This window comes from Vibrio sp. 10N.261.55.C5 (assembly GCF_041470505.1).
Classification (GTDB): Bacteria; Pseudomonadota; Gammaproteobacteria; order Enterobacterales; family Vibrionaceae; genus Vibrio; species Vibrio crassostreae_C.
In genome coordinates this window covers 1-203,883 of record NZ_JBFRMS010000018.1, presented here as the reverse complement: position 1 = coordinate 203,883, position 203,883 = coordinate 1, and the positions used below count along the sequence as shown (strand labels likewise).

Genomic DNA, 203,883 nt, shown 5'->3' with positions numbered 1-203,883 from the left:
AAGTGCGATCCCGCCCTGGACAGAACATAAAGACAATTTTGGTAATAGCGTCTACCTCTACCCAATCCCCCCTGAGGCAATTCATAGCGTTTATATAGGAGCTAGAGCATCTTCCGAAATTAAGAGAAAAATTCAACTCGCAATCAGAACAAATAATTTAGATTGCAAAATTTATTTAGGTGATTTGTCTGAAACTGAATACAAAGTAGATTTTTCGGAAGTTGAGCTTAAAGATTTGATAAATTGATACAGTATTTAAAATGTTCCGGGGCTTACTGTGAGCCTTTTATTGGCAAATAACTCGCGGTAACACTTTTCCCAACTCCCCTTAGCTTGACCTGCATCAGTGACTTGCTTGGTTTCGGGTCTCATAAACCCTTTCTGTTACTCATAGTATTGGTTTTATGAGGCTGCTCTATGATATATTTCTCGGCCAAGTGTATTACAGACGAAGGCTAGCAATGTCTATCAACCTTTCACTCCTTCCACCCAGCGAGAAAAATAAAATCGAACTGGATAAGCAAGCATCGTTTCTTGTATGGAAACTGAAGCAAGCGAAATGTGGCCCTGAAGCCATTGTTGAAGAAGCAATGAAGCTAGGTGACCCAGATGAAAAGGTGTGGTTTGAACAGTCTGTAGAAAAATACAAACGGGTAATGGGTGTCGCATAAACGCAGACAAACCTTGCCCAGAAGTGCTGTAGAATTGAAATGACACAGTAATTTGCTAGAATTTGCACCGTTAATTGAATCAGAGAGAAGATCCCGATGGGAAGAAGTTTTGAAGTGCGCAAGGCCTCAATGGCGAAAACTGCAGGCGCAAAAATTAAAGTTTATTCTAAATACGGTAAAGAGATTTACGTACTGGCTAAGAACGGCAGCTCTGACCCAGACATGAACCTACCTCTTAAGCACCTGATTGCTAAAGCGAAGAAAGACCAAGTACCAGCACACGTTATCGAAAAAGCGATCGATAAAGCGAACGGCGGCGGCGGTGAAGACTTCCAACCAGCTCGCTACGAAGGTTTTGGCCCAGGTGGCACAAGCGTAATCGTTGACTGTCTAACTGACAACGGCAACCGTACTTTCCAAGACGTTCGCCAATGTTTCGTTAAGACTGGCGCGAAAATCGGTGTTGAAGGTACTGTTTCTCACATGTTCGCTCACCAAGCTGTATTCCAGTTCAAAGGCGAAGATGACGAGATCATCCTAGAAACGCTTATGATGGAAGACGTAGACGTGACTGACGTTGAGCTAGAAGACGGTGTAATCACTGTATTCGCTCCAACGACTGAGTTCTTCAAAACGAAGACTGCACTAAACACTGCGTTCCCAGAGCTAACGCTAGACGTTGAGGAAATCACTTTCGTTCCTCAAACAACTACGCCAGTAGCTGAAGAAGATTCTGAGAAATTCCAGAAGTTCTTAGACATGCTTGATGACTGTGATGACGTTCAGCAGGTTTACCACAACGCTGAGCTGTAATCTTTACAGTAACAAAAGTTATTAAAAAACCGAGCCTAGTGCTCGGTTTTTTTATGAACGTTATACCTGATTTTCCTTGATCATCGTTCCATAATGTACGGCTGACAAAGCGTTCTCTGGTCGCGATTTATCGCTGAACTTCATTATATTGTTCGTCTTATCCCGACATGAATCTGATTTAAGTACTCCCTGAGTATCATCGGGGTGATCGCCAAGCGTATTTAGTGTACAAAGAAAGAAAATATCAGCCAAAGGCTTTGACCCTGCTTATTGATGCACTGATTGAGAGTGTTCGATCTTTTCATAGCGATGGTTTGGTCAAATAAAAGGAGAAAGAAATGAAAGTAAGTTTTATCGGGCTAGGCGTTATGGGTTTCCCAATGGCAGGCCATCTAGTCAAAGCCGGTTTTGAAGTAACGGTATTTAACCGCACTCACAGTAAAGCGCTAGACTGGGCTGATAAACACCAAGGTAAAGCGGCAGAATCTGTGGCTGAATGTGTAGCGGAAGCTGACGTGGTATTGGTTTGTGTGGGCAACGATGACGACGTACGCAGCATGGCAACCAGCGAAACAGGCGCATTGGCAGCGATGAAGCCAAACGCGATTCTTGTCGATCACACTACAACGTCTGCAGTTCTGTCTGAAGAGCTTGAAGTGGCAGCGAAGCAAGCCGGTATTCGCTTTATGGATGCACCTGTATCTGGTGGCCAAGCGGGCGCAGAAAATGGCGTGCTAACCATCATGTGTGGTGGCGAACAAGCGCTTTTCAACGACCTTCAACCTGTGTTCGAAGCTTACGGTAAGTCGTCAGTTCTTATGGGTAAAGTCGGCCAAGGCCAACGCGCGAAAATGGTTAACCAGATCTGCATTGCAGGAGTGTTGAATGGCTTATCTGAAGGCTTAGTGCTTGCTGAAAAATCAGGTTTGGATATCCCAACTCTGGTTGATTGCCTTAAAAACGGCGCTGCTGGCTCATGGCAGATGGAAAACCGTGCTACCACAATGGCACAAGACAAGTTCGATTTTGGCTTTGCAATTGATTGGATGATCAAAGACTTAGGTTTCTGTCTAGATGAAGCTGAGCGCCAAGGCATCCAGCTTCCACTGACTGAAAAGACCAACAACGCCTACAAGGCACTGTCTGCCGAAGGACAAGGCCGCATGGATACATCAGTATTGATGAAAGCCGTGGTTGAAGAGACAAAGAAGTAGAAAGCTAGAAGTAATAGAAGCTTCGCTTGGATAATTAAAAATAGCCGCTGATTAGCGGCTATTTTTGTTTGGTTTGAACTCTTTTAAACGTATTGAATTTTCTGTTTGATTCCTAATTCAGCAATCTATGAATTATCAATGGGACGAAAATCGTTAAAATAGATGTCCCAAATTGATGATTTAAATGAGTTTATTCACCTTTATCGATTTGCTCTTTCTGAACTTGATTGGCTTTCTGTTTAACTGCTGATGCTTTCTCTTCGGTTGCTTTCTTGATTTGAGTTGATTTTTCAACGGCTTTTTCTGAGGCTTTTGAAGAGTAGTGTTTCAAGATTACATCTAATGCCTCGAAGCGAGGGTGAAGTTTGTAACCTACAAACATAAAAATGTTTAACGAAATGAAGCCAAGTAGTAAGGCGACAATGCCAATATTTGCGCTTTGTAGAGCTAATTCAATGATCTGTCCCAGTTCACCACCACGACGCCCCCCCATCATTTGCGCCATTTCATTTAAATCACCGATGGCTTGAAACAAGTGGTAATAAAGATACGCTAATGACACTGCACCAATGCCTTTTGCTACGATTTTTGGTAAGCCAAGAGCGCAGGATGCTGAGCCTACAATCATTAGTAAGACTATAGTGAACCCGTAGACATCTAAACCTGTAATTGATTCAGACACTCCCCACATTTTGATAGTAATTGCAGGTAAGAAAGACCCAATTGCAACGAGACCATATGATGCAGTTCCAAGTTTGTTTAGAACTTTTGGCGTTTGAGTTTCGTTAGCATTAACTGTTGTTGCTTCCATGATATTGATAAATCCATAACTAATTTGATATAAACATTGAACCATTTCAATGCGCAACAAGATTGTATTAACTTTGTCTCGTATTTTAAAGCTGTAAGTGGTTATGCGAATGATTTATTTCAACAATTACTCATCGATCTCCTGAATCACCGTTTCTATTCCGAAGATTACAAAAACGATACATAGCTCCAATGTATCAGGTATGTTTATGTCTACCCAGTATGAATAATTAGTAAATATGGGTTGTGCAAAATAAGCACGACTTTTACTGAAATACAATAACTGAATCCTATATCCCCACTCACACCGCCTCTCAACCATTCACTCCTCATTATTACCATTCGTCGCATTGGTAAAACTGCGCGACAAATTCTAGTTAACCTTTCAACGTCAACATTTGAAAGGGATTAGAAATTATGACTACTTCACACTCATTTAATTCAGGCTCTACCGCTTCTCTGCTTAAGCGTTCATTACTGATTGCACTTGTTTCATTCGCACCCACTTTGGTGCAGGCCAACCCGAGTTCAGACGTGCTCGATATCTATAACCAAGCCGCGCAAGGCAATGAAGATTTGGTTGAGGTGGCGTATGAACGCCTTAACGAAACCTTACAACAAGACGGAGCGACACCACTGACCTTGGTTTACCTCGGAAGCACAGAAACCCTGATGGGGCGTGATGCGTTCTTACCTTGGAACAAGATGAAGTATGTGGAGAAAGGCTTATCAACCATTGATAAATCACTGGTGCTGCTAAAAGACGAAGACCAACCGATTCATGAGCAACCTCGTGTTCAAGGGCTGCCAGATTCTTACTTAACTCGCGCAATGGCCGCGGTGACTTACACCTCGCTACCAGACATGTTTAACCATTTTGATCGTGGTTATGACCTGTTCCTCGCGTTACTCGCGGAAGATGATTTCCAACAGCAACATTTCGCTGCGACATCGTGGATTTACCGTTACGCCATTACTGCATCGATTCGTGCTGAGGACTTCGAGCAAGCACAGGTGTGGCTTGAAAAGATGGAAAACACCGATGCTGGCAACATCGAAACGATGACTGCGAAGGCCCTAATAGCGAAAGCGAAATAAAGGGCATGGAAGCTAAACAGTTGGTTAGTAATCAGAGGAAAACGGGATGATTGAATTTAAAGATATCGGCAAAGCATATGTCACAGGCGGTCAACGTGTTGATGCATTAAACGGGGTCGATGGCCATATCCAGCGCGGTGAAATGGTGGCGTTGTGTGGCCCGTCGGGTTCTGGAAAAAGCACACTTTTGAATATTCTTGGTTTGTTGGATATGAGCTATCGAGGACAGATCAATATTGATGGCCAACCGTATCCGACAGAGCAAATCACCGCTGCACGCTTTCGCCGTCAGTCGTTGGGTTTTGTATTTCAGCGCTTCAATCTGGTTCCAGTGATGACGGCACTTGAGAACGTGGCCTACCCATTGATGTTGAACCAATGTTCGAAACAAGAACAGCAGACCAGAGCACAAGAGATGTTGGAGCGTGTTGGGCTAGGCGAATATGTACATCATCGCCCAGACAATCTTTCAGGCGGCCAGCAGCAACGTGTCGCGATAGCCAGAGCGCTAATCCACAACCCAAGCTTAGTCATTGCCGATGAGCCGACCGCTAGCTTAGACAGTCACACCGCCAACCTTGTGATCGACATTATGAAAGAGCTCGGCCATGAAATGGGCACCACCTTTATTGTCGCAACGCATGACCCAAGAATGGCGCAGCGTTGTGACCGAGTCATTGAACTTATCGATGGTCAACTGGCACTACAAGCCACAGCAATGGAGGCAATCTCATGGGCAAGTTAACACAAAGAATGAGCACTTTTTTGCTTCCTACCTCGGTGCGTTTGGCGTGGCTTAATTTATTGAGAAACGGTCGCCGTAGTCTGCTTTCGGTATTGATCATCGCAATTGCCGTATTTGCGCTGACCTCGGCTGGAGGTTATGGGCTTTATACCTATGAATCTCTGCGTGAATCGACCGCGCGCGATACTGGTCATCTTACTTTGAGTACGCCGGGATATTTTGAGCAAGATGAAGACATGCCGCTGAGCAATGGTCTAGACAATGTTCAAGCCCTAACCAAGAGCATTATTGGCGACAGCAATGTGCGTGGGGTGCAGCCGCGAGTCTATTTTAGTGGTTTGGTGTCTAACGGAAGCAAGTCGAGCATCTTTATGGGAACAGGCGTTAATGAGCGCGAGTTCGACATGAAAGGACCTTTCCTTGACGTGCGCAGCGGTCAAACTCTCTCTGATGTGAAATCTCCCAGATACGACAGCCAAGAGCCACAAGTGATGCTGGGAACTGACCTTGCTCGTAATCTCAAAGTTGCCGTTGGCGATTGGGTGACACTGCTCGCGACTACCAGTGACGGCGCATTGAACGCTTTTGATTTTAAGGTGCAGGGTATTTACTCGACAGGAGTGCCTGAGCTGGATAAGCGTCAGTTATACGTACACATCACCACTGCCCAAGAGCTTTTAGCGTCAGACAAAGTCAGTACCTTGTCGGTGTTTCTATTTGAAACAAGCAAGACCTCGACCGTTCAACAGCGTATCCAAACAGCTTTAGATCGAAATAGTGCGAGCCAAATCGATCAAGGCACAGAGATCGAGATCACCCCGTGGCAAGATCGCGCGTTTTTCTACACCAAGGTGAAAGATCTTTACGACCGTATCTTCGGCATCATGGGCGCGGTGATGGCATTGGTAGTGTTTGTGTCGCTGTTTAACACCATGACCATGTCGGTGACCGAGCGTACTCGTGAAATTGGCACCTTGTCGGCACTAGGCAGTTACCCGTCTGAAATCGTCGCAGGTTTCTTAAAAGAGGCGGGATTGTTGGCTGTGATTGGCAGCGCGATCGGCGCGTTAGTGAGTGGCTTCGTGTCGGTGTTATTGCTGGTGGTGGATATCCAAATGCCACCACCTCCCGGCAGAACCGAGGGTTACCCACTCAACATTTACTTCTCATTGGAATTAGTTGGTTACGCCACTTTAGGTGTGTTGACGATATGTTTGCTAGCTGCTTATTTTTCTGCTCGCAAAGGCGTGAATAAGCCAATCACGGAGGCGCTGGTTTATGTATAAATTTACTCGTTCACTCACTGTTTTAGGTTCTGTATTGGTTTTGGTTCTAGCATCGACACCAAGCTGGGCAGTCGATTCACAACAAGTCACAGAGATGATCGCCAAGGCGGATAGCTATCGCTTGAACAGCGAACAGGCGTCTAAAGTGGTTTCTCTGGTGGCGCTATATCAAGACGAGCAACTGGACAAAACCCGTGAATACAACGTCTACACAAGACCAAACCGAGAGTCGCTGGTCGTGTTCAAGTCGGCGGTCGAGGCGGGTCAAAAGATGCTGATGATAGAGGACAACTATTGGTTACTGATGCCGAAATCGCGCCGACCTATCCGAATCACACCAATGCAGAAACTCTTGGGTGAAGCTTCGGTAGGGGACATTTCGACGCTCACTTGGAGCGAAGATTACCAAGGTAAGTGGGTTGCCGAGCAACAGGTTGAGAGGTCGACTGGCGAGACACTCGATACTTATCATCTAAAGCTAACGGCGAAAACCAAGGGTGCCAGCTATCAATCGATTGATCTGTGGTTAACGGCAGACCGAGCGTTTCCTGTTAAAGCGGATCTGTATCTGCGTTCTGGAAAACTGGCCAAGCAAGCTTGGTTTACTGAAGGCGTGCGAGATGGCTTGCCAAGTGTAGTTTCGATGACTTTGCTCGATAAGATTCAACCAAGTAAGAAAACCGTGATTGAGTACCGCGAGGTAAGCGAACAAGCTTTAGCGGACAAATACTACAACCCTGCTTACTTATCACGTAATAGCGTGTCTGGGCTTTAGGTGGGTGCCATGAAAGCTTCTAGTCGTCGATTCCACATCAAGCCTTTAATCGTTACTTTCCTTGTGCTGCCTTGTATGAGTAATACGACTCAAGCGGACGATCTGAACCTAGCCTGGGACTGGCAATTGAGTGCTGAGGCCGTTGAATCGAGAGAGTCGCCATTTAACCCTTTCGTATCTGACAATCGCCAGTCACTCAATGGTTTTTTGGATCTTGAGGTTGGATATGGCAATTGGCTTGGCCTGTTTGCAATGAAAGCCAACGACATTTTGAGCAATGACCCACAGGGGAATGAGGCGAGCTTTGAATCGGAATTCATTGTGCGCGAGCTGTTTTGGCAAGGTGGTGTTGAACTGTCTAATTCAGCGTTCGGTGACCACTATCTTGATGTCACGCTTGGCAAGGTTCGTTTGGATTGGGGCGTGGGCTATGGCTATCGACCGTTAGACATCATCAAACCTTATCGACAAAACCCAGTGGGCATTGTCGCAGAAGAGGGCGCAGGTGTTGCCTCGGCGTCACTGTTCGATATGACGGGCGAATGGACACTGCTTTACAGCGATTCGTCATGGACTTCCCAAGACGTAAATGAATTCGAAAAGCAGAATCAGCAACAAGGCTTTGGGATACGTCGTTACAATCTGGTTGGCGACCACGAATATCAATGGATCGCTTATTACGACGATGTACGCCACGGCTTGCTTGGAGCGAGCTTGGTGTCGGTATTAAATCTCGCGTGGGAGTTTCACGGTTCGATGGTTTATCAGCGACAAAGTTTGGGTTACAGCCAGCCTAACTCACTGCATAAACCGGTTTATCTAGAAGAGCAGGGCGAGGCTTACCAAGCCTTACTCGGACTGATATGGGTCAACGAGACGGGCCACAATGTGGTACTGGAATACTGGTTTGATAGCCGCGCTTGGAGTGACTCTGAGTGGCAAAGCGCTTTAGAGAATGCGGAATCTTTGTCTCTTAATCCCATGACAATATCGTTGGCGGGCTCTTACGCTCAAGGCTATCAACACGCCAATTTGGTTCAACACAACCTCATGTTTCACTGGTCTTTGGACTCGACACATGGCTGGCTTGAAGATATCACGCCAACATTTGATGTCATGCTGTCTCCACAAGACGGCGGCTTTATTGCTACGCAGTGGCTCAATTATCAGGCTTTCGATAATGGCGATTCATCGTTGGAATTGGAACTTGCTGCACGCTTTCTAGGCGGTAAAAGTGATTCTGCTTACGCCAACTTACCGGATAGTCATATGATTCTTTTAAATATCAAAGGACGATTTTAATGGACACTTCTTCAAACAGTCGCTTTTCATGGATTAAAAGCTTCGCGTTCACTACGCTATTTTGCGTTCTTATTGCAATTACAACCAATACGATTTGGGGAGGCGGGTTTACGCTTAACTTGGCCATCAGCTTCGGCTTTGGCTACAGCGCAGTTGGCTCTTCGTTTGTGTTGGTTGAACTATTCAAAAGGAAATCAAAGGCATTTGATGTAGGGGTATCAATGGTGATTGCAATGACCCTTGGTACCTTGAATGCACACTATTGGTTGAACGGGTATTTCGGGGCTAATATCTCGGACCTTAAATCTGTAGTCTTGCTCGGTGTGATCTTCTGTTCGGTTTGCTATTACTATTTCTATACTCGGGAGCAGCAGTTACGTGCCGATAACGAATTGGAAGTGGCCAAGCGTCGTCAGGCCGACCAAGAAAAGGTGGTGGTGCTAAGCCAGCTTAAACAACTGCAAAGCCAAATTGAACCGCACTTCTTGTTCAACACGCTTGCGACCATCAATGTATTGATTGAGAGTGACAGCGCGAAAGCCAAGTTGATGCTCGAAAAACTGACTGACTTATTACGTGTAACTCTGAAAAACAGCCGCACCGAGCAATCGACCATCGCACAAGAGGTCGACTTGTTAGACGCTTATCTTAATATCCAAAAGATACGCTTGGGTGAGCGCTTAACGTTCTCGATTGAAATACACGAGATTAGCGATTTGCAGGTGATTCCACCGTTCTTGATTCAACCTTTGGTCGAGAATGCACTCACGCACGGCATCGAGCCCAAAGCCGCTGGTGGCCAAGTGAATATTCGTATTACTCAACAAGCACAGCAGCTAAAAATTGAAGTGGCTGATAATGGCGCTGGGTTGAAAACGCCTTCTGCGAATACGGGTCACGGTGTTGGGTTAAGCAATATTCGTCAAAGAATCGAAACCCTGTATGGTGATAAGGCGAGCCTAACGATTACTGAACACGCTGAAGGCGGGGTAGTCTCGACGATCTTGTTACCGTTGACTGAGGCAGCCGCCTAGAATTACAGATCAGAAAACACCGAACAGTGACGCAAAATAGACGATTTACAGTGTGAATTTAAAGGACTAACCATGAACAACCCAACAGTACAGCCGAGCGTAACGGCGATAATCGCAGACGATGAAGCACTGTTAAGGCACCACTTAGACAAGAGCCTTGCTGAGGTTTGGCCGGAGTTAGAAATCGTCAGTAAAGCACAAAACGGTTTGGAGGCGATGGAGAGTATTCAGCAGCTTAAGCCCGACGTGGCTTTTCTCGATATTCGTATGCCGGAACTGGATGGTATCTCTCTGGCGAAACAACTCAACAAGTTAGATTCACCGCCATTGATTGTGTTTATCACGGCTTATGACGAATACGCGGTCAAAGCTTTTGATCACAATGCGATGGACTACCTGCTTAAGCCAATCAATGAAGAGCGTTTACTGGCCACATGTCAGAAAGTGCAAGCGCGTCTGTCGAGCAATCAAACACAAACAGGTACCACGCCAGAACAGCCCGATATCACGGCGTTAATGGCTCAGCTTCAACAACTATCCCAGTCGACGTCACAGCAAACGCAGCCTCCTTATCTATCGGAGAAAAAGTATCTCACATGGCTCAAAGCCAGTGTCGGAGAAGACATTCACCTAATCGCCGTCGATGATGTCGCTTACTTCAAAGCAGAAGACAAGTACGTGTCTATATTTAAGAAGGGTCAAGGGGGATCGCTAGAGGAGTATATTCTTCGCGTGTCACTAAAAGAGTTGATAGCGCAACTCAATCCTGATGAGTTTTGGCAAATCCACCGTTCAGTGGTAGTGAAAGTTTCCGCCATTGATAAGGTGAAGAAAGGGCTCTCAGGTCAGATGTCGGCGTATGTGTCAGGGGAAAAGCTACCGATCAGCCGTGCCTCGCAAGCGTTGTTTAAGGGTATGTAGAGAACTGGCTGAAATTTATGTAGCTTATTGATTTTAAATAGATGTAGTTAGCGAGTCTAAAATCGATTTAATAGGCTCTTATCTAAATGCCTATTTAAATGAGCACAGCGATCTTACATAACGATTGGTGATTTATAAAATAAAGATCTAAATCACAAAGATACCCATCAAGTTCAATATTAAATAATAATCGTTAGCTCAATCTGTATATTGTCGATGAATGACATTAAGAGGTTGTTATGAAAACATATTATTTAGCGACGGCTCTATGCCTCACCTTAGTTGGCTGTAGCTCAACATCAAAAACTACCGAAACGCCAATCCAGCCGGATCCGGCATGGACTTCAGGCCAACTAGAAAATGGCCTTACTTATCATGTTTATCCAGAGCATGAAGAATCCGTATCTGTTCGTTTAATCGTGCACGCCGGTTCGATTCAAGAGACTTCTCAACAAGAAGGCTACGCGCACTTCTTGGAACACATGGCATTCAATGGCAGTAAAAACTTCTCTCAGAACGATGTGATTCGTCTATTCGAAGACGCAGGCGCTAGCTTTGGTGCTGATATTAATGCCTACACTTCTTATGAAGAGACGGTCTACCAGTTAGATTTGCCAGATAACATCCAATTGCAGTCTGCTTTGACGTGGATGCGTGACATTGGTGATGGCCTGGATCTATCAAGTTCAGAAGTCGAAAAAGAAAAAGGCGTGGTTCTTGGTGAGTTCCGTATGGCTCGCCTCGATGATAAGTCATTCGGAGATATATATTATGATTACTTCGTTGAAGGCGGCCCGTACGAATCGCAAGATGCATTAGGGACTAAATCGTCGATCGTGAATGCTACTCCTCAAGGCATCAGCAACTTTTATCAGACTTGGTATCAACCTCAAATAGTTGAGCTGGTCGTTTCTGGTGATGTGGACATCAAAACTGTGATTCCACTTATTGAAGAAAAGTTTTCTAGCTGGGAGCGTGGCGATACGCCGAGACCAGAGAAACAGAAAACGACCTCATTCAATGAAGATGATTATGTTGAGTACGCAGGAAGAGAAGCGCCAAGCATCACTCTGACGTTTAACCGAGGTTTAAATAGAGTTGAAAATCATGCTCAGCAGCATCAACGTTGGTTAGATGAAACCTCTCAACAGTTGATTCGACAACGATTAGAAGCAGTATTTAATGATGCCGCGCTGCCGACTCAATGGATAGCGTCTGATGGCTATCGAATGGGTGCTCTGCACTATTCGGCAATAAGTGTTGGGTTTCCGGCTGGAGACCGTGAAGTAATCCAACAAGATCTGCTTTCTACATTGGCGTCATTGCGTGATTTTGGTGTTTCGGAAACGGATATTGTTGGCGAACAGCACTACTACCAAGACTTGCTGGATAACATCGAGCATGACTGGGATAAAATGGATAGCGTTGAACACGCGAACTACAAAGCGAGTGCGTTAGTCACAGATCGAATCGTCCAATCACAGAAAGACTATCAAGTCAGCTTGGAAGCTTTCATCGCTAACTTGAGCCTTGAAGTGATTAACGACAACATCAAGAATCTACTTTCTGATGATTACTTTATTGTTATTGGGATGGATGACAATGAAGACAGAACAGCGGTCATTAACTCTCTAGATAGCTTAAAAGCCACGTATAGCGAGGCGGGAATTCCGCCGCTTGCGATAGGAACAGCGAGTGCTTTTGCTGTACCTAGCTCGCAAGGCGAGGTTGTACTTGCTGAACAAATGTCCGTAGACCCATATATCCAAAAGTGGACGTTGAGCAATGGTATCGACATGTGGTATCTGCGTGATTATGTGGCGGGTGATGATGTTGGGGTGATGTACATGAGCCTCGGTGGAAAAGCCGCTTTGGATCCGAGCCTTTACCCAGCGGTTGAGGTTGCGTTACCTACTTTCGCTCGAAGTGGTGTGGGTGAATTTACGGGTTCTGAGCTTTTAGCGTACTTTGATCGTGAAGATATTAGAGCTGATTCCTTTATTGGCAACACTCGCCATGGTGTTGAATTTAGTATTAACAAAGATGGGCTCAAAGATACGTTTGCTGCGCTTTATACCTTCATAACTGCGCCTAAAATTGTTCCCGAGCAGTTAGAGGCAGTGAAACAGGAGTTTGTACAAGGTCAAGAATCTTTCTTGAGCAGCCCTGTCGGTCAGTTTGAGCGCGCAAGAAACCAGAATATCTATCGTCAAGACAGTGGCCACCTCTTTGTTGATAAAGAACGTGTTGAAGCGGTTTCTGTGGAAGACGTCGCTAATCTTCATCAGCAATTGTTTGGTCAAATGAGGCATAACCAATTGGTGATCGTGGGTGACATCGACCCAAGTGAATTAAAGCCTTTGGTTGAGCAATACTTGGCTTCGATTCCATTAGAAAAAGCTGAGGTTCCTGAATTTAAGGTGGCTTACAAGCAGCCATCTGAATCACGCATTGATTTAGCGATCAACAATGTGAATAGTGCAGAGTACATCTTACGAGTCATCTCTGAACCTGAACCTGAAGCCGAAACCGACCAAGGCGTAACGGCAAAAGATATCTTCACGGAAAACTTGCTAGAACGACTGCTGGCGGCTCGTTTAGATGCTTATATTCGTGAAGAGTTGAGCTTAGATTACTCGCCATATACGTATTCATCATCCGCAGATAGTGAGCTGAGTGGTGAGTGGGTTATCGGGGCGATGGTAGCGCCGGAGAACGTTGACCAAGTTGAAGTGGCGATCGATAAAGTGATTGCAGACCTTCTACAAGGTGTCTCTGAAGAGGAAATGCACGCAGTCGTGAAACAGTTTGAAGCGGACTTCACGCCTCTCGAGACGAGCTCTATTGACCAAGCATGGTATCTGTCTCGTTATTTACTTCATGGTTACGATATCGAAGCTTTGTCTCAAGTTGAGCGAGTGGCGAGGTCGATTACTGCGGAAGACATGAATCAACTTGTCCAACGCATCTTTGGTGAAGATAGCCGTAAGGTTAAGAACATCATGCGTCCTAAAGCCTAAAGCCTAAAGCCTAAAGCCTAAAGCTTGAAACCAACAGAAAGAGACAACTCAAAGCCAAGCGAGCACCGCTTGGCTTTCTTGTTTTCCCACCATTCATAACGTCTATGCCTCACCTGTTGTTAAGCCGTTTTAGATCTATGTAAATCTAAATTTTGAGATCGCTTAATCGGTTGCATCGTATCATTTTCTAAAAAAATGTTTTAAATCAAGACAGCGTTTCATTTGTATTGTAGATTGACGATCTACGAGAATGTTGTTTGGATATTAGATTGCTTAAACTGGGTACCCGATTAGTCTTAATGTTGTTTTTACTGAGCTTTGGCTTTGTGAATTCTAACGGCTATTCGTTGCCTTCTAAGCCATTTCAAATATACTCGGCTCAAGAGCAATCTTCACAAAATGATCTTTGTAAACAAGCTGATACGGATAATCCGTCGAGCTACTTAGAGTGCGATAAGGCTCAGTTTGGCACAGTACCTTCTGGTGACAGTTCCAACTATCACGACACCGAATCAAGCCTTCAAGCAGCAAACTTCAGACGTATGCTCAGTAATGAGCAAGAAAGCGTGGCCGATCTTGAGCCTGCTTATCACCTACTGATCGACTTCTCTCCCCCTTCATTACTGGCTTCTCTGCTTTTCAACACACCATTGTTGGATTCCAAGCAGCACTGGACCAGCATTGTGAGTTCTCCGTCCTCCCGGCTTGCTGGGTGGAAAGAGGGCAACATCCAATACTCGCATTTCCGAGAACTTCTTAGCTAATCGTTTGACCCTAAATTGGTCGTATCGATGGTCACTTGTGCCCGTTGAACTCGCCAGTTAATCAAAACAAACATAGCGACATCAGCTTTAGCATCACTATCTTTCAATCAGCTTGTTCTGGTCGTGATTAGCCATCGCTCGTGTTCGCAAAATATTAGTTCAAAGAAGAGATCTTGACTGTGAAAAAACGCATTCAAAGAAAACAAATAAACCACTACTCAAAGTGGAAATACGTGGTGCTTATCGCCACTATCATCATCATGGTTCTGAGTGCTTTACCTTCTTGGTATGGCGAAAATGCATCGGTTCAAATTAACAATCGTTCCGAACAGACCATCGATGCGAGTCAAATTACCCAATACCTTGCGAGCGAAGGCATCCAAGCTAAATCGGCATTTCAAAAAGACCAACGTTTAGTCGTGATCTTGGAAGACGCAGAACAACAAGCGAAGGCTAAAGAGGTGCTGAATGAGCGCCTATTGGATAACGCGACGGTTGCGCTAGCGATGGAGCCAGCAGCACCGAAATGGTTGACTGACATGGGCTTCGCACCGATTCAGCTAGGCCTTGACTTACGTGGTGGTGTGCAGTTCCTGTTAGAAGTGGACATGGAACCGGTTTACCACGCCCAAGCGCAATCTGTGGTCGATGAAATCACCAGCCAAGTGCGTTATGCACGCGGTAAAGTGGTGAATAACCAAGTTGAATTTAACTTCCGTACTGATGCCGATTTCGAGAAAGCACAAAAACTGATTCGTGAAGAGTTCCCACAATGGCAACGTGACCGTTCAGATAAATCGCTAACGTTAACTCAGTCTGAAGAAGAACAAAGAACGCTACGCAACCTAACGGTTCAACAAAACCTACAGATCATGCGCAGCCGTATTGAAGAGCTAGGCATCACTGAGGCATCGATTCAACGCCAAGGAGAAAGCCGTATCCGTATCGAATTACCGGGTGTACAAGACCCTGCAGCTGCGAAAGACGTGATTGGTGCTACGGCTTCATTAGCGTTCTACTCTGTGTACGACAACGCAACGCACAATACTCAAACTCTGAAAGATTCAGATGGTAATCGTGTCGTGGTTGCTCACAAAGCAGTGCTGAGCGGTGAACACATTATCGATGCACGCAGTGGCATTGGTGAGATGGGCAGTGCAGAAGTAAACATTACGCTGGATTCTTCTGGTGGTAAGAAAATGTCTGAGTTTTCTCGCCATAACATCGGCAAGCCAATGGCGACCGTTTACAGCGAATACAGCCGTGATAGAGCCGGTAACAGCGAAAAAACCAGTGAAGTGATCAGTGTGGCGAACATCCAATCTCAACTGGGTAGCCGTTTCAGAATCACAGGTGCAGGCAGCATGGCAGAAGCACAAGAGCTTGCTCTACTGCTACGTGCAGGTTCATTAACTGCGCCTGTTACCATCATTGAAGAGCGTACCATTGGCCCATCTCTGGGTGCTGAAAACGTAACGAATGGCTTTGCTGCTTTGGCTCTTGGCCTTGGTCTTACTCTAACGTTTATGGCGCTATGGTACCGCCGTCTTGGCTGGGTCGCGAACTGTGCATTGGTGGTTAACATGACCACGTTGTTTGGTTTGATTGCCTTGCTACCGGGTGCGGTATTAACTCTGCCGGGTATTGCGGGCTTGGTACTGACCGTCGGTATGGCGGTAGACACTAACGTGCTTATCTTCGAGCGTATTCGAGACAAGATGAAAGAAGGGCGCAGCTTTGCTAGCTCTATCGATCGTGGTTTCGATAGCGCATTCTCGTCAATTTTCGATGCTAACGTCACCACCATGATCGTTGCTGTGGCTCTATACACAATCGGTAATGGACCGATTCAGGGCTTCGCTCTGACACTGGGCTTAGGTCTTCTAACCAGTATGTTCACGGGTATTTTTGCTTCACGAGCGATCATCAATTTGGTTTGGGGGCGTGACCAACGCCACGATGTAAGGATTTAAGCATGAGTACTTCAAAAATGACTATTTCAGACCGCTATTTTTCAAATAGCTATATTTCGGATAAGAATATGACTCGCCTTCGTAAGGTGATGTCTGTGATTTCTATTGTGTTGTTCATGAGCTCTGTGATGCTGGTGGCAGTGAAAGGTTTTAACTGGGGTTTGGACTTTACTGGCGGTGTGGTTGCCGAGGTTCAAATCTCTGATCAAGTAACCAAAGATGCGTTAAAAACCAAGCTCGACACGGCTTTTCAACAAGACGTTCAAGTGGTTGGTATGGCAGAGCAGGATCGCTGGACTATTCGTTACAGCCAACTGACAGACGCTCCACAGCCAAACTTAGTGGATGCTTTGTCTTCTGTAAGTGACCAAGTAAAAGTGCTGAACAGCAGCGTGGTTGGCCCTCAGGTGGGTCAAGACATGGTTGATCAAGGTGGCTTGGCGGTATTGGTGTGTTTCTTGATGATCATGCTGTACCTGAGTGTGCGATTTGAATGGCGTTTGGCTCTGGGTGCGCTTGCCGCAATCATCTATGACGTGACGCTTATCTTGGGTCTGTTCGCTTTTACTCAGTTCGAGTTCAACCTGACTGTGTTAGCGGCTGTGTTGGCGATTTTAGGTTATTCATTGAATGACTCGATCATCATTGCCGACCGTGTTCGTGAAATGCTGCGTGGTAATCCAAATGGTGACACTGATAACCTGCTTAACGAATCGGTTAAAGCGACCTTCTCACGCACCATGGTGACCTCAGGTACAACCCTAATCACCGTATCTGCGCTTTGGCTACTTGGTGGCGCTGCGCTGCAAGGTTTCGCGATTGCACTGGTTGTAGGTATTGTCAGCGGTACGTGGTCTTCAGTTTCAGTAGGTATCACACTGCCTAAGTTACTTGGCCTACAGCCTTGTCACTACCAAGTGAAAGCGCCGGTAGAAGTTGAGGGTGAGTACCCTTAGTCAAGCTAAGCTAGCTTATGCACGGTAGGCCGATTTACTTACGCTATTAACCGAAACCAATAATGAAAGCCCCTGAACTCACTTAGCCCCCTAAGTAAGCTCAGGGGCTTTATTTTTTTATAAGAGTCAACTGGTTAGAGAAAAGTGAGCCTATTTCAAAAACGATGGATTGAGCAGGCAAGCCCTCATGATATGAAGTATGTTTAGATGACGTTCGTAGAAATGAGGCAAGGGAATGGAATATCGACATCAATGTCATGTAGGCGACCATGGTGATGCGCTAAAGCATCCAGTATTGAGTGCACTTGTTCAGTCATTAATGCAGCAACATTCACGCCTCAATGTTATCGACACCCACTCTGGTACAGGGTGTTATGACCTCAACACTGCACCAAGTAATCATGCTGGTGAGTTTGCTGAAGGGGTTGGGTACTTGTGGCGAAACAAGGCTTATCTTCCTCCGGCATTCGCTTCTTTTATGTCGGTGCTGGAATACTACAATCCGAATCAGCTTATCTCTTTGTATCCCGGTTCTGCTGCCATTACCTATCAACAAGGCCGCAGCCAAGACAGTTTCTATTTTTCAGACATCCAGCAAGACGAAGCCGACCTATTACAAACCAACATTGAGAAGCTGCAACGCGATCTTGATGTTTCAAGTAAGCTCACCATTACCGCGGGCGATGGCTTGAAAGCACTGCCTGACGACATAGCAAAACACGATAATCATCACCTGATTGTTATCGACCCACCCTATGAAACCGATTCTGAATATCTCGCGGTGATTGATGCCTTGGTTAAGGCATATCAGCAATCTGAGAAGGTTTCGGCCCTGATTTGGTATCCGCTTTACACGGATGATAAGAGCTCACTGATTCTGAATCACTGCGTGACAGCGGTAAAAGATGGCTTGCTACCAAGTCCGATCAAGTCGGAACTTCGCCTTAGAGAGCCCAAGGGTGATGATCGCCTGATCGGCAGTGGTTTGCTGTTGTTCAATCCACCACAAGGCATTGCGGGAACGGTCGCAGATACGCTCGATTATTTACACAGCCAACTCGCGACTAATGGTGAAGGTTACTGGCAAATGAGAAGTTTATAGATCTGATTTTTATGGGTTTTATGATGGTTTTCTAGACATCACTCACTAAATCACTGTTACCTATGTGGTTTAAATTGACCAAACGCTAACTTTTATCGATTGATTAATTGCAGTGAATCATTTAAAAATAGAATATCAATGCGCACAAGTGCATAATGGCTCATAAGTTAAATAATTAGTCCCAGATTAATATCAGATTGTGGTTTACCCCCTAAACTGCATTAGGCTCGCACTAGTCATGCGAGCCTTTCTTTTGCCTGAAGGAAAATCTAAGGCAGTTCTATCAATTTAAGATTCACTACAACACTGGATAATCGATGTAGCCTTTTTCGTTGCCACCGAACAGGGTGGCGCCGTCGAGCTCTGATAGTTCACTGCCGTTTTGTAGGCGTGAAACGAGATCTGGGTTAGCTACGAATGGGCGACCAAATGCGACAAGGTCAGCGTAGCCTTTGCTTAACACTTCTTCGGCGCGTTGTGGTGTGTAGCTGCCAGCGACGATGATTGTGTTAGAGAATAGTTCTCTTAGCTCGACACGGAAGCTTTCAGGTATCACAGGCGCGTCATCCCAATCGGCTTCTGATAGGTGCAAGTAAGCGATGTCACGCGCTTGCAGCGCCTTTGATGTCTCTAGAATCGTTGGCACGATGTCTGGGCAGTTCATGTCTTTGAAGGTGATGAACGGGGCCAAACGTACGCCCACTTTGTCAGCACCAATCGCTTCAATTACCGCATCCACGACTTCAATTAGGAAGCGAAGTCGGTTCTCTCGACTGCCGCCGTAGTTGTCGGTGCGTTTGTTTGAGTTGGTTCTTAGGAACTGATCAATCAGGTAGCCATTGCCACCGTGGATTTCCACTCCGTTGAACCCTGCCTCGACCGCTTTTTTCGCTGAGTTAGCAAAATCTTGAACAACGCGATCGATATCGGTTTGGGTCATCTCTCTTGGTTGGATGCAATCCACCATGTTGCCGTTACCATTTTCATCAGAGATCCAAACCTGCGTTTCTATTGGAGCTAATGCAGAAGGGGCAATCGGCAACTCGCCTTTTTGAAAGGTAGGGTGTGATACTCGGCCTACGTGCCATAGTTGGCAGAATATCGCGGCACCTTGCTTTTTGGCTGCTGTTGTTACTGACTTCCAACCTTCGATTTGTGCATCGGTATAAACGCCGGGTGTGAATGAGTAACCCTGAGAGTCATCTGAAATTTGGGTCGCTTCAGTGATGATAAGCCCTGCACTTGCGCGTTGTTGGTAATAGGTTGCCATCATGTCGTTTGGCACGTTTCCTGGTTGGCTAGTACGAGCGCGTGTCATGGGTGCCATAACCACGCGGTTTTGCAGTGCTAGGCCTTTCAGTTCTGATGTTTCGAATAATTTGTTCATGGTGTGTACCTTGTTTTAATGCTGTGATCTTTCTTTTTGTATGGGGCTATATCGCGTTATTTGCTTTCTGCTGGGCTGAAAATAGAGTTGCTTTGTGGCTTGCCCGCTCGGTTGGCTTTGGCGATAAGCAGCAAACCAATCACTGGGACAACAACGGCTGCGAATGGAATCATGCCTGCGCCTAGTTGGCTGTCGAGAACCATGCCGCCAAGGAATCCACCAAAGGCATTGGCCAAGTTAAACGCTGAGATATTCGCAGTTGCTGCTAGCTCTTGGCCTTCGCCACCGTTGTTCATCACTCGAAGTTGCATGGCTGGAACGTTCGCAAATGATGCAATACCAAAGACAAATGCCGCTGCAACGAATAGGATTTTGTTGTCTACCACAAGGCCAACCACCACCAATGAAACGATCATTGCGACAGCCCAAAACATTGAAGCTTTGCCTAGGTTTTTATCTGAAGAACGTCCGCCCAAGGTGTTACCGATGATTAAGCCGACACCCACAATCACTAAGATCCAAGTAACAGACTCTTGACCGTAGCCGGTGATGTGCATAGCGATTGGCGCAAGGTAGCCGTAGAGCGTCATGAAGCCAGACCAAGCAAAAGCAGTGATTGCCAAACTGATCAGCAACATTGGATTTTTGAACGCTAACAGCTGAGTTTTGATGTCTTTTGCTTCACTGTGACCAGTCGATTTGATTGACGTTAGAATAGAAATCATCGCAATCGTGCCAAGTGCAGCCACGGTAAAGAAAGTGGTGTGCCAGCCGAATTGCAAGCTAACCCAAGTACCCGCTGGAACGCCAAGAACGTTAGCGAGTGTTAGGCCTGCGAACATCTGACCAACGGCACGACCTGCCATTTTTTCCGACACTAAGTTGGTTGCGACAACCGCACCGATGCCATAGAAAGGGCCTTGCACTAAGCCTGCGATCACACGGCTTGCCAGTAGTAATGGGTAGCTTGGCGCTAAGGCCGACAACACGTTACCGATGATGAACAGTGCCATTAAGCCAATCAGCACTATCTTCTTATTAAAGCGCGCAAGGTAGATGGTTAAGATCGGGCCGCCGATAACGATAGCCAACGCGTAAGCACTGATAAGGTAGCCAGCTTGGCCTTCTGTGATTGAAAGTGATGTAGCGATTTGTGGAAGAATGCCTGCGATAACAAACTCAGCCGTGCCAATTGCAAATGCTGCGAGTGTCAGTATCCAAACTTGGAATGGCATCCTTTCTTGTGTCATGGCTTTTGATTTCATAATGAGTTACCTATGTAAATTCTTGTTTGTTAGGACGTTGAGATAAACACCCTAACGATTGTTCTTTATGTCTTTGCGGGGTGTTAGCCGAGTAGAGCGCCGCCGTCGATGTCGATGATTGACCCTGTTACGTATGGGTTGTTAATCGCGAATAGGTAACCCATAGCCACCTCTGAAGGCTCGCCAACCTTGCCTGCGGGTAGGTTGTTTTTGGCGTTGTCGTACATGCTTGTACGAGCGGAATCGTCCATGTTTTTGTAGGCTTCCGTCATGGTTAAACCCGGGCTAACGGCATTGACTCGAATAGGTGATAGCTCTTTCGCCAGTATTTTGGTTACGCTTTCTAGTGCGGCGTTGATGGCGGTTTTTACGTAAGTACCAGCCACTACTTTGCGTGACAACATGCCAGTTGTGAACGTGATAGACCCGTTTGGTGTCATGTAACGAGCGGCATGTTTGGCTACGTTTAAGCTGCCCCAAAACTTAGTGTCAAAAGCTGTCTTAGCGTCTGCGGTTGCTACGTCTGTTACTTTTCCTGCGGGAGCGGATGAGCCAGCCGTTACGACTAAGTGGTCAAACACGCCAATCGATTCGAAGTATTCACAAATTGATTTTTCATTGCTGATATCAAGTCCTGTATGTCGGCTAGCGACGTGCACTGTGTTGTTTTCGTTTCTCAATTTCATCGCGAGTGCTTTACCGATGCCTGATGTGCCACCAATGATGACGAAAGTGCGTTGCTCTTGATTAGTCGATTCGTTAGTCATGCTCTGAATTCCTGCGTTGTTCTGTTGATGTTTGTCATTATATTTATTCGACTAAATTTGATAATTGGTTAAAATATAAATTCATTATTCGATTAATCTGAATAGTGTGACTGAGTATTCAAATCGAGCATTAAGATCGAGAAGTAAGACGAAGAGGTGGAAGCGAGAATCGTATGGATAAGTTTTCAGATATGGCGATGTTCGTCAGTATTGTTAAGCATCACGGGTTAGCGGCGGCTGGGCGCGAACTGGGTTTATCACCTGCGACCATGACAGCAAGGCTTCAAGCGCTGGAAGAGCGATATGGTGTGAAGTTGTTGAATCGAAGTACGCGCCATGTGTCTTTAACCGACTCTGGCGAGCTGTATCACAAGGCGTGTCTGGAGATATTGGATAATGTCAGTGAGGCCGAAAACCTGATCCAAAATGGCGTCAAAGAGGTCAAAGGTCCACTCAAAATCGCCGCGCCGAAAGACATCGGAAAGCAGTACATTCTTCCGATTCTCTCTGAGTTCTGTCAGCAATATCCCGACGTGATCCCTTACCTCTACTTGAACGATAACCTCTCGAACATTGCTGAATCTGGCATGGATATCGTGGTCCGTTATGGTGAATTGGTCGACAGCAGTTTGATATCCAGACGCTTGTCACCAAGCCGACGTGTGCTGTGTGCTTCTCCTGAATATCTTGCCAAGCATGGAACACCGTTAACACCACAAGATTTGGTTGATCACGATTGTTTAGCCATGCTGCGCAGCAATGAAGAGCTCAAGATATGGCACTTCCAAGATCATGATATGAAGAAGTCGATTACTGTTGTTCCAAATCGATTTTCAGACGATGGCGAAGTTATTCGCTACTGGGCATTAAAAGGCGAGGGCATTGCTCTTAAATCGGTACTGGATGTGCAAGGCGACATCAATAACCAGCGCCTTGTGACGCTGCTTAATGGCTACATGAAGAACTTCAACACCGCGATGTCGGTGTCGAGTGCCGATTTGAATGTGGTGTACATCAGCAAGAAATATCAGCCCAAGCGTATCCGGTTGTTTCTTGATTTCTTGTTTGAGCGGTTTGGCGATTTGGTTGAAAAGTCTAGTTAGATTAGCCGAGAAGCAGCGCATGACAGATCTCTCGAACTCAACACCCGGGTACGGACAGAGAACATTGAACTGGTTATGATACGACCAACATAAGGATGTGATTGGAGAGAAAAATGAAAGTCGTCGGAGATACGGTTCTCCAACCTTTTCACAAGGCAACCTGCCATTGCGGTGCGGTTGAACTAGAGTTCAGCTTACCTAACGGGATAGAAAAACCACGCCGCTGTGATTGCTCTATCTGTCGTCGCAGGGGAGCGATTGTGGGCTCTGTTGCACTGGACGGCATCAAGATCCTCAAAGGTGCGGAGCATCTCAAGCTTTATCAATTCAATACCAACACCGCAAAGCATTATTTCTGCTCAAACTGCGGCATCTATACCCATCATCAACGCCGTTCTAGCCCAAATGAATACGGTTTTAACATCGGCTGTTTGGAAGGGGTAAACCCTTTTGATATTGGTGATGTGGTGACCAACGATGGTGTCAATCATCCAGCTGATCGTTAATTTATTGAGCATAAAAAAGGAAGGAATTATGTCTGAATACGGAGCGATCATTCGCTGGAAAAAAGCAGAAGATGAAGTCTTTAGCGACAATCAATACAGTCGAGGTCATACGTGGGAGTTCGATGGTGGTGTCACTGTGCCTGCTTCGTCCTCTCCACATGTTGTGCCACTGCCGTTTTCGGTGGAAGCGAATGTTGATCCAGAAGAAGCGTTTATCGCGGCACTTTCTAGCTGCCATATGCTGACGTTTTTGGGCATTGCCGCAAAGCAGAAGTACGTAATTGACTCTTATGTCGATGATGCGATAGGTGTGCTGGAAGAAGATGAATCCGGTCGCTCATCTGTCACTAAGGTGACTCTGCGACCTGATATTGTGTTCTTAGGCACTAAGAAGCCAACTGCCAAACAACTCGACAAACTGCATCATTTAGCGCACAAAAACTGCTTTATTGCGAATTCGGTTAAAACGGACATTGTGGTAGAAACTAAAGCGTAAACCACACACGTTAACATCCAAAAACCGCGAGGTTGCTTAGTGCATCACTGGCGGTTTTTTTGTGTCTGTGTAATCCTACGTACGGTTTTAATTGAGTGACAGTTAGAAAGTTCTGAGAGATAGGTAGAGAGCTTTTGAATGGTAGGAATAGATTGGTTAGCAGAGAGTTATGTTTAGCGTCCCATTGAATAGTTTTGTACATCGTGTGAGTGATAAAAGCCAAGTGATGGCGAATGCTGCGGAATGTGGATGTCAGTTGAAACGAGTTCGTCGTTCGCGTAATTGGCTGTTGGTCGCTCAAGAGTATCAACTCGTTGAATTTAAAACGATGTTAACCCATGAAAAAGACGGTTGGATAGCAATTGCAATCGACAAAGTGCTGCCTAAACCCGTGGTGTGTTTGGCATCTCTGTTGGCCGCTACACCTTCAATGACTGTGGCTCAGCTGGTGATGGAATCTGGATGTTCAATGGCCGAAGCAAGACGTGCTATTGATGAACATGAAGGTCTGTAGGCGTATTCAAATCGTGTGAAAAGAGAATTGCGAGCAGCAAAAAGCCCGTAACGATATTGCGCTGGAAAACGTCATATCGTTACGGGCTTTATCATCTGTGCTGCTGTTAAGCTAAGCCATGCGGCTTATGAAGCATTGAATCGATTAAGAGTTCGCTACTTTTACACGAATCGTGTTTTTGCCAAGCTTTGACAAGTTCAGCTTGTTTAGTGCCGCTTTAGCTTCTTCTTGCTCTGGCATTTCAACAAAAGCGAAGCCTTTTGAGTCGCCAGTTTCTTGGTCTAAAACTAGGCTGCACTCTTTTACTGAGCCAAACTCAGAAAATAGCACACGGATGTCTTGCTCAGAGGTAGAGCGCGATAGGTTACGAACTAGAAGTTTCATAATAAACCTTGAATATGAATTTACGCCGAGCATTGTCGCACACTTTCATGCTCACCCTCACAAATAATTACTCTAATCATTTCTTTGGTAATGTGTCGCTCTATTTACCGATTAAGCGAGCTGTTTACCTGCTAGCCGCGGTTTATCGTGATATCTGACACGAAGCCATGCTCTGTGCTGGTCAACGCCTGTTGTAGCATCTGAGCGGCTTCTTGCGCGGTCATAAAGCTCGAGGTATCCATGCCTTTACCGCTTGTATTCCAAAACTCGGTCGCCATTCCTCCAGGGTAAACCGCCACGATTTTCATCGGGTGACCTTTTAGCTCCAACCTCACCGATTCGATAAAGCCTTTCACGGCCCATTTTGCTGCGCAGTAGGTGGACTCTTCCGCTTTAGCACCTTGTGCCGCCGTCGACATCACCACAGCGATGGTGACCGATTGATCTTTGTAGCGCTGTACAAGCTCGCGAATCAAAAAGATCGAAGACTCAATATTGTTCTTCAGCATGTCGCTGATGATGGTTGGATCTTGCTGTTCTATCTTACCGAAGTACCCACTGCCAGCGCTGTGGATCACCAGCTTCGGCATTTCAGGTAACGCATCCAATAACTCGCTCACTGAGTGCGGGTCACAGAGATCACACGCTTGGCTAATGGTATTCGCAGGTAGGCCTTGCGCCACTTCTGCTAAACGTTGTGCATTGCGACCTGTAATGGCTACGCGCTGAGCGTCTGTTGCGGCGTTAGCATATTGTTTCGCGAGCGCTGCGCCTAAACCGCTGCTTGATCCGGTAATTAAAATCATACTGTCTTAAATTTGTAGAGTTGATTCGAGATAGTAAGGGGCTAGGCTAAGATTTTCTGAGATCTATGGCTAAAGTTGATCGATAGCCTGGTTGATAGGTTGATAGGTTGATAGGTTGATAGGTTGATAGGTAGGGTGGGGGAATAATAGTGTGTGGAAAGTCGTTAAGAATCGACTTGTTTGGTAAGAAATAATACCGCTAAAAAGTAGCAGAACTAACAAGTAAAAGCGCCGGCATAAGAGCCAGCGCTTTTGAGTAATCATAAGTGATTATTTTTCGTCGTCGAACTGTTTGATCGTGAACGCGTCTTCGATTCGGTTAAGCTCTTCTTGTTCTTTCACTCGCTTCTCTTCTTGCAGAGTCGCTCTCGTTTCGTTGAAACGTTTTTTCTCTGACTTAGTCAGGAATTTTACAGCTTTTTTGTTGGTCAGTGCGTAAGCAACTACGTCTTCACCTTTTTCTCTGCGCTCGTTTACGCGTTGTGAGAAACGTTCATTGTCGCGAGCTTTACGCTCCGCTGAGGTCAACTTGCTCATGCTTTAAAGCCTTTTCAATTATTCATGGTAGGGAATCTACGCTTAGCGAAACAAATGGGGACTGCTTAGTGTCAGTCTAGTCCATTTGTATGCTGGTGGCGCATCTTAGCACAATGGCTTGAGCATGCAGGTATGCTATTCGAGGGATCAAACAAAACAGCCCACAATTTTCGTTGTGGGCTGTTTTGTTACGTACTGTAGATGTAGTCATCGTTTTAAAACTAAGAATCAGAAACGGCAGTTACATCAAATCTTCTCGATGTATAAGATGACCTCTCCGACTTTAAAGCCAAACTTAGACATCTCAGTCTTGTTGAACAAGCGTTTATCGTCCATTAAGAACATCCAATCATCGAGCACCACTTCATAGGTGCTGCCGTCTACTTCAATCTCTAAGTCATATTTCCAATACAGCGCAGAACCTTGGGTTTCACCATAAGCGGTTCCAACGACATCGTTGGCAGTCCCAGAATAGGTGTTTTCGCCCGTTTTGATTAGATTCCAAACGCGAGTTGAGCGCTCGCCATCAGCAAAAGAGAACCACTCTTTTATTTCTCCGTTGTCACCGTCCCAAGTCGCGATCAGTTTGGCATCAAAGCGGCGCAGTAAGTTGCCAGAGCGGTCTAGCACCATGCCGTAGGCCATTAGCTCGCCATTAAAAAAGGTTTCAAGCTTGAGCTCTGGCGTAGTGTCGACATGGTCTTCTAAACTTGCAGAGCCACAGCCCACTAGCCAAGTGAGTGAAAAAAATGCCAGAGCAAATTTTATTATTGTTGTTTTTGGATTCATTTGTTCAAACCTAAAAGTTGTTTACGAAGACCGGGTTCAGAGGTGTTTTCAGACAACCAAATCGCTAGAAAGGCTTCACCAAATTGCTTGTCTTGGATGGTGCCGATCGGTTGTTCATCGAAATAAAAACGACTTACGTTATCTTCAGCGACACGAATCGTGAGTGTGCTTCCTTCTTCCACGTTCGGCCACATCGCGTACAAGGGTTTCAACCATCGTTGAATGTTGCTGTCAGAGTAGCCAAGCTTGTTCCACTGATCTTCGGTAGCGTCTACGAGGTCTTTGCTATCGATAGAGCGGTAATACTCAAGCTTCAAAGCTCGTTCGGAGTTGGTTGGAGTCGCGTAGAATTCTGCCGAGTAGAGAGTCCAAAACAGGTAACTCATTTCACCCTCACCACGTTTGTTCAGATCATCGACAGCAGAGGCTCTAGCGTGTCCGGCAAATAACAGCGCAGCAAAGATTAACGGGAGAGTAATAAAGCTTAGAAGTGTGTTTTTTGCTTGCTGATGAGCGCGAACAATACCTCGCTCAGGTTTGAACGTTTGTGTCGGGTTGCGTGGATAAGCCATAAGTCACCTCGTTATTGCCATTTTAGGTTGTATTAAGTTGGAGTAGGCGGCCACCAGTAAGGGCAACAAAATCCCCCAACTTATTGCAAGGGCAGCAACTACCGATGCATCTGGCCAAGTAGTAAGAAGAGCACCTGCTTTGATGCCTCCCCAATAACTACTAGTACCTGCTACGAACCCTATGACAAACAAGATCACTTTCGAGCATTTTAAAAGCCAATTTAGGCTGTGGTTAAAACTGATTAAGAACATGATCCACAGGCAGACAAGCCACACCGGGAACCACGATTGATTCGCAATTTCAGAGTCGACGGCAAACACGCCGAAGTGGAGTAAGAGGCTATCAAGCAATAGCCCCAATGGTAATAAAATGAGTATCTTCAAATCGCTACTGCGAGTCGGTGATAGAAGGAAGTGAACCACTACAATCAGTGGTGTGACGAACGGGGCTTGCGCGGTAAAAAAAGCACTGCAAACCCAGGTCGCTTGAAACAGTACGAGATTAATAATCCAAAACCGCTTCATCTTTTTCTCCAAAGTAACGAGGTTTTCTTGCGACTACATGGTGAGTGCTGATCACGCGCTCTTTGAATGCGCCTTCACAGTAGCAGAAGTAGAAGGTCCATAAGCGTTTAAACTCTTCTGAATAGCCGAGAGACTCTAGCTCTTCCCAACTATTTTCAAAGGCGATGTTCCAATCATTCAGCGTTCGAGCGTAGTGCAGGCCAATGTCATCAATTTCTTGAACCACAAGGTCGGTGCTGGTCGCAAGGTGTTGGGTCATCACTGAAACAGAAGGTAGGCAACCGCCGGGGAAGATGTACTTCTGAATAAAGTCGACACCTTTGCGGTATTTGTCGTAACGGCTGTCAGCAATAGTAATTGCTTGAATCAGCATCTTGCCTGAGGGCTTAAGTAGCGAGGAACATTTTTCAAAGAAGGTTTGTAGATACTCATGTCCGACCGCCTCTATCATCTCGATCGAAACCAACTTGTCATACTCACCAGTGAGATTGCGATAATCCTCTTTGAGCAGGGTGATTTTGTCGGTTAAACCAAGCGCTTTTACTCTCTGTTCAGCTAGTGCATGTTGGGCATCTGAGATCGTGGTAGTGGTGACGTGGCAACCGTAGTGTTGCGCCATGAAGATGGCTAAGCCGCCCCACCCTGTGCCTATCTCGACCACGCTATCTTTCTCAGACAGTTCTAGTCGCTCACAGATGGTTTTCATTTTGTTTTGTTGAGCCTTCGACAAGGTTTCTGCGTCTTCGCTGTAGATTGCGGAAGAGTACTGCATCGAGCTATCTAAGAAGCGCTCATACAGTTCGTTGCCAATGTCGTAGTGGGCGAGAATATTTCGCTTAGAGCCTTGCTCGGTGTTGGCATTCTTACGGCGCAGCAATAGGTTTTTGATGCGAGAAATCCATTGTGTCTTGTCATCAAGCTCATCCAATTGGGCTTGGTTACGAGCCATGATTTGAATCACACGCGTGAGGTTTGGGCTGGTCCATTTACCATCGATATAGGCTTCAGATGCCCCAATGCTGCCATTGATGACCACATCTCTAAAAAAGGTCGCATCATGAATCACGATTCGACCTTTCAATTCAGCTTCTCGATCACCAAATACTGAATGCTGGTCGCGCTCAATGATTTCAAGCGTTGCGAATTGCAGGCTTTCTAACACCTTGAAGATTAAAGCTCGATATTTACAGTTGCTTGAAACAGCAACGGCTTTAGCTTGTTGTTCAATATTGTTGTTTTGTTTGGCAAGCTGTTCCATGTAAACCTCGCTGATAACTCATTCTAATATTTTGTGCCAACTAAGCTGAGTTCAGCTCCTTGATTGGAGCGAACCCAAGCTAGAAATGATTTCTGTTTTAAGCGCTTAAGATGTTGAGTCTGGATGCGCCACAAACGGTACTTTTTTCAGGAATAATTTGAGAGCCTGATAATAAATTCCCATCACGACTTTTATCGTCATCGCCGGAATCTTGAATACCGTTCGTCTAATGTTTGTCTTGGTTACTGACTGCTTCGTCAGGGCTAGTGTCGCATCGAAAAGCTTGTCGTCTCGGCGGCTTTCGATGTGAACTAACGTGCGTTTCGCTGGTGGCTTAATCTTCCAAAAATAAGTCATGTTCAAATCCATGAACGGCGAAACGTGAAACTCTTTTTTTACCTTCAATTCTTGGTGCATGTCGATGAGATAGTAGTGTCTTTCTCGCCAAGGCGTGTTACTCACCTCAGCCAACATGTACTTACAATCTCCAGTCTCGTCATAACAGAAGAAACAGTTGATAGGGCTGAAGTAGATGCCTAAACAGCGGCACTGAGCCAGCATCGTCACACGGTTTGAATCAGACCAAACCCCACCAAGTTGTTGCACTTTGGAAGCTATACGTTGCTTAAGTGATTTTGGTTCATCCGTGGTGATATTTTCTTTTTTTTCAGCGAGATAATCCGATTCGACAAAGCGAATCGGGTTGTACCAACGAGTTCCGAACAGCGCACTGCGCGCTGTGGTTTGGGGCAGCTCATCAAGATCTAACCCCATCATATACAGCTGATAGCTGAACTCATGAGTGATGTCGCCAAAGCGGCGATGTCTGACGTTACCCCAATAGATACCGCTGAGCTCTTCACTCTTTTCGGATGCGATCCCCATCTCGGGTGTCAGGGTTTGACTGTTCATAGCGCGGAACTCGTACTCAAATCTAAACCGAAGCGTTTGGTCACATCGAGTGCACTGTGGACACCGTCTTCATGGAAGCCGTTATACCAATAAGCGCCAGCAAAGTGCGTCTGGTTTTTGCCACAGATTTGCTCACGCTTGTGCTGAGCTTCGACCGTGTTCGAATTAAGTACCGGGTGATGATAAACAAAGCTGCGAATAATTTTTTCTGGGTCGATGGCTTCGCTTTGATTCAAGGTGACACAGAAGGTGTCTTGGCTTTCGATGCCTTGCAGAATGTTCATGTTGTACGTGACACAAGCAGGTCGTTTACTGTCGCCATCCAACATGTAGTTCCAACTTGCCCAAGCCAGTTTTCTATCTGGGAGTAAGCGAGTATCGGTGTGCAGAACCACTTCATTGCGGCTGTATGGGATCTCGCTCAGTACCTGTTGCTCTTGTTCTGTTGCATCACCAAGCAAGCGTAAGGCTTGGTCTGAGTGGCAGGCAAATATTACTTCGTCGAAACCTTGTGCGCTGCCATCTTCAAATTCAATCGTGACGCCTGTTTCTTGGCGAGTCACTTGTTTAATCGATGTATTGAGTGCAACGGGTTTGTTTAAGCGTGAAAGGATGATTTCAACATAAGAACGCGATCCCTTTGGAATCACATACCACTGAGGACGGTTCGCGATATCGAGCAATCCGTGGTTGTAGAAAAACTGGATGAAGAACTTGAGCTCAAACTCTTCCATTTCTTCCAAGCTTGTCGACCAAATCGCCGCGCCCATCGGTAGGATATAGTGCTGGCTGAAAAAGTCGGAAAATTGATTATCGCGTAGGAAGCTGCCGAGGGTAACGTCTGGTGTGAATTCATTGCTTTCAAACTGAGCCTTACACAGTTTGTTGAACTTGAGAATGTCAGACACTAAAGACCAGAACTGAGGTTTGAAGATGTTGCTCCTCTGCGCGAATAACGAATTAATGCTGTGGCCGTTGTATTCAAACTTGGTCGTCGTGTTGTGGACGCTGAAGCTCATCTCAGTCGGTTGCCTTTCGACATCGAGTTGTTCTAGAAGCTGATTGAAATTCGGGTAGGTTCGATCGTTGAATACGATGAAACCTGTATCTATCGAAAACGCCGAGCCTTGATGTTCAATATCAACGGTCGCGGTGTGCCCCCCAACGTAATCATTCTTTTCGAATACTGTTACGTCGTGGTGCTTATCTAATATATGCGCGCAAGTGAGTCCAGAGATACCTGAACCAATAATGGCGATTTTCTTCATTGTTATACCATCCTTGAAGCGAGTTTTTGCCAAACTGGAGTTGGAAGCATTCTTAGTAGCTTCATCAACATGATGAATCGTCTTGGGAAATCAATTTCACTCTTTCCTTGAGCGATACCATTTACGATTCGCTGAGTTGCGGCCTCACTACTAATAATCATAGGCATAGAGAACGTATTTCGCTCGGTTAATGGCGTTTCAACAAAGCCAGGGTGCACAATTGAGACATGAATGTTGTGCGTTGCCAGATCAACCGAAAGTGTTCTGCCTAAGTAGGTGAGGGCTGCCTTTGAAGCGCCATAAGCCTCGGCTCTTGGCAAAGGTAAAAAGCTGGCGCTGGAGCTGACTAAAACCAAACGGCCGCCGGGCTTGATGTTTTTTAACCAAGCTTTAAGGGCGTAGCCAATTGAAATTAGGTTTATGTTGATGACGCGCTCAAAAAGCTCGGCATCAAAATTCACTGGGTCGTCGATGTACTCACAATCACCCGCATTTAAAATCAGCAGATCGAGCGGCTTGTCTTGGTCGAGTTCTGGGAAGTTGTGGTAATCAGTCAAGTCGAAACAGAGCGGTGAAATTGATGAATGCGCGATGTCTGTATCGTGAGAATCAACTAAGGCTTGCAGTTTGTCTGGATTGCGGCCACAAGCAATCACCTGATGCCCTTGCTGAGCGTAATCTTTAGCTAGGGATTGGCCGATACCTGAGGTCGCGCCTGTAATCATAATATGCATTATCGACTCGCTCTCTTTTTGATGGATTTTATCGCGCAGCCCAGTACTGGAATGTGTTCATACAACATAGAACCGACGTCGAGGTAGTCTCTGTGGTAAATCACTTGACAGTCGAGCATCTTGAGATGGCTGTGTCCTTGTACTTCGATTGGCTTTTGGCCATTTAATTGCTTGTGAGCAAACTGCATCGTCCAGTAAACGGAAGCTTCGTCGTTCGCTTCGAAAGTGTGTTCGATATGAAAGTAACAGCTGGTTACTTGGGTGTAGAGGTTCTCGAAGTAGTGCGTAAGCGCCGAAATACCGCTGACATGATGCAGCGGATCTTGGAATTCAATATCAGGGTGATAAACCGTCTTAAGCACGTCGAAATTGTCGGTTCCGAGTTCTCGATACATGTTGAGAAAGTTATCAAGCCATAGAGAGTTATCCATAATATTCACTCTAATTATTTGAAGAAGGCTAAGGCTCTCAATCGTGCTTCTTTATGCTCAACGATGGGTTGCCAGTATTCGCTGTCTATTCCGTTTTTAGCGATAAAGTCATGTGGGAAATGTACATGCTTATCTGGGATATTTTGCAGCTCTGGTATGTACTTACGAATAAAAATTCCTTTTGGATCAAACTTTTCACTCTGAGTGATTGGATTGAAAATTCGGAAGTAAGGTTGAGCATCACAGCCAGTACTTGAAGCCCACTGCCAGCCACCATTGTTGGCGCTAAAGTCTCCGTCGATAAGGTGCGACATAAAGAAACGCTCGCCCCAACGCCAGTCAATAAGCAGGTGCTTGGTTAGGAAGCTTGCCACCACCATTCTTAGTCTGTTGTGCATCCAGCCCGTTTCAACCAGTTGACGCATTGCGGCATCAACCAATGGATATCCTGTTTTTCCTTCGCACCAAGCTTTGAAGCTAGGATGATCGTGATACCAATCTAAACCATTGTATTTTTGCTGAAAGTTAGCGCCTTTAACCAGTTTAGGATGGTGAAACATCAAATGCTTATAAAAATCTCGCCAAATCAATTCGTTGAGCCAACAAAAGGCCGGTAATTGCGTATCAAATAACAGATCGGGTTGTTGCTGAATCAATTGAATCGCTAACCAACGTGGGCTCACTGCGCCAATTGCTAAATAAGGTGATAGCCCCGATGTTCCTTTAACTGAGGGAATATCTCTCAGGCGCGCATAGTCGTTGACTTTATTGCCTAAGAAATTGGGGATCACATTGCCCAATACATCTTGGCTTAATGGCCAGCGACTCGAATCAACACGCGGAAAATCGAAATCATAGTCAGCGGAGAGGGTTAAGGCTTGTAAGTCGTCAGGAAGCTGTGTTTGTGAACGTTCAGCTGACTCGACAGGAGCTGGACTGCAGATGATGCCTTTCACCTGAACTTCTTTTAACCAAGCGTTCTTAAAGGGCGTAAAGACTTTGAACATTTCGCCTTGTTTGTTGAGAACGCTACCGAGTGGCAGCATAACGTCACAATCGCTGATCTTGAGGTTTAGGCCGCTTGAAATCAGCTTTTTATCGCGAGCTTGTTCATCGACCTCTGGTTCAGAGTTAGCGTAGACGCACTTGGCATCAAGCTGCTGGCATAGATCGATGAGTTGATTGGATTGGTCGTCAAAATCGGTCGCTTTTAGGTGAAGCAACGTTATCCCTAATTCAGCGAGCTGGGAATCGAGTTGTTTTAGATGACGATAGATAAAATCAGCTTTGATTGGCGCAAGGTGGTGCTGCTGCCACGTTTGAGGAGTTGAAATGAAAACGGCGATTGTTACGCCGTTTTCAACTGCCGAGACGAGCGCTGGGTTATCGAGAATCCGCAGGTCTCGTCGTATCCATAGTATGTCGCTCAATATCCGTATCTCAGTTTAAGTTCTTGAGGGTGCGGGTTTAGGTAAACCTGTGATTCTAGGTATTCGTTCGGGTATTCCATCAGGTAGTGATTGATCAGTGTCAGCGGCACTAACAGTGGGATAACACCTTCTCGAAAAGCTGCAATTTGGTTGGTCAACTCTTGTTTGTGGGCGCTACTCAGTTGTTTCTTAAAGTAACCCTGCAAATGATGCAGCGTATTGGCGTGACTGCCTCGATTCGCGTGATGTGACAATGCTGTCATCAAGCCCTCGATGTATTGAGCCGCCAATTCGTCGATTTCTAAGTCATTACCCGCTAGCAGTTTGCCTAAGCTTTTGTAACCCTCAACGTGGTGACACATGACGAGGTACTTGTGGGCGCTGTGGAACTGAATCAGTTTGTGTTTGGTCACACCTTCATCCACAAGATCGAGCCATTTTTGGTATGTGAATACTCGAGTCATGAAGTTTTCACGCAAAATGGGATCGTTAAGGCGACCGTTTTCTTCAACGGGGAGTAACGGGTTACCGTCCATAATTTGTTGGGTGAACATGCCTACGCCAGTCGATTCAGAGCCGCGACCATGGTGGTGGTACACCTTCACGCGCTCCATACCGCAGGTTGGGCTTTTTTGACACACAATAAAGCCAGCAATGTGTTGGTTTTTCTTTGAGTAGTTTTGACCGAACTCGATCAGTTCGTTGGTCACATCACCTGAGCCATCAGGGCGAGAAACATGGATGATGTCATCTAGCATTCTTGTCTGACGAATGGTTGGACGAGGGGTTGGAAGGCCAACAGCCATCTCTGGGCAAACAGGTTCCAATTCCACGTAGTCTGCTAGGTCGTCTGTACAAAAACGAGAGCGTTTATGACCTGTGTCGAAACGTACTTTGTGTCCAGCAACACATGCACTGATACCGATTTTGATTTTCTTTTCCATTGGCCAACTCCTTTGCTCTTGCTCTGAGCTTTTTCTTATAGTTCAACATTGCTAATCGTACTTACAGAGCTGGGTGTATTTTTACTTTGACACCGTAGTTGTTTTTATTCAGATGTATCGACGATATACAAGATAGCTTCATGCCATCCTGTATATTTATAGCTTGCAACTGGGTTAATAGATATATTTTCCAAGTGGATTGAATAGCTGGCTCACACCTTTTGTGAAGTAAAGCGCATCACTTGAAACGGTTAAACAGACACAACCTTCTTTTGTTGCCGGTTGATGAGTGTGATTGCCATCCAACCAGATGAAGTCACCTTTGTTGTAAACGCCCATTTCGTCTTCGAAACTGCCCTCTAGAAGAAGCGTGATCTCGAAGCCTTTGTGGGTGTGGCAAGGCACTTGTCCATCTTTGTCGATGTGCAACAAGCTGGTGTGGTGTGCTTCGTCAGCAAAATCGAGTCTTGCTCGTGAAATTTTGCCTAGGTTCATCCAGTCCTTTCTCGCTACTGAGTTTAGAGCGCGAGGGATTGTGAATGTCGTGTCAGCAACAGTTACTTTCTGAACCTCTGGAGTCACTTCAACAGACTGAGAAGTATCAGCTGTGATTTGCTCTATCGCGTCAAAATCAAAGTCCATGTCGTCCATTGAGAAGCTGTCTAGATCTTCACTTGAGAATACTGGCTCTGCGTCAAAAGCATTATTCGCTGCTACAGCTGTAAGCTGCTTGACTTGTTGTTGGCACTGTTCACACAGCTCTACATGGCTAGAAACAATCAAAGAAACTGAATCAGCCAACGTGCCATCGACGAAGTCTTTCAAGATTGCCGCGTTTGGGTGATGTTTAATCATGGTCTTGTTCCCCCATGTGAACTTTTAATTTGGCTAAAGCGAGTCTCAGACGTGATTTCACTGTTCCAAGTGGGACGCCAAGTTGCTGAGCGAGTTGCTCTTGAGAGAGCTCTTGAAAGTAAACGCCTTTGACGATGGTTTTCTGAGCGAGAGGCAACTTTTCTATTTGAGTCATTACGTGTCGGCTCATCAAATGGTCACCGAATGGCAAATCTTCGCTTTGAGACTCGGCTACCATCGCATCGATTGGCCAGATATCGTCGGCTATCGTTTGTTCGGCTTTCGCTTTCACTTTGCGCAACATGTCGAATGCTGCATTACGCATTACCGTGTAGACCCAAGTGGTCGCAGCGCCTTTATCTACATTGTAGAGATGTGCTTTCTTCCAAACATTAGTCATCGTGTCTTGAACTAGCTCGTATGCAGCAGCTTCGCCACCCAACTTACTGATACCAAAACGCTTGATCTTAGGAGCGAAGAACTTGAACAAACAGGTGAACGCCTGCTTGTCTCGGTCTGTACCAACCAACACCAGCCAGCTCGAGAGCTCTGTCGGTACTTTGTTGTCTGTAGGTACTTTGTTATCGGGAATAATGACATGCTCCTTGCCGTTCCCTGAACTTCTGCTTTCCACTTGCATAGTAACTAACCATCATGCGAATTTGATGGGCACTACGTGAAAGGAGAAAGTCGGGATCACTTTAATTTAAATTAATTTCTACTATACAAAATTATAGTGAAGAAAAGTGCTTATTGCCCCGTAATGATTTGATTCAAAAAAGGAACTAGAGACGGAAAACTGGCTGGCTCAGTAAATTCTGTTTTCTTTTCCAGTGGGATAGGCATCATTTCGAGCAATCGCGCACAGATCCATTGTGGGCTCTCAAAATCAGGAGTGGGATAGAGTGTTCTTATCGAATCGTGGTCGCGAAACAACTGAACCAAAAAAGCGGTAAACACGTTAGGCACTTTATATTCATCGGTAGGCCAGTGTGGCAACGATCTGAACTTACTTTTAATCAGGTCATCATCGTCTCGAAACGACCCATGCAATTGCACCAACTTTTCGCCTTCAACATCAATTTCTAATATTTGGTCTTCCGACATATTGAAGTCTACGATGGTCACCTTTGTTCCCCAAGAACTGAGATGATCAGAGTTAGTGTTGTCTTGAGTGGCGATAATGAAACCATCGCCCTGCGCTGCGTGAGCAACCATCGCGAGATACTTTGGCTCAAAAATGCGCAGTCTTTGCCTGCCTCCCGGTAAAAGAAAGATAGGGAGAGGAAACACAGCAAGCTTCAGAGAAGACTCTACGGGTGTTTCTGGTTCGGCGTCTGTCCGCGTGGTCTTCCTAGGTGAATTCGGCACATAGCACTCCTTAGTTCAAATGTGATTTGAGAAGATATACGCGGGGAGGGTGGTGTTCGATCAATTCGCTTCGGCTTATGTTGGCAAAGGGATAAGTATTTTGTTGCACCTGTTCATAAATTCATTGTTTTTACCTTTTCCCATACGCGTCATTAGGTAATATGTGTACAAATAGTAAGCGAATAGGTAGTCGCCAGGCGATGCTTCTATCTGACGTTCTTCTATACCTAACATCGCATCAAAGGAATGGTCATGATTGTTATTTATGGTATCAAAGAGTGCTTAAATCCAATTAAGTTGCAGCTCTCTAATGTGTTGCAGCAGTGCTTAAACAGTGAAATGGGTTTACCCGATGACAAGCGAGCACATCGGTTTGTGCCATTGGAACGAGATGACTTCTTTTACCCGGAAGGAAGAACAGAAGCCTATACCGTCATTGAGATCAACATGATGGAAGGTCGAGCGGTAAACACCAAAAAGCGCTTAATTAAGAAGATATTTTCTGAGATAGAGAAGCAGTTAGCTATCTCTCCAATTGATATTGAAATCACCATTAAGGAACAGCCATCGCACTGCTGGGGATTTCGAGGCATGACCGGCGATGAAGCTCAAGATCTGAAGTATAAAGTGAAGGTCTAGGGTTTAAGCTCTTAACTCTTAACTCTTAACTCTTAACTCTTAACTCTTAACACGTAAGACTTAAGCCAATCTATCGAGTGACGGCTTTGGAATTTGATGCCAAAGCCGTTTTCCTAGTTCTCGACACTAACCTTTAAGCATCTAAGCATCGTCACTCTTTTTTAAATACTGATGCCAATTTTCATTGATCACGTCAAAGTGCTCAACGCAGAACTCTTTTCTGTCTTTCAAATAGTCGTTTTCCACTTCATCGAGCAAGTTCTTATAGGCATCGGGATCGCTGCCATACACCAAGCATAACGTGGAGAAGTAACGCTGCAGGTCGAAACTGTGCTCGTCGATGTATTCCCCCAAGTCGTAATACTCTGGGCGGTCTTCTGACTCGAAAGCGAACATGTCTGCAGCGCTGATAGCAGCGTCGGCCCCATGCTCTACGTAGTTAAGCAGTAGCACGGTTGCTAGGTTATCAACCGCATCTTCTTCTTTACCCAATATGGCAATGTTCTGATCTTCGATATACGCATGCCCAGTCTCGTGTAGCAGGGTGTGCAGCAAGGTATCAATAGCGCCGGTTTGCGCAGATTTCCCATACTCTTTTTCGTATTGGTTCTTCTCAAAGTAATTGAGTGACTCAGCGTAAAAACTGTAAGGGATCAGTACTTGATGGGTTTGTGGATCGTAGAGTGGTCCTTCTTCCCCGCCGTATTGAATGGTTAATGGCTTTTCAAACATGAAGAGTTGGTTTGACAGGTCAATCACAGTGTCATTGACGCCACTGTTTTGAATTTCACGTTTGAGCTGCTCTTCTTCAGTATTTTGTGGTGAAGAGAACTCAACGATTAGGTTACTTTGGATTGTTTGTTCACTAGATGCATAAGTGGCGGCAAACACTGAGCTAAGGGCTAGGCTGCAGGTCAATGTTCGTTTCAATAATGTCATCGGCTATCCTTGTGATTACGTTGCGATTCAGAGTCGTGCTGGGGGTAACAACTCCAAGCTGTGTACCCTGATTTAGTTATTGCGTTAGAGTATAAGTTTAGACGGAATTTTGATGCATCGAGGACTGCAATTTTTGAAGTAGGCGCTATCCTATCAATGAATAATCCGCTTAGAGATTCGCCACAAAGAATAAGTAAGCTGAATGAGCGGTGTCGATGTGATTCGTTTCTATTGGTAATTAACAGATAAATTTCGGTTCAACACAACCCTTGTGCTATACTCCGCGCCCCAATCCGAATTGGCTTGTTTAATCTTAGGAAATTATTATGAGTGTTAAAAACGAACTTCAACAAATTAACAACCGTCTAGACAAGTGTCGCCACAAGTTAGATGCTGCTAAAACTCGTAATGATCGTCCTGTTGTTCGTCAGTTCGAGGAAGAGATTAAGAAGCTAACTAAGAAAATTGCCCAGCTTAAACACAAAGAAAGCTATGATGTGAACCAAGAGCGCAAGTCTCTGGTTGATATGCCATTTAGCCGTGAGATCACTAAGGCTGAGCAAGCGGATATGGGTAAACTTAAAAAGTCTGTTAAAGGACTCGTAATTGTTCACCCAATGACGAAGATCGGTAAAGAACTTCGCATTGAGGTTATGACTGGTTACGCACCGAAAAAATTCTAATTACCAGCGATGGTGATGAAAGAGGAGCTAGAAATAGCTCCTTTTTGCTTTTTTAGGTATTAAGAAAGCAGAGTCAGCGGCATAGATACTCACGCCGTTTTCAACTTTTAGGAGGTGATTGTTGTCACAAATCCTTTTATCTCCTATAAAAGTTAACGTGCTACTAACATGGTACTAAGCGATCGCAGTAATGTGTTCGCTTTTCGAATCCACACTTTCTCTCCAGTTTGTATAAATATAGGTAGAGCAGCACAAATAATTACAGATAAAACTAGACTCATTAGGGAAGATGAGAACGTAAAAAAATAGAGGTTATATGAATCAATTAATTTCAATTGGACCACTAGAATCCTTCCTAATCGCGATTAGTGTTTTGTTTCTAGGTCATTTCGTCAATGCAAAGCTTCCGATTCTCAAAAAGTACAACATTCCAGAGCCCATTGTCGGCGGCTTGATTGTCGCTTTTGCTATTACAGCCCTGCACTTTAACGGCCTTGATCTTGAGTTTTCCTTGCCCCTGCAGAACACGTTTATGTTGATGTTCTTTGCAACGGTCGGTCTTGCGGCGAACTACACGCAGCTGATAAAAGGTGGTGCTAAGGTATTCCTATTCTTAGGGGTAGCGTCGGTTTACATCATTATCCAAAACGGTGTAGGCGTAACCTTAGCTACGGCACTAGGCCTTGAACCCTTGATGGGTTTGATTGCTGGCTCTATCACCCTTTCGGGCGGTCACGGCACAGGCGCGGCTTGGTCTCAAACTTTTGCAGACACGTTTGGCATTGCAAATACGCTAGAAATCGCGATGGCTTCAGCGACCTTTGGTTTGATCATCGGTGGTATTATCGGTAGCCCAGTGGCGCAAAAGCTGATTGATAAAAACCAGCTTGAATCTGAGTACGGCACTGGCACGCAAACACATGAACGCTTCCCTGAACTTGTTACTTACAACGAGTATGAAGAAGACAAAGTGACGGCGAAGAAGGTGATTGAAGTGTTGTTCATCCTTCTTATCTGTATCACGGGTGCGAAGTACCTAGAGCAGTGGGTGGCGACTTTTGAAATTTCTTGGTTGATGATTCCTGACTTCGTTTACGCGTTGTTTATCGGTGTGTTCATCACTAACGTGTTTGAAGTGACTAAGCTGCATAAGACTGACAGCGAAACGGTCGATATTCTTGGTACGGTGTCATTGTCACTGTTCCTAGCAATGGCGCTAATGAGCCTTAAGCTTTGGAACATATTTGACCTTGCGATTCCGTTCTTGGTTATCCTTGCGGTTCAGGCGGTTGTGTTAGGTATCTTCTCTTACTTTGTGACGTTCAAAGTAATGGGTTCTAACTACGACGCAGCGGTTATGGCAGGTGGTCACTGTGGTTTCGGCCTAGGTGCAACACCAACAGCGGTAATGAACATGGGCTCTTTGGTGAACCGTTTTGGTCCTTCACCACAGGCGTTCATGGTGGTGCCAATTGTTGGTGCCTTCTTTATCGATATCGTTAACCTGATTATCCTTCAGGGTTACATCTCGTTTATCGGTTAATGTTCGCCTTTACTTAAACGCAATGTGCTTATCGCACTAATATGAATACAAGAAAGCCAGTCTGTTGACTGGCTTTTTTTGTTCTTGTTTATCGAGGTTTTCTTGCCTGATACCCCTGCGGTTAGGGCTCTGTCACATCAACACGACCTAAAGTGTTGTAACGACTTCATCAAGAGTTAGGCGCGCTTTTGGTTTGCCGTAGTTGTAGTCTTCGCCGTCTTTGTGGTAGCCGATAGCTAGAGCTACATCAACAACGTGACCTTCTAGTTCGTCAGCAAACTCTTCGCTGATCATAGCTGCATCTACACCTTCCATAGGTGTTGAAGCGATACCTAGACGAGCTAGTGTGTGCAGTGTGTTACCTAGTGCGATGTAAACTTGAGACTTAGTCCAGTTACCGTTGAAACCTGTTTCGTCTGTGTTCATTTCTGCGAATGCGTAAGCACCTAAGAATTGCTCGTACATTTCAGCTGGTAAGTGACCAGAGCTTACTTCTGTATCAGCACGCTTCGCGAATTTCTCTTTAGTGTACTTAGGATCGTGAGCAAACAGGATCGTGTGTGACGCTTCTTTCGCATGTGGTTGGTTAAACTGGAACATGTTTTCGAAAGTATTGTGGAAGCGTTGTTTTGCTGCGTCACTCTCAATGATGATGAATTTCCAAGGCTGAGAGTTGATAGAAGAAGCTGACAAGCGAAGTGCTTCTTTGATTACTTCCATGTCTTCCGCAGAGATGCGCTTTTCTGCATCGTATTTTTTAGCTGTGTAACGAGTGTTTAGATCAGTAATGATTGGATGAGTCATGTTGAATCCTAATATCTATCAATAATAAATGTTGTAGGGTTTTATGTTCAGTTACGTCAACAATAAACGGATAACCAATTTAAACGAATCTCAATAGATTGAACGTCTAAATAGTTATCGAACATGCCCCAATAAATCGAGTATCTGCGGTAGCTCAAGTCGATGGGTGTAAGATAATAGAAGAATGACTCGGGAAAAATAGCGAACATATCAAATCACTATGGTTAATAATGTCCATAATGATTCAATAAGTGTGATCTTAATGGAGGTGGAATCTCTAGATTCAGTAGCTTAGTACGCTTTGATACCATATTGGCGCAATAATGGCGGAAGTACGCTGTCTAGGTTGGGGATATCTTCTGGCGTGATTTCGATTAAACCAAAACCATGCTCTTCATAGGTTTTTCTCGTAGCTTCACGTTTATTTTCGGCGATTGGCGCAGAATCAGTTCCCCAGAACTGGATGTATACTTTGCCACTTGGTAGATAAAAATCGCTGATCACTTCTTTTGATATCGGAAGCGGACGCTCGTACGCATGGACCACTCCTGCCATATAAAGCCAGTTATCAATGATCAGCTCTCCCTTTGATCGAACATAATGCCCGTCTAAGCTTCGGTGCTTCGCCTCAAATTTCTGACGAAAACTGGAGAATGACACATCGGTCGAGTGGCTTTCAGCATCATGCCCTAGGAATTCAACAACAGACTGCTTTAAACGTTTATTGCGAACCAATGAGTCGTGCCATACCACGAATAAGTTTTGAGTCGCTTTGTCTTCTCTTTGTTCACCTCCGGCTTTTAAGCCTGTAGAGGTGACATGCCAACCGTCTTCTTCTTTTGTTATCCAACCAAGCTCGTTGAGCAGTAAGTTGATTTTCTTTGCGCTGAGTTGAAAGGCACTGCCAAGCTGGGTGGCGGTGAGTGTTTTTCCTGAGAATGAGTCCAAATCGATAAGCAGTTTCTCTGGCCAGACAATAAAGACACCAAACTTCTTGTGTTCGACATATTCCCCACCAAAGCTTTCTCCCCGTTCTGTGAGAATCCAACGCTCTTGTGAACGCACTATATAGCCCGCTGTTTTTAGATCGCTAAATAAAGCTTTAGCTTCTATGCCTTTTTGTTTAGCGAGTGCGGATGTGGAAATTTTGTCTGACATAGTCTTTTCTCAAATAGCGGAGTGATCAGCTGATGGGTGTTGGATATATATATGATGCGATAGCGTTGGTAAATACCATATCACATCTATCAATGCTAACTGCAGTTCAGTGGTCTATGTTTTTAGTAGAGCGTTAGGTCTCGTTTTGTATGTTTAGCAAAATGGAGTTCAACCTGTAATTAAATTACAGGTATCGCGATTTTGCTCATCTGGGTGCATATTTTATATACGTGACACGATGTTCTTTTATACGGTTTATATAGATCTTAGATGCTATATTTTATTAAATGTGATCTTAATCACATTTTATTTTTAAGTATTACAAAATAAAATGTGATCTAGATCGTGTGTTGATGATATCTATTCTCATTAATTTGGCTTTGTAATTTAAATTCATGGTGTTTTTGTGATCTAAGGTGTGCTTGTTAACCCGAAAGTGTTTTTCGTGTGTGATGGCTATCACGAAAGTTGGGCTAAGGTGCATTTTGGAAATGTTGTGATACATTTTAATCGACTTTTGAGTACACACTTTCGGTCATTTGACCAACCAATACATTACGGGGTTCTACCTATGTTATCACCAGAAGCAAAGATTAAGGTTCAAAACTTTGGTCGTTTCTTATCCAATATGGTAATGCCAAACATCGGCGCATTTATTGCGTGGGGTTTCATTACTGCACTATTCATCCCAACGGGTTGGTGGCCTAACGAAACGTTAGCATCAATGGTTGGTCCTATGATTACATACCTACTGCCACTATTGATTGGTTACACCGGTGGTAAAATGGTTGGTGGTGACCGCGGTGCGGTAGTGGGCGCTATCACAACAATGGGTGTTATCGTTGGTACTGATATCCCAATGTTCATGGGTGCAATGATTGTAGGTCCACTAGGTGGTATCGCAATTAAGAAATTCGATGAAGCTGTTCACGGTAAAGTGAAGAGTGGTTTCGAAATGCTAGTGAACAACTTCTCTGCGGGTATCATCGGCATGATCTGTGCGATCATCGCGTTCATCGTGATTGGTCCTGCGGTTAAGATTCTGTCTGGCGGACTTGCGGCTGGCGTAAACGCAATGGTAGAAGCGGGTGCACTACCTCTAGCATCTATCTTTGTTGAGCCTGCGAAAATCCTATTCCTAAATAACGCAATCAACCACGGTATCTTCTCTCCACTAGGTATCCAGCAATCTGAAGAGATGGGTCGCTCTATCTTCTTCCTAATCGAAGCAAACCCAGGTCCTGGTTTTGGTCTTCTACTTGCTTACATGGTGTTTGGTAAAGGTAGCGCGAAGCAATCTGCTGCTGGTGCATCTATCATCCACTTCCTAGGGGGTATCCACGAAATTTACTTCCCTTACGTTCTAATGAACCCACGTCTAATTCTTGCGGTAATCGCAGGTGGTATGGCGGGTGTATTCACTAACGTAATGTTCGATTCTGGCCTTATCTCTCCAGCATCTCCAGGTTCTATCTTCGCAGTCTTACTGATGACGCCAAAAGGCTCTTACATCGGCGTGATTCTATCTGTTATCGCAGCAACGGCAGTATCGTTTGTTGTAGCGTCAATCCTTCTTAAAACATCAGCGCAAGATGATGAGGAAGATTCACTAGAGAAAGCTTCTGCACAAATGAAAGACATGAAAGCGTCTTCTAAAGGTGCAGCAGCAGAAGCAAACGTAAACCTAGCGGATGTAAAAGCAGTTTATGTAGCGTGTGATGCGGGTATGGGTTCAAGTGCAATGGGTGCAGGTCTACTACGTAAGAAAGTAGCAACAGCTGGCCTAGACATTGAAGTAACCAACTACGCAATCAACAACCTACCGGCTGATTCGCAAATCGTTATTACGCATAGAGACCTAACAGACCGTGCTCGTAGCACTGTGCCAGGTGCGATGCATATGTCTCTAAGCAACTTCCTAGACGGCGGCGTATACGACCAACTAGTTGCTGAGCTTGTCGATGCTCAAAGTGGTGAAGTGAAAGTAGAAGCTCCGGCACCTGCAGCAGCTCCAGCGCAAGAAAGCAACAAGCTTGCACTCACTGACGACAGCATCTTCCTTGGCCTTAAAGCGACTCAAAAAGAAGACGCAATTAAGTTTGCTGGCGAACAATTAGTAAAACTTGGCAACGTATCACCAGAATATGTAGATGGCATGTTTGCTCGTGAAGAGCTTGTGTCTACTTACCTAGGTGAGTCTATCGCAGTACCACACGGCACAATCGAAGCGAAACAGTACGTACAAAAAACCGGCATCGTTTTCTGTCAGTACCCTGAAGGTATTCAGTGGGGCGAAGATGAAGACGATATCGCGAAGATGGTTATCGGTATTGCCGCACAAGGCGATGAGCACAACATGGTGCTGATGGCTATTACCAATTCACTCGATGATGAAGAAGCTGTGGAATGCCTACAGAACACAACAAACCCTGCTGATGTTCTACGTATTCTCAACGGAAACTAAAAAGCTCTAGTCAAGCTCCTGAGTGAAGGAGGCCGGTATCCCCCTACTGGCCTCATTTTCGGTCTTAATCTTTCTAACAAGATTCAGTCTGAATAGCTTACTGCTTAATGCCGAGGGCACATCGTCAAGGCATGTTGTTGAGCAGTTAGCTATCTAGATTCAAATATTTATAAGGTCAAAATTATGAAAGCGTTACATTTTGGTGCAGGTAATATCGGTCGTGGTTTCATTGGTAAGCTTCTTTCTGATGCTGGTATGAAGGTTACGTTTGCTGACGTAAATGAAACGGTTGTAAATGCGTTAATTGAACGCCAAGAATACCCAGTTAAGATTGTTGGCGAAGAGTGTGTTGTCGAAGTTGTTAAGAACGTGACAGCAGTAAACTCAGCAACAAGCGCAGTAGTAGATTGCATTGCTGAGTCTGATCTTGTGACGACTGCAGTGGGCCCTACGGTTCTTAAAATCATCTCTAAGTCTATCGCTCAAGGCATTGAAAAGCGTGCAGCAGCAAACAACACTGCACCAATGAACATCATCGCGGCAGAGAACATGGTTCGCGGTACTAGCCAATTAAAAGCTGCCGTGTTAGAGCACCTTTCTGATGAAATGAAAGCGTTCACTGAAGAGCACATTGGCTTTGTTGATTCTGCGGTTGACCGTATTGTTCCACCGGCAGAAGCGGGCGAAACAGATCCTCTAGCGGTAACGGTTGAAACGTTCAGCGAGTGGATCGTAGATCAAACACAATTCAAAGGTGAGATTCCAAACATCCCAGGAATGGAATGCACTGATAACCTAATGGCTTTCGTTGAGCGTAAACTGTTCACGCTAAACACAGGTCACTTGGTAACGGCATACCTTGGTGTCCTTGCAGGTCACGAGACAATCAAAGACTCTATCGAAGATGACGTAATCCGTGCTGAAGTAACGGCAACGATGGAAGAGAGTGGTGCAGTTCTGATTAAGCGTTACGGCTTTGATCCAGAAGCACACGCTGCCTACATCCAAAAGATTCTAGGTCGTTTTGCTAACCCGTTCCTACGTGATGAAGTAGACCGCGTTGGTCGTCAGCCAATTCGTAAACTGAGCCCGCAAGACCGCCTAGTTAAGCCTCTAAACGGTACATTAGAGTACGGCCTACCGAATGCTCACCTAGTAAAAGCAATCGCTGCTGCGTTCCATTACAAGAACGAAGACGACCCACAAGCGGTTGAACTTCAAGCAATGTTCGCAGAAAAAGGCTTTGCTGAGACATTAGCGCATTATTCTGAGCTGAATAGTGACTCAGAAGTTGTTAAACTAGCGGAAGAAGCTTATCTAGCATTGAAATGATAAACCATCAAAGTGCCACACCAGTGGCACTTTCTTATTGTCGAGCCGTTATGCCAATACAAACAAGCCATGAAACTGAATTACTCGAAGCCCTTTCGGAAGCTGAGAGTGCTAGCGCTTGCCTAATGGCTGCTTATGATGCATTGGACGACACGGTAGATGCCGTATTAAAAAACATCTTTAAGAAAGACGACACTGCAATTAAGTTCGTTGTCGAGCCACTTCTCAACAGTGGTGGGCCGTTAGGCGAGATCATGATTCGTGCTAAGTTGCTACTCGGACTTGGCGTGATCAGTAAAGAACTCTACGATGATCTAGAGGTTTTCGTTACCTTGAAAGAGTGGGCGAAAATACAGGGTGAAGACACCAGCTTTACAGAAGTTGATGTGATATTTGAGCTCAACAAGGTGCACGCGATTCAGCGTATTATGCCTATCGAATATGACGCGGAGATGGTGGAAACGATGTCTGGCCCAATGCTTGAAATGTTCTTGGGGCGACATAATCAAAAGGTGAAGTCGACGATCGTATTAGCTATCACTGACATTATCACTACCCTATGCCGAGATAACGCGCTGAGCTCTTAGCTCTAGTTTGCAGCTCTACTTATCTTGTTTCACATCCTACATAAATTGTAGCTGTTCGTTCGTTTCAATACAAAGATTAAAATGATGGCGGTTTCTCTCGTTGGAGAAATCGCTTTGTTGTTTTTGTGCTTCTAAAAAATATCCGAAATATCTTCCCATTAAATACAAAAGCAGCAGGCACAAAAAAAGCCACATTCAGTGGCTTTTTCTATTCAAGACGCTCTCTTTATAAAAACGCCCTGCTATTCAAGACTATAGGAATTATAGGTCTTGGATGTTCTCAGCTTCTAGCTCTTGGAAGTAGCGTAGAGTCTTAACTTTTAGCTCTTGTTGAGCTGGCTCATCAGCAACGATGATAGCTTTACGGTGCATCTGTAGAGCTGTAACAGTCCACATGTGGTTTACAGAGCCTTCGATAGCCATTTGAAGCGCTTGAGCTTTGTTGTGGCCTAGAGAAAGGATCATCACTTCTTCTGCATCTAGAAGAGTCGCAACACCGATAGTTAGTGCGTATTTAGGAACTTGGTTGATGTCGCCATCGAAGAAACGAGAGTTCGCGATACGAGTGTCTTCAGTCAACGTTTTGATACGAGTGCGTGAAGATAGAGAAGAACCTGGTTCGTTGAATGCGATGTGACCGTCGATGCCTACGCCGCCCATGAACAGGTTGATTTTGCCGTATGAACGGATTTTCTCTTCGTATGCTGCACAGTGAGCATCGATATCTTCAGCTTTGCCGTCTAGCAGGTTGATGTTTTCTGCTTGGATATCAACGTGGTTGAAGAAGTTCTCGTGCATGAATGTGCGGTAAGACTCTGGGTGGTTAGGGTCGATGCCAACGTACTCATCCATGTTGAATGTTACAACGTGCTTGAAGCTAACTTCGCCAGCTTTGTAAAGTTCAATTAGCTCAGCGTAAGTAGTTAGAGGTGTGCTACCAGTAGGAAGACCTAGTACAAATGGACGCTCAGCCGTTGGAGCGAACTTGTTGATTGAATCTGCGATATGACGAGCAGCCCATTTACCTACTTTAGCTTTGTTGCTTAATGGAATAAGTCTCATTGATTTTGCCCCTAGAAATAAAATTTTATAGTGTTCTGAAACATTAATTCGCATTATAAAATAAGTTATCCAGTTCCGCTATTGTTTTAGGTCAAGTTTTTGCTTTTTTCGTCGTAACTGTGACTGGAACTCTCAAAATTTCACAATTATTGTATGGATATTTGGTGGCGTTAAACAAGATTAATACGTTTGTCATATACAGCAATGTTGATCTAATTCAGCACCTGAAAGGGTTGGTGTGTTTCTATGCCTTGATACGATTATTGCAATAATGGCATCGCTCGAACCATTGACGAATTTTGGTGCATTAACGTGTTTCGAGTATAAACAAGCGTTGAGCGTATAGTTGAAACTAGAAAAATAATGATGGCAATGGAGCGCTATCGTGATAAAAGACAGGGGCAGGATGAAGAACGATGAATCTCAGTGGGATGAATACCCATAAGATTGAACGAGAGCTGTGTTTTAGTCACGCTATCGCTATGAATTGTATATAAATATTGGTAAAAATGGATAGGTTGGCTAAACTTACCAATTACAAAGAAGATGTGTGTTTGAAGGCAAAAAAAAGCCCAAAGTGATGAGGTATCACTTTGAGCGATTTTACTAATCTTCTAACACTAACTCACTTTCGTATTCTTCCCTAGATACGTCGCCGCGTTTGCAGCCGTTTAGGGTGTGAAAGCGACGGCGTCCACGAGCCAGTTGAATGTACTTCAACCAAACACGCTCTAACTTGGACTTTGCCTTATGAGGGTGAGACAACACTTTAATGAAGTGTTTTTCTTCTGCATTGATTGGTGCTAGTTCACCAGTTTCAAGTGCAAGCATAGTGTCACCAAACAAGGTTAGGATTTCCTCTTCTGAAAGAGTAAAATCACCCGACTTAGCGAACCCTCTCGGGAATTTAATGGTGTCATAAAAACGTTTTTTTCCGTGTCGGAATTCGGTCTCAGACATATCAGCCTCAGTAATGTGGTTAGATAGAAATTAGTGTTTATTGCTCACGCGAAAATATTGTTAAAAGGCTAAAATAGGAAACAAAATGTTTTTGCCTTTACGATAAACAATCCTAGATCGGCTAGTTAGCAGATTTATTACAGAGATGTATTTGATGGATGTGAAAGTATTTAGAACCTTTCTTGAGGTTGCAAGGGTGCGCCATTTTGGGCGTGCAGCTGAAAACTTGTATTTAACACAAGCGGCGGTGAGTGCGCGGATCAAACAGCTTGAAGGCTATTTTGATACTCAGCTCTTCATTCGTGACCGCAATAACATCAAACTCACATCTTCCGGTGAACGTTTGATTGGTTATGCCGAAGTGATGGTGTCCACCCTACAACAAGCCAAATTTGAGCTGTCGTTAGAGAGTGGTAAAGCCTTGCAGTTAACGCTGGGCGGCACGCCGAATATTTGGGATGCGTATCTGCAAAACTGTTTAAGTGTGGTAACCGACTCTTTTGGTGGTTACGGCTTTATGGCAGAGGTGATGGGGCGCGAGCAACTGAACCGTAATTTGTTAGAACGAACCTTAGATATGGCTTTCGCGTTCGATCAGATCAAAGCAGAAGAGCTGAACTGTAAAAAAGTCGCTGACTTGGTTTTGGTGTTGGTATCAACGCAGCAAGATGATCTGGAATCTGTATTTCAACATAAGTATGTTTATGTGGATTGGGGAACGCGCTTTGGTTCTGAACACGCAGAACGTCACCCTAAAGTGCCAGCACCGTACCTACGTACCTCTACAGCCCGTATCGCCCTCGATTTCATTTTAGAGAAAGGCGGCAGTGCGTATCTTCCGGTGTCTCTAGTCGAACCTTTTATCGATTCGGGTCAGCTGCACAAGGTGAAAGGGGTTGAAGACTGGTATCTCCCAATTTATCTGAGCTACCGTAAAAGCAGTACCTCGGTTGATGCGATCATGCAGGTTGAGAAGTTGGTTAATGAGATTGACCCATCGACGGCTTACACATTGCAGCAAGCCGCTGAACAAGCACCTGAGTAACGGCATTCGCGGTAAGCAGTGGCTTTGCTGATTAGATTCAATAAAAAATGGCTCCCAACTAATTGTATAGTTGGGAGCCATTTTTGTTTTAAACCAGAAATGTACTTCTTTTCGGAACTAGAGATCGTTTCTAATTCCATAAATATCGTTTAAGCCTGGTATGTGTAGCCTTTATTAAAAGCCCTATAGGTTCATTAGATTCTCAATAGACTCTTCAAGAGAGTGTGACATGTACGAATGGATTTGATTGCCATCCGTTGCGTCAATCTCGATCATAGAAATCCCGTTGTCCGCTTTGTCTTCAAGAAAGCTTAGAGACTGCTCGACTGATTGACTGGTGAGAACCTGTTGATTTGATAAAACAATACGACATGTGTGTAGAACCATAGCCTTTTCCTTTTTATATTCGATAGGTCTCTGCATCTTGGTGTGCTAAGTACCGATCGTTGACGTTGTGAGAAGAATGTCCTCTCTAGGTTAAATTTAGTCGAATTGAATAAAATTAAAACCCTTTTTTGTGATTTATCTGACCTTCGCTTCCGAAAGTTGCTAGCGACAATGGTGGTTCACGGTAAACTTTTAGGTATCGGATCAAACGCTATGGTAAGTGGGAAGAGTACGGCATGTCGAAAAAGATCAATCACAACAGCAGCTTAACCAGTGAGCAGTGCCATTTGGCTCGATATGCACGAGATGCTCGCTTTGATGGGATGTTTTTTACAGCGGTGAAAACGACAGGAATTTTTTGTCGCCCGATTTGCCCAGCCACACCACCCAAAGAAGAAAACGTCGAATATTTTTCCCATCAAGCTCAAGTATTGAAAGCGGGATATCGTCCTTGTTTACGTTGTCGACCAGACAGCGCACCTTTTTCGCCGGCTTGGAAGGGCGTCGAAACCACCTTCTTACGTGCGATGCAGTTGATTGATAATGGCGCTCTGAATTCAGGATCTATCGTCGACCTTGCAACGCGGTTAGGTATTTCAGATCGTTATTTACGAACCTTATTCGACAATTACATCGGCGTGTCACCCAAGCAATATAGTCTGTACAGTCAATTGATGTTTGCCAAGCAGTTGCTGCACACCAGTAGCATGAGCATTACTGATGTCGGCTTTGCTAGTGGCTTCAATAGTACGCGCCGTTTTAATGATGCCTTTCAAAAAGAGCTGCAGCTTTCGCCAAGCCAAATTAGGCGAGCGAAGCCAAGTGACACTCAGAGTAATCATATTCAGCTTGGTTTTCATGGACCCTTAGATTGGAACCACTTGTTGAGGTTTTATCGACGAAGAATGATTGAGGGCTTAGAAGGCGTTGGCGAAGATTATTATAAGCGCACGGTAAATGTGAACGGGTCAAAGGGTTGGTTCAAGGCGACTTTAGCCAAAGATAACCGCTTGGATATTGAATTTGAGTTGGATGATATAAGCCAATTAAGAAGCTTGATTGCGAATATCCGCCGTATGTTTGATCTTGATGTCGATATTGCCAAGGTTGAGACGTTCTTTACGACTATCGATCCTAACTTGGTGGCTAAGAGTGGTATCCGTATTCCTGGCGTGTGGAGTGCTTGGGAGGCAGGCGTGAGAGCGATTCTAGGACAGCAAGTTTCGGTAACCGCGGCGATTGGTCAGCTTAACTTATTGGTCAAAGAGCTTTCTGATGAACATGAGAAAGCCAGCTTCCCAACACCAAAACAGATAGCGGACGCTGATGTTAGCTTCTTGAGAATGCCGGGAAGCCGCAAAGAGACCCTAAAGCGTTTTGCCGAATACATGGTCGACAATGAAGCTGAGCATCCTTCCAAATGGATTGAGCTAAAAGGGATTGGGCCTTGGACTATTCAATATGCACTGCTTCGGGGGTTAAGCGAACCTAATCATCTGTTGGTTGGTGACTTGGTGGTGAAGAAGTTTATTGAGCATCGCCCCGCCATCAACACGGAGAGTGTTTCGCCTTGGGGTAGTTACGCCACGTTCCACTGTTGGAATCAGTCTTAATCGGAATACTAAGCTAGGAGATATCATGGACAACCGTTTTACTTACTATGAGAGCCCATTGGGAACCGTGACGTTACAGGCGAACGATGAAGGCTTGCTCGGCCTTTGGTTCGAGACACATACCACCAAGCCGGAACCGTTGGGTGTTCAAGATGATAGCTTTCCGATCTTTGCATTGGCTATCGAGCAGCTTAATCGCTATTTCTCGGGCGAAGCTATTCAGTTTTCTGTGCCGATTGCAGCCAAGGGCACGCCATTTCAGCAGTCGGTTTGGCAGGCGCTGACGACCATTCCTTATGGAGAGACTTGGAGCTATGCACAACTGGCCGATGCGATAGGCAATCCGAAAGCCGTTCGTGCTGTGGGTTTGGCGAATGGCAAAAATCCGGTTTCAGTGATTGTGCCGTGTCACCGTGTGATTGGTAAAAACGGCAAACTGACGGGTTATGCAGGTGGCGTAGAACGTAAACAGCACTTATTGGTGATAGAGGGAAGAGAGCAAGACTAGCAAGCGATTTAGCCATGAGCCTGTCGAGATGCTGGCTGAATATCTCGTACTACTTAATGGTGAAGGCGAGTGGTTCTTAAAATATGACTTTGAATTAAAATCAACGCTTTCTGGGAAATATCGATTTGGTTGCATATTCTTTGACTATGTTCTCTAGGCAAGGATGCCCAAATGAATAGATTCCCCTTACTAATATCTGGCTGCAGCTCTGCATTATTGCTGACAGGTTGTTTAACTGATACCAGCCGACCTTTCGAGGTTCCACAGCTTGCTCTGTTCAAAGGTATGTATGAGAACGCAGATAATGACAGTTATCTACTTTTTGAATCCGGGCAAGTGACTTATCAAACAACGGATAATTCCGTGACTCGAACCTATCGTGTTGATGATGACTTGATCACCATTGAATTCAATTCTGGAAGCAGCCGAACTGACTCTAGACTAGTGATGCGCATTCAACAGAAGGGCGAGATGCTAACTTGCAACCAATGTCCAGCGATACAATTGAGTAACGTCTGGACACTTGTAGATAAGCCTGTGAAAGACAGTTCGAACTAGAAAAGATCTCCGAATTAGAAAAGATCGCCATTAAGCCATAGGTGTGCAGCGATACTGACGGCATAGCCAATCATGATCACTGGCATCCATTTCAAGTGGCCAAAGAAGGTGTATTTGCCATGCGCCGCGCCCATTAACGCCACACCTGCCGCACTACCAATAGATAACAAGCTGCCGCCAACGCCTGCGGTTAAGGTGATCAGTAGCCAGTTACCCATCGACATTTGAGGTTCCATCGATAACACGGCAAACATCACCGGAATGTTATCGACAATCGCAGATAAGATCCCCACCATGATGTTGGCCCAAATTGGATCCCATTGGCTATACATCACGCCAGAGGCAAGCTCCAAGTATCCCAGTAGACTCAAGCCACCGACACACATTACCACGCCGTAGAAGAACAGCAGAGTGTCCCATTCGGCATGGGACACTCTTCGAAATACATCAAAGGGCACGACTGAACCTAATCTCTTAAGCGCGCCTTCGTCTTTGTTAGCAATCGCCACCGCTTTTTTCTTAGCTAGCGAATTGGGCAAGGTCTGGCGTAGGTAATACCCAAAGAACTGGAGGTAGGCGAGCCCCATCATCATGCCCATTACAGGAGGGAAGTGAAGCACGGCGTGGAAAGCGACCGCGGTACCGATTGTCATGATGAACAAGAAGACGATTCGCCTTGCGCCACGTTTTAACTCGATGTGTTGGTGCACAGTATCGGGCTGAGTGGTTGGAACAAAGTAAGACATGATCAGTGCTGGAACCAAGTAGTTCATCACTGAAGGAATAAATAACGGAATGAATTCGGTAAAACTGACATGTCCAGCCTGCCAAACCATTAGTGTCGTGATATCCCCAAACGGACTGAATGCGCCGCCAGCGTTAGCGGCTATCACGATATTCACACAGGCTAGGTTAACGAATTTAGGGTTAGATCCTGCGACTTTCAGAACCACGGCGCACATCAATAGAGCTGTGGTGAGGTTGTCGGCGATCGGTGAGATAAAGAAGGCCAGAATACCGGTTAGCCAGAACAGAGAGCGGAAATTAAAGCCTTTGCCCACCATCCACGCTTGCAGCGCATCAAACAGTCTTCTCTCTTCCATGGCGCTGATGTAGGTCATGGCGACGAGTAGGAAAAGTAACAGCTCAGCGTATTCCAGTAAGTTGTGTTCGAGTGCTTGCTTAGCGACTTCAACAAGGTTGTGTTCTTGGTAGATAAAACCAATGATTATCCAGATCAGTCCTGCTGCAAGTAACACTGGCTTAGATTTTCGGAGCTTTAGGTACTCTTCCATCATCACCACAATGTAGGCGACAACGAAAATGGTCAGGGATAGGTAGCCAGCGAATGAGTTGGTGAGCTTGAGTGGTTCTCCCAACTGAGAAGTGGCAGCGCCTGCTACCGTAGAAAAAAATAATAAAGAGAGAACAGCAGAAAGCTGGATACCTAACATGGATTACGCTCCGAAGTTAATAAGTTATTAACACGGGTAAAAGCGTAGACCTAAATAACCATGTGCAGTGTGATAGATATCTTAATAATTCAATAGATTATAGTGAAAAAGAAAGACGGTGGCGAAAGTATTAGCTTTGATGGATACTCCTGGCAACTCAGGCTTAGCATTGATTGCGTCGCTTCAAAGTACTGATGCTGGCGCGGGGCGATCGTTAACTTCTTCTCTTCAGGTACAGTACTGTTCACCCTTCCAGTTATGGATGGTTCTTTGGCGGTAACTTCGTCAATTGGCCTAGCGGTTGCTGTGATGTTTATCTTCAAGTTTGTTGGTGCAATACATGGGTCGTATTATGGGACCAATTGGTACTGAAGGTCGTTATATCCCGGTGATGATCGCGATTTCGGTATTGAATGCCTTTGGTGCAATGTTCTTGATGAACATTATTTTGTAACGTGACTTTTAACGGTTAGCTGCTATTGACGGTTAGCTACTATTAACGGTTAGCTACTAACAGCTTTTAGACGTTACAAAAAAGGAAACCCCGTTTGGCTTTCACCAAACGGGGTCTATTCTTTTCGTAGCCATCCTGCTACTGCGCGTTACTTATCTTTCAATAGGTAACTGGTGCTCCCTGCATCGTTCCTTGACTTGGCTAAATCCTTTAACCTATCCAATTCATCGCCTTCCTAGCGGTGTCCTTGCTAACTCATCATCCTGACAAGCGACTCTATCCTAGAGCAAAACTTCCTTGCTGATAACTCATCCTAAGTCATCAAATCTTCATCCTGAAGATACCTAATCCGTTAGGCTTTTTCCTGTTCCTGCCAACTCCCTGTCGACATGTGTATTAAACACTGCAGAGGCTTTACTCACAATCCACCTCAAGAAATAAATGTACTCACTAACCGAAAGAAATATGCGTGGATTCATACAAAACAAGGGGTTGGGTTTGTATTTTAGGAATTTTCTGCGAAGCTTGATTGTGATCTCTTACGTTCGGTGTGAGAGATCTCTTACAAGTGCTCGGGCGTGATTATCATTTTATCTTGGCGGTTAATGTCGAAAAGATAGAAAAGAACACTGAGTTAAGACAAAACAATAGGGAAATATGATGGTTACAGCACTTTACGCAGCTCTGCTGACGGTAGTAATGATTTGGTTGGCGATTGAAGTTATTAAGCAAAGACGAATCAATCTTGTTGCTCATGCCGATGGCGGTGTTGAGTCGTTACAGATAGCACGTTCGGCACAAAGTAACGCGATGGATTACATCCCAATCACGGTGATTTTGATGGGGTTGCTAGAGATGAATGGGGCTGGTGTGTGGCTTATTCATGTCATTGGTGTGGCGTTTATTCTGGGGCGAGTGATTCACGCTAAAGGGATCTTAGCGAAGAATTTCAAAGGCAGAAAAGTGGGTATGGTGTTAACGCTTATCTGCATGATCTCTTTGATTGTCCTAAACTTAGCTTACCTACCTTTTGATAAAATGTTCTAGGGAGCATTATGGCATTGCGCCTTCCTCCTGCTTGGGCGATTGTCCTTGCAGGGCTAATACTCAACATCATGGCGATTGTCATGTCGAGCTTGGTGTTGGACAAAATTGAAGCGGAGAAATCGGAATACAACGATCGTAAATACGGTAATGTGTACTCTATACAACTGTCCTGGAATACGATCGAAACCTTAGAGCGTAAGCGTGAAGCGATTCTGATTCACCTTGATAAGCTATCCCCAGAAATCGCTCAACCTGCCACAGTTCTTGATGAAGCGCTTCGCGGACAACTTCGGAGTTGGGTGAGTGACGAGGTGCCGGCCATCTCGTTGGCTAATTTACCTAAGCTTATGATGCTGATAAACAATGCCCAAGAATCGCAACGATCACGAATTGATGACTACTATTTGGATAATCTAACTTTGGTTGAGTTGATCCAAAAGCTTGATGAGAAAATGGCTTTCTATAAGAACATCGCCCTGTTTCTTCAGGTGTTTGGTTTAGCGCTTATCTTAGCTCGCGACCTCGCTAGAAGACCTTAATCTTTAACCTTAATGCCTCCATTTACTTATCGACTTGTATCGTTAGCGAGACTCATTTGGCAGGTTGGGGTGCTGCTGGCCTTGGTATTTTGGTAGCTGTTCTTTCAGCCCCTTAAACGTGCTCAGCGCACTGCCTATCGATAACTTATTCATCAACCAATTGGGCAAGATGCCACCTGCGTTCGCATATGCGGTGTAGGTGATGTAAGTATTGCCATTAGTGAGCGGTTGCAGCGTCCAAAGTGCGTCCACATCGTAAATTCGAATATACCCCGATTCTTTCGCCAAATAGTTAGACGCATCCTTTATCGACAAGACAAACTGCCCATCCTCGATGCTGTACTTTGAGTAGGTCACCATATCGCGATCTCTAGCAGGCCAAGGCGCTTTGAATTGGGTATAGACGATGTTTTCTGCCTCAGATATCTGCATCAACACACGGCTTTGCGACACATTGTCTATCCAGTTTGGCACGTTCTCGCTGTCTTCCAATAACAGTAAAAAACCGGAGTAAGTGGTGGGCGTTTGCATCTGTGCTCGTATTTCGACCAAGCCTTCGCTGTGTGGCCTTTTATCAATCATGATGCCATCTTCACTTTTGACGAACTGCCATGGGTTGGCATAAGTCAGTGTCGATAGGGCGCAGAGGCCGAGTACCAAAATCTTAGGTAATGTCATTATTCTTCCATAAAAAGAAAAGCTTATCTGCTAGGAGTATAGAATAGAAATGGACTTAGTAGGTGTTGCCAATCGCTTTGGGTTGGCCTCTTTGGGGAAAATCCCAATGAAAACGGAAGCGTTCGGTCGCTTCCGTTTTATTCTTGGGCAATGGATAAGCGCTGTAGGCTAGAGCTTATAGGCTTCTACGGTTTTGATGGTTGTCCAGTTGCTGTTGGCGTCTTGGATGAACTCTTGTGTATTCTCCAGCCAGCGTTTCTGAACCGATTTGTCTAAGTTCAGATACAACTTTCCATCTTCCACCTTCCAAGCGAGAGGGTCGGTTTCAAACTTCTTACCCATGGCTACTCCAAACGCGCAGTAACCGCCATATTGAGGGGCATAGGCTTCTGGATTGGCTCGAAATTCATCTCTGTTTTCACTGCGCGCAAAGTTATAGATCGCATTCTTATAGGTCGCTGTGAACTCAGATGTGCCTTTTACTGGACCTTCATTGGCAAAGTAAGCGACAGGATCATAGCCTTTAATTGCGAGGTTATTGCTGTCGACACTCATATCAAGGTCTGCTGCCATTAACGAAAAGCTGGTGCCTAGTAACTCGGCCATTAGAGTGATTTTTTGACTGGTCGATTTCATGTGTGACATATCAAGTTACTTGTCAGTGTTGGTTATCTTGTTTGAAATAATTTAGCCCACTCGTCCGGTCTATAGAGGGACAAAAGAACTAAAAACTAAGCGAATCGTTCGGAGGATGCATGGATCTGCTTTCACAACTAATGGAACACTTCTCGATACGCACTGGCGTTTTCTATTCTGGAAACCTGTGTGGAGTATCGTCATTTAACGCGCAACAAGGTAAAGAGGGCCACCTTCATGTATTGAGCGCGGGGGAGTTGAGCTTGTCTAGCGCTCACACGGAACACAGGCATTTGTCGCAGCCTTGCATTGTTTATTTGCCGAAATGGCGTCACTGGCCGCGATGTCTCGTACTCAGTTTATTGAAGCGTTCAAACGGGAAGTGGGTGAAACGCCGGGAGATTATGTGCAAAAGTGGCGAGTCTCTGTTGCTCAATCTCTGTTATTGCAAAATAAGCCGATCAATTGGGTCGCTGATGAAGTGGGTTACAATAGCTATTCAGGATTCTCACGTGCTTTTCAACATGTTGCCGGAGTGTCGCCGCGCCTTTGGCTAAAGCAAAATGCGTCGTGAAGCGCTGGCCATCCCTACCTGCAATATGGCTATTGGCATCAGGCTGGCCTATGTTTTAGCGGAAATTGAGCGTAGTTTGTTCATTTCTCGAATGACGGTGTAAAAAGGTGGACTTTATTAGCTCGTTGTAACATCCTGCCCGTCCTATTTTATCAGACATCAATGAGACGAAGTGCCTGCTGAGCATTATTCAGCCTCCCGTATCTCATTAAAGTATTAAGGAGTTCAACTTGAACCTATTTGTAAGAGACCTTACCGTTATCGATTCTTCATACATCTGTGAACACAGAGGGGTCGTAGGAGATAGTTGGATTTTAGATGTCACCATGTCTGGTGAACTTAATGAAATGAGCATGGTGCTGGATTTTAGTAAGGTCAAAAAGCAGATCAAACAGTTGGTTGATCAACATGTTGACCACCGCTTACTGCTGCCAATGAAAAACTCTGCAATCGTGCATCAAGCAAGCAAAGCCGGTTACTCTAAGGTAGATGTGTTGCGCGGTGACAAGAGCCTGCACCTGCACTGCCCTGATGAAGCTTACTGTCTGATTGACGCTGAAGCGATCACCATCGAGAGTGTGACCGCTCATGTTTATGATATTCTTCGCGACAACCTTCCAAGTAACGTCACAGGGTTAGAGATTACCCTTCGCCATGAAAACATTAATGGTGCGTTCTACCACTATACTCACGGTTTGAAAAAGCATGATGGTAACTGCCAGCGCATCGCGCATGGTCACCGTTCTCCAGTAGAAATCGTGGTCGATGGTCAGCGTGACGGGCAACGTGAACAAGCATTTGCTCAGCGTTGGGAAGACATTTATTTAGGTTCTAAAGAAGACCAAGTTTCAGTTTCATCACTTAACCTGAGTGAAAACGCGAACAGTGTTAATGATGAAAGTCACTATGGCTTCCGCTACACCGCGCCACAAGGCGAATTTGAGCTAGCGATTGCTAAGAGTGAGACGGAAATTTTACCGACAGATACCACGGTGGAATTACTTGCTGGCTATATCGCGGATCAAGTTGAACCGAGCCTAGCAGAGAACCAATCACTACAAATCGTCGCTTATGAAGGTGTTGGCAAGGGCGCAATGGCGTTCCGATAACACTTCAACGAGTGACACAGTCTCATTACTGACATGATGAAATAAAGGCAAGATAATCCGTTATCTTGCCTTTACTTTTTGTGACTCTTTAAAACTGATTTAGCTGATGATGTTAGGCACAAACACTAACGAAGCAGCACGCGTCGCAGTGGTGTTTTTTCGATTCCAACAACCAACCCGAAGCTCAACAATACGGTGCCAAAAAATACCGTAACGTCTTTTGCCAGTTCCGTAATGCCTAAAACTCCACAGACATTGAACAACACGATAATGATCAGTAGATGACTGACGTAGATACCCAGCATGCGATTTGAAATGGCACGCACCCAAGCGTAGTTACCCATGTTTGGATTAGCCAAAAGCCACATGAACACGCCCATCCCCCATAGCGCCGTGCCAAACAAGAAATCATTCATGTTGAATCCGACGTCGAACGTGGTGAGCCATGCCGCCTCAGCAAAGTGAATCAACATGCCTAACGCTAATAACCCCAACGCTTTAGTTGATGACACCTTCCATTGATTCTGACGAATAAGGAAACCTAAGGTCACCATTAACGTGCTAAAGAACGGGCCATTACGCGTGAAGAAGGGTGCTTCTAACCCGGTTAGCGTTGCGTAGCTGCCTGCCAAAACACCATAAACGTAAAGTACAATGGCCGCTGGTAATAGCAGTTTGTCGAGTTTCATTTCGACGATCAAAGCAATGATCAACACTGCACATACGAGAGCGGGAATAAACCATAAATGAACCAATCCGCCCTCTAAGAAAGAGTTAAGTGGCGTGTTCATTAGGAAACCCCAATAGCCTTGGCGCTCACCTAGGTATCCAAACTCTTCTACCTTCGCGAGGTTGAATGGCATCACTAAGCAAATGATGCTCCATGCCAACCAAACCTTAAGCAGTGGTTTAGAGTAGTTAATGACGGTTTGCCACGGGGAGGCAGTTAGCTTGGGCTGAATCAGATAACCGGAAATTAGGAAAAACAGAGGTACCGCAAAACGAGCGGTTTGGTTGAGTACATAACCGATCCAAGGCACTTCATCTATTTGCCAATAAGTGAGTGCCATTTGGCCGTGTAAACCAATGATCGCCAAGATAGCAATCACTCGGCCTAACTCGATACTGGCGATGTGTTGTGAAGGCGTATGTTGAACGGAAGACATATCAGATCTCTTAGTAAAATTTTTACGAAATCTAGCAGCCTTTATGCCCAACCAGTTAGTCCTAAATCAAGGCTTATGACCTTTATTTCAGGGCTTGTGTCGGTTTTTTGAAGCCTGTCGCAGCTATATTAAACCCATTGCGGTGAGTGCAAAAATACCTAGTGTGCAAGTGATAAGAGAAACAACGGTCGTGAGCGCGATGATGTTAGCCGCCAAGGTTGAGTTCCCTCCCATTGCACGAGCCATAACATAGCTTGCCGCTGCTGTTGGTGCTGCGCTCATCAAGAAGATAAGCCCGAGATCGAGCCCTTCAAACCCTAAGTACCCAGCAGCCAATGTAATCAGTAACGGTGAGGCAATTAACTTGTAGCTAGAGGCGAACCACGTCGACAACTTTTCTTGTTTGAGCGAGCTAATATCCAGCGACCCACCGGTACACAGCAGTGCCAAAGGTAACGTCATGTTGGCAAAGTACTGACCAGCATCAGTGACCATTTTTGGGATAGGAATCGAAAGCGCATAGAAGACGACCGCTAAGAAAATAGCGATGATCAATGGGTTCTTGGTAATCGACTTAGCGATCACTTTAATCGCTTTCGCACCAGTGTCTTCGCCTTTGGGTGTCAGTGCAATCACGGCTTGAATGTTATACAACACGGTTAGAGATGCGACATAGATAGCCGCCAATGCCACGCCTTGGTTGCCATAGATATTAGCCACATAGGCGAGGCCGATGATCGCGGTATTGGCGCGGAATCCACCTTGGACAATCACACCTTGATCTTTCGAACCTTTAAATACTAATTTGGTTGAGAAAATCGTGAACAAGAAAAAGACAAAGTTAGCGATGACGCCAAACGCAACTAACGCGCTACTGGCTGAAAAGTTGTGATTCGATTGAACAATACTCAGAAATAGCATCGCGGGTAGGGTGACTTGAAAGACCACCTTAGATGCGACATCAATGAAATTGTCATTGATTAAGCCGATTCGCTTGAGCATCACACCAAGAAACAGCATTAAACAGATAGGGCCTGTTACCGACGCCGAAAACGCAAACTGTTCCCAAAGTGTGTTCATTCTCTTTCCCTAGTTATTAAACTCAATAATCGGTTAACTCAAATTCCTTTGAATACTGTCGCATTTTTCCACAGTTCTTTGATAAGACAAAATGAATACCTAGGGTTAAGTAAAAAATCTTGAAAAAAAGAACGAACGTGCTAAAAATAATGTATCAGATTTATTATTGGTGAATAATGAGTAAGGGAAAGATAACCAAAGAGTATATTTTGAGCCATGCATTCGCGCTTGCAAGTGAGAATGGGCTTGAGAGTTTGACGATTGGCGAGTTAGCCAAGCAGTGTGGCATGTCTAAGAGTGGCTTGTTTGCACACTTCAACTCTAAAGAAAACCTGCAACTCTCTGTACTCGAGTATTCCAACGCCATATTCACCGAAAGAGTCATCATTCCCGCAAGAGAGCTGGGAGATGGTGATATTGAAGCGAAATTGAAACAGCTGCTCGACAATTGGCTGGGCTGGAACCATTCATTCCAAGGCAGTTGCATGTTTATTGATGCATGGAAAGATGCGGGCAGTGAAAGGTCTGTGATTCAGAAAGCACTGCAGAAAACCATTTCAGTGTGGATTGACTACTTGACGATTCAGGTAGCAAAAGCGGTTGAGAGCAAACAGTTCAGAGCCGATTTAGACCCGAAACAGGCAACCTTCGAGTTATACGGTCTTTATTTGAGTGCGAACTTGTTCTACTCGTTACGAGGCCAACAAGCGAGCCACACCCATTTTTGGAGTGGTGTCGAGCGCTTGGTAGCCAGTTGGAGAGCGGTTTAATACATACAGCAGGTTAACTCGCAAATCATGTGACTTTGCTTAACTAAGGTTTGCAAAAGATTTTAACAGAAGTGGCGGCAAGCAATCATAAACAGCGCTATCGTCATTTTTTATACTAACAAATAGCACGGTCGTTCGATTTTCAGGGCCGAGCTCGATCCGCCAATGATGATGGCGATACAAGGACCGGTCATGAGTGACAAAATCTACTTTAATACATCGAACAAATTCAGCTTCAAGCGCAGCTTAATTGGCGCAACAACCAATCTTCATTACATCCTAGCGCCGAGTCATGCGAAGAAAACAGCACGTAAGTTGCTGCTCACTCCAATGCGTACTGAGCAGAAAAATGCTGATCCCCAAGGGCTTATCAAGAGTGAAATCAAAGGTCGTGATGGCGTTTTAAAAACCTATTCTTTGGGTACGGGGCCTGTTTGGGTGCTGACTCATGGTTGGTCTGGCACCGCGAGTCAGTTTTTCCCTCTGATGGAACATATCGCCGCTAAAGGTTTTACGGCTCTGGCTTATGATCACCCTGCTCATGGTGGCAGTGATGGTGTACATGGTCATATTCCTGCGTTTGTGAACGGCCTTGAAGCGATTCTCGATTCGGTGGGTGAGGTAGCAGGTTTGGTCGGTCACAGTATGGGCACGGCTTCTGCGTTGGAATGTAAGCACGTTAAATTGGAAAACAAGCCATTATTGCTGATTGCACCTGTACTGGATTATCTAGAAAACCTATTTGGCAGCGTTGCGCGTTCTGGCTACTCAATGAAACTGTTCGAGGCGGTAGTTGGAGAAGTCGAAGAGCAGTTTAACTACCCGATTCAGTCTGTTGATCCCTATGGAAAGCTAGCGCTTCGTGAGTCTCAGACGATCATCGTTCATGATGAGCAAGACAAGTTTACTAAGTTTGATGTGTCTCAGCGTGCGGCTAATGAAATGGGTCGCGTTACTTTAATTGCGACTCAAGGACAGGGTCACGGGCGAGTAATGAAGTGCCCACAAGTATTTGAGAGCTTTGATAACTTGATTGGTTAACTTTAACTAATCAAGCCAGTAGAACGCAGGTTAAGAAAACAAACACTAAAAAGGCCAACCAGACATTATCTGGTTGGCCTTTGTTTTAGGGATTTAGTTGATGCTTAGTTGGTGTTTAGCTCAACCCTATTTTTAGTTAACAGTTTGCAGGACCAATCTCTTTCCACACGCCCCATTGGCCTGTCGTTGTTGGATCTTCACCGGTTGTCCACCATTTCGCTTCCCAAATCTTACCGCCTTGAGTCACTTGGTCGCCACCAGTGTAAACCGCGCCTGAATCCCAAGCGTTAGTACACGTACCGCCGCCTGTGGTTTTCTTAAGAACTTTCACTGAAGTAGCCGCAACCGATGTATCAGTGCCATCGCTGACCGTTACAGAGAAGTTCAGCGTTGTATCTTGCGTGTATTCCGCCGCGACAAAGCTCACTGAAGAACCTTGAACCGTTGCATCAATACCAGCAGGTACATCCCATGTGAAGGTCAATGTGTCTTGATCCGCATCGCTAGACGCTGACGCATCAACCACAACAACGTCACCCGCATTGACTTCAGCCGGAGCCGTAAGCACAGCAACTGGTGCTGTATTGACTGGGCCTGTATCTTTAGGGCTTACTGTTACAACAACGGTGTCAGTAGAAGTAGCACCTTCGTTGTCCGTTACCGTTAGGCTGAAGGTTAGTGTTTCTTGCTGAGCGACTTCAACAACATCGAAGCTCGCAACCGCAGCATTAGCGTTCGCCAGTGTTACTGCTGTACCGCCGACTTGAGACCAAGCGTAGCTCGCGATTGTACCGTCGCTGTCTTTTGAAGCGCTGCCATCTAGAGAAACAGAAGCTGGGCCTTCAACCGATTGGTCTGTACCTGCAGCTGCCGTTGGTTTGCGGTTGACAGGATCAGTTGTACCGCCCGCTAGGCCTTCATGCATTGCATTCAGGATGTCGCCGTTATCTGCATCAATTTCCCAAGAGAATAGACCCGCAAGGCCAAGGCTACGAACGTACGCGCCTTTTGCTTTTACAGAGCGATCATCATCAAATGTGATTAGCTGACCTGAAGTGCGGTTCCAAACGTAAGGCGCTTCTGCCATTTCGTCATAGCCATATTCGAAGCCGTTGATGCCTTGGTTATTCGCGCCAAGCATGTTTGCTTTAATGCCTTTGTAATCAATAACGCCATCTTCCCATACGCCTTGCGCAGAGCTGCCTTTCAGTTTGCCGTTACCAACGCCTGTCATAGGGTCGCTCGGATCGGTGAGTGATGATGGTAATACGCCTTCCCAACCACGACCGTACATCGCTGTACCAACCACAAGCTTGTTCGCTGGAACACCTTGCTCAAGCAACAGTTGGATGCCGTTGTCTGTGGTGTAAGCTGGGCCTGTGTATTGTTCGCCATTTTCATCAAGGCCTGTGCCATCACATTGACCAGGACGCATGAAGTTACCGCAGTTTAGTGCTGTTTGGTGGCCTAACACGTTGTTCCAACCGCCGTAGAAGTCGTAAGTCATTGCGAAGATGTAATCCATGTATTGGATAGCATCGCCGTAGTTCACGTCTTCAATCTTATCGTGACCAACACCGATCGCAGAAGTGAGCTCGTAAGTACGACCGTTTTCCGCTTCTAGCTCATCTAGCATCACGCGAAGTTCTGCCATCAGTGCAATGTAAGCTGGGCCGTCATTTACAGGATCACCAAGGTCTGGAGCAGCACCGCCACCACCAGGGAATTCCCAATCGATATCGACACCGTCGTAGAATTTCCATGTGTTAAGGAATTTCTTAACAGACGCTACAAAGGTGTCACGGTTGGCTTTGGTTGTGAAATCAAAGAACGGGTCAGACAGCGTCCAGCCACCAATCGATGGGATGATCTTCAAATCAGGATTACGCTGTTTGAGCGCCATCATCATTGCGTAGTTACCCTTGATCGGTGAGCTGTATTCGTGTCCCGCTTGAGGGAAGCTTTTCTGGAAAGCCGCCCAAGGGTCATGAATCACCACTTCGTAATCGTTAACACCCTGACAAGCTGTCATGAGTGCGTTGTAGCTGTTACCGCCTACTGATTTAACTGATTCGTTCGGACCACAAATTGGGATGAAGCCATAAAGGATATGGGTTAAGTTGTCAGCGGGTAGGTTATCAACGGTGTAATCACGGCCGTAAATACCCCACTCTACAAAGTAAGTACCGACTACCGTATTTGGATCTGTGTTGTATGACTTGTTGTTCGGATCCACATTCATCGCAAGTGGCGCTAAGTGTGAGCCATCGGTATCAGCGATCGTGATTTGAGCAGGTGCGCTCTTGCTACAACCTGTTTCATCACACGCTTCGATTTCCATCTCAAATAAGCCACCTTGGCCATATTCGAATGAAGCCGTGGTTTGGCTGCCAGTGATTGGGCCGGTGGCCACTTTAACGCCATCAAAGTAGATGTTGTACGTGTTTCCTGACGTTCCGCTCCATTGGTTGAACTTGACGTCGACCTTTGCTTTGTCGTGATATTTAACCATCTGGTTGTAGCCAGAAGTGGTTTCCATCGCGAGTTCAATTTTAGAAAACTGCAGGTTGTTGGAACCGTACATGTCGATGTTAGGTGCTGTTGGAGCAGCTAATGCTGTACCAGATAGCGCTAGAGCAATGCTCGCAGCACAGGTATTTATACGAATCATACTATTTCTCTCATTCCTTGAAGGTTACGAGAACCAAATGGCCCCATAAACGGCTCCAATCAGTTTTGAAGGAGCTTCCCAGTCAGTATTCGAGGGAGTTTTAATTTCATAACTGAAAATAAATCCGTTTTCGATGGACAACTAAAAAATTGTATCTTGTTACAATTCTGTTGCTTAATGAATGAGAGGCTGAGTCCATGTTTTATAAAATAAAACATCCTTCAGTAGGAAAACCTCACAAGTGAAAATTCACGACATGAAGTTATGAAAAGGTGCGACAAACTATAAGAAAATACTGTGGATTGAAGCTGAATCACAAAGTGAAGTATGTTGAGCGAGCGGGGTCGATCGACGGGTAAACTTGAAGACGAATGCTTATGGCAGTATGGATAAGAGGGTTATCTTTTGAATTGCTCAGCTAAGGAAGCGCGTCGTTGTTGCATGACACTATGGGTATCACCAGTCGCAGTATCTTCGTAGCCTTCTTTAATAAATTGCTGAGATGGTACGCTTGGCTCTAATCGCTTTAAGCGAGGCGAATCGTAAGTACCACTGATGGTGTAAACGGTGGTTCCAGAGCCAGTGTTGATCGTGACGATCTTCCCGTCAAAATCGAATGAGGTAGTGATAAGACGATGATTCATCATCACACCGTTTTCTGAAAGTGTCAGGATGTCGGTGTTGTAAGGTGGCGCCGCAATCTCTATCCATGTGCCATAGACGTTGCTTGGGCTGACAGATTGCTGGTGGGCTTGGTAAGCAAAATAGCCGGCGGTGAGGGCAACCATAAAGCCAGCTAATAGGAAGCCGTAGAGTAACGATTTGGCAAATAGATCTCTGCTTTTAGTCGGCTTTTTTGCCATTATCTCTTCATTTTTCGACTGATATTGTTTTAGATTCTATTAATTAAAACCTTAGTTTGCAAAAATTGTTCTAAGAGTTAGAAGCAGGATCGAATGTTCTAATAAATGTGGTTGCGTTAGTGGTTTTTAGCCTTGCTCCTCAGTATTTACGCTATCAATGAAAGCGAACTCCAGAAATGCTTAAGCTATGCGTATTTATTTCTTGTAGGAAAGTCTCGAATTGGTTAAAACAATTATCACCTAAATTTACGCATAGGCTTACTCGGTGAGCTCAATAATTGCAATTTGAAGATAACAAGGAAGTACAATGATTAAAGAAAACACATACTTTGAAGGTGGCGTTAAGTCGTTAGCGTTTAACCAGTCTGGTGCTGATGTGAGTGTTGGTGTAATGGCGGCTGGTGAGTACACTTTTGGTACTGCGGCTCCAGAAAAGATGACCGTTGTTAAAGGTGCTTTGATTGTAAAGCGTGTTGGCGATGATGATTGGACGACATACCAATCTGGTGAGTCTTTTGACGTTGCGGGTGACTCTTCATTCGACCTACAGGTAAAAGAAGCGACAGCTTACCTATGTGAGTATTTGTAATCAGATCTAAATTTGTTCAATCAGGGCATCGTTTGTCTCTGATTGAATAGAAAAAAACCACGCTCTAGGAGCGTGGTTAAATAAGTGATAGTAACCGGCAGTGGATAGTGTCACTTGTTTTTGTAGTCATCAAATGGATGACCAAATCGTTGTTCGTTGCAAAATCTCTTCAACCTTCAAAGCTCAAAGCTCAAAGCTCAAAGCCAAGACATCAGTAAGTCTCAAACATGCCGTTGTTGTAGTCTTGAATTGTCTGTTCAATCTCTTCCATCGAGTTCATGACAAACGGACCATAGTGCACGACAGGTTCATTAATCGGCTGACCAGAAAAAATCAGTACACCTGAATCTTCTAGGCTTTCTAAAGACAACAATTCAGCTTTGGTGAGCAGGGCAAGTTGACTTTGGTTGATGACTTTGTCGCCGATCTTAATACTGCCTCGGTACACATAAGTCATGGCATTGTGATTAACATTAGTCCCTAACGTGACTTTTTGCCCAGAATGAGAGCGCCAATCCGCAACGCTTAATGGCACACCTGTTTTCTGTAATGGACCCTGCGCTCGTAAAGCCTCTGAATCCTTGTCAGTTTGGTTGTGCAGTTCAAACCCTCCGGCAATCACTCTTAACAAACCACTTTGTTCACTTTGATGCTCCGCGATGCTTTCACTTTGGAAATCGTGATACTGAGCTGGCTGCATTTTGTGTGTCGCAGGTTGGTTTATCCAAATCTGAAAACCATGCAGCGCACCTTCTTCCATCATTGGCATTTCGCTGTGAATGACACCACGGCCTGCGGCCATCCATTGAGCGCCACCGCTGCGTAGCTCTCCAACATTCCCCATATGGTCTTTGTGTTGGAAGTGACCTTGGAGCATGTAAGTGAGCGTTTCTATCCCACGGTGAGGATGTGGAGGAAAGCCGCCAACATAGTCTTTGCTTTCATCCGACTTCAGTTCATCAATCATTAAAAATGGAGAGAAACGTGCGTTATTAAAACCTGCGAGTCGTTGGATTTTGACGCCATCACCATCTGAGGTGGCATGTGCTGTAATCACATGATCTACTGCTCTTACATTCGTCATTTTGAAACCCTCATAAACTTGAATAGCTGTAGTTTATGTAATTTGATTTAAAAAGAAGATGGCACAGCGTTGAGTGACTTATTCGAAAATCTTGAACAGGTAACAAGATGAAATTATGTCTATACTTGAGTAGAGAGTAGACCGCCAAGGAGGCCGCTATGGCAGTTCAGCAAAAACATGGCGAAAGGCATGGTCGGATGGGTTTTGATAACGACTTTACAACGGAGCAAAGTCAGCGTTTTACAGAAGTTGCAAACAGCGCGGTTAAACGCCGCGTCAAAAAACGTGAGATTGAAGCACCGTTTATTCAGTCGGCTAAGCAAGCTGCTTTTAAAACCGTGGTGAGGCGACCTAAAGGTAATAACCCAAACCGAACACGGCAAGTCATATGGATTATTATGATCGGGTTAGTGAGCCTTTGGCTTATGTACCTTGCAGGTTAGCAGCGCCGCTAAGTTATAGGGCTGGCTAGCGTTGACGGGTTTTTAATAGCGTAACATTGTTCCCTTCGACCTTTGCTTCAAGACAATCTTCAAGTTCAGAAGAATCTGACCCTGAGCAGGTTAGATTCGTCGGTAGTTCTTCTATCAAGGTTGATACTGGGTTGTCGTGATAATAAGCGTATCGGTTTTTCCCTGAATGCTTGGCAACATACATCGCTTTATCAGCACATCTCGTCAGCTCATGTAATTCTTGGGCATCTTGCGGATACAAAGCAACCCCAACACTTAACGTCAATTCCTTGATTCTCTCGTTTGTTTGGCAGCCGCTTTCGAACAGCCCGCAGATCCTATCTAGAATGCCGTCTAGATCTTTACGAGTTGGCACATCGTAGAGCATCAGAACAAACTCGTCTCCAGCAAAGCGCGCGATGGAATAATCGTATTCATGGCTTTTTCTGTCTCTGGTTCGAATGTTGTTGCTCAAGCGATTGGCAAAATGCTGTAAGACACTGTCTCCCACATCGTGCCCGTAGCTGTCGTTAATGCCTTTAAAGTCATCTATATCCAAAAAGACCAATGCCGTAAGTGATCGCTCACTATCTACGGTGGCTAGTTTTTCTGTCGCCCAGCGTTCAAAGCTCCAACGGTTTGCCAAGCCGGTTAACTGATCTCTGTAAGCGAGATCTTCAATGCCTTCTTTATAAAGGCGTTGGATATAACTGACGGCTTTTGTGTAGTAATAAGCGGATGTGTGACACACCAAGCTCATAGTAAACAGGCTAAGAATAAACCGATGTGTGCTGTTAAATGGCAGAGAAAAGTTATTGGGCATTGCCGTAATTAAGGTGCTGATAAACAAACAAAATGAGGTGCTAAAGATGATTCCAATTCTGAAGTCATTGATAAAAATCACCGCCGCCAGAATAGGGTAGAGCCAAAGAATTCGGTCAGGAATGGCGTGACTGTACAAAAATAGGATGACCCCTTGAACCAGTAAAACACCGCTCAGGATCAATTCGGAATATTCAGGGTTAATGACTTTTCTTACGTAAAATGCATTGGAGATAGCGATCAGTGCAAAACACAATTCGAAAACCGACAGTGTGTAATGTTGGCCTTGGAAGTAAGCCCAAGTGTAGAAAATGAATAACGCAGCGGCAGTCAGTGAAAAGGAGTGGACAATTTTTTGCTTGCGGGTGGATCGTATGTCCGCCATTTCTTCTAGGTGCCTGCCGACGAGCCTTTTCATGTGATCTGTGCCAAAGTTTTTGATAATGGTGTTAATAGTAGATTAAATAACAAGCTATGCAGAGGCTTAGATGTCTATTTAGTGTGACTACTATCAAGGTTTCATATGAAAGGCTGTTCAATCAATTCCAAATAGTGATGTATATCACCGATGGTGCTGGTCATCTCTAGAAGATTAGATTTAAGCATCAAACTTGTAACCGTTGTTTGATGTTTATCTACTTGCTTTCCAGAGAGTTACTCCACATAGTTTGTAAACGACCAAAATTAAGAAAGGCTCATTATGTTAATTACCTTTAGTTGTAAAGCTCATGCTAGTGTCACGATGTTTGGTGAAGTCGGCCTCCAGTTCATCAAGATGCTTGGGCATAGCGGCTCCATCCCAGGTGCTATGGATGCTTCAGAGGTTCCTCAAGCTCTGGATAATCTACGTGCAGCTATTGCAGCAGAGCAGAGCAAGTCCGTAGAGCATGAAAATACTGATGACGACAATGAAGAAGAGGTGGTTGAAGCGCCTGTTAATATCGGTAGTCGAGCGTTCCCACTGGTTGAATTATTAAAAGCTGCCATCAAAGATGAATGTGAAGTAATGTGGGAAGACGGTAGCGGCAAGCGACTGTAGTACGATTCACGCGAAACGTAACAAGCCTATTGAATCTATTTTAATCAGAATGAATGCTGAACCAGTATCGGACACACCATGACCATGGAGTTTTATGGTGATGAACCGATACTGGTGTTTTTTTAGTGAAGTAATCCACTCGTTTCTGTTTATTTACAAGGTTCGTCAGCCCTGAAATGAGTGACTTTTGTTATCGTAATATCAATCCATAACAGACCGTAAACAAAGTGATGCTGTTCACGCTTTCTTGACTCCCAATTCTGAACTAAGAATTTTTCCTAGTTATTCTAAGACCCTCTCTCATGCGGTCGATTTTTAGACTCCTTATTATTTCACGGTCAACTAACAAACAATGTATGGCCGCAATTATGCCGTGCAGACCTCACAAAAAATAAGAGAGTTCACAATGTTAAAGTTCCTAGATCAGGTTCGAAAACCGACGCTGGATCTTCCGGTCGAAACTAGAAGAAAAATGTGGTTTAAACCATTCCTACAATCTTACCTCGTCGTGTTCATTGGTTATCTAACCATGTATTTGATCCGTAAGAACTTCAATGTCGCGCAAAACGACATGATTTCTACTTATGGATTATCGATGACGGATCTAGGTCTTATCGGTCTGGGTTTCTCTATCACTTACGGTATCGGTAAAACCGTCGTTTCCTATTATGCCGATGGTAAAAACACCAAGCAGTTCCTGCCATTCATGCTTGTCCTTTCTGGTATCGCTATGTTGGGCTTCAGCTTCAGTATGGGCGGTGGCAGTGCTAGCTTATTCTTGATGGTTGCCTTCTATGCGTTGAGTGGTTTCTTCCAAAGTACCGGCGGTCCTTCAAGCTACTCGACCATCACTAAATGGACGCCTCGTAACAAGCGTGGTTCTTATTTAGGCCTTTGGAATATGTCGCACAACGTGGGTGGCGCAGGTGCCGCTGGTGTTGCTCTGTTTGGAGCTAACTACCTATTTGATGGCAACGTGATCGGTATGTTCGTGTTCCCATCAATCATTGCGATTGTGGTTGGCTTTATTGGTATGCGCTTTGGTAATGACTCTCCAGAAGCCTATGGTCTAGGTACGGTTGAAGAGTTGTTTGATGAAGAAGTCAGCGAAGAAGATACGGCTGCTGAAGAAAATCAAATGACTAAGAAAGAGATCTTTGTTGAATACATCCTGAAAAACAAAGTGATCTGGTTGCTCTGCTTCGCGAATATCTTCTTATACATTGTTCGTATCGGTATCGATCAATGGTCTACCGTTTATGCGTATCAAGAGCTAGGTCTATCAAAAGAAACCGCGATTTCAGGCTTCACTCTGTTTGAGGTTGGTGCACTGGTCGGTACGTTAATGTGGGGTTATCTGTCAGACCTTGCGAACGGACGCCGTGCTTTGGTTGCTTGTGTATCGCTTGGCCTGATTATCGTTTCGCTAGAGTTCTACCAGCATGCAACCAGTGAGTTCATGTACCTAGCATCACTGTTTGTGCTTGGTTTCCTAGTATTTGGTCCTCAGTTGCTGATTGGTGTTGCTGCAGTAGGTTTCGTGCCTAAGAAAGCAATCAGTGTTGCGGATGGCGTGAAAGGTACATTTGCTTACCTAATTGGTGACAGCTTTGCCAAACTTGGCCTAGGTATGATTGCAGACGGCACACCTATTTTTGGCTTAACGGGTTGGAAAGGCACGTTCGCAGCGCTTGATACGTCAGCTGCCATTTGTATCGTGTTACTGCTATTCGTTGCGGTTGCGGAAGAGAAGAAAATTCGTCACGCGAAGAAGATGCACCTAGCGGCTCAAAACGCGTAATTATTATCACGTGCTTTATTTGATTAAAGCACGTGAGATCATACCAATCGCTAGTTCGATTCAGTATCATCTCTATCAATAAACTTAATATTAAATAGCTCCTGTCGGGGCTATTTTTCTTTCTTACTCTTAATTCTGGTTAATATCATGATTAATGTTGCGCTTGTTGATGACCACGTCATTGTTCGTTCGGGCTTTGCTCAATTACTCAGTCTTGAAACTGATATTACGGTCGTGGGTGAATTTAACTCTGCGGCAGAAGCGCGCCTAGGATTGCCAAGCTGTCACCCTGATGTCGTGATCTTGGATATCTCAATGCAAGATGAAAGTGGCCTGAGCTTATTGGAAGAGATTCCATCTGGCATTGCCAGCATCATGTTGAGCGTTCATGACTCTCCGGCGATGGTTGAGAAGTCTTAGAGTTAGGAGCCAAAGGTTATCTCAGCAAGCGCTGTAGCCCTGATGAGTTAATTCAAGCCGTACACACGAGCGCAAATGGTGGCTGTTATCTCACGCCCGATATCGCCATAAAGCTTGCGACACCCATGAAGAACAAAGCCACTTTAAATCAGCTCACCCGCAGAGAAAGCGAAGTGTGCCAGTTATTGGCAACAGGGCTCGATGTAAAATCTATCGCCGTAGAGCTAGGGGTTAGCCATAAAACGGTGCATGTACATCGAGCCAATGCGATGGACAAACTCAATGTTAAGAACAACGTCGAGTTAGCTAAATTGTTTACACAAGACCAGTATTAATGCGTTCTTACCTAGCCACCTCCCTGTGTGGGGTTTTTATGGCTGGTTGTGCATGGTTCTGTTTGTGGGTTATTGCCTTCTATTTTATTAATGACCCTGAGTTAGCCATTCTGCTTTTCCCGTTTTCACTTCGATTGGGAATGACGCTGCACACTCGCACTCACTATTGGCCTGCTATCTATATTGCCGAGTGGGGGCTTGCGATCGCTTTAGCTCTGCTACTTGATGAACCTCAATGGCTGACGATACTCATCGCCAGTGGATTGAGTATTCCTGTCACGCTAATTGCCAAGCGTTATTACTATGGTGATCAAAATCGTCACTTGTTAGTGATGGCGAGCTTAATCATGGTCACAGCATTCATTAATGTTGCCGTTGTGGGTTCTCATGTTCCGGCTGTTTACATGGTGTGGTTGGTGAGTATTACTGGCGGACTGATGCTGGTGCCGATGTGTTATCTGGTCTGGAACTATCTATTCCAAAATAAGTGGGCGCCACTGAGCTCTTGTTTAATCAACAATGTTGTTGAGTTCAAAATCCGTCATATTGCTTTATATAGCGTGTTGTTGGTCGCCAGTATTTTGATACAAACCAGTTTGCCTGATGAGCTAAGGCGCTTTGCCCCGTTCTGTATGGCGATCCCTATTATCTTGCTCGCCGTTCGTTATGGATGGCAAGGTGCTCTGCTTGCAACAATGTTAAATAGTGTCGCGTTGATTGCAGCCCACAGCGGAACATCCAAACTCGAAATTACCGACTTACTCTTGTCTCTATCTGCTCAAACCATCACAGGTATACTGCTTGGTTTAGCGGTTCAAAAGCAGAAAGATCTCAACTCCAAATTGCGAAGTGAACTCTCCAGAAATCAAAACCTTTCACGTCAGTTAGTTACCGCTGAAGAGTCGGTTCGTCGTGATATTGCGCGTGAACTGCATGATGAAATCGGCCAAAACATCACGGCAATTCGTACTCAGGCAAGCATTATTAAACGTGTCGACGCGGCTGAGATGAGCGTTCGCTGTGCGGGTACCATTGAATCATTATCTTTGAATGTTTATGACACCACCAAACGTCTACTTACAAAACTAAGACCTAAGATGTTGGACGATCTTGACCTAAAAGATTCCGTGGAACAGCTTATTCGAGAGATGGAGTTTTCGGATCATGGCGTTGATATCCAGTTAAATTGGCAAGGTGATTACTCGTGTTTGAGTGACACGCTCAAGGTCACTATCTTCAGGCTGTGCCAAGAATCTCTAAACAATGCCTCTAAATACGCCAACGCGAGCGAAATCAGAATTGAACTGATTCTAGATGATCAGGCTTATCTTCGGATCTCAGACAATGGCGTTGGTTTTACAGCGCAAGACCTTCTCAAAGGAATGGGGGTTCGCGGTATGCAAGAGCGTGTTCAGGCGCTCGGCGGCAAGATGACCATTAACGCTAATGGCTCATCTTCGGGTACCAATATCAGCGTTACATTACCTAAAGTGTGAGAACGAATATGTTTGGATTTCTGCGCTCAGCTACGTCAAATACTCATGCTCTAACAGATGATGAAGTCAACCAGAGTTATCGCTATTGGCGCCTTCACATCATGATAGGAATGTATGTCGGCTATGCGGGTTTTTACTTCACTCGTAAAACCTTTAATTACGCCGCGCCTGCAATGATCACCGATCTAGGTTTGGACAAAGGCGATATCGGCTTAATTGGCACGCTCTTTTATCTTTCTTATGGCTTATCGAAATTTATCTCAGGCACGATATCGGATCGGTCGAACCCTCGTTACTTCATGGGGCTTGGCCTAATCGCGACTGGTCTGATAAACATCGCGTTTGGCTTTTCGAGTTCGTTAGCGGCTTTTATCTCGCTATGGGTATTGAATGCATGGTTCCAAGGTTGGGGCTGGCCATCGTGTTCCAAGTTATTGACGACTTGGTATTCTCGCTCCGAAAGAGGCTTTCGCTGGGCAATCTGGAATACAGCGCACAACGTTGGTGGAGCGCTTATCCCTATTCTTGTGGGTTATCTAACGCTGCAGTTCAGTTGGCGAGCTGGGTTTATCTGGCCGGGTGTGATTGGTGTTTTTATCGGTCTTATTATCTGCTGGCGCTTACGTGACAAGCCCACCACCATGGGACTTCCGACGGTAGGGAAGTGGCGCAGTGATCACCTGGAATTAGCGCAAGAGAGCCATGGGCAAGGGTTAAGCTATCGAGAGATCCTGAAAACCTATGTGTTCAGCAATAAGTACATTTGGTTGCTCGCCTTTAGTTATGTGTTGGTTTACATCGTAAGAACGGCAGTTAACGACTGGGGCAATTTATACCTCACCGAAGAACACGATTACAGTTTGATCAACGCCAACGCTGCCTTGTCTCTGTTCGAGATAGGAGGTTTTGTTGGTTCACTTGTTGCTGGGTGGGGATCGGATAGGTTGTTTGGTGGCAACCGCGGTCCAATGAACATCTTGTTTGCGATTGGCATCTTCCTTTCGGTTTCGGCTTTATGGCTTATGCCTTTAACCAACTTTGTGTTTCAAGCGGCTGGGCTATTCTGCGTTGGCTTTTTTGTTTTTGGCCCTCAAATGCTTATTGGCATGGCGGCGGCGGAATGTTCACATAAAGACTCTGCCGGGGCGGCGACAGGTTTTGTTGGCTTGTTTGCTTATATGGGAGCAGCACTTTCTGGTTACCCATTAGCGCTCGTTCTAGAAGCTTACGGCTGGAGTGGGTTCTTCATTACCATCTCTACTTGTGCGGCCGTTATTGGCTTGCTGTTACTGCCTTTCCTACAAGCTCAATCACCTCAGAAAAGTGCAGAAGCTCGCTCTGGTTTTTAAGGAACGATAACAAGATAGTCACTAGTGTTTGTATTCAGATGCTTGTATCGCTTCTGTAATCAGTGCGATACAAGCCGCTATCTTATTCTCAGCGCTTTCTACTCGTGATATTCAAATGTGACTATTTTCACGCTTTTCATCGGTCTCACCTGTTTCTAAGAATTTTTCCTATTGCGTCTAAGACCTCATCTCATGTGGGTTCTAGCCGAGCTCTGTAGTCTTTCTAATTATTTACGTTATTAGAAATCAGCTCTCTGAATTGTGTTCAAAGGGCTCATTACGGAAAGCGCCATGTCACTCAGCCATTTCTCAGAACACTCATTTTTCCCAATGGAAAACACCATCCAAAATTATGCATGGGGAAGCATTTCTTCGATACGAGAGCTGTTTGGCTTCAAAAATGAGTCACAAGAACCGCAAGCGGAAGTTTGGATGGGAGCGCATCCGAAGGGCTGCTCAATGGTTAAGCTTGACCAACATTTGGTGACTCTATCTGATCTGATTAACAAGAACAAACCGGCTTATTTATCTACTGATATTGCGCAGGAGTTTGGTGAACTGCCGTTCTTATTTAAGATCTTGGCAGCAGAAAAAGCGCTATCTGTTCAGGTTCATCCAAACAAGCGCCAAGCAGAGGTTGGCTTTGCAAGAGAGGAGCAAGCAGGAATCCCTCTGACTGCAGGACATCGTAATTACAAAGACTCTAACCACAAACCTGAATTGGTTTACGCGATCACTGAATATCAAGCAATGAATGGCTTTCGAGAATTCGATGAAATATTAGGTCTGTTCAAAAAGTTGGATTCGAGCGAACTGGCTGGTTTGGTTGAAGAGTTTGGTAACAATCTTGATTCTCTAGGCTTAGAAGTATTTTTCCGTGATCTGTTAACTCTAGATGACCAACGTAAACACCGTGCATTAGAGCAACTTCTGACTTACGCGGCTGCTCATCAAGACCAAGCGGAGTTTGCTTTGGTTATTGAGCTTAGTCATCAGTATCCAAACGATATTGGTCTATTTTGTGTTCTGCTTCTTAACTTGATCACATTGAACCCGGGTGAAGCGATGTATTTGAATGCGAATACTCCGCATGCTTACATTAAGGGAACTGGGCTCGAGATCATGGCAAATTCAGACAACGTTTTGCGAGCAGGTTTAACGCCAAAGCACATTGATGTCGCCGAGTTGGTTGCCTGTACAGAGTTCAAACCGATCCCGTTTGAACGCTTGTTGTTAGCGCCCTCAAAACTGGGTCAATGTGATAGTTATGATATTCCTGTCAGTGATTTTGATTTGAATATCTTTCATCGCCCTCAGCAAGAAGAAGTGATCACAAGCGGTGCTGAAATTTTAATGGCGATAGATGATGATTTAACGTTAATGAGTCAGAAAGGTGAACACCTAACACTCACCAAAGGGCAATCGGTATTTATCCCAGCTTATATTGGTCATTATGTACTGAGCAGTAATGGGCGAGTGGCTAGGGCGTTTAATTAGAGATGGTGTTTGTGGTATAGATTGAGCTCCATCCCCACAAAATCATCATCTCCTTCATCAACAACGTGATAGCCAAGCGATTGATAAAAGTTAATAGCACGAGCATTACTTTTAAAACTCGATAGAGTGACTTGACTAAGTTGCTCTGCCATAGCTTTTTTATGTATGAGAGTCATGACTTGCTTGCCAAGCGAACGACCTTGGTACTGGGGGGAAATGATCAGCAAATGAATATGGTATGCGTTGTCATAAGGTTTAAAGCAGGCGAGCCCCACTCTTTTATTTTCGCGATATACCCAATGAAACCAAGATGGATGGTATTCGTTTAAAAGTCGTTGACGTTGAAAGTCGTCATCCCAGCCGAAAACGCTATCTACGTGTATGAAGATACCTTGTTTAACACACGCAAACAGTTCATCGAATTCAGAATTTGAAGCGAGTTGGAGTTGTATGTTCTCTTCTTTCATTGCCACTTTTACCGCTTCCTTATCAAACGCCTTTGAATAAGCAAACAGTAACATAATTGAAGAAGCCGAATTAGCTTAGATTTGCGAAGTGATGAAACCAAAAAGCCATGCGTGATGCATGGCTAAGAATAAAGTCTTGGATTGATTTTTCTATACGATCTTAAGCGCGTGATGGCGCGTGAGCTGTTTGTGTAGCGAGTCTTTGAGCTCCATGCGTTCTACTTTGAGGTTGTGCATGCTGTCGTCATCGATAGGGCTGCCAGAGATTTCTAGCTGACGGATGTCGTAGTCGAGTTGGTGGTATTTCTGCATGTCTGCTTTGAATTTTTCGTCGTCGTGGTTGAGCTGAACAATGTCTAATTTAAGATCTGGGAAATCTAAGATAAAGGCATGGTTTTCATTGAGCATTGGCACTTCCTCTCTAGTCGGATTTTTAACAGTATAGAAGTAATTTTTCGAAAGAAATGTGGTTCAAAACACAAAGCCGTAAAGCGATCAAAAAAGGGCGCAAACTCGTGGGATTATCCTCGAAATTGCGCCCTTTTGTATGTATATAGCTAACTATTTATAGTTATATGTTTAGAACTATAAGAGTTTAAAGCAGAAAGTTTACTTTGCTTTCTTACCAGAGCGTTGCTGCTCTTTGTGTGCAAGTTTCTCTTTTTTGCGTTGCTCGATAAGGTGAGCAGCTTCGCCGCCTACGTGGGTTTCGCCACGAGCATTCGACAGTTGAACTTGCTTTTCACGTTCACGGAAACGGGCTTTCTGCTCGTCGCTGTGCTTATTAATACACTTAGGGCAGCTTACGCCTTTCTCGAAGTGCTCAGAGGCTTTGTCTTCGTCAGTGATTGGCAGACGACACGCGTTACACACATCGTAACCGCTCTTTTCTAGCTGGTGGTTTACTGCAACACGACCATCAAATACGTAGCAGTCGCCTTCCCACATGCTCTCTTCTTCTGGTACTTCTTCTAGGTACTTAAGAATGCCGCCTTCAAGGTGGTAAACCTCATCAAAGCCTTGCTCTTTCATGTAGGCCGTTGATTTTTCGCAACGAATACCGCCAGTACAGAACATCGCGACTTTTTTGTGTTTCTTAGGATCGAGATTTTCTTCAACGTATTGAGGGAATTCACGGAAGGTTTCTGTGTTTGGGTTTACAGCATTTTTGAATGTACCGATATCGACTTCGTAGTCGTTGCGAGTATCAACCAGAATTACATCAGGGTCAGAAATCAGAGCGTTCCATTCGTTTGGTTTCACGTAAGTGCCGACAACGTGGCGTGGGTCGATACCCTCAACGCCCATGGTTACGATCTCTTTCTTAAGCTTAACTTTGGTGCGGTTGAATGGTTGTTCTTCGTTGAATGACTCTTTGTAAACAACATCAGCCAAACGAGAATCTTGTTTGAACCATTTAAGAAGAGCGTCGATAGATTCGCGCTTACCTGCAACGGTGCCGTTGATACCTTCACTCGCAAGTAGCAAAGTACCGCGGATTTGGTTGGCTTCTAACACGTCAGTGAGTGGCTGGCGAATTTCTTGGTAATCATCAAGTGCTACGAATTTATACAGAGCACATACAACATATTGAGACATGGTTTTTCCTTTCTGCGAGCTGGAACGTAAATCCAGAGCGGTTGCCTTTTATGATACATACTGAATTTGATTTACTCAGGTTTGCCCATATTGGCTTATTAAAATCCGCCGCAGTATAACCAAGCCAAGGAAGGACAAAAACCAACCAAAAGTAGGGCTATTTAACGCCTTTTTTATTGTGGATTTATGGTTTGAGGAACGAAAAAGCCCTGCTGTACAAATACAGCAGGGCTTGGTGTTGAATCTGTCTTACTTAATCAGCGATTACGCTTGGTTAAGTACTTCCGCTAAGCGTTTCACCGCTTCAGTCAGCTCTTCTGGTTTAGCGTTAGTGAAGTTTAAGCGCAGTGCAGCTTTTGCTTCATCAGCCTTTGGATAAAATACTGGGCTTGGTACAACCGCCACACCATTCGATAGCAAAGTCTTAGCTAATTCGAAGGTATCGCACTCTGGGATTTCTACCCAAATGAACATCCCGCCATCTACGGCTTTTAACACGCAATCTGCAGGCAGTTGTTTTTTTAGCTCTGAGAACAACACTTCATAACGAGACTTGTACAGTGTGCGAATGTTTTCCATGTGTACGTTGAAGTCTTCATGTTTTAGAAGACCAACAAGCAGTGCTTGCATAGGTACACTTGAGTGTAAATCCGCGCCTTGTTTGACTTTGATCAGTGGCTCAAGGTAGCTGCGTTTACCTGTTACCGCGCCAATGCGTAAGCCTGGCGATGCAATCTTAGAGAATGAACGAAGAACGATAGAGTTGTCAGGGCAGAACGAAGAAACCAATGGCAGCTCTGTGCCTGTGAAACGTAGCTCACGGTATGGCGCATCTTCAATGAATGCCACGTTGTATTTGATACACAGCTCAGCCACTTTTTGACGAGTTTCTGTTGCCCAGCACACACCGGTTGGGTTGTGAAAATCAGGCACCGCGTAGAACATTTTTGGCGCTTGCTGTGCAAAGCATGTTTCCAATTCATCTAGATTCGGCCCAAATTCGGTTTGAGACACGGTCGCAATGTTTGCTTGAACTAGGCCAAACACCTGCATCGCACCTAAGTAGCTTGGCGCTTCCATCACAACCACATCACCTGGGTCGACATACGCACGCGCAATCAAATCCAAACCTTGCTGAGAGCCAGTACAAATCATTGCCGTGTGTGATTCTGGCAATTGGTAGCTTTGTGTTAGGTGGTCAAGCAACGGGCCGTAACCGGAAGTAGAACCGTATTGGAAAACTTCAGGCATGTTCGCTAGGTTTTCTAGCGTTGGCTTCATTAAATCGATAGGGAATGTTTTCTCGTCCGGTAAACCACCGGCCAATGAGATGACATTTGGATCACTTGCGGCTGCGAGGATCTCTCGAATGTATGAAGATTGAATCTGTTGTAATGACTGTGCGATTTCCATGTGTTGTGTCTCGTCGTTTATCGTTTTTATTCTATCGCTTGATATTACACGGCAATTGTAAAAACTAGCGTGTCCGTTTATGCTCTTAAACATGTCCATTTATGCTATTTAAACGATGTCACGTCAACACATATCGCGAATCAATGATGTCCTGTTCCATATTCACCAAGACATCAGTCAGCCTTTGTCTGCCAAAGAGTTATCTGAGATAGCGGCCTATTCAGAACAGCACTTTCATCGCACCTTTAAAAGCGTGGTCGGGGAGTCGTTGCATCAATATATCCGACGCACTCGAATGGAGTATGCAGCCAACCAATTGATGTTTGATACCAGCTCGTCAGTGGTCGAGATCGCCCATAAATGTGGCTTTAGCTCGGTGTCTTCGTTTAGTCGAGCATTTAAAGCGACCTTTAATATGTCTCCGGGCGAGTGGCGTAAACACGATTTACAAGTAGCAGAAAAACCCTATTTGAAAGATCCCGAAGTGGCGGCGGGCTATTTGAATGTGGCGCAGCGAGTATTGCCCGAACCCAAGATCGTTGAAGTGCCTGAACACATGGCGGCCTATGTTCGACATACGGGTTATAACCGCTCTATTCGCAATGCGTGGTTGATATTGAAAGCGTGGGCGAATTCCGAACAGCGTGATTTTTCGAGCCAATTTGGTTTGCATCACTCAAACCCTGCTTGGGTTGAGATGGATCAGTGCCGCTATGTGGCGTGTATCGCGATTGATGAGCCGATTAAGTATCGTAGCGTAGTTAATCAGATGGTGATTCCGGGCGGCTTACACGCTGTGTTTCGACTAAATGGCCGCTATGGAGAACTGCTACCACAGATCAGTATGGTGTTAGAAAAGTGGCTACCCACATCTGGTTTCAAACAGCGCTCGACTCCCGCGTATGTGCATTATCATCAGAATCATTTTCTCAACACCGATGAAGTGTTCGAACTCGATTTCTACCTTCCCGTGAGCTTTTACTAATCGATGGTTGTGCTGTTTTGTTGACCCAGACTTTGATCTTTTGTTGAGACAAATTAGCACAACCAATAGCAGCTAACGATTTTATGCAGTTGGCCTAAGATAAAGATGCTTTGTTGATAATCTACTCTAAGTAAATGATGACAACGTACGGATTAAACGATAGCATTTCGTTCTAATTGCAAATAGTTCTTAATATCACCCGCTAGAATATATGACCATTACCCACAAAGATTATCTGAAAATCGCTTTCCCTTTCATCATCTCAACGGTGACACAACCTCTGTTAGGTGCTGTGGATACCGCTGTTATTGGCCAACTTGGTATTGCTGAATTGATTGGTGGCGTAGCGATCGGCACCATCATTATGAACACCATGTATTGGTTGTTTGGTTTTTTCCGTGTCAGTACCACGGGCCAAAGTGCGATGGCACTGGGTAAGGGAAACCGCACTGATTTGGCGGGTAGCTTGATGCGTCCGTTTGTGCTGTCTGGTTTAGTGGGTTTGATCTTTATCTTGATACAACCACTCATCTGGCAAGGCGCAATGTGGGTGATAGAGCCTGAAGCCAATGTAGCCGAGCACGCGCATATCTACTTCAGTATTTTGATTTATGGCGCGCCTTTCGTGTTGCTTAACTACACCATTATTGGTTGGTTAATGGGACAGGCGAAAGCCAAAGACGTTCTTTATACACAAGTGTTTGGTAATGTGTTGAACATTGTCTTGGATGCGGTGTTTGTACTTTATTTCGATTTGGGTGTCGCAGGTGTGGCTTACGCAAGTTTGATTGCACAAGTTACCACCTTTGCGATTGGTGTGACCTTGGTGATGAAGACCAGCAATATTTCGATCTCTGAGTTCTTGCAAGGCTCGAAGATGACCAAGAAAGACCTATCGACAATCATCTCTTCGAATACCGATCTATTGCTTCGCACCATTTGTATCTTGGTGTTCTTCAACATGATGGCGCGTACTGGCTCTAAACTGGGTACCGATGTTCTAGCGGCTAACGCGATCTTGATGCAGGTGACCTTCATTGTCAGCTATATGTTTGATGGTATTGCCAACGCATCGAGTGTGTTTGCAGGTAAGGCGGTAGGACAGAAGAACCCTTCAATGCTTGATCGTGTTTTAAGGCTTAACTTCCAATGGACGGCAGGTTTCATTGCCGCGCTGACGCTTTTAACTTTGATTTTTAAAGATATGATTGTTTTCTTGTTTACCGATATTCCAGCGCTGGTCACGCTGTACCAAGAGATGGCTCCGTGGTTAATTGTGTTCCCGCTAGTGGCTGGCTTTGGCTTAACGGTTTACGGCATCTTTACCGGAACGGGAACCACGCGTCCAGTTAGAGACTCAAGCATCGTGACTTTGTTGGTATTCTTAGCGGTACAGGCATTCACCATCGATATTTGGGGCAATCATGGTTTGTGGCTTGCGTTTACTCTGTTCTATCTTGGGCGTATTGCGTTCCTGTATCCGTTCATCGCACAAGTTAAGCAGAAGTGTTACCCAGTCAAAGATGCAGTGCAGGGTGCCATTAACTAAGCTGTCTAATTGCCATCTTTAATACATTATTAATATTTTATGAAAGCGCTTTACTATTTTTATACGATAAATTTGGTGAGCGCTTTTTTGTATGTAATGACTCACTATAAATGGTCAATAAAATTGTAAGTAAAACGCGATACAGTTCAATGTCCGCTTTTCATCGCCTCAGCTAAATGATAATGTTGTTATGTTATAACATCTATCTGTGAGTATCTGCGTGAACGCCCCACTTTTGTCTGTTGACCACCTAACGATCAAAACCTCTTCGAGAACCCTTTTCCAAGATATCCACTTCGATGTTTATCGAGGTGAGCTGTTGGCGATCATGGGACCGTCAGGCATTGGTAAGTCGATGCTTTCTCGCGCTATTGCCGGGTTTCTGCCAGAGACGATTGAAGTTGAAGGTCATATTTCTCTATCTGGTGAAGCTGTGTGTGGTTTGCCTATGTTGCAAAGAACTGCCACACAGCGCCCCGCAGTTATCTTCCAAGATGCCCTTCAAGCATTAAATCCTCTGGTTTCAATCGAAGGTCAACTTAGTTTGGCATTGACGGGGACTCGCACTAAGCTTAAATCAAAAGAAAAAATTCAAATTACCGAGTTGCTGAATCAACTTGGTTTTCCTAATCCAGAAACTATCTTGCCGTTGTACCCGAGCCAAATTTCGGGTGGGCAACGCCAACGTGTGTGTATTGCGATTGGCTTGCTGAGTAACGCCGATATTATCATCGCCGATGAACCAACCAGTGCGTTAGATCCGGTGACAGAGCAAGAGATACTTAAGCTGATTCGACACAATGTTAAACAGCGTCAAATTGGTGGTTTACTCATCACCCATGACCTGCATAGCGCGTTGGCGTGTGACAAGCTGTTAGTCATCGATGATGGTGGTGTGGTGGCTTACGGTGCACCGAAACATGCACTTGAGTCGAGCTCTCACGCTTTCTGCTGTTCATTGAGAGACTTAATCGAATGAGCTCGACCTTATCACTAAACTCAGAAGCCTCGCCATTAATGCCAGTGACTGATTCAGAAACACAAACACCGATAGAGATTAAGTTCGACAATGTGAGTGTTCACTACTACTCCGTACCAAGTTGGTTGGGTGGTAAAGCGTTCAAAGCGCTACAGAACATAGACCTTAATGTTGAAGACAAAAGCCTAGCAATTGTTGGGCGTTCTGGTGCCGGTAAATCAACGTTAATTGAACTGCTATTTGGCCTTAAAGCGCCAACCGTTGGTCAAATAAACTTGTTCGGTTATTCGCTCCCAATTCGCGATAGCAAAGCGCAAGCAACGGTGTGTCGCTTGATTCAATTGGTGCCTCAAGAGCCCCACACTAGCCTCAACCCTTACTATACCGTTCGACAGATCTTAGCCGAACCTCTAAGTAACTTAGATGTTTCGGGTAATCATGAAGCCATCATTGAAGAGGCGCTTTCAGACGTTGGATTGCCTGCCAGTTTGCTCTTACTGAAACCCAATCAGCTTTCTACAGGTCAAGCTCAACGTGTGGCTATTGCTCGGGCTCTTGTCGTTAGACCCGCAGTGCTGGTGGCCGATGAACCTACTGCCAGCCTTGACCCAGTGAATCGCCAAAGGTTGTTGGACTTGGTTAATTCATTAAAAAAGAAGCGCGATATGCGCCTTATTTTGGTTACTCACGATTTAGGTGCCGCAAAAGCCCTTTGTGAAGAAATACTGGTACTCGACCATGGTGAAATGGTGGAGCACGGACCGACCGATCAAGTGATGAGTAAACCTGCTCATCCTGCGACTCAGATGCTGATCGAGTCTCAGCCTCTTTCGAAATCTACTTGTTAAACACAACCTTATTTATTAAAAAAATACAGCTACAGAGAAAAAATAATTATGCGTTTTAATTCAATCAAACTGGCTTGCACGCTTGCGTTGGCTCTGCCTTTGACGGGCTGTTTTGACTCTCAACCAGGGTCTAGCGATGCCGCAGTAAAATCTGAAATTCGAGTTGCGATGATGCAACCACCAAGAACGGGTTTATCGCCACTTTCTGATGACGCTTTTAAGTTATCTCGTTGGAGCACAGCAGAAACTCTGGTTAACCTGAGCCCAACCTCAGAAGCAGAACCTATGCTAGCAACGGATTGGAAACATCTTGATCCTCTGACTTGGCAGTTCACGATTCGCCAAGGCGTTAAATTCCACGATGGCTCTACATTAACGGCAGAGTCAGTTGTGAACTCTCTACAAAAAGCGCTTGAAGCAGCACCTAAGCCGCGCATCCTAGATGGCGTAGAGCTAGAAGTGAAAGCAATGGACAACAACCGCGTAGAGATCAAAACCAGCTTTGATGACCCTCTTCTACCAAGCCGTTTATCAAGCCCTCAATTAGCGATCCTAGCAGCAAGTGCTTATCAAGAAGATGGTCGTGTTAGTCCAATTGGCGCAGGTACTGGCCCGTTTGAGCTGACTGAAATCAACGGCACAACCAGCGCGAAACTGAAACGTTTTGACAGCTACTGGGGCGAAAAAGCGCAAGTAGAATCTGTAATTGCAGAATACGTTCCTAATGGTTTTGCTCGTGCTGCAGCACTGAGAACCGGCACGGCTGACGTCGTTGAAGCGGTACCCGTTTCACAAATCGCGACCATTGATCCGAACCTACTTTACGAAGTGGCAATGCCTCGTACTAATACGCTTTACCTGAACAACAAGTCAGGCGTATTTAGCGATATTGAACTGCGTAAGGTAGCGGCAGCTGCAGTAGACCGTGAGCAGATCGTGAATACTGTTTATGAAAACCACGCGGATATCGCGCAAGGCCTATTAGGTCCTGCACTTGCTTGGGCTGAACCAATTCGACCTGAAGGTCAGGCAGTTGACAAAACGCTAAAAGCGAACGGCGAAAGCATTGTTATTGGTACCTTTACCGACCGTGCAGAGCTTCCAGAAGTGGCAGCGCTACTGAAGCAACAACTTGAAGCGGCTGGTTTCAAGGTTGAGCTGGATATTCGTGAATATGCTCAGATCGAGAACGATGCGCTATCTGGTAAGTTCGACGCGTTTATCCTTTCTCGTGCAACGGTTCTAGATTCGGGTGACCCAGTGGCTTACATGATGAGCGACTTTGGTTGTAAGGGTTCATTCAACCTTGGCCAGTTCTGTTCTCAAGAAGTAGATAAAGCACTGAATCACGCTGACCTACAACCGCTAGGTGCGCTGCGTCACCAAGCGATCATCGAAGCTGAACAAAAAATCCTTAACGATTTTGCTGCGATTCCACTGCTTCACGAACGTGTGATTCAAGGTGAAAGTGAGCGTGTAAGCAATGTCGTTCGTGACCCAAGTGAACGTCGCTTGGTTGACCAAACTACACAGGTCAAAAAAGCGACACAAGTTAACCCGGCAACACAGGCTAACTAAATAAATGTTATCTGCTGAGACTCTGCGTCGAACTCTATTTATCTTGACGCCTTGGCTATCAAGAATCGCCTCACTGATTGTGGTGGTGATTCTTGTTGGTTTGATGCCTGACATTGCAGGCATCGATCCAAGCCAATCTATTCTGCGGGCTAGGGCGGGGCAACAACACCTGCTTACGCCTGAAGCTTTAGCGGCGGTACGCGCTGATCTTCAGCTTGACCGTTCAGCCATTGAGCGCCTGCTCGACTGGGTAGGAAGTGCTTTTTCAGGTGATCTAGGTGAATCATGGATTGATGGTTCCTCGGTTGCATTAAGCATTCAAAAAACAGCATCTACGTCTCTGTTCTTGATGTCTAGCGCACTTGTGATGACTTTCGTACTGTGTGGTGCAGGCTTACTTGCTACCATACGCAGTTGGAAGAAGGGCAAACTAGGGCAGAGTTACAGCAGTTTAAGCACCGTATTAATATCGTTACCAGAGTATGTGGTGGCCTCGGTATTAATATTGGTGTTCTCTATCTGGTTAGGTTGGCTACCACCGTATGGTTGGCAAGGTTGGCAAGATATCTGGCTACCGAGTTTAGCGCTCGCACTGCCTGCAAGTGGCTTGTTTAGTCGTCTACTCAGAGACAGTTTACAACGCGTTCTCAATGAACCTTGGGTGATCACTTGGCTCAGTGCCAACGTTCATTCCAATCAAATTATTCGCTTTGCGCTGAAAAGAGCGCTGAGCAGTCTGATCCCGCAAATCGCGATGATCGTGATTGGCTTAACTGGTGGCGCAGTCGCGGTTGAGCTTATCTTCTCGATCCCTGGTATCGGGCGCATGATTCTTGGTGCAGCCAAGGCGCAAGACTTACCAACGCTGCAAGGCGGCTTATTGGTGTTGCTGCTATTTTCAATTGCCGTGAGCAGCATGAGCTTGTTTGTTCAGCAATTGATTCTTGGCCACAGCCTGAAAAGCGGCAAGCTCATCAGTAGCCACTCTTCGTTTCGTTTTACCCAGAACCGCGCAAAGCGTGTCACTGCTTTTGCGATCTTCTCTTTCCTAATTGCTATCGTTGTATGGGCTGCATTCCGAGACCCATACACTAGCCAATTCGCACGCTTGGCATCACCGAGTTGGCAAGCACCTTTGGGCGCAGATGGCATTGGTCGAGACCTACTGGCGAGAATCGGCTCGGGCATGGTCTCGACCTTCCAGGCCGGTATTTTGGCAACGTTCTTGAGCTTGGTGACGGGCATCATCATGGGTTTCAACACCCGCTTTAGCCAAGGCCTTATCGAGATCACCAAGGGGATCCCATATATTATCGCAGGCTTGCTTGTTGCAGGTTTAACGGGGATGAATCCGAACAGCGCATTAATCGCGATTGTATTGGTGTCGTGGGCGCCGTTAGCCGCCCACTGCTCAAGCTTGATCGTAGAAGCCAAGGCTCAACCATATACGCACCTCGCGCCATTGTGGGGAACTAGCAAGCTTCGAATCTTCCGTTTCTACTTGCTTCCTTATGTATTGCCACCTTTGCTAAGGCACGCGATGTTGAGGCTGCCAGTAATCACATTGAGCCTGACCTCGCTGAGCTTCATCGGCTTGGGAGCTAAGCCTCCTGCACCTGAATGGGGTTTGATGATTGCAGAAAACTTGCCCTACATTGAACGCGCGCCATTAGCAGTCATGGGCCCAATTGTTGGTCTGATCCTGTTAGGTGCTGCAATTAACATGATGTTTGATGATTAGCGAAAAAGAACAGGCTGCTTAAGTTTTCGACGTGCTATTCGATTGAGTGTTCGATTTGGCATTTATGTTGTAACCTTGAGCCTGTTTTTTTGAATTGGCTTTCGGATCGGTTGTCGATCGGTTTTTAGCTTAGTTAAGTGTTCAGCGTTAAGGATTCAACATGTATCTCGTTTTGTATTGCCACAATATTGGTATGACCGACTTTTCCTTTTTTGAAACGGAAGACTTTGACAAAGAAGAGGGCTATATCGTGCGAGGTAAATGGCCGAATGAGAAAGCGTTTCGTGATTATTTAACTAAAGAGTTTGGTGACATGAATGAGTTCCAAGTGATCGACTTAATCGCCAAAGGCGCAGAAGCAGAACACTACTCGCCAGAAGAGTTGGTGCGCTTAGCTCAGTAGCCGCTAGCTCAGCAATATCTAGCTCGGTAATACGTTTTAAATCGAATAAACAAATGGCAGCCTGATTGGGCTGCCATTTTTCGTTTTAAGCTAGAGCACGTTGCTCGCAGTATGAGTGGATCTACTGCGCCACTTCGTCCACCAAGTACAAGATTGATTGATACGGAATGCCACTGTGGTGTGATAAACCGATCTCACAGGTTCGGCTGTTACTAAAGCCACGAGTGCAGTTGCTCGGCACTTGTTCCTTGAGTGGGTGTACCGCCGCCTCATTCAGCTCTGGTGTAGTGAAGCCTTTGTCACCTGCCCAACCACAACATTGAATATGCTCTGGAACAATCACCTCTTCGGTACACGCTTTAGCAAGGTTTAACATCGCGCCTTCTAAGCCCATTCGACGAGAGCTACACGTGACATGCAGCATCACGGTTTCTTGTAGCGGCTCAAGCGTCAGATGTTCAAGCAAATATTGATTCACAAACCCTGTTGGCTCTAACACCTCTAATGGCTTGGTGAACTGTTCAATACTGCGTTTAGCACATGGGCTGGTATCCATCAATATTGGGTATTCACCCTGACGACTGGCTTGCCATAGCACTTCTTCCAACTGCTGAGCCTTCGACTGTGCTAAGTCGGTCATTCCTTTGCTGTCGTAAGGCATACCACAGCATTGGTCATCTAGCTTCTTCGGAAGAATCACCTCAAATCCCGCTTTGTTGAGCAAAGACATGGTCACTTCAGTTAGAGGACGTTGGTCGCCCGCATCGCTTTGTTGCCCCATGGTTCGACTTGCACAGGAAGGGAGGTAAACCACCTTCTTATGATTGCTTGAGTTTTCTGCCGTCACTGGTGATGAGACTAGCGTGTGACTATTGGATTGCGGCATCTCAGGCATCCAAACCGGCGTCGCGCCTTTGGTGATAGAGCGCAAGCCGTTAGTTAGCTTGCCGACAGTATTTGCGCCTAATACTTTGCTCGCTACTTGGTTGGTTTTGAGGCCAGCCTTGGTGAGTTTTGTAGTGGTCGAGAAATGATCCGCTGTCCACTTAGCGATTGGCGTAAATTTCTCGTACTTGGCAATACGAAGCTTTTTAATCAAATCACCGGTGTTGATTCCCACTGGACAACGTTCGGCACACAGGCCGGTTGCGGCGCAGGTATCAATGCCTTGGTATTCAAAGGTTTTCTCTAGTTCGCTTGCTTCTATCTCTTCACCCGCAGCTCGGCGGCGTTGTAACTCGCGGTACAGCACGATACGTTGGCGTGGCGATAGAGTTAAGGTACGAGACGGACAAACAGGCTCACAGAAGCCACACTCGATACAGCGGTCGACAAGGTCATCGGCAGCAGGCATTGGCTTCAAATTGGTGATGTGTGAATTCGGGTTGTCGTTGATGATAACGCCGGGGTTGAGCAGTCTTTCTGGATCAAACAGCGCTTTGATCTGTTGCATCAAGGCATAGCCGTCTTTGCCCCATTCCAATTCCACATAAGGCGCCATGTTTCGGCCCGTGCCGTGTTCCGCTTTTAGAGAACCTTGGTATTTCACCGCAACCAGCTCGGCAACATCGTCCATGAAACCGCCGTAGCGATCGATTTCTGTTTGACTGTCGAAGCCTTGAGTAAATACAAAGTGCAGGTTGCCTTCGAGGGCGTGACCAAAAATGATCGCTTCGCTGTAGTCGTATTTGTCGAACAGCTCTTGTAGCTCTCGAATACCGTTAGCGAGGTTTTCGACAGGGAAAGCCACGTCTTCGATGATAACGGTTGTGCCAACTTCACGAACGGCTCCAACTGCTGGGAACATGCCTTTTCGGATGCCCCACAGAGTCGCGGCTGTCTTCGGATCGGACGTGAAAGGGACTGATTCAACAATTGCGTATTCAGTCAATGCATCCAAAATTGATTTACATTGTAAATCTAAGTCCAGCTGGGAGCTGGCGTGTGATTCCACCAAAATAGCCGCCGCTTCTAAATCTAGGTTTGGCATAAACGCAGGCATACCCGGTTTATCCGCGACAGAACGTAGCGCCCTGCCATCCATTAACTCAACAGCAGCAACCGGAGTTTTAGATAGCGTAGTCACAGCTTTACTGGCTTGTTCTATGTCAGCAAACACCAACAGAGTCGAGGCTTTGTTTGGATGTTCGATAACGGTGTTGTAGGTGATCTCTGCGATGAAGCCTAGCGTGCCTTCTGAGCCAATCATCAGGTGTTTGATGATCTCAATTGGATCGTGGTAATCGACCAAGGCATTCAGAGCGTAGCCAGTGGTGTTTTTAAGACGGTACTTGTGGCGGATTCTGTCTGCCAGTTCTTGATTTGAGCTAGTCTGTCTGTGTAAATCAATAATGCCTTCAAACAACGTTTTGTGTGACTGCTTGAATAATTCAACGCTAGCACTGTCTGCGGTATCGAGCAGGGTGCCATCGCTCAATACGACTTTCATGCTTTCGACCGTGCGATAGGAGTTCTGCGCAGTACCACAACACATGCCACTGGCGTTGTTCGCGGCAATACCACCAATCTTACAGGTGTTGATAGAGGCTGGGTCTGGGCCGATTTTACGTTGGAAAGGGGCGAGGTATTTGTTGGCATCAGCACCAATCACACCCGGTTGAAGGATAATCTGATTGCCGTTGTCGACGATTTCATGGCCACGCCAGTCGTCGGTCAGAGTAATAAGTACCGAGTCTGAAACGGCTTGGCCTGAAAGGCTGGTACCCGCAGCGCGAAAGGTAAAATGAATGCCCAGTTCGCGACAGCTTTGAATGGTGAATATGACTTCGTCTAAGTTCTTGAGCCTTAGAACCATTTTCGGAACCAAGCGATAGAAACTCGCATCGGTGCCGTAAGCCAATCGCTTTGCCTCTTGCGTGACAATGCGTTCTGTTTCTATTTTTTGAGCCAGTATCGCTTCAAGCTGCTGATAAGCTTGTGCGTCTATTACTCGCTCATGGGATGTGTTTGTCTCCATCTTTGCTTCCTTGTACTTCTTATTTGGCACTGATTTGCTTTTTTGTTTTTTTATTTTATTTTCCAGTGCTTAAACGGTGTCACAACGGTAGTGGAATTGCTGTGACACCGATTGAACTTCAGCCTAAGTAGACCAAAGCATGAGTCTGAATCGTGGAGATTTAATCTAACCCCACCAAAGATTCACGAGTTAAGTCTTTGATTGTCCTCGCGCCTGTTAATGTCATCGCAACGCGCATCTCTTTGTCGTAAAGGTCGAGTAGATTCTCAACGCCGGCTTGTCCTTGCGCTGCTAATGCGTAAACGAAAGAACGGCCAAGCAAGGTGCAGTCTGCGCCCAATGCCATCATTCGAACCACATCCAAGCCAGTACGAATGCCAGAGTCGACCAGAATTTTGGTGTCGCCTTTAACTGCATCAGCAATCGAAGGCAGCGCTTTGGCACTTGATAGAACGCCGTCAAGCTGGCGGCCGCCGTGGTTTGAAACCACAATGCCGTCTGCGCCAAATCTCACCGCATCCTTTGCATCTTCTTCATCAAGAATGCCCTTGATGACCATTGGACCGTCCCAGAAATCACGAATCCACTCTAGATCTTTCCATGAAATCGACGGGTCGAAGTTATCACCTAACCAACCGATGTAGTCTTCCAGCTTGGTAGGAGAACCACGATAAGTAGAGATGTTGCCTAGGTCGTGTGGTTTACCCAGTAAGCCGACATCAACTGCCCAGCTAGGATGACGCATAGATTGGAATACGCGGTGTACTGCTGCATTTGGACCACTCATTCCTGAGTGCATGTCACGGTAGCGAGCGCCGGGTACGGGCATATCCACGGTGAAGACCAGTGTTGTGACGCCAGCGGCTTTAGCGCGTTCAAGAACGTTCTTCATGAAGCCACGGTCTTTTAACACGTAAAGTTGGAACCACATTGGGCGTTCAATCTTAGGTGCAACTTCTTCAATCGGACATACCGACACGGTCGACATGGTAAAAGGGATGCCTTTGTTGTCGGCGGCTTTTGCTGCTTGTACTTCACCGCGTCTTGCGTACATACCCGTTAAACCAACAGGCGCCAGTGCGATTGGCATCGCTAGCTTCTCGCCAAATAGTTCGGTTTCCAAATTTAGGTCCGACATGTCGTTGAGTACGCGTTGTTTTAGCGCAATCTCAGCTAGGTCAGCCGTGTTGCGACGTAGGGTATGTTCTCCGTAAGAGCCACCATCAATGTAGTGGAAAAGAAACGGTGGTAATTTCGCTTTTGCTGCGGCGCGGTAATCAGTCGATGCGGATATGATCATAATTTCAGTCCTAAATTCTTGGGATGTTGCTCTTCTTTGAGAGCTTGGTTTGGGCTGCTTTAATTCGGGAAAATGGCGTTAATACCCATGGGTGTTGATGTGCTCTAGTATCCATCCCGGAACTCATCAACTGTCTTATTAGACGGTGTCGCTGTCGGGGAATTGAGTATTAACGCCAAGTGCTTTTGAACGACTTATGGTTTACATAAGTGCGTCGGTCATTTTGAATCCGTAGATAACCACTAGGCCGATGATGCCTGTCATCACCAAGTAGTAGAACGTTGGAATGATTGTCTTACGTAGGGTTGCACCTTCGCGTCCTAGCAAGCCAACAGTTGCTGATGCCGCTACCACGTTGTGAATCGCAATCATGTTACCTGCTGCTGCACCAACGGCTTGTAGAGCAACAACCACCGCACTAGAGATAGTCAGAGTCTGCGCTACTTCGAATTGGAACTGGCTGAACATCATGTTTGAAACTGTGTTCGAACCTGCAATGAAGGCACCTAACGCACCAACCGTTGCACTCAATGCTGGGAATGCGCTACCAACGAGGTCAGCTGCGAAGTTTGCCGTGGTTACGGGCATACTTGCTAAATCTGCGCCGTTCACACCAGAGTTAATGAAGATACGAACCATTGGGATGGTGAACACCAACACAAAGCCTGCGCCAATCAGAGTCTTGCTCGATTCACCGAAGGCTTTAGCCAGCGGCGTTGCGCTGCGAGATTGCATGAGAACAGCAACCAGCGCGACGAAGACCAAGATACCGCCCGGTAGATACAGAGGCTGAATCGCAGTGCTCACACCGGTTTCACCAAGGATGTTGCTGAACGATAGGCTAACGCTCTTCAGTAGGCCTTTGAATTCAGGGCTCACGCGGCTCGCAACCAAGGTCACCGCTAGCAGCACGTATGGTGCCCATGCCATCGCCATGCTCATCTTCTTATGGCCTTGATTGTTGTCGTCAAGGTCGATTTTCAGAGAACCTAGCCATTCTGCAGGCCACTTGTCTTCGCTCTCAAAATCCCATTTTGATTTTGGTACGAGGAAGCCACGTTTTGCTGCAGTAACCACAATCGCAAGGCCAACCAAACCACCAATCAGTGATGGGAACTCAGCGCCTAGGAAAACACCTGTTAGTGCGTAAGGAATAGTGAAAGCAGCACCTGCGAACAGTGCGAACGGCAGGATATCTAAACCTTCAGTCCAGCTTTTGTTCTTACCGAAGAAGCGAGTCAGCATCATTGCCATCAATACAGGCATCATCACACCAACAGAAGCATGAATTAGCGCAACGCTTGACGTGATTTGTTGTAGATAAGCATCCCATGTTGAGCCATGAGCAATCAGGCTTTCACCGATGTTGTGCGTGTCCAATCCTTTGTTCACACCAACGATGATAGGTGTACCAACCGCGCCGAATGATACTGGCGTAGATTGGATCATCATGCCCATCAGTACCGCAGCCAGCGCAGGGAAGCCGATAGCAACCAGCAGTGGTGCAGCGATGGCAGCTGGTGTGCCGAAGCCAGATGCGCCCTCAATGAATGAACCGAAACACCAAGCAATGATGATTGCTTGAACACGACGGTCAGCGGATATATCAGTGAATCCGTTGCGGATGGTGGTGATAGCTCCGGTGTGTTTCAAAGTGTTTAATAAGAAGATGGCGCCGAACACAATCCAGAGAACCGACACGGTAATGCCGAAGCCTTGGAATACAGAAGCCAGCACGCGAGTGCCAGACATGTCCCAAGCAAGTAGGGCGATAGCAACGGTTAATGCAAATGCCACGGGCATCGCTTTTTTTGCAGGCCAGTTAAGGCCAACCAGCAGAATCGCTGCAACAACTATTGGCGAAAAGGCCAATAATGCTAGTAGAGTTTCACTCATGGGTACTTCCTCGTACTTGTTTTCAAACGTTCATGTTTGAAGTGAATAACACGTCATTAGTTTTGTAGGTGTAATCTGAATCTCGAGGATTCAATTGTTGTAATTAGAGTCGCTTTATTTGTAACCGATGTGATTGCAAAAGCTGTTTTTGTAATTGTTTTGTTAATTTGGCGTGAATTTACCCCTTTATTTTTTATTGATATAGGGAAATAATGAAAATAATTAATTCCAAAATTGGGATAATCAAATGCGAGCAGACGATTTGATCCTGTTTTCACAGGTAGTAGAGCTGGGTAGTTTTAGTAAGGTGGCAGAACAAAATAACCTTACAAATTCGGTAGTTAGTAAGAGAATTGCGCGTTTGGAAGAAGAGATTGGCGTGCAGCTATTATATCGAACCACGCGTAAATTGACGCTTACCGAGGCGGGTAAGGCAATGTTACACGGAGCCAAAAATGTGAAGCAGGCGGCTCAAGAGGCTATGGACGCAGTTTCAGGCTTTGGTGAAAATGTCAGTGGTCATATCAAAATGTCAGTGCCTACTATCTCCGGAGATTTGATTCTGGCAGACGCTGTGGCCGAGTTTTGTAATATGCACCCAGGTTTAACGGTCGATATGTCTCTTAACAATCGATTTGTTGATTTGGTTGAAGATGGTCTCGACTTGGTCATTCGAACCGGTTACTTGGAAGACTCCAGCCTTATTGCCCGTCATATATTGGATTCACAATGGGTGGTGTGCGCTTCGCCGTCTTATATTGCTAAGAACGGTAAGCCGATGCTGCCTAAAGATTTAGTGCAGCACAATTGCTTGCAATACGCCTATCAAACAACGGGTGCTAGCGAATGGCAGTTTCTGCATAGTAAAGATGGCTTTACCGATAACGATAAATACATAGTGCGCGTCTCGGGCTCTTTTTCTACTGATAATGCGACCGCGTTAAGAAAAGCGGCGCTGGGTGGGCATGGTGTGGCGTACGTACCACGTTGTCTGGTTTATCACGACATTCGCAATGGTCAGCTGGTGGATATCTTCCCTGATTTGGTAGGCAAAAAGTTGGGAATTTATGCGGTGTACCCTTTTACTCGCCAGCCACCAAACAAGATTAAGTTATTGATTGAACATATCAGAACGCGCTACTTGACGATTTCTCACTATTTTTAATAAGGATCACGATGAGCTATTTAAAAGAGTATCCATATCCAATCACCAATAAACAGATCGTCAGCGATGACTACTTTGGTCAGATAATCGAAGACCCATATCGTTGGCTAGAAGACGACAGAAGTGACGAGACCGCGAAGTGGGTGGCGAGTCAAAACGCAATCACGTTTGATTACCTCGCTCAAATCCCGTATCGCGCGGAACTGAGAAAGCGACTGGCAAAAGCACAAGACTACAAAAAGAGCTCGCAGCCGTTTGTGCGAGGTGATTATACCTATTTCTATAAGAATGATGGTCTGCAGAACCACAGTATTCTCTATCGTCAGAAAGAGGGGCAACAGGTTGAAGTCTTCCTAGATCCGAATACCTTCTCGGAAGACGGCACCACATCTCTAGGCTCGGTGTCGTTTTCTAAAGACTACAGCTTAGTGGCGTACAGCATTTCTGAAGGTGGTAGCGACTGGCGTAAGATCTTCGTGATTGATACCGAGACTAAACAGCAGCTTGAAGCCGAAATCACTGACGCCAAATTTACTGGTATTTCTTGGTTGGGTAATCGCGGCTTTTATTACTCTAGTTACGACAAGCCAGACGGCAGTGAACTCTCTGCTCGTACTGAGCAACACAAGCTGTACTTCCATGAGTTGGGTACAGAGCAAGCTAGCGACAAAGTTATCTTTGGTGAGAACAACGCTGAGCAGCACCGCTATGTATCAGGCTATACCACCGAAGACGACCGTTACTTGATCATTCTAGGGCGAGAGTCGACATCGGGTAATAGACTGTTCTATATCGATTTAAACTCACCAGAACAACAGCTGAACACGCTGATTGATCATGTGGATAGCGACATTTATCTCATCGATAACCAAGATGAGACCTTCATTCTATATACGAATCTTGATGCGCCTAATGGCAAGGTGGTGAGCTTTGGTACTCGCGATGGGAAATGGCTCGAAATCATCCCTGAAAAGCCACAGCCATTGGATATCAGCACGGGTGGTGGCCACTTGTTTGCTCACTACATGGTGGATGTGGTGTCGAAAATTGAGCAGCTGGATTACCAAGGTAACCTAGTTCGTGAAATTCATTTGCCTGGGCTGGGAACGGCCAGTGGCTTAGGTGGAAAAAACGAGCAAACTCAGCTTTATTACACCTTTACCAACTATGTAACGCCGCCAACGATTTTCTCTTTCGATGTCGAATCAGGCAATTCTGAAATCTACCAACGCTCTGAGTCTCCGTTTGAGTCGGATCAATTTGAGTCTAAACAAGTCTTCTATACCTCGAAGGATGGCACCAAGGTTCCGATGCTTATCTCTTATAAGAAGGGATTAGTGTTAGATGGCAATAATCCAACCATGTTGTACGCCTATGGTGGCTTTAACGTTAGCCTAACGCCTTCTTTCTCGGGCACGGTTGGCAGTTGGCTAGAACTGGGTGGCGTATATGCGGTGCCGAACCTGCGTGGCGGTGGTGAGTATGGTAAGGCGTGGCACAAAGCGGGAACTCAGCAGAAAAAGCAGAATGTCTTTGACGACTTCATTGCTGCTGCCGAGTTCTTAATTGAAGAAAACTACACCAGTAGCGATAAGTTGGCGATTCGCGGCGGTTCTAACGGAGGCTTGCTGGTAGGAGCTTGTATGACACAAAAGCCTGAGCTGTTCCAAGTGGCTCTGCCTGCTGTTGGGGTGTTGGACATGTTGCGTTACCACACATTCACGTCTGGCGAAGGGTGGGCGTACGACTATGGCACATCCGCGCAGAACAGAGAGATGTTCGAATATCTGCTTGGCTATTCTCCGGTTCATAATGTGGTGCGTGGCACGGATTACCCTGCGACATTGGTGACGACCGCTGATCACGATGACCGCGTAGTACCGGCTCACTCTTATAAGTTCATCTCAGAGCTGCAAGATAAGCATGAAGGTAGTGCGCCCGTGATGATTCGTATTGACGTAAATGCAGGGCATGGTGCTGGAATGCCATTGAGTAAAGCGATCGATCTCACTGCAGATATCTACGCATTTACATTGTTCAATATGGGGATTGAGTCCCTAGATTCACTTTAGCGAATACTTGATTTTAGATAACTGGGTATTTAACTCAGACCAAAAAGCCTCAAAATCTGCCTTAGATTTTGAGGTTTTTCATATATATGAAAACCAATCAAATTCACACCTCGTTCTCTTTGCTTTTCGGCACCCTTTTACGTGATAGCCGCCACCATTACTGATGAAATGAAAGCGATTTCAAGCTGATATTTTACGCATTTTTCACTATAACCTGTTGATCTAAAATCAGTAGTTTTCGTCATGGATTTTCTAAAAGTTTCATGGCATTTAAGCTGATTTATCAGTGTGAACAGCGACCAACTTTTCAACTCTTTCATTGCTTAATATTTCCCTGTTCGATGAAAACTCAAAAAAATAATAGGGAAATACAATGCAAAAATTTAAGCTTTTGCCAATAACGGTCGCAGTGGCGGCATCGCTTGCTTCACTCTCTTCTTTTGCTGCTGATACTGATATCGAAGCATTAGAAAAACGAATTCAAGAGTTAGAATCTAGGGTTCACTTCTCCGCCTTGTTTACTGCTAACGACCAAACCGCTTACGGGGCGATTAAGGCGCTACACGATCACGGTTATAAAGTGCCAGAAGATGTGTCAGTGATTGGGTTTGATGACTTACCAACGTCGAAGTATTTCACACCCGCGTTAACAACATTAAGGCAGCCAATTGAAGAGATTGGTGAAGTGTGTGCTCAGTCGATCTTGAACTTGTTATCTGGCGAGCGACATGAAGCAAGGTTGCCTCCGATTGATTTAATTGTGAGAGAGTCGACCAAATCTTTGTATCGTTAATTTCAAGACAAGCATCAAGGTGGTGCGCCTGTGATGATTCGTACTGATGTCAATGCGAACCATGGTGCAGGAATACCGCTGAGTAAAGCTATCGATCTCACCGCTTATATTTGCGCGTTCATATTGTTCAATACGGGGCAGGTAAGCTAAAACACTTTTGCCCCAAAGTTTGCTACAACAATGGAAAAAGGACTGACGAGTCAGCCATCTTTAATGGTTCGTTTTGGGGCTGTTTTCCGAGGAGAGCTTTGTATGAATCACACACCTCAGGGTTTTAGAAACTTAACCAAGACTTATTCGCATGGAATGGGGTCACTGAATTTCGACTTATTAAATTTCCATTTAAGATTTTCGGTTCATATGGAACAGCTTCATCACGTAGCTTTAGCGCTAACTTAACAGCATTCTGTGCCATGAGTTCAATCGGTAAGTCTATGGTCGTTAATTCTGGGGTTGAAAACTCACCAAAAGGATCATTATCTATACCAATAACAGATACTTGACTTGGAACGTGAACCCCTTCTTCTGACAAAGCTTTAATCGCTCCTAAAGCCATATTATCGTTAAATGCGAGAATCGCCGTAAACTTCACATTTAACTTCAAGAGGTTGGTACACAGATCATATCCACTTCTTATATGGTAATCACCGGATAACACTAAAGATGGATTATAAGGCAATCTAGATGATTCTAAAGCTCGCTTATAACCTTCGATACGAGCTTTTCCTGTTGGGTTGTCTATTGGACCAGTTATGCATGCGATGCTCTTATGACCGCATGAAATCAAATGTTCCATTGCGGTCACGATAAGACTAGATTGATCAATGGATACTGAATGGTAATTCCCTGCCATAGAGGCACGGTTTAACACAACAAAAGGCACGGACAGTTGTGATTCTAACGTTTGTATATGCTCATCAGATAGGGTTCGGCTATAAAGCAAAATGGCATCAAATTGCCCTTCTAGTTGTCTAATTACTTCATATTCATGTTGAGGGTCATTCTTACCATCGATTACTGTTAGTGTTTTGCCTTCTGATTGAAGTTGAATTGAGATTTGCTGTAATAGTACACCCCACCTAGTACTGTCATAGTTAGACAGTACCAATGCCACTGTATCAGTTTTATTTGTCGCTAAAGCTTGAGCGGTCCGGTTTGGACGGTAACCCAACTGTTCCATCGCGGCGAAGACACTATCTTTTGTCGATTGTTTAACCTGACCTGTGCCGTTGATCACACGCGAGACTGTTGCTTTGGAGACTCCAGCAAGTTTGCTGACATCAACAATGGTACTCATTCTATTCCTTTCATCACTTACCCACGTTACGTTTGGATATTATTATAAGTTATTGTTTATATGGACCAATTATCAAAAAATAAAGTTATCCTACTGTCTACTAGAACATAGTAACCCCTAAATTCGAACCCGATTTCTTACCTAATGTGATGCCCGTCATCAATTGTAGCATTGAGTAACGATATTTTATGACATTTCTCACACAAGTGAAACCGGTTTCTGTAACCGGTTTCTGTAACCGGTTACATTTTTCTCGTACTCTACAACGCTTACTAGATTAAGTGATAAATTAATAAGAAAAGGAACTAAATCATGATCAACATTTTATTGTGCTGTGCTGCTGGTATGTCTACTAGCATGGTCGTAAACAAAATGAAGCAATCTGCGGCAGCGAAAGGGATTGAAGCGCATATTGAAGCTGTGGGATTAGATGAATTCGAGTCGAACCTTCCAAACTTCGATTGCGTTTTACTAGGTCCACAAATTAAATACAAACTCAATGATTTCAAAGAGATTGCTGATGCTGCTAACAAACCAATTTCTGTAATGAATCAAATGGATTACGGCATGATGAAAGGCGAAAAAATCCTTAACGATGCAATCACAATGCTAAATCAATAAGAGGGATATCACGATGAAAGCATTATTCGATTTTCTAGAAAACACCTTAACACCGATAGCAGGCCGACTGGCAACTCAAAAGCACGTGTGTGCAATTCGTGACGGCTTCATTGGCGCAATGCCCTTCATGATCGTGGGTTCTTTCTTGCTTGTGTTTGCTTTTCCTCCTTTTTCGGAAGATACCGCGTTTGCCTTAGGTCAATGGTGGATTTCAATGTCATCCACCTATTTTGATGAAATCATGACCCCTTTTAATATGAGTATGGGGATTATGTCATGTTATATCTCTGCTTGTATCGCGTATAACCTAGCAAATAGCTACAAGTTAGATGCCCTACCAACGGCAATGCTTTCATTGATGTCATTTCTTTTGATAGCAGCACCGATGAAAGATGGTGCTCTGTCTGCAACGTACCTTGGTGGCACTGGTATCTTTACTGCAATCATTGTTGCGATCTTTGTTACTGAACTGACTCGTTTCTTAAAAGTTCATAATATTGGCATTAAAATGCCGGAGCAGGTGCCTGATAAAATTCGTCAGTCATTTAACCTGCTGATCCCAACAATGATCGTGATAGTTACGATTTATCCACTAAACCTTCTAATTCAAAACAATTTCGATATGCTAATTCCAGGTGCAATTATGGCTCTATTCCAGCCATTGGTATCAGCATCTGACACATTGCCGGCGATTTTACTTGCTGTACTTGTTGCACATACTCTATGGTTTGCTGGTATTCATGGTTCAGCAATCGTTTCTGGCATCATGGCACCCTTCTGGCTTTACAACCTAGGTGTAAACCAAGAAGCTCTTGCTGCAGGAATGGAACTGCCTCAAGTGTTTATTGAACCATTCTGGTCGTTCTTTATTGTATTAGGCGGCTCTGGTGCAACATTCTCATTAGTTCTACTTTACCTGAGAAGTAAATCTGCTCACCTTAAAACAATCGGTCGTCTTGGTGTAGTTCCTGCAATGTTCAACATCAATGAACCTGTAATCTTTGGTTCACCAATCGTTATGAACCCTATTATGTTCATTCCATTTGTCGGCGCTCCAATGATCAACGCTATCATCGCTTACTTCGCGACGAGTATGGACTGGATTGGCAAAATGGTTTCACTGGTTCCTTGGACGGCACCAGCACCAATAGGTGCAGCTTGGGGAGCTGGATGGCAGCTAAACAATGCTGTATTGGTGTTCATTCTAATTGGTGTAAATCTGGTTGTTTACTACCCATTCTTCAAAATTTACGAAAAACAGTTGCTTGCAGAAGAGCAGCCTCAAGACACAAATTCTACTCAAGATAACAAATCTAGTGAACAAAGCTTCGCGTAACATTCATCCAACTCAATAGAGTGGGTACTACCACTCTATTCATCAAAAATATTGAGGATATCCACATGGAACTAGAATCAACCGTAATGGAATTGATCATCAATGCTGGCGAGTCAAAAAGCCTAGCAATGCAAGCGCTACAGAATGCAAAGAAAGGTGAATGGGCAGAAGTTGACTCATTACTAACACAATCTACTGAGGCATCAAAGCGTGCTCACAAGGTTCAAACTGAGCTCATTGGAATGGATGAAGGTGAAGGAAAAGTGCCAGTGAACCTAATCATGGTTCACGCTCAAGACCACATTATGACTGCAATGCTTGCTCGTGAGTTGATTGAAGAGCTAATCAACCTACACCGTAAAATTCAATAAAATAACAACAGATTAAAATAAAGAGATAAACATGAAACCTAAGAATCTAACTCCTTTCCCTACCGATTTCTTTTGGGGCGCGTCAACCTCAGCTTACCAAGTTGAAGGCGCTTGGAACGAAGACGGTAAAGGACCATCAGTTATCGATATGGCTCCAATTGTCGAGGGTACAACAGATTTTAAAGTTACCAGTGACCACTACCACCACTACAAAGAAGACGTAGCACTATTTGCAGAGCTAGGCTTGAAAGCATACCGCTTCTCTGTGGCTTGGACGCGTATCTTCCCTAATGGTGACGGTGAAATTAACCAGAAAGGCGTGGAGTTTTACAGCAACTTAATCGACGAACTGATCAAGCACAATATTGAGCCTATCCTAACGATTTATCACTTTGATTTACCATACGCTTTACAACAAAAAGGCGGGTGGTCAAATCGTGACACTGTTGATGCGTTTGCACTGTACTCTAAAACACTATTCGAGCTGTACGGTGACCGTGTTAAGTACTGGCTAACAATTAATGAACAAAATATGATGATCTTGCACGGTGATGCCATTGGTACCAAGAGTGTTAGCGGTGAGAACCCGGTGAAAGATCTATACCAACAAAACCACCACATGTTGCTAGCACAAGCCAAAGCTATGGTACTTTGTCACGATATGCTTCCTCAAGCTAAAATTGGTCCAGCGCCAAATATTTCAACGATTTACCCTGCATCTTCAAAACCAGAAGATGTTCTTGCAGCGAACACGTTCTCGGCAATTCGTAACTGGCTATACCTAGATATGGCAGTTTATGGTCGCTACAACCCAACAGCGATGCGATTCTTAAAAGAACGTGATGCAACACCAGAAATTGCAGACGGCGATATGGACATTATGGCTCAAGCTAAGCCTGACTTTATCGCCTTTAACTACTACAACTCGCAAACCGTTGCTGAAAGTACTGGTGATGAGAGCGACATCAACTCAACTGGCGACCAACAAATCACGATTGGAGAAGTCGGTGCTTACCGTGGTACTGAGAACCCGAACCTAGTGAAAAACGAGTTTGGTTGGGAGATTGACCCTGTTGGTTTCCGTACCACAATGCGTGAAATTTACGAGCGTTATGCTCTACCTCTTATTGTGACTGAGAACGGTCTAGGTGCTTTTGATACCGTCGAAGCTGACGGTTCAATTGATGATAGCTACCGCATCGAATATCTACAGCAACATATTGACCAAGTTCAGCTTGCTATCACTGATGGTGTTGAGGTCTTCGGTTACAGTCCTTGGTCTGCAATTGACCTAGTCAGTACTCACCAAGGTTGTGCTAAACGTTATGGTTTTATTCATGTTGACCGTGAAGAGTTTGACCTAAAAGAGATGAAACGTTCTAAAAAGGCAAGCTTCCATTGGTACAACGCTCTTATCTCTAAACACACTGCATAACCAGTCTGAATGCTTGGAGCCTACGCTCCAAGCATTCAATTAAACTAGGAAAAGACTATGAAATTCTCCAACAGTTTTCTGTTTGGCGCAGCCACTGCCGCTTATCAAATAGAAGGCGCAATCGATAAAGACGGTAAGGGCCCGAGTAACTGGGATGAATTCGTTAAAATCTCAGGCAAAACCTTTGAAAATACAACGGGTGAATTAGCTGTAGATCACTACCACCGTTATAAAGAAGACATTAGACTCATGGCAGAAATGGGGCTAGAGTCATACCGTTTTTCTATCGCTTGGCCTCGAATTATTCCTAACGGTACTGGTGAGGTGAATCAAAAAGGCATCGATTTCTACAACAACATTATTGATGAATGCTTACATTACGGCATTGTACCATTTGTGACTTTATACCATTGGGATTTACCATTGGAGCTAGAGAAACAAGGCGGCTGGACGAATAAAGCAACCATTGATGCGTTTGTTAACTATGCCAAAGTTTGTTTTGAAGCATTTGGGGACCGTGTTAAACACTTCATAACCTTCAATGAAACCGTTGTTTTCTGTGGTCATGGTTACCTTGCTGGCGCCCATCCACCAGGTATTAAGGATGAGCCTAAGCTCTACTTTCAAGCCACTCATAATGTATTTTCAGCACATGCGAAAGCAGTACTCGCATACAAAGAGCTAAATCAATATGGGGATATCGGCTTAAGCCACGTATTCTCTCCTGCTTTTTCAGTGGACGATAGCATCGACAACAAATGGGCAGAGCGTCACGCAAATCAATTGGGCATCAACTGGTACTATGACCCTATCTTGAAAGGTCACTACCCTGACTATGTTTTGAAGATTCTTGAAGAGCGTGGCTGGATGCCTGAAATACTTGAGGAAGAAAGACTCGCATTAACCCAAGCTGCTCCACTCAACGATTTTATTGGTTTGAACTACTATCAACCCGTACGAGTAGAAAGAATTCTAGGCCAAGCAGAACACGTTGAGCATTCACGAGAAAATGCCACAGGTGCTCCTGGCAACCCAAGCTTTGATGGTGAATACCGCAGCGTATCAATGAAAGATAAGCGTTACACCAAGTGGGGTTGGGAGATTTCACCGGAAGGCTTTGTTGATGGTTTGAGACTACTCAAAGACTATTATGGTGATGTCACTATGTACATCACTGAAAATGGCCTCGGTGATGAAGACCCAATCATTGAGGGAGAGATATGCGACATTCCTCGAATTAACTTCATTAATGACCATTTAGTGGCTGTAAAAAAAGCCATTGATGAAGGTGTGAACATTCAAGGTTATTATGCATGGTCTGCAATTGACTTACTCAGTTGGCTGAATGGCTATAAAAAGCAATATGGCTTCATTTATGTAGACCATCAAAACAACCTAGACAGAAAGAAAAAAGCTTCTTTCCATTGGTATAAGGACATTATAGCGAATCGAGGGGAAAGCCTTAAATACCCCGCTTAAAATCAAGCGAGCTATTGCAAAAAATGTCAATAGCTCGTTTTTGACCAAAAAGTAAAATCATTAATATTATGACTTCGAGCGCTTTCATAAAAGCAAAGAATAAAAAAAGACTGAACGTGAGAAAGTGTTGGCCGGTGAACTCTATAACCCGGTAGATGATGAGTTAAGTAAAAAGACGTCGTAGGTGCAGAAAAATAGAACGTCAACTTAACAACACAATGATAGGTGCTCCAGAGTAGAGGAATTCAATTGATGAACTTAGTCATCTTTGTGGCTTTTTAGCTAACTTATTGATTGCTAGGTTAACAATGTTACTAAAACACTTTTGTCCAAAAACGAGTTGAACTAAGCCGCTCTTCGACTATGACGACTACCAGCGAACTCTGTTTAAAGTCCGTTAATTTTAGCAAACCTTCATAATCACTGGTTCGAATCACTGGCGCGAATCACTGAGTTGATTTTTCATATACGCCAGAAACGAAAAATGTCGCATCCATGCGACATTTCTCTTTTGGCGGCCAAACCAGTTTTGCTATATCCATTCTAGATTTCAATCCATTAGGAGATTATTCAGAATGTAATTATAAGACGCTGTTAATGTTGATTAGTTCCCTTTATGCGGCATTTTTTTCGATTTATCTTCTAAGTCGAATGACGCAGCGATTAATTTCTTGGTGTAGTTGTTTTTCGGCGCATTGAAAATCTCTTCTGCAGACCCTTCTTCCATTACTTCGCCCTTCTGCATCACCAGTACGCGATCCGACAGTGCTTTCACTACCGAGAGAGCGTGGCTGATGAATAGGAAGCCGATATTGTGCTTGGCTTGAATGTCTTTCAGCAGGTCAATCACGGTCAGTTGTACTGAGCGATCGAGTGCTGAAGTCGGTTCATCCAGCAAAATGAAAGAGGGCTCTAGAATCAGTGCGCGAGCAATCGCGATACGTTGTCTTTGCCCGCCAGAGAACTCATGTGGATAACGGTTTATTGAATTCGGCTCTAAGCGAACTTCAATCAATGCTTTGCGCGCTCTTTCTAAACGTTCTTGCTTGGATAGATGAGGTTGATGCACCGTTAAGCCTTCGGTGATGATTTCCCCAACTGTCATGCGTGGTGATAAAGAACCATAAGGATCTTGGAACACCATTTGGACATCTTTCTTGAGCTTGTGACGCTCTTTATCATTTAATAAGCTAACGTCTTGGCCTTTGTAAACAATACGTCCGGTACTCGGCAGCAAGCCGATTAATGCACGTCCAAGGGTTGATTTACCGGAACCAGACTCGCCCACAATGCCCAAGGTTTCGCCCTGTTTCAGTTTCAACGAAATGCCTTTTACGGCTTCGAAGTACTGGCTTTTACTCTTGATGAAGTGTGATTTAACCAAGAATTGAACTCGGATGTCGTCAGCACACAATAGCTCCGGGGCTGTCGCCTCAACAGGAACCTTAGCGCCTTTCGGAATAGAGTTAATCAGCATCCGTGTGTAATCGTGCTTAGGGTTATCGAACAGCTCTTGTGTTTGCCCTTCTTCAACCAATTCCCCTTTACACATGACGAGTACACGGTCGGCAAAGTGTTTCACGACGCCTAGGTCATGGGTGATGAACAAAATCGCCATCCCCATTTTGCCTTGAATCTCTTTGATAAGAGAAAGTACTTCCGCCTGAACAGTCACATCCAATGCAGTGGTGGGTTCATCGGCAATTAGAATATCCGGTTCATTGATCAGTGCCATTGCGATCATGATGCGCTGTAACTGACCACCCGAAAATTCATGCGGGTACTTGGTGTAAGCCTGCTCTGGCATTGGTAAATGAACCAGGTTGAAGAGCTCTAGTACGCGCTTTTTTGCTTTTGATTTCGATACATTACGATGACACATAATGGCTTCTGCCACTTGAATGCCAACACGAAGGTAAGGATTGAGAGAGGTCATCGGCTCCTGAAATATCATGCCGATTCTATCGCCACGAATCGACTGCATTTCTCGCTCAGTTTTTCCAAGAATCGATTGTCCCTCAAACTCGATGTCTGATTGCTGATCAATAATCGCGTTATCTGGCAGCAAACGCATCAGCGCGTTGGAAGAGACGGATTTCCCTGAACCTGATTCACCAACAATGGCCAAGGTTTCGCTTGAGTTAAGGGTAAAGTTAACCTTTTTGACCGCATCAATGATTCCATCATTGGTTGTGAAGCTAACGGAGAGGTTATTGACTTTAAGTATGGCCCGGTCCGACATGATATATCCTTATCAATTTAAGACATTAGGTGAAGATTGAACTTCTGACGTTGTTTTAAGTTGCCCAAAATGGTGATGAGCACGTTGAATTTGTTCTAGTTCGAGCATCCAATGCGAACTACGCTGAGCGCTGCAAAAAGCGATCAGGTGATTGAGCAAATCTTCGCTCTGCTTTTCTAATAACCCAAAGGTACGTTGAATCAGCTCAGTGTTCTCCAGAGAGATAAATTGCATCAGAGCGTAAGATTGATTCAAGGTATCGAAGGCTTGTTGGTGCTGACCTAATCGGTTGAGTATCTCTGATTGAGCGACGCTCGCGTCTCTCAACCCGGCAAGCAGGCAGGCAAATTGGCAAGGCTTAATATCACTTTGGTATGCTGCATCTTGGATGTGATGAGGAAGTGAGGTTAGAACATCACCATACAGGCGCTGTGCTTCAGGCCAGTGACCTTGTTCCATTAACTGCTCAGCTTTTAGGTAGTGCATCCAGCATCGTTCAATTTCCATATCCACATCCTCAATTTATAATATCCGAAAATGGTAATGATATTTATTATCAATTGCAAATTAAAATCATTCACATGTTAAGTTGGTGAATTAAATAACGAGCTATTCCTAAAAATGGCTTAAATTGTGTGTTATTTGTTCAGTTGAACAGCTGTGTAGCGTAAGTCACTAAATTTGTAGGAAATTACATCTACACTGATTTTATCTACACCCAAGTAATGAAGGACTAAGGAGGCGGCGATGGCGATGCAAAGACTCAATACAGAACAGCTGTATCAGGTAGCGGATTTAGACAAGCTACCATGTAAGTCGACCAAAGAACTGGCTCCAATTGACGAAATCGTCGGGCAGGAACGGGCACAAAAAGCCGTTGAGTTCGCGATGTCAATCAAGGAAAAGGGTTACAACATTTATGCGATAGGGCGAAATGGTCTGGGTAAACGCACCATGATCTTGCGCTATCTGAACCGTCACCCTCAAGAAGTGCAGGAGCTTTTTGATTGGTGTTATATCGCGAACTTTGAAGATATTCGTACACCTAAGGTACTGAAGTTGCCGCGTGGCGTTGGCAGTAGCTTGAAGCAAGATATTGAAAAATTGATGCGTAAACTGCTGAAAGGTATGCCTCTAGCGTTTGATAACGAGATGTACTTTAGCCGTGCTGACAGGCTTAAAAACCAATTAGCAGCTAAGCAACAAGCCGCGTTAGAAAGCATTAGCCAAGAAGCGAAAGACAAGGGCATTAACCTGACGATCACCACTCAGGGTGATTACCAGTTTGTGGCCATGAATGGTGATGATCTTCATACCGAAGAGAGCTTCGATCTGCTTTCGCCGGAAGAACAAGATCAATTTGATAAAACCATTGATGGATTGGAAGTCGGCCTACGAACCATTTCTCGTGAGTTGACGGAGCTTGAAGAGACGTATACTGAGAAAATTCAAAAGCTGAATGATGATACGGCGCGAGACGTGATCACTCACTTCATCAAGCAATTGAAGAAGGATTACAGCCAATATCCAGACATCAAAAAGTACCTAACGGCACTGCGTAAAGACATTGTCGACAACGCTGACATCTTCTTAGAAGAGAGCACGGAGCAAGCAGAAGTTGCAACGGCTTCTTTGGATAAGAAAATGCCGCGTCGCTACAAGGTTAATGTGATTGTGAGCCAAAAGGAGGAGACTCTGCCGATCGTGGTGGAAGAGAATCCAAATTATCACTCTCTGTTTGGCTATGTAGAAACGGCAACGTTCAAGGGCACCGTATTTACTGACTTCTCATTGATTCGCGCAGGTAGCTTACACAGAGCCAACGGCGGCGTATTGCTGATGGACGCAGTGAAGGTACTTGAGCAGCCCTACGTTTGGGAAGGTTTGAAGCGAGCACTGCGTTCACGTCAATTGAGCTTCACTTCATTAGAAAAAGAGGTGACCTTAACGGGGGCGGTATCGCTTGATCCTGAACCGATTCCATTGGACGTTAAGATCATCCTGTTTGGCGATTACCGAACTTACCAACTGCTGCAACACTACGATGCAGAGTTTGGTGAACTGTTCCGTGTGACAGCCGATTTTGAAGATGAGATGAAGCGTACTCCCGATTCTGAAATGCATTACGCGCGCTTTATTTCGAGCATCGTGCACGACAACAACATGCTGCATTGTGACCGCAAAGCGATTGCTCGCATCATTGAGCACAGCTCTCGTCAGGCCGGTGACCAAGGTAAATTGTCTCTTCACTCGGCACACATAGCTAATCTGCTTCGTGAATCAAATTACGTGGCGAGAGGCTCAAAATCGAACCTGATTCGTGCAACGCACGTTGACCAAGCGTTATCTAACCAACAGATGCGTGTCGGACGACTGCAAGACAGCGTGATGGAAACCTTCACTAACGGCACAACGCTAATCCATGTTGATGGTCAAGCGGTTGGGCAAGTGAATGCGCTGTCTGTACTCAGCACGACGGATCATATGTTTGGTGCGCCGAACCGAATCACGGCAACCACCGCTTACGGTGATGGTGAAGTGATTGATATTGAAAGAAACGTAGACCTAGGTGGCAGTATTCACTCAAAAGGCGTGATGATCTTGTCGGCTTACCTTTCTTCCGTATTTGGTAAGACAGCCAAAGTCCCGCTCACCACTAACATCACCTTCGAGCAATCGTATGGTGGCGTCGATGGTGACAGTGCGAGTATGGCCGAGTTCTGTGCGGTTGTATCAGCGTTCTCTAAGCAACCAAACCGTCAAGATATCGCAATTACAGGCTCGATGAACCAGTTTGGTGAGTCTCAGCCAATTGGTGGTGTGAACGAGAAAATTGAAGGTTTCTTTGATGTGTGTGAAATCAAAGGGCGTTCAAACGAACAAGGGGTGATCATCCCACGTTCAAATGTTCACAACCTGATGCTGCGTAGCGATATTGTGAAAGCGGTTGAAAAGGGCGAGTTTAATATCTGGGCGATTGACCATGTAACAGAGGCGATTGAGCTGTTTACAGGTAAAGCCGCAGGTGAGGCAAGTGATGAGGGTAGTTATCCAATTGATACTATCTTTGGTATCGCCCAAGCTAAACTGAACGCACTGCGCAAATAGTTTGAATATCTAGATACAAACTATTTGCTAAATAGATAGCTAAACAAATAAACAAACAGCCAAAACGCAAAAGCCATCGATTCTAGAGTCGATGGCTTTTTTGTTGGTTGAGGTTTAGTTTGCCAGTGAGCTATTTGTATTTGGTCAGCTTACGGTATTCGGTGAAAGTTGCGTGTTAAATGGTGTTAACCGTTTCGCAAGCATAGCTTGGTGCCATCGAACTTCAGTTTTGCCAATAAGTGTTTGGCGTTAGCTCTGCCAATATCATCAAATTCGACACCGTATCGAGCGTAGTGCGTCGATTTCTGTAAATTACAGACGATGCCTCGCAATGGCGGAATCAGTGGTCCGTTGTAGTTCTCAGGGGTTATCTCAATAGACACGCGATCGGCAATCTGAATCGCACGAGAGGTTGGTGAGGTAACGAAACGACAACCACTTTTCGATAAATCTCGTATCTCACAGTTTGCTCGCTGGTCGTTGAAGATGATTCTTGAAGCCAGATTCACTTCATAGCGTGTTTCTTTACGTAGCTGTGTCACTTGCATCGTGCTTGGTGTAGACAGCACTAGAATAGGGAAGGGTTCACCAATCTTATGGTGAATTTGGCTTCTAAAGTGGATAAGCGCGCCTTCACCTCGTAGAGAATACGCACGAGCGGTCATCCAAAAACCTTCTTGAAAGAAAAAGTTCAGATCTTCATTGGATACCTCGGGAACCTCAACCACAATACAGTTATCACTGTGCGTTCCGATAAACTTGGTGGTGGCGAGAAACTTCGTGCCAACGGGAGTCGAGACATTTAATGTCAGCTCACTGCCGTGCTCAATCATGGCCAGTGCATCAGTGCTATTGATAGTGGAAACGGTGCGATTACGAGGGTCTTGAAGTGCCTGATTATGCTCCAAAGGCTTCTTCAGGGGTGCGTTCATTATATGTTCTCCATGCGCCAACATGCGTCTGTTAGTTATACTGGTAACTTGCTAACAAGGGGTTATTACGTGCTAGATTTAGTAGGTGTACTAACGCAATTTATAGAGTGCTTTTAATTGGTTTGAATTTTATTTATAACCACACGCTATAATAATATTTTCTTTGATTGTAAGTACTTAGTTTTATTTATATGCACTTGCGCTAGTCTATTACAAGGAACTCATACTTCAAACTTTTATTGTTTGTCGTATCAATTATTTGCAGGAGTTGAGAATGCAGGCAGTAAAATGGGATCAAGAAGTGAACCAGATCACGGTAGAGTTAGAACCCAACCAGTTCGCGGTCGTTAAGTATCAAAAGGACGGAGATGTACTACATATCACGTCGACACGCATTCCTGATGAACTGCAAGGCAAGGGCTTTGGGAAGGTGATGATGGAGTCGGTATTGCCTGAAATTGAACAAGCGGGCTTCAAAATTGTGCCGGTTTGTAGCTATGTGGTTCACTACATGAATAGGCAGCCACAGTGGTCACACCTTCTATCCGATAAAGCATAACAACGAGTAATATGTCTCAATCAATATCGTCGAATAATCGAGCTCAACCTGAAGCGGGTTCAAGTCAAAATCAGCCAGAGCTTTATCAACAAGAGTTTTATCAAAATGAGCTTTATCAAAAAATAGCGACCTCGCTGGGTTGTCATGAAGGGTTTGATGTCCAAGTGATTCAACGCCTATGGGGTGGATATGGCGAGTTAGTTCGCTTAGTCTTTTCTCAAGAAAGCAGTGCGGAACTCAAGAGTGTGATTGTTAAACATGTCGCGTTGCCAGATAAAGCTGAACACCCAAAGGGTTGGAATACCAAACTCTCTCACCAACGAAAGGTACACTCTTACCAAGTGGAAACAGCTTGGTATCAGTCATTCACCCAACAATGGGACGAGCGCTGCCCTGTACCTGTTGGGCTGCAATGTGAACTAGAAGAGAATGAGTGGCTGATAGTGATGCAAGACTTAGCGGATATTGGCTTCCCGTTGATCTCTCAGTTTGATGTGCTTGCTGCTTCTGACTATCAGGCATCTAGTTACACAAGAGAAGAGCAAAAACAACGCGATGCTTGCCTTAAATGGCTCGCTAACTTTCACGCAAAGCATATCAATATCAATCAAGAGCAGTTGTCATCATTGTGGCAAGTCGGTACTTATTGGCATCTAGATACACGTCCTGATGAGCTCAATGCCTTGGCTGATTTACCATTGAAGAATCAAGCCAAGCACATCGACCGTTTACTCAAAGAGTGTCCATATCAAACCTTAGTCCATGGCGATGCCAAGCTCGCCAATTTTTGTTTTGATTCTGAAAGCGAGCGAGCAGCTGCGGTCGATTTCCAATATGTGGGTTACGGCTGTGCGATGAAAGACGTCGCCTTGTTCATGAGCAGCGCGATTAGGCCACAAGATTGCGCAGAGCTTGAATCAGAAGTACTAGATGCTTACTTCCACTACTTGAAAGAGGCATTGGCGTACTATCAGCCACACCTTTCATTTGATGAGGTAGAAGCAGCATGGCGACCAATGCTTTACGTGGCGTGGGCCGATTTCCAACGTTTCGTAAAAGGCTGGAGCCCAGAGCATTGGAAGATTAACCCTTATACTGAGCAGTTGACCTTACGAGTGCTCACTCAATTAGACGAACAGGAGTCCGTCAATGTTCGATAGAACCGCGAGCTGGAAAACGCCGCAAAACTTCTTATTACTGATTTCGATTGTTGTCCCTATCGCGTTTTCGAGCTGGATGGCTCTGCTTAATAACTTCGTGATTGAGAAAGCGAACTTTGATGGCGCCGATATTGGTTTGTTGCAAAGTGTTCGTGAGATCCCAGGCTTCTTAGCGTTTACCGTGGTGTTTGTTTTAGCCTTCATTCGAGAGCAACGCTTTATGTTGATATCGCTGGCGATGCTGACCGTGGGCACGGCGATAACCGGTTTATTCCCTTCACTCACAGGCTTGTTGCTGACTACGGTTTTGATGTCGACGGGTTTTCACTATTTTGAAACGCTGAAGCAGTCTCTGTCACTGCAATGGTTGAGTAAAGAAGAAGCGCCCGAGATGCTGGGTAAAATGATCTCCGTTGGCGCGTTGGCATCCTTAATCACTTACGGATCTATCTGGGTGATGCTAGAACAGCTGAAGCTCGACTTTGCTTGGGTGTACGGCATTACTGGCGGCATTGGTTTTATTCTGGTTTTGGTGATGACCTTTGGCTTCCCTGAGTTTCAGACCAAAACGCCACAGAATAAGAAGTTGGTACTGCGGAAGCGTTACTGGCTCTACTACGCGCTAACGTTTATGAGCGGTGCGAGAAGACAAATCTTCACTGTGTTTGCAGGCTTCTTGATGGTAGAGAAGTTTGGTTACTCGGCTGCCGACGTCACATTGTTGTTCTTGGTTAATTACCTATTTAACTTCTTGTTTGCGAAGCGCATTGGTCGATTTATCGGTGTGGTTGGCGAGCGTAAAGCGTTGATCTTCGAGTATGTTGGCTTGATTGGTGTGTTTGTCGGTTATGGTTTGGTGCAAAGCGCGGAATGGGCGGCGGCACTTTACGTGATCGATCACCTGTTCTTTGCATTGGCGCTGGCGATCAAAACTTACTTCCAGAAAATCGCAGACCCGGCAGACATGGCATCAACTGCTGGTGTCTCTTTCACCATCAACCATATTGCCGCGGTTGTTATTCCGGTCGTGTTTGGTGTGATTTGGTTGTCGTCCCCTGCAACGGTTTTCTACATCGGTGCTGCGATGGCGGCGGTTTCTTTGGCGTTGTCTTTAAACATTCCTAAGACACCTGAAGAAGGCAATGAAGTGCGAATGTTTAGCTGGCGCTAATGTTGGTCTCGATATTATGAAATAAACAAAAAGCTCCAATAGTGATATTGGAGCTTTTTGTTTATGTGGGATATGTATATCTAATCCGCAAAATAGGTTTCACGCGGATCAGTTTCTTACGGTTTTTAATTCGGTACGCAGCTTGAAGATTCCCTTTGGTGCTTTGGTCAGTAAGATGCCGCAAAGTAGAGGAATCATCATTACAAGTGACTGTTCAGATAGAACCTCACCATTGATGTAGCAAGAGATCAGCAGCGCAACCACTGGGAAGATTAGGAAGCAGATAGACGCTTGGAAAGGGGTCGAAACCTGTCCTAATTTGAAGTAAGCCACAACGCCGCCAACACTCGCGACAAAGCCTAGGTAAACCACGGCTGAGATTGAATCCCCAGTGAAGGATTCAACATTCACGTTTTCACCTATAGCTGAAACAGCGAACAAGAATAGAGCTGCAATTAGGCTCGGTACGGCGTTGTAGGTTAGTACTTCAATGCCTTTGCAGTGCTTTTGAACCAGCACATACATCACTGCGTGAATCGCAACAGCAAGGCCTAAGCAAACCGTGCCAATTAGGTAGTCATCGCCACCCATCTGCATTTCATTACCAAGGATTAGACATAGGCTCACAACAGCAGCGATCAACCCGAATATCTGGTGCTTCGCTAGTCGTAGACCTAAGAATAAGCCAGACATCAACATCACAGCCACAGGCATGTTGGCGAAGATGATCGACGCTAAACCTGAAGAGATGTATTGCTCGCCATAGATCATCAACGTAAACGGAATCGCGAAATACATCAACGCAACAATAAGCAGCCATTGGCGCTTACCTTTAGGGAACAGCAGTGGTTGGTTGAAGACTTTCGCCAATACTGCAAGCAGAGGTGCTGCAAGTAAAAAGCGCAACGCAGTAGCAAAAATAGGTGGGATAGAATGCAATGCTACTTCCATAGCGAACCAAGTGGTTCCCCAAATTAAGCAAACAGAGACAAAAAGCAAAATAGTTAGCGACTTCGAATTCATGGTGACTACTCATTAATAATTATTTTAAATCATAGGCTTGTAGCGCCTTAATGACGTGGCACAGTATAGAAAGGTAGTCGGAGAAAAGTTTTGTCTTTTTATCTCTAATTTGAGTTTTTTGTGGAAATTAAATCTCTAGTATGATTATTTTATAGAAAATAAATTCGCTTTAGATAGTTAAAGTAAAGTCATTGTTCTTTGTGAGGTTTAATTTAACTTAAGGAATGGTCAACTCAACGAGTATGGCTGTTGGGTTATTGCTGTTAGCGTAGCAACAAAAAACGCGCCCTCAATGAGGCGCGTTTTTGAACAATACGTTTAAGAGGCTGCGTCTACTGCGTAACAGGCTTAACTTGTTTGGGTTGTCTTACCGCAAGGATAAGTTGTGGTAGCAGTGACATCACTATCATGCCGGTCATTAGTGAGTATTGTACTGCAGTGAATGATTCACCCATTAACACCATGCCTGTCACGATGCCAGCCACTGGGTTTGCGATTCCACCGAAGGTGAAATCAACCACCGACATACGTTGTAGCAACCACACATACATGCCGTAACCCAGCGCTGTGTTTAGGCCAATCACCCACACGAGTCCCATAGCATTACGAGTATCGAAATGAGTCACGGCATTAACATAAGGCTGCGGATCGATGAATGCATGAACGCCAGACGCGACAGACAAAATCGTACCACCCAGAATCAACTGCCACGTTAATACCTTCCACCAGTGCATGCGGTTACCCAGTGACTTGGTAATGCTGCTGCCGATGACAATACACATTATTGCGGCGAACATTGCGCCTAAACCGATTGGGTTCAGAGCAATTTGGCTTGGGTTAAACAGTATCCACGCTAAGGTGATCAAGCCAATACCCGAAAGGGCTTGAATCAGATGCGGGCGCTGTTTTTTCACTACCCAGTGGAAGATCATCGCGAACACCGGCACGGAGATCATGCCCACGCCAGAGATTGCCGAAGGCAGCGTTAGCGCCATCACGAAGATCAAGCCAAAGAAGGTCGCGATATTGATAAGGCCCAGTGTGAAAATGATTTGCCACTCGCCTTTTTTAGGCAGTGTTGGTTTTACTGCTAGCAATAACAAACCAGCAGGTAACGCACGCAAAGCACCCAATAATAATGGTGGCCACTCCTGTAGCGTAAATTGCGTCACTGCATAGGTTGTTCCCCAAAAGAACGCGGGGATCATTGCTAATAATATGTTCATTTAAAATATCTTTACGTTAAGATAACTATTGTGTGAACTGTATACTGAGAACTAGTGGTTGTAAAGTATCTTTATGTTAAACTAGTTTGAAGTAATCAGACTAACAACGGAGCGAGATTGCAAATGGATGCTATCGACCGCGTAGTAGAGCAATGGGCAAAGGAAAAGCCCGAACTAGATACTGAGCCTATGGCAATGATGGGTCGGATTATGCGTATTGCCAAGTATATGGAGACGCAAGTTGCCGAGCTTCATAAAAAATACGACATGAAGCTGGGTGAGTTTGATGTGCTGGCGACGTTGCGACGTTCTGGGAAGCCTTACCGACTGACGCCATCTGAACTGATTGGATCCATGATGCTGACATCTGGCGCGATGACCAATCGCCTTGATAAGCTAGAAGCCAAAGGGCTGATCAGTCGTGAACACAGCAAAGAAGACAGACGCAGCGTGAGTGTCCAGTTAACTAAAGATGGTCTTATTCTGATTGACCAAATGATGACTGAGCATGTTGAAACGCAGAAGAAGCTTGTGAAATCTCTGTCTGCGAGTCAGAAGAAGAACACCAACCAACTTCTGAAAACATGGTTGAGCGCGTACGAGTAGTTTTTCTGATCTTCCTTTAGATTCAATAAAAAACCGAAGCTTAATCGCTTCGGTTTTTTTGTGCTTGTTTAAGAACTTCAAGTACAGCGAATTGGCGAGTTAAGCTTGCAGCATCTCGTCACTGAACAGTTCTGCACAACCAATGCCGTTGATGGCGCAACTTTCGTCGATGTCTGAGATGTCACCGCTGACCCCAATCGCACCAAGTACCGTTTTATCCTTATCTCGAATCAGTAGGCCCCCTGGCACTGGCACCATGTTTCCGTGTGCGAGTACGTTTACGGCGGAGATAAATGCTGGTCGATTATCAGCATCTTGGGCGAGTTTTCTAGAGGAACAACCCAGTGCGAGTGCTCCCCACGCTTTAGCAATCGCGATGTCTGGTCGCATCATGCTAGAGCCGTCTTGACGTTGCAGAGAAATCAGCTTGCCACCGCTGTCTAAGACGGCGACCGTCAAAGGTTCTGTGTGGATTTTGTTTCCTGCTTTTAAGGTGCCATCAATGATGGTTAACGCTTGTTGTAGAGTCAAACTTCCCATGTTATCTCCTAGTTTTTCAAGGGGCCGTGTACCAAGCTAAGTCAGCCAATCATTACGCTTGTTGTGAATATCATCGACTGATTCAGCTCGGTACAAGAGTCCTAACTGGACTCTTGTAATAGCCCATAGCTGGGTAAAGTTAGGAAGGCAGCGAACTCTTTGGCTGTAGAAAGTTGATAGAAAAGATCAGCTGTCTCTTCAAATCGACCTGCTGAATAGCGCGAGTCTCCGACTTCATGTTTTATCGTGTCTAACTCCTGGTAAAGCCAAGAGTGGAATAGTTGCTTGGTAAAGGTTTGGCCGTCATCAAGCATGACGCCGTGGTGGATCCATTGCCAAATATTGGCTCTTGAGATCTCTGCGGTGGCGGCATCTTCCATTAGCCCGTAGATAGGCACACAACCGTAGCCTTGAATCCAAGCTTCGATGTAATACAGCGCGATGCGTATATTCTTGCGTACTCCTACTTCGTCGCGACTGCCCTCACAAGGCTTTAGCAACGAGTCTGCATTGATCACATGCTCTGGGCTTTGGAAATCCATTTGGTTTACTTTGCCATCTAAGTGCTTATCAAAGATCGACATTGCCAAATCAACCAGTGCAGGGTGTGCGACCCATGTGCCATCATGTCCGTTCTGAGATTCTCTTTGTTTATCTTCGATAACCTTGGCGTTTACACGTGCCATTTCTTGCGGGTCTTTTGCTGGAATAAAGGCTGACATCCCACCCATTGCTAATGCGCCACGAGCGTGACAAGTGCGCACCAACAGTTGGCTATAGGCGTTGAGGAATTCTTGATCCATGCCGATCCCGTGGCGGTCTGGCAAGATGCGGTCTTTATGGTTTTTCAGCGTTTTGATGTAGCTGAAGATGTAATCCCAACGGCCACAGTTCATCGCTACGATATGATCACGCATGGCGTATAAGATCTCTTCCATTTGGAATACGGCTGGCAGAGTTTCAATCAACACGGTCGCACGAATGGTGCCTTTGGGTACGTGGAAATAGTTTTCGGTGAAGCTGAAAATATCGTCCCACCACTGTGCTTCTTCCATGCTCTCAAGCTTGGGAATGTAGTAGTAAACACCTAAGCCTTGTTTTGCACGTGACTGATAGTTATGGAAAAAGTACAAAGCGAAGTCCATCAAGCAACCGCCGATAGGCTGATTGTTGAATTGAATGGACTGCTCTGGCAAGTGAATGCCTCGTGGGCGGGCAATCAGCAGTGCAGGATCGTTGTTTAACTGGTAACTCTTCTGCTTTTTCTCATCGAAGTAACTAATGGTTCCAAGGTTGGCATCTCTTAGGTTGATTTGCCCTTCGACCATATTGGCCCAAGTCGGGGAAGACGCATCCTCAAAGCAACACATGAAGACTTTCGCGCCTGAGTTTAGCGCGTTGATCACCATCTTTCTTTCGATAGGGCCGGTGATCTCTACGCGGCGATCGAGTAGCTCTGTTGGAGGTGTTGCCACTTTCCACTCTTTATTCTGACGAATGGAAATGGTGTCTTTTCTGAAATTGGGTAGCTCACCCTCGTCATATTGAGCTTGTTTTGTGTCGCGGTCACTTAGCAGGGCATGACGGCGATCTCCAAATTTATTGACGAGAGCTTCTAAGAATTTTAATGCATCTTTAGACAAGATCTCTTTGTACTCGGAGTTGTCCATATTCCCGAGTACCTGCATACACTGTACTTCTTCTCTCTCTTTTACGTCATTCATCATTGTTGTCTCCTTTGAACAATACGATGTAACTTTGTATACAAAATGCTCTTTTTAAGGATATTTATATTGTAGAAATTGTAAACAAGCAAACGGTATTTAACATTTATTTATCATTTGGTCTTTTTGTAATTTATTTTTACATAAAGATATTTTATGTAAAGCAATGAATTGTAAGCTTTTCAGGATGAGTGTGTACTTAATGTGATGGGTTGATGTAACAAAATTGTTTCATTTTGGGGTTGATAAATAGCGAGGATGGTTCATAGTACACAAAAGTTAGTTTAATTGTATACAATCTGAACTGGAGGTTCGAATGGCAATTATGAAAGCGATTGAAGCAGCGGTAGAGGTGCTTAAACGTGAAGGTGTAGACATCGCATTTGGTGTTCCCGGCGCAGCAATTAACCCTATGTATGCGGCTATGAAAAAGCTCGGAGGAATCGACCACGTCTTAGCTCGTCACGTAGAGGGTGCATCCCATATGGCTGAAGGGTACACGCGTACTAATCAAGGCAATATAGGTGTGTGTATTGGTACTTCTGGTCCTGCGGGAACGGACATGATCACGGGTCTTTATTCTGCGACTGCAGATTCGATTCCAATTCTATGCATCACCGGCCAAGCGCCACGTGCTCGTCTTCACAAAGAAGATTTTCAAGCGGTCGATATTGAATCTATCGCTAAACCAGTGACTAAGTGGGCGACTACGGTGCTGGAACCTGCACAAGTGCCACGCGCATTCCAAAAAGCCTTTCATTTAATGCGTTCGGGTCGCCCGGGTCCAATCCTGATTGATCTACCGATTGATGTTCAGCTGGCTGAGATTGAGTTTGATATCGATACCTATGAACCGCTAGAACCTTATAAGCCACAAGCAACCCGCGCGCAGGTTGAGAAAGCATTAACCATGATGTCTCAATCGGAAAAACCGCTGATTGTATCGGGTGGTGGCGTGATTAATGCTGGCGCGTCCGAATTGTTGCAACAGTTTGCCGAGATCACTGGAGTTCCTGTGATTCCAACCTTGATGGGTTGGGGCTCGATCCCAGATGATCATGAATTAATGGCAGGCATGGTAGGGCTACAAACGTCTCACCGTTACGGCAACGAAACCATGCTCAACTCTGACTTTGTGTTTGGTGTCGGTAACCGCTGGGCAAACCGTCATACCGGCTCTGTCGATGTTTACACTGAAGGCCGAAAGTTTGTTCACGTTGATATTGAACCAACCCAAATCGGCCGCGTGTTCTGCCCAGATTTAGGCATTGTCTCTGATGCCAAGGCAGCGCTGGAGTTAATGGTTGAAGTGGCGCAAGAGTGGCGTGACGCTGGCAAACTGCCGAACCGAAATGCTTGGGCAAGTGAGTGTCAGGAACGCAAGTCGACCATGCTGCGTAAAACCAATTTCGATGAAGCGCCAATGAAACCGATGCGTGTTTATGAAGAGATGAACAAGGCATTTGGTCGTGACACTTGTTATGTGAGCACCATTGGTTTGTCGCAAATTGCTGCCGCTCAGTTCCTGCATGTTTATAAGCCTCGTAACTGGATCAACTGTGGTCAAGCAGGCCCATTGGGTTGGACAACACCTGCTGCATTAGGCGTACGAGCGGCCGATCCTGACCGCGATATTGTCGCTATCTCTGGTGATTATGATTTCCAATTCATGATTGAAGAGCTGGCGGTAGGTGCGCAGTTCAACTTGCCATACATTCATGTGTTGGTGAACAACTCATACCTAGGATTGATTCGCCAAGCGCAGCGCCAATTTGATATCGACTATTGTGTACAACTGGCGTTCGATAACCAGAATGCACCAGAGCTTGAAGGCTACGGTGTTGACCATGTTGCCGTTGTTGAAGGCCTAGGTTGTAAGGCAATTCGAGTTCGTGAACCAGAGCAAATTGCGGCAGCGTTTGAGCAAGCCAAAGAGCTGATGAACAAGCACAAGGTGCCAGTGGTCGTTGAGCTGATTCTTGAGCGAGTAACCAACATTGCGATGGGCGTAGAGATCAATGCCATCAACGAATTTGAGCCACTTGCCGAAAGCCGCGGCGATGCCCCAACAGCGTTAGCGTACAAGTAATCATTAAGTAATGTGTATCCGTAGAGCTGAGGTTTAGCTCTACGGAAAGTCTCCAATAGAGCGAGGCTTACTAAGCAACCGTAGCTCCACCAAATAACCGTTGCTTCACTAAACAGTCATAGTTTCACCAAATAAAGAATAAGGACAGAGTCATGGCAAAATTTGCAGCAAACTTGTCAATGTTATTCACGGAAGTTGATTTTATGGACCGCTTTGAAGCTGCCGCAGAAGCGGGCTTTCAAGGTGTCGAATATCTTTTCCCTTACGCCTTTGATGCTCAGGCAATCAAAGAAAAACTCGACGCTAATAACCTAGAGCAAGTGCTATTCAACCTGCCCGCGGGTGATTGGGACGCTGGCGACCGTGGTATCGCGGTCGACCCTGCACGAGTTGAAGAGTTTCAAGCGGGCGTACCTAAAGCCATCGCTTACGCAAAAGCACTGGGTTGTACTCAAGTGAATTGCTTGGCCGGGATTGTTCCGCAAGGTGTCACTCAACAAGACGCGCAATCGGCGTTTGTGATTAACCTGCATTATGCGGCGAACGCGCTAGCAGCAGAGGGCATCAGCTTAGTGATAGAAGCGATCAATACCCGCGATATTCCGGGCTTCTTCTTAAACACCACTGAGCAAGCCAAAGCGATCATTAAAGAGGTAGGGAGCGATAACCTTTCTATCCAATACGATATTTATCACATGCAAATTATGGAAGGCGATCTTACGCCGACCATGCAACAGAACATTGGCCACATCGCACACGTGCAACTGGCGGATAATCCAGGCCGACACGAACCGGGTACCGGCGAAATCAATTACCCGTTCGTGCTCAACTATCTTGATGAGCTTGGCTATCAAGGCTGGGTTGGCTGCGAATACAAACCAAAAACAACGACGACAGAAGGCCTTGGTTGGCTGCACCAGTACCGTTAATTGCGCCTGGTAACCCTCAAACGTTAAGGAGAACAACATGTCTAAAATTGCATTTATCGGAACTGGCATCATGGGTAAACCTATGGCGAGTAACCTTCAAAAAGCGGGTCACGACTTGATTCTGTCGGATCATTTCAACGCTGCTCCTGCCGAGTTGGTTGCAGCAGGTGCAACGGTTTGTCATTCCCCTGCCGAAGCCGCGGAACAGGCAGATGTCATTATTCTTATGGTGCCTAACACCCCTCAAGTAGAAGAGGTGCTGTTTGGTGATAACGGTGTCGAGCAAGGTCTTACTGCTGGTGGTGCGACGGGCAAGTTAGTCATCGACATGAGTTCAATCTCGCCAATCGCAACCAAAGCCATTGCCGCTCGAATCAACGAAGGTGGTGCTTCATACCTTGATGCTCCGGTTTCAGGTGGTGAAGTTGGCGCGATAAACGCGGCTCTGACTATCATGGTGGGCGGTGAGCAAGACGCCTTTGATAAAGCACGACCTCTTTTCGAAATCATGGGTAAGAACATCACGCTGGTGGGTGATAACGGTGCAGGTCAAACCTGTAAGGTCGCAAACCAAATCATTGTGGCGCTGAATATCGAAGCCGTGTCTGAGGCGCTCGTATTTGCTTCGAAAGCCGGTGCTGATCCAGCGCGAGTACGTCAGGCTTTATTAGGTGGCTTTGCTAACTCTAAGATATTGGAAGTGCACGGTGAGCGTATGGTTGAAGGTACCTTTGATCCAGGCTTTAGAATCTCGCTTCACCAAAAAGACCTCAACTTAGCGCTAACGGGCGCACAAGAGCTAGGGGTTGCACTGCCGAATACGGCAAATGCACAAGAGCTATTTGGTGAGTGTGCCGAAATGGGCGGCGAAGGTTGGGACCACTCTGCGCTTATCCAAGCGATTGAGAAACGTTCTGACCACTCGATTCGTTAATCTAGTTAACGGTTTGTCCGTTTAGTGGTTAGTCAATCTACCGATTATCCGTTAATTAATCAGGGCTGCTATCGATTCGTAGCTCAACAGTTTCAAACAGTTTGTTTATAAATCGCGTAGTTTCGTCTCCTTTTATACGCGTTCCTGATACGAGGCAAAGGTTGAAGTTGTTCCTTTCCAACTTGATCTTAGCAGGCACCCTTTGGCCTTGTATCGGGGTTCTTTTTTTCTCCGTCAACTAAGGAGTGGATGATGGACATTGATGCTAAGCAGTTTCTACAAACCCTTTTCTCAAGTGCTGTTAATCAGGCGCTACCTAAGAATCACATCGAACCTTTTCTTCCTAAAGACATTTTTTACCGCTCAGCCAACCAAGCTGGGCGTACTGTGGTGATAGGAGCAGGTAAAGCGGCCGCGTCAATGTCAGCAGAGCTTGAAGCGGTTTGGCAGGCAAAAAAACAACAAGATCTCGCACTGCGTGATCTTGAAGGCTTAGTCGTGACCCGCTACGAACACACCGCCCCTTGCGAACATATCGAAGTGATTGAAGCTGCGCACCCCGTGCCAGATGCGATGGGCTTAGAAGTGAGCCAACGTATGCTGCAATTGGTGAGTGGCTTGAGCGCTGACGACACGGTTATTTGCCTACTGTCGGGTGGCGGTTCCGCTTTGCTAAGTCTGCCCGGTGGCGATATCAGCTTGGCAGAGAAGCAACAAATCAATAAGGCGTTGCTTAAATCAGGCGCCGCCATTGATGAGATGAATTGTGTTCGCAAACATCTATCTTCGATAAAAGGCGGTCGACTCGCCAAAGCAGCGTATCCTGCAAGGGTTGTGTCACTGGCGATTTCTGATGTGCCGGGCGATGACATTAGTGTGATTGCCTCTGGCCCAACCGTACCCGACACCACCACGCGTTTTGATGCGATGGCAATTTTAGAGCGTTACCAAATAGAAACACCACGCACGGCATTTGAATGGTTAAATAATCCAGAGTCAGAAACCGTAAAGCCAGATGACGTATGTTGGAAAAATGCAGAGCACAATATTATCGCGACCCCGATGTCGGCATTGGAATCCGCTGCAGCAGAAGCTGAAGGCTTAGGTATTCCGGCTTATGTGTTGAGTGATTGCATAGAGGGAGAAGCGCGAGATGTTGCGAAGGTGCACGCTGCGTTGGCTAAGCAAGTGGCCAATCACAAGCACCCATTTGAGGCGCCTTGCGTGATACTTTCCGGTGGCGAAACCACAGTAACCGTTAAAGGCAATGGTCGCGGTGGGCGTAACTGTGAGTTCTTGTTGAGCCTATATAACGAGCTTAAAGGCCAAGACAACATATTTGCATTGGCTGCTGATACCGACGGGATTGATGGCGTGGAAGACAATGCGGGCGCATGGATCACGCCTCAAACATGGCAACAAGGTTCGAGCCTGTCGCTTAAAGCGCAAGACTACCTCGATGCCAACAACAGCTACGATTTCTTCAAGCAAGTCGATGTGCTTCTTACCACGGGGCCGACGCTGACAAATGTGAATGACTTCCGCGCAATATTGATTCTTTAACTTGAACAGTTCAAAAACACGGTATGGAATGGTCGCTTCTTAACAAATAGAGCGGCCATTTTATTGTTATCAATGCGGTGACCTTGAGTTCTGAGATTATCTTCTGGACTAATGAAGCACGTTGATTACTATGATTTTAGTAACGAGCTGTAAAGGATGCAATATGTCTAGGATCAGACAAAAGAATCAAGATTTAATCATCGAAGTCGCGTGTGAACAATTCGCCACTCATGGTTATGCCGCAACAAAAATGGCCGATATCGCGAAAGCGGCCGACATTCCCAAGCCTAACGTATTCTATTATTTCAGCTCAAAAGATAAGCTCTACAACGCTGTGCTTGAAACCGTCACTCAGCCTTTACTAGAAGCGTCTCGTCCGATTGAAGAGCTCAGCGATCCTGTTGAAGCCTTGTCTCAATATATTCAAACCAAGCTGATCATTTCTCGCGATCATCCACATGCCTCTAAGGTATTTGCCAATGAAGTGATGTCTGGCGCTAAAGTATTGCCGAAAGAGATTGGTGACGAGCTGTATAAGCAATCCCAGATGATTCTTGATAAGTTCTCGACATGGTCGGCGCAGGGCCTAATGGACGATGTTCCCGCTCATCACCTGATGTTTACCATCTGGGCGGCAACTCAAACCTACGCCGATTTTGGCTGGCAGATTTGCAGCGTGATGCAGAAGGACCAACTCGATGATAAAGACTATGCCGATGCCGCTCAGTTCATCACACAGTTAGTGATTAAAGGCTGTGGTGTGAAAAGCTAATGTTGTTTGAACGTTTATCTAGGTGTGTGAGTGACTATAAGCACAGAACCTCTTTTGTGACCTGTTGTGCAATAACTCATTTATCTTGAATTCGGTTCGATTAGGTATGCCATTTTATTTAAATGACAGGTTATAGTATCGCGAAAATTGGCGGCACTTACTCTTCTGAAAAGCGAAAAGCGAAAAGCGAAAAGCGAAAAGCTGGAAACTTATAGATGAAGCCGCTAACAATATTACACGCACAACATTAAGGTTTAGCAATGACGCTTAAAAGCTTGGCATGCACCATCAGCGCAGTTCTGCTTGCAGGTTGCGGTTCAACGGTCGCGACGCAAACATACAACGCTGATCTGATCATCACCAACGGACAGGTTCTCACCATCAATTCAGAAATGGATGTGATTGAAGATGGTGTTGTTGTAGTGAAAAACGACCAGATCATCGCAGTCGGTACCGAGGATTTAATGACTCAATATCGCGCAGAAAAAGTGATTGATGCTCAAGATGGAATCGTCATGCCGGGTATGGTGAACGCGCACAACCATTTACCGATGATCGCGTTTCGTGGCTTAGGGGAAGAGGGTATTTCGAATCGTCTGTTCGCTTACTTCTTCCCTCTAGAAGCCGAAAAGCTAAGCCGTGAACTGATTTACAACGCAACCAAGCTTGGCTCTATCGAACTAGCACAAAGCGGTGTAACCACTTATGCCGATATGTATTACCACATGGATGAAATGGCCAAGGCGACCAAAGAAGTCGGCTTACGCGCTGTGCTCGGCGAAACCGTGATTAAGTTCCCAGTGGTCGATGCCAAAGAACCTTACGGCGGCATTGAATACGCCAAAGGCTTTATCGAACAATACAAAAACGATGAGCTAATCACGCCTGCTTATGCGCCACATGCGGTGTACACCGTGAGCAAAGATAAGCTGCAAGAAATCAACAAGCTGTCTGCTCAATACGATGTGCCGGTGCTGATTCACGTTGCTGAATTCCCAAATGAAGAGAAACGCATCAAAGATGAAACTAAGGCAACATCGCCAGTCGAATACATGGATGAAATTGGTGTGCTGGACGAGCGCGTAGTCATTGCTCACGGTATCCATCTTTCGGAGAACGATCAAAAGCTTCTAAAGCAAGCTGACGCAGGGATCTCATACAACCCAATGGCGAACGCTAAAGGTGCAACTGGCATCGCACCAGCATGGGATATGTACCGTGCTGACATGCGAGTAGGCTTAGGAACAGATGGCCCAATGAGCTCTAACCAAGTCGATATCATGCGCACATTAAGCTACGCAGCGAACATGCAACGTTTAAAGCATTCTGACCGCACTATCATGATTCCTGAGCAAGTTATCGAGATGGCGACATTAGGTGGCGCGAAAGCCCTACACATGGAAGATCAAATCGGTTCTCTTGAAGCGGGTAAGAAGGCAGACATCGTGATTGTAGAGACAACATCAGCGAACATGATGCCAAATTACGACCCTTACGCGACCTTGGTTTACCAAGCGAACCCAAGCAACATCGACACGACGATTGTGAACGGCCAAATCGTAATGGAAAACCGTGTAATGCAAACCGTTCAACTGGATGAAATCCGCCAAAGCGTCGATGAGTTTGAAACAGATATCAAAGCCTTTGCCAAAGAGCTTTCTAAGAAGGCGATTAAGTCGAAGAGCTTGATGGATTAAGATGTAAATCGGTTTCTAAAAATCGAACTGAATGAACAAGGCCGACATCACGTCGGCCTTTTTTCGCTTTTCTAGTTAGAGAGTATTTAATTATTCATCGCCAGTTTACCTAGCTTCATTGCAGCTGCATGGTGGCGGTGCATTAGTTGTTCCATGTCTACGCCAATCACAGCGCCATCGTTCACTCGCCACTTACCTGCAACCATCACTTTATCTGCTTGTTGAGCGCCGCAGAGTAGTAGTGCTGCAAGTGGATCGTGGCTGCCAGAGAAGCGAATGTCATCAAGTTTGAACATCGCGATGTCGGCTTGTTTGCCGACCTCTAGCGTACCAATGTCGGTTCTGCCCATTGCTGCTGCAGAGCCGGATGTTGCCCAGCGCAATGCATCAAAGTGTGAAACATTTGCAGAGCCATATTGCAGGCGCTGTAGATACATCGCCATGCGAACTTCGGCAATCATATTGGAGCCGTCGTTTGAAGCAGAACCGTCCACACCCAGCCCGACCTTTACACCCGCGGCCTCGAGGTCATTATTCTTACAAATACCGGAAGCCAACATCATGTTGGAAGTTGGGCAGTGGCTGATACCTATTCCTGCTTTACCCAAACGCTTAATCTCTTCTGGGTTGAAGTGAATACCATGAGCAAGCCAAGTGCGTTCATTGAGCCAGCCGACATCTTCTAGGTAATCGACAGGGCGCAGGCCAAACTTCTCAATACAGAAGTCTTCTTCGTCTAAGGTTTCGCACAGGTGGGTGTGCATCATTACGTTCTCACGCTCACTGATCTTGGCGGTCTCTTTCATCAGATCTGTGGTGACCGAGAATGGCGAACAAGGCGCGAGTGCGATTTGAATCATCGCCCCTTCATCACGCTGGTGGTAATCGCGAATCAAGCGTTGGCTGTCATCAATGATGGTTTGTTCGGTTTGAATGGTGTGTCGTGGAGGTAGTCCACCTTCATCTTCCCCAAGGCTCATGGAACCGCGAGTGAATATCGCCCTTACGCCCAACTTCTCTGCCGCCTCGACTTGTAAATCAATGGCGTGTTCAAGCCCGTTTGGCAGCAAGTAATGATGGTCCGACGCTGTAGTACAGCCCGACATCATTAACTCGACCAGCGCCAGCTCTGTAGCAAGGCTCATCATCTCAGAATCGAGGTTGGCCCAAACCGGGTAGAGGCTTTGCAGCCAATGGAAGAGTTCTTTATTGAGTGCGCCAGGGTAGGCTCGCGTTAGGGTTTGATAGAAGTGGTGGTGCGCATTGATAAGCCCAGGAGTCACAACATGACGAGAGGCGTCGACGCTGTAATCTACGGGGGAGGTTGGTTCTTTGTGTTTACCAACCAATTCAATGATCTTATTACCTTTAATGACAATACCGCCTTCTGCATCAGCTAGTGAGCCAGTGTAGATTGCGAGAGGATTCTTAATCCAGATGGTTTCCATTCATAGTAGTCCTTAGCCATCTCAGCCTTTTCAGGGAAGAGGGTCTTTATTGGTATTTGTAGTTAAAAGATAAATTCGAATCAGGGGCGTTAAAACGTTCAATGCTCTAATCAGCCCTGACCCTACGGAAATCGGTTTTACGTTAATCAGTGAACCAGTTAGTTCGCTTTGGGCTCAGGGTTATCTGATGCCGCTTGAACGTCTGCTTCTATGTTTGCTTGTTGAATCTCTAATTGTTCATCTGCTTGAAGCGCTTCTTCAACTTGTTCTTTCATTTCTAACTCAACTTGCGCTTGGCTTTCGGCTAGTGCTTCTTGCTCTTCTGCGCGTGAAGACTTTGGCAGAACAAGGTTCAGCAGTACCGTCATGATAGTGCCTGTAGTGATGCCAGAGTGAAGAAAATTCGCCAAATCATGTGGCAAGTGTTGCAGCAATCTTGGTTCGAAAGTGACGGCTAAACCAGACGCCAAACCAACACAGATTACCAAGGCATTTCGCTTGGTGTCTGCGGCCTTGATCAACATGCGGATACCCGCGTAAGCGATCATACCGAACATCACAAAGCCCACACCACCCAAAACAGGTTTCGGGATCGTGACGGCAATGGCGGCTAATTTCGGGAATAAACCGCCTAAAATCAACAAACCACCGGTTGCAGCCACTACATAACGACTCGCTACACCTGTGATACCTACAATACCGACATTTTGACTGAATGATGCCAGTGGCATTGCCGTTAAAATTGAAGATAAGGTACTGCCAAGGCCATCGCCTAGAAGGCCACGTTTTAAATCTTTACCGGATACTTGGGTTTGACAGTTGTTACCGAGTGCCATGAAATCACCCGTTGCTTCAGCGATAACCACGATGTACACCAAGCTCATGCTGATGATGGCACTCGCAGAAAAGGTGAAGCCATATTTGAAAGGTTCAGGGCCACCAACCCAAGCGGCAGAACTGATTTGCTCAAGGTCGACCATGCCAAGCGATAGCGCCACAATGTAACCGCCCGCTAAACCAATCACGATAGCGGAAGCAGCAACCGCGCCTTTACAGTAAACCGATACGCCAATCACTATCCCCAAAGAGACCAGTGCGAGAAACAGTTTAGGTAGAGTGGCGAATTGTTCCGTGTTGGCAGGAGAGTCGCCAACCCAGTTCATGGCAACCGGTAAAATGGTTAAGCCGATTAAGGTAACCACAACACCACTTACCACGGTCGGGAATAGCTTGCGAACCTTGTCCATATAGAAGCTGGCACCAATGACCACAAACGAGCCGATAAGCGCCGAGCCCATGATGGCGGCGACACCACCTTCGTTACCGATCGAAATAGTGACACCTAAAAAGGCAAAGCTTGAACCCATCACCACGGGTAATCGAATACCAACAGGGCCAAAGCCAAGGCACTGCGCGACGGTCACAATACCAGACGCCAATAGCGCTGCATTGATCAGTGAGACGATCTCGGTGTTGGGCAGGCCGATAGAGGCGCCGACAATAAGAGGCACAGCAACGATGCCACCAATCGAGGCGAGCATATGCTGTAAAGCGAGTAGAAGGGTTAGCCCATGGGGCGGTCTTTCATTAAGGGTGTACAGAAGTTTCATTTGATATTCCTCTGCCTGCGTTTCCGTTTACAGGCGATTGGCGGTCAAATAATGACTTCTACAAACTGCGTAGGGTCATAAAAAAGGTGCACTGAGTCATTAGGAGTTCTGCTCTCGAGTCATCAATGCAATTAGCTTTCTTAAAAATCATGTTGTTGCTTGGCTTGCAAGCCAGCCAAGCAACGTTGTGAGCAATCAAGAAGCGACTGCTCAGGAGCTATAGGATTAACCGATGAATACTAGCTTGGCGATGAAGATAGCCGCTAAGAAGTACATCGAGATAGACACATCTTTGGTTTTACCTGTCGCCAACTTAAGCACTGTGTAGGTAATGAAACCCAATGCGATACCGTTCGCGATAGAGAAGGTCAGTGGCATCATTAGTGCGGTAATGGCTGCAGGAGCACCGTTGGTGAAGTCTTTCCAATCAACGTGCTGCATGCTGCTCATCATTACGAATGCCACGTAAATCAACGCGCCAGAGGTTGCGTAAGCGGGGATCATGCCTGCAAGTGGAGATAGGAAAATCGCCGCTAAGAACAACACACCAACCACAATCGCAGATAGACCGGTTCGTGCGCCTGCTGCAACGCCCGCTGCACTTTCTACGTAACTGGTTACTGGCGGACAACCCACACACGCACCTGCCACGCTTGAGATACTGTCAGCTTTCAGCGCTTTGCTTAGGCCTTCAATTTTTCCTGTTTCAGGGTTAGTTAGGTTTGCACGCTCGGCCACGCCCATCAAAGTACCCGCGGTATCGAACATGTTTACAAAAAGGAAAGCCAAGATAACGCTGATCATTGAAACATCGAGAGCGCCCATAATGTCCATTTTTAGGAACGTAGGCGCTAAGCTTGGTGGCGCCGCGAAGAAGCCGTTGTAATGCACTAAGCCAAGCATCATACCGACTAGCGTTACACTCAAAATACCGATTAACACCGCACCAAATACTTTACGCTCACTCAGAACAGCGATGATAAGGAAAGCGATAGCGGCCAGTAGCGCTTCAGGTTTAGTGAAGTCACCTAGTGATACCAGTGTTGCTGGGTTTTCGACGACGATACCTGCTGTTTTAAGACCAATTAGACCTAAGAACAAACCAACGCCCGCAGTCATGGAGTAACGTAAACTCACAGGGATACTTTCAATGATCCATTGGCGGACTTTGTAGAAACTCATCCCGACGAACAAGATACCTGAGATAAACACCGCACCCAGTGCCACTTCCCAGCTGTAGCCCATTTCGCTTACTACCGTGAACGAGAAGAAGGCATTCAAGCCCATGCCCGGCGCAAGTCCGACAGGCCAGTTCGCAAATAACCCCATTAACAAACAACCGATAGCTGCACCAATACAGGTTGCGACGAATACCGCTCCTGCATCCATACCCGATGCGGCCATGATTTGTGGGTTAACGAAGATGATGTAAGCCATGGTTGCGAAGGTGGTGACACCGCCGACTAACTCATTTTTTACGCTGCTTCCGTGTGCCTTAATCTTAAAGAGTTTCTCTAAAATTCCGTTGTTCGCATCTTGGTTGAGTATTTCTGTTTTACTCTCACTCATGTCTGCAAGTCCTTTTATGTTGTGATCCATTTATTGAATACAGCGAGATTTCAATATTAAGTTTTAAGGTTTTTTCCTAGCCGCTATTTCTTTAGCTATCAGTTGATTAGTCATCAACTCTCTAACTAATAACGTTATTAGTATTTTTATATGAGCGTGTTTAATGAGCGCGCATCATTTTAGATGCACGCACGAATCTGTTTATTATTCGATGGTTGGGCCTAGTTCGAAGTGCTAGGTCACGGGACTAACTGCCCCGATAGGTGGAGAAACTGTAAGGCGAGACGAGAAGAGGAACGTGATAATGCGCTTCTGGATCATCTAAGCCGAAACGAATAACCACGTCGTCTAGGAAAGGCACGCCATCCAGCTCTACGCCTTTACTTCTGTAGTAATCGGCTACGTAAAACACCAATTGATATTTCCCCGGTCGGAAATCATTCCCTGCCAGAATCGGCGCATCGGTTCGGCCATCGGAGTTAGTGATTACCGTCGCCAACTTTTCTGTTGAGTCTTCATTGACCTTATAAAGCTCTACCTTGATCTCTGCACCCGGTAAGCCGTGAGTCGTGTCTAATACGTGTGTTGTTAATCTTCCCATAGTCCTTTAATAGCGCTTTTGGCGCTCCTCTGTTCCGTGGTTTATCTGTCTGTTTCGACCTTGCAAAGAATGCAACTGGTCACTTTGTTATCACTAACTATGTACGAACTGTACACAATTAGTAAAGCGAATTGTTATAAAAATGTTGGTTAATCTGTCGTTTTTCTTGACTTTATAGATCTTGATTATCGCTTTTTAATGAACTTGAATTTTATTAACTTGTTGTTTTTAATTTAAAAAGTTGCGACCATTTAACTTAAATAACAAAATCTTTACATCGAGATAAATAATTGTATACAATAAATGTACAGGGGTAAGGTTACTCGATTTTTGGAAAGTCCATTAACTGATTTATTTTGATGAACCAGTGAAAGAGCGGCCAAGCCAACCACTTATGTTAGGAGTACTTGGATGAATAAGGATTATTCAAGGAATTTGATCGGTTATGGAGCTAACCCTCCAAACCCTCAATGGCCAGGTAATGCGCGCGTCGCGGTTTCTTTTGTATTGAACTATGAAGAGGGCGGTGAGCGTTGTTTGTTACATGGAGACGACGAGTCTGAAGCTTTTCTTTCAGAGATCCCGTCAGCACAGCCGATCAAAGGCGAACGTCACATGAGCATGGAATCCATTTATGAATATGGTAGCCGCGCGGGTGTATGGCGTGTTCTTCGCTTGTTCGATGAATATGAAATCCCATTGACCGTCTTTGCGGTTGCTATGGCGATTGAGCGTCACCCAGACGTTGCCAAAGCTATGGTCGAAGCGGGCCACGAAATTTGTAGCCACGGTTATCGCTGGATCGACTATCAATACATTGATGAGTCAGAAGAGCGCGACCACATGACTAAAGCGATTGAGATCATCCAACAAGTGACGGGTCAGCGCCCGCAAGGTTGGTACACAGGTCGAACGGGTCCAAATACGCGTCGCTTAGTCGCAGAAGAAGGCGGCTTTCTTTACGACTCAGATGCCTATGATGATGACCTGCCTTATTGGCACACCGAGACTGGTCATCCGCAATTGGTGATCCCTTATACACTCGATGTAAACGATATGCGCTTTTCAACAGCGCAAGGCTTCAACTCTGGTGAGCAGTTCTTCCAGTATTTAAAAGACACTTTTGACACCCTTTATATGGAAGGCGAAACCGCACCGAAAATGATGTCGGTTGGGCTGCATTGTCGTCTTATTGGTCGTCCCGGTCGTATTGCTGCATTAAGACGTTTCTTAGATTACGTAAAACAGCATGACAGCGTGTGGCTATGTCGTCGAATCGATATCGCCAACCACTGGCACCAACATCACCCATACAACGAACAACAAAATTAGAACGAACAGCAAGGAGGCTTAACGTGACTGAATTTCGATCTTGCCAACCAACAACCATGAACCGCGATACCTTTGTCGCGCACTTTGCTGATGTGTACGAACACAGCCCATGGGTTGCTGAAGCGGTTTATGACCAAGGTTTGAATGCCGAAGATGATCATATCGAGAATCTTCATCTAAAAATGGCATCAACCTTGTTAAATGCCGACCAAGGCAAACAGTTGGCTTTGATCAATGCTCACCCAGATTTAGCGGGCAGAGCAGCAGTAAACGGCGAACTCACCGAGTCGTCGACCAAAGAACAAGCGGGGGCGGGCATCGACCAGTGCAGCGCCGAAGAATTTGAAAAATTCACTTCTTACAACAACAGCTACAAAAGTCGCTTCAATTTCCCTTTTATCATGGCGGTGAAGGGAGCCAATCGTTACCAAATTCTTGAGTCGTTCGAGATGCGATTAGGAAATGATAGTGAAACTGAGTTTGCTACGGCGATTCAAGAGATCAACAAGATCGCGATGTTTCGTCTCTGGGATATGTAAGTTAACGGAGTTAACAGCTATCTCAGCCCAGTCTTAGTGCGCTAAGAGCCCGCTTTATAAGCGAATAAGCCACTGAGTTCTCATTTTATTATTACTTGATTAATTGGATAGGATTACACGGACATGACCCAAACATTTGAACAATACATAAACCTTGCAGACGAAAAACTCGGCGCAAAAGCTACCTTCGCAACAGACGATTTTTTCGCAGATAAAAGCCGTCTACTTAGCCACGCAGCGCCAGAGTGGAAAGACGACTTATATGACGACAACGGCAAGTGGATGGACGGTTGGGAAAGCAGACGTAAACGCGGCGAAGGTTACGATTACTGTGTCGTTCGCCTTGGTCTAGCTGGCACCATTGCTGGCGTTGATATTGATACCTCATTCTTCACAGGTAACTTCCCACCTTCGGCATCAATTGACGCGTGTTATTCACCACAAGGTGAGCCAACAGACTCAACAGAGTGGCAAGAAATTCTGCCTTCAATGGCACTACAAGGTGATCATCATCATCTTGAAGAAATCGAAAGTGACCAAGTATTTACGCACCTACGTTTGAACATCTACCCAGACGGCGGTGTCGCACGTCTACGTGTTTATGGCCGACCAAGCGTGGATTGGGACGCAATAGATTCTCAGCAACAAGTTGACCTAGCAGCCGTTGAACACGGTGGCCGAGCACTCGCATGTAGCGATGAGCACTACGGTAACAAAGCCAACATCTTAGGCCCAGGCCGTGGTGAAAACATGGGTGATGGCTGGGAAACAGCACGTCGTCGCACACCGGGTAACGACTGGGTTATCGTGGCATTAGGCCACCCAGGTAATATCGAACGTATCGTTGTGGATACGGCACACTTCAAAGGTAACTACCCAGACAGCTGCTCAATCCAAGCGGCTTACGTGAAAGGTGGCACCGACGACCAAGTGGAAACACAAAGCCTATTTTGGCGTGAACTCTTGCCAGCACAAAAGCTGCAAGCGCATGAGATTCACGAATTCATTTCTGAGGTAAACGACCTTGGTGCGATTACCCACGTACGTGCAAACATATTCCCAGATGGTGGTATCAGCCGTTTGCGTCTGTTTGGTACGAAAGCGAAATAGGTAAGGAAATGAGTATGAGTAATGGAATACGTCGTTTATCTATCGAACCGTTAACCAAGCAGGCTTTTGCAGAGTTTGGCGATGTTATCGAGTCCGATAATAGTGATTTCTTCATGATCAATAGTGGATCAACACGTCGCTACCACAAGCTAGCGACAACGGATGTGCAAGACCAAGATGGAGAAGCCATCATCAGCATCTTCCAAGCCACACCGTTGAGCTACCCACTGACCATCAAAATGTTAGAGCGTCATCCACTTGGCTCTCAGGCATTCATTCCATTACTTGGTCAACCCTATTTAATTGTTGTTGCGCCAAAAGGCGACGATCCAACATTAGCCAATAGCCGAGCTTTCTTGAGCAACGGCCGTCAAGGAGTGAACTATCACAAAGGGGTGTGGCATCACCCGGTTCTTGCGCTCACGGATCAAGACCAGTTCTTGATTGTCGATAGAGGCGGAGAAGGACATAACTGTGATGAAGTTTATTTCGACAACGATCGAGTGGCATTGCATTTGGAAGATATGCCAACGGAAGACAACAAGGAAGAGCAACGCTTAGCTAAAGCGTTGTGATACAGGAGTTTATTATGGATCCGCATATTACAGAATGGTTGAATTTAGCAATACGCTGGGCTCACATGATTGTTGGTGTTGCGTGGATAGGCGCATCATTTTACTTTGTTTGGTTAGAGAACAACCTTAACCGAGTAAACCCAAAAACTGGCCTTTCAGGCGACTTATGGGCAATTCACGGCGGTGGTATTTATCACCTAGAGAAGTACAAACTTGCGCCACCAGAGATGCCAGAGCACCTGCACTGGTTCAAATGGGAAGCCTACTTCACGTGGATCACCGGTGTGTGTCTACTGGGTGTGGTTTACTACCTTAACGCTGAAATCTACCTGATTGCACCGGGCTCTGGCCTTGATTCAACAACGGCAATCGCGATTGGTATTGGTTCATTCGTTGCTGGTTGGTTTATCTACGACTTACTGTGTGACTCGCCTTTAGGTAAAACCCCCGTGTTGCTTGGCGTTGTGCTGTTTTTGCTGCTCGTCGCTGCGACGTACGGCCTAACTCAAGTGTTCAGTGGCCGTGGTGCTTACATTCATGTGGGTGCAATCATTGGTACCATCATGGTGGGTAACGTATTCCGCGTTATCATGCCTGCACAACGTAACTTGGTGAAAGCGATAGAAGAGAAGCGCGAACCGGATCCGGCACTGCCAGCGAAAGGCTTACTGCGTTCTCGTCACAACAACTACATGACACTGCCAGTGCTGTTCATCATGATCAGTAACCACTTCCCAAGTACTTATGGCTCGGAATACAACTGGCTGATTCTTGCTGGGCTAGCGATCTTCAGTATCTTGGTGCGCCACTACTTCAATACCCGTCACGGTAGTCAGAAGTTTGCATGGACAGTGCCAGTCGCGGCATTGGGTATGATCACGCTTGCGTTTGTGACCTCACCTTACGCGAAAAAACAGATGACTCCGGTTGTGCAAGCACCTGTGGTTCAAGAAGTGCAAGTCAGCGCGACTGAATCAGCGACAGAAGAGCTTGCTGGAAACGACACAGCGTCAACGACGACTAGTTCTCAAGCTGTACCTGCAGACCACGCAATGCAAACGGCTAGCGCAGGTGTAAGCTTTGAAACCATTAACAAAGTCATTCAAGAGCGCTGTTCTGTGTGTCATTCATCAACCCCTAGCCACGCTGCTTTTGCTGCTGCGCCAGCCGGTGTGATGTTTGATACCCCAGAAGAGATCAAAGCCAACATCCCAAGGATTGTTGCCCAAACCGTAACAACCAAGGTGATGCCGCTCGGCAACATGACTCAAATGACCGACGAAGAACGCGCACTCATCGGCACATGGGTAGAGCAAGGCGCTACGCTGCAATAATGATGTGAATCCTTTACCTAAGAGCATGAGTCTTAGGTGAGGCTTGGGGGGAGTTTGGTTTCGGGCACGCACTAAACTCATCCCACCCTGTTTCCCCGGTTCCTATAACCGGGGCTTTTTGTTTTTGGACAAAGGCATATTAGAAACTTTATTAGTATGCATCCTTAATAGTTTTATGAACCCACCGACGTGAGTTCGATATTTGCGTTACATGACATATTTAGTTGCATATAAATTGTTGTTGGTCATGAAATTTAGGCTGTATGTTTGGTATGTGTATGTTCTGAAAGGAAAGCTTGTTGAAATTCAAAGCTTTTGATTGCGAATATTCACAAAGAACTAGTTAGATACCCAAGTATAAATTTCATAAAAAATAAGGAAATATAGTAATGAAATCAGTTTTTTCGTTCGACTCAATGTTAACTCCTAAGTTAGTTACTGGCCTATATTGGTTGTTGTTGCTAATCGCTGTAGTTTCAGGACTAGCAACCATGTTTGGAGGATATGGAGGCGTAACATTTGAGAAGTTTATTCTTGGTGCGTTTACGATATTAGGCGGCGCTATAGGTGCGAGAATTTGGTGTGAATTGATGATAGTTATCTTCAAAATTAATGAAAACCTGCAGTCTCTAAAGGACTTAAAAGGCGAGACTGAAGCCTAGTATTCAGATGCGTGACAGCTAACACTTCGATGTTAGCTGTCTAACATGCCGAAGCTGCAATTCACTATGTTGCGCCTGTTGGTGAGAAAGAAGACTCTGTGAATCATTGCATGTCGATAGTAAGTACTTACGTTTAAACTGATTCATTGCGTGCGCAGTCCTGTATAAGGTTCTTGATATGAATCTCTACCCATGGCATTTTTAGCCCAAATTGACTTTGGTTAGGACAAAAAATGGAAGACTTGATAGTCGCGTATTTTAGGGCATTGAGCTCATTCTTTAGGTACCTGTTTCAGTCGTTCTTGATTGAGTTTATTGGTTACGGAGCTGGTTGGATAGTCTGTAAAGTATTCACATTAGGGCGCTTCCCCCCATTGATTCCAACTGAAAAAGAGCGAACTAGAATCTCTTATATCGGAGCTATCAGCATCGTGTTGCTTCTATTAGCAATTGGTGTGTTCAATAGTTTGTGATTTGGAGTGAGGATATATGAAATTTTACCCCGCGGAGCAATACCAAGCGGCTTGCTACGAGCTGTTTATCCGATACGAACGTGAAATCAAAAAGCTAATCCCTAACGCGAGAGTTGAGCATGTAGGCGCATCTTCTATTCCATCTGCAGTATCTAAAGGCGACTTGGATATATTCGTCGGTATTGAATCGAGTGAACTTGAGTACGCCATTGAACAACTCACAACACTCGGCTTCAATGAGAAACTCGATACCTTAAGAACGCCGGAACTGTGCATGTTGGAGTCTACATCAGGACATGACGTGGCCTTGCAAGTAGTTGCCAATGGTTCTGAGTTCGAATGTTTTCTAAGGTTTCGTGACAAGCTACGTGCGGATCCGGAATTAGTGGAGCAATACAACACCCTCAAAATGTCTTGTGAAGATTGGTCGCAAGAAGAGTACCGTGAAAAGAAGTCGGCTTTTATCGAGCATGTGTTGGCTTTGAAATAACAACAAGTTTCGATTGGATATTATTCATCCAAATCCTAACTTTTTGTGCTGTTTTTACTTTCCTCTTACACTCTTTTCAAATATCGAACCTAGTATCAAATTTCTCTTTGTTATACAGGCAAGTATCTCATTATGAAGAACTTCTTTGATAGCGAACTCATGCTCTCTAGCTCTTTGAATTTCGTTTTGCTATCGCTTGGGCTAACGCTCATTTTTCATCTTCCTATTTGGTGTGGGTTCAATTTGAGCCGTCGCAAGTGGAAGCTTATGGATTATTTATGGCCGTTCTTGGCGGGTATCGGGATGCTGGGTGCAGTGTCTGAGATTCGTGCGAAAGTAGCGGGTGATTGGGTTGAAACCGAACAAACTAGAGCGGTGGCGATTTTAGAATCGGTTCAGCAGTTTTCTTTGGATAAATTAAGAAGCGACATCTGTACAGGTCAGCCATCTTTGGACTCTCACGGGCAACACCATGAGGCGTGTTTATGGTATTTGAACACGGCGATCACGTTCAAAGATGTCGATTTCACCTTGTTACCCAACGCATCGGATTTTACGGTTCCTGCGCCGAGCGTGTCGCTGGTTGAAAGCGATGCCGTGTGGGTGGATGGTATGCTGAGTCAGTATGAGAAGCAGAAAAACCAATACATAAAAACCAGAGAAGCGCAGGTGAAGCAGCCATTAGAAAGCCTCTTCTGGTATGTGAGTCCTTACTTAGTCTGTTTCGCTATTGCTCTGCGCCTTACTAAAGTGACGGCAGAGCTTAAACTGGATAAGTGCGTAAACAATTAACTCGACATAGACAGCGCGAACGACAGTAAAATAGGCAAGGTAACCACACTTAGGAAGTTGCCGAACAACACCATAGATGCGACTTTAGGCGGCTCGACATTGAACCGTTCAGCGAATAGGTAGTTCATCACGGCGGGTGGCAGCATGGTGAACAGCACCATCATCTGTAGGTGCAACGTAGGCAGCGGAATAAAGAAGTAGATGATGGCAAAGGCGATGGCACCAGTAAACAGCGATTGAGCCGTACACAGCAAGCCAACTTTTAATCCACTTAGCTTCAAGTTCACCATTTGCGAACCCAACGACAACAGCATGATAGGTACGGCTGCTTGGCCGAGTAGTGAGGTGGCTTCGTAGATTGGATTCCATACTGCAATGCCAGACAGGTTGAGCGTCATCGCTAATGCTGCGGCTAAGAATATCGGCATCTTGAGGATCTGTTTGATCGGATTACCTTCGCTTAGTAGCGCTAAACCGACACTAATGTGCACGCATGCCGATACCACAAACAGCAATACCGCAGGGGCTAATGCACTCTCACCAAAGGTATAGGTGAACAGGGGAATGGCCAGGTTGCCACTGTTGCGGAACATGTGTGGCGGCGCCCAAGCTTTGAAGTTGAGCTTAAAGATCTTACAGATTGGTATCATCAATAAAGCGGGCACCAACACCGCGACCAAAGAGGCGGTGATGAGTGGCAGTTGTTCGGTGTCGAGAGGCATGGTGGTCAGCGAGGCAAACACTAGCGCAGGAATACACACATCCATGTTGATGCGATTGATCGGTTTGAAATCGGGCTTGAGCCAACGACCGACCGCAAAGCCAGCACTGGCTAGAGCAAAAACGGGAAACAGAATGCTGACGACCTGTTCGAACATAGAATTCCTTTCTAGATTGGATGCTTCCATTTAGCTGATAAACGAATGTTTTAGAGAGACGCTAAAGTGAAGTATGAAGTCGAGATGTATAAACATTAACCTATCAATATAATGACTTGGCGTCACCGAAGATCGTTGTCTGTGAGCGGTTAATTTATATTTCTTTGAATGAAGCACAAAAAAGACCAGTGGCATTAGCAACTGGTCTTTAAAGGCTAGATAAATCTGGACGGATTTTTAATTAACGACGGCTTGTCGCTGTCTAGCGATTTTTACTCGGTTTTAAGCCTAACTAACGAGCTTCTTGTAATCTTTGAAGTTTACGTCATAGGCCTTTTCGCCATAGATGTAAGTCTCGCTAACGGTTCTGTCGTCACCCAAGCTCATCAATACAAATAGCTTCTCTTCCAGTTTGGTGGCTTGTTCCATTCTAAAGCGCATCAGTTGTGTAGCGTGCAAGTCAAGCACCACGAAATCCGCTTCTTTTCCGACTTCCAAGTTACCAATCTTGTCTTCTAGATGCAGCGAGCGAGCACCGCCTAGTGTTGCCAAGAATAGCGACTTAGCCGGGTGCAGCTTCTTATGTTGTAGCTGCATGATCTTATAGGCTTCACTCATGGTTTGTAGGATTGAGAAGCTAGTGCCTGCGCCGACATCAGTCCCCATACCAACACGAATGCCGTGCTCTTCCATTTCTGGTAATCGGAATAAACCTGAGCCTAAGAACAGGTTAGAGGTCGGGCAGAAAGCAATGGCAGATTCCGTGTCGGCTAGGCGCTTACATTCGCAATCAGACAAGTGAATGCCATGGGCGAAAACCGAACGTTTGTGCAGTAGGCCATAGTGGTCATACACATCCAAATAGCTGTCGCGCTCTGGGAACAGTTCTTTTACCCATTCAATCTCTTTCTCGTTTTCAGAAAGGTGCGTGTGCATATACACATCTGGGTACTCTTCTAGCAATTTACCAACGGTAGCCAATTGTTCTGGTGTACTGGTTGGCGCGAAACGAGGTGTCACGGCATAAAGCAAACGGCTGCGGTTGTGCCATTTCTCAATCAGTTCTTTGGAGTCGGCGTAGCCAGATTCTGGCGTGTCGGTGAGGTAATCAGGCGCATTGCGATCCATCAAAACCTTACCCGCAATCATACGTAGGTTGCGCTTCTCAGCTTCTTCAAAGAAAACGTTAACCGACTCTTTGTGTACCGTGCCGAACACGAGTGCCGTGGTTGTGCCGTTGCTTGCTAGTTCGTCTAGGAATAGCTTCGCCACTTTGTGTGCGTAGACTGGGTTTTTGAAGCGCTTTTCTTCTGGGAAGGTGTAGTTCTCTAACCAATCAAGAAGTTGCTCACCGTAAGACGCGATCATCCCTGTTTGAGGGTAGTGGATGTGCGTATCAATAAAGCCAGAGGTGATCAGCTTGTCTTTGTATTCTTTGACTTCGAGTGTTTTAGGTTGGCGAGCCAATACCTCGTCGACATGGCCCAAGTCGACGACATGGCCGTTCTCAACCACTAAAACACCGTCTTCAAAATAGTCGTAAGACTCATCGATGCCGACGTCTTTTGGGTCGGCGACGCTGTGTAAAATACTGGCGCGATAAGCTTTGCGTTGCGTTGTCATGTTTACTTCCTTTTAATGACTTCAGCGACGTTATGGCCACTGAAGCTTTGCGACTTGTGTTAGGCGATCTTCTCTTCCAATGGTGGTTCGCCTACGTCGCTTGGTTGACTGTGTTGATCGGTCAAACCCTGATTTCGATATTGTTTGGTTGGGCGCTTTTGTTCAAGCGCTTGGCCTTGATAGTGTGCGATCAGTTCACCCGCAACCGATACCGCAATTTCGGCAGGATGTTTGCCATTCACGGCGCTAATGCCAATCGGGCAAAGCATGGTTTCGATTTGTTCTTGGCTGTAGCCGCGCTGCTCTAAGCGGAAGTCGAACTTCTTACGCTTGGTAAGCGAGCCGATCATGCCAAAGTAACGGCTGTCTTCACGGTCAATAATGGCTTTGGTTAGGTCAAAATCGAGCTGGTGGTTGTGGGTCATCACAAGGTAATAACTGTTTGGTTGCATGTGTTTCACTTCACCGACTGGGTCGTCTGAGACAAGCTTTTTAACACCGTGTGGCAGCGTTTCAGGGAACACTTCTTCACGTTCATCAATCCAGGTCACACGGAAGGGCAGAGTCGCGACAATGTGCAGCAGCGCTTTGGCAACGTGCCCAGCGCCAAACAGCACAAGGTGATTCTGCTGAGTGCCAATCGGTTCAAAGCTTAATGTTGCCATTCCGCCACAACACTGGCCCAAACGAGCGCCTAGGTTAAAACGTTCCACTTTGAGCGACTTTTCACTGGCAATCAGCATTTCACGCGCCATTTTGGTGGCCACATGTTCAAGGTGACCACCACCAATCGTAGCGATGATTCGGTCACGAGTGACAAGCATCTTGGTACCCGCATCACGTGGCACTGAGCCTCTGTCTTCAAGCACTGTCACCATGACACATGGTTCGTAGCTCTCTTCCAGCTTTGCCAGTTCGTGAATCCAATTATCCTTAAACATATGTCCTCCTAAATCCCTTCTGTGCTTCCTAAGCTGTTTATTACGCCCTATGCCATATCTGTCAGCTCTAAGCCGTTTCTGATTGAGCATCGACCGAAGTCGGGGCTGTTTCAGAGACTTCCTGAATCGCCATCAAAATACGCTCTGGCGTTGCTGGTGTGTTGAGCTTAGGAATCGCTCCATCAACGGCCACGTAGCTAATCGCATCTTTCAATGCACTCCATACCGACATACCCAACATGAAAGGTGGCTCACCCACGGCTTTCGAGTTGAATACTGTGTCTTCTGGGTTGCTGCGGTTTTCCAAAAGGTGCGTTCTGAAATCAATTGGCATATCAGCAATCGCAGGGATTTTGTAGCTTGCAGGGCCGTTGGTCATTAAGCGGCCTTGCTGGTTCCACACCAACTCTTCCGTTGTTAACCAACCGACACCTTGTACAAAGCCACCTTCGACTTGGCCGATATCAATCGCCGGGTTCAATGAAGCGCCTACGTCATGCAGAATATCGACACGCAGAATCTTGTTCTCGCCAGTCAGGGTATCGATGATGACTTCTGAACAAGAAGCACCATAGGCGTAGTAGTAGAACGGACGACCACGCGCCTTCTCGTGATCGTAATAGATCTTCGGAGTGCGATAGAAGCCAGTGCTTGATAGCGAGATTTGGTTGAACCAAGCCAGTTCAACAAATGAGTTGAAGGTCATGATCTCATCGCGGATCTGCACCATGCCGTTTTTAAACACCACTTCTTCAGGCCACACTTTGAAGTGCGAAGAAGCGAAGTCGATCAGGCGCTGCTTAATGGTTATTGCGGCGTTTTGCGCGGCCTTACCGTTGAGGTCGGCGCCCGATGAGGCTGCGGTTGGTGATGTGTTCGGAACTTTGTCTGTGTTTGTAGCGGTGATCTGGATACGTTCGACATCGACTTGGAACTCCTGTGCAACGATTTGTGCCACTTTGATGTTCAAGCCTTGCCCCATTTCCGTACCACCGTGATTCAAATGAATACTGCCATCGGTGTAGATATGGATGAGCGCACCTGCTTGGTTCAAGAAAGTCGCAGTAAACGAGATGCCGAATTTCACTGGTGTGATAGCAAGGCCTTTCTTCAAGATAGGGCTCTGCCTGTTGAACTCAGCGATTTCTTTACGACGTGCGTGATAGTCACTGCTGCGTTCAAGCTGTTCGGTTATCTCAGGTAAAAAGTTGTCTTCAACGGTTTGGTAGTAATGGGTCACATTACGGCCTTCTTCGCCGTAGTAGTTCGCTTTACGTACTTCCAAAGGATCTTTTTTCAGGTAACGCGCAATCTCGTCCATGATGTGTTCAATCGTCATCATGCCTTGCGGGCCACCAAAGCCACGGTAAGCGGTGTTCGATGCGGTATTGGTTTTGCATCGATGACCGACCACAGTTGCATCGCCTAGATAATAAGCGTTGTCTGAGTGGAACATCGCGCGGTCGACAATAGAACTTGATAAGTCTGGTGAGTAACCACAGTTACCTGTAACGGTAATGTCGGCACCTTGAATCACACCGTTGTCGTCAAAACCGACTGTATATTGATTGTAGAACGGGTGGCGTTTACCGGTTTGCTGCATGTCTTCATTACGCAGCAGACGCATTTTGGTCGGTCGGCCTGTAAGGTGGGCAATCACCGCAGCCATACAGGCTGGAGAGGCTGCTTGAGTCTCTTTACCACCGAAACCACCACCCATACGACGCATATCAATCACGACTTTGTGCATCGGCACGCCAATCACTTCCGCAACCAGCTTTTGAACTTCGGTCGGGTTCTGTGTAGAGGTGTAGACGATCATGCCGCCGTCTTCGGTTGGCATTACACTACTGATTTGCGTTTCTAGGTAGAAGTGTTCTTGGCCACCGATCTCTAGGTCACCAGAGATCACGTGTTTCGCTTTTTTCAGTGCTGCTTTTGAGTCTCCACGCTGTTGAGTGTGGCTTTCTGTTACGAAGTGCTCTTTTGCCAGCGCTTCTTTCACATCAAGAATGGCTGGTAGCTCTTCGTATTCAATAACGGCTGCGTGCGCGGCTTTGCGTGCGGTTTCTAGATCGTTAGCTGCCACAGCAATCACAGGTTGGCCGTAGTATTCTACTTTGCCATCGGCAAGCAGTGGGTCGCCCGGTAGGATTGCACCAATGTCCAATTCACCTGGTACGTCTTTGGCTTTAATGGCAATCGCCACGCCTTCAAATTCGTAACACGGTGATAAATCTATATTGGTAATGTTCGCGTGTGCTTGAGTGCTCAGGCGTGCGTAGACGTGCAGCTGATTTGGGAACTCTAGGCGGTCGTCAATGTATACCGCTTCGCCCGTGACTTGCTTGGCTGCACTGTCGTGTTTTACGCTTTTACCTACGCCAGTTTTTAGGTCTTGTTTTGCAATGGTAACCATCTCTTCGTGGGTCATCGCATTGCTCTTGTGAACAGAGGAATTTGATTTAGACATAAGACGTTACCCTTGTTTCGATTTGGTTGTTTTTGTTCTGCTGTTCAATGAAGTAACGACGCAACATATTGGCTGCCGACAATGAACGGTATTCTTGGCTGGCACGGAAATCAGATAGCGGCTCAAAGTCGTTATACAGTTCCTGCATCGCTAACTTAATATTAGCGTCTGTCCATGGTTTGCCTAATAACGTATTTTCACAACGCGCCGCGCGCTTAGGTGTTGCAGCCATACCGCCGAAAGCGATACGAGCGTAAGAAACCTTGCCGTCTTCGATTTGAATATCAAACGCACCACACACCGCAGAGATGTCGTCGTCTAAACGTTTAGACAGTTTGTAAGCTCGGAAGCTGTCGTTAGTTGGCTTAGGAATGATGATCTGTTCAATGAACTCACTCTCTTTTTGCGCCGTCACTTTGTAGCTGATGAAGTAATCTTCAATCGGCATGGTGCGTGACTCGTCACCGCAACGAAGTTTGATCTTTGCGTTAAGGGCAATCAGCAGAGGAGGGGTGTCACCGATAGGCGAAGCATTCGCTACATTACCGCCGATGGTGCCTTGGTTACGCACTTGCAGTGAAGCAAAGCGATGCAGCAGTTCACCAAAATCTGGGTAGTGTTTTTTCAATAGTGAGTAAGAATCACTGATAGGCAGGTTGGCACCAATGATTAGATCGGTGTCGGTCTCTTCACATACCTTCATGTCTTCAACAAGGTTCACGCTGATCAGTGTTTCAATCTCACGATGGAATTGCGTCACTTCCAGCGCTAAATCCGTACCGCCAGCAACCAGCTTAGCGTTCGGGTGGGCTTGAAAAAGCTTGGCCAACTCATCGGTGCTTTTTGGGGAAAAAGCGGTGAGGTGACCAAGGCGTAAGTTGGCCTCAGTGTCTTGAATGCTTTCTAGCTTCTTGATGGTGTTGCGTTCAAGTTCAGCAAATTGGTCGATCAAAGGTTGGTCTGTTGAAAGTGACATCGCAGCATCAACAATTGGTCGGTAGCCTGTACAACGACATAGGTTACCCGCCAGTGATTCCATGACGTCTTCTTTGCTCGCATCGGGTTTGTTTTTGCCTAGCGCAAACATCGACATGATGAAGCCCGGCGTGCAGTAACCACACTGTGAACCGTGAAAATCAACCACCGCTTTTTGCACTGGGTGCAATGAGCGATCTCGATTTTGCAGATCTTCTACTGTGATCAGTTGCTTGCCATGCAGCGCTGAAACGAACGTAAGGCAAGAGTTCACCGAGCGGTATTGCAGCTGTCCATCAACCACCTCACCCAGAACTACCGTACATGCACCACAGTCACCCGACCCACAACCTTCTTTGGTACCGGTTTTATTAACCTTGGTACGAAGGTAGTTGAGCACTGTCATATTTGGCGACAGATTATCTTCGCGTCTTATTTCCTGATTGAGCAAAAAAGTAATCAAGAGACCTCCTTGTAAATCGACATATTTCCATGTGTATTCTTTTTGACTTCTAGGTCAATAATTATCCATCCTGACCCTGCGGTCAACTATTTATTTACAAAAATGCAACAAAGATGGCTTGTCGTGAATTGTATACAATTTAATTTTGGTCATAGTCGTCTGTTTTATAAGGGTTTGGATTGAGATTGAACAGTTTTATGGTGTGAATGAATGGATAGCTATGTATACAAGATAAAGACAAGATTTATGGCACTGTTGGGAGTGATTCTGTAGAGGCTAAGATCGTTGTTGAGGCTAGAATAGACAGTGTTTTAGATGGATGTGAGTCGATCGTCGTATTTATTTTTAGGGGAGAGGGCATAAAAAAGAGAAGTAAACACGAAGGCTTACTTCTCTCCAATTTTGTTAACGAAAAGCTGTTAACAAAAAGTTGTTAACAGATGGTTATCAATCGTTTGTTGAATCGTCTATGACTTACTCTTAAGCAGATCTGAGAACACGACATGCAGATCACTAGAAGCTGTGCTGCTGTCTAGGTTGAGCTTCGAACGAATATGGCTTAGGTGTTCTTGCATCAACTCTACGGCTTGTTGTTCATTGCCTGACTCTATCGCATCCAGTAAGCCTGAGTGTTCGTCTAGAGAACAGTTCGAGTGGTTGCCCGTTTCGTACTGAGCGATCAGCAGTGAAGTTTGCGATACCAAGCTGCGTTGGAAAGCCAGCAGTGGCGCGTTCTCTGCCATTTCAGCCAATTTGATGTGGAACTCACCAGACAAACGTAGGCCAGAGCCGTAATCGCCTTGGTCGAAAGCACAGTTCTCTTTCGCGACTAATTTTCTGCATTCTTCTATTTGAGCTTTGGTTGCGTTTTTCACCGCCAGCTCAGTGATAGCAATTTCCATCACTTCACGTGCTTTAAAGATTTGTTTGGCTTCGTCAACCGTTGGCGCAGCAATCACGGCTCCTCGGTTAGGACGGATCACCACAACTTGTTCTAAGGAGAGGCGCAGCAAGGCACGGCGGATAATAGTACGGCTAACGCCAAAGATTTCTGCTAGTGCTTCTTCGCTTAATTTGGTGGCTGGTGGCAGCCTTTGTTCTAGTATCGCGTCGAAGATATGGCAGTAAACAACATCGTCTTGAGTCTGGCCTGTTACTTTTGTTTTTACACCTTTGGAGACAGAATTTTTGAGAGCTGTCATAGAGATAAGGGCCCTTGTTTAGTCGAGTTGGGTTGGTCGAGAATAATTCATGAGTGTTACTCTATATTGTATACATTTATCTATACAATGCCACTGGATGAAAGTGCGATGCACGCTTATTTGTTAATGACTTATAACATTTAGTTTGCAGGGAACTGTGTGCAATCTTGAGCTTTAAGTCATTCGCCCTAAAACTAGACGCGATTATCGCCGCAGCTGTACGCCACGATCTGGCTGATTTCGCTCAGGCTACGACCTGACTGTTGCTGCCATTCGTTGAAAGCCTTACTCGCCGCGACTTGTGCTCGCTTGGTGTTACGACCGCTATCCACCACATCGGTACTGCGCAAATGCGCTTCAACGTCCGATGACAAGATGAAGGTATCTTTGCCCATTTGGCGTAAGGTGTAAGCGCCAGTGTTACCGCCCAGTCGCTTGCCGTGTTTCTTCAGATAATCCCAAAGTTCGGTGATGCGTTCTGATGGCCAGTCGGCAACCATTTGCGAGAACGAATCGGCCTCACGCTTGGCGTTGTGAATCATGGTGGCATTGGCAGGGATGGTCATCACCTTAGTAAGGTGACGAATAATACGCGGGTCTTGTGCTTTCTGTTCCCACATCTCGTTCGGCAGCATCAGCATTTTTTCGATATTGAATTCAAAGAACACTTCTTCAAATTGCGGCCACTTCTTTCTCACCACATTCCATGAAATACCACACTGGAATACCTTTTCGGTAAAGGCAGCGAGCCAACGATCGTCGGTGATTTGCGATAACTCGGCTTGGGAAAGGGGTGCACGAACAATTTTTTCGAGTTCGGCCGCTCCGCCTTTGCGGTGAGCTGCACGTTGGTAAATAGTATCGAATTTTTCTTGGGTCATGAAGGTTCCAAATTACATCTGTGTATCTTGAGTATGTAGCCAATGCTTAATGATATGGGGTCAAATCTAGTAATTAAAACGAACTAGCTAAGCTTTAATTCCATTTGATATAGAGGCCAGGTTTTGCCATTGAATTCTTTGAACTTGGGTTCTTTGTCGACCACTTGAAAGCCAGCTTTGTCGTAGCAACGTTTTGCTCCGATATTCTGCTGAAATACCGCCAAGCTGATGGTGGTGACATCAGGGATTTGTTTCGCAGCGTCTAATGCACTTTCTATCATGGATTGCCCAAACCCTTTGCCTCGTTGGTTTGGGTGAATGGCCACTCGGCAGAATCGAAGTTCACTGTCTGACATACGTTGAAACTCCATAAACCCGATCAGTTCTGAGTTATTGCCGTTCGAATTCAGTTCAGAGAGAGCACTAGACTCAGAGAAGGTATATAGCTCAACTTGAGGCTCTTGAGAGCGTTCGATGATGGAGGCGGCTTCTAACGGCCAACCAAAGGTTCGTCCGCCCCACAGTACATAGTCTTCGAGTGATGTGAACCAAGTGACGATCTCATTGGCATCGGAGGCTTTAAAGCGGTTTATTTCCATATCCTTGTCTCTTCCTTATCGCGTGTCTCTTTTTCTAAACCGCTAAACTTCCGTGCCCAACTGCTCAAGAAAGCCACGCATGTAATCGGTGCGCTTGTTGGCTTCTAACTTGGCTGATTCTGTATTCATGGTTTCTGCTAGCTTAAACAGCTTCACGTAGAAGTGGTCGACGCTGTAATGCTTGTCATCCAAGTCACGATGTTCAGCGAACGGGTCTTCGTGGTTATACAGCTCGGCGTTAAAGCTCTGACCCACATACAAACAGCGTGCAATGCCAATCGCACCGAGAGAGTCTAGGCGATCAGCATCTTGGACGATTTGAGCTTCCAAGGTTTCTGGAGTGATGTTGGCGCTGTAACTGTGAGTGACAATCGCATGATGGATCTCGTCGAGATAAGACGCGGGATACTCGATAGATTTGAGGAAAGAGATCGCCTTGTCTGCTGCCATTTGTGAGCTTTGGGCTCTGTCTGGGTGATTCTTGGGAAAGGTGAAACAATCATGAAGGTAAGCGGCGGGCAGCACGACTTCAAGCTTAGCTTGTTCTTGAGCACACAAAGCCTTGGCGGTTTTGACTACGCGCTTAATATGGCTGATATCGTGCGCTGCATCTTGTGTCATCTCTTGCTGTGCAAAATCAAGCAGTTGGCTTTCAAATTTTTCTATCACGCGTCCCTTTCTCCATTATCAATATTGCTTCTCGATTTCCATCGTTTCACATCGACTGTAACAGTTTCTAGCGCGATTTTTTATCTTTTATAAAAGGAATACCAACAAAAAAACCGACTCAGTGAGTCGGCTTAATAGAAAGGTTATTCTGTGTTGATTAAAGCGCTATTAACGGTAATCAGAGCTTATGCAGTGGCTTGTTGAAGCTGCGCTAACACATGATGCAGTGACGGGCTGATCGTGTGACCAAGCGCTTTAACTTCTTCGCAAGGCTCAACCAAATCTGGAATTTGGAAGCTGATCATGTTCGCTGCCATTGATGCACGAATACCGTTGTTTGAGTCTTCAAACGCTAGGCAGGTTTCAGGTGCAACACCTAAGCGTTCTGCCGCGAGTAAGTAGATTTCTGGGTGAGGTTTGCCGTGAGTCACTTCGCAGCCTGTGCTTAATGAAGTGAAGTACGAATCTAGGCCAGCTAGCTCAAGCTTCTTCTTTGCGATATCAAGCTGAGTGGAGGTCGCCACCGCGATTGGAATGTCATTCGATTTTAGCCATTCAAGAAGCTCAATCACGCCATCTTTTACTGGGATTGCTTGGTTTTTAACAATTGCACTGTAGCGCGTGCGCCATTCATTATTCAGCGCTGGGTAATCTAACCCTTCACCGTAACCATTTCGAAAAATCTGTTCGATGGTTTTTGCGTTACAACCAATGATGCCTAGGTAGACATCTTGCAAAAACGGAACACCTTGCGCGTGACATGCTTCTTCAAAAACCTGCATACAAAGTCGCTCGGTGTCGAGCAGCAGCCCATCCATATCAAAAATAGCAGCTTGAAAATTCATATCCGTGGTTCTTAATGTGTTGTCATCGTGAGGGCGGGTATTTTGACATAGTGTCTAGTGATAGGCGAGTCAACGTTCAGTAAGAATATATCCAATCGGCTCGGCAATATGCTTCTGCATGACTTTAAATGTGATTGGTTGTGGTTGAAATAATATCGTTCAGTTATGAGCCTTGTGTTTTATAGGCCATCCAGATCTAACAGAAACAATTATGATTATTCCACATAACAAATCTAGCTTGTGCGTCTGGCTTCTTATTACATTTCATAAACTTACAGGTCTGTTTACGTGACCATAATCTTATAAAAAACAATTACCGGGAGCCTGCAATCATAGTGTGACCAAGCAATAAGTAAATGGCTGAGCTTAGGGAGAAAATAACATTAGTCCACATTTTTAGCAGGGTTGCTTATGTTGTATTTTGAGTTTCTATTTTTATTAGTCGTCCTTTATATCGGATCTCGGTATGGCGGTATTGGCTTAGGTGTTGTTTCTGGTATTGGTTTGGTTATCGAGGTGTTTGTCTTCAAGATGCCACCAACGTCTCCACCTGTCACCGTGATGCTGATCATCCTCGCCGTTGTTACTTGTGCTTCGATTCTCGAAGCGGCAGGTGGTTTGAAATACATGCTGCAAGTGGCGGAAAGGGTGCTTAGAAAGAACCCGAAACGCGTTACCCTGATAGCTCCGTTCGTGACTTACTCGATGACTTTCTTATTGGGTACTGGCCACGCGGTTTACTCCATCATGCCGATCATTGGCGATGTTGCACTGAAGAACGGTATTCGTCCTGAGCGTCCAATGGCGGCAGCGTCAGTTGCGTCTCAACTAGCTATTACCGCATCTCCAATTTCAGCCGCTGTGGTGTACTACCTCGCGCAGCTTTCTGATATTCAACACTCTATTACACTGCTTTCCATTTTGATGGTGACGGTGCCTGCAACGCTGTTTGGTACGTTTTTGCTTTCTTTGTACAGCCTGAAACGCGGCAAAGAACTGAACGACGATCCTGAATACCAAGCTCGTCTAAAAGATCCTGAGTGGAAAAAGCGTATCGAAAGCACCACGGCGACGTCTTTGGATGAAGTGCTTCCAACTTCGGCTCGTAATGCGGTATTGATTTTCCTATTGTCGATTGTCGTGATTGTTATCGTGGCGATGGTGCCTGAAATCAGAACCATCGTTGACGGAGACAAGCCAATCAAGATGTCGGTGATCATCCAAATGATGATGCTCTGCTTCGGCGGTATCATCTTGCTGGCGACCAAAACTGACCCACGTGATGTGCCAAACGGCGTGGTATTCAAATCGGGTATGGTGGCGGCGATTGCTATCTTCGGTATCGCTTGGATGTCGGATACCTACTTCCAATACGCAATGCCTCAGTTCAAGTCTGGCATCGTGGAAATGGTGACCAACTACCCATGGACGTTCGCACTAGCGCTATTCATCGTATCGGTTGTGGTGAACTCGCAAGCCGCTACTGCACGTATGATGCTGCCTGTTGGGCTTGGATTAGGACTAGACCCAGCCCTGCTTATCGGCTTGATGCCAGCGGTTTACGGCTACTTCTTCATCCCGAACTACCCATCAGATATCGCAACGGTGAACTTCGATGTCTCTGGCACCACCAAGATTGGTAAGTGGTACTTCAACCATTCATTCATGTCGGTTGGTTTAATCGGTGTAGTAGGCGCATGTTGCTTAGGCTACGCACTGGCACAGATTTTTATCGCTTAATGTATTAGCTTTCTTTGAGATAGCTAAGACAACAAACAAAAACAGCGCCTGAATTGGCGCTGTTTTTGTTTAATCTGTCTTGGGGATTCGCTTTGATACGAGCTCTTAAGCAGTATTAGCGAGCCTCAAAAGCCAAAGACTGAATCGCTTCTTCGATAGTTAGGAAGTGGATCTTCATTAGGCACACTTCGGCTTTCTGAAACTCGTGGTTTCGAATCAGTTTGGTCACGCTCTCAACCGAATACTGGTCTGCTAGTTTAGCTAGAGACAGTTGATTTGAGCTTGATTGCAGCGAGTAGCTGTCGCCTTCAGAATCGATGAGGTAATCATCTTCGCCCAAGATCATGTCTGAGCATTCTGCTTGAAATTCGTGTTCGGATGCGACGTAAATAAGCTCATCATCACCGTCGAGTTTTACCAAAGATGGCCAACTGATCATTACTGCCCTTTCTATGTGCTGCTTACTGCTTTTAATAGTGGTGACGACAAGCAATTATATAAAAGTTATCGTCATCTGCTTTATACACTAATCGATTCTTGTCATCGATTCGTCTTGACCAAAAGCTAGACAGGTTGCCGACTAGTGGCTCCGGCTTTCCAATCCCTTCAAAGGGTGTTCTTTTGGCGGCTTCAATCAACTTATTTAGTTTCTTGAGCGTTTTCTTGTCTTGGGTTTGCCAGTATAGGTAATCTTCCCAAGCATTATCTGTAAATACAATCTTTCGATCATTCGTCATTATTCAATTCTCGAACGGTTGTATTTCCGGCTTCGAGTTGAGCAATAGATTCAGCCAATCTTTCAGCGTTTTTAGGCGAGCTCATTAGGTACAAGGTTTCTTGCATTGAATTAAAATGATCAAGAGACATGACCACTGCATCTTCTGAATCTCGTCTGGTTATTACCGTAACATCAGAATCGTCTACCACTCTATCGAGCACAGACTTAAGGCTATTTCTGGCCTCAGTAAAAGAAACAATATTCATCACTTATTTACCCTGTTGTTTTTGGATATGTTTAATCTTTCTATATACACAGAATAGTTAATCATTCATGAATTAACTATTCTACATGTTCCGCTTGTTGTACATGTTATATCAGAGCTTACACATGATCAACTTATGGTACATGTCATTCATTGTAAATATGCAGAGAGTTACTGACTCAAAATGCTATTTACTCAAAGATCGGCCTAATGGTGCGAAGTAACCTTGCAGGGCTTGGTATATCTGTTCTCGGTGCGCCATATCAGGATACACGGGGTACATATCAGGCTTGGTTGTGCCATCCACTAGATAAGCGTTCTTGATATCGGAACACGATTCAATCACGGATTCAAAAGCGCGCGCCATCATCTCTGTGGGTAGTGAGAAGTAACGGGCAGACATCGCTTTGTCGGCAATCACACTGCGAGCCACATAATCGTGTTTGTCCAAGTTATTGTCGCTAAGCAGTGTGGCATCAAACAGAGACATCAAACTTTCGTTTAATGGATGAGGTCGCACCGTTCTATCGTGCAACCAACAGTCGCTGGCGAACAGGATCTGCTTGCGAGGGCCAGAGGTATCGCCGATTTCAAACGCTTTCTCAGCGATATAGTGGTCAAATGCATGCCAAAACTCGTGAGCGAGCGCGCCAGCTCCGGCATTCTTCGCGAGGGCTAATTCTCGTTGGTTCGGGGCATAGTGTGCTTGTACGCCTTTTCTGCCGCCACTGCCGAACGCTAAGCCTAATGTGCCGCGAAGGCCAATCGCTTCTGGTGGCAAAGCCAAGATGTAAGCCAAGTCGGCTAGCGAATCGAATATCAGATTTGCGGCCAACTCTTTTTCTTCTTTCGTCACCCAAGCACCCACACGAATGCTGCCCATACCGAAGGTTTGTTTGATGTCCATAAAAGACACCTGGTCGCCGTGCCGGTAGTCTGGGCCTTCGCGCGTTTTGTATTTAAAGTGAGTTAACTTCAAAAGGGTCCTTGGAAACAGACGTAAGAATGAATGGGGTGCTCAGCGAGATGCACTTGTGTGAGATGCATCTCTTGGAATTAAAGGACGTTAGCACTTTTGATAGCAAATTGCCGAACAAAATTAGTCTAGATTAAGTTCGAACGCTTCCCATGAGGTTGGGTTACCTTCGCGAGTGAGTGGAAAGAGTGGCTGTTGTGGTTTTGCATAGCTTAATCGGTGCAGTCTTTGAGTTACGTGGTAGCTATCAAGCCCTGATACCGTGACCAAATCCAACGCTTCTAAATCAAGGTAGCCATCCGGCATCACGGCGCGTTTGGGTGCGTGAATCGTTATAACTTCACCGATCAACATTTGCGTTTGATTGCTTTCGATTGTTATCTGTTCTTTGAACGCTAACCCTATCTTTAAACTGCTCTCCAAGACGAAGGGAGCGGGGAATGTGTCGTCATAATAGGCCGTTAAGCCGACCGCGTTGAATTCTGAGACTGGTTTAGGGTAGCGAGCCGAGGTTTGATGGGCCTTTTTAACAAAGTCAGCACCAATGCTGTTAACGGTGAAGTACTTAGTTTCTAGGATGTTTTCTAGCGTATGACGTCGGCTTTTATCTGGGCGAACAATAAAACCAAGCAGCGCGGGATCAGACCCTAGGTGAATGACAGAGCTCACTATCGCAAGGTTTTCAAGCCCCTGTTTATCACAAGTACCAATTAGGTTGGCGCTTTTAAATCCAGATAGGGAGTTAACCAAACGAATGCGGTGGCGCGGGTCCATTGTTTGGATATCTTGTTTAGAAAGGGTCATGTCCTTCATATCTTCTCTTCTTCTCATTTATTGTTATCTTCGAGCATGCTCACTAACGGACTTATATGTACGAAGAATCCGCTTTTATCGATCAAAGAGCGCTTATTGGCCGTGGGCAGTTTGTCTCTTTTATCTCTGCTACAGCACAATGAACGAGATCCTTTGCATAGATTTACGTACGTTGACGTCCCTTTACATCACAGGAGCTAAAGTAATGATGTCGTCTTTATGAGTGTTAACAAATGAAAACAGTCCGCAATATCATTTGGGCAATGATTGCCACAATGTCAGCCTTTTGGTTTGCGATGGAACCGCAATTATTCGCTTCAAGCGATGTCTTTGAATGGCGCTCAGCCATGATTCAGTACTCAGGTATTTTGTCTCTGGTGTTAATGTCCATCACAATGATCTTGGCGATGCGTTTGCCTATGGTTGAGAATTGGCTGAAAGGTATGGATAAAGCATATCGAGTCCATAAATGGCTCGGTATCGGTGGTGTTGCACTGGGTGTGACACACTGGTTGTGGTACCAAATACCTAAGTCATTGGTGGTGTCTGGTGTGTTAGATAAGCCTGTTCGACACGATGGTTCAGGGCCGCAAGCTGTTTTGACTGGATGGGAGTTATGGGTCAATGAATTACGCGGTATTGCTCAGAGTATTGGCGAGTGGGGCTTCTACTTGTTGCTCATTTTACTGGTGGCGTCACTATGGGCGGCAGTGAAGTACAAACCGTTTAAATTGTCGCACCGTCTGATGTCGGTTGCGTACCTGTTTATCGCTTTCCACTCAGTAATCCTGCTTAAACGAGCGTATTGGGGAGAACCTATTTATTATCTAACTGTGGCATTTGCTTTGGCTGGGTCTATCGCAGCGATTTACAGTTTGTTGGGCTTGGTTGGGCGTCGTAATCGTCACTCAGCGAAGATTATCTCGACTCGCTATTTTCCACAAGCTGAAGTGATGGAGCTGGTGTTAAAACCGGAGGCATCTTGGCAAGGTCACAAAGCTGGGCAGTTTGCGTACTTGCGTTTCGGTAATGAAGACCCGCATCCGTTTACCATTGTTTCTGGCAGTGATGATCCAGAGCTGCGCTTTTTGATCAAAGAGCTGGGTGATTTTACTAATGGCCTATATGAACGAGTGAAAGCGGGCGATGCGGTTACGGTTGAAGGACCCTATGGTCGACTTTATTTTGACCTAAGCAAGCCACAAATTTGGATTGCTGGTGGTGTCGGGATAGCGTCGTTTTTTGCAACACTTGAAGCGCTCAAAACAGAACGAGATCATCCTCGTATTCAACTGTTTTATTGTACTCGCGGTGTTGATAAGCAATTAATCGATGAGTTGTGGCACCTAGCACACGCGGTTGGTGTGAAGTTGACCGTGATAGATACCTTGCACTCACCGCGGCTAAACGCCGGAAGAATTGTCAATCAATGTGGCGACCTCAACGAGTACGAGATGTATTTCTGCGGGCCGGAGTTGTTCTCTACATCACTGAAAAAAGAATTAGACACCTATCAATTTGATATTGAAAAGCACTACCACGAAGAGCTGTTTGTGATGCGTTAAAGCCAACTATTGGAGCTGTGATTGTTAAATTAGTCAATCGGCACAGTGTAAAAAGGCGTAAAGTCACTCAATTTGTTATTGCAGCGGTTTGCTATTGAGCGATACCATATAGGGCTGTTTCTTTGGTAAAGATGTAATTATGTCAGATGAAAAACTCGCACTCGAATGGATGCGCCAACAAGCTCATAAAGTTGACCCATACGTTATCGATCCATCGTTTGATGAATGCGTTGAGTTGCTTGATCCTGCCTTCAAGAAAGGCAAGAGTGTTGCTCAACTCAAGTATCTGTTATCAGAAGCAGATCGCCGAGCGGGCGCGGCAGAACGTAAGCATGCGGCTTTAAAATACGCCAAAGAGAAAAGCCCAAATGCTGGTCAAATCTTGCGACTGCAAAGCAAGCTTCAACAAGTTCAGTTGGCTCTCAAGCTTGCCACTGGCGATAACAATATGACCATATCTCAGTTCTGTTCAGAGTATGACGTGACTAAGCGTGACGGCAATACGGCATGGAATGAAAAGTTGGTGGAGCAGGGTAAGAGAAAGTAGTCTTTTAAACGCTTTATTCTTCTATAAACTGTCACGTTAGTTAATGTCATACACTTTTCAAAAAACGACCTATTGTTATCAATGAACGCCTTTCTAAAGCCTGAAAAATCGCTTCTCAGGCTTTAGTTTTTATAGCCAACCTGTTGCATTTTTTAGCGCCTTTCCTAATTCTCGTACTGGATTTTCTCTCTATTTTTCTGAGATATCTAATGTGCGCGATACACTATTTTTCGCCCATTAATCAATTTCACTTGTGACAAAGTTATCAGAATTATGCATTTTCGGTAACGTTCCCGAAACTATCGATCTATCATCCACTCAGATACAAAAGTGAAGTAATCAACACGACTGATTTCTATTTCTTCTTCGATATAGAGCTTATACATCAAAAGTATAAGCCGAAATGTGCTTACGAATTATTTTGGGAACGTTTGCAGATAATCCAAAACAATTAACGTGAGAACATCAGAATGAAACGACACATTTTAGCGGTTGCTGTAACAATGGGGCTAATGACTACATCGGTATTAGCAAGTGAAGACGTTGCAGCATTAGAGCAACGTATTAATGAATTAGAACAAAGGGTTGCACAAACAGAGCAGGTCTCTACCGAGGCCAATGAAAAGGCTTCTTCGTTTGAGTTTCACGGCTATGCTCGCTCTGGGTTATTGATCAACGACGACCTAAACGGCGCGACAGGTACTGGTCCTTACATGACAGCGGCGGGTGCCATTGGAGCTCCAATTGGACGTCTTGGTGTTGAAGATGATCATTACGTTGAAGCGAACTTGATTCATAAGCGATTTGCAGACGATGGCTCTAGTGCTTTGTTTCGCATCATGTTGGCCGACAGTACTGAGACAAATAACGAGTGGACTGCCAGCGAAAGCCAGTTGAATGTGCGACAAGTGTATTCAGAACTGAACCGTCTGAGCATGTTCTCTGAATCTGAAGCGTTTTCTGAAGCAACGTTTTGGGCGGGTAAACGATTCGATCGCGACAACTTTGATATTCACTTTTTCGATTCGGATATTGTCTTCTTATCAGGTACTGGTGCGGGCGTTTATGACGTTCAGATGAGCGACAACTGGAAAGCGAATTTCTCTATTTATGGCCGAGATTTTGGTGAGATTGATAGCTCGTCAACCGATGTAGAAAACTACATTGCAACCATGAATAACCGTATTGGCCAATGGCAAGTGATGTTGAGCGGTATGACCTCAGCAGACAACGATAGCCGCCTAAATGGCGCAGCTGAAAGCGGTGTACACGCAATGTTTGCGTACCATGGAGACAACTTCTTTGGTCTGAGCGAAGGCTTCTCTAAAACGGGTATGTTAGTGGGTAGTGGCCTAGGTGCAGAGCTAAAAGGCATCGGTTCAAATGGTGATCTACTGGATGACGCGAAAGCCGTTCGCCTGTTTAGCTACGGTGTCACTCGCATTGGCGACAACTGGCGCTTAGCACCTGCATTAATGGCAGAGCATAGCCAAGACCGTTTGAAGAAGAATGACGAGTTCACATGGGCTTCTTTAAACGTTCGATTAGCTCAAGAGTTCACAGAGAACTTTGAGATGGTTTACGAAGGTTCATTGCAATACATGGATTTAGACAACTCGACAGAGCAAGCGAGCGGCGGTTTCTACAAAGCGACAGTTGCACCAACACTCAAGCTTTCAACTAGCACTGGTTTCTTTGACCGACCAGAACTGCGTTTCGCTGTGAGCTATGTGGATTGGAGTGAAGACCTAAATGGTTACTCGATCAGCACTGAAGCAGATGCTGCAACGATGGGAGAGGGCGGCGAGGTTCTGTTTGCACTGCAGATGGAAACTTGGTTCTAATTGCTTGATATATCGTTTAGATAGAGAGTGTTACTCATGATGTGATAGTCGCATCAGCAAATGCCAACCTTATCGTTTCAACTCGAAGGTTGGCATTTTTTATCTTGGGATAACCTGATCTCTGAAATAAATCGCTAGCAAGACTCTCGGTCAATAGTGGTGAAGGTCAACACCATCTTGCTCATTTCAAAGCCTTTTTTCTCAATACGGTCGAGTAGCAGCTTGGCTCCATTTTCTCCCGCTTTATCAAACGCATAGTTAAACGTAGACAGCGTTGGTGTGCATACTGAAGCGAGCTCATCGTCACCTACACCGAGCACCAATATATCCTTTCCTGGAACGAGCCCCGCTTCCTGAATGGCTCTGATCGCACCGATTGCGATACGGTCAGTGGCGCAGAATAGGCCGTCGAGCTTGGTGTGCTCCTTGAGATACTGCTTCGCCAGTTGGTAACCTGATTCTATGGTGAAGTCGCCACGGGCGTGAAATTGCAGTGTGAGGTCGTTAAATTGAAGCGATTGAGCGAAGCCTTCCGATCTCATCTTATCAACCGCAATATCATCACCTTGCACACCGATGAATCCCATATGCTTACAAGCTTTCGCTATGAGGCGATTACCCGCTTCAAACCCTACGCGAGTGTCGTCGTGCACAATGCTTGGGATGTTAAACATTGACCCGTCTTGACCAACCAATACCACGGGTACGGCAGAGCTTTGAATCGCTTTGACTAATTGGTTGTCGAGGTGGGTCGCGTACAGGATGATACCTTCAACACGCCTCTGGTTAAATATCTGAATATATTCAAGTTCTTTATGGTGTGTTTGGTGTGTGCTCGCTAATAATACATGCTTGCCCGCTTGCTCTAATACGGCGGTTAAACCATCGACACCCTGAGAGGTGGCATGGGAAGAAACCCTAGGAACAATCACGCCAACCAGGTTGGTTTTTTGGGACTTTAAGTCTTTAGCGACTTGGTTTGGGAGATAGCCACACTCTTCAACCGCTTTACGCACCTTCACCTTGGTCGCGTCTTTTACGCCATACTCATCATTGATTACTCTTGAAACCGTCGACTTGGAAACTCCAGCGAGACGAGCGACATCATGAAGACTAGCCATTATTCATTATCCAATTGTAATTTTAGTTTTGGGATTGTTTGCAAACAGAGCATCAAATTTACCTGTTATTAGGGGATTTTAACCCTGTCTTCTTATCCTAGGGAGATAATTTGAAGATCATTCTCACACTATTGAGCAGTTATCTTTGATCATTTGTTATTTCTAGGCAAAAATTTGTTTTGCAAACGTTCCCGAAAATTCAAAAGCTCAAATGATAATCCAATGGGGTATGTAATGAATTATCCAAAAATAGCAAAAGAGCTGCTTTCTCTATTAGGTGGTAAAAGTAATATCACCGCACTCGCACACTGCGCGACTCGTCTGCGTCTTGCGGTTGCAGACCAAGATAAAATTGATGAACAGGCGATTGATAGCCTAGAAGGGGTTAAGGGCCAGTTTAAAGTGGCAGGTCAATATCAGATCATCTTTGGCTCAGGCATCGTAAACCAAGTTTATGCTGAGTTGGCTAAGCTGACTGAAATGACGGAAATGTCGACCAACGATGTGGCGTCTGCAGGTGCTGACAACCAAAATATCCTGCAACGCGCGGTGAAAGGCCTGTCTGATATTTTTGTACCAATCATTCCGGCGATTGTTGCTGGTGGTTTGTTGATGGGTATCTACAACCTATTGACGGCTCAAGGCTTATTCATTGATGGCAAATCTTTAATCGACGCTAATCCGGGTTTGACCGACTTAGCAAACATGATCAATACATTTGCTAATGCTCCTTTTGTGTACTTACCTATTTTATTAGCATTTTCAGCGAGTAAGAAGTTTGGTGGTAACCCATACCTTGGCGCGGCTTTAGGTATGTTGATGGTTCACCCAGACTTGCTTAACGGCTGGGGCTTCGGTGGCGCATCAGTGTCGGGCAGCATTCCGGTTTGGAACATTTTAGGTTTCGAAATCGAGAAAGTAGGCTATCAAGGTTCAGTACTACCCGTTCTTGTTTCTGCGTTTATTCTAGCGAAAGTTGAGCTTGGGCTGCGTAAAGTTATTCCTTCGGTTCTGGATAACTTGCTAACGCCGCTATTGGCGATTTTCATAACTGGTTTGTTAACATTCACGATTGTTGGTCCATTTACTCGTGATATCGGCTTCCTGCTTGGTGACGGCCTAAATTGGTTATACAACAGTGCTGGCTTCATTGGCGGTGCGGTGTTTGGTTTGATTTATGCGCCGTTTGTTATTACTGGTATGCACCATAGCTTTATCGCGATTGAAACTCAGTTGCTTGCGGATATTGCAACAACTGGTGGTACGTTTATCTTCCCTATCGCGGCGATGTCTAACGTGTCACAAGGTGCAGCGGCACTGGCGGTTGGTTTCATGAGTAAAGATAAGAAAATGAAAGGTATCGCGATTCCTTCTGGTGTGACTGGCTTGCTTGGTATTACTGAACCTGCAATGTTCGGTGTGAACTTGAAGCTTCGCTATCCATTCATTGCTGCGGTTTGTGCCGCTGCGATTTCAAGCGCGTTTATCACTATGTTCAATGTGAAAGCACAAGCACTGGGTGCGGCGGGTATTCCTGGCATCATCTCAATATCACCAGAAAAGATTGGCTACTACGTGGTAGGTATGATTATCGCGTTCGTGACTGCCTTTGCTCTGACCGTTGTTTTAGGTCTGCGCGAGCGCAGCAAGCAAAACATTAAAGCAACAGCTTAACGTTTCTCCCTAGAAGTGAAGCCCCCCTTTTCACTTCATTTCCTAAGCTTTGGGGTGCTAGCTAGGTGATTTGGCTTAGCTAGCCTTTTTATATTTTTACATGACAGCGTGAAGTGTCACCTTGCTTTTGGTTGCTACTGCTTTCGATTGCCATCGCTTTCGGTTGTCATGATTTTCAGTTTTAAGGTAAGAAAGATGAATCAAGTTTGGGTAACTGGAGACGCCGTCGTCGACCTCATTCCGGAGACTGACGCGACATTATTGAAATGTCCGGGCGGTGCGCCTGCTAATGTCGCGGTAGCGATTTCTCGCCTTTTAGGCAAAAGCGCATTTTTTGGCCGAGTGGGTAACGATCCGTTTGGCACTTTTATGGAAGTGACTCTGCAAAAGGAAGGTGTGAATACCGAGCGTTTGGTGAAGGACCCTGAACAACGCACGTCAACCGTGGTGGTCGATCTTGATGACCAAGGCGAGCGTAGCTTTACGTTTATGGTTAAGCCAAGTGCCGACCAGTTTATGTCTGTTGAAGACATTCCCGAATTTAAGAAAAACGAGTGGCTACACGTCTGCTCGATCTCTTTGGCTAATGAACCAAGCCGAAGCAGTACCTTCGAAGCGATCCGACGTATGAAAGCCGCGGGCGGTTACATCAGCTTCGATCCAAACCTTCGTGATGAAGTGTGGCAAAACCCATCTGAAATTAAGTCTGTGGTCATGAAAGCGGTTGAATTGGCTGATGTGGTTAAATTCTCAGAAGAAGAACTGGATTTCTTAACCGATTCAACTTCGATGGAACAAGGTTTGGCTAACATTGCAGATCTTAACAACACGCTTGTTCTGGTTACGCAGGGCGCGAAAGGCGTTTGGCGAGTATTTGAAAACCAAGGTGTGTTGATTTCAGGTCGCTCAGTGACGCCAGTGGATACCACGGGTGCAGGCGATGCTTTTGTTGGCGGTTTGCTTGCAAAGCTTTCTCAAGATGATGAGTGGAACAATCAACAAGTCGTCGATTCTGCAATTCAGTGGGCGAATGGGTGTGGTGCACTGGCGACCACGCAAAAAGGCGCAATGACCGCACTTCCAACGCAAGAAGCTCTTACTCAGTTTATTCAAAAAGACTCTTCAAATACGAATGCCGTAGAGGAGAGTGTATGAGTTTGAACTCGAACTGGACAGTAGAGCAAAGATATCGCCGTATAGAAGATATTTCTCTAGAGAGTATTGATGCGATGGTAGAGCTTCGCAAACAAGACTCTGGCTATCCAAGCTACCATATTGCGCCTAAGTTTGGTCTGCTTAATGATCCGAATGGTCTGTGTTTCTTTAATGGTGAACACCACCTATTTTACCAATGGACGCCAGTTGGCCCCGTCCATGGTATGAAGTACTGGTACCACCTTTCTACCAAAGACTTCGTTCATTTCGAAGACCACGGCATTGGCTTGCACCCAGACCAAGATTACGACTCTCACGGTGTTTACTCTGGTGGTGCATTGGTTGAAAACGACAATGCATTGTTGTTTTTTACAGGTAACAAGCGCGACGGAAATTGGTTGCGAGTGCCAACTCAATGTTTTGCCAAGATGACTGCTGACGGCAAAATAGAAAAGCACGGCGTGGTTATCGAAAACGATCACTACACCGAACATTTCCGAGACCCAAAAGTGTGGAAACAGGGCGGCGATTATCTGATGGTTGTGGGTGCTCAAACGCCTCAAAATACTGGCTCTATGGCGCTATATTGCAGCCGAGACCTGATGAATTGGCAGCACAAAGGTCCAATTCAAACTCGTTACAACAACCTTGGCTATATGTGGGAATGCCCAGATTTCTTTGAAATAGAGAATCAGTCGGTGATGCTGTTTTCTCCACAAGGTGTGTCTAGCGAAAATCCATACGATTTCAAAAATATCTACTCGGTGGCTTATATCGTCGGTGACCGCCTAAATCTCGATTCGGTAGAACTGGAAAACCACCAAGATATTGCGCAGCCAGATTATGGCTTCGATTTCTATGCACCACAGACTTATTTAGATGATACAGGCCGCCGTATTCTGATTGCTTGGATTGGTCTGCCTGAGATTGATACACCATCTAATGAGTATCAGTGGGCGGGCATGTTGTCGTTACCACGCGAACTTCAAATCCAAGATGGCTATCTTGTTCAGTCTGCTTTACCTGAATTGAAAGCGCTACAGGGTGAAGCTGTGGTGGTTGAAAATGCTCTTGAATTGGATACAACCAGCTTCATGGTTGAGCTCGAAACGGATACTGACGAGTTTGAGTTTACACTTGCTAACGTTGCGGGTGATAACATCGTGTTCAGTGCTACAGAAAAGGAGTTCATGCTTGATCGCAGTAAGATGTCTCAGCTCTACGCGGAAGAGTTTGGCTCAGTGAGAAAAGCACCGAGGTTGAGCACCAAGCAAATCATCGAGGTTTATGTTGATAAGTCAGTGATCGAAATCTTTATCAATGGCGGTAAGCACACAATGACCAGCCGTTTCTTCATTGATGACTTGAGTTCATTGTCGATGACTGGTGACGTGAACACCGTTTATCACTCGATGAACCCAATTAAAGGGTTGGACAACTAACCTCCGCTTATCTCCATCAAGAAAGCCGCTGATCATCAACAGCGGCTTTTGTTTGGTCTGCGACATCACTATTGTGCTAACTCTTTGACCTTGTCCATTCCCCGTAGCCCTGAATCTCAAGTCCATTTAGAACAAACAACCAACGCTAAGGTCGAATGTTATTGAAACTGACCTTCTGCGTTCCGTCATCTTTATTCAATAGCTCCACCACATCGCCTTGATAGTAATACGGTTCCATTGGCATCTCGCTGTTGGTCGGCCTTGCGTAATGCAATATTGCTGGCTTCGCGTCAACTTGCTGAGCGAACAAATAGCCAATCAGCGCATGTTCAAACTGGTGATAACCGTTGCCCCAATGGAAAGCTTTGGTGCGTTTTGGGTCAAGCCCGACACCGCCGTATTTGTGGTCGACCCATACATCATGAAAGGTCGGTAACGTGTATTGCAGGACGTCTTTCATCGAACCATCGACAAGTGAAACCGTCATTGCTGCTTGATTAAGCTCCGCCCATTCCCATGATGAAGCCCAATTTGTGTCTGGTCTGCTTTGCCAGCCAGTAATCTCTCGTCCTTGCCATGCCTTCTGAAGCTTGCCACCAAAGTATTGGGATACATCGGTGAAGTCTTTCTGGTATTGCGCTTGGGCTAAAGTGTGCTTTATCCCTTGCATACCGAACTCTTTCCATTCTGAGTTATCCAGAGTTTGTCCGGTAAGGTAAGTCATCCAATATGCTTTGATGGTGTGCCCAAAATCATTGTGATTGGCGTTCGGCATCATGGCTGCTTTGCTGTGAATGGCGCCGTAGAATCGTTGTTCATCTTCAGAATGGTATTGGTCAATCATGGCTTGCGTGAGCCAGTTTAAGTCATCAAGCCATTTTGATTTGATGGGCTCTTTGAGCAGAGGAGCGACTAACAACAGGTAGCCGTTTATTTGATCAAGTTGCGCAACCAGTTCACGTCGTTTTGCACTGCCATCTTCACCGTCGGCGAGTACCCAAGCAAGACCGCTGTTGTCGCTAAGTCGATATTTATCAAAGATAAAAGCTTGTTGGGCGATGAGTGCTTCTTCTACCTTTTTGTCTTGGGTCAGGTAGTAGTACATGGCAAGGCCAACTAATGCATACGCTTGATCTTGAGAAGTACGCTGCTGCCAATTCTGGCCTACTTTTCCCTCTTTTGTGTAGCCGATAAAGCCGCCGTTTTGCTTATCTTCTAGCTGATCAATGATGTAGTAGGCTCCTTGCTTGGCAAGCGCTAAAGCCTGCTTATCGCCACTAAGGTGGTAGAGCACGCCATAGGCATAAGTTTGACGTGACTTCATCCGCGTAAACTCTTTGCCAAAGTGTGGCGTGATCCAGCCTTTGTTTAGTTCATGGCACACATCAGAAACATCGAGCAAGGTACCGTCATCACAGCGGAAAGTAGGGAAGTTTCCTACCGGTTCTCCTTGAGCGCTAGGCATTAACCAATAAGGTGCAAGCCCTTCAGTCGCATGGTTGAGCCACTCTTCTCCAGAAGGAAGATGGGCGTTGGCAGATACGGCGAAGCTAGTAATACTGAGTAATGCGATCGTTGCTCGTAACATGATGTTTATCTTAACTATTTGAATTTCTTTGAATATAAACAATCACATCTGCACATTGTGATTAGGCGATCACAATCGACCAAATTAATAAGGTTTAGATAAAAGCTCACAGACTAGTGAGCTTTGGAAGGGTGTCTTGTATTTTATACTGGCTTGCCCGCCTCATCTTCTTCAACCACATCGGTTTCTAAGCTTGCCTCTGCCAGCCATTTTTGTATTGATGGACTGTTAAGCACACGTTGTTGATACTGCGATGCCTTTTCGGAAAGTTGTATTCCATAGGTTTCTACGCGCAATGCGACGGGTGCAAACATCGCATCGGCAATCGACCATTCACCAAATAACCATCCCTCTGGGTATTGTTCCATTTGTGCAGACCATATTGCATCAATACGAGCGATGTCTTTCAGTGCGTCTCCACTCAGTGTGAGCTTTCGTTGTGCGCGGCAGTTCATTGGCATTTCATTTCTGACGGCAAAGAACCCAGAGTGCATCTCGGCGGAAATTGCTCGGGCATGGGCGCGTTCTTTCACTGAGCTAGGCCACGCTGCACCGTCCAAATAGGCATCGTTAACGTATTCGAGAATCGCCAATGAATCCCACACCGCAACATTACCATCAACTAGGGTTGGAACCTTGGCCGTTGGCGTCACTTTCGCCAGAGTGTCGTAAAAATCAGAGGTGAACAGCTTGAGCTTGATGACTTCTGCATTCAGGTTGTAGTTGTCGAATATTAGCCATGCGCGCAGTGACCAAGTTGAGTAGTTCTGGTTTCCAATATAAAGCTGCATCGTTGCTTCCTTGCGTTTGGTGGGCATGCATTTGAGATTAGGGGATTGTATTGCGGCGCACTAACGGATAATTTTGATGCAATACATTAACAAAAACGATGGGTGGTGATTTCAATATGGATATTGATGCTTTGCGAGGCTTTCTCGCGTTTGTAGAAACCAGTAGTTTCACTCGTGCAGCGAAACAGATAAATCGCACCCAATCGGCATTCAGTGCTCAGATGCGTAAGTTGGAAGAAGAACTCAACGTCACTCTTTTCCAGAAAGAAGGACGTAATTTAATACTGACTGAAGCTGGCTTAGCGCTGCGTTCTCATGCCGAACAGTTGGTCGCCCTCCACAACACCGCCCTCAAGCAAGTAAAGCGTTATGAAGACAAACAACCTCTGCGACTCGGCTGCCCTGAAGACTACAACGACACTATTCTGCAAAAAGTGATTCGCCTGTTGCAGAAAGCAGAACCCACCTGTTCAATCCAAATATTCAGCCTGCCCAGCATTACGCTGAGAGAGTGGTTGGATGACGGCAGGCTTGATGCGGCGATTGTCACCCGAGCGCCCGATAGTGAAGAGGGTTACTGGCTCACTCATGATATCGGAGTATGGATAAGCAGCCCTGATTATGTGTTCGATGAGTCTAAACCAGTCCCACTAGCCTTGTTTCAGACCGATTGTAAGTACCACGCAGCGGCAGTGAATGGCTTAACCAAGCAGGGCACGCCTTATCAGTTATTGGCGTGTAGCAATACCGCTTCAGCGCAGCGTGCAATCGTGAAAGCAGGATTAGCGATTGGTGCGATGGGTAAGCTAAGCGTGACTTCAGATTTGAGAATCCTCGATGATATGCCACCGTTGCCTTCGGTCGATATTGTGCTGATCCTAGCGACCAAGCATCACCCGGTATTGGATAAAGAAGTGCTCAATCAACTTGTGGAGTTGGATTCTGATTAGCTTAGATTCCTTTTCCTACTATAGAATCCCCAAGCTCTTTAGCTTTCGGTAAATGGTATTGCGGCTGATACCGAGTATTCTCGAAGTCTTACTTATGTTGCCTTGGTTGGCTTGATAGGTTTGCAGCAAGGTTTCTTCAACGGTACTTCTTAAATCGTTATTAGCTGTACCTTTGGTGGTATTAGGAGGCGTGAGTTGATGCTGATTATCGTGTGCTAATGACGTGAGATGTTGAGCAAGGTGGCTGGGCACATGCTCGAGTGTGAGTTGGGGTTCATCACTTGCTAATAGAGCAGCAACCTTAAGTAAGTTGTCTAATTCGCGGATATTACCCGGCCAAGAATAGGCGCACAGTAAGCTCATCAAGTGCGGGCAGATTGTCTGTTCGTCTTCGGCGTATTTACGATGAATGTGCTCGATTAAAGCGTGCTTGTCTTGTCGGTGTTGTAGGCTTGGCAAGGTGAAGGCTAAGCCATTGAGTCTGTAATACAGGTCTTGCCTAAACTCACCTGTTGCGACTAACTGCTCGAGGTTTTTGTGAGTTGCAGCGATGATCTGACAATCGACTTGATAGCTTTGATTAGAACCAACTGGCACCACGGATTTGTCTTGCAGAACATGCAGTAGTCGGCACTGAGCTTCTAAAGGCATGTCGGCGATCTCATCTAGAAATAGAATCCCTTTATCTGCTTGACGGATCTTACCTTGGAAGCCCTTGTGGCTTGCTCCCGTAAAGGCGCCCGGCGCGTAACCAAACAGTTCAGATTCGATAAGGTCTTTAGGCAGCGCGCCACAATTTACCGCTACCAAGGGCGAAGACTTACGCTGGCTTTGCTTGTGCAGCGCTTTAACAAACTCGCCTTTGCCAACTCCTGTTTCTCCTAAGATCAACAAACTGATCCCTTTATCGATTACCTTGTTGGCTTGCTGCCAAGCGTGTTCGATTTGTTGCTCGCCATGGTGCAAATCACACGATGCTGAAATGGAGCGCGTGCGTTTGGTGGTTACAAGAAGTCGGGTATCGGCCGTGAGACACATAAGATGATGCTCGATCACTACCAAAATACTAAGAACCTGTTGATCAGCTACGATACTAACCCACTAGGATTTTTCTAAAATAGATAGGTTCTAGAACAGTCTATTAGGAAGTCACTAGCAACGAGATGGCTTAAACAATACAAGTAAAATGAAAAGCAAAACGCCAAGTTCTTATGAGCTTGGCGTTTTTATATTTGAATCGTTCTAGTTTTGCGAAAAGAAGATCTCGGGCTTGTGGACTGGGCCATAGTTGCCTTCTAACTGAGTGAGTTCTAATCCTTGTTTGCCTATCAAAGAGCCGACCAATTGGCGGTTAAACGGGTAGCTGTCGGGGTTGTTAATATATTCTTCAACATCTATCCATTTAGCTTCTGCAATTTCATCTGTGTCTTGAATCGCAATCTCTTGAGTTTGAGCGATAAGGTGACAAACAAAGTAGAGGTTAGACTTTCCGAATTGATACGGGTGTCTCGTCGCCATGCCAACCACTGAAACGAACGTGGCTTCGATGCCAGTCTCTTCTAAGGTTTCTCGAACCACGGATTCTTCAATGCCTTCACCCAACTCAATATGACCGCCCGGTAATTTGTAGCCCGTCATGCCGTGTTCTTTAATCATCAGCACTTGGTTGTGTTCGTTAGTGATTAACGCGCCAGCACCCAAGGTGTGGGTCGGAATGAAAGGCACAAACTCTACAATCTCGGATTTGTGGATCAGCGTAATCTCGTCTTCTAAGCAGTTGTGAAACACAAAGCCAAGCTCAGTCGCCACCGGAATAAGGTGCGAGAGTGAAATAGGTAAGCTAATCCAAATGATGCCTTTGTTATTCTGCTTTGAAAATTCGGTGATCTCGCTGAGTTCGGCATTGAATGAGTCAACATCGTGAGGGGCTGTTGCTGGGTCAATGATGATGCCGTTAAATTTGTCGAGCGTAAATTCCACGGGTGATCCTTTATTATTTTGATTTATTGGGCGTCGAGCATGGTCTGAGCTTATCGTATCTAAAGAGCTTATAACACCTTGAGAGCAAGGGCAGCAGTGAATCAAAAGTAGGCAATGCAGTTTATGTCGAACGGGTCGGGATAAGTGGAGGGTGTTGCTAGAAACAAAAACTGCGCTTGGAAGCCAAAGCGCAGTTTTAAAATGAGGTTTATTGCAGTTCGATTTTAACGAATATAGTTCGCGTTAATACTCACGTACCAGTGTTGAAGCTTGCCATCAGATTTCTTGATCCACAAATCGTTGGTGTAGCTATCAATCTTGCCGTTAACCGTAAGGTTGAATGTGTTCTCGTCGAATTCGCCAAGCTTCACGAACTGGTCCGTGGTAATCAGGAATGGGTCCATGTCGTCTACACCAACCACATCTGAAATCACATAGTAGTGGTAAGTCAGCGGCTTGCTCGCATCATTCGGGTTGCTGCGATACGCAACAAGCTTGAATGGTTCCGTTAATGGAACGTCGAGCGTTTGCTTGTCCATGGTCGCTGGAATTGGAATAAACAGCCAAGCGGTAAACAGACCGCTCAATAAAACCATCAGGAAGAAAAGAGTCTTAATTGCTTTCATAGCAACCTTCAAAATATGGGGGATGTTAATGGGGCTATGGTAACTAGGGAGAGTAAAGATGCAAGCTCTGTTATTACCCTATCTTATCTCAGCTTAATCTAGCGCAAAGAAAGCGGTTCGGTTAACTCGAAATGTAAACACGAGTGCTTAACTCTTGATTATGGCTTAAGAGAATTCGTTATTTGAACCAATCTTGGTTTTTAACCAGTCTCTCGAAACAAGGCGAAGAACTGTCGCGAAATGACCTATATAGATAAAATTCAGTACGATAAGAATAGCGCATGAATATTTTTTGAGCGTTTTCTTATGCATTTAAATCCACGGTTAAGTGGCGAATACCATTCTTATGTCGATCACTCATTTCGTATCGATTGTTCACTTGGCTCCAATCCATTTGGCGCACCAGAAATTCCTGAACATGTGATCAAAGATATTATCTACGGTATTGATAAGTACTATTGCCACAGGGAGCTTTCGGAGCTGACTTATCTGACTCGCCAGTTTATTGGGATTGAAGATTGTCGTATTACGTACACCACGGGCTCTCTTGGGGCGCTAGAACTTATCTTCAATAAACTTATCGATCACAACAATCGCACCATGATAGGCATTGGCCCTCAGTTTGTTGAAGCAGTATCAGAGTTCACTTTGGTGGGCGGGAAGTACCAGTCCATCAACATGTTTGATTATCAAAACGAGTCGGATCTGTTCGGTGTGTTGGCATCAAAAATAAGCAGTCAAAATCCTGCCTTGGTGTATATCGATAATCCCAACAACCCAACGGGTCGAATCTACGACAGAGCTTATCTGGTCGAGATAGCGAGAGTATGTGAGCGTTCTGGCGCTATTTTGATTGTCGACGAGGCATATGGTGAATACCTGACCCCTGAGCAGTCTATGCTCGATCAGACCTTAGTCTTGGACAACTTAATAGTTTTACGAACCTTTTCTAAAGGTTTAGGGCTCGCTGGGATTCGACTCGGTTACTTAGCCAGCAGTGAAAACCTGACTTCTGCAATCGAAGCTGCGGTGAGTGTGTTTACGCCGACTTACCCCTCAATAAAAATCGCATCGGCGACCTTACCCAATGCAAAACACTTCTTAGAAATGAACCGCAGCAAAACTGAATACTTTAAGCAGCAAATGATCGGCTTGTTGTCTGAGAACAATATTGAGGTGGTTGGCACGTCAATATCGACGCCCATTATGTTGTTGAAAAAGAGAGGAACTCACCTTTCAAAGCTATTTGAGAGTATCGGTATTAAGACATGTTCGGGTGTCAATTTTGCTATTACGTGCGACGCGATGACTGAAGAGTATGTTCGATTACGAATTGTTGGCAATGATATAGATTTAGAAGCGTTAAAGCAGCGTATTAAGCAGTTATAAAAGCAACCGTTATAAAATCAGTAGGCATAAAAAAGCCCGCACCTTGCGTTTACAAAGTGCGGGCTAAATTCATCTGGCTACTTGTTTAAGTAAGCAGCGTGGAACTCAATGTGTTCATCAATAAAGCTAGAGATGAAGTAGTAGCTGTGGTCGTAACCAGGCTGCATACGTAGATCTAAATCGGCATTGGTTACCTTAGCGGCTTCGACTAATTGCTCAGGTTTAAGCTGTTCAATCAGGAAGTTATCGGCTTCACCTTGGTCGACCAACATTGGCAGTTTAGTGCCTTTGGTTTTTAGAAGCTCAGAGGCATCGTAGTGTTTCCACTCTTCAATATCCAAGCCTAGGTATTGGTTGAAGGCTTTTTGTCCCCAAGGGCATTGCATTGGGTTGGTGATTGGGCTGAATGCAGAGATAGAACGGTAGCTATCTTCGTTTTTAATGCCAATCGTTAGGGCACCATGTCCGCCCATGCTGTGACCAGAAATCGATTTTACGGATGTAACAGGGAAGAACGACTCAATTAATGCAGGGAGCTCTGTTACCACGTAATCGTACATGTGGTAATGGCTGTCCCATGGCGCTTGAGTGGCATTCACATAGAAGCCTGCACCTTGGCCGAGATCGTAATTTTCATCGTCGGCAACACCTTCGCCACGTGGGCTAGTGTCTGGTGCAACAATCGCGATGCCTTGCTCAGCCGCGGCTTTGAAAGCGCCGGCTTTTTGCATGAAGTTTTCATCGGTACAGGTTAAGCCTGACAACCAATACAAAACAGGAACTGGGTTTTCTTTGCTTGCGTTAGGTGGCAAGAAAATCGCAAAACGCATGTTGCAGTCAAGCGTTGCAGAAAAGTGGGTGTATTGTTTGTGCCAACCACCAGCAACCTTTGCTTGGCTAATGTTTTCGATTGTCATCTATTGTGCTCCGTTAGGTTGATGGTTTGGGGTTAAATTTGTCTATATTACATAAAGTTTCACCACCCACCGGGCAGGAGGAGGTGAAGACAGTTTGTTGCTATTCATTTGTAGCTGTGGCCTCGATGCTCGAAAGAATCGAGGCCAAGATGTGTTACTTATCCATGTGTAGAACAGTACGGATAGATTCACCTTTGTGCATTAGGTCGAATGCTTCGTTAACGTCTTGCAGACCCATAGTGTGAGTAATGAACTCTTGAAGACCAAACTCACCTGCCATGTAGCGGTTAACGATTTCTGGAAGCTCAGAGCGGCCTTTAACACCACCGAAAGCAGAACCACGCCATACACGACCTGTTACTAGTTGGAATGGACGAGTTGAGATCTCTTGACCTGCGCCTGCAACACCGATGATTACAGATTCGCCCCAACCTTTGTGACAACATTCAAGCGCTTGACGCATCACGTTTACGTTACCAATACATTCGAAAGAGTACTCAACACCACCGTCTGTCATCTCAACGATAACGTCTTGGATTGGCTTGTCGTAGTTCATTGGGTTGATGCAGTCAGTCGCGCCAAGTTGTTTCGCTAGCTCGAATTTGCTCTCGTTGATATCTACACCGATGATGCGGTTAGCACCAGCCATGCGAGCACCAATGATTGCAGAAAGACCGATACCGCCTAGGCCGAATACAGCAACGTTGTCGCCTTTTTCAACTTTAGCTGTGTTAAGTACCGCGCCCATGCCTGTTGTTACACCACAACCTAGAAGACAAACTTCTTCAAGTGGTGCTTCTTTGCTTACTTTCGCTAGAGAGATTTCTGGAAGTACTGTGTACTCAGAGAAAGTCGAGCAGCCCATGTAATGGAAAATCGTTTCGCCATTGATAGAGAAGCGGCTTGTACCGTCTGGCATTAGGCCTTTACCTTGCGTTTCACGAACGGCTTGGCATAGGTTAGTTTTACCAGATTTACAGAACTTACATTCGCCACATTCAGCTGTGTAAAGTGGGATAACGTGGTCGCCAATCTCAACACTTGTAACGCCTTCGCCGATCATCTCAACGATACCGCCACCTTCGTGACCAAGAATTGAAGGGAAGATACCTTCTGGATCGTCACCTGATAATGTGAATGCGTCAGTGTGACAAACACCAGTAGCAACGATGCGAACTAGAACCTCACCAGCTTTAGGAAGTTGTACATCAACTTCTTCCATTTTTAGTGGCTCGCCAGCTGCCCATGCAACCATTGCTTTTGATTTGATATGCGTTTGACCAGGTTTAATTTCGATTGTCATTGGATGTTTCCTATATATGTCAGTACAGCGGATAACCGTGCAATTAGCTTCAACCCGTTAAGCGTAGTTGAGCTTAATTGTTTCCGCTCTCTCGTTTTGTTGGAGCTAGTATAGGTGTGAGTGCATGTTTTGATAATCCCCTTAAATAGAAAATGATTATTACGTATTTGTAATAATAGAGCATTTAGGTTCCTCGTGTTAACCGAAAGTCACACTTAAGAATTTTTAAGGTACGTCATAATAATTGCTTACTGAAAATCACATGAATTGGAAATAAAACTACAATATTCTGAGCGCCGTATTTAATGTTGTGGACTCATACATGCTTTTATCTCTTCCGCCTCCAGTGATGCTGTCACTTGCCATCGTGCTTGAAGTTGTCGCGACTTCTTTATTGCCTAAAACGCAGCAATTTACTTCCCTTCCTGCGACCACCGCAGTACTCGTCGGTTATGGCTTTGCTTTTTATCTGTTGTCTCTCACGGTTCAAACCATGTCGTTGGGTGTCGCCTATGCGATTTGGTGTGGGGCTGGGATTGTATTGGTCGCGGCGTTGTCTTGGTTGGTCTACGGGCAAAAGCTAGACATCTACGCGATCATTGGCATCGCTTTGATTCTGTCTGGCGTGGTGATCATCAATTTGTTTTCGACGTCGGTGAGTCACTAAGAGTCGACTCCCTACTTCCGAATCAACAAGCTAATTGGAATCTATAGTTGTTAACTTTCAACTTAAGATATTGAATATAATATAGCAATTCTAATAAATGCATTTTGTGCATGTATTTTATGAAAACAGCTCACTTTACTCATAGATTGGTCGGTTTAGTATAGCCAGCAGAAACCAATGATTATAAATAATCATCGATATTGTCTGTTTATCAATAACTTTGGAGGTCATTATGACTATTCCGACAACCGATATGATGGAAGCTTGGGCGGGATTTCAAGCTGGCGACTGGCAAACATCCGTTAATGCACGTGATTTTATTCAGCGAAACTACACCCCTTATGAAGGTGATGAATCTTTTCTTGCGGACGTGTCGGACTCGACGACACAGCTATGGGAATCGGTGCTAGAAGGTATTAAAGAAGAAAGCCGCACTCACGCCCCTGTCGATTTTGATACTGATATCGTTTCCACTATCACCTCACACGATGCAGGTTACATTGCAAAAAACCTCGAAAAAATCGTGGGTCTACAAACCGATAAACCACTGAAACGCGGCATCATCGCTAATGGCGGTATTCGAATGGTGAAAACGTCGTGCGAAGTGTACGGTCGTGAACTAGAGCCACAAATCGAAAAGATCTTCACTGAGTACCGCAAAACGCATAACCAAGTAGCGTTCGATCTTTATACCGATGAAATTAAAGCATGTCGCCGTTCTGGTATTATTACTGGTCTGCCAGATGCTTATGGTCGTGGACGCATTATTGGCGACTACCGTCGTCTTGCTTTATACGGTATCGACTTCCTAAAATCAGACAAAAATGAGCAGTTCAAATCGACCCAGAAGATGCTTGAAACGGGGGGTGATTTAGATAAGACATTGCGTTTACGTGAAGAGCTTACTGATCAAATTCGTGCCCTTGATGAAATGCGAGAAATGGGTTTGAAATACGGCATTGATATGTCTTCTCCTGCTCGTACTGCGCAAGAAGCAATCCAATTTACCTATTTTGGCTACTTAGCTGCGGTTAAGTCTCAAAATGGTGCTGCGATGTCGCTAGGCCGTACATCAACCTTCTTAGATGTTTACATCGAACGTGACCTTAAACTTGGTCTGATTGATGAGAAACAAGCGCAAGAGTTGATTGACCATTTCATCATGAAGCTTCGTATGGTTCGTTTCTTACGCACTCCTGAATACGATTCATTGTTCTCTGGCGACCCAATTTGGGCAACAGAAGCAATGGCAGGTATGGGTGTTGATGGTCGTACTCTCGTTAGCAAAACGACTTTACGCTACTTGCACACATTGCACACGATGGGCCCAGCACCAGAGCCGAACATGACGGTTCTATGGTCTGAACAACTGCCTATCGCGTTTAAACAATACGCCGCTAAAGTGTCTATCGAAACCTCATCACTTCAGTATGAGAACGATGATCTAATGCGTGCGGATTTTGATAACGACGATTACGCGATTGCGTGTTGTGTAAGCCCGCAGGTGGTTGGCCAACATATGCAGTTCTTTGGTGCTCGTGCAAACCTTGCTAAAGCGTTGCTTTACACCATTAACGGTGGTGTTGATGAAAAATCTAACATGCAGGTTGGTCCTCAAGTTGCTCGTATCGAAGATGAAGTTCTCGATTTTGACCGCTTAATGCCTCGCTTTGATGACATGATGGATTGGCTTGCAACGCAATACGTCACTGCATTGAACGTGATCCATTACTCGCATGACCGTTACAGCTATGAAGCATCGTTAATGGCATTAATGGACCGCGATGTTCATCGCACAATGGCTTGTGGTATTGCAGGGCTGTCGGTTGTTGCTGACTCGTTAGCGGCTATCAAATACGCGAAGGTAACACCAGTACGTAACGAAGATGGCATCGCTGTCGACTTTGAGATTGAAGGTGAATATCCAAAATTCGGCAACAACGATTCACGTGTTGATGATATTGCTTGTGATTTGGTTGAACGTTTTATGAAGAAAATTCAGAAAATGAACACCTACCGTGAAGCGGTTCCAACTCAATCTATCCTTACGATTACTTCAAACGTTGTATATGGTAAAAAAACCGGTAACACGCCAGATGGCCGCCGCGCAGGTATGCCATTTGGCCCGGGCGCAAACCCAATGCACGGTCGTGACGAGAAAGGGGCGGTGGCTTCACTTTCTTCAGTTTCCAAACTGCCGTTCGAGTACGCAAAAGATGGTATTTCTTACACCTTCTCAATCGTACCAAATGCACTAGGTAAAGATGACCTAAGCCAAAAAGTGAACCTAGCAGCACTAATGGATGGTTACTTCCACCACGAGGAAAGTGCAGGATCGATTCGTGTTGAGGGTGGACAGCACCTTAACGTGAACGTGCTTAACCGTGACATGTTGTTGGATGCCGTCGAACATCCAGAAAAATACCCACAGTTAACCATCCGAGTGTCGGGTTACGCTGTGAGGTTCAACTCGCTAACACGTGAGCAGCAACAAGATGTAATTAGCCGTACGTTTACTGCTAAGATCTAACCGTAAACTTCGAGTTATACGGTTCTAAAAAAGCGCGAGAATGACATCCGTCTCTCGCGCTTTTTTGTGCGTGGAGTATGGGGCACCTATATTGTTGGTCGCCGTGTTGTCTTGGTTGGTATACGGGCAAAACCGATATTTACGCGGTGATTGGTATCGCTTTGATTCTTTCGGGTGTGCTGATCATTCACCTGTTTTTTATGTTGATAAGGTCGCTTCGGGACAAGAACACCTTAGTGCTACGACTCTAAAACGTTTGTGCCCCTTTCCTTGCCAGTAATACTCAACGTCACAAATCACAGTGAGGTGATTTGACCTGCTTTTTCTTATATCTAGAGCGGGCTTAAAGTCAATTACTTACCACTCGAAACTAGATAGAATACAGATACCTTATCAGCACGGATTCGGAAACTATGGGAAGCTACGTATACGACTACTTAAATGATTCATTGTTACTTGATAGTACACTCGTGACTAGGTTTTATAGCGGTGTGTCAGACGCTGTACTAGAACAGGAACTTATCAAGTATCGTGAATACTGTTTAAAGGTACTGCCTGAAATACGTGATGTAGTGAAAGCTAACGGCGTAGTTAGTTGCTTGGCAACTGATACCCTTTCTAATACTTCTCATCTAAAACAGGCGGCTCTGTATCTAGAAGAAGCTGTAGTTGCAGATCCAGTCTTTGAATTAACGGACTTTAGAACACAAGCTACAGAAACCCTGACGTCATTTATGGGCATGGCGTCAACCCCAAAAGTAGACCGCCAGAAATTAGCCCAAGCAGCGGTTCGACTGGTTGAATTACGTCCGTTAGTAGCCGGTGGTTACGTTAAGCTGTACCCAATTACTTTTGAACTTGAAAAGGGTGCTGAATTACCACTGCTCTACTCAGATGTGGGATTTGAAGATTGCTTACCTCCAAACATCTTAGAACAGTATAAAGCTAGTGCTGTTGTTCGAAGCGTTCAAAACGATAATGGACGAATGCTCGTAATGCGTGATTTGTATCCATGTAGAAACATCAGCATTCATTTCCAAGGTATGGAAAGCGGCTTCGCCATGGGTTATGTATTAAACCCAACAGAATTTAAACCGACTGATAAAGAAAGCATATTCACCTTCATTCAAAAGAAGTCTTCTGTGCCACCCTGTAAGGCCGATTTTGATGCTTGGGTAAATCAATCTGTAAATCAAACCGCACGAAATCACTTCATTGAACTAAGTAAGCGCATAACGTTATCAGAATACCTCGGATGCATGTTTGGTACGGAACATCCATTCGAAAGTAATCTGCTTAACATGGATGTCGGTAGTACGGATATCCAAGCCAATACATTAAATTGTGCGCTACAGATGGACGTGCCATTCTTGGAACAAGTGTCCTCTGCTGATTTGATGTCTATTAGAAGCAACGACGGTGAAGCATTCCAGTTGTTCCGTGCTGAATTAGAAAAAGGGTTACGTGAAGCAAGACATGAAACTGACTTTGGTCGTGTGAAAGCAATAATCGAAGACACTCAGCATGAACTATTCGAAGTACAGATGCGTCAGATAGCACCTCAAATGAAGCACATCCGAAATACCCATTTTGCTGAAACAGCAATTGCCGTGGCGGGTTTAGGTCTTAGTGTTGTGACTGGCGGGGCAAGTTTGATTGCTACTGGCATAGCAGGGCTTAGTGGAATGAAATCACATAGCGACTACAAATCAAAACTCACGGCTAATCCAAGTCATTTCTTGTGGAATGTAAAACAAAAAGCAAAGAAGTAGTTCGATTAGCATTTGATTAGACAGAAAGCCCGTTGTATGCAGGCTATTTGTTGTGGGGTTGCTTGCTGGTACTTGTAGGGTCGGCTTCGTTATCTCTATTGCTATCGAACCTGACAGTGGCTTTTCCTCCTTTTCCATACCTGTCGTAATTCATTAATTACTAATTTAGTAAAGGGGCTGACACGTATCTGTCCAGACTGAAGTTTTACATGTGGCACTTTTTTATCAAAGTACCTCCTAGCTCGGATCTGCCCCATTGTGTGTTTCGATCCCACTAAGCGCTACCGACTAACATGACTTTTTCAAAAATAAAACTAATACAAAAAGTCAATTGCTATATACCAGATTGGCTCAACTCATTAGTTGAAATTCACTAAACTTAGCAAAATTAGGTGTGTTTGAACTACCACTAAAGGTATAAAGCATAAGTCCTTTTGCTTGGCCGTTTAATGTCTTCGCAGAGCCAATGACTTGCCAAGAGCGTTTTTGATTACATTCCAAGAACGCAGTGATAGTACCATCATTTTTTTCTATCTTAACTGAGGCTGTCGTGCCTTCAAATGTGCTAAGTTGTTTGATCTCTGGTTGACCATTTTGCTCTACAACAAACACAATGGAAGGCTCGCCCATGAACATTTCTTTACTAATTTTGATGTAGTTATCGTTGTCCCAGTAAATGCCTAGGCCAGCTTGTTCAAATGGCAAGGTTGGCTCTAAGGTGATGGTTACTTCTGCGCTATAATTGGGTTGAGATACTGGGTAGATGAAAATGTTATCCACGTCACTTGAACCCGCGCCAAAAATATTGCCCTCTTGCACTTGCATCGACAACAGCCCGTTATCAAATGACCAATGGCTTGGGTTCTCATTTTGAATGTACCAGTCGTTTAAATTCTTCATTTCGGACTCCTTGGGTTTAGATCATGCGTTGGCGAAGGCTATAAAAAATATCTTCAAGGTCGCCAAGTTTTTGCTGCTCTATGCGCTTTAGCTGTTGCTGCACCGTGTCATACATGAGCTTATTGTTCATGTCATTCAGTGTCGCATAGTGGTGGGTACGACGACCTAAAATAAAGTTATTTTGATCGTTTTCGTTCATCAACATGAAGTGATCAATGGTACGTAAAAACGCCTCTTTATCATGCGGAAATTGTCCATTGAGTTCCGTCAGCAAATTTATCCCATGATAATTACCGTAATTGCTTTTGATGCCATCTAATTGGCTGATCAATTGAAATTGTTCTTCCAACATCTCACGCTCTGAAAGTGGCGAAAACTGGCCGTTTTGAACCATATCATCCAACTCAGTACCAGGTTTTACCGCTAGCGATAATATTCGGATCTCCTCAGGATCAATCTGGTTTAATAGCTGGGCAGTCTGTGCGATATGGTGCTCGGACAACGCCTTCCCACCTAAGCCAAGAATGATGAATGTCATCATTTTCATACCCGCCTGCTTCGCGTACTCGGCTGATTTCAAAATTGACTTAGGGGTGATCCCTTTTTTCATCAACTTGAGTACCTCAAGCGAGCCCGACTCCATACCGCAATACAGCATGTTTAACCCTGCATCGCAGATAGCCCTCATCTCGGCTGGAGACTTTTTAGTCATGGTTTGAGCTCTGCCATATGAGCTAATTTGTGTGAGCTCCGGGAACGCCTCTTTTAGTGTATTGAGCACATCCAGTAAATCGTCCGTTTCCATTGCAAAGGAATCACCATCTTGCAAAAAACAGCTCTCAAACTGTCGGTTTTTATAGAAGGCTCGTGCCGCCCAGATATCACGTTTGATCTCTTCGACAGGACGAATAGAGAACTCCATCCCTTCAAACAGAGTACAGAACTTACATTTATTCCACGGGCAGCCTTGTGTTGTCCGTATCAGCAAACTGTCTGCTTCAGAGGGTGGGCGTATTGGACCTTGTTGAAATTGTATCTGTGTCATGGCTTATCTATCCATCAATGAAATCAATAAGCGCATGCTACGTAATTTAAAGCACAGTAAAAACTGGGGCTAGTTTGATTTATTATCAAATTAAAATAGACAATCCATTATCAATCTATTTTTGATAATAAATCAAATGGGAGGTTGTTTATGGATGTGAATGCGTGTCGTACTATACATCCAACCCAACAAGGCAGCGAAGGCATCGTTTGATAAGCTGCATAACGTTATGATGAGGAATACCCTATGAGCAAGTTAACTATCGTTGCAAACATCGTTGCTAATGAAGACAAAATTGAACTAGTAAAAGCAGAACTGCTAAAACTAATCGACATCACACGCGCTGAAGAAGGCTGCATTAACTACGACCTTCACCAAGATAACGAGAACCCAGCACACTTCATGTTCTACGAGAACTGGACTTCACGTGAACTTTGGCAGACACACATGGCAAACACGCACCTAGCCGAGTACATGGCAGCAACAGAAGGCTCAGTGGCAAGCTTCACGCTAAACGAAATGACGCAAATCGCATAAATAGTTTTTGATTCTGTAGTGTTTGGAAGGAAGGTCATCATGACCTTCTTTTTTTGCCTGTCGATGTAGTGAAAATAATGATTATTGATATCTGGTTCTATCTAGCTGCGATACCTGCTGTGTTCTTTTATGGGATGGGAAAAGGCGGTGTTGGAGGGATTTTGGGTATGCTCTCGGTGCCATTAATGGCAATGAGTGTTTCGCCTGTCCAAGCCGCTGCTATTCTATTGCCACTTTTATGTGGAATGGATCTAATGGCGCTGTTTTATCATCGTAAAAATTGCAATTATGCCGAACTCAAAGTCATGATGCCTTTTGCTGTGTTAGGGGTTATGGCCGCTTCTTACTTCATGGGCAGCCTTCCGACACACATTGTTGAACTAATGATTGGTGGATTGGCGCTGACTTTTTTGGGGCAAAAATTATTGTTGAAGCAATCAGGTTCACCTAACCGAATCAAAGGCTACGCATTAAACCTATTATCAGGTTTTTCGAGTACGATAGCTCATGCAGGGGGACCGCCAGCAAGCATGTATTTGCTACCCAAGAAACTGCCTAAAGAGCAACTTATCGGCACCAGCGTTGTGTTTTTCGCTGGGCTTAATTTTGTTAAGTTAGTCCCATACAGTTATATGGGACAACTCGATACACAAAACTTGATGACATCACTCGTGCTTGTACCTATTGCATTTATAGGGGTGAGAACCGGTGTTTGGTTGGTTAACATCATCTCTCAAGAGCTGATTTACAAAATCAGCTACAGCGTATTATTCATTACGGCTATAAAAATGTTGTACTCCGGAGTCGCTACGTTATAAGCCATCGTCAGTATCTTATAGCGCTCTTTTTTCTGCTAATTGCTCAAGTATCACGTTCGTTCTCTCTCTAAATAAATCTCTTAACAGCCGAACCGTTGGTGTGATGGACTGACGGCTCGGACAAACCAACCAGAGTTCAGTCGGCGTTGGTTTGTACTCCTTCATAATACTAACCACTCGACCTGCTAAAAGGTCATCAGACATATCAAGGCACGATTTGATTGCCACACCTTTACCTGCAACACACCAACGCCTCACCAGATCCCCATCATTCGAAGCTCGATTGCCTTTCAGTTTTACCTTATGAGTCGTACCCTCATGACTGAATAACCACTCATTTTGTAACACATCGTGCAATTGATAAAACAACGCATTGTGCTCAAGCAGATCGTTCGGCTGTGTGGGGGCTGGATTTTCCGCTAAATAGCTAGGGCTTGCACACAGCACTCTCTGTACATCACAGATTTTAAAGCCATACATATTGGCATCGGTTGGTGAGCCATAGCGCAGAGCCATGTCGACAGAATCACGGTAGAAATCAATATTGCTATCGCTAATACTTGAACGCAGTGAGACATTCGGGTATTGCAATAAAAACTCATCTAACCAAGGAGTAATAAGGTTACGCCCCAAATCAGACGATAGCGCGATACGAATTTCACCATCAATAATGCCCAAGTCTTCATGCATATTCATTTTGGCCTGCTCAAGCATCTTTAGCGCCTCTTGACACTGAGGTAAATAACGCTCCCCAGCAGAGGACAATCGCAAGTGACGGGTTGTACGGACAAAAAGCTCCGCGCCCAGTGATGCCTCAACGCGCTTTACCGCTGCACTGGCTGTGGCGGTACGCATATCTAAATTGGTTGCCGCTGCGGTGATGCTGCGAAACTCCGCGACTTTTAAAATAACCTGTAAATCTTCTAAGAGCATGATGAGACCTTTACCAGAAAAAGGGACAGCAGTATTTGCTGCGTTTCTACTATTTATAAAGCAGTCTTGACGACAGAACAATCTGCATTCAAATTATTTTTGATAATAATTCAAATTAAAACCTGTTTTTCATTGTTAATAACTCGCCTATCATAGCTTCATTCAAACAAACCCGACTAAACACAAGACCTAGCGCATACGTTTATGATTATCAATTTATTTTAGATAATGTTTAAAAAATAATTAGATAATCCATGACGATTCATTGACTACACTGATTGGTGTTGCCAGTGCTTACGGCAAGCTACAGAAATAAGGTGTTGTTTTTTTTTAGGGTTATTATTGTTGTTAACAAGTAGAGAGATAAAGGAATTAAACATGACTAAATTGACTATTGTTGCAAATATTGTTGCGAACGAAGATAAAGTTGAACTGGTTAAAGCAGAGCTATTGAAGCTGATTGATATCACGCGTGCTGAAGAAGGCTGCATTAACTACGACCTTCATCAAGACAACGAAAACCCAGCACATTTTATGTTTTACGAGAACTGGGTATCTCGTGAGCTATGGCAAGCACACATGGGTAATACTCACCTTGCAGAATACATGGCAGCGACGGAAGGGTGTGTTGCAAGTTTCACGCTAAATGAAATGACGCAAATCGCTTAACTTTACATTAGATGGGTATCAGCCATTTATTACGAACCAAAATCAAGTGAATCCCACTAAGGTACATGAAATGAAAAACGTAAAATCACTTTTAGCCATTGCGGTAGCAACCCTCTTTAATACCGCTCAAGCAGCAGAGATCGAAGTCGTCGCTGAGCTTGATGGCACACGACCAGGGAACATTACAGTAACGAAGCAGGGGCGTACTTTCCTTTCTATGCAACCCCTTGATGCACCTGAACTTCGTGTTGTTGAATTGATGAAGGATGGCTCAACCAAAGCATTTCCAACCCAAGACTGGGCAGATGGTCCAGATAAAGGTGAGGTTGGTTTGGCTTCAGTAATCGGTATTGATAGTACCGATGATGGTGTTGTGTGGGTGTTAGATATGGGCAGTGAAACTTCGCCTTCGCAAATTGTTGCATGGGATACCGTCAACGATAAGCTATTTAAACGCATTGAAATTGGAAAAGACGTACAGGTCGGTAACTCTTTTTTACAGGATTTTGCATTAGATACACTGCGTAACCAGATGTACATTGCCGATACGAGTTTAGGTAATCTGTATGGCGAAGCTGCGCCTGCCTTTGTTGTTGTAGATTTAAATACAGGTAAATCTCGCCGCGTTTTGCAATCAAATAAAGCACTGCTTTCACCTGAGCATGAGGTTGTGATTGATAGTTCTCGTATGGCGACAAAGCGTGAAGATGGTAGCGTTGATGCGCTTTATCTTGGTGTGAATCCAATCACTATTGATGCAAATAATGAATGGCTATATTTTGGTACAGTCAATGGTAGTGCTATCTACCGTATTCCTGCCGCTGCTCTTGCTAACACAGCGCTTAGTGAAGATGCATTGGCCGAGCAGATTGAATTTTTCAGTGAAAAACGTCCAAGTGATGGCATGATTATCGCAGATAACGGTGATATCTATGTCGGTGATATTGAGAAAAATGCTGTTGGTGTGGTGAATAAAGACGGCTACAAAATCTTTGCACAAGATGACAAGTTATTGTCATGGGCAGATGGTTTCTCTATCCAGGGTGATTACTTGTACGTCACTCAAAACTCTCTTCACTTCCACCCTGCTTTTAACGAAGGTGAAGAAGGTTCTAGAAAGCCATATCATGTCTTGCGAATCAAATTAGATTAAGGCGACAGTAGATAGATACGTAAATATCAAGCGTATGTATTTCATCAATGCATACGCTTTTTTATTAAGTGTAAATCGGCATCTATCAATTTATTTTTGATAATTATTCAAAAATTAGGCTGTTTTTGATTACTCTAGAGCCTTGTATTATCAATCTATCAGCAACGATAAGAGCGAAAGAACAATGAATAAAAAAATCACAATGGGTGTAACAGATTTATCATTCCATCGCACGACAGCTTCATTGGTTAGCAATGTATTGAAAAGTATGGGTTTCGAAGTTGAGCGAATCTTTTCCCCTCATCAGGAAAATTTTGAAAAACTGAAAGCTGGTGAAATCGATATGCTCTCTTCTGCTTGGTTACCATCGAGCCATGGTATCTATAAGTCGGACGTTGAAAAAGTTGAGCCATTAATCGAGCTTGGACTTCATTACGAACCTTACGCACTGTGGGGTGTGCCGGATTACGTACCTGAAGAGATGGTCGCTGAAGTGGCGGATTTATTGAAGCCTGAAGTCGTCGAGCAAATGAGACCTAAAATTCAAGGTATTAATCCAGGAGCTGGAATCACTCGCTTCTCTATCCAGATGATGGAAGAGTACGGTTTAAGTAAAGCAGGCTATGAGTTTTTTACAGGCAGTGAAGACGACTGTTTTAGTGCTTTTGAAGATGCCGTCGCAAATAAAGAGTGGGTCATTGTGCCGCTATGGAAACCGCAATTTCTTCACTATCGTTATGATATTCGCGAGCTTATAGAGCCGAAAGGGCTGCTTGGAATTGTAGACCGAGCTGTACTGTTACTGAGAGATGATAAGAAAAATCTATTTACTGATGAACAGCTTAAAACCTTAGATTCATTACGTTTCTCCAACGATATTATTGCCGAGCTTGATTATAAAGTGTGCCGAGAGGGTAAACCGCAAGATGAAGTGACGTATGAATGGTTAGCTGCACAAGGTGTTATCTAACTAGGTTAACAGGTAAGTATCTCAACACTACCCGGTCGAGCAGTGTGATTATCAAAAATATATTGAATGTAATTAAAAGATTAGGCGGTTTATCTAGGGTAAAAAATCTCTATGATGAAGGTGTCCAATCAAAGGAGAAACAACATGCCAGCACCAACAACAATGAAAGCAATTGGTTTTACTCAATCACTAGCAATTACAGAGCAAGACAGCTTATTCGAGTTTGAAACAAGCCTGCCAGAGCTAAAAGACAATGACCTGCTGGTAAAAGTGAGTGCGACCTCGATTAACCCAGCAGATGCAAAAATACGTATCCGCAACGCACAAGATAAAACCCTAGAGCAGCCAAAAGTATTGGGCTATGACGCGGTGGGTGAAGTGGTTGCTAAAGGTGGCAATGTTTCAGGCTTCGAAATTGGTGACCGTGTTTATTACGCAGGTGATGTGACACGTATGGGTGCGAATGCTGAGTACCAAGCGGTCGATTACCGAATTACAGCTCACGCCCCAAAAAGCCTTTCTGACGAATCAGCAGCCGTTATGCCTCTCGCTACATTGACAGGTTGGGAAGCCTTGTTTGATCGCCTACGCGTTCGTCCAGAAGAGAAGAAATCTATCCTGATTATTGGTGGCGCAGGCGGTGTCGGCTCGATTACGATTCAATTGGCGAAGCAGCTCACTAACTTAACAGTGATTGCGACCGCTTCAAGACCAGAGACTGAGCAGTGGGTAAGAGATATGGGCGCTGACCATATTGTGAATCACCGCAATCTAGTGGAGTCGGTACGTGAGCAAGGCATTCAACATGTGGACTACATCTTCAACGTTGCAGATACCAAAGGTCACTGGGATGCAATGGTCGAGTTGATTGCTCCGCAAGGCATGATCAGTTCAATTGTAGAATTTGATGGTGGTGTTGACCTATCAAAACTACAAGGCAAATCAGCTGGCTTTATCTGGGAGCTGATGTTTACTCGCTCGCTGTTTAACACTGACGATATCCAGAAGCAGCAAGATATCCTGTTCCAAGCGGCAAACTTGATTGATGCTGGCCGCATTAAATCAACACTCACTACAACATTAAATGGCTTTGGTGTTGAGACGTTAAAAGACGCACACCAACGTATCGAAAGCAGCGCGTCAATTGGCAAAACTGCAATTAAATACTAACTCAGACTTATAAAAACGGGATTTTTGATGAAACTGTATATCTACGAGCATTGTCCATTTTGTGCCCGTGTTGTTTATGTTGCTAATGCACTGAAGCTTAACGTTGAATACCAAGTTGTGGATTACGCTGATGCGCAAACTCTGATTGATTTAATCGGTCAAAAAATGGTGCCAGTTTTGGAGAAAACGGATGGCAACGTGATGGCGGAAAGCATGGATATCATTGCTTACTTTATCGAGCAAGCTGGTATTGATGCGGTAGCCGCACCATCAGAAGAGACGTTGGCATTTCAGCGTGAGGCATTCCCTTTGATTCAAAGAATTGGCTACCCTCGCTGGACGAAACTGAATCTAAAAGAGTTCGCGACTGAAGCAAGTGTTACTGCATGGCAAGCGAAGAAAGAGACAGAAGAGCTGAACTTTGTTCGCCTGTTAGAAAGCACAGAGCAAATTGTTGCAGATGTAAACGCACAGTTGCTTAACGCTGAAGCGTTGATCCAACCGAATGCGGGTAAATCACCACTGCCTCTGGTTGATCAGGCTATCTACTTCTCGCTACTGCGCGGCTTCTTTGTTGAGCCCACCGTTACTTGGCCGCAAGAGCTTAAGTTATGGCTGGAAACAAACAGTAATGAGCTAGGTGCTAGTATACTAACTGTCTAGACTGGTTGGACGAAAGCGTATTAATTAGGCCCGAGTTATCAAGATGGTAGCTCGTTTTTTTTATTAATATAACCAGTCAAACTTAAAAACAGTAAAACCTGTGATTTCTTTTTACTCATTACTATTCCTCTTCCCCTAGAAGTAACCTCAAGGCAGGTTGGAAATCTTTACGACGTGATTTTCCATACCTGTAGTTATTCATTTATTTCTAATTTAGCAAAATCCCAAACACGAAAATGTCCAGAACCTTCATAAGCTGAATTTTTACCGGTTGTGATTTTTACCGGTGGTACTTCCTAGTTCGAAAGTCCCCCTTTCCAACTTAGAACCGATCTCTATATTAGTTTCGGGATATTTTCCTTTACCCTTCCCCCATCAAACGGATGCATAGCTGATCTTCCTAGCGACTTACAACGTAAGAGGCTCGTTAAAAGGGAGAAAACATTATGGCCACCGTCTATGTCAGCATCGGAAGCAACATTAACCGCGAACATCACATCACAGAATCTCTCAAAGCGTTGAATAGTCACTTTGCACCTCTGAACATTTCTAATTTCTACGATTGTGAGCCTGTTGGTTTTGAAGGGGACAACTTCCTAAACCTAGTCGCAGGGTTTGAATGTGACCTTTCTATCGCTGAACTGGCTAAGGTTCTGCATCAAATCGAATTAGAAAATGACCGCAAGCGAGAAACTAAAGAATATGCCTCGCGCACGATGGATATCGATATCCTTCTTTACGGTAACGAAGTAGGCATTATTGATGGAGTAGAGCTGCCTCGAGGTGAAATCACCGAGTACGCTTTTGTGCTTCGACCGTTAGTTGATGTTGCCGCGCAAGAACTTCATCCCACTCTAGATATCTCTTTTCAGCATCTCTGGAACAACTTCGATCAGCTGAGTCAGAAAACCGGACTTATACCGTTCGAGGTCAGCTTCACTTAGTCCCTGTAACTGCTTTAAACAGAACGCTTGAGCTTTATTGATCTTTTCTTCTAACAGGCACGTAACTCACTCTACCTTCTAAGGATCGGAAACTGTTATGAATCACAATGCGATTATCACCATCACAAATCTCAGATTAAGAACCTTCATCGGCTTCAACGAAGAAGAAAAAACCAAGCAGCAAGACATCGTCATAAATGTGGAGATCCATTATCCCGCGAACAACCTTTGCCTCTCTGATGATGTGGAGAACGCACTTAACTACAAAAATATCTGCAAAAAAATTATTGAACATGTTGAATCTGGACGGTTTCTGCTTTTAGAAAAGTTAACCAGCGACGTACTCGGTATTTGTATCGACCATTCATGGGTTCGATACGCTCAGGTGAGAATTGACAAGCCTCATGCTCTACGTTTCGCCGATTCCGTCTCGCTCACCCTGAGCTATGAAGCAGAACTCGAAGATTAACTCATAAGGAGAGAGTCATGCTGAATACAGAAGCCGAAAAAGTAAGAGAAGCTTTGCTCGAAAAGGGACTAGAAACCCCGATGACATCGAGCGAAATGAACCCCGACCAGAAGTACAACCGCATCAAAGGGCTTTTGACGGAAGTTGTCAGTACGCTCGGGCTGGATTTAACCGATGACAGTCTCGCTGAAACACCTCATCGCATTGCAAAGATGTACGTTCACGAGATATTTTCAGGGCTCGACTACAATAACTTCCCCAAAATTAGTGTTATCGACAACAAAATGTCAGTTGATGAAATGGTTAAGGTATCGGATATAGATTTAACTTCGACGTGCGAACATCACTTCATCACCATCGATGGTTTAGCACAAGTGGCTTATATCCCAGAATCCAAGATTCTTGGGCTATCTAAAATAAACCGTATTGTTCGATTCTTTGCTCAGCGTCCGCAGGTTCAAGAACGCCTTACACAGCAAATCCTGGTCGCGATACAGACTCTAGTCGAAACAGAAAATGTGGCTGTGACGATTAAAGCAACTCACTACTGCGTTAAATCGAGAGGCGTTATGGACGCTAACTCTGAAACCACCACAACCGCGCTTGGTGGCAGTTTCAAAACTAACCCTCAAACTAGAGCTGAGTTTTTACGATGAGTGAAACGATTCTAATAACTGGAGTGGGGAAGCGTTTAGGATTCGCTCTGGCGCAGCAACTTATATCTGACGGATACAAAGTCGTTGGCACTTACCGAAGCGACTATCCCCAGCTGAAAATACTGCGCGACAGTGGAGCCGACTTGCAACAGGTAGATTTTTATCAACAAAGTAGCTTAGAGGGTTTTTTGCATTATGTTGGTCAAGAATATAAGGCGATTCGAGCCATCATCCATAACGCTTCCGACTGGCAACCGGAGAACAAAAAAAATCCCAGTGAAAACGCATTACAAATCATGAACCAGATGATGACGGTTCACGCTACCGTGCCTTATCTGGTTAACTTAACGCTCAAAGACCAATTAATGTCTGGCGATAAAACGTCGGACATCATCCACATCAGTGATTACGTTGCGGAAAAAGGCAGTAAAAAACACATCGCTTACGCGGCCAGTAAAGCTGCACTCAACAACCTGACGCTGTCGTTCTCAGCGATGTTGGCTCCCAAGGTGAAAGTCAATACTGTCTCTCCTGCCATGATAAAATTCAATGAACATGATGACGAGGCGTACAAAACCAAAGCTCTGAAAAAAGCACTGATTCCCGCAGAGGCAGGCTTTGAAGAAGTGATAGATGGCATTAAGTTTGTTTTGGCTAGTCACTATATGACAGGAAGGACTTTGCACCTTGATGGCGGCAGGCACTTGAAGTGAAGTTCATGCGTTGTGATCTTGAGGCAGGATAGTCAACTAATCTATTCGTCTTTCATATCGTCTAACTACATTTTTTTAAGTTGTCCCTCGACACTTTTTGGGTTTTAGACATTAGAACGTGTTTGCATGGGCGACTCACCAAACAACTGCTTGTAGCTTTGGCAAAAATATCCCAGATGAAAAAAACCAAAGTCAAAGGCGATTTCATTGATGCACCGTTGTTCGCTCGGATTTTGCAGAATGCGCCGTACCTGGTTGAGACGTACATTTTGTATAAATTGTTTTGGTGATATGTCACAACAGGACTCAAAGGTGTATTGCAGCGTACGGCGACTGACATAAACCGCATCGCACAGTTCAGACACGGTGACGGGTTTACGGTACTGCGAGTTATCTAGGTACTGCCTAATTCGACGCATTGTGTTCTCACGCTGTGAGGCATTGGTTTTTTGCATATTTTGATTAGACGATTGAGCGAACAATTCGACCAACATATCTTGAACAATGGATTGATGAGTTTGAAAAGACCAGCGAGATTGACTCGGGGAGAGTAGTAAGCTCAAGTAAGCTTTTATTTGTTGGGTGTAGTGTTGAGAGCAACCAAGAAAGTGGCTCTTGCTGTTTAATGATTCAATCTCTAGCTGTTGCTGAATCATTTCAACCAGTGAAGGGCTTATGACTAACCCATAAATAGAAAAGGTTTCTGGCGTAAGTAGCTCAAAATCCGCCCCAGCCTCACGGATCAAAATACTATCAGGATTACCTTGTGCGTAATTGATGTGTAAAGGTCTATCGTTAGCACTGATCCCTAACCAAATCCCTTCATTAATACGACATTGCTGCTTGAGTTTTCGGTTGCTGTCTTCTCGAAATAGGTGCACGTGAGAAAATTTTCGTTCACGGATCTGACCTAGAAAACTTCCTTGACTCAGTTGGTCATATTCTTGCTGCCAGTTAAAGAGGCTGGCTGCCTGCTGATTTGCATCAAATGTGTTGAATGTGCACAAATTAGGTGCATAACGCATCAATTCTTCATCCTTTCTCATCATTCCATGACCTACCCATGTGACCCATATTAGTACAGTGTGTCTTTAAGTTTATGTTTATTAATGCTTTTTTATGTTTGCCGATTCTTGATATTCATTCGGTTCAAAAATCGCTTAATTACTCATATATACAAAAGGTTATTGAGCAAGAACTGAACCAGTTTATGAAGAGGGAATTTATGACAGCAGCTTATCGCCGACAACAAGGGCACCTGGTTTTTAACTTTGAGTCGTTAGCAGATCTGATGGCAAAGGCTACGCCAGAGCGTTCAGGGGATGTTTTGGCTGGTGTATCTGCGACTTCTGCTGCAGAGCGTGTTGTAGCTCAGATGACACTGGCAGACTTGCCCCTAAAGACGTTTTTAAATGAAGCGGTGATCCCTTATGAAAGTGATGAAGTTACTCGTTTAATCATTGATAGCCATGATAGAGAGGCGTTTAAAGCGATTGATCACCTTACAGTGGGAGACTTTCGGAACTGGCTGCTAAGTGATGAAGCCGATAGTCTCACGCTTGCAAAGCTGCGTCCTGGTTTAACTCCAGAAATGGTGGCTGCAGTGAGTAAGATCATGCGTAATCAGGATTTGATCCAAGTTGCCAAAAAATGTCGGGTAGTGACTGCGTTTCGTAACACCATTGGCTTGCCTAGTCGTTTATCCACCCGTTTACAACCCAATCATCCAACCGATTCTCTCAATGGCATAGCTGCCAGTATTTTTGATGGTTTGATGTATGGCAATGGTGATGCTGTGATCGGCATTAACCCCGCAACAGATAATGTACCGCAGGCGATTAAGTTGATGAATCTGATGGAAGAGGTCATTCAACACTACCAGATTCCGACCCAATCTTGCGTATTAACCCACGTTACCAACACGATTGAAGCGATTGAGATGGGCGCTCCGGTGGATCTCGTCTTTCAATCTATTGGTGGCACTCAAGGTACAAACGACACCTTTGGTATTAACCTTTCGATCCTTAAAGAAGCAAACGAAGCGGCGCTTTCGCTGAACCGAGGCACCGTTGGAAGTAACGTCATGTACTTTGAGACAGGGCAAGGAACATCTCTCTCTGCCAATGCTTTTCATGGTGTGGACCAACAAACTTGTGAGACACGGGCTTATGCCGTAGCGCGTCATTTTAATCCATTGTTGGTTAATACCGTGGTCGGCTTTATCGGCCCTGAATATCTCTTTGATGGAAAACAGATTATTCGAGCAGGGCTTGAGGACCATTTTTGTGGCAAATTGCTTGGCCTGCCGATGGGGTGTGATATCTGCTATACCAACCATGCCTATGCCGATCAAAATGATATGGATAACTTACTGACATTGCTCGGTGTCGCTGAGTGCTCGTTCATTATGGGGATTCCGGGTTCCGATGACATCATGCTCAATTATCAAACAACCTCGTTTCATGATGCACTTTATGCACGCAAGGTGTTGGGTTTAAAACCTGCGCCGGAGTTTGAGGAGTGGCTAACTCAGATGCAGATTTTTGATGATGTAAAAGATGTGCGCCTAAATGAACGACTCTCCGGCTCATTTGCTGGCGCTCTAGCACAACTTAATGGAGGCCCCGCACATGGGTAAGGTGGTCTCTATGGCAAAACATTCTGCTTCTAAGTTGGTAACTCAAAACCCTTGGCACGAGCTTAAAGGTTTTACATCGGCACGTATTGCACTGGGTCGAAGTGGAAATAGCGTTCCAACTAAAGAGTTGCTTTCATTTCAACTCGACCATGCACAGGCGATGGATGCCGTTCATTGTGCTTTAGATGTGGATTTATTGGTTGAGCTCATCGCTCAATCAAACTCGGTCATTCAACACACTTCTCAGGCACCAATTAAGGCGCACAGCAAAGCGACAGACAGATTCATGTATTTGCAAAGGCCGGATCTTGGTCGTGAGCTTGATGACGTCTGTTGGAATCAGTTGCAAGCCGTTCTTCATTCAGAGTCTCCCCCGTTTGATCTCGCGATAGTAGTGGCTGATGGCTTGTCTTCAATTGCCATTCAAAATCATGCAAATCCAGTCATTGAGCATCTGCTTTCTTTATTAGGGGAAGACGAAGTGCCGTGGCATGTTGCTCCTATTACTGTTGTGAGGCAGGGCCGAGTGGCAATAGGAGATGATGTTTGCGAGTGCTTACAAGCCAAGATGGTGGTGGTTTTGATTGGTGAACGCCCGGGACTGACCTCTCCAGATAGCATGGGTATGTACCTGACTTGGCAGGCAAGAAGAGGAGCAAAAGACTCTGATAGGAACTGCATTTCTAATATTCGCCCACAGGGGTTGGCTTATGAAGATGCGTGTAAGCGAGCGGTATACCTATTGAAGGAAGCTCGTCGGCTAGAGCTTTCTGGGGTCAACCTTAAAGACCGTTCGAGTATCGAGGAAGAAGGTGGTGAGCAGTTAGAAGACAAGCACACAGGCAATTTTTTAATTGGATAAAAGACAAAAATAGAGGGATTTACAATGTCAGAACATCAGGAATATTTGGCGCAAAGACAACTTAAAAGGGGCACTGCTGGGTGGATTTTGCTAGCAGGGTTAGGCGTTTCATACGTGATCTCTGGTGACTTTGCAGGTTGGAACTTTGGTATCGGTCAAGCTGGTTGGGGAGGCTTTCTTATTGCTGCAATTGCTATGGCGGTGATGTACTTTACCCTTGTCCTTTCTTTGGCGGAGATGTCTGCGGCTATTCCCGCTGCAGGAGGTGGCTATAGTTTTGCTCGACAAGCCATGGGACCAACGGGGGGATTTTTTACCGGCTTATCCGTCTTAATTGAGTATGCCCTTGCACCTGCCGCGATTGTCATTTTTATTGGCTCAGCGGTGAATGAACTAATGGGTTTCGATGGTCCTCTTGTTTACGCGATCTTTTATGCCATCTTTATCGGTATTCATATGGCAGGGGTGGGAGAAGCTCTGAAAGTCATGATGGTCATCAGTGGGTTAGCCGTACTAGCAATTCTTATGACAGCAGGCGTATTGGTTAGTGAGTTTGATGCTAATAATCTGTTTGATATCGCTCCGGCAACCGCACAAGCCACAGAACTACTTCCTTTTGGTTGGTATGGTGTATGGGCGGCACTACCGTTTGCAATGTGGCTTTTTCTTGCGGTAGAAGGGGTTCCATTGGCTGCTGAAGAGGCGAAAAACCCGGCCAAGGATGTACCCAAAGGCATTATCGGCGCAATGCTATTCTTACTGGTCACCGCTACCTTAGTCGTTCTGCTGCTTGCGGGCGCTGTGGGTTCTGAAGCGATTGCGAATAGTGCCGTTCCTCTAGTCGATGCCTTGAAGTTGACCGGTAATCCAACCGTTGCAACGGCTGTTAATATACTAGGACTTGCAGGACTTATTGCTTCATTCTTCTCGATTATCTACGGTTATAGCCGCTTAGTGTTTGCATTGTCTCGTGCGGGTTACTTGCCTCAAAGCTTGTCGCTTACAAACAAAAACAAAGTGCCTGCTCGTGCTTTAGTGGTGCCGGGTGTGTTTGGTTTTGCTGTGTCATTGACCGGAGAAGGCGACCTGATCTTGGCGATGGCGGTAGTGGGGGCGACAGTGTCTTATGCATTAATGTCGCTTAGCCATATATTGTTGCGTATCAAGCAACCAGAGCTTCACCGTCCATACAAAACACCGGGTGGCATGCTGACTTCCGGCACTTCACTAGTGCTGTCGCTTATTGCAATGACGGGTGTTTATGCTTTTGACCCATCTGCATTCTTTATGACTATGGGACTCTTTGTGATTGGTGGTGCTTATTATGGCCTATATAGCCGTAATAAATTGGTCGCATCGACCGCTGAGGAAGAGTTTGAGATGCTGTCGGTTGCAGAGAAAGAGCTTGAGGCTACTAATTAGATCCAATTTCTAATGGTATTTAAGGCTCTAGTGCTTTGCTGGAGCTTTTATTACACTACTTGTAGTAACTTGCGTGTAAACCCCAATCGTCATCACCTCTAACGATAAATATTAATTTAGAAATAGTGCTGTTTTAGGATCATTTTCTTGGAACGTTTTTGTCCAGACACTGCTGATCTAATCTTTCTTGTAGTGGAATCGGCTTAGGGTAGCCTTTCTTACTTAAGACTGGGACATCATTTTTTGTTCGATACTGCTCAATACCTAACTGTGTCAGTAGTTCTTCAACTGCAACTCTTAGCTTGTTTCCAGAGTACCTTTTCCCAAGCGTTGTCTTTTTCAAAAAGGAGTTTCGTTGCTCGCGGAATAAATTCTTTTGGTGTATGGCGTCGTCGATAGTGATAAGACAAATAACAAAGTAGAAGGCGTGGGCGATGAGGTGATCATAGCGTTAATAAGAGTCGAGATGAACGACAACTCTACAGCGTCCTAGCTCGATGCGTAGCATCGCTATCTTGAAGAACAAATCGGGGAGGGTATTGCCCCCCCATTGGGCTCCTAACACCCTGCAACCTTCCGAATGTTCCTTTTTTGCTGTAAGTTTTTTCTTGTAAGGATATTATGACTTATGAGTCACAAATAAAATACAAGAGATTAGTTATAATTCTTTTATTAATTACATACCAGAGTCTCTTATTAATTTAAATAAAATCAAACACCTAGTAATATTATCTGCAACCAAGATTGAATACGCAACTCAAGTAAATTGCCAACTACATCACCTAATTTTGCGACACAACGAACAAAAGATTACCTTAATGAAACCAACAAATTCGAATTTCAAGATAGTTCTATTCATTCTAACACTCCCGCTTAGTTTTCTGTTAGGTCTTTGGATAATACATGGTTTAACGTTATATTTAGATTATAATTTTTTCACTGTAACTTATTTATTAATATTTTTTGTTGTCATTCAATTTATATTTTACTTGACACTCCATAACAGTGAACGCCTACTGGAGGCTTTCATAAAAACATTGGCATACCTAAAAAATATAAGGAACCGAAGAAGCAAATCTCAAAACAGATTCTATGACTCTGTTGCGATAATAATTTGGTTATTATTCATGTATTATCTATCTTTATAATTGGTGATTTCATGAAAAAAATCATGCTAGTTTGGTTAATGCTCTACCTTCTTATATTACAAAGCATTGGATGCTCATCTATAGAGACTCGATCGTATTATATTGAGGAAGAAGCGCCTTATGGCTTAGACGATCTAAATATTACTGATTCAAATGGGAAGACGCTAAAAACAAAAGCCAGCTGGGCAATTATATCAGAAATACCATACTATCCTACATACAGATCAATCTATAGCCACGTCGACGAAAAATACCCTTTACTCTTCTTTTGGACGTTTGGCCTAGGTGTTATTTACATTATTCCGGATATCGTATTTTCGACAGCATTTGACACTCTACTTTTACCATTCGACATTTACCGAAATAACATCACTATAAGAAGAAGAGTTAACGCTATCAATGAACGTGCCTCGAAAGATTCTATCCTAAGGAAGTCATATAACTATAGAATGATGGTCTGCATACAAAATAATTATGATGAATGCCCAAGTCCAACAAACTAAACTAAAAGCTTTCTTACCTTTTTAAAAAGCGGAGCTGTTGTCAAATATGCCAACTTGAATTAAGCTTTTTCCTTTATTACTAGGTTCATCACTAGGGCGTGTTGATCTTTCGTGAGTGTTTTTTGAACAGCATGGTAAAGAGTTATAATTTGCTTCGCCAAAAGTAAAACCATAACCAATACCATGCCAAGAACAATGCTAACTGATATTCGCTGGGAACTGCTACTCCAAGTTATGAAAAGTACAGGTCGTATTTACGATAAAACTGAACATCGAATGACATTTGAAGGAATACTTTATCGAATGAGAACAGGTATTCCTTGGCGAGATCTACCCTCTGAGTTCGGAGAGTGGAGTACCGTTTACAGACGATTTAATCTTTGGTCAAAGAAAGGGATTTTAGATAATCTTTTCAAAAGTTTATCTAACATGGCTGATTTTGAATGGGTATTTCTTGATGGCTCTATAGTTAGAGCACATCAGCATAGTACAGGTGCAGCTACTGAAAGTTCAGAGCAAATAGGAAAAAGTCGCGGGGGCAACTCAACCAAAATTCACTTAGCCGTAGATAGTGGTGGCCTGCCGATTTGCTTTGATTTATCAGAGGGACAACGCCACGATATAGTGCATGCCGAAAGCTTAGTTGAGCAACTCGATGAAGTTAATACAATCGTTTGTGATAAAGGATATGACAGCGAACCTTTCCGTACTTTTGTTAAGGAACGTGGCGGAGAAACGGTAATTGCTAAACGCAATTACGGACAAGATATAGACAAAGACAGTATGGATTGGTGTTTATACAAGTATCGTCACTTGGTCGAAAATGCCTTTGGGAGAATTAAGCATTATCGAGCTATTTCAAGTAGATATGACAAGCTAGAAAGGAATTATGCCAGCATGTTATCGCTGGCATTCATGTTAATGTGGCTACCGATGTATTGTTGAACGCGAAATGTACAGCAAAGATCAACACGCCCTAGTAATTAGGATGAATTACTGTTCGCATGTGTATATGTAGCCTACTCCAGACTAATTTCCCTCACACCCCAACACTGCGACAAACGCATCCAAATACTTTTCTATAGTTAAATCCGCAGAAACAGGTGGTAGCTCTACGGTAATACACGGCAGGCTTCTTTCTTGGCACCATGTTCCGAATGAACCTGGGGTTTCGTAATCCACGTCTTCAACGAGCGGTAGGTTGAACTGCTTACTTAGCCAAGTGGCAAGTTCCGATTGGGCTGGGTCGTCGACTATGGCAAGTGGTTCGTGGAAAGAGATAACGAATTTAGGCTCACGCGCTTCGATAAGGTTGATGAGCGACTGTACTTCAGGTTCAAGTTGTTCGGCTTGCCCGGTTTTCACTTTTACATCTCTGACTGGTGTGTGGGAGCTCCAGCGATACACGGTGCCGTTTTCTGTCCAGTTTTGAGTTGGGAAGGCGCGGTTCAGATCGACTTGGTTGGCGTTGGCGCGAGTGCCTAATTGATTGCCATCTGGGTTCATCGACAGGATCACATCGTGTCTCAAGTTGGCGGCTGGCAAGCTTCTCAGCGCACAAGATAATCCTGCAATAGAAGCGGTTTCATCACCGTGTGTGCCTGCTAAGATCAGCCCGCGAGACTCGCTTTCTATTTGCGCGGGGAAATAGAGCAAAGGCGCACCCAACACTGATTTTCCATATGACAGCGGCTTTATTGAAAATGCAGCTCTTTCTGTTCTTGGAATTGAACTCACCTTTATCTCCTGATTGATCAAGTACTATCAAGTATTAACGATTACACAAACTTACTTAAATAAACTAAAGCGTTAAAACTCGTCAACAGTCGCATTGTTAATTTTATTACTTGCTTCAAAGATAGGCTAGGAGAGCAAAAACATATGGATTTTAAGAAACATTCAACGGCTTTACTCATTTCATCTCTATTGACCCCTTTTATCTCAGTAACTGCCGTTGCTGACACATTGCCTGCGGGAACTTCTCTGGCGAAAGAACAACATTTAGTTCGTGCTAACGATGCAGAAGCGGCGACGCTTGACCCTGCGAAAGCAGAAGGCCTGCCAGAAATGCACATTCTACGTGACCTATTTGAAGGTTTAGTGATTCAAGATCGCGATGGCAATATCACCCCAGGTGTTGCACAGTCTTGGGAAACCGAAGACAACCAGACGTTTGTATTCCACCTACGTAAAGACGCGAAATGGTCGAATGGCGATCCGGTGACGGCCGATGATTTCGTGTATGCGATAAGACGCGCGGTAGACCCAAAAACGGCATCGCCAAATGTGTGGTACCTGAAGCTCACCAAAATCAACAATATTGCTGATGTGGCAGAAGGTAAGAAGCCGATTGAAGAACTAGGCGTGTCGGCTATTGATAAGCACACCGTCCGTTTTGAACTCGACAGCCAAGTACCTTACTTTGTGGCAATGACGGGCCACACATCTATGATGCCAGTGCATCAATCAGCCCTAGAAAGTAGCGACAAGCCGTGGAGCGATCCTAAGCAATTTGTTGGTAATGGTGCATTCGTACTAGATGAGTGGGTGGTGAACGAGCGTATTGAGCTTAAGAAGAACCCGACGTACTGGGACAGTTCAGATACCCACTTAACCGAAGTAACTTATATTCCGTTTGAGAATCAGAATGCCTCGATTAACCGTTATGCGGTGGGCGAGGTCGATATTACTTCGGACGTGCCTACACACATGGCGCAGCAGCTTAAAAGCAAATATCAAGATGCGTTTACCACAGTGCCTCTGTTGTGTACTTACTACTACGCATTCAATACTACGCGACCACCTTTTGATGATGCGCGAGTACGTAAAGCTGTCTCTTATTCTATGATGCGTGACGTTATCACCAATGGTGTGACTCAGGTGGGCAACTTACCGGCTTATACCTTTGCTCATGAGTACACGGCTGGTTTTGATGCGACACAACCTGAATACAGTACTTGGACTCAAAAGGAACGTGATCAAAAAGCAAAAGAGCTGCTGAAAGAAGCGGGCTACGATGCGTCTAACCCGTTGGATTTCAAACTGCTTTACAACACCAGCGAATCGAACAAGTCGATTGCAGTGGCGATTGCATCAATGCTGAAAGGCAACTTAGGCGCACAAGTTGAACTAGAAAACCAAGAGTGGAAGTCTTACTTGGTATCGCGTCGCCAAGGTGATTTTGATGTGATGCGCGCCTCTTGGTGTGGTGACTACAATGAAGCATCAACCTTCTTGAGCCTATTGCGTTCTGGCTCTTCAGGTAACTTTGCTCGCTACAACAATGAAAAGTACGACGCTGCAATGGACAGCGCACTAGCCGCAACCAGTGAACAAGATCGCCAAGGTTTCTACGACCGGGCAGAACAGTTGCTGGCAGAAGACATGCCGATCGCGCCAATCTACTACTACATGCAGGCTCGCCTAGTGCGACCAAGTGTCGGTGGTTTTGCGAAAAACAATGTGGAAGGGCGTATCTACTCTAAGGATCTCTACATCAAAGAGTAATTGCGTTTGATTCACGCGGCGACACACCGCTAAGAACATGAAATAAAGAAAAGGGACGTTGATCATAAATATCTGATCAACGTCCCTTCGTCATTAATTTAACAGGATTAATGTTTGATTTCGTAACACTAAGCTCCCTGAATATTTCAATATGTACAACCTTAAGTTTCAGAAAGGAGAATAAACAGTAGGAGATTGATTATTATCGCATATAACCAAGGGTTATTTTGTGTATAACCGATTGACTTGTTTTTGTATGGCATCCTTCCTAGCTCATAGTTACACGAAAAACATTCAATATAATCTATATCTACTGACTGAGGTTGTTGTGAAAAAATCCCTATTACTAATTACGCTTGGAACATTATTTGGTTGTTCTTCAGTACCTCAGCCTAAAATACCTCAAGATCTTGTGAGCATCACAGATAGTCAATTGTGTGAGGCTTTCGGTGTGGCTTATGCGAGCAAAAATACAGAAGCTTTAGCTCATATTATGGAAGAGGCTGAAGCTAGAGGTATAGACAGGGCGGGATCGCACTTT

The 203,883-nt window shown here is 45.2% G+C and carries 188 protein-coding genes and 6 pseudogenes; 112 read left to right on the top strand and 82 right to left on the bottom strand.

Features of this window, described 5'->3' with window-relative positions; translation table 11 throughout:
* From AB4263_RS09750 to AB4263_RS09730, 5 genes and pseudogenes are all read left to right on the top strand, one after another.
* Nucleotides 1-247, top strand: a 247-nt coding sequence (locus AB4263_RS09750; protein ID WP_372098151.1) for a hypothetical protein, incomplete at its 5' end; no start/stop codon positions are given.
* A gap of 214 nt (nucleotides 248-461) precedes the next feature.
* Complete coding sequence (locus AB4263_RS09745; protein ID WP_008216860.1) at nucleotides 462-671, top strand: DUF3283 family protein; 210 nt, start codon at nucleotides 462-464, stop codon at nucleotides 669-671.
* 96 nt (nucleotides 672-767) lie between these two features.
* Nucleotides 768-1,484, top strand: a complete 717-nt coding sequence (locus AB4263_RS09740; protein WP_010432326.1) for a YebC/PmpR family DNA-binding transcriptional regulator — start codon at nucleotides 768-770, stop codon at nucleotides 1,482-1,484.
* 161 nt (nucleotides 1,485-1,645) lie between these two features.
* Nucleotides 1,646-1,810, top strand: a pseudogene (locus AB4263_RS09735) (LysR family transcriptional regulator); the annotation flags it as partial.
* Nucleotides 1,811-1,822: 12 nt separating this feature from the next.
* Nucleotides 1,823-2,698 carry an NAD(P)-dependent oxidoreductase gene (locus AB4263_RS09730; RefSeq protein ID WP_372098150.1) on the top strand — a complete coding sequence of 292 codons (876 nt, stop codon included), beginning with the start codon at nucleotides 1,823-1,825 and terminating at the stop codon, nucleotides 2,696-2,698.
* Nucleotides 2,699-2,888: 190 nt separating this feature from the next.
* Here AB4263_RS09730 and AB4263_RS09725 read toward each other — a convergent pair whose 3' ends face one another.
* A complete protein-coding gene (locus AB4263_RS09725; RefSeq protein ID WP_372098149.1) occupies nucleotides 2,889-3,569 on the bottom strand; it encodes a hypothetical protein in 681 nt (226 codons plus the stop codon).
* 356 nt (nucleotides 3,570-3,925) lie between these two features.
* On the opposite strand from AB4263_RS09725, the gene AB4263_RS09720 reads away from it, so the two are divergent.
* The 12 genes from AB4263_RS09720 (at nucleotide 3,926) to rlmJ (ending at nucleotide 18,484) form a co-directional block, all read left to right on the top strand.
* Nucleotides 3,926-4,606: a hypothetical protein gene (locus AB4263_RS09720; protein ID WP_102320952.1), complete on the top strand. Its 681-nt coding sequence runs from the start codon at nucleotides 3,926-3,928 to the stop codon at nucleotides 4,604-4,606.
* A gap of 46 nt (nucleotides 4,607-4,652) precedes the next feature.
* The gene (locus tag AB4263_RS09715) at nucleotides 4,653-5,351 is read left to right on the top strand and encodes an ABC transporter ATP-binding protein (RefSeq protein ID WP_372098148.1); all 699 of its coding nucleotides are present in this window, start codon (nucleotides 4,653-4,655) and stop codon (nucleotides 5,349-5,351) included.
* The gene (locus AB4263_RS09710) at nucleotides 5,339-6,637 is read left to right on the top strand and encodes an ABC transporter permease (protein WP_372098147.1); all 1,299 of its coding nucleotides are present in this window, start codon (nucleotides 5,339-5,341) and stop codon (nucleotides 6,635-6,637) included. The genes AB4263_RS09715 and AB4263_RS09710 overlap by 13 nt, the downstream gene beginning before the upstream one ends.
* Nucleotides 6,630-7,412, top strand: a complete 783-nt coding sequence (locus AB4263_RS09705) for an outer membrane lipoprotein-sorting protein (protein WP_017065102.1) — start codon at nucleotides 6,630-6,632, stop codon at nucleotides 7,410-7,412. Before AB4263_RS09710 ends, AB4263_RS09705 begins: the two co-directional genes overlap by 8 nt.
* A gap of 9 nt (nucleotides 7,413-7,421) precedes the next feature.
* On the top strand, nucleotides 7,422-8,714 hold the full coding sequence (locus AB4263_RS09700) for a hypothetical protein (protein ID WP_372098146.1): 1,293 nt from the start codon (nucleotides 7,422-7,424) through the stop codon (nucleotides 8,712-8,714).
* Complete coding sequence (locus AB4263_RS09695) at nucleotides 8,714-9,748, top strand: sensor histidine kinase (RefSeq protein ID WP_372098145.1); 1,035 nt, start codon at nucleotides 8,714-8,716, stop codon at nucleotides 9,746-9,748. Before AB4263_RS09700 ends, AB4263_RS09695 begins: the two co-directional genes overlap by 1 nt.
* A 72-nt stretch (nucleotides 9,749-9,820) precedes the next feature.
* Nucleotides 9,821-10,669, top strand: a complete 849-nt coding sequence (locus tag AB4263_RS09690; RefSeq protein ID WP_017066907.1) for a LytTR family DNA-binding domain-containing protein — start codon at nucleotides 9,821-9,823, stop codon at nucleotides 10,667-10,669.
* A gap of 239 nt (nucleotides 10,670-10,908) precedes the next feature.
* Complete coding sequence (locus tag AB4263_RS09685) at nucleotides 10,909-13,689, top strand: M16 family metallopeptidase (protein ID WP_372098144.1); 2,781 nt, start codon at nucleotides 10,909-10,911, stop codon at nucleotides 13,687-13,689.
* Between the two features lie 299 nt (nucleotides 13,690-13,988).
* The gene (locus tag AB4263_RS09680) at nucleotides 13,989-14,453 is read left to right on the top strand and encodes a hypothetical protein (protein WP_102428119.1); all 465 of its coding nucleotides are present in this window, start codon (nucleotides 13,989-13,991) and stop codon (nucleotides 14,451-14,453) included.
* Between the two features lie 173 nt (nucleotides 14,454-14,626).
* Complete coding sequence (secD, locus tag AB4263_RS09675) at nucleotides 14,627-16,426, top strand: protein translocase subunit SecD (RefSeq protein ID WP_372098143.1); 1,800 nt, start codon at nucleotides 14,627-14,629, stop codon at nucleotides 16,424-16,426.
* A gap of 2 nt (nucleotides 16,427-16,428) precedes the next feature.
* Nucleotides 16,429-17,382: a protein translocase subunit SecF gene (gene secF, locus AB4263_RS09670; protein ID WP_372098142.1), complete on the top strand. Its 954-nt coding sequence runs from the start codon at nucleotides 16,429-16,431 to the stop codon at nucleotides 17,380-17,382.
* Between the two features lie 235 nt (nucleotides 17,383-17,617).
* Nucleotides 17,618-18,484, top strand: a complete 867-nt coding sequence (gene rlmJ / locus AB4263_RS09665; RefSeq protein WP_017072343.1) for a 23S rRNA (adenine(2030)-N(6))-methyltransferase RlmJ — start codon at nucleotides 17,618-17,620, stop codon at nucleotides 18,482-18,484.
* Nucleotides 18,485-18,782: 298 nt separating this feature from the next.
* On the opposite strand, the gene AB4263_RS09660 is transcribed toward rlmJ, so the two are convergent.
* The 3 genes from AB4263_RS09660 to AB4263_RS09650 form a co-directional block, all read right to left on the bottom strand.
* On the bottom strand, nucleotides 18,783-19,871 hold the full coding sequence (locus AB4263_RS09660; RefSeq protein ID WP_372098141.1) for an alkene reductase: 1,089 nt from the start codon (nucleotides 19,869-19,871) through the stop codon (nucleotides 18,783-18,785).
* Nucleotides 19,872-19,927: 56 nt separating this feature from the next.
* Entirely contained in the window at nucleotides 19,928-21,136 is a 1,209-nt protein-coding gene (locus AB4263_RS09655) for an MFS transporter (RefSeq protein ID WP_372098140.1), read from the bottom strand.
* Nucleotides 21,137-21,219: 83 nt separating this feature from the next.
* On the bottom strand, nucleotides 21,220-21,903 hold the full coding sequence (locus tag AB4263_RS09650) for an SDR family oxidoreductase (protein WP_372098139.1): 684 nt from the start codon (nucleotides 21,901-21,903) through the stop codon (nucleotides 21,220-21,222).
* Between the two features lie 173 nt (nucleotides 21,904-22,076).
* On the opposite strand from AB4263_RS09650, the gene AB4263_RS09645 reads away from it, so the two are divergent.
* The 4 genes from AB4263_RS09645 (at nucleotide 22,077) to AB4263_RS09630 (ending at nucleotide 24,522) form a co-directional block, all read left to right on the top strand.
* Nucleotides 22,077-23,006, top strand: coding sequence for a LysR family transcriptional regulator (locus tag AB4263_RS09645; protein WP_372098138.1), 930 nt, complete (start codon nucleotides 22,077-22,079; stop codon nucleotides 23,004-23,006).
* Between the two features lie 113 nt (nucleotides 23,007-23,119).
* Complete coding sequence (locus AB4263_RS09640) at nucleotides 23,120-23,512, top strand: GFA family protein (RefSeq protein ID WP_372098137.1); 393 nt, start codon at nucleotides 23,120-23,122, stop codon at nucleotides 23,510-23,512.
* A gap of 28 nt (nucleotides 23,513-23,540) precedes the next feature.
* Complete coding sequence (locus AB4263_RS09635) at nucleotides 23,541-24,008, top strand: OsmC family protein (protein ID WP_372098136.1); 468 nt, start codon at nucleotides 23,541-23,543, stop codon at nucleotides 24,006-24,008.
* Nucleotides 24,009-24,177: 169 nt separating this feature from the next.
* The gene (locus AB4263_RS09630) at nucleotides 24,178-24,522 is read left to right on the top strand and encodes a ribosome recycling factor family protein (RefSeq protein WP_372098135.1); all 345 of its coding nucleotides are present in this window, start codon (nucleotides 24,178-24,180) and stop codon (nucleotides 24,520-24,522) included.
* A 144-nt stretch (nucleotides 24,523-24,666) separates the two neighbouring features.
* On the opposite strand, the gene AB4263_RS09625 is transcribed toward AB4263_RS09630, so the two are convergent.
* The 16 genes from AB4263_RS09625 to AB4263_RS09550 all read right to left on the bottom strand — a co-directional run bounded on the left by AB4263_RS09625 (nucleotide 24,667) and on the right by AB4263_RS09550 (nucleotide 37,338).
* Nucleotides 24,667-24,906 carry an RNA-binding protein gene (locus tag AB4263_RS09625; RefSeq protein WP_017061273.1) on the bottom strand — a complete coding sequence of 80 codons (240 nt, stop codon included), beginning with the start codon at nucleotides 24,904-24,906 and terminating at the stop codon, nucleotides 24,667-24,669.
* A 131-nt stretch (nucleotides 24,907-25,037) separates the two neighbouring features.
* On the bottom strand, nucleotides 25,038-25,712 hold the full coding sequence (locus tag AB4263_RS09620) for an SDR family NAD(P)-dependent oxidoreductase (protein ID WP_372098134.1): 675 nt from the start codon (nucleotides 25,710-25,712) through the stop codon (nucleotides 25,038-25,040).
* Nucleotides 25,713-25,982: 270 nt separating this feature from the next.
* The gene (locus tag AB4263_RS09615; RefSeq protein ID WP_248382938.1) at nucleotides 25,983-26,249 is read right to left on the bottom strand and encodes a DNA polymerase III subunit epsilon; all 267 of its coding nucleotides are present in this window, start codon (nucleotides 26,247-26,249) and stop codon (nucleotides 25,983-25,985) included.
* Nucleotides 26,250-26,495: 246 nt separating this feature from the next.
* A complete protein-coding gene (locus AB4263_RS09610; protein WP_017061276.1) occupies nucleotides 26,496-27,038 on the bottom strand; it encodes a DUF3833 domain-containing protein in 543 nt (180 codons plus the stop codon).
* Nucleotides 27,035-27,610, bottom strand: coding sequence for a chalcone isomerase family protein (locus tag AB4263_RS09605; RefSeq protein WP_017061277.1), 576 nt, complete (start codon nucleotides 27,608-27,610; stop codon nucleotides 27,035-27,037). Before AB4263_RS09605 ends, AB4263_RS09610 begins: the two co-directional genes overlap by 4 nt.
* Nucleotides 27,611-27,613: 3 nt before the next feature.
* A complete protein-coding gene (locus tag AB4263_RS09600; RefSeq protein ID WP_017061278.1) occupies nucleotides 27,614-28,135 on the bottom strand; it encodes a DUF2878 domain-containing protein in 522 nt (173 codons plus the stop codon).
* Nucleotides 28,113-29,393 carry a cyclopropane-fatty-acyl-phospholipid synthase family protein gene (locus tag AB4263_RS09595; protein ID WP_017070213.1) on the bottom strand — a complete coding sequence of 427 codons (1,281 nt, stop codon included), beginning with the start codon at nucleotides 29,391-29,393 and terminating at the stop codon, nucleotides 28,113-28,115. Before AB4263_RS09595 ends, AB4263_RS09600 begins: the two co-directional genes overlap by 23 nt.
* Nucleotides 29,394-29,498: 105 nt before the next feature.
* A complete protein-coding gene (locus tag AB4263_RS09590; RefSeq protein ID WP_372098133.1) occupies nucleotides 29,499-30,305 on the bottom strand; it encodes a DUF1365 domain-containing protein in 807 nt (268 codons plus the stop codon).
* Complete coding sequence (locus AB4263_RS09585) at nucleotides 30,302-31,573, bottom strand: NAD(P)/FAD-dependent oxidoreductase (protein WP_372098132.1); 1,272 nt, start codon at nucleotides 31,571-31,573, stop codon at nucleotides 30,302-30,304. The genes AB4263_RS09590 and AB4263_RS09585 overlap by 4 nt, the downstream gene beginning before the upstream one ends.
* 2 nt (nucleotides 31,574-31,575) lie before the next feature.
* Complete coding sequence (locus tag AB4263_RS09580; protein WP_372098131.1) at nucleotides 31,576-32,307, bottom strand: SDR family NAD(P)-dependent oxidoreductase; 732 nt, start codon at nucleotides 32,305-32,307, stop codon at nucleotides 31,576-31,578.
* Nucleotides 32,307-32,738, bottom strand: coding sequence for a nuclear transport factor 2 family protein (locus AB4263_RS09575; protein WP_081229097.1), 432 nt, complete (start codon nucleotides 32,736-32,738; stop codon nucleotides 32,307-32,309). Before AB4263_RS09575 ends, AB4263_RS09580 begins: the two co-directional genes overlap by 1 nt.
* Before the next feature lie 14 nt (nucleotides 32,739-32,752).
* On the bottom strand, nucleotides 32,753-34,168 hold the full coding sequence (gene phrB, locus AB4263_RS09570) for a deoxyribodipyrimidine photo-lyase (RefSeq protein ID WP_372098130.1): 1,416 nt from the start codon (nucleotides 34,166-34,168) through the stop codon (nucleotides 32,753-32,755).
* On the bottom strand, nucleotides 34,165-35,112 hold the full coding sequence (locus tag AB4263_RS09565; protein WP_017070215.1) for a DUF523 and DUF1722 domain-containing protein: 948 nt from the start codon (nucleotides 35,110-35,112) through the stop codon (nucleotides 34,165-34,167). Before AB4263_RS09565 ends, phrB begins: the two co-directional genes overlap by 4 nt.
* A 174-nt stretch (nucleotides 35,113-35,286) precedes the next feature.
* On the bottom strand, nucleotides 35,287-35,967 hold the full coding sequence (locus AB4263_RS09560; RefSeq protein WP_372098129.1) for a ChrR family anti-sigma-E factor: 681 nt from the start codon (nucleotides 35,965-35,967) through the stop codon (nucleotides 35,287-35,289).
* Nucleotides 35,960-36,607, bottom strand: coding sequence for a sigma-70 family RNA polymerase sigma factor (locus AB4263_RS09555; RefSeq protein WP_372098128.1), 648 nt, complete (start codon nucleotides 36,605-36,607; stop codon nucleotides 35,960-35,962). The genes AB4263_RS09560 and AB4263_RS09555 overlap by 8 nt, the downstream gene beginning before the upstream one ends.
* Before the next feature lie 110 nt (nucleotides 36,608-36,717).
* The gene (locus AB4263_RS09550) at nucleotides 36,718-37,338 is read right to left on the bottom strand and encodes an LON peptidase substrate-binding domain-containing protein (protein ID WP_372083731.1); all 621 of its coding nucleotides are present in this window, start codon (nucleotides 37,336-37,338) and stop codon (nucleotides 36,718-36,720) included.
* 252 nt (nucleotides 37,339-37,590) lie between these two features.
* Between AB4263_RS09550 and AB4263_RS09545 the strand changes: the two genes are divergently transcribed.
* Entirely contained in the window at nucleotides 37,591-37,977 is a 387-nt protein-coding gene (locus AB4263_RS09545; protein ID WP_017070218.1) for a tautomerase family protein, read from the top strand.
* A 141-nt stretch (nucleotides 37,978-38,118) separates the two neighbouring features.
* Here the strand turns inward: AB4263_RS09545 and AB4263_RS09540 are convergent, their stop codons facing one another.
* Entirely contained in the window at nucleotides 38,119-38,916 is a 798-nt protein-coding gene (locus AB4263_RS09540; protein ID WP_372098127.1) for a DUF4344 domain-containing metallopeptidase, read from the bottom strand.
* A gap of 326 nt (nucleotides 38,917-39,242) precedes the next feature.
* Here AB4263_RS09540 and AB4263_RS09535 point away from each other — a divergent pair, with 326 nt between their 5' ends.
* Together AB4263_RS09535 and gltS are read left to right on the top strand one after the other, a co-directional pair.
* Nucleotides 39,243-39,599, top strand: a complete 357-nt coding sequence (locus AB4263_RS09535) for a YibL family ribosome-associated protein (protein WP_017060971.1) — start codon at nucleotides 39,243-39,245, stop codon at nucleotides 39,597-39,599.
* A 316-nt stretch (nucleotides 39,600-39,915) separates the two neighbouring features.
* Entirely contained in the window at nucleotides 39,916-41,142 is a 1,227-nt protein-coding gene (gene gltS / locus AB4263_RS09530; RefSeq protein ID WP_017060972.1) for a sodium/glutamate symporter, read from the top strand.
* A gap of 147 nt (nucleotides 41,143-41,289) precedes the next feature.
* Here the strand turns inward: gltS and AB4263_RS09525 are convergent, their stop codons facing one another.
* Nucleotides 41,290-41,946, bottom strand: a complete 657-nt coding sequence (locus AB4263_RS09525; protein WP_102428129.1) for an NAD(P)H-dependent oxidoreductase — start codon at nucleotides 41,944-41,946, stop codon at nucleotides 41,290-41,292.
* Nucleotides 41,947-42,237: 291 nt separating this feature from the next.
* Complete coding sequence (locus tag AB4263_RS09520; RefSeq protein ID WP_372098126.1) at nucleotides 42,238-43,104, bottom strand: glycerol kinase; 867 nt, start codon at nucleotides 43,102-43,104, stop codon at nucleotides 42,238-42,240.
* 571 nt (nucleotides 43,105-43,675) lie between these two features.
* Here AB4263_RS09520 and AB4263_RS09515 point away from each other — a divergent pair.
* From AB4263_RS09515 to AB4263_RS09505, 3 genes are all read left to right on the top strand, one after another.
* On the top strand, nucleotides 43,676-45,568 hold the full coding sequence (locus tag AB4263_RS09515) for a PTS mannitol transporter subunit IICBA (protein WP_372098125.1): 1,893 nt from the start codon (nucleotides 43,676-43,678) through the stop codon (nucleotides 45,566-45,568).
* Nucleotides 45,569-45,751: 183 nt separating this feature from the next.
* Nucleotides 45,752-46,900: a mannitol-1-phosphate 5-dehydrogenase gene (locus AB4263_RS09510; RefSeq protein WP_009846102.1), complete on the top strand. Its 1,149-nt coding sequence runs from the start codon at nucleotides 45,752-45,754 to the stop codon at nucleotides 46,898-46,900.
* A gap of 50 nt (nucleotides 46,901-46,950) precedes the next feature.
* Nucleotides 46,951-47,487 (top strand): MltR family transcriptional regulator, encoded by a 537-nt coding sequence (locus tag AB4263_RS09505; RefSeq protein WP_198592367.1) that lies wholly within the window; start codon nucleotides 46,951-46,953, stop codon nucleotides 47,485-47,487.
* Between the two features lie 261 nt (nucleotides 47,488-47,748).
* On the opposite strand, the gene nagB is transcribed toward AB4263_RS09505, so the two are convergent.
* Together nagB and AB4263_RS09495 are read right to left on the bottom strand one after the other, a co-directional pair.
* On the bottom strand, nucleotides 47,749-48,549 hold the full coding sequence (gene nagB / locus AB4263_RS09500) for a glucosamine-6-phosphate deaminase (RefSeq protein WP_017057618.1): 801 nt from the start codon (nucleotides 48,547-48,549) through the stop codon (nucleotides 47,749-47,751).
* Between the two features lie 606 nt (nucleotides 48,550-49,155).
* On the bottom strand, nucleotides 49,156-49,509 hold the full coding sequence (locus tag AB4263_RS09495; protein ID WP_017061517.1) for a DUF413 domain-containing protein: 354 nt from the start codon (nucleotides 49,507-49,509) through the stop codon (nucleotides 49,156-49,158).
* Nucleotides 49,510-49,663: 154 nt separating this feature from the next.
* Here AB4263_RS09495 and AB4263_RS09490 point away from each other — a divergent pair, with 154 nt between their 5' ends.
* Nucleotides 49,664-50,554, top strand: coding sequence for a LysR family transcriptional regulator (locus AB4263_RS09490; protein ID WP_017061518.1), 891 nt, complete (start codon nucleotides 49,664-49,666; stop codon nucleotides 50,552-50,554).
* A gap of 183 nt (nucleotides 50,555-50,737) precedes the next feature.
* Here AB4263_RS09490 and AB4263_RS09485 read toward each other — a convergent pair whose 3' ends face one another.
* Entirely contained in the window at nucleotides 50,738-50,941 is a 204-nt protein-coding gene (locus AB4263_RS09485) for a hypothetical protein (protein ID WP_017061519.1), read from the bottom strand.
* Between the two features lie 236 nt (nucleotides 50,942-51,177).
* Here AB4263_RS09485 and AB4263_RS09480 point away from each other — a divergent pair, with 236 nt between their 5' ends.
* The 3 genes from AB4263_RS09480 to AB4263_RS09470 all read left to right on the top strand — a co-directional run bounded on the left by AB4263_RS09480 (nucleotide 51,178) and on the right by AB4263_RS09470 (nucleotide 53,620).
* Nucleotides 51,178-52,554: an AlkA N-terminal domain-containing protein gene (locus tag AB4263_RS09480; protein WP_372098124.1), complete on the top strand. Its 1,377-nt coding sequence runs from the start codon at nucleotides 51,178-51,180 to the stop codon at nucleotides 52,552-52,554.
* Nucleotides 52,555-52,579: 25 nt separating this feature from the next.
* Nucleotides 52,580-53,062, top strand: coding sequence for a methylated-DNA--[protein]-cysteine S-methyltransferase (locus tag AB4263_RS09475; protein ID WP_017061521.1), 483 nt, complete (start codon nucleotides 52,580-52,582; stop codon nucleotides 53,060-53,062).
* 171 nt (nucleotides 53,063-53,233) lie between these two features.
* Nucleotides 53,234-53,620, top strand: coding sequence for a hypothetical protein (locus AB4263_RS09470; protein WP_017061522.1), 387 nt, complete (start codon nucleotides 53,234-53,236; stop codon nucleotides 53,618-53,620).
* 14 nt (nucleotides 53,621-53,634) lie between these two features.
* Here the strand turns inward: AB4263_RS09470 and nhaD are convergent, their stop codons facing one another.
* Complete coding sequence (nhaD, locus tag AB4263_RS09465; RefSeq protein ID WP_372098123.1) at nucleotides 53,635-55,074, bottom strand: sodium:proton antiporter NhaD; 1,440 nt, start codon at nucleotides 55,072-55,074, stop codon at nucleotides 53,635-53,637.
* Between the two features lie 109 nt (nucleotides 55,075-55,183).
* Between nhaD and AB4263_RS09460 the strand changes: the two are divergent.
* The 3 genes and pseudogenes from AB4263_RS09460 to AB4263_RS09450 all read left to right on the top strand — a co-directional run.
* Nucleotides 55,184-55,410 (top strand): annotated as a pseudogene (locus AB4263_RS09460) (YjiH family protein); the annotation flags it as partial.
* A 778-nt stretch (nucleotides 55,411-56,188) separates the two neighbouring features.
* Nucleotides 56,189-56,575, top strand: coding sequence for an MAPEG family protein (locus tag AB4263_RS09455; protein ID WP_004732742.1), 387 nt, complete (start codon nucleotides 56,189-56,191; stop codon nucleotides 56,573-56,575).
* Between the two features lie 8 nt (nucleotides 56,576-56,583).
* On the top strand, nucleotides 56,584-57,114 hold the full coding sequence (locus AB4263_RS09450) for a DNA mismatch repair protein (protein ID WP_372057720.1): 531 nt from the start codon (nucleotides 56,584-56,586) through the stop codon (nucleotides 57,112-57,114).
* Between the two features lie 42 nt (nucleotides 57,115-57,156).
* Here AB4263_RS09450 and AB4263_RS09445 read toward each other — a convergent pair whose 3' ends face one another.
* On the bottom strand, nucleotides 57,157-57,792 hold the full coding sequence (locus tag AB4263_RS09445) for an START domain-containing protein (RefSeq protein ID WP_372098122.1): 636 nt from the start codon (nucleotides 57,790-57,792) through the stop codon (nucleotides 57,157-57,159).
* 49 nt (nucleotides 57,793-57,841) lie between these two features.
* Here AB4263_RS09445 and AB4263_RS09440 point away from each other — a divergent pair, with 49 nt between their 5' ends.
* Nucleotides 57,842-57,964, top strand: coding sequence for a hypothetical protein (locus AB4263_RS09440; protein ID WP_017061529.1), 123 nt, complete (start codon nucleotides 57,842-57,844; stop codon nucleotides 57,962-57,964).
* On the opposite strand, the gene AB4263_RS09435 is transcribed toward AB4263_RS09440, so the two are convergent.
* Complete coding sequence (locus AB4263_RS09435) at nucleotides 57,961-58,437, bottom strand: YHS domain-containing (seleno)protein (protein ID WP_372098121.1); 477 nt, start codon at nucleotides 58,435-58,437, stop codon at nucleotides 57,961-57,963. The genes AB4263_RS09440 and AB4263_RS09435 overlap by 4 nt on opposite strands.
* 110 nt (nucleotides 58,438-58,547) lie before the next feature.
* Here AB4263_RS09435 and AB4263_RS09430 point away from each other — a divergent pair.
* Nucleotides 58,548-59,002, top strand: a pseudogene (locus AB4263_RS09430) (helix-turn-helix domain-containing protein).
* Nucleotides 59,003-59,232: 230 nt separating this feature from the next.
* On the top strand, nucleotides 59,233-60,111 hold the full coding sequence (locus AB4263_RS09425) for a 6-carboxytetrahydropterin synthase (RefSeq protein ID WP_108110853.1): 879 nt from the start codon (nucleotides 59,233-59,235) through the stop codon (nucleotides 60,109-60,111).
* A gap of 125 nt (nucleotides 60,112-60,236) precedes the next feature.
* Here AB4263_RS09425 and AB4263_RS09420 read toward each other — a convergent pair whose 3' ends face one another.
* Both AB4263_RS09420 and AB4263_RS09415 read right to left on the bottom strand, forming a co-directional pair.
* Nucleotides 60,237-61,277 (bottom strand): acyltransferase, encoded by a 1,041-nt coding sequence (locus tag AB4263_RS09420; protein WP_050620180.1) that lies wholly within the window; start codon nucleotides 61,275-61,277, stop codon nucleotides 60,237-60,239.
* 123 nt (nucleotides 61,278-61,400) lie between these two features.
* On the bottom strand, nucleotides 61,401-62,357 hold the full coding sequence (locus tag AB4263_RS09415) for an AEC family transporter (RefSeq protein WP_371725540.1): 957 nt from the start codon (nucleotides 62,355-62,357) through the stop codon (nucleotides 61,401-61,403).
* A gap of 176 nt (nucleotides 62,358-62,533) precedes the next feature.
* Between AB4263_RS09415 and AB4263_RS09410 the strand changes: the two genes are divergently transcribed.
* Nucleotides 62,534-63,127, top strand: a complete 594-nt coding sequence (locus tag AB4263_RS09410; protein WP_029235279.1) for a TetR/AcrR family transcriptional regulator — start codon at nucleotides 62,534-62,536, stop codon at nucleotides 63,125-63,127.
* A gap of 192 nt (nucleotides 63,128-63,319) precedes the next feature.
* Nucleotides 63,320-64,168, top strand: coding sequence for an alpha/beta hydrolase (locus tag AB4263_RS09405; protein WP_017065066.1), 849 nt, complete (start codon nucleotides 63,320-63,322; stop codon nucleotides 64,166-64,168).
* Nucleotides 64,169-64,304: 136 nt separating this feature from the next.
* Here AB4263_RS09405 and AB4263_RS09400 read toward each other — a convergent pair whose 3' ends face one another.
* The gene (locus AB4263_RS09400) at nucleotides 64,305-66,839 is read right to left on the bottom strand and encodes a glycosyl hydrolase family 18 protein (RefSeq protein ID WP_372098120.1); all 2,535 of its coding nucleotides are present in this window, start codon (nucleotides 66,837-66,839) and stop codon (nucleotides 64,305-64,307) included.
* A 398-nt stretch (nucleotides 66,840-67,237) separates the two neighbouring features.
* Nucleotides 67,238-67,702, bottom strand: a complete 465-nt coding sequence (locus tag AB4263_RS09395) for a DUF2850 domain-containing protein (RefSeq protein WP_019820176.1) — start codon at nucleotides 67,700-67,702, stop codon at nucleotides 67,238-67,240.
* Between the two features lie 307 nt (nucleotides 67,703-68,009).
* Here AB4263_RS09395 and AB4263_RS09390 point away from each other — a divergent pair, with 307 nt between their 5' ends.
* Entirely contained in the window at nucleotides 68,010-68,291 is a 282-nt protein-coding gene (locus tag AB4263_RS09390; protein WP_017057600.1) for a pyrimidine/purine nucleoside phosphorylase, read from the top strand.
* A 211-nt stretch (nucleotides 68,292-68,502) separates the two neighbouring features.
* On the opposite strand, the gene AB4263_RS09385 is transcribed toward AB4263_RS09390, so the two are convergent.
* Nucleotides 68,503-69,375, bottom strand: a complete 873-nt coding sequence (locus AB4263_RS09385) for a pirin family protein (protein WP_372098119.1) — start codon at nucleotides 69,373-69,375, stop codon at nucleotides 68,503-68,505.
* A gap of 158 nt (nucleotides 69,376-69,533) precedes the next feature.
* Here AB4263_RS09385 and AB4263_RS09380 point away from each other — a divergent pair, with 158 nt between their 5' ends.
* Nucleotides 69,534-69,818 carry a hypothetical protein gene (locus AB4263_RS09380; protein WP_048614058.1) on the top strand — a complete coding sequence of 95 codons (285 nt, stop codon included), beginning with the start codon at nucleotides 69,534-69,536 and terminating at the stop codon, nucleotides 69,816-69,818.
* 25 nt (nucleotides 69,819-69,843) lie between these two features.
* On the opposite strand, the gene AB4263_RS09375 is transcribed toward AB4263_RS09380, so the two are convergent.
* A complete protein-coding gene (locus tag AB4263_RS09375) occupies nucleotides 69,844-71,034 on the bottom strand; it encodes a GGDEF domain-containing protein (protein WP_372098154.1) in 1,191 nt (396 codons plus the stop codon).
* Nucleotides 71,035-71,349: 315 nt separating this feature from the next.
* Here AB4263_RS09375 and AB4263_RS09370 point away from each other — a divergent pair, with 315 nt between their 5' ends.
* The 6 genes and pseudogenes from AB4263_RS09370 (at nucleotide 71,350) to manA (ending at nucleotide 78,586) form a co-directional block, all read left to right on the top strand.
* Nucleotides 71,350-71,688: a DUF1840 domain-containing protein gene (locus tag AB4263_RS09370; protein ID WP_017061543.1), complete on the top strand. Its 339-nt coding sequence runs from the start codon at nucleotides 71,350-71,352 to the stop codon at nucleotides 71,686-71,688.
* Between the two features lie 406 nt (nucleotides 71,689-72,094).
* On the top strand, nucleotides 72,095-73,489 hold the full coding sequence (gene uhpT / locus AB4263_RS09365; protein WP_102398465.1) for a hexose-6-phosphate:phosphate antiporter: 1,395 nt from the start codon (nucleotides 72,095-72,097) through the stop codon (nucleotides 73,487-73,489).
* Nucleotides 73,490-73,636: 147 nt separating this feature from the next.
* Nucleotides 73,637-74,244 (top strand): annotated as a pseudogene (uhpA, locus tag AB4263_RS09360) (transcriptional regulator UhpA).
* A complete protein-coding gene (uhpB, locus tag AB4263_RS09355; protein WP_372098118.1) occupies nucleotides 74,244-75,740 on the top strand; it encodes a signal transduction histidine-protein kinase/phosphatase UhpB in 1,497 nt (498 codons plus the stop codon). The pseudogene uhpA and the gene uhpB overlap by 1 nt, the downstream one beginning before the upstream one ends.
* 8 nt (nucleotides 75,741-75,748) lie before the next feature.
* A complete protein-coding gene (locus AB4263_RS09350) occupies nucleotides 75,749-77,089 on the top strand; it encodes an MFS transporter (RefSeq protein ID WP_372098117.1) in 1,341 nt (446 codons plus the stop codon).
* A gap of 291 nt (nucleotides 77,090-77,380) precedes the next feature.
* Nucleotides 77,381-78,586, top strand: a complete 1,206-nt coding sequence (manA, locus tag AB4263_RS09345) for a mannose-6-phosphate isomerase, class I (protein ID WP_372098116.1) — start codon at nucleotides 77,381-77,383, stop codon at nucleotides 78,584-78,586.
* Here the strand turns inward: manA and AB4263_RS09340 are convergent.
* The 4 genes from AB4263_RS09340 to AB4263_RS09325 all read right to left on the bottom strand — a co-directional run bounded on the left by AB4263_RS09340 (nucleotide 78,583) and on the right by AB4263_RS09325 (nucleotide 82,065).
* Entirely contained in the window at nucleotides 78,583-79,107 is a 525-nt protein-coding gene (locus AB4263_RS09340; protein ID WP_102321382.1) for an N-acetyltransferase, read from the bottom strand. The genes manA and AB4263_RS09340 overlap by 4 nt on opposite strands.
* 96 nt (nucleotides 79,108-79,203) lie before the next feature.
* A complete protein-coding gene (locus tag AB4263_RS09335) occupies nucleotides 79,204-79,461 on the bottom strand; it encodes a YdcH family protein (protein ID WP_009846137.1) in 258 nt (85 codons plus the stop codon).
* Nucleotides 79,462-79,662: 201 nt separating this feature from the next.
* Nucleotides 79,663-80,652, bottom strand: coding sequence for a rhodanese-related sulfurtransferase (locus AB4263_RS09330; protein ID WP_372098115.1), 990 nt, complete (start codon nucleotides 80,650-80,652; stop codon nucleotides 79,663-79,665).
* A 264-nt stretch (nucleotides 80,653-80,916) separates the two neighbouring features.
* Nucleotides 80,917-82,065, bottom strand: a complete 1,149-nt coding sequence (locus AB4263_RS09325) for a PLP-dependent aminotransferase family protein (RefSeq protein WP_372098114.1) — start codon at nucleotides 82,063-82,065, stop codon at nucleotides 80,917-80,919.
* Between the two features lie 115 nt (nucleotides 82,066-82,180).
* On the opposite strand from AB4263_RS09325, the gene AB4263_RS09320 reads away from it, so the two are divergent.
* The 7 genes from AB4263_RS09320 to AB4263_RS09290 all read left to right on the top strand — a co-directional run bounded on the left by AB4263_RS09320 (nucleotide 82,181) and on the right by AB4263_RS09290 (nucleotide 90,148).
* Nucleotides 82,181-83,050 carry a GyrI-like domain-containing protein gene (locus AB4263_RS09320; RefSeq protein WP_372098113.1) on the top strand — a complete coding sequence of 290 codons (870 nt, stop codon included), beginning with the start codon at nucleotides 82,181-82,183 and terminating at the stop codon, nucleotides 83,048-83,050.
* 211 nt (nucleotides 83,051-83,261) lie between these two features.
* The gene (locus tag AB4263_RS09315; RefSeq protein ID WP_102393066.1) at nucleotides 83,262-84,599 is read left to right on the top strand and encodes an MATE family efflux transporter; all 1,338 of its coding nucleotides are present in this window, start codon (nucleotides 83,262-83,264) and stop codon (nucleotides 84,597-84,599) included.
* A gap of 220 nt (nucleotides 84,600-84,819) precedes the next feature.
* The gene (locus AB4263_RS09310; RefSeq protein WP_372098112.1) at nucleotides 84,820-85,578 is read left to right on the top strand and encodes an ATP-binding cassette domain-containing protein; all 759 of its coding nucleotides are present in this window, start codon (nucleotides 84,820-84,822) and stop codon (nucleotides 85,576-85,578) included.
* On the top strand, nucleotides 85,575-86,426 hold the full coding sequence (locus AB4263_RS09305; protein WP_017065049.1) for an ABC transporter ATP-binding protein: 852 nt from the start codon (nucleotides 85,575-85,577) through the stop codon (nucleotides 86,424-86,426). The genes AB4263_RS09310 and AB4263_RS09305 overlap by 4 nt, the downstream gene beginning before the upstream one ends.
* Nucleotides 86,427-86,474: 48 nt before the next feature.
* Nucleotides 86,475-88,004 carry an ABC transporter substrate-binding protein gene (locus tag AB4263_RS09300; RefSeq protein ID WP_372098111.1) on the top strand — a complete coding sequence of 510 codons (1,530 nt, stop codon included), beginning with the start codon at nucleotides 86,475-86,477 and terminating at the stop codon, nucleotides 88,002-88,004.
* A gap of 4 nt (nucleotides 88,005-88,008) precedes the next feature.
* Nucleotides 88,009-89,745: an ABC transporter permease subunit gene (locus tag AB4263_RS09295; RefSeq protein ID WP_372098110.1), complete on the top strand. Its 1,737-nt coding sequence runs from the start codon at nucleotides 88,009-88,011 to the stop codon at nucleotides 89,743-89,745.
* A gap of 160 nt (nucleotides 89,746-89,905) precedes the next feature.
* Entirely contained in the window at nucleotides 89,906-90,148 is a 243-nt protein-coding gene (locus AB4263_RS09290; protein ID WP_372098109.1) for a hypothetical protein, read from the top strand.
* A gap of 121 nt (nucleotides 90,149-90,269) precedes the next feature.
* Here the strand turns inward: AB4263_RS09290 and AB4263_RS09285 are convergent, their stop codons facing one another.
* The 3 genes from AB4263_RS09285 to AB4263_RS09275 form a co-directional block, all read right to left on the bottom strand.
* The gene (locus tag AB4263_RS09285; protein ID WP_372098108.1) at nucleotides 90,270-93,125 is read right to left on the bottom strand and encodes an FAD-binding and (Fe-S)-binding domain-containing protein; all 2,856 of its coding nucleotides are present in this window, start codon (nucleotides 93,123-93,125) and stop codon (nucleotides 90,270-90,272) included.
* Between the two features lie 160 nt (nucleotides 93,126-93,285).
* Nucleotides 93,286-94,425 carry an FMN-dependent L-lactate dehydrogenase LldD gene (lldD, locus tag AB4263_RS09280; RefSeq protein ID WP_372098107.1) on the bottom strand — a complete coding sequence of 380 codons (1,140 nt, stop codon included), beginning with the start codon at nucleotides 94,423-94,425 and terminating at the stop codon, nucleotides 93,286-93,288.
* Nucleotides 94,426-94,626: 201 nt separating this feature from the next.
* Nucleotides 94,627-96,321, bottom strand: a complete 1,695-nt coding sequence (locus tag AB4263_RS09275) for an L-lactate permease (protein WP_017061561.1) — start codon at nucleotides 96,319-96,321, stop codon at nucleotides 94,627-94,629.
* A gap of 247 nt (nucleotides 96,322-96,568) precedes the next feature.
* Here AB4263_RS09275 and AB4263_RS09270 point away from each other — a divergent pair, with 247 nt between their 5' ends.
* From AB4263_RS09270 to AB4263_RS09260, 3 genes are all read left to right on the top strand, one after another.
* Nucleotides 96,569-97,486 carry a LysR family transcriptional regulator gene (locus AB4263_RS09270; RefSeq protein ID WP_136974037.1) on the top strand — a complete coding sequence of 306 codons (918 nt, stop codon included), beginning with the start codon at nucleotides 96,569-96,571 and terminating at the stop codon, nucleotides 97,484-97,486.
* Between the two features lie 11 nt (nucleotides 97,487-97,497).
* Nucleotides 97,498-99,558 (top strand): prolyl oligopeptidase family protein, encoded by a 2,061-nt coding sequence (locus tag AB4263_RS09265; RefSeq protein WP_372098106.1) that lies wholly within the window; start codon nucleotides 97,498-97,500, stop codon nucleotides 99,556-99,558.
* Nucleotides 99,559-99,931: 373 nt separating this feature from the next.
* The gene (locus tag AB4263_RS09260; protein ID WP_371722282.1) at nucleotides 99,932-100,351 is read left to right on the top strand and encodes a substrate-binding domain-containing protein; all 420 of its coding nucleotides are present in this window, start codon (nucleotides 99,932-99,934) and stop codon (nucleotides 100,349-100,351) included.
* A gap of 274 nt (nucleotides 100,352-100,625) precedes the next feature.
* Here the strand turns inward: AB4263_RS09260 and AB4263_RS09255 are convergent, their stop codons facing one another.
* On the bottom strand, nucleotides 100,626-101,648 hold the full coding sequence (locus AB4263_RS09255) for a LacI family DNA-binding transcriptional regulator (RefSeq protein WP_102332276.1): 1,023 nt from the start codon (nucleotides 101,646-101,648) through the stop codon (nucleotides 100,626-100,628).
* A 312-nt stretch (nucleotides 101,649-101,960) separates the two neighbouring features.
* Between AB4263_RS09255 and AB4263_RS09250 the strand changes: the two genes are divergently transcribed.
* From AB4263_RS09250 to AB4263_RS09230, 5 genes are all read left to right on the top strand, one after another.
* Nucleotides 101,961-102,269: a PTS sugar transporter subunit IIB gene (locus AB4263_RS09250; RefSeq protein ID WP_102332275.1), complete on the top strand. Its 309-nt coding sequence runs from the start codon at nucleotides 101,961-101,963 to the stop codon at nucleotides 102,267-102,269.
* Between the two features lie 13 nt (nucleotides 102,270-102,282).
* Complete coding sequence (locus AB4263_RS09245; protein ID WP_102332274.1) at nucleotides 102,283-103,605, top strand: PTS sugar transporter subunit IIC; 1,323 nt, start codon at nucleotides 102,283-102,285, stop codon at nucleotides 103,603-103,605.
* Nucleotides 103,606-103,670: 65 nt separating this feature from the next.
* Nucleotides 103,671-103,976 carry a PTS lactose/cellobiose transporter subunit IIA gene (locus AB4263_RS09240; RefSeq protein WP_102332273.1) on the top strand — a complete coding sequence of 102 codons (306 nt, stop codon included), beginning with the start codon at nucleotides 103,671-103,673 and terminating at the stop codon, nucleotides 103,974-103,976.
* A 31-nt stretch (nucleotides 103,977-104,007) separates the two neighbouring features.
* A complete protein-coding gene (locus AB4263_RS09235) occupies nucleotides 104,008-105,411 on the top strand; it encodes a glycoside hydrolase family 1 protein (RefSeq protein ID WP_102332272.1) in 1,404 nt (467 codons plus the stop codon).
* A gap of 57 nt (nucleotides 105,412-105,468) precedes the next feature.
* Nucleotides 105,469-106,890, top strand: coding sequence for a glycoside hydrolase family 1 protein (locus AB4263_RS09230; RefSeq protein ID WP_372098105.1), 1,422 nt, complete (start codon nucleotides 105,469-105,471; stop codon nucleotides 106,888-106,890).
* Nucleotides 106,891-107,494: 604 nt separating this feature from the next.
* Here AB4263_RS09230 and AB4263_RS09225 read toward each other — a convergent pair.
* Nucleotides 107,495-109,132, bottom strand: coding sequence for an ABC transporter ATP-binding protein (locus AB4263_RS09225; RefSeq protein WP_372098104.1), 1,638 nt, complete (start codon nucleotides 109,130-109,132; stop codon nucleotides 107,495-107,497).
* Nucleotides 109,133-109,144: 12 nt separating this feature from the next.
* On the bottom strand, nucleotides 109,145-109,639 hold the full coding sequence (locus AB4263_RS09220; RefSeq protein ID WP_029235272.1) for a hypothetical protein: 495 nt from the start codon (nucleotides 109,637-109,639) through the stop codon (nucleotides 109,145-109,147).
* 240 nt (nucleotides 109,640-109,879) lie between these two features.
* Here AB4263_RS09220 and AB4263_RS09215 point away from each other — a divergent pair, with 240 nt between their 5' ends.
* Nucleotides 109,880-112,240, top strand: a complete 2,361-nt coding sequence (locus AB4263_RS09215; RefSeq protein ID WP_017061577.1) for a Lon protease family protein — start codon at nucleotides 109,880-109,882, stop codon at nucleotides 112,238-112,240.
* Between the two features lie 185 nt (nucleotides 112,241-112,425).
* Here AB4263_RS09215 and AB4263_RS09210 read toward each other — a convergent pair whose 3' ends face one another.
* A complete protein-coding gene (locus AB4263_RS09210) occupies nucleotides 112,426-113,172 on the bottom strand; it encodes a flagellar brake protein (RefSeq protein WP_017065025.1) in 747 nt (248 codons plus the stop codon).
* A 274-nt stretch (nucleotides 113,173-113,446) separates the two neighbouring features.
* Between AB4263_RS09210 and AB4263_RS09205 the strand changes: the two genes are divergently transcribed.
* Genes AB4263_RS09205 through AB4263_RS09195 form a run of 3 tightly spaced genes read left to right on the top strand, consistent with a single transcriptional unit; the run spans nucleotide 113,447 to nucleotide 116,062 of the window.
* Nucleotides 113,447-113,731: a GNAT family N-acetyltransferase gene (locus tag AB4263_RS09205; protein ID WP_004732803.1), complete on the top strand. Its 285-nt coding sequence runs from the start codon at nucleotides 113,447-113,449 to the stop codon at nucleotides 113,729-113,731.
* A gap of 11 nt (nucleotides 113,732-113,742) precedes the next feature.
* Complete coding sequence (locus AB4263_RS09200) at nucleotides 113,743-114,891, top strand: phosphotransferase (RefSeq protein ID WP_372098103.1); 1,149 nt, start codon at nucleotides 113,743-113,745, stop codon at nucleotides 114,889-114,891.
* On the top strand, nucleotides 114,881-116,062 hold the full coding sequence (locus AB4263_RS09195) for an MFS transporter (RefSeq protein WP_136974050.1): 1,182 nt from the start codon (nucleotides 114,881-114,883) through the stop codon (nucleotides 116,060-116,062). The genes AB4263_RS09200 and AB4263_RS09195 overlap by 11 nt, the downstream gene beginning before the upstream one ends.
* Before the next feature lie 108 nt (nucleotides 116,063-116,170).
* On the opposite strand, the gene AB4263_RS09190 is transcribed toward AB4263_RS09195, so the two are convergent.
* Both AB4263_RS09190 and AB4263_RS09185 read right to left on the bottom strand, forming a co-directional pair.
* Nucleotides 116,171-117,085: a DMT family transporter gene (locus tag AB4263_RS09190; protein WP_372098102.1), complete on the bottom strand. Its 915-nt coding sequence runs from the start codon at nucleotides 117,083-117,085 to the stop codon at nucleotides 116,171-116,173.
* A 332-nt stretch (nucleotides 117,086-117,417) separates the two neighbouring features.
* On the bottom strand, nucleotides 117,418-118,311 hold the full coding sequence (locus AB4263_RS09185; protein ID WP_017065021.1) for a DMT family transporter: 894 nt from the start codon (nucleotides 118,309-118,311) through the stop codon (nucleotides 117,418-117,420).
* 123 nt (nucleotides 118,312-118,434) lie between these two features.
* Between AB4263_RS09185 and AB4263_RS09180 the strand changes: the two genes are divergently transcribed.
* Complete coding sequence (locus AB4263_RS09180) at nucleotides 118,435-118,917, top strand: MarR family winged helix-turn-helix transcriptional regulator (protein ID WP_136982344.1); 483 nt, start codon at nucleotides 118,435-118,437, stop codon at nucleotides 118,915-118,917.
* A gap of 99 nt (nucleotides 118,918-119,016) precedes the next feature.
* Here the strand turns inward: AB4263_RS09180 and AB4263_RS09175 are convergent, their stop codons facing one another.
* Together AB4263_RS09175 and aceB are read right to left on the bottom strand one after the other, a co-directional pair.
* Nucleotides 119,017-119,457 carry a heme-binding protein gene (locus AB4263_RS09175; RefSeq protein WP_008220964.1) on the bottom strand — a complete coding sequence of 147 codons (441 nt, stop codon included), beginning with the start codon at nucleotides 119,455-119,457 and terminating at the stop codon, nucleotides 119,017-119,019.
* A 101-nt stretch (nucleotides 119,458-119,558) separates the two neighbouring features.
* A complete protein-coding gene (gene aceB / locus AB4263_RS09170; protein WP_372098101.1) occupies nucleotides 119,559-121,184 on the bottom strand; it encodes a malate synthase A in 1,626 nt (541 codons plus the stop codon).
* Nucleotides 121,185-121,497: 313 nt separating this feature from the next.
* Here aceB and gcl point away from each other — a divergent pair, with 313 nt between their 5' ends.
* The 6 genes from gcl (at nucleotide 121,498) to AB4263_RS09140 (ending at nucleotide 129,165) form a co-directional block, all read left to right on the top strand.
* Nucleotides 121,498-123,270, top strand: a complete 1,773-nt coding sequence (gcl, locus tag AB4263_RS09165) for a glyoxylate carboligase (RefSeq protein WP_102442607.1) — start codon at nucleotides 121,498-121,500, stop codon at nucleotides 123,268-123,270.
* Nucleotides 123,271-123,422: 152 nt separating this feature from the next.
* Nucleotides 123,423-124,199: a hydroxypyruvate isomerase gene (hyi, locus tag AB4263_RS09160; protein ID WP_372098100.1), complete on the top strand. Its 777-nt coding sequence runs from the start codon at nucleotides 123,423-123,425 to the stop codon at nucleotides 124,197-124,199.
* Between the two features lie 37 nt (nucleotides 124,200-124,236).
* Nucleotides 124,237-125,133: a 2-hydroxy-3-oxopropionate reductase gene (locus AB4263_RS09155; RefSeq protein WP_372098099.1), complete on the top strand. Its 897-nt coding sequence runs from the start codon at nucleotides 124,237-124,239 to the stop codon at nucleotides 125,131-125,133.
* A 252-nt stretch (nucleotides 125,134-125,385) separates the two neighbouring features.
* Nucleotides 125,386-126,696: a glycerate kinase gene (locus AB4263_RS09150; RefSeq protein WP_372098153.1), complete on the top strand. Its 1,311-nt coding sequence runs from the start codon at nucleotides 125,386-125,388 to the stop codon at nucleotides 126,694-126,696.
* Nucleotides 126,697-126,859: 163 nt separating this feature from the next.
* Nucleotides 126,860-127,468, top strand: a complete 609-nt coding sequence (locus AB4263_RS09145; RefSeq protein ID WP_102332259.1) for a TetR/AcrR family transcriptional regulator — start codon at nucleotides 126,860-126,862, stop codon at nucleotides 127,466-127,468.
* A gap of 260 nt (nucleotides 127,469-127,728) precedes the next feature.
* A complete protein-coding gene (locus tag AB4263_RS09140; RefSeq protein WP_136982323.1) occupies nucleotides 127,729-129,165 on the top strand; it encodes an amidohydrolase in 1,437 nt (478 codons plus the stop codon).
* An 86-nt stretch (nucleotides 129,166-129,251) separates the two neighbouring features.
* Here AB4263_RS09140 and AB4263_RS09135 read toward each other — a convergent pair whose 3' ends face one another.
* The 4 genes from AB4263_RS09135 to uraH form a co-directional block, all read right to left on the bottom strand.
* Nucleotides 129,252-130,613 (bottom strand): 8-oxoguanine deaminase, encoded by a 1,362-nt coding sequence (locus tag AB4263_RS09135; RefSeq protein WP_372098098.1) that lies wholly within the window; start codon nucleotides 130,611-130,613, stop codon nucleotides 129,252-129,254.
* 158 nt (nucleotides 130,614-130,771) lie between these two features.
* Entirely contained in the window at nucleotides 130,772-132,223 is a 1,452-nt protein-coding gene (locus tag AB4263_RS09130) for a nucleobase:cation symporter-2 family protein (RefSeq protein WP_372098097.1), read from the bottom strand.
* A 225-nt stretch (nucleotides 132,224-132,448) separates the two neighbouring features.
* Complete coding sequence (locus AB4263_RS09125; protein WP_016795479.1) at nucleotides 132,449-133,792, bottom strand: NCS2 family permease; 1,344 nt, start codon at nucleotides 133,790-133,792, stop codon at nucleotides 132,449-132,451.
* A 247-nt stretch (nucleotides 133,793-134,039) separates the two neighbouring features.
* Nucleotides 134,040-134,393, bottom strand: a complete 354-nt coding sequence (gene uraH, locus AB4263_RS09120) for a hydroxyisourate hydrolase (RefSeq protein WP_017083063.1) — start codon at nucleotides 134,391-134,393, stop codon at nucleotides 134,040-134,042.
* A gap of 411 nt (nucleotides 134,394-134,804) precedes the next feature.
* On the opposite strand from uraH, the gene puuE reads away from it, so the two are divergent.
* The 10 genes and pseudogenes from puuE to AB4263_RS09070 all read left to right on the top strand — a co-directional run bounded on the left by puuE (nucleotide 134,805) and on the right by AB4263_RS09070 (nucleotide 141,700).
* Complete coding sequence (puuE, locus tag AB4263_RS09115) at nucleotides 134,805-135,725, top strand: allantoinase PuuE (protein WP_371705471.1); 921 nt, start codon at nucleotides 134,805-134,807, stop codon at nucleotides 135,723-135,725.
* 23 nt (nucleotides 135,726-135,748) lie between these two features.
* Complete coding sequence (gene uraD / locus AB4263_RS09110) at nucleotides 135,749-136,264, top strand: 2-oxo-4-hydroxy-4-carboxy-5-ureidoimidazoline decarboxylase (protein WP_017061596.1); 516 nt, start codon at nucleotides 135,749-135,751, stop codon at nucleotides 136,262-136,264.
* Between the two features lie 123 nt (nucleotides 136,265-136,387).
* Nucleotides 136,388-137,374, top strand: a complete 987-nt coding sequence (gene alc, locus AB4263_RS09105) for an allantoicase (protein ID WP_017065000.1) — start codon at nucleotides 136,388-136,390, stop codon at nucleotides 137,372-137,374.
* A 14-nt stretch (nucleotides 137,375-137,388) separates the two neighbouring features.
* Nucleotides 137,389-137,949, top strand: coding sequence for an ureidoglycolate lyase (locus tag AB4263_RS09100; RefSeq protein ID WP_108020166.1), 561 nt, complete (start codon nucleotides 137,389-137,391; stop codon nucleotides 137,947-137,949).
* Between the two features lie 14 nt (nucleotides 137,950-137,963).
* Nucleotides 137,964-139,283 (top strand): urate hydroxylase PuuD, encoded by a 1,320-nt coding sequence (locus AB4263_RS09095; protein ID WP_372098096.1) that lies wholly within the window; start codon nucleotides 137,964-137,966, stop codon nucleotides 139,281-139,283.
* Nucleotides 139,284-139,672: 389 nt separating this feature from the next.
* On the top strand, nucleotides 139,673-139,945 hold the full coding sequence (locus tag AB4263_RS09090; protein WP_017064999.1) for a DUF4282 domain-containing protein: 273 nt from the start codon (nucleotides 139,673-139,675) through the stop codon (nucleotides 139,943-139,945).
* A 47-nt stretch (nucleotides 139,946-139,992) separates the two neighbouring features.
* A pseudogene (locus AB4263_RS09085) lies at nucleotides 139,993-140,082 on the top strand (AraC family transcriptional regulator); the annotation flags it as partial.
* A 96-nt stretch (nucleotides 140,083-140,178) separates the two neighbouring features.
* Complete coding sequence (locus AB4263_RS09080) at nucleotides 140,179-140,418, top strand: hypothetical protein (RefSeq protein WP_102463054.1); 240 nt, start codon at nucleotides 140,179-140,181, stop codon at nucleotides 140,416-140,418.
* A 16-nt stretch (nucleotides 140,419-140,434) separates the two neighbouring features.
* Nucleotides 140,435-140,908: a GrpB family protein gene (locus tag AB4263_RS09075; RefSeq protein WP_017071669.1), complete on the top strand. Its 474-nt coding sequence runs from the start codon at nucleotides 140,435-140,437 to the stop codon at nucleotides 140,906-140,908.
* A gap of 267 nt (nucleotides 140,909-141,175) precedes the next feature.
* Nucleotides 141,176-141,700: a hypothetical protein gene (locus AB4263_RS09070; protein ID WP_136982328.1), complete on the top strand. Its 525-nt coding sequence runs from the start codon at nucleotides 141,176-141,178 to the stop codon at nucleotides 141,698-141,700.
* Here AB4263_RS09070 and AB4263_RS09065 read toward each other — a convergent pair.
* The 10 genes from AB4263_RS09065 to AB4263_RS09020 form a co-directional block, all read right to left on the bottom strand.
* The gene (locus AB4263_RS09065) at nucleotides 141,697-142,578 is read right to left on the bottom strand and encodes an AEC family transporter (RefSeq protein WP_004732869.1); all 882 of its coding nucleotides are present in this window, start codon (nucleotides 142,576-142,578) and stop codon (nucleotides 141,697-141,699) included. The two genes, AB4263_RS09070 and AB4263_RS09065, sit on opposite strands and share 4 nt — an antisense overlap.
* Nucleotides 142,579-142,866: 288 nt before the next feature.
* Complete coding sequence (guaD, locus tag AB4263_RS09060; RefSeq protein ID WP_372082954.1) at nucleotides 142,867-144,201, bottom strand: guanine deaminase; 1,335 nt, start codon at nucleotides 144,199-144,201, stop codon at nucleotides 142,867-142,869.
* Between the two features lie 59 nt (nucleotides 144,202-144,260).
* A complete protein-coding gene (xdhC, locus tag AB4263_RS09055) occupies nucleotides 144,261-145,142 on the bottom strand; it encodes a xanthine dehydrogenase accessory protein XdhC (protein ID WP_102428171.1) in 882 nt (293 codons plus the stop codon).
* Between the two features lie 67 nt (nucleotides 145,143-145,209).
* Entirely contained in the window at nucleotides 145,210-147,615 is a 2,406-nt protein-coding gene (xdhB, locus tag AB4263_RS09050; RefSeq protein WP_372098095.1) for a xanthine dehydrogenase molybdopterin binding subunit, read from the bottom strand.
* Nucleotides 147,608-149,053 (bottom strand): xanthine dehydrogenase small subunit, encoded by a 1,446-nt coding sequence (gene xdhA, locus AB4263_RS09045; RefSeq protein ID WP_050632513.1) that lies wholly within the window; start codon nucleotides 149,051-149,053, stop codon nucleotides 147,608-147,610. Before xdhA ends, xdhB begins: the two co-directional genes overlap by 8 nt.
* Nucleotides 149,054-149,520: 467 nt before the next feature.
* Nucleotides 149,521-150,255, bottom strand: coding sequence for a GntR family transcriptional regulator (locus AB4263_RS09040; protein ID WP_372098094.1), 735 nt, complete (start codon nucleotides 150,253-150,255; stop codon nucleotides 149,521-149,523).
* A 194-nt stretch (nucleotides 150,256-150,449) separates the two neighbouring features.
* Nucleotides 150,450-151,136: a DNA-3-methyladenine glycosylase I gene (locus tag AB4263_RS09035; RefSeq protein ID WP_017101307.1), complete on the bottom strand. Its 687-nt coding sequence runs from the start codon at nucleotides 151,134-151,136 to the stop codon at nucleotides 150,450-150,452.
* Nucleotides 151,137-151,219: 83 nt separating this feature from the next.
* The gene (locus AB4263_RS09030) at nucleotides 151,220-151,735 is read right to left on the bottom strand and encodes an N-acetyltransferase (RefSeq protein WP_102320853.1); all 516 of its coding nucleotides are present in this window, start codon (nucleotides 151,733-151,735) and stop codon (nucleotides 151,220-151,222) included.
* 42 nt (nucleotides 151,736-151,777) lie between these two features.
* Nucleotides 151,778-152,404 (bottom strand): HD domain-containing protein, encoded by a 627-nt coding sequence (locus AB4263_RS09025; RefSeq protein ID WP_372098093.1) that lies wholly within the window; start codon nucleotides 152,402-152,404, stop codon nucleotides 151,778-151,780.
* Between the two features lie 185 nt (nucleotides 152,405-152,589).
* Nucleotides 152,590-153,249, bottom strand: coding sequence for an HAD family phosphatase (locus AB4263_RS09020; RefSeq protein ID WP_017064987.1), 660 nt, complete (start codon nucleotides 153,247-153,249; stop codon nucleotides 152,590-152,592).
* A 411-nt stretch (nucleotides 153,250-153,660) separates the two neighbouring features.
* Between AB4263_RS09020 and AB4263_RS09015 the strand changes: the two genes are divergently transcribed.
* A complete protein-coding gene (locus AB4263_RS09015) occupies nucleotides 153,661-154,989 on the top strand; it encodes an anaerobic C4-dicarboxylate transporter (protein WP_010432780.1) in 1,329 nt (442 codons plus the stop codon).
* Nucleotides 154,990-155,104: 115 nt separating this feature from the next.
* Here the strand turns inward: AB4263_RS09015 and AB4263_RS09010 are convergent, their stop codons facing one another.
* The 5 genes from AB4263_RS09010 to AB4263_RS08990 all read right to left on the bottom strand — a co-directional run bounded on the left by AB4263_RS09010 (nucleotide 155,105) and on the right by AB4263_RS08990 (nucleotide 157,761).
* Entirely contained in the window at nucleotides 155,105-155,428 is a 324-nt protein-coding gene (locus tag AB4263_RS09010; protein ID WP_102320855.1) for a DUF4144 domain-containing protein, read from the bottom strand.
* 31 nt (nucleotides 155,429-155,459) lie between these two features.
* A complete protein-coding gene (locus AB4263_RS09005; protein ID WP_017061615.1) occupies nucleotides 155,460-155,726 on the bottom strand; it encodes a Txe/YoeB family addiction module toxin in 267 nt (88 codons plus the stop codon).
* Nucleotides 155,716-155,973, bottom strand: coding sequence for a type II toxin-antitoxin system Phd/YefM family antitoxin (locus AB4263_RS09000; protein WP_017061616.1), 258 nt, complete (start codon nucleotides 155,971-155,973; stop codon nucleotides 155,716-155,718). Before AB4263_RS09000 ends, AB4263_RS09005 begins: the two co-directional genes overlap by 11 nt.
* A gap of 186 nt (nucleotides 155,974-156,159) precedes the next feature.
* The gene (locus AB4263_RS08995) at nucleotides 156,160-156,951 is read right to left on the bottom strand and encodes a CLCA_X family protein (RefSeq protein WP_017061617.1); all 792 of its coding nucleotides are present in this window, start codon (nucleotides 156,949-156,951) and stop codon (nucleotides 156,160-156,162) included.
* 120 nt (nucleotides 156,952-157,071) lie between these two features.
* Complete coding sequence (locus AB4263_RS08990; RefSeq protein ID WP_372098092.1) at nucleotides 157,072-157,761, bottom strand: flavin reductase family protein; 690 nt, start codon at nucleotides 157,759-157,761, stop codon at nucleotides 157,072-157,074.
* A 233-nt stretch (nucleotides 157,762-157,994) separates the two neighbouring features.
* Between AB4263_RS08990 and AB4263_RS08985 the strand changes: the two genes are divergently transcribed.
* The 3 genes from AB4263_RS08985 to AB4263_RS08975 all read left to right on the top strand — a co-directional run bounded on the left by AB4263_RS08985 (nucleotide 157,995) and on the right by AB4263_RS08975 (nucleotide 161,717).
* Nucleotides 157,995-159,326, top strand: a complete 1,332-nt coding sequence (locus tag AB4263_RS08985; RefSeq protein WP_017061619.1) for a ferric reductase-like transmembrane domain-containing protein — start codon at nucleotides 157,995-157,997, stop codon at nucleotides 159,324-159,326.
* Between the two features lie 139 nt (nucleotides 159,327-159,465).
* Complete coding sequence (locus AB4263_RS08980; RefSeq protein ID WP_017061620.1) at nucleotides 159,466-159,873, top strand: hypothetical protein; 408 nt, start codon at nucleotides 159,466-159,468, stop codon at nucleotides 159,871-159,873.
* Between the two features lie 470 nt (nucleotides 159,874-160,343).
* The gene (locus AB4263_RS08975; protein WP_102320859.1) at nucleotides 160,344-161,717 is read left to right on the top strand and encodes a carbohydrate porin; all 1,374 of its coding nucleotides are present in this window, start codon (nucleotides 160,344-160,346) and stop codon (nucleotides 161,715-161,717) included.
* A 134-nt stretch (nucleotides 161,718-161,851) separates the two neighbouring features.
* On the opposite strand, the gene AB4263_RS08970 is transcribed toward AB4263_RS08975, so the two are convergent.
* Nucleotides 161,852-162,838 (bottom strand): LacI family DNA-binding transcriptional regulator, encoded by a 987-nt coding sequence (locus AB4263_RS08970; protein WP_017061622.1) that lies wholly within the window; start codon nucleotides 162,836-162,838, stop codon nucleotides 161,852-161,854.
* Nucleotides 162,839-163,072: 234 nt separating this feature from the next.
* On the opposite strand from AB4263_RS08970, the gene AB4263_RS08965 reads away from it, so the two are divergent.
* From AB4263_RS08965 to AB4263_RS08955, 3 genes are all read left to right on the top strand, one after another.
* The gene (locus AB4263_RS08965) at nucleotides 163,073-164,512 is read left to right on the top strand and encodes a sucrose-specific PTS transporter subunit IIBC (RefSeq protein WP_372073867.1); all 1,440 of its coding nucleotides are present in this window, start codon (nucleotides 163,073-163,075) and stop codon (nucleotides 164,510-164,512) included.
* A gap of 195 nt (nucleotides 164,513-164,707) precedes the next feature.
* Nucleotides 164,708-165,667 (top strand): aminoimidazole riboside kinase, encoded by a 960-nt coding sequence (locus AB4263_RS08960; RefSeq protein ID WP_017061624.1) that lies wholly within the window; start codon nucleotides 164,708-164,710, stop codon nucleotides 165,665-165,667.
* The gene (locus AB4263_RS08955) at nucleotides 165,664-167,109 is read left to right on the top strand and encodes a sucrose-6-phosphate hydrolase (protein ID WP_372098091.1); all 1,446 of its coding nucleotides are present in this window, start codon (nucleotides 165,664-165,666) and stop codon (nucleotides 167,107-167,109) included. The genes AB4263_RS08960 and AB4263_RS08955 overlap by 4 nt, the downstream gene beginning before the upstream one ends.
* 145 nt (nucleotides 167,110-167,254) lie before the next feature.
* Here AB4263_RS08955 and AB4263_RS08950 read toward each other — a convergent pair whose 3' ends face one another.
* Both AB4263_RS08950 and AB4263_RS08945 read right to left on the bottom strand, forming a co-directional pair.
* The gene (locus tag AB4263_RS08950; RefSeq protein WP_372098090.1) at nucleotides 167,255-168,697 is read right to left on the bottom strand and encodes an N-acylglucosamine 2-epimerase; all 1,443 of its coding nucleotides are present in this window, start codon (nucleotides 168,695-168,697) and stop codon (nucleotides 167,255-167,257) included.
* Nucleotides 168,698-168,840: 143 nt separating this feature from the next.
* Nucleotides 168,841-169,488, bottom strand: a complete 648-nt coding sequence (locus tag AB4263_RS08945) for a glutathione S-transferase family protein (protein ID WP_372098089.1) — start codon at nucleotides 169,486-169,488, stop codon at nucleotides 168,841-168,843.
* 98 nt (nucleotides 169,489-169,586) lie between these two features.
* Here AB4263_RS08945 and AB4263_RS08940 point away from each other — a divergent pair, with 98 nt between their 5' ends.
* Nucleotides 169,587-170,438, top strand: a complete 852-nt coding sequence (locus tag AB4263_RS08940) for a LysR family transcriptional regulator (RefSeq protein WP_372098088.1) — start codon at nucleotides 169,587-169,589, stop codon at nucleotides 170,436-170,438.
* A gap of 18 nt (nucleotides 170,439-170,456) precedes the next feature.
* Here AB4263_RS08940 and AB4263_RS08935 read toward each other — a convergent pair.
* From AB4263_RS08935 to AB4263_RS08925, 3 genes and pseudogenes are all read right to left on the bottom strand, one after another.
* Nucleotides 170,457-171,443: pseudogene (locus tag AB4263_RS08935) on the bottom strand (sigma-54-dependent Fis family transcriptional regulator); the annotation flags it as partial.
* A gap of 237 nt (nucleotides 171,444-171,680) precedes the next feature.
* Nucleotides 171,681-172,418, bottom strand: coding sequence for an NUDIX domain-containing protein (locus AB4263_RS08930; RefSeq protein WP_017071682.1), 738 nt, complete (start codon nucleotides 172,416-172,418; stop codon nucleotides 171,681-171,683).
* A 224-nt stretch (nucleotides 172,419-172,642) separates the two neighbouring features.
* The gene (locus tag AB4263_RS08925; protein WP_017061631.1) at nucleotides 172,643-173,044 is read right to left on the bottom strand and encodes a hypothetical protein; all 402 of its coding nucleotides are present in this window, start codon (nucleotides 173,042-173,044) and stop codon (nucleotides 172,643-172,645) included.
* 306 nt (nucleotides 173,045-173,350) lie between these two features.
* Between AB4263_RS08925 and AB4263_RS08920 the strand changes: the two genes are divergently transcribed.
* Nucleotides 173,351-174,433, top strand: coding sequence for a pyridoxal phosphate-dependent aminotransferase (locus tag AB4263_RS08920; protein WP_017064963.1), 1,083 nt, complete (start codon nucleotides 173,351-173,353; stop codon nucleotides 174,431-174,433).
* A 77-nt stretch (nucleotides 174,434-174,510) separates the two neighbouring features.
* Here the strand turns inward: AB4263_RS08920 and fghA are convergent, their stop codons facing one another.
* Both fghA and AB4263_RS08910 read right to left on the bottom strand, forming a co-directional pair.
* Complete coding sequence (fghA, locus tag AB4263_RS08915; RefSeq protein WP_017061633.1) at nucleotides 174,511-175,350, bottom strand: S-formylglutathione hydrolase; 840 nt, start codon at nucleotides 175,348-175,350, stop codon at nucleotides 174,511-174,513.
* A 154-nt stretch (nucleotides 175,351-175,504) separates the two neighbouring features.
* Nucleotides 175,505-176,653 (bottom strand): S-(hydroxymethyl)glutathione dehydrogenase/class III alcohol dehydrogenase, encoded by a 1,149-nt coding sequence (locus tag AB4263_RS08910; protein ID WP_017061634.1) that lies wholly within the window; start codon nucleotides 176,651-176,653, stop codon nucleotides 175,505-175,507.
* A gap of 322 nt (nucleotides 176,654-176,975) precedes the next feature.
* Here AB4263_RS08910 and AB4263_RS08905 point away from each other — a divergent pair, with 322 nt between their 5' ends.
* From AB4263_RS08905 to AB4263_RS08895, 3 genes are all read left to right on the top strand, one after another.
* Nucleotides 176,976-177,320 (top strand): multidrug efflux SMR transporter, encoded by a 345-nt coding sequence (locus tag AB4263_RS08905; protein ID WP_372098087.1) that lies wholly within the window; start codon nucleotides 176,976-176,978, stop codon nucleotides 177,318-177,320.
* 232 nt (nucleotides 177,321-177,552) lie between these two features.
* On the top strand, nucleotides 177,553-179,850 hold the full coding sequence (gene pflB, locus AB4263_RS08900) for a formate C-acetyltransferase (protein ID WP_372098086.1): 2,298 nt from the start codon (nucleotides 177,553-177,555) through the stop codon (nucleotides 179,848-179,850).
* Between the two features lie 413 nt (nucleotides 179,851-180,263).
* Entirely contained in the window at nucleotides 180,264-181,622 is a 1,359-nt protein-coding gene (locus tag AB4263_RS08895) for a hypothetical protein (protein ID WP_102393958.1), read from the top strand.
* A 351-nt stretch (nucleotides 181,623-181,973) separates the two neighbouring features.
* Here the strand turns inward: AB4263_RS08895 and AB4263_RS08890 are convergent, their stop codons facing one another.
* Both AB4263_RS08890 and AB4263_RS08885 read right to left on the bottom strand, forming a co-directional pair.
* Entirely contained in the window at nucleotides 181,974-182,522 is a 549-nt protein-coding gene (locus tag AB4263_RS08890) for a DUF1349 domain-containing protein (protein ID WP_102281779.1), read from the bottom strand.
* Between the two features lie 16 nt (nucleotides 182,523-182,538).
* Nucleotides 182,539-183,567, bottom strand: a complete 1,029-nt coding sequence (locus AB4263_RS08885) for a radical SAM protein (protein WP_372098085.1) — start codon at nucleotides 183,565-183,567, stop codon at nucleotides 182,539-182,541.
* A gap of 246 nt (nucleotides 183,568-183,813) precedes the next feature.
* On the opposite strand from AB4263_RS08885, the gene AB4263_RS08880 reads away from it, so the two are divergent.
* Both AB4263_RS08880 and AB4263_RS08875 read left to right on the top strand, forming a co-directional pair.
* Entirely contained in the window at nucleotides 183,814-184,104 is a 291-nt protein-coding gene (locus AB4263_RS08880; protein ID WP_102281775.1) for a putative quinol monooxygenase, read from the top strand.
* 77 nt (nucleotides 184,105-184,181) lie between these two features.
* Complete coding sequence (locus tag AB4263_RS08875) at nucleotides 184,182-184,922, top strand: sulfite exporter TauE/SafE family protein (protein WP_102281773.1); 741 nt, start codon at nucleotides 184,182-184,184, stop codon at nucleotides 184,920-184,922.
* A 15-nt stretch (nucleotides 184,923-184,937) separates the two neighbouring features.
* Here AB4263_RS08875 and AB4263_RS08870 read toward each other — a convergent pair whose 3' ends face one another.
* The gene (locus AB4263_RS08870; protein WP_102281771.1) at nucleotides 184,938-185,855 is read right to left on the bottom strand and encodes a LysR family transcriptional regulator; all 918 of its coding nucleotides are present in this window, start codon (nucleotides 185,853-185,855) and stop codon (nucleotides 184,938-184,940) included.
* A gap of 378 nt (nucleotides 185,856-186,233) precedes the next feature.
* On the opposite strand from AB4263_RS08870, the gene AB4263_RS08865 reads away from it, so the two are divergent.
* From AB4263_RS08865 to folM, 9 genes are all read left to right on the top strand, one after another.
* Nucleotides 186,234-186,524: a putative quinol monooxygenase gene (locus AB4263_RS08865; RefSeq protein WP_102281769.1), complete on the top strand. Its 291-nt coding sequence runs from the start codon at nucleotides 186,234-186,236 to the stop codon at nucleotides 186,522-186,524.
* A 70-nt stretch (nucleotides 186,525-186,594) separates the two neighbouring features.
* Entirely contained in the window at nucleotides 186,595-187,677 is a 1,083-nt protein-coding gene (locus AB4263_RS08860; protein WP_102281767.1) for an L-dopachrome tautomerase-related protein, read from the top strand.
* Between the two features lie 202 nt (nucleotides 187,678-187,879).
* Entirely contained in the window at nucleotides 187,880-188,647 is a 768-nt protein-coding gene (locus AB4263_RS08855) for a glycine betaine ABC transporter substrate-binding protein (RefSeq protein ID WP_372098152.1), read from the top strand.
* Nucleotides 188,648-188,791: 144 nt separating this feature from the next.
* Nucleotides 188,792-189,817, top strand: coding sequence for a zinc-binding alcohol dehydrogenase family protein (locus tag AB4263_RS08850; RefSeq protein WP_102281765.1), 1,026 nt, complete (start codon nucleotides 188,792-188,794; stop codon nucleotides 189,815-189,817).
* Nucleotides 189,818-189,844: 27 nt separating this feature from the next.
* Nucleotides 189,845-190,480 (top strand): glutaredoxin 2, encoded by a 636-nt coding sequence (grxB, locus tag AB4263_RS08845; RefSeq protein ID WP_102281763.1) that lies wholly within the window; start codon nucleotides 189,845-189,847, stop codon nucleotides 190,478-190,480.
* 446 nt (nucleotides 190,481-190,926) lie between these two features.
* Nucleotides 190,927-191,424 carry a 2-amino-4-hydroxy-6-hydroxymethyldihydropteridine diphosphokinase gene (gene folK, locus AB4263_RS08840; RefSeq protein WP_372098084.1) on the top strand — a complete coding sequence of 166 codons (498 nt, stop codon included), beginning with the start codon at nucleotides 190,927-190,929 and terminating at the stop codon, nucleotides 191,422-191,424.
* Nucleotides 191,425-191,521: 97 nt separating this feature from the next.
* On the top strand, nucleotides 191,522-191,893 hold the full coding sequence (gene folX, locus AB4263_RS08835; protein WP_017061641.1) for a dihydroneopterin triphosphate 2'-epimerase: 372 nt from the start codon (nucleotides 191,522-191,524) through the stop codon (nucleotides 191,891-191,893).
* 17 nt (nucleotides 191,894-191,910) lie between these two features.
* Complete coding sequence (folE, locus tag AB4263_RS08830) at nucleotides 191,911-192,549, top strand: GTP cyclohydrolase I FolE (protein ID WP_372098083.1); 639 nt, start codon at nucleotides 191,911-191,913, stop codon at nucleotides 192,547-192,549.
* Nucleotides 192,546-193,262, top strand: coding sequence for a dihydromonapterin reductase (gene folM, locus AB4263_RS08825; RefSeq protein WP_017061643.1), 717 nt, complete (start codon nucleotides 192,546-192,548; stop codon nucleotides 193,260-193,262). The genes folE and folM overlap by 4 nt, the downstream gene beginning before the upstream one ends.
* A gap of 104 nt (nucleotides 193,263-193,366) precedes the next feature.
* Here folM and AB4263_RS08820 read toward each other — a convergent pair whose 3' ends face one another.
* Nucleotides 193,367-194,287 (bottom strand): helix-turn-helix domain-containing protein, encoded by a 921-nt coding sequence (locus tag AB4263_RS08820; RefSeq protein ID WP_017067657.1) that lies wholly within the window; start codon nucleotides 194,285-194,287, stop codon nucleotides 193,367-193,369.
* A gap of 200 nt (nucleotides 194,288-194,487) precedes the next feature.
* On the opposite strand from AB4263_RS08820, the gene AB4263_RS08815 reads away from it, so the two are divergent.
* The 4 genes from AB4263_RS08815 to AB4263_RS08800 all read left to right on the top strand — a co-directional run bounded on the left by AB4263_RS08815 (nucleotide 194,488) and on the right by AB4263_RS08800 (nucleotide 200,780).
* Nucleotides 194,488-195,900, top strand: a complete 1,413-nt coding sequence (locus tag AB4263_RS08815) for an ethanolamine ammonia-lyase subunit EutB (RefSeq protein ID WP_017061645.1) — start codon at nucleotides 194,488-194,490, stop codon at nucleotides 195,898-195,900.
* The gene (gene eutC, locus AB4263_RS08810) at nucleotides 195,893-196,762 is read left to right on the top strand and encodes an ethanolamine ammonia-lyase subunit EutC (RefSeq protein WP_372098082.1); all 870 of its coding nucleotides are present in this window, start codon (nucleotides 195,893-195,895) and stop codon (nucleotides 196,760-196,762) included. Before AB4263_RS08815 ends, eutC begins: the two co-directional genes overlap by 8 nt.
* 24 nt (nucleotides 196,763-196,786) lie before the next feature.
* Complete coding sequence (gene eat, locus AB4263_RS08805; protein ID WP_372098081.1) at nucleotides 196,787-198,184, top strand: ethanolamine permease; 1,398 nt, start codon at nucleotides 196,787-196,789, stop codon at nucleotides 198,182-198,184.
* 1,834 nt (nucleotides 198,185-200,018) lie between these two features.
* A complete protein-coding gene (locus AB4263_RS08800; RefSeq protein ID WP_026028612.1) occupies nucleotides 200,019-200,780 on the top strand; it encodes an IS5 family transposase in 762 nt (253 codons plus the stop codon).
* 84 nt (nucleotides 200,781-200,864) lie between these two features.
* On the opposite strand, the gene mpaA is transcribed toward AB4263_RS08800, so the two are convergent.
* Entirely contained in the window at nucleotides 200,865-201,572 is a 708-nt protein-coding gene (mpaA, locus tag AB4263_RS08795; RefSeq protein WP_372098080.1) for a murein tripeptide amidase MpaA, read from the bottom strand.
* A gap of 144 nt (nucleotides 201,573-201,716) precedes the next feature.
* On the opposite strand from mpaA, the gene AB4263_RS08790 reads away from it, so the two are divergent.
* Nucleotides 201,717-203,342 carry an ABC transporter substrate-binding protein gene (locus AB4263_RS08790; protein ID WP_372098079.1) on the top strand — a complete coding sequence of 542 codons (1,626 nt, stop codon included), beginning with the start codon at nucleotides 201,717-201,719 and terminating at the stop codon, nucleotides 203,340-203,342.
* 328 nt (nucleotides 203,343-203,670) lie between these two features.
* Nucleotides 203,671-203,883 (top strand): hypothetical protein (locus AB4263_RS08785; RefSeq protein ID WP_372098078.1); only part of this gene is annotated, 213 nt, incomplete at its 3' end.

Bases quoted from the DNA above. Each gene is read 5' to 3' on its own strand.
- AB4263_RS09745 (WP_008216860.1), top strand. From the start codon at position 462: ATGTCTATCAACCTTTCACTCCTTCCACCCAGCGAGAAAAATAAAATC.
- AB4263_RS09740 (WP_010432326.1), top strand. From the start codon at position 768: ATGGGAAGAAGTTTTGAAGTGCGCAAGGCCTCAATGGCGAAAACTGCA.
- AB4263_RS09730 (WP_372098150.1), top strand. From the start codon at position 1,823: ATGAAAGTAAGTTTTATCGGGCTAGGCGTTATGGGTTTCCCAATGGCA.
- AB4263_RS09720 (WP_102320952.1), top strand. From the start codon at position 3,926: ATGACTACTTCACACTCATTTAATTCAGGCTCTACCGCTTCTCTGCTT.
- AB4263_RS09715 (WP_372098148.1), top strand. From the start codon at position 4,653: ATGATTGAATTTAAAGATATCGGCAAAGCATATGTCACAGGCGGTCAA.
- AB4263_RS09710 (WP_372098147.1), top strand. From the start codon at position 5,339: ATGGGCAAGTTAACACAAAGAATGAGCACTTTTTTGCTTCCTACCTCG.
- AB4263_RS09705 (WP_017065102.1), top strand. From the start codon at position 6,630: ATGTATAAATTTACTCGTTCACTCACTGTTTTAGGTTCTGTATTGGTT.
- AB4263_RS09700 (WP_372098146.1), top strand. From the start codon at position 7,422: ATGAAAGCTTCTAGTCGTCGATTCCACATCAAGCCTTTAATCGTTACT.
- AB4263_RS09695 (WP_372098145.1), top strand. From the start codon at position 8,714: ATGGACACTTCTTCAAACAGTCGCTTTTCATGGATTAAAAGCTTCGCG.
- AB4263_RS09690 (WP_017066907.1), top strand. From the start codon at position 9,821: ATGAACAACCCAACAGTACAGCCGAGCGTAACGGCGATAATCGCAGAC.
- AB4263_RS09685 (WP_372098144.1), top strand. From the start codon at position 10,909: ATGAAAACATATTATTTAGCGACGGCTCTATGCCTCACCTTAGTTGGC.
- AB4263_RS09680 (WP_102428119.1), top strand. From the start codon at position 13,989: ATGTTGTTTTTACTGAGCTTTGGCTTTGTGAATTCTAACGGCTATTCG.
- secF (WP_372098142.1), top strand. From the start codon at position 16,429: ATGAGTACTTCAAAAATGACTATTTCAGACCGCTATTTTTCAAATAGC.
- rlmJ (WP_017072343.1), top strand. From the start codon at position 17,618: ATGGAATATCGACATCAATGTCATGTAGGCGACCATGGTGATGCGCTA.
- AB4263_RS09660 (WP_372098141.1), bottom strand. From the start codon at position 19,871: ATGAACAAATTATTCGAAACATCAGAACTGAAAGGCCTAGCACTGCAA.
- AB4263_RS09655 (WP_372098140.1), bottom strand. From the start codon at position 21,136: ATGAAATCAAAAGCCATGACACAAGAAAGGATGCCATTCCAAGTTTGG.
- AB4263_RS09650 (WP_372098139.1), bottom strand. From the start codon at position 21,903: ATGACTAACGAATCGACTAATCAAGAGCAACGCACTTTCGTCATCATT.
- AB4263_RS09645 (WP_372098138.1), top strand. From the start codon at position 22,077: ATGGATAAGTTTTCAGATATGGCGATGTTCGTCAGTATTGTTAAGCAT.
- AB4263_RS09640 (WP_372098137.1), top strand. From the start codon at position 23,120: ATGAAAGTCGTCGGAGATACGGTTCTCCAACCTTTTCACAAGGCAACC.
- AB4263_RS09635 (WP_372098136.1), top strand. From the start codon at position 23,541: ATGTCTGAATACGGAGCGATCATTCGCTGGAAAAAAGCAGAAGATGAA.
- AB4263_RS09630 (WP_372098135.1), top strand. From the start codon at position 24,178: ATGTTTAGCGTCCCATTGAATAGTTTTGTACATCGTGTGAGTGATAAA.
- AB4263_RS09625 (WP_017061273.1), bottom strand. From the start codon at position 24,906: ATGAAACTTCTAGTTCGTAACCTATCGCGCTCTACCTCTGAGCAAGAC.
- AB4263_RS09620 (WP_372098134.1), bottom strand. From the start codon at position 25,712: ATGATTTTAATTACCGGATCAAGCAGCGGTTTAGGCGCAGCGCTCGCG.
- AB4263_RS09615 (WP_248382938.1), bottom strand. From the start codon at position 26,249: ATGAGCAAGTTGACCTCAGCGGAGCGTAAAGCTCGCGACAATGAACGT.
- AB4263_RS09610 (WP_017061276.1), bottom strand. From the start codon at position 27,038: ATGAATCCAAAAACAACAATAATAAAATTTGCTCTGGCATTTTTTTCA.
- AB4263_RS09605 (WP_017061277.1), bottom strand. From the start codon at position 27,610: ATGGCTTATCCACGCAACCCGACACAAACGTTCAAACCTGAGCGAGGT.
- AB4263_RS09600 (WP_017061278.1), bottom strand. From the start codon at position 28,135: ATGAAGCGGTTTTGGATTATTAATCTCGTACTGTTTCAAGCGACCTGG.
- AB4263_RS09595 (WP_017070213.1), bottom strand. From the start codon at position 29,393: ATGGAACAGCTTGCCAAACAAAACAACAATATTGAACAACAAGCTAAA.
- AB4263_RS09590 (WP_372098133.1), bottom strand. From the start codon at position 30,305: ATGAACAGTCAAACCCTGACACCCGAGATGGGGATCGCATCCGAAAAG.
- AB4263_RS09585 (WP_372098132.1), bottom strand. From the start codon at position 31,573: ATGAAGAAAATCGCCATTATTGGTTCAGGTATCTCTGGACTCACTTGC.
- AB4263_RS09580 (WP_372098131.1), bottom strand. From the start codon at position 32,307: ATGCATATTATGATTACAGGCGCGACCTCAGGTATCGGCCAATCCCTA.
- AB4263_RS09575 (WP_081229097.1), bottom strand. From the start codon at position 32,738: ATGGATAACTCTCTATGGCTTGATAACTTTCTCAACATGTATCGAGAA.
- AB4263_RS09565 (WP_017070215.1), bottom strand. From the start codon at position 35,112: ATGGAAAAGAAAATCAAAATCGGTATCAGTGCATGTGTTGCTGGACAC.
- AB4263_RS09560 (WP_372098129.1), bottom strand. From the start codon at position 35,967: ATGATTAAACATCACCCAAACGCGGCAATCTTGAAAGACTTCGTCGAT.
- AB4263_RS09555 (WP_372098128.1), bottom strand. From the start codon at position 36,607: ATGCAAGTGGAAAGCAGAAGTTCAGGGAACGGCAAGGAGCATGTCATT.
- AB4263_RS09545 (WP_017070218.1), top strand. From the start codon at position 37,591: ATGATTGTTATTTATGGTATCAAAGAGTGCTTAAATCCAATTAAGTTG.
- AB4263_RS09540 (WP_372098127.1), bottom strand. From the start codon at position 38,916: ATGACATTATTGAAACGAACATTGACCTGCAGCCTAGCCCTTAGCTCA.
- AB4263_RS09535 (WP_017060971.1), top strand. From the start codon at position 39,243: ATGAGTGTTAAAAACGAACTTCAACAAATTAACAACCGTCTAGACAAG.
- gltS (WP_017060972.1), top strand. From the start codon at position 39,916: ATGAATCAATTAATTTCAATTGGACCACTAGAATCCTTCCTAATCGCG.
- AB4263_RS09525 (WP_102428129.1), bottom strand. From the start codon at position 41,946: ATGACTCATCCAATCATTACTGATCTAAACACTCGTTACACAGCTAAA.
- AB4263_RS09520 (WP_372098126.1), bottom strand. From the start codon at position 43,104: ATGTCAGACAAAATTTCCACATCCGCACTCGCTAAACAAAAAGGCATA.
- AB4263_RS09515 (WP_372098125.1), top strand. From the start codon at position 43,676: ATGTTATCACCAGAAGCAAAGATTAAGGTTCAAAACTTTGGTCGTTTC.
- AB4263_RS09510 (WP_009846102.1), top strand. From the start codon at position 45,752: ATGAAAGCGTTACATTTTGGTGCAGGTAATATCGGTCGTGGTTTCATT.
- AB4263_RS09505 (WP_198592367.1), top strand. From the start codon at position 46,951: ATGCCAATACAAACAAGCCATGAAACTGAATTACTCGAAGCCCTTTCG.
- nagB (WP_017057618.1), bottom strand. From the start codon at position 48,549: ATGAGACTTATTCCATTAAGCAACAAAGCTAAAGTAGGTAAATGGGCT.
- AB4263_RS09495 (WP_017061517.1), bottom strand. From the start codon at position 49,509: ATGTCTGAGACCGAATTCCGACACGGAAAAAAACGTTTTTATGACACC.
- AB4263_RS09490 (WP_017061518.1), top strand. From the start codon at position 49,664: ATGGATGTGAAAGTATTTAGAACCTTTCTTGAGGTTGCAAGGGTGCGC.
- AB4263_RS09485 (WP_017061519.1), bottom strand. From the start codon at position 50,941: ATGGTTCTACACACATGTCGTATTGTTTTATCAAATCAACAGGTTCTC.
- AB4263_RS09480 (WP_372098124.1), top strand. From the start codon at position 51,178: ATGTCGAAAAAGATCAATCACAACAGCAGCTTAACCAGTGAGCAGTGC.
- AB4263_RS09475 (WP_017061521.1), top strand. From the start codon at position 52,580: ATGGACAACCGTTTTACTTACTATGAGAGCCCATTGGGAACCGTGACG.
- AB4263_RS09470 (WP_017061522.1), top strand. From the start codon at position 53,234: ATGAATAGATTCCCCTTACTAATATCTGGCTGCAGCTCTGCATTATTG.
- nhaD (WP_372098123.1), bottom strand. From the start codon at position 55,074: ATGTTAGGTATCCAGCTTTCTGCTGTTCTCTCTTTATTATTTTTTTCT.
- AB4263_RS09455 (WP_004732742.1), top strand. From the start codon at position 56,189: ATGGTTACAGCACTTTACGCAGCTCTGCTGACGGTAGTAATGATTTGG.
- AB4263_RS09450 (WP_372057720.1), top strand. From the start codon at position 56,584: ATGGCATTGCGCCTTCCTCCTGCTTGGGCGATTGTCCTTGCAGGGCTA.
- AB4263_RS09445 (WP_372098122.1), bottom strand. From the start codon at position 57,792: ATGACATTACCTAAGATTTTGGTACTCGGCCTCTGCGCCCTATCGACA.
- AB4263_RS09440 (WP_017061529.1), top strand. From the start codon at position 57,842: ATGGACTTAGTAGGTGTTGCCAATCGCTTTGGGTTGGCCTCTTTGGGG.
- AB4263_RS09435 (WP_372098121.1), bottom strand. From the start codon at position 58,437: ATGTCACACATGAAATCGACCAGTCAAAAAATCACTCTAATGGCCGAG.
- AB4263_RS09420 (WP_050620180.1), bottom strand. From the start codon at position 61,277: ATGTCTTCCGTTCAACATACGCCTTCACAACACATCGCCAGTATCGAG.
- AB4263_RS09415 (WP_371725540.1), bottom strand. From the start codon at position 62,357: ATGAACACACTTTGGGAACAGTTTGCGTTTTCGGCGTCGGTAACAGGC.
- AB4263_RS09410 (WP_029235279.1), top strand. From the start codon at position 62,534: ATGAGTAAGGGAAAGATAACCAAAGAGTATATTTTGAGCCATGCATTC.
- AB4263_RS09405 (WP_017065066.1), top strand. From the start codon at position 63,320: ATGAGTGACAAAATCTACTTTAATACATCGAACAAATTCAGCTTCAAG.
- AB4263_RS09400 (WP_372098120.1), bottom strand. From the start codon at position 66,839: ATGATTCGTATAAATACCTGTGCTGCGAGCATTGCTCTAGCGCTATCT.
- AB4263_RS09395 (WP_019820176.1), bottom strand. From the start codon at position 67,702: ATGGCAAAAAAGCCGACTAAAAGCAGAGATCTATTTGCCAAATCGTTA.
- AB4263_RS09390 (WP_017057600.1), top strand. From the start codon at position 68,010: ATGATTAAAGAAAACACATACTTTGAAGGTGGCGTTAAGTCGTTAGCG.
- AB4263_RS09385 (WP_372098119.1), bottom strand. From the start codon at position 69,375: ATGACGAATGTAAGAGCAGTAGATCATGTGATTACAGCACATGCCACC.
- AB4263_RS09380 (WP_048614058.1), top strand. From the start codon at position 69,534: ATGGCAGTTCAGCAAAAACATGGCGAAAGGCATGGTCGGATGGGTTTT.
- AB4263_RS09375 (WP_372098154.1), bottom strand. From the start codon at position 71,034: ATGGCGGACATACGATCCACCCGCAAGCAAAAAATTGTCCACTCCTTT.
- AB4263_RS09370 (WP_017061543.1), top strand. From the start codon at position 71,350: ATGTTAATTACCTTTAGTTGTAAAGCTCATGCTAGTGTCACGATGTTT.
- uhpT (WP_102398465.1), top strand. From the start codon at position 72,095: ATGTTAAAGTTCCTAGATCAGGTTCGAAAACCGACGCTGGATCTTCCG.
- uhpB (WP_372098118.1), top strand. From the start codon at position 74,244: ATGCGTTCTTACCTAGCCACCTCCCTGTGTGGGGTTTTTATGGCTGGT.
- AB4263_RS09350 (WP_372098117.1), top strand. From the start codon at position 75,749: ATGTTTGGATTTCTGCGCTCAGCTACGTCAAATACTCATGCTCTAACA.
- manA (WP_372098116.1), top strand. From the start codon at position 77,381: ATGTCACTCAGCCATTTCTCAGAACACTCATTTTTCCCAATGGAAAAC.
- AB4263_RS09340 (WP_102321382.1), bottom strand. From the start codon at position 79,107: ATGTTACTGTTTGCTTATTCAAAGGCGTTTGATAAGGAAGCGGTAAAA.
- AB4263_RS09335 (WP_009846137.1), bottom strand. From the start codon at position 79,461: ATGCTCAATGAAAACCATGCCTTTATCTTAGATTTCCCAGATCTTAAA.
- AB4263_RS09330 (WP_372098115.1), bottom strand. From the start codon at position 80,652: ATGTCTCAATATGTTGTATGTGCTCTGTATAAATTCGTAGCACTTGAT.
- AB4263_RS09325 (WP_372098114.1), bottom strand. From the start codon at position 82,065: ATGGAAATCGCACAGTCATTACAACAGATTCAATCTTCATACATTCGA.
- AB4263_RS09320 (WP_372098113.1), top strand. From the start codon at position 82,181: ATGTCACGTCAACACATATCGCGAATCAATGATGTCCTGTTCCATATT.
- AB4263_RS09315 (WP_102393066.1), top strand. From the start codon at position 83,262: ATGACCATTACCCACAAAGATTATCTGAAAATCGCTTTCCCTTTCATC.
- AB4263_RS09305 (WP_017065049.1), top strand. From the start codon at position 85,575: ATGAGCTCGACCTTATCACTAAACTCAGAAGCCTCGCCATTAATGCCA.
- AB4263_RS09300 (WP_372098111.1), top strand. From the start codon at position 86,475: ATGCGTTTTAATTCAATCAAACTGGCTTGCACGCTTGCGTTGGCTCTG.
- AB4263_RS09295 (WP_372098110.1), top strand. From the start codon at position 88,009: ATGTTATCTGCTGAGACTCTGCGTCGAACTCTATTTATCTTGACGCCT.
- AB4263_RS09290 (WP_372098109.1), top strand. From the start codon at position 89,906: ATGTATCTCGTTTTGTATTGCCACAATATTGGTATGACCGACTTTTCC.
- AB4263_RS09285 (WP_372098108.1), bottom strand. From the start codon at position 93,125: ATGGAGACAAACACATCCCATGAGCGAGTAATAGACGCACAAGCTTAT.
- lldD (WP_372098107.1), bottom strand. From the start codon at position 94,425: ATGATCATATCCGCATCGACTGATTACCGCGCCGCAGCAAAAGCGAAA.
- AB4263_RS09275 (WP_017061561.1), bottom strand. From the start codon at position 96,321: ATGAGTGAAACTCTACTAGCATTATTGGCCTTTTCGCCAATAGTTGTT.
- AB4263_RS09270 (WP_136974037.1), top strand. From the start codon at position 96,569: ATGCGAGCAGACGATTTGATCCTGTTTTCACAGGTAGTAGAGCTGGGT.
- AB4263_RS09265 (WP_372098106.1), top strand. From the start codon at position 97,498: ATGAGCTATTTAAAAGAGTATCCATATCCAATCACCAATAAACAGATC.
- AB4263_RS09260 (WP_371722282.1), top strand. From the start codon at position 99,932: ATGCAAAAATTTAAGCTTTTGCCAATAACGGTCGCAGTGGCGGCATCG.
- AB4263_RS09255 (WP_102332276.1), bottom strand. From the start codon at position 101,648: ATGAGTACCATTGTTGATGTCAGCAAACTTGCTGGAGTCTCCAAAGCA.
- AB4263_RS09250 (WP_102332275.1), top strand. From the start codon at position 101,961: ATGATCAACATTTTATTGTGCTGTGCTGCTGGTATGTCTACTAGCATG.
- AB4263_RS09245 (WP_102332274.1), top strand. From the start codon at position 102,283: ATGAAAGCATTATTCGATTTTCTAGAAAACACCTTAACACCGATAGCA.
- AB4263_RS09240 (WP_102332273.1), top strand. From the start codon at position 103,671: ATGGAACTAGAATCAACCGTAATGGAATTGATCATCAATGCTGGCGAG.
- AB4263_RS09235 (WP_102332272.1), top strand. From the start codon at position 104,008: ATGAAACCTAAGAATCTAACTCCTTTCCCTACCGATTTCTTTTGGGGC.
- AB4263_RS09230 (WP_372098105.1), top strand. From the start codon at position 105,469: ATGAAATTCTCCAACAGTTTTCTGTTTGGCGCAGCCACTGCCGCTTAT.
- AB4263_RS09225 (WP_372098104.1), bottom strand. From the start codon at position 109,132: ATGTCGGACCGGGCCATACTTAAAGTCAATAACCTCTCCGTTAGCTTC.
- AB4263_RS09220 (WP_029235272.1), bottom strand. From the start codon at position 109,639: ATGGAAATTGAACGATGCTGGATGCACTACCTAAAAGCTGAGCAGTTA.
- AB4263_RS09215 (WP_017061577.1), top strand. From the start codon at position 109,880: ATGGCGATGCAAAGACTCAATACAGAACAGCTGTATCAGGTAGCGGAT.
- AB4263_RS09210 (WP_017065025.1), bottom strand. From the start codon at position 113,172: ATGAACGCACCCCTGAAGAAGCCTTTGGAGCATAATCAGGCACTTCAA.
- AB4263_RS09205 (WP_004732803.1), top strand. From the start codon at position 113,447: ATGCAGGCAGTAAAATGGGATCAAGAAGTGAACCAGATCACGGTAGAG.
- AB4263_RS09200 (WP_372098103.1), top strand. From the start codon at position 113,743: ATGTCTCAATCAATATCGTCGAATAATCGAGCTCAACCTGAAGCGGGT.
- AB4263_RS09195 (WP_136974050.1), top strand. From the start codon at position 114,881: ATGTTCGATAGAACCGCGAGCTGGAAAACGCCGCAAAACTTCTTATTA.
- AB4263_RS09190 (WP_372098102.1), bottom strand. From the start codon at position 117,085: ATGAATTCGAAGTCGCTAACTATTTTGCTTTTTGTCTCTGTTTGCTTA.
- AB4263_RS09185 (WP_017065021.1), bottom strand. From the start codon at position 118,311: ATGAACATATTATTAGCAATGATCCCCGCGTTCTTTTGGGGAACAACC.
- AB4263_RS09180 (WP_136982344.1), top strand. From the start codon at position 118,435: ATGGATGCTATCGACCGCGTAGTAGAGCAATGGGCAAAGGAAAAGCCC.
- AB4263_RS09175 (WP_008220964.1), bottom strand. From the start codon at position 119,457: ATGGGAAGTTTGACTCTACAACAAGCGTTAACCATCATTGATGGCACC.
- aceB (WP_372098101.1), bottom strand. From the start codon at position 121,184: ATGATGAATGACGTAAAAGAGAGAGAAGAAGTACAGTGTATGCAGGTA.
- gcl (WP_102442607.1), top strand. From the start codon at position 121,498: ATGGCAATTATGAAAGCGATTGAAGCAGCGGTAGAGGTGCTTAAACGT.
- hyi (WP_372098100.1), top strand. From the start codon at position 123,423: ATGGCAAAATTTGCAGCAAACTTGTCAATGTTATTCACGGAAGTTGAT.
- AB4263_RS09155 (WP_372098099.1), top strand. From the start codon at position 124,237: ATGTCTAAAATTGCATTTATCGGAACTGGCATCATGGGTAAACCTATG.
- AB4263_RS09150 (WP_372098153.1), top strand. From the start codon at position 125,386: ATGGACATTGATGCTAAGCAGTTTCTACAAACCCTTTTCTCAAGTGCT.
- AB4263_RS09145 (WP_102332259.1), top strand. From the start codon at position 126,860: ATGTCTAGGATCAGACAAAAGAATCAAGATTTAATCATCGAAGTCGCG.
- AB4263_RS09140 (WP_136982323.1), top strand. From the start codon at position 127,729: ATGACGCTTAAAAGCTTGGCATGCACCATCAGCGCAGTTCTGCTTGCA.
- AB4263_RS09135 (WP_372098098.1), bottom strand. From the start codon at position 130,613: ATGGAAACCATCTGGATTAAGAATCCTCTCGCAATCTACACTGGCTCA.
- AB4263_RS09130 (WP_372098097.1), bottom strand. From the start codon at position 132,223: ATGAAACTTCTGTACACCCTTAATGAAAGACCGCCCCATGGGCTAACC.
- AB4263_RS09125 (WP_016795479.1), bottom strand. From the start codon at position 133,792: ATGAGTGAGAGTAAAACAGAAATACTCAACCAAGATGCGAACAACGGA.
- uraH (WP_017083063.1), bottom strand. From the start codon at position 134,393: ATGGGAAGATTAACAACACACGTATTAGACACGACTCACGGCTTACCG.
- puuE (WP_371705471.1), top strand. From the start codon at position 134,805: ATGAATAAGGATTATTCAAGGAATTTGATCGGTTATGGAGCTAACCCT.
- alc (WP_017065000.1), top strand. From the start codon at position 136,388: ATGACCCAAACATTTGAACAATACATAAACCTTGCAGACGAAAAACTC.
- AB4263_RS09100 (WP_108020166.1), top strand. From the start codon at position 137,389: ATGAGTAATGGAATACGTCGTTTATCTATCGAACCGTTAACCAAGCAG.
- AB4263_RS09095 (WP_372098096.1), top strand. From the start codon at position 137,964: ATGGATCCGCATATTACAGAATGGTTGAATTTAGCAATACGCTGGGCT.
- AB4263_RS09090 (WP_017064999.1), top strand. From the start codon at position 139,673: ATGAAATCAGTTTTTTCGTTCGACTCAATGTTAACTCCTAAGTTAGTT.
- AB4263_RS09080 (WP_102463054.1), top strand. From the start codon at position 140,179: ATGGAAGACTTGATAGTCGCGTATTTTAGGGCATTGAGCTCATTCTTT.
- AB4263_RS09075 (WP_017071669.1), top strand. From the start codon at position 140,435: ATGAAATTTTACCCCGCGGAGCAATACCAAGCGGCTTGCTACGAGCTG.
- AB4263_RS09070 (WP_136982328.1), top strand. From the start codon at position 141,176: ATGGATTATTTATGGCCGTTCTTGGCGGGTATCGGGATGCTGGGTGCA.
- AB4263_RS09065 (WP_004732869.1), bottom strand. From the start codon at position 142,578: ATGTTCGAACAGGTCGTCAGCATTCTGTTTCCCGTTTTTGCTCTAGCC.
- guaD (WP_372082954.1), bottom strand. From the start codon at position 144,201: ATGACAACGCAACGCAAAGCTTATCGCGCCAGTATTTTACACAGCGTC.
- xdhC (WP_102428171.1), bottom strand. From the start codon at position 145,142: ATGTTTAAGGATAATTGGATTCACGAACTGGCAAAGCTGGAAGAGAGC.
- xdhB (WP_372098095.1), bottom strand. From the start codon at position 147,615: ATGTCTAAATCAAATTCCTCTGTTCACAAGAGCAATGCGATGACCCAC.
- AB4263_RS09040 (WP_372098094.1), bottom strand. From the start codon at position 150,255: ATGACAGCTCTCAAAAATTCTGTCTCCAAAGGTGTAAAAACAAAAGTA.
- AB4263_RS09035 (WP_017101307.1), bottom strand. From the start codon at position 151,136: ATGACCCAAGAAAAATTCGATACTATTTACCAACGTGCAGCTCACCGC.
- AB4263_RS09030 (WP_102320853.1), bottom strand. From the start codon at position 151,735: ATGGAAATAAACCGCTTTAAAGCCTCCGATGCCAATGAGATCGTCACT.
- AB4263_RS09020 (WP_017064987.1), bottom strand. From the start codon at position 153,249: ATGAATTTTCAAGCTGCTATTTTTGATATGGATGGGCTGCTGCTCGAC.
- AB4263_RS09015 (WP_010432780.1), top strand. From the start codon at position 153,661: ATGTTGTATTTTGAGTTTCTATTTTTATTAGTCGTCCTTTATATCGGA.
- AB4263_RS09010 (WP_102320855.1), bottom strand. From the start codon at position 155,428: ATGATCAGTTGGCCATCTTTGGTAAAACTCGACGGTGATGATGAGCTT.
- AB4263_RS09005 (WP_017061615.1), bottom strand. From the start codon at position 155,726: ATGACGAATGATCGAAAGATTGTATTTACAGATAATGCTTGGGAAGAT.
- AB4263_RS09000 (WP_017061616.1), bottom strand. From the start codon at position 155,973: ATGAATATTGTTTCTTTTACTGAGGCCAGAAATAGCCTTAAGTCTGTG.
- AB4263_RS08990 (WP_372098092.1), bottom strand. From the start codon at position 157,761: ATGAAGGACATGACCCTTTCTAAACAAGATATCCAAACAATGGACCCG.
- AB4263_RS08985 (WP_017061619.1), top strand. From the start codon at position 157,995: ATGAAAACAGTCCGCAATATCATTTGGGCAATGATTGCCACAATGTCA.
- AB4263_RS08980 (WP_017061620.1), top strand. From the start codon at position 159,466: ATGTCAGATGAAAAACTCGCACTCGAATGGATGCGCCAACAAGCTCAT.
- AB4263_RS08975 (WP_102320859.1), top strand. From the start codon at position 160,344: ATGAAACGACACATTTTAGCGGTTGCTGTAACAATGGGGCTAATGACT.
- AB4263_RS08970 (WP_017061622.1), bottom strand. From the start codon at position 162,838: ATGGCTAGTCTTCATGATGTCGCTCGTCTCGCTGGAGTTTCCAAGTCG.
- AB4263_RS08965 (WP_372073867.1), top strand. From the start codon at position 163,073: ATGAATTATCCAAAAATAGCAAAAGAGCTGCTTTCTCTATTAGGTGGT.
- AB4263_RS08960 (WP_017061624.1), top strand. From the start codon at position 164,708: ATGAATCAAGTTTGGGTAACTGGAGACGCCGTCGTCGACCTCATTCCG.
- AB4263_RS08955 (WP_372098091.1), top strand. From the start codon at position 165,664: ATGAGTTTGAACTCGAACTGGACAGTAGAGCAAAGATATCGCCGTATA.
- AB4263_RS08950 (WP_372098090.1), bottom strand. From the start codon at position 168,697: ATGTTACGAGCAACGATCGCATTACTCAGTATTACTAGCTTCGCCGTA.
- AB4263_RS08945 (WP_372098089.1), bottom strand. From the start codon at position 169,488: ATGCAGCTTTATATTGGAAACCAGAACTACTCAACTTGGTCACTGCGC.
- AB4263_RS08940 (WP_372098088.1), top strand. From the start codon at position 169,587: ATGGGTGGTGATTTCAATATGGATATTGATGCTTTGCGAGGCTTTCTC.
- AB4263_RS08925 (WP_017061631.1), bottom strand. From the start codon at position 173,044: ATGAAAGCAATTAAGACTCTTTTCTTCCTGATGGTTTTATTGAGCGGT.
- AB4263_RS08920 (WP_017064963.1), top strand. From the start codon at position 173,351: ATGCATTTAAATCCACGGTTAAGTGGCGAATACCATTCTTATGTCGAT.
- fghA (WP_017061633.1), bottom strand. From the start codon at position 175,350: ATGACAATCGAAAACATTAGCCAAGCAAAGGTTGCTGGTGGTTGGCAC.
- AB4263_RS08910 (WP_017061634.1), bottom strand. From the start codon at position 176,653: ATGACAATCGAAATTAAACCTGGTCAAACGCATATCAAATCAAAAGCA.
- AB4263_RS08905 (WP_372098087.1), top strand. From the start codon at position 176,976: ATGCTTTTATCTCTTCCGCCTCCAGTGATGCTGTCACTTGCCATCGTG.
- pflB (WP_372098086.1), top strand. From the start codon at position 177,553: ATGACTATTCCGACAACCGATATGATGGAAGCTTGGGCGGGATTTCAA.
- AB4263_RS08895 (WP_102393958.1), top strand. From the start codon at position 180,264: ATGGGAAGCTACGTATACGACTACTTAAATGATTCATTGTTACTTGAT.
- AB4263_RS08890 (WP_102281779.1), bottom strand. From the start codon at position 182,522: ATGAAGAATTTAAACGACTGGTACATTCAAAATGAGAACCCAAGCCAT.
- AB4263_RS08885 (WP_372098085.1), bottom strand. From the start codon at position 183,567: ATGACACAGATACAATTTCAACAAGGTCCAATACGCCCACCCTCTGAA.
- AB4263_RS08880 (WP_102281775.1), top strand. From the start codon at position 183,814: ATGAGCAAGTTAACTATCGTTGCAAACATCGTTGCTAATGAAGACAAA.
- AB4263_RS08875 (WP_102281773.1), top strand. From the start codon at position 184,182: ATGATTATTGATATCTGGTTCTATCTAGCTGCGATACCTGCTGTGTTC.
- AB4263_RS08870 (WP_102281771.1), bottom strand. From the start codon at position 185,855: ATGCTCTTAGAAGATTTACAGGTTATTTTAAAAGTCGCGGAGTTTCGC.
- AB4263_RS08865 (WP_102281769.1), top strand. From the start codon at position 186,234: ATGACTAAATTGACTATTGTTGCAAATATTGTTGCGAACGAAGATAAA.
- AB4263_RS08860 (WP_102281767.1), top strand. From the start codon at position 186,595: ATGAAAAACGTAAAATCACTTTTAGCCATTGCGGTAGCAACCCTCTTT.
- AB4263_RS08855 (WP_372098152.1), top strand. From the start codon at position 187,880: ATGGGTGTAACAGATTTATCATTCCATCGCACGACAGCTTCATTGGTT.
- AB4263_RS08850 (WP_102281765.1), top strand. From the start codon at position 188,792: ATGCCAGCACCAACAACAATGAAAGCAATTGGTTTTACTCAATCACTA.
- grxB (WP_102281763.1), top strand. From the start codon at position 189,845: ATGAAACTGTATATCTACGAGCATTGTCCATTTTGTGCCCGTGTTGTT.
- folK (WP_372098084.1), top strand. From the start codon at position 190,927: ATGGCCACCGTCTATGTCAGCATCGGAAGCAACATTAACCGCGAACAT.
- folX (WP_017061641.1), top strand. From the start codon at position 191,522: ATGAATCACAATGCGATTATCACCATCACAAATCTCAGATTAAGAACC.
- folE (WP_372098083.1), top strand. From the start codon at position 191,911: ATGCTGAATACAGAAGCCGAAAAAGTAAGAGAAGCTTTGCTCGAAAAG.
- folM (WP_017061643.1), top strand. From the start codon at position 192,546: ATGAGTGAAACGATTCTAATAACTGGAGTGGGGAAGCGTTTAGGATTC.
- AB4263_RS08820 (WP_017067657.1), bottom strand. From the start codon at position 194,287: ATGCGTTATGCACCTAATTTGTGCACATTCAACACATTTGATGCAAAT.
- AB4263_RS08815 (WP_017061645.1), top strand. From the start codon at position 194,488: ATGACAGCAGCTTATCGCCGACAACAAGGGCACCTGGTTTTTAACTTT.
- eutC (WP_372098082.1), top strand. From the start codon at position 195,893: ATGGGTAAGGTGGTCTCTATGGCAAAACATTCTGCTTCTAAGTTGGTA.
- eat (WP_372098081.1), top strand. From the start codon at position 196,787: ATGTCAGAACATCAGGAATATTTGGCGCAAAGACAACTTAAAAGGGGC.
- AB4263_RS08800 (WP_026028612.1), top strand. From the start codon at position 200,019: ATGCCAAGAACAATGCTAACTGATATTCGCTGGGAACTGCTACTCCAA.
- AB4263_RS08790 (WP_372098079.1), top strand. From the start codon at position 201,717: ATGGATTTTAAGAAACATTCAACGGCTTTACTCATTTCATCTCTATTG.